The organism is Paraburkholderia sp. BR13439, from assembly GCF_040948805.1.
In the GTDB taxonomy this organism is placed as follows: domain Bacteria; phylum Pseudomonadota; class Gammaproteobacteria; order Burkholderiales; family Burkholderiaceae; genus Paraburkholderia; species Paraburkholderia youngii.
Genome location: NZ_JBFPKN010000007.1, coordinates 1 through 223,077 on the forward strand (window position 1 = coordinate 1; position 223,077 = coordinate 223,077).

At 64.8% G+C, this 223,077-nt stretch carries 212 protein-coding genes, 8 tRNA genes, 1 other RNA gene, 6 pseudogenes and 1 riboswitch (1 of these 228 only partly in view); of the genes and pseudogenes, 113 read left to right on the top strand and 114 right to left on the bottom strand.

Features of this window, described 5'->3' with window-relative positions:
- Positions 1 to 115: 115 nt before the first annotated feature.
- The 5 genes from AB3X96_RS15580 (at position 116) to AB3X96_RS15600 (ending at position 2,993) form a co-directional block, all read left to right on the top strand.
- Complete coding sequence (locus tag AB3X96_RS15580; RefSeq protein ID WP_368590411.1) at positions 116 to 418, top strand: DUF4148 domain-containing protein; 303 nt, start codon at positions 116 to 118, stop codon at positions 416 to 418.
- A 559-nt stretch (positions 419 to 977) separates the two neighbouring features.
- Entirely contained in the window at positions 978 to 1,184 is a 207-nt protein-coding gene (locus tag AB3X96_RS15585) for a hypothetical protein (protein ID WP_176105280.1), read from the top strand.
- 21 nt (positions 1,185 to 1,205) lie between these two features.
- Positions 1,206 to 1,616: a DUF4148 domain-containing protein gene (locus tag AB3X96_RS15590; protein ID WP_368590412.1), complete on the top strand. Its 411-nt coding sequence runs from the start codon at positions 1,206 to 1,208 to the stop codon at positions 1,614 to 1,616.
- Between the two features lie 137 nt (positions 1,617 to 1,753).
- The gene (locus AB3X96_RS15595; RefSeq protein ID WP_368590413.1) at positions 1,754 to 2,224 is read left to right on the top strand and encodes a CidA/LrgA family protein; all 471 of its coding nucleotides are present in this window, start codon (positions 1,754 to 1,756) and stop codon (positions 2,222 to 2,224) included.
- Between the two features lie 31 nt (positions 2,225 to 2,255).
- Complete coding sequence (locus AB3X96_RS15600) at positions 2,256 to 2,993, top strand: LrgB family protein (protein ID WP_368590414.1); 738 nt, start codon at positions 2,256 to 2,258, stop codon at positions 2,991 to 2,993.
- Between the two features lie 845 nt (positions 2,994 to 3,838).
- Here AB3X96_RS15600 and AB3X96_RS15605 read toward each other — a convergent pair.
- The 3 genes and pseudogenes from AB3X96_RS15605 to AB3X96_RS15615 form a co-directional block, all read right to left on the bottom strand.
- Positions 3,839 to 4,054: a hypothetical protein gene (locus AB3X96_RS15605; RefSeq protein WP_008919201.1), complete on the bottom strand. Its 216-nt coding sequence runs from the start codon at positions 4,052 to 4,054 to the stop codon at positions 3,839 to 3,841.
- A 63-nt stretch (positions 4,055 to 4,117) separates the two neighbouring features.
- Positions 4,118 to 4,444, bottom strand: coding sequence for a hypothetical protein (locus tag AB3X96_RS15610; RefSeq protein WP_368590415.1), 327 nt, complete (start codon positions 4,442 to 4,444; stop codon positions 4,118 to 4,120).
- A gap of 1,069 nt (positions 4,445 to 5,513) precedes the next feature.
- Positions 5,514 to 5,805 (bottom strand): annotated as a pseudogene (locus tag AB3X96_RS15615) (hypothetical protein).
- Positions 5,806 to 6,243: 438 nt separating this feature from the next.
- Here AB3X96_RS15615 and AB3X96_RS15620 point away from each other — a divergent pair.
- Complete coding sequence (locus AB3X96_RS15620; protein ID WP_368590416.1) at positions 6,244 to 6,528, top strand: hypothetical protein; 285 nt, start codon at positions 6,244 to 6,246, stop codon at positions 6,526 to 6,528.
- Between the two features lie 180 nt (positions 6,529 to 6,708).
- Here AB3X96_RS15620 and rpsU read toward each other — a convergent pair whose 3' ends face one another.
- From rpsU to AB3X96_RS15640, 4 genes are all read right to left on the bottom strand, one after another.
- Positions 6,709 to 6,921 carry a 30S ribosomal protein S21 gene (gene rpsU / locus AB3X96_RS15625; protein WP_013090247.1) on the bottom strand — a complete coding sequence of 71 codons (213 nt, stop codon included), beginning with the start codon at positions 6,919 to 6,921 and terminating at the stop codon, positions 6,709 to 6,711.
- A 107-nt stretch (positions 6,922 to 7,028) separates the two neighbouring features.
- Positions 7,029 to 7,295, bottom strand: a complete 267-nt coding sequence (gene infA, locus AB3X96_RS15630) for a translation initiation factor IF-1 (RefSeq protein ID WP_129961077.1) — start codon at positions 7,293 to 7,295, stop codon at positions 7,029 to 7,031.
- 511 nt (positions 7,296 to 7,806) lie between these two features.
- A complete protein-coding gene (locus AB3X96_RS15635; protein WP_152853742.1) occupies positions 7,807 to 8,031 on the bottom strand; it encodes a hypothetical protein in 225 nt (74 codons plus the stop codon).
- 280 nt (positions 8,032 to 8,311) lie between these two features.
- Positions 8,312 to 8,515, bottom strand: coding sequence for a cold-shock protein (locus AB3X96_RS15640; protein ID WP_008919208.1), 204 nt, complete (start codon positions 8,513 to 8,515; stop codon positions 8,312 to 8,314).
- A 229-nt stretch (positions 8,516 to 8,744) separates the two neighbouring features.
- Between AB3X96_RS15640 and AB3X96_RS15645 the strand changes: the two are divergent.
- Positions 8,745 to 9,117 (top strand): annotated as a pseudogene (locus AB3X96_RS15645) (transposase); the annotation flags it as partial.
- 616 nt (positions 9,118 to 9,733) lie between these two features.
- Here AB3X96_RS15645 and AB3X96_RS15650 read toward each other — a convergent pair.
- From AB3X96_RS15650 to hemN, 3 genes and pseudogenes are all read right to left on the bottom strand, one after another.
- Positions 9,734 to 10,843, bottom strand: a pseudogene (locus AB3X96_RS15650) (tyrosine-type recombinase/integrase); the annotation flags it as partial.
- Positions 10,844 to 11,029: 186 nt separating this feature from the next.
- Positions 11,030 to 11,114, bottom strand: a tRNA-Leu gene (locus tag AB3X96_RS15655).
- A gap of 121 nt (positions 11,115 to 11,235) precedes the next feature.
- Positions 11,236 to 12,621: an oxygen-independent coproporphyrinogen III oxidase gene (gene hemN / locus AB3X96_RS15660; RefSeq protein WP_368590417.1), complete on the bottom strand. Its 1,386-nt coding sequence runs from the start codon at positions 12,619 to 12,621 to the stop codon at positions 11,236 to 11,238.
- Positions 12,622 to 12,799: 178 nt separating this feature from the next.
- On the opposite strand from hemN, the gene AB3X96_RS15665 reads away from it, so the two are divergent.
- The 3 genes from AB3X96_RS15665 to AB3X96_RS15675 all read left to right on the top strand — a co-directional run bounded on the left by AB3X96_RS15665 (position 12,800) and on the right by AB3X96_RS15675 (position 14,707).
- Positions 12,800 to 13,102, top strand: coding sequence for a YkgJ family cysteine cluster protein (locus AB3X96_RS15665; protein ID WP_176105286.1), 303 nt, complete (start codon positions 12,800 to 12,802; stop codon positions 13,100 to 13,102).
- 84 nt (positions 13,103 to 13,186) lie between these two features.
- Entirely contained in the window at positions 13,187 to 13,780 is a 594-nt protein-coding gene (locus AB3X96_RS15670; RefSeq protein WP_176105287.1) for a DUF1439 domain-containing protein, read from the top strand.
- Positions 13,781 to 13,870: 90 nt separating this feature from the next.
- On the top strand, positions 13,871 to 14,707 hold the full coding sequence (locus AB3X96_RS15675) for an undecaprenyl-diphosphate phosphatase (RefSeq protein ID WP_368590418.1): 837 nt from the start codon (positions 13,871 to 13,873) through the stop codon (positions 14,705 to 14,707).
- A gap of 69 nt (positions 14,708 to 14,776) precedes the next feature.
- On the opposite strand, the gene trmB is transcribed toward AB3X96_RS15675, so the two are convergent.
- Positions 14,777 to 15,583, bottom strand: a complete 807-nt coding sequence (gene trmB / locus AB3X96_RS15680; RefSeq protein ID WP_368590419.1) for a tRNA (guanosine(46)-N7)-methyltransferase TrmB — start codon at positions 15,581 to 15,583, stop codon at positions 14,777 to 14,779.
- Positions 15,584 to 15,709: 126 nt separating this feature from the next.
- Positions 15,710 to 15,783 (bottom strand) — tRNA-Gly (locus AB3X96_RS15685).
- 140 nt (positions 15,784 to 15,923) lie between these two features.
- Between AB3X96_RS15685 and AB3X96_RS15690 the strand changes: the two genes are divergently transcribed.
- Positions 15,924 to 16,241 (top strand): hypothetical protein, encoded by a 318-nt coding sequence (locus tag AB3X96_RS15690; RefSeq protein ID WP_368590420.1) that lies wholly within the window; start codon positions 15,924 to 15,926, stop codon positions 16,239 to 16,241.
- A 155-nt stretch (positions 16,242 to 16,396) separates the two neighbouring features.
- On the opposite strand, the gene AB3X96_RS15695 is transcribed toward AB3X96_RS15690, so the two are convergent.
- From AB3X96_RS15695 to AB3X96_RS15705, 3 genes are all read right to left on the bottom strand, one after another.
- Complete coding sequence (locus AB3X96_RS15695; RefSeq protein ID WP_176105291.1) at positions 16,397 to 16,960, bottom strand: YggT family protein; 564 nt, start codon at positions 16,958 to 16,960, stop codon at positions 16,397 to 16,399.
- A 157-nt stretch (positions 16,961 to 17,117) separates the two neighbouring features.
- Positions 17,118 to 17,438, bottom strand: coding sequence for an EthD family reductase (locus AB3X96_RS15700; RefSeq protein WP_368590421.1), 321 nt, complete (start codon positions 17,436 to 17,438; stop codon positions 17,118 to 17,120).
- Positions 17,439 to 17,534: 96 nt separating this feature from the next.
- Complete coding sequence (locus tag AB3X96_RS15705) at positions 17,535 to 18,470, bottom strand: Rossmann-like and DUF2520 domain-containing protein (protein WP_368590422.1); 936 nt, start codon at positions 18,468 to 18,470, stop codon at positions 17,535 to 17,537.
- A gap of 274 nt (positions 18,471 to 18,744) precedes the next feature.
- Here AB3X96_RS15705 and AB3X96_RS15710 point away from each other — a divergent pair, with 274 nt between their 5' ends.
- The 3 genes from AB3X96_RS15710 to AB3X96_RS15720 all read left to right on the top strand — a co-directional run bounded on the left by AB3X96_RS15710 (position 18,745) and on the right by AB3X96_RS15720 (position 20,780).
- On the top strand, positions 18,745 to 18,906 hold the full coding sequence (locus tag AB3X96_RS15710; RefSeq protein WP_013090236.1) for a hypothetical protein: 162 nt from the start codon (positions 18,745 to 18,747) through the stop codon (positions 18,904 to 18,906).
- Positions 18,907 to 19,293: 387 nt separating this feature from the next.
- Positions 19,294 to 19,608, top strand: a complete 315-nt coding sequence (locus AB3X96_RS15715; RefSeq protein ID WP_368590423.1) for a hypothetical protein — start codon at positions 19,294 to 19,296, stop codon at positions 19,606 to 19,608.
- Positions 19,609 to 19,814: 206 nt separating this feature from the next.
- Complete coding sequence (locus AB3X96_RS15720; protein ID WP_368590424.1) at positions 19,815 to 20,780, top strand: threo-3-hydroxy-L-aspartate ammonia-lyase; 966 nt, start codon at positions 19,815 to 19,817, stop codon at positions 20,778 to 20,780.
- Between the two features lie 69 nt (positions 20,781 to 20,849).
- Here the strand turns inward: AB3X96_RS15720 and AB3X96_RS15725 are convergent, their stop codons facing one another.
- Positions 20,850 to 21,527 carry a LysE family translocator gene (locus AB3X96_RS15725; protein ID WP_368590425.1) on the bottom strand — a complete coding sequence of 226 codons (678 nt, stop codon included), beginning with the start codon at positions 21,525 to 21,527 and terminating at the stop codon, positions 20,850 to 20,852.
- A gap of 47 nt (positions 21,528 to 21,574) precedes the next feature.
- Positions 21,575 to 23,149, bottom strand: a complete 1,575-nt coding sequence (locus AB3X96_RS15730; protein WP_368590426.1) for a UbiD family decarboxylase — start codon at positions 23,147 to 23,149, stop codon at positions 21,575 to 21,577.
- Between the two features lie 615 nt (positions 23,150 to 23,764).
- On the opposite strand from AB3X96_RS15730, the gene AB3X96_RS15735 reads away from it, so the two are divergent.
- Positions 23,765 to 24,982, top strand: coding sequence for a transglycosylase SLT domain-containing protein (locus tag AB3X96_RS15735; RefSeq protein ID WP_368590427.1), 1,218 nt, complete (start codon positions 23,765 to 23,767; stop codon positions 24,980 to 24,982).
- 94 nt (positions 24,983 to 25,076) lie between these two features.
- Here AB3X96_RS15735 and AB3X96_RS15740 read toward each other — a convergent pair whose 3' ends face one another.
- The 4 genes from AB3X96_RS15740 to ribBA form a co-directional block, all read right to left on the bottom strand.
- Positions 25,077 to 26,273 carry a pyridoxal phosphate-dependent aminotransferase gene (locus AB3X96_RS15740; RefSeq protein WP_368590428.1) on the bottom strand — a complete coding sequence of 399 codons (1,197 nt, stop codon included), beginning with the start codon at positions 26,271 to 26,273 and terminating at the stop codon, positions 25,077 to 25,079.
- A gap of 160 nt (positions 26,274 to 26,433) precedes the next feature.
- Positions 26,434 to 26,868 (bottom strand): transcription antitermination factor NusB, encoded by a 435-nt coding sequence (gene nusB, locus AB3X96_RS15745; RefSeq protein WP_176105300.1) that lies wholly within the window; start codon positions 26,866 to 26,868, stop codon positions 26,434 to 26,436.
- Positions 26,865 to 27,377 (bottom strand): 6,7-dimethyl-8-ribityllumazine synthase, encoded by a 513-nt coding sequence (ribH, locus tag AB3X96_RS15750; RefSeq protein ID WP_013090228.1) that lies wholly within the window; start codon positions 27,375 to 27,377, stop codon positions 26,865 to 26,867. Before ribH ends, nusB begins: the two co-directional genes overlap by 4 nt.
- Before the next feature lie 48 nt (positions 27,378 to 27,425).
- Positions 27,426 to 28,559: a bifunctional 3,4-dihydroxy-2-butanone-4-phosphate synthase/GTP cyclohydrolase II gene (gene ribBA / locus AB3X96_RS15755; protein WP_368590429.1), complete on the bottom strand. Its 1,134-nt coding sequence runs from the start codon at positions 28,557 to 28,559 to the stop codon at positions 27,426 to 27,428.
- Between the two features lie 267 nt (positions 28,560 to 28,826).
- On the opposite strand from ribBA, the gene AB3X96_RS15760 reads away from it, so the two are divergent.
- From AB3X96_RS15760 to AB3X96_RS15805, 10 genes are all read left to right on the top strand, one after another.
- Positions 28,827 to 29,948 carry an enolase C-terminal domain-like protein gene (locus tag AB3X96_RS15760; RefSeq protein WP_368590430.1) on the top strand — a complete coding sequence of 374 codons (1,122 nt, stop codon included), beginning with the start codon at positions 28,827 to 28,829 and terminating at the stop codon, positions 29,946 to 29,948.
- Between the two features lie 28 nt (positions 29,949 to 29,976).
- The gene (locus AB3X96_RS15765) at positions 29,977 to 30,981 is read left to right on the top strand and encodes a hypothetical protein (RefSeq protein WP_368590431.1); all 1,005 of its coding nucleotides are present in this window, start codon (positions 29,977 to 29,979) and stop codon (positions 30,979 to 30,981) included.
- Complete coding sequence (locus AB3X96_RS15770) at positions 30,978 to 31,643, top strand: gluconate 2-dehydrogenase subunit 3 family protein (RefSeq protein ID WP_368590432.1); 666 nt, start codon at positions 30,978 to 30,980, stop codon at positions 31,641 to 31,643. The genes AB3X96_RS15765 and AB3X96_RS15770 overlap by 4 nt, the downstream gene beginning before the upstream one ends.
- Positions 31,633 to 33,276 (top strand): GMC family oxidoreductase, encoded by a 1,644-nt coding sequence (locus tag AB3X96_RS15775; protein ID WP_368590433.1) that lies wholly within the window; start codon positions 31,633 to 31,635, stop codon positions 33,274 to 33,276. Before AB3X96_RS15770 ends, AB3X96_RS15775 begins: the two co-directional genes overlap by 11 nt.
- A gap of 31 nt (positions 33,277 to 33,307) precedes the next feature.
- Entirely contained in the window at positions 33,308 to 33,754 is a 447-nt protein-coding gene (locus AB3X96_RS15780) for a VOC family protein (protein WP_368590434.1), read from the top strand.
- 202 nt (positions 33,755 to 33,956) lie between these two features.
- The gene (locus AB3X96_RS15785; protein ID WP_368590435.1) at positions 33,957 to 35,093 is read left to right on the top strand and encodes a muconate/chloromuconate family cycloisomerase; all 1,137 of its coding nucleotides are present in this window, start codon (positions 33,957 to 33,959) and stop codon (positions 35,091 to 35,093) included.
- Positions 35,094 to 35,120: 27 nt separating this feature from the next.
- The gene (gene catC / locus AB3X96_RS15790; protein ID WP_013090220.1) at positions 35,121 to 35,411 is read left to right on the top strand and encodes a muconolactone Delta-isomerase; all 291 of its coding nucleotides are present in this window, start codon (positions 35,121 to 35,123) and stop codon (positions 35,409 to 35,411) included.
- Between the two features lie 79 nt (positions 35,412 to 35,490).
- Positions 35,491 to 36,426, top strand: coding sequence for a catechol 1,2-dioxygenase (gene catA, locus AB3X96_RS15795; RefSeq protein ID WP_176105309.1), 936 nt, complete (start codon positions 35,491 to 35,493; stop codon positions 36,424 to 36,426).
- 103 nt (positions 36,427 to 36,529) lie between these two features.
- Complete coding sequence (locus AB3X96_RS15800; RefSeq protein WP_368590436.1) at positions 36,530 to 37,786, top strand: GTPase; 1,257 nt, start codon at positions 36,530 to 36,532, stop codon at positions 37,784 to 37,786.
- A complete protein-coding gene (locus tag AB3X96_RS15805; protein WP_368590437.1) occupies positions 37,783 to 39,363 on the top strand; it encodes a GTPase in 1,581 nt (526 codons plus the stop codon). Before AB3X96_RS15800 ends, AB3X96_RS15805 begins: the two co-directional genes overlap by 4 nt.
- Before the next feature lie 81 nt (positions 39,364 to 39,444).
- Here the strand turns inward: AB3X96_RS15805 and AB3X96_RS15810 are convergent, their stop codons facing one another.
- From AB3X96_RS15810 to AB3X96_RS15825, 4 genes are all read right to left on the bottom strand, one after another.
- On the bottom strand, positions 39,445 to 40,080 hold the full coding sequence (locus AB3X96_RS15810; protein WP_368590438.1) for a riboflavin synthase: 636 nt from the start codon (positions 40,078 to 40,080) through the stop codon (positions 39,445 to 39,447).
- Positions 40,081 to 40,095: 15 nt separating this feature from the next.
- The gene (gene ribD / locus AB3X96_RS15815; RefSeq protein WP_176124409.1) at positions 40,096 to 41,247 is read right to left on the bottom strand and encodes a bifunctional diaminohydroxyphosphoribosylaminopyrimidine deaminase/5-amino-6-(5-phosphoribosylamino)uracil reductase RibD; all 1,152 of its coding nucleotides are present in this window, start codon (positions 41,245 to 41,247) and stop codon (positions 40,096 to 40,098) included.
- A 63-nt stretch (positions 41,248 to 41,310) separates the two neighbouring features.
- The gene (gene hemL, locus AB3X96_RS15820; protein ID WP_368590439.1) at positions 41,311 to 42,594 is read right to left on the bottom strand and encodes a glutamate-1-semialdehyde 2,1-aminomutase; all 1,284 of its coding nucleotides are present in this window, start codon (positions 42,592 to 42,594) and stop codon (positions 41,311 to 41,313) included.
- Positions 42,595 to 42,751: 157 nt separating this feature from the next.
- Positions 42,752 to 43,228, bottom strand: coding sequence for a hypothetical protein (locus tag AB3X96_RS15825; RefSeq protein WP_368590440.1), 477 nt, complete (start codon positions 43,226 to 43,228; stop codon positions 42,752 to 42,754).
- Between the two features lie 203 nt (positions 43,229 to 43,431).
- On the opposite strand from AB3X96_RS15825, the gene AB3X96_RS15830 reads away from it, so the two are divergent.
- The 3 genes and pseudogenes from AB3X96_RS15830 to AB3X96_RS15840 all read left to right on the top strand — a co-directional run bounded on the left by AB3X96_RS15830 (position 43,432) and on the right by AB3X96_RS15840 (position 45,570).
- The gene (locus AB3X96_RS15830; protein ID WP_368590441.1) at positions 43,432 to 44,652 is read left to right on the top strand and encodes a Bcr/CflA family multidrug efflux MFS transporter; all 1,221 of its coding nucleotides are present in this window, start codon (positions 43,432 to 43,434) and stop codon (positions 44,650 to 44,652) included.
- A 215-nt stretch (positions 44,653 to 44,867) separates the two neighbouring features.
- Positions 44,868 to 45,098, top strand: a complete 231-nt coding sequence (locus AB3X96_RS15835; protein ID WP_176105316.1) for a hypothetical protein — start codon at positions 44,868 to 44,870, stop codon at positions 45,096 to 45,098.
- Between the two features lie 68 nt (positions 45,099 to 45,166).
- Positions 45,167 to 45,570: pseudogene (locus tag AB3X96_RS15840) on the top strand (RidA family protein).
- A 185-nt stretch (positions 45,571 to 45,755) separates the two neighbouring features.
- On the opposite strand, the gene AB3X96_RS15845 reads toward AB3X96_RS15840, so the two are convergent.
- The 5 genes from AB3X96_RS15845 to rph form a co-directional block, all read right to left on the bottom strand.
- Entirely contained in the window at positions 45,756 to 45,965 is a 210-nt protein-coding gene (locus AB3X96_RS15845) for a hypothetical protein (RefSeq protein ID WP_368590442.1), read from the bottom strand.
- Positions 45,966 to 46,417: 452 nt separating this feature from the next.
- Positions 46,418 to 46,507, bottom strand: a tRNA-Ser gene (locus tag AB3X96_RS15850).
- Between the two features lie 55 nt (positions 46,508 to 46,562).
- On the bottom strand, positions 46,563 to 47,792 hold the full coding sequence (gene hemW / locus AB3X96_RS15855) for a radical SAM family heme chaperone HemW (protein ID WP_368590443.1): 1,230 nt from the start codon (positions 47,790 to 47,792) through the stop codon (positions 46,563 to 46,565).
- On the bottom strand, positions 47,789 to 48,451 hold the full coding sequence (rdgB, locus tag AB3X96_RS15860) for an RdgB/HAM1 family non-canonical purine NTP pyrophosphatase (protein WP_368590444.1): 663 nt from the start codon (positions 48,449 to 48,451) through the stop codon (positions 47,789 to 47,791). The genes hemW and rdgB overlap by 4 nt, the downstream gene beginning before the upstream one ends.
- A complete protein-coding gene (gene rph / locus AB3X96_RS15865; RefSeq protein WP_368590445.1) occupies positions 48,448 to 49,185 on the bottom strand; it encodes a ribonuclease PH in 738 nt (245 codons plus the stop codon). The genes rdgB and rph overlap by 4 nt, the downstream gene beginning before the upstream one ends.
- Before the next feature lie 337 nt (positions 49,186 to 49,522).
- On the opposite strand from rph, the gene AB3X96_RS15870 reads away from it, so the two are divergent.
- From AB3X96_RS15870 to AB3X96_RS15890, 5 genes are all read left to right on the top strand, one after another.
- Positions 49,523 to 50,446, top strand: a complete 924-nt coding sequence (locus tag AB3X96_RS15870; RefSeq protein ID WP_176124401.1) for a YicC/YloC family endoribonuclease — start codon at positions 49,523 to 49,525, stop codon at positions 50,444 to 50,446.
- A gap of 19 nt (positions 50,447 to 50,465) precedes the next feature.
- A complete protein-coding gene (gene gmk, locus AB3X96_RS15875; protein ID WP_176105322.1) occupies positions 50,466 to 51,149 on the top strand; it encodes a guanylate kinase in 684 nt (227 codons plus the stop codon).
- A 60-nt stretch (positions 51,150 to 51,209) separates the two neighbouring features.
- Positions 51,210 to 51,413, top strand: a complete 204-nt coding sequence (gene rpoZ, locus AB3X96_RS15880) for a DNA-directed RNA polymerase subunit omega (protein ID WP_008921215.1) — start codon at positions 51,210 to 51,212, stop codon at positions 51,411 to 51,413.
- A 99-nt stretch (positions 51,414 to 51,512) separates the two neighbouring features.
- Entirely contained in the window at positions 51,513 to 53,873 is a 2,361-nt protein-coding gene (locus tag AB3X96_RS15885; RefSeq protein WP_176105323.1) for a bifunctional (p)ppGpp synthetase/guanosine-3',5'-bis(diphosphate) 3'-pyrophosphohydrolase, read from the top strand.
- 120 nt (positions 53,874 to 53,993) lie between these two features.
- Positions 53,994 to 54,479 carry a phage protein NinX family protein gene (locus AB3X96_RS15890; RefSeq protein ID WP_368590446.1) on the top strand — a complete coding sequence of 162 codons (486 nt, stop codon included), beginning with the start codon at positions 53,994 to 53,996 and terminating at the stop codon, positions 54,477 to 54,479.
- Positions 54,480 to 54,545: 66 nt separating this feature from the next.
- On the opposite strand, the gene AB3X96_RS15895 is transcribed toward AB3X96_RS15890, so the two are convergent.
- Positions 54,546 to 54,622: transfer RNA gene (locus AB3X96_RS15895), tRNA-Arg, on the bottom strand.
- 76 nt (positions 54,623 to 54,698) lie between these two features.
- Positions 54,699 to 54,775, bottom strand: a tRNA-Arg gene (locus AB3X96_RS15900).
- Positions 54,776 to 54,898: 123 nt separating this feature from the next.
- On the opposite strand from AB3X96_RS15900, the gene greB reads away from it, so the two are divergent.
- Positions 54,899 to 55,468, top strand: coding sequence for a transcription elongation factor GreB (gene greB, locus AB3X96_RS15905; RefSeq protein ID WP_368590447.1), 570 nt, complete (start codon positions 54,899 to 54,901; stop codon positions 55,466 to 55,468).
- Between the two features lie 108 nt (positions 55,469 to 55,576).
- On the opposite strand, the gene AB3X96_RS15910 is transcribed toward greB, so the two are convergent.
- Positions 55,577 to 56,740, bottom strand: a complete 1,164-nt coding sequence (locus tag AB3X96_RS15910; RefSeq protein WP_368590448.1) for a porin — start codon at positions 56,738 to 56,740, stop codon at positions 55,577 to 55,579.
- A gap of 526 nt (positions 56,741 to 57,266) precedes the next feature.
- A complete protein-coding gene (locus tag AB3X96_RS15915; protein WP_368590449.1) occupies positions 57,267 to 57,509 on the bottom strand; it encodes a hypothetical protein in 243 nt (80 codons plus the stop codon).
- A 397-nt stretch (positions 57,510 to 57,906) separates the two neighbouring features.
- On the opposite strand from AB3X96_RS15915, the gene AB3X96_RS15920 reads away from it, so the two are divergent.
- The gene (locus tag AB3X96_RS15920; protein WP_013090197.1) at positions 57,907 to 58,110 is read left to right on the top strand and encodes a cold-shock protein; all 204 of its coding nucleotides are present in this window, start codon (positions 57,907 to 57,909) and stop codon (positions 58,108 to 58,110) included.
- Between the two features lie 317 nt (positions 58,111 to 58,427).
- Positions 58,428 to 59,576, top strand: a complete 1,149-nt coding sequence (locus AB3X96_RS15925; RefSeq protein ID WP_368590450.1) for an exonuclease domain-containing protein — start codon at positions 58,428 to 58,430, stop codon at positions 59,574 to 59,576.
- A 38-nt stretch (positions 59,577 to 59,614) separates the two neighbouring features.
- Here the strand turns inward: AB3X96_RS15925 and AB3X96_RS15930 are convergent, their stop codons facing one another.
- Together AB3X96_RS15930 and AB3X96_RS15935 are read right to left on the bottom strand one after the other, a co-directional pair.
- On the bottom strand, positions 59,615 to 60,211 hold the full coding sequence (locus tag AB3X96_RS15930; RefSeq protein WP_368590451.1) for a chorismate mutase: 597 nt from the start codon (positions 60,209 to 60,211) through the stop codon (positions 59,615 to 59,617).
- 283 nt (positions 60,212 to 60,494) lie between these two features.
- Complete coding sequence (locus AB3X96_RS15935; protein WP_008921206.1) at positions 60,495 to 60,644, bottom strand: hypothetical protein; 150 nt, start codon at positions 60,642 to 60,644, stop codon at positions 60,495 to 60,497.
- Between the two features lie 669 nt (positions 60,645 to 61,313).
- Here AB3X96_RS15935 and AB3X96_RS15940 point away from each other — a divergent pair.
- Entirely contained in the window at positions 61,314 to 61,511 is a 198-nt protein-coding gene (locus AB3X96_RS15940) for a hypothetical protein (RefSeq protein ID WP_368590624.1), read from the top strand.
- Between the two features lie 444 nt (positions 61,512 to 61,955).
- Here the strand turns inward: AB3X96_RS15940 and AB3X96_RS15945 are convergent, their stop codons facing one another.
- Complete coding sequence (locus tag AB3X96_RS15945) at positions 61,956 to 63,041, bottom strand: hypothetical protein (protein ID WP_368590452.1); 1,086 nt, start codon at positions 63,039 to 63,041, stop codon at positions 61,956 to 61,958.
- A gap of 293 nt (positions 63,042 to 63,334) precedes the next feature.
- Between AB3X96_RS15945 and AB3X96_RS15950 the strand changes: the two genes are divergently transcribed.
- A complete protein-coding gene (locus AB3X96_RS15950) occupies positions 63,335 to 64,384 on the top strand; it encodes a hypothetical protein (RefSeq protein WP_368590453.1) in 1,050 nt (349 codons plus the stop codon).
- A gap of 441 nt (positions 64,385 to 64,825) precedes the next feature.
- Here AB3X96_RS15950 and AB3X96_RS15955 read toward each other — a convergent pair whose 3' ends face one another.
- From AB3X96_RS15955 to pepN, 16 genes and pseudogenes are all read right to left on the bottom strand, one after another.
- Positions 64,826 to 65,047 (bottom strand): hypothetical protein, encoded by a 222-nt coding sequence (locus AB3X96_RS15955; RefSeq protein WP_368590454.1) that lies wholly within the window; start codon positions 65,045 to 65,047, stop codon positions 64,826 to 64,828.
- On the bottom strand, positions 65,044 to 65,409 hold the full coding sequence (locus tag AB3X96_RS15960; protein ID WP_368590455.1) for a hypothetical protein: 366 nt from the start codon (positions 65,407 to 65,409) through the stop codon (positions 65,044 to 65,046). The genes AB3X96_RS15955 and AB3X96_RS15960 overlap by 4 nt, the downstream gene beginning before the upstream one ends.
- The gene (locus AB3X96_RS15965) at positions 65,406 to 66,497 is read right to left on the bottom strand and encodes a phage major capsid protein (protein ID WP_368590456.1); all 1,092 of its coding nucleotides are present in this window, start codon (positions 66,495 to 66,497) and stop codon (positions 65,406 to 65,408) included. Before AB3X96_RS15965 ends, AB3X96_RS15960 begins: the two co-directional genes overlap by 4 nt.
- Positions 66,498 to 66,568: 71 nt before the next feature.
- Positions 66,569 to 66,838, bottom strand: a complete 270-nt coding sequence (locus tag AB3X96_RS15970; RefSeq protein ID WP_368590457.1) for a hypothetical protein — start codon at positions 66,836 to 66,838, stop codon at positions 66,569 to 66,571.
- Positions 66,839 to 66,859: 21 nt separating this feature from the next.
- Positions 66,860 to 67,024, bottom strand: a complete 165-nt coding sequence (locus AB3X96_RS15975) for a hypothetical protein (protein WP_368590458.1) — start codon at positions 67,022 to 67,024, stop codon at positions 66,860 to 66,862.
- Positions 67,025 to 67,235: 211 nt separating this feature from the next.
- Complete coding sequence (locus tag AB3X96_RS15980; RefSeq protein ID WP_368590459.1) at positions 67,236 to 68,636, bottom strand: primase-helicase family protein; 1,401 nt, start codon at positions 68,634 to 68,636, stop codon at positions 67,236 to 67,238.
- Positions 68,629 to 69,054 carry a DNA primase gene (locus tag AB3X96_RS15985; RefSeq protein ID WP_368590460.1) on the bottom strand — a complete coding sequence of 142 codons (426 nt, stop codon included), beginning with the start codon at positions 69,052 to 69,054 and terminating at the stop codon, positions 68,629 to 68,631. The genes AB3X96_RS15980 and AB3X96_RS15985 overlap by 8 nt, the downstream gene beginning before the upstream one ends.
- A complete protein-coding gene (locus AB3X96_RS15990) occupies positions 69,051 to 69,269 on the bottom strand; it encodes a hypothetical protein (protein ID WP_368590461.1) in 219 nt (72 codons plus the stop codon). Before AB3X96_RS15990 ends, AB3X96_RS15985 begins: the two co-directional genes overlap by 4 nt.
- 12 nt (positions 69,270 to 69,281) lie before the next feature.
- Positions 69,282 to 69,644 carry a hypothetical protein gene (locus tag AB3X96_RS15995; protein ID WP_368590462.1) on the bottom strand — a complete coding sequence of 121 codons (363 nt, stop codon included), beginning with the start codon at positions 69,642 to 69,644 and terminating at the stop codon, positions 69,282 to 69,284.
- 135 nt (positions 69,645 to 69,779) lie between these two features.
- On the bottom strand, positions 69,780 to 70,313 hold the full coding sequence (locus AB3X96_RS16000; RefSeq protein WP_368590463.1) for a hypothetical protein: 534 nt from the start codon (positions 70,311 to 70,313) through the stop codon (positions 69,780 to 69,782).
- Positions 70,310 to 71,311 carry a tyrosine-type recombinase/integrase gene (locus tag AB3X96_RS16005; RefSeq protein ID WP_368590464.1) on the bottom strand — a complete coding sequence of 334 codons (1,002 nt, stop codon included), beginning with the start codon at positions 71,309 to 71,311 and terminating at the stop codon, positions 70,310 to 70,312. Before AB3X96_RS16005 ends, AB3X96_RS16000 begins: the two co-directional genes overlap by 4 nt.
- 71 nt (positions 71,312 to 71,382) lie before the next feature.
- Positions 71,383 to 71,458: transfer RNA gene (locus AB3X96_RS16010), tRNA-Thr, on the bottom strand.
- Between the two features lie 73 nt (positions 71,459 to 71,531).
- The gene (locus AB3X96_RS16015; RefSeq protein ID WP_176381236.1) at positions 71,532 to 72,548 is read right to left on the bottom strand and encodes a class 1 fructose-bisphosphatase; all 1,017 of its coding nucleotides are present in this window, start codon (positions 72,546 to 72,548) and stop codon (positions 71,532 to 71,534) included.
- Positions 72,549 to 72,634: 86 nt separating this feature from the next.
- Positions 72,635 to 73,087, bottom strand: a complete 453-nt coding sequence (locus tag AB3X96_RS16020; protein ID WP_368590465.1) for a HigA family addiction module antitoxin — start codon at positions 73,085 to 73,087, stop codon at positions 72,635 to 72,637.
- A gap of 34 nt (positions 73,088 to 73,121) precedes the next feature.
- Positions 73,122 to 73,384, bottom strand: a pseudogene (locus AB3X96_RS16025) (type II toxin-antitoxin system RelE/ParE family toxin).
- A 206-nt stretch (positions 73,385 to 73,590) separates the two neighbouring features.
- The gene (pepN, locus tag AB3X96_RS16030; RefSeq protein WP_368590466.1) at positions 73,591 to 76,287 is read right to left on the bottom strand and encodes an aminopeptidase N; all 2,697 of its coding nucleotides are present in this window, start codon (positions 76,285 to 76,287) and stop codon (positions 73,591 to 73,593) included.
- 323 nt (positions 76,288 to 76,610) lie between these two features.
- Here pepN and AB3X96_RS16035 point away from each other — a divergent pair, with 323 nt between their 5' ends.
- Positions 76,611 to 77,300 carry a DUF4136 domain-containing protein gene (locus tag AB3X96_RS16035; protein ID WP_176381245.1) on the top strand — a complete coding sequence of 230 codons (690 nt, stop codon included), beginning with the start codon at positions 76,611 to 76,613 and terminating at the stop codon, positions 77,298 to 77,300.
- 1 nt (position 77,301) lies between these two features.
- Here AB3X96_RS16035 and AB3X96_RS16040 read toward each other — a convergent pair whose 3' ends face one another.
- Positions 77,302 to 77,874 carry a TMEM165/GDT1 family protein gene (locus AB3X96_RS16040; RefSeq protein ID WP_368590467.1) on the bottom strand — a complete coding sequence of 191 codons (573 nt, stop codon included), beginning with the start codon at positions 77,872 to 77,874 and terminating at the stop codon, positions 77,302 to 77,304.
- Positions 77,875 to 77,885: 11 nt separating this feature from the next.
- Positions 77,886 to 78,098, bottom strand: a riboswitch (yybP-ykoY riboswitch).
- Between the two features lie 494 nt (positions 78,099 to 78,592).
- Here AB3X96_RS16040 and AB3X96_RS16045 point away from each other — a divergent pair.
- Genes AB3X96_RS16045 through AB3X96_RS16125 form a run of 17 tightly spaced genes read left to right on the top strand, consistent with a single transcriptional unit; the run spans position 78,593 to position 96,039 of the window.
- On the top strand, positions 78,593 to 79,318 hold the full coding sequence (locus tag AB3X96_RS16045) for a beta-ketoacyl synthase chain length factor (RefSeq protein ID WP_368590468.1): 726 nt from the start codon (positions 78,593 to 78,595) through the stop codon (positions 79,316 to 79,318).
- A complete protein-coding gene (locus tag AB3X96_RS16050; protein WP_368590469.1) occupies positions 79,302 to 80,096 on the top strand; it encodes a 1-acyl-sn-glycerol-3-phosphate acyltransferase in 795 nt (264 codons plus the stop codon). The genes AB3X96_RS16045 and AB3X96_RS16050 overlap by 17 nt, the downstream gene beginning before the upstream one ends.
- The gene (locus AB3X96_RS16055; protein WP_368590470.1) at positions 80,071 to 80,376 is read left to right on the top strand and encodes a phosphopantetheine-binding protein; all 306 of its coding nucleotides are present in this window, start codon (positions 80,071 to 80,073) and stop codon (positions 80,374 to 80,376) included. Before AB3X96_RS16050 ends, AB3X96_RS16055 begins: the two co-directional genes overlap by 26 nt.
- Positions 80,373 to 80,624, top strand: a complete 252-nt coding sequence (locus tag AB3X96_RS16060) for an acyl carrier protein (protein WP_013090186.1) — start codon at positions 80,373 to 80,375, stop codon at positions 80,622 to 80,624. Before AB3X96_RS16055 ends, AB3X96_RS16060 begins: the two co-directional genes overlap by 4 nt.
- Positions 80,625 to 80,650: 26 nt before the next feature.
- On the top strand, positions 80,651 to 81,295 hold the full coding sequence (locus AB3X96_RS16065; RefSeq protein ID WP_368590471.1) for a hypothetical protein: 645 nt from the start codon (positions 80,651 to 80,653) through the stop codon (positions 81,293 to 81,295).
- Positions 81,292 to 82,989 (top strand): AMP-binding protein, encoded by a 1,698-nt coding sequence (locus AB3X96_RS16070; protein ID WP_368590472.1) that lies wholly within the window; start codon positions 81,292 to 81,294, stop codon positions 82,987 to 82,989. Before AB3X96_RS16065 ends, AB3X96_RS16070 begins: the two co-directional genes overlap by 4 nt.
- Positions 82,989 to 84,725: a glycosyltransferase gene (locus AB3X96_RS16075; RefSeq protein WP_368590473.1), complete on the top strand. Its 1,737-nt coding sequence runs from the start codon at positions 82,989 to 82,991 to the stop codon at positions 84,723 to 84,725. The genes AB3X96_RS16070 and AB3X96_RS16075 overlap by 1 nt, the downstream gene beginning before the upstream one ends.
- Positions 84,712 to 86,331, top strand: a complete 1,620-nt coding sequence (gene hutH / locus AB3X96_RS16080; protein ID WP_368590474.1) for a histidine ammonia-lyase — start codon at positions 84,712 to 84,714, stop codon at positions 86,329 to 86,331. Before AB3X96_RS16075 ends, hutH begins: the two co-directional genes overlap by 14 nt.
- Positions 86,328 to 86,768 carry a thioesterase family protein gene (locus AB3X96_RS16085; RefSeq protein WP_176105345.1) on the top strand — a complete coding sequence of 147 codons (441 nt, stop codon included), beginning with the start codon at positions 86,328 to 86,330 and terminating at the stop codon, positions 86,766 to 86,768. The genes hutH and AB3X96_RS16085 overlap by 4 nt, the downstream gene beginning before the upstream one ends.
- Positions 86,756 to 87,439 carry an outer membrane lipoprotein carrier protein LolA gene (locus tag AB3X96_RS16090; protein ID WP_368590475.1) on the top strand — a complete coding sequence of 228 codons (684 nt, stop codon included), beginning with the start codon at positions 86,756 to 86,758 and terminating at the stop codon, positions 87,437 to 87,439. The genes AB3X96_RS16085 and AB3X96_RS16090 overlap by 13 nt, the downstream gene beginning before the upstream one ends.
- Positions 87,439 to 89,898 carry an MMPL family transporter gene (locus AB3X96_RS16095; RefSeq protein ID WP_368590476.1) on the top strand — a complete coding sequence of 820 codons (2,460 nt, stop codon included), beginning with the start codon at positions 87,439 to 87,441 and terminating at the stop codon, positions 89,896 to 89,898. The genes AB3X96_RS16090 and AB3X96_RS16095 overlap by 1 nt, the downstream gene beginning before the upstream one ends.
- Positions 89,895 to 91,079 (top strand): beta-ketoacyl-[acyl-carrier-protein] synthase family protein, encoded by a 1,185-nt coding sequence (locus AB3X96_RS16100; protein ID WP_368590477.1) that lies wholly within the window; start codon positions 89,895 to 89,897, stop codon positions 91,077 to 91,079. Before AB3X96_RS16095 ends, AB3X96_RS16100 begins: the two co-directional genes overlap by 4 nt.
- 5 nt (positions 91,080 to 91,084) lie before the next feature.
- On the top strand, positions 91,085 to 91,573 hold the full coding sequence (locus AB3X96_RS16105) for a beta-hydroxyacyl-ACP dehydratase (RefSeq protein WP_368590478.1): 489 nt from the start codon (positions 91,085 to 91,087) through the stop codon (positions 91,571 to 91,573).
- Positions 91,570 to 92,295 carry a 3-ketoacyl-ACP reductase FabG2 gene (locus AB3X96_RS16110; protein ID WP_013090176.1) on the top strand — a complete coding sequence of 242 codons (726 nt, stop codon included), beginning with the start codon at positions 91,570 to 91,572 and terminating at the stop codon, positions 92,293 to 92,295. The genes AB3X96_RS16105 and AB3X96_RS16110 overlap by 4 nt, the downstream gene beginning before the upstream one ends.
- Positions 92,295 to 93,521: a beta-ketoacyl-ACP synthase gene (locus AB3X96_RS16115; RefSeq protein ID WP_368590479.1), complete on the top strand. Its 1,227-nt coding sequence runs from the start codon at positions 92,295 to 92,297 to the stop codon at positions 93,519 to 93,521. Before AB3X96_RS16110 ends, AB3X96_RS16115 begins: the two co-directional genes overlap by 1 nt.
- Positions 93,518 to 94,798: a beta-ketoacyl synthase gene (locus AB3X96_RS16120; protein WP_368590480.1), complete on the top strand. Its 1,281-nt coding sequence runs from the start codon at positions 93,518 to 93,520 to the stop codon at positions 94,796 to 94,798. Before AB3X96_RS16115 ends, AB3X96_RS16120 begins: the two co-directional genes overlap by 4 nt.
- On the top strand, positions 94,795 to 96,039 hold the full coding sequence (locus AB3X96_RS16125; RefSeq protein WP_368590481.1) for an NAD(P)/FAD-dependent oxidoreductase: 1,245 nt from the start codon (positions 94,795 to 94,797) through the stop codon (positions 96,037 to 96,039). The genes AB3X96_RS16120 and AB3X96_RS16125 overlap by 4 nt, the downstream gene beginning before the upstream one ends.
- Positions 96,040 to 96,062: 23 nt before the next feature.
- Here the strand turns inward: AB3X96_RS16125 and guaD are convergent, their stop codons facing one another.
- The 7 genes from guaD to AB3X96_RS16160 form a co-directional block, all read right to left on the bottom strand.
- Positions 96,063 to 97,427: a guanine deaminase gene (gene guaD, locus AB3X96_RS16130; RefSeq protein WP_368590482.1), complete on the bottom strand. Its 1,365-nt coding sequence runs from the start codon at positions 97,425 to 97,427 to the stop codon at positions 96,063 to 96,065.
- A 145-nt stretch (positions 97,428 to 97,572) separates the two neighbouring features.
- Positions 97,573 to 98,622, bottom strand: a complete 1,050-nt coding sequence (locus AB3X96_RS16135) for an adenosine deaminase (RefSeq protein ID WP_368590483.1) — start codon at positions 98,620 to 98,622, stop codon at positions 97,573 to 97,575.
- Between the two features lie 47 nt (positions 98,623 to 98,669).
- A complete protein-coding gene (xdhC, locus tag AB3X96_RS16140) occupies positions 98,670 to 99,686 on the bottom strand; it encodes a xanthine dehydrogenase accessory protein XdhC (RefSeq protein WP_176105356.1) in 1,017 nt (338 codons plus the stop codon).
- The gene (gene xdhB, locus AB3X96_RS16145; RefSeq protein WP_368590484.1) at positions 99,667 to 102,180 is read right to left on the bottom strand and encodes a xanthine dehydrogenase molybdopterin binding subunit; all 2,514 of its coding nucleotides are present in this window, start codon (positions 102,178 to 102,180) and stop codon (positions 99,667 to 99,669) included. The genes xdhC and xdhB overlap by 20 nt, the downstream gene beginning before the upstream one ends.
- Positions 102,180 to 103,718 carry a xanthine dehydrogenase small subunit gene (gene xdhA, locus AB3X96_RS16150; protein ID WP_368590485.1) on the bottom strand — a complete coding sequence of 513 codons (1,539 nt, stop codon included), beginning with the start codon at positions 103,716 to 103,718 and terminating at the stop codon, positions 102,180 to 102,182. Before xdhA ends, xdhB begins: the two co-directional genes overlap by 1 nt.
- A 321-nt stretch (positions 103,719 to 104,039) precedes the next feature.
- Positions 104,040 to 104,549: a disulfide bond formation protein B gene (locus tag AB3X96_RS16155; protein WP_176105359.1), complete on the bottom strand. Its 510-nt coding sequence runs from the start codon at positions 104,547 to 104,549 to the stop codon at positions 104,040 to 104,042.
- 94 nt (positions 104,550 to 104,643) lie between these two features.
- Positions 104,644 to 106,023, bottom strand: coding sequence for an amidase (locus tag AB3X96_RS16160; protein WP_368590486.1), 1,380 nt, complete (start codon positions 106,021 to 106,023; stop codon positions 104,644 to 104,646).
- 213 nt (positions 106,024 to 106,236) lie between these two features.
- Between AB3X96_RS16160 and AB3X96_RS16165 the strand changes: the two genes are divergently transcribed.
- Complete coding sequence (locus AB3X96_RS16165) at positions 106,237 to 107,994, top strand: cation:proton antiporter (RefSeq protein WP_368590487.1); 1,758 nt, start codon at positions 106,237 to 106,239, stop codon at positions 107,992 to 107,994.
- Between the two features lie 127 nt (positions 107,995 to 108,121).
- The gene (locus AB3X96_RS16170) at positions 108,122 to 109,573 is read left to right on the top strand and encodes a gamma-glutamyl-gamma-aminobutyrate hydrolase family protein (protein WP_368590488.1); all 1,452 of its coding nucleotides are present in this window, start codon (positions 108,122 to 108,124) and stop codon (positions 109,571 to 109,573) included.
- Positions 109,574 to 109,650: 77 nt separating this feature from the next.
- On the opposite strand, the gene AB3X96_RS16175 is transcribed toward AB3X96_RS16170, so the two are convergent.
- A complete protein-coding gene (locus AB3X96_RS16175) occupies positions 109,651 to 110,622 on the bottom strand; it encodes a hypothetical protein (RefSeq protein ID WP_368590489.1) in 972 nt (323 codons plus the stop codon).
- A gap of 179 nt (positions 110,623 to 110,801) precedes the next feature.
- Entirely contained in the window at positions 110,802 to 111,326 is a 525-nt protein-coding gene (locus tag AB3X96_RS16180; protein WP_368590490.1) for an N-acetyltransferase family protein, read from the bottom strand.
- Positions 111,327 to 111,652: 326 nt separating this feature from the next.
- On the opposite strand from AB3X96_RS16180, the gene AB3X96_RS16185 reads away from it, so the two are divergent.
- Complete coding sequence (locus tag AB3X96_RS16185; protein WP_368590491.1) at positions 111,653 to 112,954, top strand: MFS transporter; 1,302 nt, start codon at positions 111,653 to 111,655, stop codon at positions 112,952 to 112,954.
- Positions 112,955 to 113,030: 76 nt separating this feature from the next.
- Here the strand turns inward: AB3X96_RS16185 and AB3X96_RS16190 are convergent, their stop codons facing one another.
- A complete protein-coding gene (locus tag AB3X96_RS16190; RefSeq protein ID WP_368590492.1) occupies positions 113,031 to 114,878 on the bottom strand; it encodes a tetratricopeptide repeat protein in 1,848 nt (615 codons plus the stop codon).
- Positions 114,879 to 115,069: 191 nt separating this feature from the next.
- Here AB3X96_RS16190 and AB3X96_RS16195 point away from each other — a divergent pair, with 191 nt between their 5' ends.
- Positions 115,070 to 116,764: an FAD-dependent monooxygenase gene (locus tag AB3X96_RS16195; RefSeq protein WP_368590493.1), complete on the top strand. Its 1,695-nt coding sequence runs from the start codon at positions 115,070 to 115,072 to the stop codon at positions 116,762 to 116,764.
- Positions 116,765 to 116,839: 75 nt separating this feature from the next.
- On the opposite strand, the gene AB3X96_RS16200 is transcribed toward AB3X96_RS16195, so the two are convergent.
- From AB3X96_RS16200 to AB3X96_RS16215, 4 genes are read right to left on the bottom strand one after another with little or no spacing between them, the layout of a single operon-like run.
- Positions 116,840 to 117,094: a formate dehydrogenase subunit delta gene (locus AB3X96_RS16200; protein ID WP_176369260.1), complete on the bottom strand. Its 255-nt coding sequence runs from the start codon at positions 117,092 to 117,094 to the stop codon at positions 116,840 to 116,842.
- A gap of 8 nt (positions 117,095 to 117,102) precedes the next feature.
- On the bottom strand, positions 117,103 to 120,087 hold the full coding sequence (fdhF, locus tag AB3X96_RS16205) for a formate dehydrogenase subunit alpha (protein ID WP_368590494.1): 2,985 nt from the start codon (positions 120,085 to 120,087) through the stop codon (positions 117,103 to 117,105).
- A gap of 15 nt (positions 120,088 to 120,102) precedes the next feature.
- Positions 120,103 to 121,677 carry a formate dehydrogenase beta subunit gene (locus AB3X96_RS16210; RefSeq protein WP_368590495.1) on the bottom strand — a complete coding sequence of 525 codons (1,575 nt, stop codon included), beginning with the start codon at positions 121,675 to 121,677 and terminating at the stop codon, positions 120,103 to 120,105.
- Positions 121,674 to 122,159 (bottom strand): NAD(P)H-dependent oxidoreductase subunit E, encoded by a 486-nt coding sequence (locus AB3X96_RS16215; protein WP_368590496.1) that lies wholly within the window; start codon positions 122,157 to 122,159, stop codon positions 121,674 to 121,676. The genes AB3X96_RS16210 and AB3X96_RS16215 overlap by 4 nt, the downstream gene beginning before the upstream one ends.
- Positions 122,160 to 122,293: 134 nt before the next feature.
- Between AB3X96_RS16215 and AB3X96_RS16220 the strand changes: the two genes are divergently transcribed.
- A complete protein-coding gene (locus tag AB3X96_RS16220; RefSeq protein WP_368590497.1) occupies positions 122,294 to 123,373 on the top strand; it encodes a substrate-binding domain-containing protein in 1,080 nt (359 codons plus the stop codon).
- Between the two features lie 130 nt (positions 123,374 to 123,503).
- The gene (locus tag AB3X96_RS16225) at positions 123,504 to 123,770 is read left to right on the top strand and encodes a hypothetical protein (protein WP_176369263.1); all 267 of its coding nucleotides are present in this window, start codon (positions 123,504 to 123,506) and stop codon (positions 123,768 to 123,770) included.
- Here the strand turns inward: AB3X96_RS16225 and AB3X96_RS16230 are convergent.
- From AB3X96_RS16230 to ompA, 5 genes are all read right to left on the bottom strand, one after another.
- Positions 123,767 to 124,051, bottom strand: a complete 285-nt coding sequence (locus AB3X96_RS16230; protein WP_368590498.1) for a hypothetical protein — start codon at positions 124,049 to 124,051, stop codon at positions 123,767 to 123,769. The two genes, AB3X96_RS16225 and AB3X96_RS16230, sit on opposite strands and share 4 nt — an antisense overlap.
- Before the next feature lie 121 nt (positions 124,052 to 124,172).
- Positions 124,173 to 124,542: a transfer-messenger RNA gene (gene ssrA / locus AB3X96_RS16235) on the bottom strand.
- Between the two features lie 87 nt (positions 124,543 to 124,629).
- Positions 124,630 to 125,343 (bottom strand): phosphoglycolate phosphatase, encoded by a 714-nt coding sequence (gph, locus tag AB3X96_RS16240; protein WP_184011034.1) that lies wholly within the window; start codon positions 125,341 to 125,343, stop codon positions 124,630 to 124,632.
- Between the two features lie 41 nt (positions 125,344 to 125,384).
- Positions 125,385 to 126,083, bottom strand: a complete 699-nt coding sequence (gene ubiG, locus AB3X96_RS16245) for a bifunctional 2-polyprenyl-6-hydroxyphenol methylase/3-demethylubiquinol 3-O-methyltransferase UbiG (RefSeq protein ID WP_176105375.1) — start codon at positions 126,081 to 126,083, stop codon at positions 125,385 to 125,387.
- 234 nt (positions 126,084 to 126,317) lie between these two features.
- Positions 126,318 to 126,965 carry an outer membrane protein OmpA gene (ompA, locus tag AB3X96_RS16250; RefSeq protein ID WP_026228725.1) on the bottom strand — a complete coding sequence of 216 codons (648 nt, stop codon included), beginning with the start codon at positions 126,963 to 126,965 and terminating at the stop codon, positions 126,318 to 126,320.
- A gap of 476 nt (positions 126,966 to 127,441) precedes the next feature.
- Between ompA and gyrA the strand changes: the two genes are divergently transcribed.
- From gyrA to cysM, 17 genes are all read left to right on the top strand, one after another.
- Positions 127,442 to 130,072 (top strand): DNA gyrase subunit A, encoded by a 2,631-nt coding sequence (gene gyrA, locus AB3X96_RS16255; RefSeq protein WP_176105376.1) that lies wholly within the window; start codon positions 127,442 to 127,444, stop codon positions 130,070 to 130,072.
- A gap of 124 nt (positions 130,073 to 130,196) precedes the next feature.
- Complete coding sequence (locus AB3X96_RS16260) at positions 130,197 to 130,802, top strand: DUF2059 domain-containing protein (protein WP_176105377.1); 606 nt, start codon at positions 130,197 to 130,199, stop codon at positions 130,800 to 130,802.
- A 206-nt stretch (positions 130,803 to 131,008) separates the two neighbouring features.
- Entirely contained in the window at positions 131,009 to 132,091 is a 1,083-nt protein-coding gene (gene serC / locus AB3X96_RS16265) for a 3-phosphoserine/phosphohydroxythreonine transaminase (protein ID WP_368590499.1), read from the top strand.
- A gap of 63 nt (positions 132,092 to 132,154) precedes the next feature.
- Positions 132,155 to 133,234: a prephenate dehydratase gene (gene pheA, locus AB3X96_RS16270; protein ID WP_368590500.1), complete on the top strand. Its 1,080-nt coding sequence runs from the start codon at positions 132,155 to 132,157 to the stop codon at positions 133,232 to 133,234.
- Positions 133,235 to 133,316: 82 nt separating this feature from the next.
- Positions 133,317 to 134,438 carry a histidinol-phosphate transaminase gene (gene hisC / locus AB3X96_RS16275; protein WP_368590501.1) on the top strand — a complete coding sequence of 374 codons (1,122 nt, stop codon included), beginning with the start codon at positions 133,317 to 133,319 and terminating at the stop codon, positions 134,436 to 134,438.
- A 61-nt stretch (positions 134,439 to 134,499) separates the two neighbouring features.
- Positions 134,500 to 135,441 (top strand): prephenate dehydrogenase, encoded by a 942-nt coding sequence (locus AB3X96_RS16280; RefSeq protein ID WP_368590502.1) that lies wholly within the window; start codon positions 134,500 to 134,502, stop codon positions 135,439 to 135,441.
- Positions 135,442 to 135,459: 18 nt separating this feature from the next.
- On the top strand, positions 135,460 to 136,764 hold the full coding sequence (aroA, locus tag AB3X96_RS16285) for a 3-phosphoshikimate 1-carboxyvinyltransferase (RefSeq protein ID WP_368590503.1): 1,305 nt from the start codon (positions 135,460 to 135,462) through the stop codon (positions 136,762 to 136,764).
- A 47-nt stretch (positions 136,765 to 136,811) separates the two neighbouring features.
- A complete protein-coding gene (gene cmk / locus AB3X96_RS16290; protein ID WP_176369269.1) occupies positions 136,812 to 137,498 on the top strand; it encodes a (d)CMP kinase in 687 nt (228 codons plus the stop codon).
- A gap of 162 nt (positions 137,499 to 137,660) precedes the next feature.
- A complete protein-coding gene (gene rpsA, locus AB3X96_RS16295; RefSeq protein WP_008921410.1) occupies positions 137,661 to 139,394 on the top strand; it encodes a 30S ribosomal protein S1 in 1,734 nt (577 codons plus the stop codon).
- 21 nt (positions 139,395 to 139,415) lie between these two features.
- Positions 139,416 to 139,739, top strand: a complete 324-nt coding sequence (locus tag AB3X96_RS16300; protein WP_006050255.1) for an integration host factor subunit beta — start codon at positions 139,416 to 139,418, stop codon at positions 139,737 to 139,739.
- Positions 139,740 to 140,037: 298 nt separating this feature from the next.
- A complete protein-coding gene (locus AB3X96_RS16305; RefSeq protein WP_013090140.1) occupies positions 140,038 to 140,331 on the top strand; it encodes a lipopolysaccharide assembly LapA domain-containing protein in 294 nt (97 codons plus the stop codon).
- Between the two features lie 71 nt (positions 140,332 to 140,402).
- Complete coding sequence (gene lapB, locus AB3X96_RS16310) at positions 140,403 to 141,578, top strand: lipopolysaccharide assembly protein LapB (RefSeq protein WP_368590504.1); 1,176 nt, start codon at positions 140,403 to 140,405, stop codon at positions 141,576 to 141,578.
- Positions 141,579 to 141,704: 126 nt separating this feature from the next.
- Positions 141,705 to 143,108 carry a UDP-glucose/GDP-mannose dehydrogenase family protein gene (locus tag AB3X96_RS16315; protein ID WP_368590505.1) on the top strand — a complete coding sequence of 468 codons (1,404 nt, stop codon included), beginning with the start codon at positions 141,705 to 141,707 and terminating at the stop codon, positions 143,106 to 143,108.
- Positions 143,074 to 144,081: a D-glycero-beta-D-manno-heptose-7-phosphate kinase gene (rfaE1, locus tag AB3X96_RS16320; protein ID WP_368590506.1), complete on the top strand. Its 1,008-nt coding sequence runs from the start codon at positions 143,074 to 143,076 to the stop codon at positions 144,079 to 144,081. Before AB3X96_RS16315 ends, rfaE1 begins: the two co-directional genes overlap by 35 nt.
- A gap of 96 nt (positions 144,082 to 144,177) precedes the next feature.
- Positions 144,178 to 145,170, top strand: a complete 993-nt coding sequence (rfaD, locus tag AB3X96_RS16325) for an ADP-glyceromanno-heptose 6-epimerase (protein ID WP_368590507.1) — start codon at positions 144,178 to 144,180, stop codon at positions 145,168 to 145,170.
- A 78-nt stretch (positions 145,171 to 145,248) separates the two neighbouring features.
- The gene (locus AB3X96_RS16330) at positions 145,249 to 145,623 is read left to right on the top strand and encodes a helix-hairpin-helix domain-containing protein (protein ID WP_176105388.1); all 375 of its coding nucleotides are present in this window, start codon (positions 145,249 to 145,251) and stop codon (positions 145,621 to 145,623) included.
- A gap of 237 nt (positions 145,624 to 145,860) precedes the next feature.
- The gene (gene cysM / locus AB3X96_RS16335) at positions 145,861 to 146,763 is read left to right on the top strand and encodes a cysteine synthase CysM (protein ID WP_176105389.1); all 903 of its coding nucleotides are present in this window, start codon (positions 145,861 to 145,863) and stop codon (positions 146,761 to 146,763) included.
- A 111-nt stretch (positions 146,764 to 146,874) separates the two neighbouring features.
- On the opposite strand, the gene mltB is transcribed toward cysM, so the two are convergent.
- Positions 146,875 to 148,053, bottom strand: coding sequence for a lytic murein transglycosylase B (gene mltB, locus AB3X96_RS16340; protein WP_368590508.1), 1,179 nt, complete (start codon positions 148,051 to 148,053; stop codon positions 146,875 to 146,877).
- A 334-nt stretch (positions 148,054 to 148,387) separates the two neighbouring features.
- On the opposite strand from mltB, the gene AB3X96_RS16345 reads away from it, so the two are divergent.
- Together AB3X96_RS16345 and AB3X96_RS16350 are read left to right on the top strand one after the other, a co-directional pair.
- Positions 148,388 to 149,311 carry a histone deacetylase family protein gene (locus AB3X96_RS16345; RefSeq protein ID WP_368590509.1) on the top strand — a complete coding sequence of 308 codons (924 nt, stop codon included), beginning with the start codon at positions 148,388 to 148,390 and terminating at the stop codon, positions 149,309 to 149,311.
- 3 nt (positions 149,312 to 149,314) lie between these two features.
- A complete protein-coding gene (locus AB3X96_RS16350) occupies positions 149,315 to 150,124 on the top strand; it encodes an enoyl-CoA hydratase (protein ID WP_368590510.1) in 810 nt (269 codons plus the stop codon).
- Between the two features lie 27 nt (positions 150,125 to 150,151).
- Here AB3X96_RS16350 and AB3X96_RS16355 read toward each other — a convergent pair whose 3' ends face one another.
- On the bottom strand, positions 150,152 to 151,057 hold the full coding sequence (locus tag AB3X96_RS16355) for a lysophospholipase (RefSeq protein ID WP_368590511.1): 906 nt from the start codon (positions 151,055 to 151,057) through the stop codon (positions 150,152 to 150,154).
- Between the two features lie 239 nt (positions 151,058 to 151,296).
- Here AB3X96_RS16355 and AB3X96_RS16360 point away from each other — a divergent pair, with 239 nt between their 5' ends.
- The 6 genes from AB3X96_RS16360 (at position 151,297) to AB3X96_RS16385 (ending at position 157,653) form a co-directional block, all read left to right on the top strand.
- Positions 151,297 to 152,331, top strand: a complete 1,035-nt coding sequence (locus AB3X96_RS16360; protein ID WP_368590512.1) for a methionine ABC transporter ATP-binding protein — start codon at positions 151,297 to 151,299, stop codon at positions 152,329 to 152,331.
- Complete coding sequence (locus AB3X96_RS16365) at positions 152,321 to 152,974, top strand: methionine ABC transporter permease (protein WP_008924321.1); 654 nt, start codon at positions 152,321 to 152,323, stop codon at positions 152,972 to 152,974. The genes AB3X96_RS16360 and AB3X96_RS16365 overlap by 11 nt, the downstream gene beginning before the upstream one ends.
- Before the next feature lie 48 nt (positions 152,975 to 153,022).
- Positions 153,023 to 153,820 (top strand): MetQ/NlpA family ABC transporter substrate-binding protein, encoded by a 798-nt coding sequence (locus AB3X96_RS16370; protein WP_368590513.1) that lies wholly within the window; start codon positions 153,023 to 153,025, stop codon positions 153,818 to 153,820.
- Positions 153,821 to 154,056: 236 nt separating this feature from the next.
- Positions 154,057 to 154,806: an electron transfer flavoprotein subunit beta/FixA family protein gene (locus tag AB3X96_RS16375; protein WP_368590514.1), complete on the top strand. Its 750-nt coding sequence runs from the start codon at positions 154,057 to 154,059 to the stop codon at positions 154,804 to 154,806.
- A gap of 22 nt (positions 154,807 to 154,828) precedes the next feature.
- Positions 154,829 to 155,764, top strand: a complete 936-nt coding sequence (locus tag AB3X96_RS16380) for an electron transfer flavoprotein subunit alpha/FixB family protein (protein ID WP_368590625.1) — start codon at positions 154,829 to 154,831, stop codon at positions 155,762 to 155,764.
- A 98-nt stretch (positions 155,765 to 155,862) separates the two neighbouring features.
- Complete coding sequence (locus tag AB3X96_RS16385; RefSeq protein ID WP_368590515.1) at positions 155,863 to 157,653, top strand: acyl-CoA dehydrogenase; 1,791 nt, start codon at positions 155,863 to 155,865, stop codon at positions 157,651 to 157,653.
- A gap of 140 nt (positions 157,654 to 157,793) precedes the next feature.
- On the opposite strand, the gene AB3X96_RS16390 is transcribed toward AB3X96_RS16385, so the two are convergent.
- Positions 157,794 to 159,080, bottom strand: a complete 1,287-nt coding sequence (locus tag AB3X96_RS16390) for a D-amino acid dehydrogenase (protein WP_368590516.1) — start codon at positions 159,078 to 159,080, stop codon at positions 157,794 to 157,796.
- A gap of 180 nt (positions 159,081 to 159,260) precedes the next feature.
- On the opposite strand from AB3X96_RS16390, the gene AB3X96_RS16395 reads away from it, so the two are divergent.
- Both AB3X96_RS16395 and AB3X96_RS16400 read left to right on the top strand, forming a co-directional pair.
- A complete protein-coding gene (locus AB3X96_RS16395; protein ID WP_013090122.1) occupies positions 159,261 to 159,749 on the top strand; it encodes an Lrp/AsnC ligand binding domain-containing protein in 489 nt (162 codons plus the stop codon).
- A gap of 146 nt (positions 159,750 to 159,895) precedes the next feature.
- Positions 159,896 to 161,047: a PA0069 family radical SAM protein gene (locus AB3X96_RS16400; RefSeq protein WP_368590517.1), complete on the top strand. Its 1,152-nt coding sequence runs from the start codon at positions 159,896 to 159,898 to the stop codon at positions 161,045 to 161,047.
- Between the two features lie 34 nt (positions 161,048 to 161,081).
- Here the strand turns inward: AB3X96_RS16400 and AB3X96_RS16405 are convergent, their stop codons facing one another.
- Positions 161,082 to 161,549, bottom strand: coding sequence for an NINE protein (locus AB3X96_RS16405; protein WP_368590518.1), 468 nt, complete (start codon positions 161,547 to 161,549; stop codon positions 161,082 to 161,084).
- 197 nt (positions 161,550 to 161,746) lie between these two features.
- Positions 161,747 to 162,931 carry a sorbosone dehydrogenase family protein gene (locus AB3X96_RS16410; RefSeq protein WP_368590519.1) on the bottom strand — a complete coding sequence of 395 codons (1,185 nt, stop codon included), beginning with the start codon at positions 162,929 to 162,931 and terminating at the stop codon, positions 161,747 to 161,749.
- 171 nt (positions 162,932 to 163,102) lie between these two features.
- Here AB3X96_RS16410 and rpsP point away from each other — a divergent pair, with 171 nt between their 5' ends.
- The 6 genes from rpsP (at position 163,103) to AB3X96_RS16440 (ending at position 167,486) form a co-directional block, all read left to right on the top strand.
- Positions 163,103 to 163,357 (top strand): 30S ribosomal protein S16, encoded by a 255-nt coding sequence (gene rpsP, locus AB3X96_RS16415; RefSeq protein WP_013090118.1) that lies wholly within the window; start codon positions 163,103 to 163,105, stop codon positions 163,355 to 163,357.
- Positions 163,358 to 163,491: 134 nt separating this feature from the next.
- The gene (gene rimM / locus AB3X96_RS16420) at positions 163,492 to 164,226 is read left to right on the top strand and encodes a ribosome maturation factor RimM (protein WP_368590520.1); all 735 of its coding nucleotides are present in this window, start codon (positions 163,492 to 163,494) and stop codon (positions 164,224 to 164,226) included.
- A gap of 25 nt (positions 164,227 to 164,251) precedes the next feature.
- Positions 164,252 to 165,019 carry a tRNA (guanosine(37)-N1)-methyltransferase TrmD gene (gene trmD / locus AB3X96_RS16425; protein ID WP_368590521.1) on the top strand — a complete coding sequence of 256 codons (768 nt, stop codon included), beginning with the start codon at positions 164,252 to 164,254 and terminating at the stop codon, positions 165,017 to 165,019.
- A 146-nt stretch (positions 165,020 to 165,165) separates the two neighbouring features.
- Entirely contained in the window at positions 165,166 to 165,552 is a 387-nt protein-coding gene (gene rplS / locus AB3X96_RS16430; protein WP_176105405.1) for a 50S ribosomal protein L19, read from the top strand.
- A gap of 87 nt (positions 165,553 to 165,639) precedes the next feature.
- Positions 165,640 to 166,398 (top strand): CoA pyrophosphatase, encoded by a 759-nt coding sequence (locus AB3X96_RS16435; protein ID WP_368590522.1) that lies wholly within the window; start codon positions 165,640 to 165,642, stop codon positions 166,396 to 166,398.
- Between the two features lie 149 nt (positions 166,399 to 166,547).
- Positions 166,548 to 167,486, top strand: a complete 939-nt coding sequence (locus AB3X96_RS16440; protein WP_176105407.1) for a CobD/CbiB family protein — start codon at positions 166,548 to 166,550, stop codon at positions 167,484 to 167,486.
- Between the two features lie 69 nt (positions 167,487 to 167,555).
- Here the strand turns inward: AB3X96_RS16440 and AB3X96_RS16445 are convergent, their stop codons facing one another.
- The 3 genes from AB3X96_RS16445 to AB3X96_RS16455 are packed head-to-tail and all read right to left on the bottom strand — an operon-like array spanning position 167,556 to position 170,123.
- Positions 167,556 to 167,876, bottom strand: a complete 321-nt coding sequence (locus AB3X96_RS16445) for a DUF2007 domain-containing protein (RefSeq protein ID WP_176124218.1) — start codon at positions 167,874 to 167,876, stop codon at positions 167,556 to 167,558.
- Between the two features lies 1 nt (position 167,877).
- The gene (gene rsgA, locus AB3X96_RS16450; RefSeq protein WP_368590523.1) at positions 167,878 to 168,867 is read right to left on the bottom strand and encodes a ribosome small subunit-dependent GTPase A; all 990 of its coding nucleotides are present in this window, start codon (positions 168,865 to 168,867) and stop codon (positions 167,878 to 167,880) included.
- The gene (locus AB3X96_RS16455; RefSeq protein ID WP_368590524.1) at positions 168,864 to 170,123 is read right to left on the bottom strand and encodes a M48 family metallopeptidase; all 1,260 of its coding nucleotides are present in this window, start codon (positions 170,121 to 170,123) and stop codon (positions 168,864 to 168,866) included. The genes rsgA and AB3X96_RS16455 overlap by 4 nt, the downstream gene beginning before the upstream one ends.
- A gap of 227 nt (positions 170,124 to 170,350) precedes the next feature.
- Between AB3X96_RS16455 and orn the strand changes: the two genes are divergently transcribed.
- Positions 170,351 to 170,962: an oligoribonuclease gene (orn, locus tag AB3X96_RS16460; protein ID WP_152853925.1), complete on the top strand. Its 612-nt coding sequence runs from the start codon at positions 170,351 to 170,353 to the stop codon at positions 170,960 to 170,962.
- Between the two features lie 38 nt (positions 170,963 to 171,000).
- Here orn and mog read toward each other — a convergent pair whose 3' ends face one another.
- Together mog and yjgA are read right to left on the bottom strand one after the other, a co-directional pair.
- Positions 171,001 to 171,642 (bottom strand): molybdopterin adenylyltransferase, encoded by a 642-nt coding sequence (gene mog, locus AB3X96_RS16465; protein ID WP_368590525.1) that lies wholly within the window; start codon positions 171,640 to 171,642, stop codon positions 171,001 to 171,003.
- Entirely contained in the window at positions 171,623 to 172,231 is a 609-nt protein-coding gene (gene yjgA / locus AB3X96_RS16470) for a ribosome biogenesis factor YjgA (RefSeq protein ID WP_368590526.1), read from the bottom strand. The genes mog and yjgA overlap by 20 nt, the downstream gene beginning before the upstream one ends.
- 151 nt (positions 172,232 to 172,382) lie before the next feature.
- Here yjgA and pmbA point away from each other — a divergent pair, with 151 nt between their 5' ends.
- Complete coding sequence (gene pmbA / locus AB3X96_RS16475; RefSeq protein WP_368590527.1) at positions 172,383 to 173,753, top strand: metalloprotease PmbA; 1,371 nt, start codon at positions 172,383 to 172,385, stop codon at positions 173,751 to 173,753.
- Positions 173,754 to 173,854: 101 nt separating this feature from the next.
- Here the strand turns inward: pmbA and AB3X96_RS16480 are convergent, their stop codons facing one another.
- From AB3X96_RS16480 to AB3X96_RS16520, 9 genes are all read right to left on the bottom strand, one after another.
- Positions 173,855 to 174,355 carry a dihydrofolate reductase gene (locus AB3X96_RS16480; RefSeq protein ID WP_018421333.1) on the bottom strand — a complete coding sequence of 167 codons (501 nt, stop codon included), beginning with the start codon at positions 174,353 to 174,355 and terminating at the stop codon, positions 173,855 to 173,857.
- A 71-nt stretch (positions 174,356 to 174,426) separates the two neighbouring features.
- Positions 174,427 to 175,986 (bottom strand): sigma 54-interacting transcriptional regulator, encoded by a 1,560-nt coding sequence (locus AB3X96_RS16485; RefSeq protein ID WP_368590528.1) that lies wholly within the window; start codon positions 175,984 to 175,986, stop codon positions 174,427 to 174,429.
- A 24-nt stretch (positions 175,987 to 176,010) separates the two neighbouring features.
- The gene (locus tag AB3X96_RS16490) at positions 176,011 to 177,462 is read right to left on the bottom strand and encodes a hypothetical protein (RefSeq protein ID WP_368590529.1); all 1,452 of its coding nucleotides are present in this window, start codon (positions 177,460 to 177,462) and stop codon (positions 176,011 to 176,013) included.
- Between the two features lie 94 nt (positions 177,463 to 177,556).
- On the bottom strand, positions 177,557 to 178,369 hold the full coding sequence (locus AB3X96_RS16495) for a peptidase C39 (protein ID WP_368590530.1): 813 nt from the start codon (positions 178,367 to 178,369) through the stop codon (positions 177,557 to 177,559).
- Between the two features lie 7 nt (positions 178,370 to 178,376).
- Positions 178,377 to 179,090 (bottom strand): C39 family peptidase, encoded by a 714-nt coding sequence (locus AB3X96_RS16500; RefSeq protein WP_368590531.1) that lies wholly within the window; start codon positions 179,088 to 179,090, stop codon positions 178,377 to 178,379.
- Positions 179,091 to 179,194: 104 nt separating this feature from the next.
- Positions 179,195 to 180,586, bottom strand: a complete 1,392-nt coding sequence (locus AB3X96_RS16505) for a hypothetical protein (RefSeq protein WP_368590532.1) — start codon at positions 180,584 to 180,586, stop codon at positions 179,195 to 179,197.
- A 25-nt stretch (positions 180,587 to 180,611) separates the two neighbouring features.
- Entirely contained in the window at positions 180,612 to 181,196 is a 585-nt protein-coding gene (locus AB3X96_RS16510; RefSeq protein WP_368590533.1) for a hypothetical protein, read from the bottom strand.
- 89 nt (positions 181,197 to 181,285) lie between these two features.
- Positions 181,286 to 181,837 (bottom strand): hypothetical protein, encoded by a 552-nt coding sequence (locus tag AB3X96_RS16515; RefSeq protein WP_368590534.1) that lies wholly within the window; start codon positions 181,835 to 181,837, stop codon positions 181,286 to 181,288.
- A 119-nt stretch (positions 181,838 to 181,956) separates the two neighbouring features.
- Complete coding sequence (locus tag AB3X96_RS16520) at positions 181,957 to 182,433, bottom strand: hypothetical protein (protein ID WP_368590535.1); 477 nt, start codon at positions 182,431 to 182,433, stop codon at positions 181,957 to 181,959.
- A 538-nt stretch (positions 182,434 to 182,971) separates the two neighbouring features.
- Between AB3X96_RS16520 and AB3X96_RS16525 the strand changes: the two genes are divergently transcribed.
- Together AB3X96_RS16525 and AB3X96_RS16530 are read left to right on the top strand one after the other, a co-directional pair.
- The gene (locus AB3X96_RS16525; protein WP_176105423.1) at positions 182,972 to 184,366 is read left to right on the top strand and encodes a sigma-54 dependent transcriptional regulator; all 1,395 of its coding nucleotides are present in this window, start codon (positions 182,972 to 182,974) and stop codon (positions 184,364 to 184,366) included.
- A gap of 250 nt (positions 184,367 to 184,616) precedes the next feature.
- Positions 184,617 to 185,588: a thymidylate synthase gene (locus AB3X96_RS16530; RefSeq protein ID WP_368590536.1), complete on the top strand. Its 972-nt coding sequence runs from the start codon at positions 184,617 to 184,619 to the stop codon at positions 185,586 to 185,588.
- A gap of 107 nt (positions 185,589 to 185,695) precedes the next feature.
- Here AB3X96_RS16530 and AB3X96_RS16535 read toward each other — a convergent pair whose 3' ends face one another.
- Both AB3X96_RS16535 and AB3X96_RS16540 read right to left on the bottom strand, forming a co-directional pair.
- Positions 185,696 to 188,299, bottom strand: coding sequence for a DUF6600 domain-containing protein (locus tag AB3X96_RS16535; RefSeq protein WP_368590537.1), 2,604 nt, complete (start codon positions 188,297 to 188,299; stop codon positions 185,696 to 185,698).
- 171 nt (positions 188,300 to 188,470) lie between these two features.
- Positions 188,471 to 189,184, bottom strand: a complete 714-nt coding sequence (locus AB3X96_RS16540) for an ArsR/SmtB family transcription factor (RefSeq protein WP_368590538.1) — start codon at positions 189,182 to 189,184, stop codon at positions 188,471 to 188,473.
- A 186-nt stretch (positions 189,185 to 189,370) separates the two neighbouring features.
- Here AB3X96_RS16540 and AB3X96_RS16545 point away from each other — a divergent pair, with 186 nt between their 5' ends.
- Both AB3X96_RS16545 and AB3X96_RS16550 read left to right on the top strand, forming a co-directional pair.
- The gene (locus AB3X96_RS16545; RefSeq protein WP_176105427.1) at positions 189,371 to 189,511 is read left to right on the top strand and encodes a hypothetical protein; all 141 of its coding nucleotides are present in this window, start codon (positions 189,371 to 189,373) and stop codon (positions 189,509 to 189,511) included.
- A gap of 119 nt (positions 189,512 to 189,630) precedes the next feature.
- Positions 189,631 to 190,137 carry an acyl-CoA thioesterase gene (locus AB3X96_RS16550; protein WP_176105428.1) on the top strand — a complete coding sequence of 169 codons (507 nt, stop codon included), beginning with the start codon at positions 189,631 to 189,633 and terminating at the stop codon, positions 190,135 to 190,137.
- A gap of 64 nt (positions 190,138 to 190,201) precedes the next feature.
- On the opposite strand, the gene fumC is transcribed toward AB3X96_RS16550, so the two are convergent.
- The 5 genes and pseudogenes from fumC to AB3X96_RS16575 all read right to left on the bottom strand — a co-directional run bounded on the left by fumC (position 190,202) and on the right by AB3X96_RS16575 (position 196,694).
- Positions 190,202 to 191,599: a class II fumarate hydratase gene (gene fumC, locus AB3X96_RS16555; RefSeq protein ID WP_176124199.1), complete on the bottom strand. Its 1,398-nt coding sequence runs from the start codon at positions 191,597 to 191,599 to the stop codon at positions 190,202 to 190,204.
- A gap of 15 nt (positions 191,600 to 191,614) precedes the next feature.
- Positions 191,615 to 193,195: a phospholipase D family protein gene (locus AB3X96_RS16560; RefSeq protein WP_368590539.1), complete on the bottom strand. Its 1,581-nt coding sequence runs from the start codon at positions 193,193 to 193,195 to the stop codon at positions 191,615 to 191,617.
- 267 nt (positions 193,196 to 193,462) lie between these two features.
- A pseudogene (locus AB3X96_RS16565) lies at positions 193,463 to 194,421 on the bottom strand (bile acid:sodium symporter family protein).
- Between the two features lie 335 nt (positions 194,422 to 194,756).
- Positions 194,757 to 196,172 (bottom strand): MATE family efflux transporter, encoded by a 1,416-nt coding sequence (locus AB3X96_RS16570; RefSeq protein WP_368590540.1) that lies wholly within the window; start codon positions 196,170 to 196,172, stop codon positions 194,757 to 194,759.
- Between the two features lie 303 nt (positions 196,173 to 196,475).
- The gene (locus tag AB3X96_RS16575) at positions 196,476 to 196,694 is read right to left on the bottom strand and encodes an RNA-binding S4 domain-containing protein (RefSeq protein ID WP_013090085.1); all 219 of its coding nucleotides are present in this window, start codon (positions 196,692 to 196,694) and stop codon (positions 196,476 to 196,478) included.
- Between the two features lie 324 nt (positions 196,695 to 197,018).
- On the opposite strand from AB3X96_RS16575, the gene AB3X96_RS16580 reads away from it, so the two are divergent.
- The 3 genes from AB3X96_RS16580 (at position 197,019) to AB3X96_RS16590 (ending at position 200,153) form a co-directional block, all read left to right on the top strand.
- Entirely contained in the window at positions 197,019 to 197,537 is a 519-nt protein-coding gene (locus AB3X96_RS16580; protein WP_368590541.1) for a hypothetical protein, read from the top strand.
- A 91-nt stretch (positions 197,538 to 197,628) separates the two neighbouring features.
- Complete coding sequence (locus AB3X96_RS16585) at positions 197,629 to 197,892, top strand: hypothetical protein (protein WP_368590542.1); 264 nt, start codon at positions 197,629 to 197,631, stop codon at positions 197,890 to 197,892.
- 122 nt (positions 197,893 to 198,014) lie between these two features.
- Entirely contained in the window at positions 198,015 to 200,153 is a 2,139-nt protein-coding gene (locus tag AB3X96_RS16590) for an ATP-dependent helicase (protein WP_368590626.1), read from the top strand.
- Between the two features lie 30 nt (positions 200,154 to 200,183).
- On the opposite strand, the gene AB3X96_RS16595 is transcribed toward AB3X96_RS16590, so the two are convergent.
- The 8 genes from AB3X96_RS16595 to fdxA form a co-directional block, all read right to left on the bottom strand.
- The gene (locus AB3X96_RS16595; protein ID WP_176105434.1) at positions 200,184 to 200,951 is read right to left on the bottom strand and encodes a DUF4088 family protein; all 768 of its coding nucleotides are present in this window, start codon (positions 200,949 to 200,951) and stop codon (positions 200,184 to 200,186) included.
- Positions 200,952 to 201,278: 327 nt separating this feature from the next.
- Positions 201,279 to 201,602, bottom strand: a complete 324-nt coding sequence (locus AB3X96_RS16600; protein WP_176105435.1) for an AzlD domain-containing protein — start codon at positions 201,600 to 201,602, stop codon at positions 201,279 to 201,281.
- Positions 201,599 to 202,360, bottom strand: a complete 762-nt coding sequence (locus tag AB3X96_RS16605; RefSeq protein WP_368590543.1) for an AzlC family ABC transporter permease — start codon at positions 202,358 to 202,360, stop codon at positions 201,599 to 201,601. Before AB3X96_RS16605 ends, AB3X96_RS16600 begins: the two co-directional genes overlap by 4 nt.
- A 188-nt stretch (positions 202,361 to 202,548) precedes the next feature.
- Positions 202,549 to 203,391 carry an AraC family transcriptional regulator gene (locus tag AB3X96_RS16610; RefSeq protein ID WP_368590544.1) on the bottom strand — a complete coding sequence of 281 codons (843 nt, stop codon included), beginning with the start codon at positions 203,389 to 203,391 and terminating at the stop codon, positions 202,549 to 202,551.
- 118 nt (positions 203,392 to 203,509) lie between these two features.
- Positions 203,510 to 203,986: a CreA family protein gene (locus tag AB3X96_RS16615; RefSeq protein WP_176105438.1), complete on the bottom strand. Its 477-nt coding sequence runs from the start codon at positions 203,984 to 203,986 to the stop codon at positions 203,510 to 203,512.
- A gap of 156 nt (positions 203,987 to 204,142) precedes the next feature.
- Positions 204,143 to 204,218 (bottom strand) — tRNA-Asn (locus tag AB3X96_RS16620).
- Between the two features lie 62 nt (positions 204,219 to 204,280).
- A tRNA-Asn gene (locus AB3X96_RS16625) sits at positions 204,281 to 204,356 on the bottom strand.
- A 119-nt stretch (positions 204,357 to 204,475) separates the two neighbouring features.
- On the bottom strand, positions 204,476 to 204,799 hold the full coding sequence (gene fdxA, locus AB3X96_RS16630; RefSeq protein ID WP_090801209.1) for a ferredoxin FdxA: 324 nt from the start codon (positions 204,797 to 204,799) through the stop codon (positions 204,476 to 204,478).
- 290 nt (positions 204,800 to 205,089) lie between these two features.
- Here fdxA and pncB point away from each other — a divergent pair, with 290 nt between their 5' ends.
- The 5 genes from pncB to AB3X96_RS16655 all read left to right on the top strand — a co-directional run bounded on the left by pncB (position 205,090) and on the right by AB3X96_RS16655 (position 211,148).
- Complete coding sequence (gene pncB, locus AB3X96_RS16635; protein ID WP_368590545.1) at positions 205,090 to 206,286, top strand: nicotinate phosphoribosyltransferase; 1,197 nt, start codon at positions 205,090 to 205,092, stop codon at positions 206,284 to 206,286.
- Positions 206,287 to 206,474: 188 nt separating this feature from the next.
- Positions 206,475 to 207,137 carry a lactate utilization protein C gene (locus tag AB3X96_RS16640; RefSeq protein ID WP_368590546.1) on the top strand — a complete coding sequence of 221 codons (663 nt, stop codon included), beginning with the start codon at positions 206,475 to 206,477 and terminating at the stop codon, positions 207,135 to 207,137.
- A 139-nt stretch (positions 207,138 to 207,276) separates the two neighbouring features.
- Positions 207,277 to 208,665: a sodium:proton antiporter gene (locus AB3X96_RS16645; RefSeq protein WP_368590627.1), complete on the top strand. Its 1,389-nt coding sequence runs from the start codon at positions 207,277 to 207,279 to the stop codon at positions 208,663 to 208,665.
- Positions 208,666 to 208,713: 48 nt separating this feature from the next.
- Entirely contained in the window at positions 208,714 to 209,703 is a 990-nt protein-coding gene (locus tag AB3X96_RS16650; protein ID WP_368590547.1) for a 2-hydroxyacid dehydrogenase, read from the top strand.
- Complete coding sequence (locus AB3X96_RS16655) at positions 209,700 to 211,148, top strand: DNA recombination protein RmuC (protein WP_368590548.1); 1,449 nt, start codon at positions 209,700 to 209,702, stop codon at positions 211,146 to 211,148. Before AB3X96_RS16650 ends, AB3X96_RS16655 begins: the two co-directional genes overlap by 4 nt.
- A gap of 56 nt (positions 211,149 to 211,204) precedes the next feature.
- Here the strand turns inward: AB3X96_RS16655 and AB3X96_RS16660 are convergent, their stop codons facing one another.
- From AB3X96_RS16660 to AB3X96_RS16680, 5 genes are all read right to left on the bottom strand, one after another.
- Positions 211,205 to 211,480 (bottom strand): hypothetical protein, encoded by a 276-nt coding sequence (locus AB3X96_RS16660; RefSeq protein ID WP_368590549.1) that lies wholly within the window; start codon positions 211,478 to 211,480, stop codon positions 211,205 to 211,207.
- Between the two features lie 102 nt (positions 211,481 to 211,582).
- Positions 211,583 to 212,899, bottom strand: a complete 1,317-nt coding sequence (glp, locus tag AB3X96_RS16665) for a gephyrin-like molybdotransferase Glp (RefSeq protein ID WP_368590550.1) — start codon at positions 212,897 to 212,899, stop codon at positions 211,583 to 211,585.
- 61 nt (positions 212,900 to 212,960) lie between these two features.
- On the bottom strand, positions 212,961 to 213,587 hold the full coding sequence (mobA, locus tag AB3X96_RS16670; protein WP_368590551.1) for a molybdenum cofactor guanylyltransferase MobA: 627 nt from the start codon (positions 213,585 to 213,587) through the stop codon (positions 212,961 to 212,963).
- Positions 213,588 to 213,598: 11 nt separating this feature from the next.
- Positions 213,599 to 214,708, bottom strand: coding sequence for a GTP 3',8-cyclase MoaA (moaA, locus tag AB3X96_RS16675; protein ID WP_368590552.1), 1,110 nt, complete (start codon positions 214,706 to 214,708; stop codon positions 213,599 to 213,601).
- Positions 214,709 to 214,901: 193 nt separating this feature from the next.
- A complete protein-coding gene (locus AB3X96_RS16680) occupies positions 214,902 to 218,120 on the bottom strand; it encodes a ribonuclease E/G (RefSeq protein WP_368590553.1) in 3,219 nt (1,072 codons plus the stop codon).
- Between the two features lie 739 nt (positions 218,121 to 218,859).
- Here AB3X96_RS16680 and AB3X96_RS16685 point away from each other — a divergent pair.
- Genes AB3X96_RS16685 through AB3X96_RS16700 form a run of 4 tightly spaced genes read left to right on the top strand, consistent with a single transcriptional unit; the run spans position 218,860 to position 222,004 of the window.
- A complete protein-coding gene (locus AB3X96_RS16685) occupies positions 218,860 to 219,909 on the top strand; it encodes an RluA family pseudouridine synthase (RefSeq protein WP_368590554.1) in 1,050 nt (349 codons plus the stop codon).
- On the top strand, positions 219,902 to 220,561 hold the full coding sequence (locus tag AB3X96_RS16690; protein WP_176105449.1) for an HAD-IA family hydrolase: 660 nt from the start codon (positions 219,902 to 219,904) through the stop codon (positions 220,559 to 220,561). Before AB3X96_RS16685 ends, AB3X96_RS16690 begins: the two co-directional genes overlap by 8 nt.
- Entirely contained in the window at positions 220,558 to 220,974 is a 417-nt protein-coding gene (locus tag AB3X96_RS16695; protein ID WP_368590555.1) for a Rieske (2Fe-2S) protein, read from the top strand. The genes AB3X96_RS16690 and AB3X96_RS16695 overlap by 4 nt, the downstream gene beginning before the upstream one ends.
- 28 nt (positions 220,975 to 221,002) lie before the next feature.
- Positions 221,003 to 222,004 carry a S49 family peptidase gene (locus AB3X96_RS16700; RefSeq protein ID WP_368590628.1) on the top strand — a complete coding sequence of 334 codons (1,002 nt, stop codon included), beginning with the start codon at positions 221,003 to 221,005 and terminating at the stop codon, positions 222,002 to 222,004.
- A 114-nt stretch (positions 222,005 to 222,118) separates the two neighbouring features.
- Here AB3X96_RS16700 and AB3X96_RS16705 read toward each other — a convergent pair whose 3' ends face one another.
- A complete protein-coding gene (locus tag AB3X96_RS16705) occupies positions 222,119 to 222,838 on the bottom strand; it encodes an SAM-dependent methyltransferase (RefSeq protein ID WP_368590556.1) in 720 nt (239 codons plus the stop codon).
- On the bottom strand, positions 222,838 to 223,077 hold the end of the coding sequence (locus AB3X96_RS16710) for a Maf-like protein (RefSeq protein WP_176366102.1). 375 nt of this gene lie beyond the right edge of the window; 240 of the gene's 615 nt are visible here — the last part of the coding sequence; the start codon falls outside the window, past its right edge; its stop codon occupies positions 222,838 to 222,840. The genes AB3X96_RS16705 and AB3X96_RS16710 overlap by 1 nt, the downstream gene beginning before the upstream one ends.

Sequence of the window (223,077 nt, forward strand, 5' to 3'; positions counted from 1 at the left end):
TGCCTACCGCTCGCGCAGACCGTCGACGACTACGCCGCGCTTCTTCCCTGGTGCATGCCCGCCGAACTGCGGTAAGTCTATTGCCCTGTTCAACAACTCTGATGGGCGTCGTTAATTGACCGCTTACGTTGCACTAACGGGCGCGATCGCCGCGCCGATGGCGTCTTTCGCACAATCGGATCAGCCGGTCACGCGTGACCAGGTCAAGGCAGAGTTGCTGCAGCTCGAACAGAATGGCTATAACCCTGCTGCCAAAAACGATGCCCAATATCCCGCGGATATTCAGGCTGCCGAAGCGCGCGTGGCCGCGCAGCGCGCAAATGGCCAGCATGCGTCGGGATATGGGGCGCCGCTGGGCGGCTCGTCGCAATCCGGTTCTGGCCAACATCCGATGGTGGTTAATCCGGACGGTCAATGACGCGTGGTGAACGGCCTGCCGTGACGATACCGCCGCTGCGGGTCGTTTTCGTCCTTAGCGCCGCTCTGGGACTTGTCCTCTTGGCGCACGTTGTTCATTTTTTGCCATCGTCTGCCGTCTATCGTCTGTCGGCACCCGTATTGCCGCAGTGCCGGATAGACCACTATGAGGGGGCCATCATGAAGTCGCCTTACCACGCAGTTGCGAAAACTGTCGCGTACCTTTTGGTCGCATGCTCAGCATCGCTGGCTGCACCTGCTTTCGCAGGCGCGTACGTACCTTGTCGCTCCGGCAGCGCAGCGACAGCAACGCAAAGCGGTAAAACGATGCCGTTGCACCACGCCAGCGTGGTTCACAAGAGTAATGGCGGCGTCAACGGCAGCGTGCCGACCCCGTCGCAGTCCGGCAAACGCGTCCCCGGGGGCGACTCCATCGATTCCATGTATCGAGGAGGTTGATGCGCCCAAGACAGCACTTCGAGAAAACTGGCACGGTGACCAGATGTTTCCGAAGCACGCTACGGCCGGGAATGGTGATCGTGTTTACGTGAGGAGGTCGCATGCGCAAGTTCAAACCCGTAGTTGCGCTCACACTCGTCGCAGTGCTGCTGGGAGTCGGTCTGGCGAATTACGTCAGTCTGGCACACGACTGGCCGCCAGATCCGCTTTTCGTCCGTAACGCCGAGCCGGGGCCTGTCCTGATAAAGGACGTTCTTGATTTTCTGGTCATCGTCGATGCGCACCCGCATCGCCGCAGTACCGGATAAACAACTGTGTGGAGGTGCATCATGAAGTCTCTTTGGCAGGCAGTAGGGCTTGCGGCCGCGATCGTCGCGCCGATCGCGTCTTTCGCACAATCGGAGCAGCCGGTCACGCGCGCGCAGGTCAAGGCGGAGATTCTGCAGCTTGAGCAGAATGGCTATAACCCGGCCAACGCGCTCGATGCCCAGTATCCCGCGGACATTCAGGCCGCCGAAGCGAAGATCGCTGCACAGGACAGCCAGCAGGCGGCCCACAGTGACGTTGGCGGCGCGACGACCAACGCCACTGCACAAGCAAGCCAGCAGGCGGGCAGCAACGACGTTGGCGGAACGACCGTTGGCACCTCAGCTTCCAGCAGTGCCCAGCATGTGTCGAAGCCCTCGCCGTCCTCGTGCATTGGTCCCGCAAGTTACTGCAACCTTTTCTTCGGTAATTGACCGTTGATGGGCCGCCCGACACCGCGCCGACGATCCGGGTAACGTGCCTCTGGATCGTCGGGGCGTCATGGCTGTACATAGTACGACAGCTACCAGCTCGATTCGGCCCTGAACGGTCCGCAAAATGAGGACAGTCCATGGACATGAGCACAGAAACCAGCCCGGCGGCACCGACGCAGAGCGGCGTATCTGCTGCACCAAAGGCGTCGACGCCAGATAGTGGGGTCGCGCGATCGTTTGCAATCCTCCTTGGGTTTCAGTGTCTCGGCGAGTTGATCGCCTATGTCACGCGAGCTCCTGTTCCCGGACCCGTGATTGGCATGGTGCTATTGCTTTGCCTGCTCTCGGCCAAACCCTCTGTCGTGCCTGCCGTCGAGCAGGTCTCTCGCGGACTGTTGAATCACCTTTCACTGTTTTTTGTACCCGCCGGTGTGGGCGTCATGGTCTTCGCGCCGCAGCTGAAAGGCCAACTGTCCGCACTCGCCCTTGCCATCGTTACCAGCACGATTCTTTCGATGGCGATTGCTGCGCTAGTGACAGGCATGTTGCTGACGAGGCTCGACAGAAAGCAATCACAACACAAGGCTGCGACGGCGCCACGCGCTTAGGCAGATTCTGCCGCCGCAAGGAGGAGGGGCCATGTCAATCGGTGAACTGTCCGTGTCTGTCAATGCGATCGTGGGCGCGTCGCCTCTGCCGGCGCTCACGGCAACCGTCGGCGTCTACATCGTTGCCTGCCGCCTTCACACTCTGGCGCGGAAGAATCCCCTGGCCAACCCGGTAGCGATCTCCGTGTTGCTCATGATCGCGATACTGTATTTGACAGGCACCTCCTACAGCGCATATTTCGCGGGCGCGAAACTGATTCACTTTCTACTGGGCCCGTCGGTCATTGCATTGGCTATTCCGCTACACCATCAGATGGCCAGGCTCAGACGAGCGCTTGTGCCGCTGCTTGGCGGGCTGATCGCGGGCTCGGCCACGGCTGTTGCCTCTGCGATTGCGATATGTGTCTGGCTACATTGTCCGTTTGTGACGGTCGCGTCGGTCGCTCCGAAGTCGGTCACTACGGCCGTAGCAATGCTGATCTCGGCAAAAATCGGTGGTTTGCCCTCGCTCACCGCGGCGATCGTCATCCTGACCGGCATTACCGGTGCGACGCTGAGCAACGTGGTCCTGGATACCGTTGGTGTGCGGCGTGACGACGTGCGCGGCTTTGCAATGGGTGTTGCTTCCCACGGCATAGGTACTGCCAGGGCGTTTCAGATCAGCGAAGAAGCAGGCGCCTACTCGGGACTGGGCTTGGCGATGAACGGCACTATGTCGGCGTTTGTCCTCCCAGTGCTCCTGCCCATCCTGAGCGGTTGGTTGATCTGACGAACCGCGGATCCCGGCATGCGCCCGCGTTCCTATCGTTACCGGGCGGCGTGTGGCCCGTCCGGTGGACGGGCGTTCGCTGCACACCGTTGCATCGCGTTCGTGGACATCGATTTCAGTTCGGTGCCCTTGATGGCATCGGTAGGGATCGTGGCGTGTCTACTTTTCGCGAAAAGGAGATGAACATGGCTAGCAGAACCCTCAAGGCAGTGTCGGCAGTGGCGGCAGTGGCACTGGCCACGCTATCGCTGACCTGCGTCGCTCAGACAGATGGCAGATGCACAACCGCGACCATACGAGGAACGTACGGTACAAAAATCCACGCGGACCTGCTCGGAATTATCACTCGAACAGCGTCCACCCAGACCCTTCATCGACAGGCCGTTGCTGGTGTTATCGACGCCATCGCGCTTTAGACCTTTGACGTTTTCGGTGGCGGTAATCAGAAAGACTTTTCGATACTCAACGGAACAAGAGCCCGGGGTGCGGGACCGTTCGACTTCGAGACCAACGAATCATTCACGTACACCCTGAACCCGGACTGTACTGGTGCGATGCACATCACCTTCCCGGACGGGAAAGATATCAGGACGGAGTTCCTCGTGATGGACGGAGGCAAACAGATGTACAGCGTCGTGAGCGCTTACCAGTTAACCTCCCCCCTTACCGCTTCCGATGGGACCAGCTGCGCCCAGGGTTGCACGCTTGGAATTAATGCGAGCACCACTTCTGTCCTTGTCGGCGCGCAGGAGCAAGATCGCTAAGCGATCAACCGATGAAGCAGTTGAAAAGGCCCGCTGTCGCGAGCTGACGACTGCGATACATTCATCGAATGGTAGCGTCTGTCAGCCGAAGCGCGCCTCCAGCCAGTCCTGCGCCCAGTTCTTCGCATAGGCTATCGCGTCCTCGCGTGCGTCAAAGCCGGCCAGATCGCCGCTCGAGTGAATCTCGTACCCGGTGCCGTCCGCACGGCTGCCGCTGATGCGCGCGTGAGCCATGTACTCCCCGTCGGCCCTACGCGGTGTCGGGTCGACAACGATCAAAGTGGAATTGAAGCGCATAGGGGTTCCTTCAGGGTTGTCGCCCGGTTGCGGCTGTCGCATAGGGGCGTCGAAAAGCGCGACTCAGATGCTAAGCCTGGCCATGATCTGTCCGGCCTCGTAATCCGACTCGCAGCTTGTCATGCCGTGTTCACGCAGCAACGCACGAATCGACACGAACATCAGAAACGCGTCTGAATTGACCTCGTGACGACAGTCACGGATGACGCTATCCAGTTCCGCCTCCGCGCCGGGCGGCAGAAACTGGTCGACGATGCCCGAGCCATTGCACCGGATCCATTTCAGCAGGTCATTCCTTTGCATATCAAACTCCAATGTGTGCAATGGCGCGCTGTCCACGACAAGCGGGTGAAGGTCCAGCCCGCGGTAGAAACGGGACCGCGTTGTCATGAGGCACCTTGAAGGCCGCATCACCGTACGGCGCAGGAGAGGAAGCGTAGAGATGTGAGCCGTTGCATCGGCAGCGCTTCACACGTTCGGCCACGTCGAGTGGTCATGGGTGAAAGCGGGAAAGTCCCGTTCCGCGGAGTGAAGCAACTATCAGGATGCCGGGAACGGCTGCAGGTCGAGCGCAGATCTCATGCTACGCCGATTGATAGATTTGTACAGAAGAACCCGTGCTTTGGGCGCCGTCGGAAAAGCACGGGGAAACGTGCAAGTCAGCTCGGTACTTATGACCGTAGTGCCGGTGGACTGTGGTAGTCCGATGATCCGCATCCGACTGCTTCTCTTCTCGGGCTCGTCAGGTAGCGACGCACGATGCGCCATTTCGACATGCGAGTCAGGAAGTCTCCACCTCAACTGTTCAACCACCGCGAAGCGACGCATCTGGCCCACGCGTACGCACCCACGACCACGCCATTGTTGGGCGCGACACGGAATCGGCATCCGATAGGACTTCATCAACGATACTGTCGAACTCAAACAGTTCGTCCTCGGCCATGCAGGTTCCGGTTGTGTCATCGTACAGATCCTTCCGAAGATCTGTACGATGTGAATCTCGGAACCCCGATACAGGATCATCCGGTACATAGGGCGCTCCGATTGATGGATCGATACGCGCAGGGAGGCGACCGACGGGTGGACGTGCCAGCGGACGAGCTTCCCGTCGACAAGGACTACGCACTGGCCCAGTCAGGGGGAGGCGGCCAATCCGACCTGACATTCATTCAGGCATGCGAACTGATGCGCACACCCGCATCTCCGTGCGCATGGAGTGCTAATTGAGCGGAGCCCGCGTCAGGCTCTCGCGAACGCTCGCGACAGAAGGTTTGCTTCGCGGCGCAGGAAATGTCGGTCAGCGTTCGGCAGGCGCGGCCGACGGCCAGCACGTGGCATGCAGAAGATCGCTCTCAGCCACTGGCCACCTTTCTGATGCAACGACAGTTAGATCGGCGACCAGGCAGAGAGCGACCCGTCGCCTGGGCACATCAGTTAAGGCCGCGCTTCAGCAGCGTTTTCATATGTCGATGACCGAAGCGCCACTCACCTTTCCGTCGACGATGTACTTTCCCTGCTGCCGGGCGGCTCGCCTTGCCGTACCGAAGTCGGAGAACGCATGCGGTTGGTTGAGCCCGAAGACCCGGCTTGCGGCGGGGGTTGCTGTCACCGCCGGACGACATATCCGCACCGCAATGTCATAACCTTCGGCGTAACGGAAATGCCCGTCAAAGCGACCGACTGAAAGTGCGGGGAAATACGAGGGGATGAAGTTCGTACCCCTTGTAGAGAAGAAACGGGTGTGTCGGCATGGTGGTCACTCCGCAGGGGAGGACCCACTATACCGTGGAACGGACAGCGTCGGGCGGCCGAGACTGTTACCAGAATGCATTGACCGAAGGTGCTGTGGCGCGTATGTTGAAACTCAAGGTTTTCAAAGCAGGCGACTGTCCGCACCGTTATCACGTTGATTTCGACGACCTGACGACAGTGAGGCATGGCAGTGACCATGCTTCGTGGACTCGGGGCAGCGCGGCGCTATCGAGCAAACGAAAACGGAATGCCGCCTGAGCGAGCCCTTGCCGATATGAGACTCGAAGCTCGTGTACCGGATATCCAGCCGACAAACTTCCTTCCGGTCACTTCGCCGCCGTCGGTGCGGCTCGTCTGGCGTTTGGTATATCGCCTTCGGTCAGATCTGTAGAACGATAAAAAACCGGCTGCGTGCTGCGGTCCAAAGGAGTTACTTGATGACAACCACTCGCCATTATCGAGGTTTCGATATTTTCCTGCTCGTGTATCCGCATTGCACGACTCAACCGGGATATGGTCACAATTACGAGGAAGGATTCGATGCTTCGATTCGCATCAGCTACCCGGATGCCGTGACGGACAGCCCCCGAAGCCGCTTATTCCGTGTGCCCGGCAAGCGGCCTTTCCAGAGTGCCGGCGACGCAAGGCGCGCGTCGGTGGCCTACGCCGAAATGCTGATTGACGGTGACGGATCTGAACGCACTATCTGGGAAGCGGCCTGAGTGCTCCAGCCACAGCAATTCGGTGCGGCACGATAACCGTGAGCAACCGCAGCACGCGGCTGTGTTCACATTGACCCGCCTTTTGAGGGGATCCCGTGCCAGTGGCCCTGCCTGCCAGGGAGATGCCACGCACAGTCCGCATAGACGGCCGCTTCAGCATGGCCGCCCGGCAGTTCCCGGTCAGTATCGCTTTTTCGGCGGCAACGACCGTTTGATCTGCTTGCGCAGGCGTGCCACTGCAGCAGCTTTTTTGCGTTTGCGTTCTGCGGTAGGTTTTTCATAGGCTGTCCGGACACGAAGTTCCGGAATCAGGCCTGTGCGCTCGATCGCGCGACGGAAACGGCGCAATGCAACTTCCACGGGCTCGTCGGGTTTCAGAATTACGGTAGTCAATTTTTTCCTTGGTTGAGATCCGCAAGCAATTGCGAATGGTGATGCGGATGTGCACGCAGCGTCGTGGCACAGGGACGGGGTCCAGCCGACAGTCGCATATCGCGCTATCAACGACGACGAAATGCGGCTCTTTGCGTTGCGCCGCCGCTCCGTTCATCCTTATGCCGAAAATTGATTCGGCCTTTCGTCAGGTCGTACACCGAGAGTTCAAGCGTTACCCGATCGCCTGCAAGGATGCGAATATGATTCTTGCGAATCCGACCGGACGCGTACGCCCCTACCACCACGCCATTGTCGAGCGTGACTCGGTAGCGGCTGTCAGGTAGTACTTCGTCGACGATACCGTCGAGTTCCAGCAGTTCTTCTTTGGCCATTCAAAGGCTCCTGATCAATTGGCGTGACATGGGCTCAGATGCCGCATTGAGGAAGAGGCCGCGAGCGTTGTTGGATACACGCTCGCGCGGAAGTGGAAGGCATGAAATCGCTGGGCAGCCCTTGCGTCCTGGAAGTCATAGGCACCGCGTGGCCCGGGAGAATTAGGTACGCGAGGCCGATCGGTCAGACACTGCGGCTCGCAATGCCGGCCGGATGCGAGTCGGGGCGTGCAGTCCAGCGGCCGCTGCTATCGCTTGCCTCACTGGACTATCAATTAAAGGAAGTGTCGCGACCAACCAACGCGCGTGTTTTAGGTGCTGTGCGAAGCGCACTAGCCCCGCATTGTAGCCGAAGACGCCATGTGCCCTGCCACTACCGGCGGGGCCAGAAGTGTTGTCAGCCATGCGTGCCGGTGATGCACAGTTCGGGATCGTGCGTGATGTTTGGGCGGGTTTTGTTGCACCCCTGGTGACTCAGACGCGCTGGGTGTTTTGAACCGTGGCGTCGTCTTTAACCGCGCGTATCGATCCAGTTGAGTGCCCATTGGGTTGAGTGCTGCAAGGCCTGCTCTTCACTTTTGAAGTAGTCGAGCGAATAGAACCGGTAGCGGCCTTCGGCTCGCGCGCTATCAATGCGTTCGAGCAGCAAGTTAGATGAGAAGCTACCGTCGGACAAACGATGCGCCGAGGATTGGACGGCATAGCCGTTGTAATGTTGAATTCGTCTGTTTTGCATTTTAATTTTAATGATATTTGAGTGCGCACATGCCGTGCGAAAAGTGCACGGGCGCGCTGATTCAAAGCCATTCGAGCCGACTTCTGAAGCAGTCGAACAGCGAAAAATGGCGTCGAAGCCTGAGATGAGATTGAGGCGCAAGAAGGCGTATGACGCTCTTGGCAAACTGCTCAAAAAGCAGATGCCAATCAGGCGCGATTGCTCCAGCCGAGGGAGACGAAGCTCCGCGAGGGTGTCGCTGCAACCCGGCGTCCGTTGCGGGAGGCCGGGCTCTTCAACTTTACAGCGGCTTGATATTAGCCGCTTGCAGCCCCTTCGGGCCTTGCTTCGTTTCGAAGCTCACCTTCTGATTTTCAGCCAGCGTCTTGAAACCGTCGCCCCTGATTTCGGAGAAGTGAGCAAACAGGTCGTCGCCGCCCTTGTCTGGGGTGATGAAGCCAAAACCTTTGCTGTCGTTGAACCACTTAACGGTGCCGGTATCCATAAAGAATCCTTGAGAAAAAAATGCGAAAGTTTGCTCTATTAAAGAGCGCGTGAAGCTTCAAGGAGGGAGAGGACAACGAATACCGCGGAGGAGCGAGGAATTGATGAACAGCAATCGAACTTCTTGAACTTCGGAGTGTACAGTACCCGCCGGACGGACCAGCGTCAATACTTATCTTGTAACTGTTTCACCCAGCGGCCCGTTTTGCAGGCGAAGCGATGCGGCCACCAGCTACAAGGACCGTAAGGCGGTTGCCACCGCGCTGCGCCCGATTTACGCCGCAAACAGCGAACAGGCCGCACAGCAGGCGCTGGAAGACTTCGCTCACGGGCTGCGGGGAACGGAATATCCGACCATCGTGTAGTTCTGGCGACGAGCGTGAAAAAAAGTCACGTCCTTCTTCGTTTTCCCGTCTGAAATACGCCGGGTCATGTGCACTACAAACGCACGAGAGTCTGAACTGCAACTCCGCAAGAACATCAAGACCCGAGGGCACTTCCCAAACGACGAGGCGGGCCATCAAGCTGCTGTGGCTGCCGCTTCGTGATGTGATGGCCAAGTCCGTGCGAGCCGCATTCGACTGGCCATCCGCCATGAACTAATTTGCTATTCTGTTTGGCGAGCGCTTCACGCTCCCACGCGGATAACTCCGAAAACCGTCTCGCACACTAAATTGCGGACAGGTTCGGCCGAAAGCGCAAAGCTGTCGAGATCGACTCGCGTTTGCATCCGGCGACGAAAGCGACTGTCTCTCCCGGTACTATCAACGTTATTAGGCGAAGGAGGCAGGTATGCATTTAACGGCCAGTGCGCTTCGCTACGCGCTCCGGGATACGACGAAACGACGACCGCACACTCGCCGGATACGCGGCTCGCAGCAGTCCCCAGACAAAGCAAACCCGCTTGTCACCCGTTCAGACCCGCGGAGGTCCGGTCAGCAGTCCGGTACGCGGTCGCGAACTAAGACAGAACCCGGCGACATCACACCCGGATCGATGATCGTTCAGGACGCGTTCAGTTTCCCATTAGACCGGATACGGTCAATCTGAACGCGAGAGCAATAGAGAGGGTTCCCGAAAATCAGATTGCTTCGACCATTTGAAAGTTGACTCAGCGGAGCGAGGTCATCACCAATGCGCACCTATTGGCACGCCTGAAATGTCACTGGGCGCTCGTTAAGTCGCCGCTTTCCCGCTTCCAATAGTCGGCCCATTTCTGCTTCGTGCGGTTATAGGCTGTGCTGGGCTGTCCGCTACCGTGTGAGCGAGTTGATGTTCGATTACTTCCGGCTTCTGTTCGAGTTCCTCGAGCAGAATCGTGCGTGCCATCGCGCGAAAGCCGTGCCCGGTGATCTCCGTGCGTGTGTCGCAGCCCAATCTACGAAGTGCCGCATTGATCGTAGCTTCGCTCATCGGCCGCTTGCGATCGCGCGCGCCAGGGAACACATAGCGAGCGGCCGGCACCGGTGAGCGCGTGCAGTTCGCGCAGAATGCCGACCGACTGCTTGGAAAGCGGCACCAGATGCTCAGTCCCAGTCTTGGTGACGTGGTAGCGCCATTCGCCTTTGTCCAGATCGAATTGGGGCCATTCGGCCTGACGAAGCTCTCCGGGCCGAACAAAAAGTAGCGGCGCAAGTCTGAGCGCGCAGAGGACAGGGAAGGTGCCGGCGAACCCGTCGAACGCGCGCAGCATTTCGCCGACCCTGGTCGGTTCGGTGATCGAAGCGAAGTGGGTCGTTTGTGCTGGTGGAATGGCGCCGACCAGATCCCGTGCGGGGTTGGCCTTGCAATGTCCCTCTTTGATACCGTACCGGAACACTCTGCTGATTTAGCTGCGCACACGATGAGACGTGAAGCGGGCGCCGCGGCTATCAACGCGCTTCAGAACGACCAGAATGTCGGGCGCATCGATCTCTGTGATTGGACGTTTGCCAAGTCACGGGAACACATCGTTTTCCATACGGGCGAGGGTTTTCACATGCTGGGCGAGCTCGACGCCGCTCTTGCGCTCATCCATCCAGCCGCGCGCGACTGCCTCGAAAGAGTTAGCCGCTGCAAGCCTGGCGGCTCGTTTCTCGAGGCGCTTGACGCTACTTGGGTCCAATCCCGCCGCCAACTTTTCGCGGGCATCGTCTCGTTTCTTCCGCGCCGCTGCGAGCGACACGTCCGGATAGATGCCGAGCGCGAGCGTTTTATCCTTCCCGGCGAACCGGTAGTTCATCCGCCAGTATTTCGCGCCGGACTTGTCGAGCTGGAGATACATGCGACCGCTGTCCGCGAGGCGATTGCCGGTTCCCTCGGGGTTGTAGCGGGCGTTCCTAACCTGCACCGGTCAGCGACATGGTGGTATCTCCCTCTGGAAAAACCCAGAACCGAGCCAGATACCACCACAAATACCACCAGATACCACCGGCTGTCGACGAATCGAAACCGATCGCTGGGGAATAAAAAACCCCGCAAGGCCTTGATCTTGCGGGGTTTTTCGGAAATTATCGGCTCTCGCCGGAACAGCTAGTGGTGCCCAGGGCCGGAATCGAACCGGCACGCCTTGCGGCGGGGGATTTTGAGTCCCCTGCGTCTACCAATTTCACCACCTGGGCAGATACTGCAGCGCGCATCAGAAGTTCAGCGCGCGAGGAAGACGCAGATTATGGCCGAAAATCGGTCGACGGGCAAGCCGATTGCCTTCACCCGCCACAGCGCGTTCGCAACGAGCGGTCCTCAGACCGTGCGCGAGAACCGTGTGAGCATCTGCTCGCCGAGATAGCGGTCGAATACCATCGCGAGATTACGTACGAGCATGCGACCAGCCATCCGCACTTCGAGCTTGCGCGTGCCGAGCGAGATCAGCCCGTGGTCCTCGAATGCACGCAGACGCGCGAGCTCCGGCGCGAACGCGTCGGCGAAGTGGATGCCGTACGCCGCCTCGAATTCGTCGAAACGCAGTTCGAGGTTGCACATCAGTTGCGTGATCACGTCGCGCCGCAAACGGTCGTCGGCGGACAGGCGGATGCCGCGCGCGATCGCAAGCCGGCTAGCGTCGATCGCGTCGGTGTAGGCGGGCAGCTCTCGCGCGTTCTGCGCGTACACGTCGCCGACCTTGCCGATCGACGAGGCGCCGAAGCCGATCAGATCGCACTCGGCCCGCGTGCTATAGCCCTGGAAATTGCGATGCAGCGTGCGCTGTGCCTGCGCGCGCGCGAGCTCGTCGGTGGGCAGCGCGAAGTGATCCATGCCGATGTACACATAACCCGCCTGCGTCAGCCGTTCGACCACCCGTTGCAGCAGCGCGAGCCGCACCTCGCTCGACGGCAGCGTCGCGGCATCCATCTGCCGCTGCATCTTGAAGAGCTGCGGCATGTGCGCGTACGCGAACACCGACAGCCGGTCCGGCGCGAGTTCGAGCATCGTGTCGAGCGTGCGGCTGAAGCTCGCGACCGTTTGATGCGGCAGGCCGTAAATCAGATCGACGCCGATCGAATGAAAACCGTGCGCGCGCGCCGCTTGCATCACCGACGCGGTCATCTCGAACGGCTGGATGCGATTGATCGCCTGCTGCACGCGCGGATCGAAGTCCTGCACGCCGAGGCTCAGCCGGTTGAAGCCGAGATGGCGCAGCAGCGCGATCGTGTCGGGCGACGCCTCGCGCGGATCGACCTCGATCGAATATTCGGCTTGATCGTCGGGCAGCAGATTGAAGTGCTCGCGCGTTGCGGCCATCAATTCCGTCATCTCGTCATGCGACAAAAACGTCGGCGTGCCGCCGCCCCAATGCAGTTGCGACACGGGCCGCTGGGTATCGAAACACGCAGCCTGCAAGCCGATTTCGCGTTTGAGCCGCTCGAGGTACGGCCGCGCGTGCGCGCGGTTTTTCGTCACGACCTTGTTGCAGCCGCAGTAGAAGCACACGGTGTCGCAAAACGGAATATGGAAGTACAGCGACAGATCGGTCGACGCGGCACCCGGATCGGCGGCGGCGCGGCGGTAGTCGGCGGTGTCGAACGATTCGCGGAACTGCGGCGCGGTCGGATAGGACGTATACCGGGGACCATTCGCGCTGTAGCGCGCGAGCAGGTCGGGGCGGAACAGGGTGTCGGCTAGGGACATGAACGGTATCGGACGGTGGGCGGCTCTCGCGGCGTATCGCGTGTGCATGGCCATTCGGGAGTTTTCAGTTTAAATGCGCGCCTGCGGGCTCCGTTTGTGTAAAAAGGTGCACAGACGGGCAGTGGCACAATGCGGGTCTGGCAACGCGTTGCCAAGGTTTGAGTTCAGGAAAGATGACGTGGATCAAAGATTGAAGAGCGCACGAGTGGACGATCACGCGTGCCGTCCCGATTGCGGTGCGTGCTGTATCGCGCCGTCGATTTCGAGTCCGATTCCGGGCATGCCCAATGGCAAGCCGGCGGGCGTTCGCTGCGTGCAACTCGGCGACGATCTGCGCTGCGCGATCTTCGGCCGGCCGGAGCGGCCCGCATGCTGCTCGGGTCTGCAGCCGCAACAGGAGATGTGTGGCGCGAATCGCGGTGAAGCGCTCGCATGGCTCACGCAACTCGAAGTGCAAACGCAACCGGCATCGCATCCATGATGCGCGGCACGCGATAAGCGCCATCACCCACCTCAAAGCCAACGCAAGCCGATGTCCGGCCAGGGCTTCCACAGGAGATTTCGCATGACTCGACCCGCAGCGCCGGCCCGGCGCCGCTTTCTGCGCGCCGCGCTGACCGGCTGCAGCGTGCTGGGCATCACCGTGTCGCTTGCGGCTTGCGCGAGCCCGACGTTTCCGTTCATGCCGTCGCAATACACGTTCTCGCAGAAGCAGGTGCAGGAGGCCGTGCAGCGCAAATTCCCGTATCAGCGCACGGTGTCGCAGGTGTTCGACGTCGCGCTGAGCAATCCGGTGGTGGGCATGCTGCCCGATGCGAACCGCGTGCAGGTGAAGCTCGACGCGCGTTTCGCCAGCCCGTTCCTGCAAGAGCCGGTCGATGGGGTGTTCACGCTGTCGAGCGAACTTGCCTACGACGCGGCGAGCCGTTCGGTGATCCTCAAGTCGCCGAGTGTCGATAACGTCAGCGTGAACGGCCAGGCGCAGATGTACACGCAGCAGATCAACGCGGCCGCGGCGCTGCTCGCGACCCAATTGCTGACCAACTATCCGATCTACACGTTCAAGCCCGAGCAACTGCAATTTGCCGGCGTCCATTACGAACCCGGTACAATCACCATCCTTACAAACGGCATACGCGTGCAAATCGTCGAAAGATGACGCGCACGCGCGGCCACGAGGGCCGCGCGTGCCAGTCATGACCGTGCCGGCCCATTTCGTTGCGACAACCAACTACGATAAGGGGCACGGATGGACTGGCTACTGGCTTGCAAAGCGCTGATTCTCGGCGTGATCGAGGGTTTGACGGAGTTCCTGCCGGTGTCGAGCACCGGGCATCTGATCGTCGTCGGCAGTCTTATCGATTTCTCCGACGAGCACGCGAAGACCTTCGATGTCGTGATCCAACTCGGCGCGATTCTCGCGGTGTGCTGGGAGTTTCGCCGTCGCATCGGCAACGTGATCGTGGGTCTGCCGAACCGGCCCGAAGCGCGCCGCTTCGCGCTGAACGTCATCATCGCGACGATTCCGGCGGTCGTGCTGGGCCTGCTGTTCGAAAAGTCGATCAAGGAGGCGCTGTTCGCGCCGGTGCCGGTGGCGTTCGCGCTGGTTGCGGGCGGCGTCGTGATCCTGTGGGCGGAGGCGCGTCAACGTGCGCGCGGCGACGCGGCGGTGCGAGTGCGCAGCATCGACGATCTGAGCCCGCTCGATGCACTGAAAGTCGGCCTCGCGCAGTGCTTCGCGCTGATTCCGGGGACCTCGCGCTCGGGCTCGACGATCATCGGCGGCATGCTGTTCGGCATCGAGCGCCGCGCCGCGACCGAGTTTTCCTTCTTTCTCGCGATCCCGATCATCTTCGGCGCGACCGCCTACGAGCTGTACAAGGACTGGAATCTGCTTACCACCGACGCGCTCGGCAGCTTCGCGCTCGGCTTCGCGGCTGCGTTCGTCAGTGCTTTCATTTGCATCCGCTGGCTGCTGCTCTACGTCGCGTCGCACGACTTCACGGTGTTCGCGTGGTATCGGATCGGCTTCGGTCTGCTGATCCTGCTGATCGGTTATAGCGGCGGGTTGAGCTGGGCCGATTGAGGCTGGCCGTGCGATGAAAAAAGGTCCGCGAATGCGGACCTTTTTTCATTGGCTTGCCGTTTCGTCGCGTTATGCGGCGGCGCGCTTGCGGAATACCAGGTCCCACACGCCGTGGCCGAGCCGCAGGCCGCGCCGCTCGAACTTCGTCACCGGACGATAGTCGGGCCGCGGTGCGTAGGTGTCGGCGGTGTTTTCGAGTAGCGGATCGGCGCCGAGCACTTCGAGCATCTGTTCGGCGTAGTTCTGCCAGTCGGTCGCGCAATGCAGATACCCACCCCGCTTCAGACGCGACACGAGCAGCGCGACGAACTTCGGCTGGATCAGCCGGCGTTTGTGGTGGCGCGCCTTGTGCCACGGATCGGGGAAGAAGATGTGCACGCCGTCCAGGCTGTCGGGCGCGATCATGTGCTCGAGCACTTCGACCGCGTCGTGCTGGATGATGCGGATGTTCGTCAGCGACTGCTCGCCGATCAGCTTCAGCAGCGCGCCGACGCCGGGCTCGTGGACTTCGACGCCGAGGAAGTCGTCGCCGGGACGCTGCGCCGCGATCTCCGCGGTGGTGGCGCCCATGCCGAAGCCGATCTCCAGCACGCGCGGCGCTTCGCGGCCGAACACGCCGGTCCAGTCGGGCTGCTGCGGCGCGTAGGGCACGACGAAGCGCGGGCCGAACTCATCGAGCGCGCGGCGCTGGCCGGTCGACACGCGACCCGCGCGCGTGACGAAGCTGCGGATGCGGCGGTGATGAAGCGTGTCTGCCGGCGTCGCACCGGGCGTGCCGTCGACGTTGTGCGTTTCGTCGCCGGCGGACCGGTCTGCTGCGCTCGTGGGAGTCGGGGAGTCGTCCGGGAGACCGGAGTCGTTTGGATCGTGGATCATCGTCGATGCTGCTGCAAGGGTGAGGGCTGCGCGGCTTGCGCGCTGTGCCGGGCCGTTGCCACTACAAAAAAGCCGCCTTCAGGGAGGCGGCTCTTGCTAGCTTCCGCTGAATAGTCAGCAGGAAAGTGGAGCGGGCGATGGGAATCGAACCCACGGCTCTAGCTTGGGAAGCTAGGGTATTACCATTATACGACGCCCGCAGAACTCGAAATTTTACAGGCTTTTGGGCGGTTTGGGCAGGGGTATGGTTCGCGCGCACGAACAGCCACCGCGCCTGTTCGCGTTGACGGTCAGAACAGCGCGCGTCTTTAGATGGCGTCTGCGCCTGCCGTTAACCCGAATGCTGCCCGACATCGTGCGCTTGCGCACCCGCAAGCCGGCACGCCCCCGGCGCTCCCCATCCTGTTCAAGAGACTTTCCCAAGATGCAGTGGTTTTCCGATCTGAAACTGAGCCACAAGCTTGTCGGCTCGTTGATGCTGTGCGCGTTCGTGACGGCCATCGTCGGCACGGTCGGTGTGCTGAAGGTGCGCGAAGTCGCGACGATGCAAACCGAAATGTACGACCGCTACGGCGGGGAGCCGCGCTTTTGGGGCGGCCGTGTCGAAGCCGGCGCCGACTCAATCGCCGGCGCGCGTGGCGGCGACCGCGGCTGCTGAGAGTGACTGGAGGACGTTCTGATCCGCAGCTCGCGACCGAGCCTGGCGATCCGGAAATTGACCGCCTGAGGCGGTCGAAGCCGCCACGACGATCAGCAGACACGAAAACGCCGCCGCATGCAGTCGCAAGCGGCGGCGTCTCGAGCGCGATCAGCTCAGATCACAAAATAAGTCAGCTGAACCGCCGCGCGCGTGACGACCATCTGCAGCACCTGCACGATCACGAACAGCAGGATCGGCGACAGATCGATACCGCCGAATTTCGGCAGCACGCGGCGCAGCGGATTCAGAAACGGCGCCGTCAGCTGATACAGAATCGGCATCGCCGGCGAGCGCGGATTGAGCCATGACAGCAGCGCCATCAGGATCGTCATCCAGATGACCAGATTGAGCGCCCACTTGATCGCGGTCAGCACCGCGACGATCAGCAGCGTCGGCACGAGCGTCAGCGGATCGGCGCCGGTCATCACGATCATCAGGACGACGTAGATAATCGCGGCGATCAGCGTCGCGGCCACGCTCGCCCAGTCGATCCTGCGCGTGCTCGGCAGAATGTGCCGCAGCGGCAGCACGATCCAGTTGGTCGCCTGCAGCACGGCGTTCGAGACCGGGTTGTACGGCGGCAGGCGCACGACCTGCAGCCACGCGCGTAACAGCAGCGCGGCGCCGAACAGCGTGAAAATGGTATTGAGCAGAAAACGGGCGATATCGCCAAACATCTCGGGTCCTTATGCTTCTGATAACGGCCACCGGCGGGCCGTGGGCTGCCGGCGTCGCAAGATCGGTGCGCGCCGGCGGTTTTCTGGATTTACCTGGTTAGCCAACCGGAGGTTCGACGCCATTGCGCACCGCCTGCCGGTGGTTGTCTGTCCGGCATCACACGGAAATCCGGACCTCGCTGATCAGGATCGTGCCATTGCCGCCGTCCGTGTAGTTCGGGATATCCGCCAATAGTTGCTCGGACGCGGGCTTGAACACTTCATAGAAATCGTCCGCGCTGTCGAACAGGAAGTGGCCCCCGGCCACGTAAGGAGGCGGCGTGCCGGGCGGCCCGGCGTTCAGGCCCGCGTCGACCGACCAGCCTTTCAGCGCCGGCCCGAACAGCTTCGCCGCGAGCGGCATATGGGTCGCGCAGTAGTAGTCCATGTCGAAGCGGCCATTTTCCCGGTACGGGTAGAGGATGCTGACCTTGATCATTGTGCGTTCTCGTCTGTTGATCCCGAGGCGCGGCGCGGGTCGTCGCGTGGTTCGCATCTGCTTCGCCCGGCGCGCCGGACGTCACATTATCACGGCTTACTTGACGCTTGCACCTGCTGCCGCCTGATTCAGCGAGCGGCCCAGCGATTCTTCCACAGCTTCGGAGATCGCTTCAATCGTCGCGGGCGGCGCGGCACGCCGTCGGGCGAGGTTGACCGCGCGGCGCGTCAGCAGACCGTAGAGCGCGGCATGGTCGCCGTCGAAGCTTTCGAGCAGCGCCAGCTGCTTCTCGACGACACCCGCGTCGCCGCGCGATACCGGCCCCGCGAGCGCGTTCGGCAGGCCCTTGTCGCGCGCCGTTTCGATCGTGCCGGCGAGCATCGGCAGAAGCGCGCGCAGCGCGTCATCCTCGGCGAAGCCGAGCGTGCGCCACAACGCGACGCATTCGGCGAGGCTGCAAAGCGCAAAGCTCGCCGCGTAGTGCGCGGCGGCGTGATACAGCATGCGGCCGCCCGGCGGAATCGACAGCGGATGGCAGCGCAGCGCGAGCGCGAGCGCGGTCAGTGTCTCCTTCAGTTCGCCGTCGGCTTCGATCGTCACTGAACAGCCGTCGATCCGCTCGAGATCCGCGAGCTCGCCGCTAAATAGATACAGCGGATGAAAGCCGCCGATCGCCGCACCCTGATCGCGCGCCGGCGCCAGCAATTCGACCGGCGACGCGCCACTGCAGTGCACGAGGGCCTTGCCGCGGTGGCTTGCCGCATCGCCGGCAAAGCGGAGTGTGTGCGCTGTCGTACCGATGCTGTCGTCGGGAACGGCTAAAAAAACGATATCGGCAGCGTCGACGACTTGTTGCGGGTCGTCAGAGGCCATGCAGTGTGCGATCTGGGCGGCGAGCCGGCGCGCGGAATCGGCCGAGCGGCTCGCCACCGCGGTGACCGGGTAGCCGGCGCGCGCGAACGCGAGCGCGAGACAGCGCGCAAGCCGCCCCGCACCGATGAAGCCGACGCGCGGCAAGGAAGACTGGGACATGGTCACCTGCTCCAGACGGATCGTGTGAATGGGAAAGCAGCAGTATCTCGCATCCGCAAAACGCGGGCGCGATCCTGCCCCTTGCGCGGCTCGACAGCTGTCGTCGGATGAGTTTGCGGGCGATATGGCGCCACCGGTTGGTCATCGGGCGGCGCGACGCCCACGGGTGTGAAAACTGCTCACAATCGTAGTGACAGGAACAGTGGTCGATGAGCCGGTTTTGACGGTCGTATTTTCGTACTTCGTTCGTAGTCAGAAAATCGGGAGGGTAGTGATGAGTATTTTTTCTTACCGAAAACACTTGCGGTTCCTGACGCACGCCCAGCGCCGTCGCTGGTGGGATCAGAAGAAGCGCCTGACGCCGCGCGTGCGGATCAGCGGCGCGTACGTGCCGCCCAATGTGTCCCGCGAATTCGTGTACGTGAAGGTCGGCTAGTCGCGCGGTCTTCGCAGGTGAGAAAGTGCCCGGCTCGAGCCATTGAGCCGGGCATTTTTTATTGGGAAATTCCTTCCGGCTGTCAGGATTGAAGCGAATTTGTAATTAAAGTTTACCGATGCGCGAACTATAGCCCCTCGCGTTCGATCAGACCTATGACCCGCGGCCCGTCGCTCGCGTGCAACCCCTTGATTCAGGGCTCCTTTGGCTGTCGCCGCGGCGGCGCGTGGGCGCGCACGTGCGGCGCCCGGCAAAACGCTTCGGCTAGCCCTTGCAATTTGCAACAAATGCGAACAGTTCGGCCGGGGCTTTTTAGATACATTGATTCCACAGCATGCGAGGCATGCGCAGTCGGCGACCTTGGCAGGCCGCGCTAGGAGAATAGAAGTGAAAAAGATCGTTCCATTCGTCGTTGCAGCCGCATTCGGCTTGGGACTTGCCGGGGCTGCTGAGGCAGGTGTTTCCGTTGGTATCGGCCTTGGGGTGCCGATCGCGCCGGCCTATCCGGTGTACGCGGCGCCGCCGCCTGTCTATTACGCGCCGCCGCCTCCGCCGGTGTATGCGCCGCCGGTTGTCGTCGCCCCGGCTCCAGTGGTGGTCGGAGGCTATTACGGCTATGGCCATCCTTATTATCGTGGCTACTACCACGGCTACCGTGGCTACTATCGCGGCGGGTACGGGCACCCGTACTATCGTCGTTAAGAAGCGCGGGCGCGCGTGACGCGCGCGGGAACCTCGACGGCGTAACACCGGCTTGTGCCGGGTTACGCCGCTTCTATTTGTATCGCTGGTTTTGCTTTCCGCCATGTTTCCTCGCTGGTGTCGCGCGCTCGCGCGAGCACCGTTCCAAAGCATGGATGAAGCTGGGAGAATGGCTGCTTCGCCACCGCTCCAGGAGAGTTTCGCCGATGCAAGCGCTTCCCGCTCCCACCTTCGATGACGTCCTCGACGCCGCCACGCGTCTCGAAGGCGTCGCGCACCGCACCCCCGTTCTGACGTCGAGCACGTTCGACGAGCGCACCGGCGCGTCGGTGTTCTTCAAGTGCGAAAACTTCCAGCGCATGGGCGCGTTCAAGTTCCGCGGCGCGTACAACGCGATTTCGCATTTCGACGCGGAGCAGCGCAAGGCCGGAGTGCTGACCTATTCGTCGGGCAATCACGCGCAGGCCATCGCGTTGTCGGCGCGCCTCGCCGGCATTCACGCGACGATCGTGATGCCGCACGACGCGCCCGAGGCCAAGGTCGCCGCGACCAAAGGCTACGGCGGCGAAGTGATCACGTACGATCGCTACAAGGAAAATCGCGAGGAGATCGGCCGGCGCCTGGCCGAGGAGCGTGGCATGACGCTGATTCCGCCGTACGATCATCCGCACGTGATTGCCGGGCAGGGTACCGCGGTCAAAGAACTGATCGACGAAACCGGCCCGCTCGACTTGTTGTTCGTGTGCCTTGGAGGCGGTGGGTTGATCAGCGGCAGCGCGTTGTCGGCGGCCGCGCTGAGCCCTGCTTGCACGGTGATCGGCATCGAGCCCGAAGCGGGCAACGACGGCCAGCAGTCGCTCGCGCGCGGCGAGATCGTGCATATCGATACCCCGCGCACGATCGCCGATGGCGCGGCCTCGACGCATCTGGGCCATTACACGTTCGCGGTCATCCGTCGGCTGGTCGCGCGAATCGAAACGGTAAGCGATGCGCAACTGATCGAGACGATGCGCTTTTTCGCGCAGCGCATGAAGATCGTCGTCGAACCGACCGGTTGCCTCGCGGCGGCGGCGGTGCTGAATGGCATCGTGCCGGTGAAGGGCAAGCGCGTCGGCGTGGTGGTGAGCGGCGGCAACGTCGATTTGCCGAAGCTCGCGCAGTACCTCGCATGAGCGACTCACGTCGAGCCGCATGAAGAAACGGCTCGCCGATGCGAGCCGCCTTCTTATGCGTGAACCGCTTCAGCTTGCTACTTGTGCAGTGCTTTGTACGATCAGGTCTCGATACCCGTTGACGATCACGCTGTACGAGAAATAGGCGAACAACAGCGCCGACAGAACGTGACACGCCCGCAGCAGACCGGCGCCCGCGCGCTTGCGTCCGTGGCTGCCGAGCCCGCAGATAAAAAGCGTCCAGCACAGGCCGCCGAGAAAGAAGCCGCCGAGGAAGATCAGCGCGGTCGTCGGGCTCGTTGCGCCGGCTTTCGCGATCAGCGCGCCGCCGACCGCCGCGAACCACAGGATCGCCGAAGGCGACGACACCGCCAGCAGCACGCCGCGCAGGAAGCCGCCCCATGGCGACTGATGCGCAGTAGCGTCGCCTTCGCCGGCAACAGCGGGTGCCGTGGCCGGGAACATCGCTTCACGCGCCATCTTCCAGGTGAGAAACAGCAGGATCGCCGCGCCGCCGATCCACACGACCCAACGCACCGATTCGAACTGCAGCAGCGCAGCCATGCCCGCGAGCGCGAGCGCCGCGTAAATGAGATCGCCGACGCACGAGCCGAGGCCGAGCCAGAAGCCCGGCCGGAAGCCGTGCGACAGCGTCAGCGAAATGATCGCGACGTTGACGAGACCGATATCGAGGCATAGCGACAAGGACAGAAAAAAGCCGTCCGACATCATTGAAAAAGCGTGCATCCGCGCGAGCGCTCCATCCGTTATTAGTTGTGTTGTTCGGCGCGCGTTTACAGACCGAGGCCCAACTCGTTCCACAAGCTGTCGATACGCTGCTTGACCGCCTCGTCCATCACGATCGGGCGGCCCCATTCGCGGTCGGTTTCGCCCGGCCACTTGTTGGTCGCGTCGAGCCCCATCTTCGAGCCGAGGCCGGCTACCGGCGACGCGAAATCGAGATAGTCGATCGGCGTGCGGTCGACGAGCACCGTGTCGCGCGTCGGGTCCACTCGCGTGGTGATCGCCCAGATCACTTCGTTCCAGTCGCGGATATTGACGTCCTCATCGACGACGACGATGAACTTCGTATACATGAACTGCCGCAGGAAGCTCCACACCCCGAACATCACGCGCTTCGCATGACCGGGGTAGCTCTTCTTCATCTGCACGATCGCCATGCGGTAGCTGCAGCCTTCGGGCGGCAAATAAAAGTCGGTGATCTCGGTGAACTGCTTCTGCAGCAGCGGCACGAACACTTCGTTCAGCGCGACGCCGAGGACCGCGGGCTCGTCGGGCGGTTTGCCGGTGTAGGTGGAGTGATAGATCGCGTCGCGGCGCATTGTGATCCGCTCGACCGTGAAGACCGGGAACCACTCCTGTTCGTTGTAGTAGCCGGTGTGATCGCCATACGGGCCTTCGAGCGCGTGTTCGTACATGGCCGACGCACCCTTCGACGGACGCGGCGGCGCGCCGGCCGGAGCGGACGAGGGCGCGCCTTCCTGCGGATAGATGAAGCCTTCGAGCACGATCTCGGCGCGCGCGGGCACTTGCAGACCGTCGACGCCCGGCGTGATGCATTTCGCGAGCTCAGTGCGCCCGCCGCGCAGCAGGCCGGCGAACTGGTATTCGGACAGCGTGTCGGGCACCGGCGTGACCGCGCCGAGGGTCGTCGCCGGGTCCGCGCCGAGCACGACGGCCACCGGATACGGCTTGCCTGGATTTTTCAGCGCGAACTCGCGGAAATCGAGCGCGCCGCCGCGATGCGCGAGCCAGCGCATGATCAGTTTGTTGCGGCCAATCAGTTGCTGTCGATAGATACCCAGGTTTTGTCGGCTCTTGTTCGGCCCTTTCGTGACGGTCAGACCCCAGGTGATCAGCGGCCCGGCGTCACCGGGCCAGCACGTCTGGATGGGCAATTTGCCGAGGTCGACGTCGTGGCCTTCCCAGACGATTTCCTGGCAGGGCGGCGCGCTGACCGTCTTCGGCGCCATGTCCCACACGGCCTTCGCTAGCGACAGCAGCTTGCCGGCGTCCTTGAAACCTTTGGGCGGTTCCGGTTCCTTCAGCGCGGAGAGTAGCCGGCCGACGTCGCGCAGCGATTCGAGCGCCGCCTGGTCGCCCGCGCCCGCTTCGGCGTCGATGCCCATGCCGAGCGCGACGCGGCGCGGCGTGCCGAACAGATTGCCGAGCACCGGGAACGCATGGCGCTCGGTGTTCTCGAACAGCAGAGCCGGACCGCCCGCGCGCAACACGCGGTCGCACAGTTCGGTCATTTCGAGATTCGGCGACACGTTTTGCGAAATTCGGCGCAATTCACCGATCGCCTCGAGGCGGCCGATGAAATCGCGCAAGTCTTTGTATTTCATCTGTGACGGTTCAGGGCCGCATGCACGGCGCAATAGGACTGAGGGCGCAGCAGGACCGACGGTGGTATCTGCCCGGCGCAAAAACGATTGTCGATTTTACCTGCGTTAGCTAGCGCACGTAGATCAACCAAATGATCTATCCCGAACAGCCAGGGTCGGATCGCCTAAAACGCACATAGAACAGGGCTTCCGGCGGACTGAACACTGTTTATAATTACAAATAGTTATAGATATTGCATTTTATAGTGTTGACGATCTATAAAACCGTGCATAGAATCCGTCGACATTGGTTGCAGGGCGTTAACCTTTTTACCGTCGCCCCCGGTCCTCAGACGCAACGCGTCACCGTTTTACTTCCCTGCAGGGTAGAACGGCATTATTGAAGTCCCTCACCAGCGTCCACCAACGCTGGTTTTTCGCGTGGGAGCCAAGCCCGTACACATTGAGTTATGTGGGCTGTTTTTGAGATGGCTCCCCGAAACGGTATTTGTTGCCGTTTTCCCGACGTCGCTGCTGCCCAACCAGAGAGCACGCGATGTCTTGACTCTGCGAGCGCGCTGTACCGCCTGATTTGACCCGGCGGAGTTCGCGGATCATGCAAGATGGGAGATCTGAATGAACGCCTGGTTATCGTGGCGTCCTGATGAGCGTATTGCGCAGGTTGTGCGCGGTGCGCTGCGCCGCGGGACGCGACTGAGTCATCACCTGTTCAGCATTGTCGGCGGGATCGCCGTGGTGCTGGCTCTCGCACTGTGGCTGATGCCGACCTGGCGCGGCGCGCTGGCTGCGCGTCTGATGCCGGTCATTTCCGCCGCCGTGCAAGCGGGTCCGGCCCGCCTGCTGCAAGGCAACCCGCTGCCGGCCATCGGACCGACCAGAAATGCCGGTGCATCCTCCGACGAATCGCTGTCGGCCAATTCACCAAGCGCGCCGAACACGCCGAGCCCCGCCGATGGGTCGAGCGACGGCAGCATGACCCTGACCTCGGCGACCACCAGCTTCGACGGCGCCTTCGACAACGCTGCCACGCCGGGCACCAGCACCGTCGCGCTCAACGGGCTCGATCCGCGCACGATGCAGGGCGTCAGCGCGCTCGCGCGTCTGATTCCGCAGCAACGCGTGTCCGCCGATGCGCGCGATGACCGCGTGCTCGTGTCGAGCCACGAGCAGGACCTGGTCGCGTCGTACCTTGCGCGGCGCTATCGCGTCGCTCAGGAGCCCGTCAGCGAACTCGTGAAGGCCGCGTTCGACACCGGCCGCGAAGTCGGCCTCGATCCGCTGCTGCTGCTCTCAGTGATGGCGATCGAATCGGGCTTCAATCCCTACGCCGAGAGCGGCGTCGGCGCACAGGGCCTGATGCAGGTGATGTCGAAGGTGCATTCGGACAAATTTCAGTATTTCGGCGGCCAGAGCGCTGCGCTCGAACCGCTCGCGAACATCAAGGTCGGCGCGCTCGTGCTGAAGGATTGCATCGCGCGCGGCGGCTCGCTGCCGGGCGGCCTGCGTCTGTACGTCGGCTCGAGCACGCCGGACGACGGTGGCTACGGCGCGAAGGTGATGGCCGAGCGCGGTCGGCTGCGCGATGTCGCGCGCGGCCGCAAGGTGCCGGTCAATGCGCCGCAGGCTCCGGTGCTGAGCGCGTCGACGACGCCGGCGCCAGCCGCCTCGACGAGCGGCGGCAACGGCAAGCGCGTCCAGGTGACATTGCAGGGCGGCCACGCGCTGAGCTCGGCGACTTCGGCGGCGCACTCGCAGCCGGCCGATCAGCAGGACGACGCCAGCGCCAATTCGGCAACGCGCCATGTGGCGTCGGCGTCGGAGCTGGGGGCTTGAGTTAGACATTTGCTAGCCGCATGAAAAAAGGACACCCGAGGGTGTCCTTTTTTGCGTCTGGCAGGCCGATAGCCGCCGGCTCAGTGCCTCAACATCAATGCCGCCCGAACAGCTTCGCCAGCCGCTCGACAGCCTCTTCGAGCTTCGGATACGCGGTCGCATACGACAGCCGGATGTAGTCCCTCGGCGCGTGCGTGCCGAAGTCCATGCCCGGCACCAGCACGACGCCGGCATCGTGCAGCATCGCCTTCGTGAGCGCCGCGCTGTCGCCGGCCGCGGGATGCGCGACACCGCGGCAGTCGGCGTACACGTAAAACGCGCCGTCGGGCATTACGGGCACCGAGAAGCCGAGCGATTCGAGCGCCGGCGCGATGAAGTCGCGGCGTCGCTTGAATTCGAGGCGCCGCGCTTCGTAGATCGCGATCGTCTCCGGCTCGAAGCAGGCGAGCGCCGCGTGCTGCGCGAGCGCCGACGCGCAGATGAACAGGTTTTGCGCGAGCTTTTCGAACGCGCTGACCATCGCGGGCGGCACGACGAGCCAGCCGAGTCGCCAGCCGGTCATGTTGAAGTACTTCGAGAAGCTGTTGACGGTGACCACGTCGTCGCCGAACGACAGCGCCGACACGGGCTTCGCGTCGTAGCTGAGGCCCTGGTAGATCTCGTCGACGATCGTGAAGCCGCCGCGCGCGCGCACGGCCTTGACGATCCGCTCGAGTTCGGCCGGCTCGATCGACGTGCCGGTCGGATTCGACGGCGACGCGAGCAGCACGCCGCGGGTGCGCTCGCCCCACAGGCGTTCGACGTCGGCGGCGGTCAGCTGGAAGCGCTCAGCCGGCCCGCTCGGCACCATTACAGGCCTGCCTTCGGCAGCGATCACGAAATGGCGGTTGCACGGATAGCACGGGTCGGGCATCAGCACTTCGTCGTCGCGATCGACGAGCGCCGCGCACGCGAGCAGCAGCGCTGCCGACGCGCCCGCCGTGACCACGATCCGCGCCGGATCGACCTCGATGCCGTAGAACTCGGCGTAATGCGCGGAAATCGCATCGCGCAGCTCGTGCACGCCGAGCGCGTTCGTGTATTGCGTGACGCCGCGGCGCAGCGCGCTCGCGGCCGCCTCGATGACCGGTTCGGGCGCGGTGAAATCCGGCTCGCCGATGCCCATGTGAATGATGTCGCGCCCGGCTCGTTCGAGCAGCGCGGCCTCTTTGGCCAGTTCCATCACGTAGAAAGGCTGGATGGCATCGACGCGCGCGGCAAGCCGCACGAGAGGTTCGGTCACGGAGTTCATACGGTCGGATCCAATTCAGAAGCAGGGAACGGCGCCCACTCATCGAATGATGCGCTCATCGATGCGCACGGCGGCGTCCTTGCGGGCGCTCGAGGTGCTTCGCCCTGTGCAATGCGGCGTGGCGGGGCCGATGCACGGCATGGCCCCGCCCGCACAGCGCTCAGCTCTTACGAGCCGCCTGCGTTTCGGCGGCGCGCAGTTGCGCCGAGAGCTTGTCGAGCACGCCGTTCACGTACTTGTAGCCATCCGAGCCGCCGAACGTCTTGGTCAGCTCGACCGCTTCGTTGATGACCACGCGATACGGAATGTCGACGTGATTCTTCAGTTCGAACGCGGCGACCAGCAGCACCGCGCGTTCGACCGGCGACAGCTGATCGATCGGACGATCGAGGCATGGCGCGATCGCGGCGGACAATTCCTCGGAATCGCGCATCACGCCATGCAGGATTGCGTCCAGATGCTCGTGGTCGGCCTTGTCGTAACCTTGCGCGCCGCGCAGTTGCGCGTCGATCTCACCGCCGGGCGAGCCCGACAGCAGCCACTGGTAAAGCCCCTGCGTGGCCAGTTCGCGGGAGCGTCGGCGTGCGCTCTTCATGCCTCTTCCTCATCGTCTTCGTCTTCATCTTCGTCGTCATCGCCGCCGAGCTGTTCGAGCGCAACCGCGAGGTTCGCCATCTCGACAGCCACGCGCGCGGCGTCGCGACCCTTCTCGGTCATGCGCGCGACGGCCTGCTCGTCGTTTTCGGTGGTCAGCACCGCGTTCGCGACCGGAATGCCGAAGTCGAGGCCGATGCGCGTGATGCCCGCGCCGCTTTCGTTCGACACGAGTTCGAAGTGGTACGTCTCACCGCGGATCACCGCGCCGAGCGCGATCAGCGCGTCGAATTGCGCGCTTTCAGCGAGCTTTTGCAGCGCAAGCGGGATTTCCAGCGCGCCCGGCACCGTGACGAGCAGCACGTCTTCGCCGGTCACGCCGAGGCGTTCGAGTTCTTCGATGCAGGAGTCGGCGAGGCCGTTGCAGACGGGTTCGTTAAAGCGCGCCTGGACGATGCCGATGCGCAGTCCGTCGCCGTCGAGATTCGGTTGATATTGTCCGATTTCCATGTGAATTCCGTAGTGTTTGAGTGGGCGCGAGGCGCGTGAGTGGCCGGATCAGACTTGCGGGGCTTGCGTTTTGCTGCCGGGCATCGGAATGAAGCCCGTGACTTCGAGACCATAACCCGACATGCTGCCGAGCTTACGAGGGTTCGACAGCACCTGCATCTTGCCGACGCCGAGTTCGCGCAGAATCTGTGCGCCGACGCCGTAGGTCTTGAAGTCGACCGGGCGGCGCTTCAGCGCGTCCGCTTTTTCCTTCGAGTCGAACGCCTTGAAGACGTCGATCAGATGGTCTTTCGAGTCGCCGCAGTTCAGCAGCACGACCACGCCGATATCGCGTTCCGCGATTTCTTTCATCGCCGCATCCAGCGTCCACGAGTGCGTGGATTCGCCGACTTCGAGCAGATCCAGCACCGACAGCGGCTCGTGCACGCGCACCGGCGTGTCGCGATCGGGAGATGGCGTGCCGCGCACCAGCGCGATATGCGGCTGGCCGCTCGGCTGGTCGAGATACATGACCGCGCGAAACGCGCCGTGGGCGGTTTGCATCGTGCGTTCGCTAATCCGCTCGACGATCGATTCGGTGCGGCTGCGATAGTGGATCAGATCGGCGATCGTGCCGGTCTTCAGGCCATGCTCCTTGCCGAACTCGAGCAGGTCCGGCAGACGCGCCATCGTGCCGTCGTCCTTGATCACTTCGCAGATCACCGCGGCGGGCGTGAGGCCCGCGAGTCTCGTGAAGTCGCAGCCGGCCTCGGTATGGCCGGCGCGCACCAGCACGCCGCCCGGCTGGGCCATGATCGGGAAGATATGGCCGGGCTGCACGATGTGTTCGGCCTTTGCGTCCGGCGCGACCGCGGCTGCGATCGTGCGGGCGCGGTCGGCTGCCGAGATGCCGGTCGTCACGCCTTCGGCCGCTTCGATGCTGACGGTGAACGCGGTGCCGTACTGCGTGCCGTTGCGGTAGGTCATCAGCGGCAGGTTCAGCTGTTTGCAGCGGTCCTGGGTCAGCGTCAGGCAGATCAGGCCGCGGCCGTAGCGAGCCATGAAATTGATCGCTTCCGGAGTGACAAACTCGGCGGCGATCACGAGGTCGCCCTCGTTTTCGCGGTCTTCTTCGTCGACGAGGATCACCATCCGGCCGGCTTTCAGTTCGGCGATGATCTCTTGGGTGGAGGCGAGCGTCATGTTGGCGAGTTTTTCGGGAAAGCGCGTATTTTACGCCACGCGCGGGCCCAAGTCGCCTCCGCCAGACGACATAGGCGGTTTGGCCGATTGACGAAGAGCGGGGCGTGGTTGCCATCGTGGCCCGCTTTACGGACTGCAATAGTGCGGAACGGTACTTGCGCCGCAGCAGGCAGCTTCGTCTCACTACCACCCGGAGACTGCAATGTCGAGGACCGTCGGCTATTGCATCACTGTAAGGCGTCATGCGCACGCGCACGGAGCGCGGCCATGAGGCGCGGCGTCACGAGCGGGGGCTCGTCGCAGGCGCCCATCACCGCGCTGCGCGCGAGCGCGTACCGGATTCCGACCGACGCGCCGGAAGCCGACGGCACGTTCGCGTGGGACGCGACCACGCTGGTCGTCGTCGAGGTCGACGCGGGCGGCGACACCGGCATCGGCTACACGTACAGCGACGCCTGCATCGTCGCGCTGATCCAGGGCGCGCTCGCCGCCTGCGTGCTGAATCACGACGGCCTGGACGTCGCCGCGCATTGGCAACGGCTACAACGCCAGGTGCGCAATCTCGGCCGCGCGGGACTGGCCGCCACCGCCATTTCCGCGATCGACTGCGCACTGTGGGACCTGAAGGCGAAGCTGCTCGGCGTGCCGCTCGTCGGGGTACTCGGCGCGCTGCGCCCGACCGTGCCGGTCTACGGCAGCGGCGGCTTCACCACGTACACGAACCAGCGCTTGCAGCAGCAGTTCGCTGGCTGGGTCGCGCAGGACGGCTGCCGGTGGGTAAAGATGAAAATCGGCAGCGAGCCCGACAAGGACCCCCCGCGCGTCGCGGCGGCGCGCGAGGCGATCGGCGGCGCGGGCCTGTTCGTCGACGCGAACGGCGCATTCACGCCGCAGCGGGCACTGTACTACGCGCAACGCTTCGCCGAGCACCAGGTGAGCTGGTTCGAGGAGCCCGTGTCGTCGGACGACGAAGCGGGCCTGCGCAACGTGCGTGAGCACGCGCCGGCCGGCATGGAGATCGCCGCCGGCGAATACGGCTATACGCTCGACGATTTCCGCCACCTGCTCGCGATCGGTGCCGTCGACGTGCTGCAGGCCGACGCGAGCCGGTGCGGGGGCATCACCGGCTTTCTGCAGGCCGCCGCGCTGTGCGACGCGTATCACGTGCCGCTGTCCGCCCACTGCGCGCCGGCGCTGCATCTACACGCCGCGTGCGCGGCGCCGCGCTTGCGCCATCAGGAGTGGTTCCACGACCACGCCCGGATCGAAGCGATGCTGTTCGACGGCGCGCCGCGTTTGCGCGATGGCCAGATGGAGCCGGACCTGTCGCGGCCCGGTTGCGGGCTCGAGTTCAAGCATGGCGACGCCGCGCGCTACCTCATCAAATAAAGCAGGCCAGAACAAGGAAGCGATATCGATGAGCTCCTCAAGCGTACCCGGATTGCTGTACACGGCGGCGGCGATTGCTGCCGTCGCGACGTTGGCCGCGCGCGGCGCGCGAGGACCCGAGCCGCATCCCGAACCTCGCGGGAGCGGCCTGCGACACCGCGAGCGTCGAGCCTCCGTGACGTTCCCGGCGCGTGTGCACACGAGAAAACCCACTGACGAGGTCCAGGCACACGTCGAAGCGGCCCGCACCTTCAACCATAGCTCCGCGCTGCTCGCGCTGTCGGTGCTCGCCGACAGCGCGATGGAGCACTATCGCGGCTCGTTCGACAATCCCGCGATGTTCGCGCCGCTCGTCAGTGCGAGTCTGTCGCTCGTTGCGGGGCTGCATGGCGGCGCGGATCGTCGCAGCCAAACGCATCGCGCACGCCATGCGATCTATCTGAGCGCGGCGGCGACCGGCATCGCCGGCACGGGGTTCCATGTCTACAACGTGATGAAGCGCCCGGGCGGCTGGAGCTGGAACAACCTGTTTCACGCGGCACCGCTCGGCGCGCCGATCGCGTTGCTGCTGTCGGGCGCGCTCGGTGCCGTCGCCGAACGGCTGCGCGACCAGCCCGCCGCCGACCCGCGACTGCTCGGCATGCCGGCCGGTCAGGCGCTCGGTCTGCTGGTCGCGGCCGGTCTCGTCGGCACCGTGGGGGAGGCCGCACTGCTGCATTTTCGCGGCGCGTTCCAGCATCGCGCTATGTACGCGCCGGTCAGCATTCCGCCCGTCACCGCGGCGCTGCTCGCGCATGCCGCGCTGGCCGCTCCGCGCGAGCGCTGGTACACGCGGCTGTGGTTGCGCATCACGACCGCGCTCGGCTTTATCGGCGCGGGTTTTCACGCGCGCGGGATCGCGCGTCGCCAGGGCGGCTGGCGCAACTGGAGCCAGAACCTGTTCGACGGGCCGCCGCTGCCCGCGCCGCCGAGCTTTTCCGCGCTGGCGCTCGCCGGGCTCGCCGCGCTGCGTCTGCGGGAGACTGAAAAATGACCCACCAACCACGCTCGACCCGAGCCACCCGCTATCCCGGCTACGACGTGCTCGACAAACGCGCGACGCCGTCGTGGGACGCTCACACCCGCGCGGTGATCGCCGAACGCCTCGCGACACCGCTCGAGCCGCGCTTTTTCAGCGCCGTCGAATGGCTCGCGGTCACGTCGCTGTGCGCGCGCATCGTGCCGCAAGCGAACGCGCATCCGGTGGTGCCGCTCGCCGCGCTGCTCGACGCGCACCTCGCCGGCAACGGCAACGACGGCTACCGCGACGCCCGTTTGCCGCCGATGCGCGACGCCTGGCGCATCGGCCTCGCCGCGCTCGATGCCGAATCCCGCGAGCGCGGCGGCCTGCCGTTCGCGAGCCTCGCGCAGGACGCGCAGATCGCGCTGCTCGGCGACATGCAGCGCGGCGAACTGACGAACCCCGCGTGGCGCGGCATGCCGTCGAAGCTGTTTTTCAGCGAGCGGGTGCTGCACGACATCTGCGGGCTCTACTACTCGCACCCGCATGCGTGGAGCGAGATCGGTTTCGGCGGCCCGGCGAATCCGCGCGGCTACGTGCGCATGTACCTGAACCGGCGCGATCCGTGGGAGGCGGTCGAAGCGACGCCCGACACGCACGAGCAGGCCACGAGGGAGAACCGCCGTGTCCGATGACGCGCAGCAGCGGCCGCGCGGCAAGGACGGCCGCGCCCCCGACGTGTTCCAGCGCGGCGGCTGGGTGCCGATGCGCACGTACTCCGACGGCGAAGAGGTCGATTTCGCGATCGTCGGCACCGGCGCCGGCGGTGGCACGCTCGCGTGCCGGCTCGCGGAGAAAGGCTTCAGGGTAGTCGCGTTCGATGCCGGCGCGTGGTGGCGTCCGCTCGAAGAGTTCGCGTCGGACGAGGCGCATCAGGAAAAGCTGTTCTGGACCGACGAGCGCATCTGCGACGGCGACAATCCGCTGAAGCTCGGCCACAACAACAGCGGCAAGGCGGTCGGCGGCAGCACGGTCCATTTCGCGATGGTGTCGCTGCGTTTTCGGCCCGAGTGGTTCAAGTCGCGCAGCGTACTCGGCTATGGCGCCGACTGGCCGCTCGACTGGCGCGAGATGTGGCGCTACTACAGCGAGGTCGAGGACGCGCTGAAAATCTCCGGACCGGTCAACTATCCGTGGGGCCCGAAGCGGCCGCGCTATCCGTATCGCGCGCATGAGCTGAACGCGGCGGCGCTGGTGCTCGCGCGCGGCGCCGAGGCGCTCGGCATCGGCTGGTGCCCGACGCCGCTCGCAACCATCTCCGCGCCGCGCGGCCGCGCGCATCCGTGCGTGTACCGCGGCTTTTGCGTGTCCGGCTGCGCGACCAACGCGAAGCAAAGCGCGCTCGTCACGTGGATTCCGCGTGCGCTGCGTGCCGGCGCCGAAGTGCGCGATCTGGCGATGGTCGGCCGCGTCGTCACCAACGACGCGGGGCTCGCCACCGGCGTTGAATATCTGCGCGAAGGGCATTGGCGATTCCAGCGCGCGAAGCACGTGGTGGTGGCCGGCTACGCGATCGAAACGCCGCGCCTGTTGCTGATGTCGGCCAACAGCCGCTTTCCGGATGGACTCGCGAACAGCTCGGGACTCGTCGGCAAAAACCTGATGGCGCAGTCGAACCAGGCCGTCTACGGCACCTTCGACGAAGACATCCGCTGGTACAAGGGCCCGCCGTCGCTCGCGCTCACCGAGCACTGGAACTACGAAGACAAGGGCAAGGACTTTTTCGGCGGCTACTGCTACATGAGCCAGGGGCCGCTGCCGAACGGCTGGGTCGCGGTGCAGAACGGCCGTGGCTTGTGGGGTGACGCGCTCGGCGCGGAGATGCTCAAGTACAACCACCAGGCGGGGCTGAAGATCGTCGGCGAGATGCTGCCGCAGCAGCGCAACCGCGTGACGCTTGCAGACGAAAAGGACCAGTACGGGCTGCCGATCGCGCGCGTCACCTATTCATGGTGCGACAACGACAAGCGGCTCATCGCGCATTCGCTAGACTTCATGGAGCAGGCGCTCGCAGCCGCGGGGGGCAACGAGATCTGGCGCGAGACCGACGACACCTGCCATCTGAACGGCACCGCCCGCATGGGCGACGATCCGGCGACGAGCGTCGTCGATGCGGACTGCCGCAGCTGGGACATCCGCAACCTGTGGGTGTGCGACGGCTCGGTGTTTCCGACCGTCGGCGGCGTGAATCCGTCGTTGACGATCCAGGCGATCGCGTGCCGCACGGCCGACCGTATCGCCGCGCTGGCCGCGCGCGGTGAGCTATAGGTTTCGCATCGTTCGCCGGATGGAGGCTTGTATGAAGCGCAGCTGGACGATCATCGGGGTCGATGACGTGGCTCGCAGCTTCGGCTGGTATCGGCAGCTGTTCGGTCAGCCGCCGGTGTCGCCCGCTCACGACGACTTTGGACAGATCCGCGACACGGACGGCACCGTGTTGCTGTGTCTGCATCAGTGGGGCGCGCACGCACACCCAACGTTGACGAGCCGCGACAATGGTCTGCCCGGCAACGGTCTGCTGCTGTTTTTCCGGGTCGATGATTTCGATTCGTGCGTCGCGCGGGCCCGGGCGCTCGCCGATCGTTTCGAACAAGAGCCACGCATCAATTCGCACACGGGCAGGCTGGAATTCGCGCTGAGCGATCCGGACGGGTACTACGTGATGGTCCGCGCTGTCCGAGGCGTGAGGCTTTATCGCCAGTCACACCTACCGCGCACAACATGCTCTGCGAGCATCGAAGCTTGACGTAAATCATGTTCGCCGCGAGAAAACGGCCTCTTTTTCAATGCGCAGCATGCATGGTGCGATGCAAAATCCGTAGAAAGGCCGGGGTTGCAGGCCTCACCATACCTTGAAGGTATGAAAGAGGACGGGAAAAGTATTGGACGGGCCAAATGGGCGAGGGGTATAAAAACATCCAATGAACTCACTTCTCGCCGCAGCCGCCATGTCCCAAGCGACCATCGAACGTATCGAAACCCGCCTCGTCGATCTGCCGACGATCCGCCCTCACAAGCTGTCGGTCGCCACGATGTACGGGCAGACGCTGATGCTGGTCAAGGTGTACTGCAGCGACGGCATCGTCGGGATCGGCGAAGGCACCACGATCGCCGGCATGGCCTATGGCCCGGAAAGCCCCGAGGCGATGAAGCTGGCGATCGACGCCTACTTCGCCCCGGCGATGGTCGGCAAGGACGCAACGCAGATCCAGGCGCTGATGGCGCACCTCGGCAAGCTGGTCAAGGTCAATCATTTCTCGAAGAGCGCGCTCGAAACCGCGCTGCTCGACGCGCAAGGCAAGCGCCTCGGCGTGCCGGTGAGCGAGCTGCTCGGCGGACGTCGCCGTGAGCGCCTGCCGGTTGCGTGGACGCTCGCGTCGGGCGATACCGCGAAGGACATCGCCGAAGCCGAGCACATGCTCGACGTGCGCCGCCACAAAGTCTTCAAACTGAAGATCGGCGCGAAGGAACTTAAGACCGACATCAAACACGTCGCCGACATCAAGAAAGCGGTCGGCGAGCGCGCCGCGGTGCGTGTCGACGTGAACATGGCGTGGAGCGAGACCCAGGCCGCCTGGGCGATTCCGGCGCTGGCCGAAGCGGGCTGCGATCTGGTCGAGCAGCCGGTTGCATCCGCCGCGGCGCTCGCGCGCCTGATGCGGCGCTTCCCGGTCGCGCTGATGGCCGACGAAGTCCTGCAAGGTCCGGATAGCGCGTTCGAGATCGCGAAGAACGGCGGCGCCGATGTGTTCGCGATCAAGATCGAACAGAGCGGCGGCCTGTTCGCCGCGCAGCGCGTGGCCACGATCGCCGATGCCGCCGGCATCGAACTGTATGGCGGCACGATGCTCGAAGGCGCGTTCAGCACGGTCGCGTCGGCGCATCTGTTCGCGAGCTTCGCGAACCTGCAATGGGGCACCGAACTGTTCGGGCCGTTGCTGATCACCGAAGAAATTCTGACCACGCCGCTTGATTACAGCGACTTCGAACTGACCGTGCCGAATGGCCCGGGTCTCGGCATCGAACTCGACGAGGCGAAGGTCAAGCGATTCACTCGAGACGGGCTGATGAAGGTCACCCGCTAAACCGATTCAGATCAAGAGGAGTCAACGATGCTTTTCCATGTGCGAATGGACGTGAACCTGCCGGTCGACATGCCGGCCGAAGTGGCGAACGAAATCAAGACCCGCGAGAAGGCTTACTCGCAGGAACTCCAGCGTAGCGGCAAGTGGCGTCATATCTGGCGCCTCGTTGGCGAGTACGCGAATTACAGCATCTTCGATGTAGAGAGCAATGCCGAACTTCACGACATTCTGTCCGGTTTGCCTCTGTTCCCGTACATGAAGATTTCGGTGACGCCTCTGTGTCGTCACCCGTCGTCGATTCGGGACGACGACATCTGAGCCCAGGGGCCAGGCGCTGTTTGAAGGCGAGCGCATCCAAAGCCATCTTTTCCCCCTATACCAACTGGAGACAGTCATCGTGAGCGTCAAAGTATTTGAAACCAAAGAAGTGCAGGATCTGCTGAAGGCCGCTTCCAACGTCGATGCCGGTAACGGCAATGCACGTTTCCAACAGATCGTTTTCCGTCTGCTGGGTGACCTGTTCAAGGCAATCGATGACCTCGACATCACGCCCGACGAAGTCTGGGCCGGCGTCAACTATCTGAACAAGCTCGGCCAGGACGGCGAAGCGGCGCTGCTCGCAGCCGGCCTCGGTCTCGAGAAGTACCTCGACATCCGCATGGACGCCGAGGACAAGAAGATCGGTCTCGAAGGCGGCACGCCGCGCACGATCGAAGGCCCGCTGTATGTGGCCGGCGCGCCGGTGCGGGACGGCGTGTCGAAGATCGACATCAACGCCGACGAAGACGCGGGCCCGCTCGTGATCCGCGGCACGGTCAAGGATCTGGACGGCAAGCCGGTCGCCGGCGCGCTCGTCGAGTGCTGGCACGCGAACTCGAAGGGCTTCTATTCGCACTTCGATCCGACCGGCGCACAGACCGAGTTCAACCTGCGCGGCGCGGTGAAGACCGGTGCCGACGGCAAGTACGAGTTCCGCACGCTGATGCCGGTGGGCTATGGCTGCCCGCCGCACGGCGCGACGCAGCAACTGCTGAACGTGCTGGGCCGTCACGGCAACCGTCCGGCGCACGTGCACTTTTTCGTGAGCAGCGACGGTCATCGCAAGCTGACCACGCAGTTCAACATCGAAGGCGATCCGCTGATTTGGGACGACTTCGCGTATGCAACGCGCGAAGAGCTGATTCCACCGGTCGTCGAGAAAACCGGTGGCGCGGCGCTGGGCCTAAAGGCCGATGCGTACAAGGACATCGAGTTCAACTTCACGATCACGCCGCTGGTTCAAGGTAAGGACAACCAGCTCGTCTATCGTCTGCGCGCTTCGGCCGAAGCGTGATCGCACGAGGCGGCGCCGTGGCGACACGGCCGCCGCCTTTCGTTGCCAACGGCCGGCAGTCCTGTCGGCCGGACCAATCCCCTGAAGCGTCGAGGAGTCGACGGTGTCGAGCAAACTTCGTGAGCAGGCAGCGCACGATGTCGCGTCCGTGCTGCCCGAGCGGGCCCACGATCTGGCGCGCCTGCTGATTCTGATCGACGACAGTGAACCGGTCGTCACCGTCGTCGGCAAATACAACCACGGCAAGAGCAGCCTGCTCAACGAGCTGTTGGGCCGCGATGCGTTCGCGGTGTCCGACCGGCGCGAAACGGTGCGCCTGTCCGACAGAGTGCACCAGGGCGTGCGCTGGCTCGACGCGCCGGGACTCGACGCCGACGTCGGCAGCGAAGACGACCGCGAAGCGTTGCGCGCCGCGTGGCTGAAGTCCGACATTCGCCTGTTCGTGCACGCCGCGAAAGAGGGCGAGCTCGATGCGAAGGAACTGACGCTGCTGACCGAGCTCGACGCTGATCGCGTCAGAACCGGGCGGCAGACGCTGTTCGTGCTTTCACAAGTCGACCAGCTGCCCGACGATGCCGCGTTGCGGAACATCGGCGCAGCGATCGACCGGCAGATGCCCGGCATCACGCTGAACGCGGTGTCGTCGATGCGGCATCGCAAGGGGCTCGACGGCGGCAAGAAGCTGCTGCTTGAAAAGAGCGGCATCCCCGCGCTGCATACCGCGTTGCGCGCGGAACTCGCGCGTGTGCCGGATGCGCGCGCTCGCGAAACCACGCTGCTGATCGGCGAAATCCGCGACGAACTGCAACGGCTGCGCGCGGCCCGGCTGACGTCGCTGGAGATTCTGCGCACCACGCAGCAGCAACAAAAGCAGGCCTTCGATCGGAGCCTCGCGGCCGTCATCGACAAAGTCAGCGGGGACATCGGCGCGATGTTGAATGCGCTCGGCACCGATCACGCGATCGTGCCCGATACCGCGAAGGATGCCTACGCGATCACCGCGGGCAAACTGGAGCGCGCGCGCATCCAGATCGCCTACTCGCGCGCGTGCATCGAGATCGATGCGATGCTGGCCGGGCACGGTGTCATCGGTCTGCCGGCGGAGCAGCACACCGCGGCGAAAAGCCTGAACTCGGTGATGATCGCTGTGATGGGCGTGTCGGTGAAGTTTCGCAAGGATCTGCGCCGCATGTTCTGCGAAGCGACGGGACGCGAACGCATGCAGCGCGAGTTCACGCACTACTACGAGTTGTCCGCCGACCGCAAGGCGCTGGCCGCGCAGATCGCCGATACGCAAGCAGCGCTCGTCGCATCGGACGACGCGACGGCCGCGATGCGGATACTGGAGGCGCACGCATGAAAGCCGACGCGAGCCACGAGCAACGATTCATCGCCGAGGTCGATGCATTCGACTTCATCGCCGAGGATACCGACGCGCTGCTGCATGCGCTGAACGGCTGGCTCGCGAAGCTGGACGCCGATCTGCGGACCGGCTGTTTGACGTGCGACGGCTTGCACGCAAACAACGCACTGGCCATTCAGGCCGACACGATCAGCACGCTGCTGCGTGACAGCGTGCAAGCATCGATGCAACAGTGGTCGAGCCTCGAAGCAGTCCGAAACCTCGCCGATCATTTCGACGATCAGGCACTGCTGCTCGTGTTCGGCAAGTTCAACGCGGGCAAGAGCTCGTTCTGCAATTTCCTCGCCGAGCGCTTCGCCGCGCACGAGCGCAGCGTGCAGTATTTCCATGTGGATGCGGGCCGCGTCGTCGAGACATCGGAGCCCTTTACCGAAGGCGCGACCGAAACGACTTCGCGGCTGCAGGGCGTGCGTCTCGGCGCAAAGCTGGTGCTGCTCGACACGCCGGGATTGCATTCGGTGACGCCGGAAAACGCTGCGCTAACGCAGCGCTTCACCGATAGCGCCGACGGTGTGTTGTGGCTGACCAGCTCCACCTCGCCCGGCCAGGTGCAGGAGCTCGACGAGCTCGGCCGCGAATTGCATCGGAACAAGCCGCTGCTGCCGGTCGTGACTCGTAGCGACGAGTACGAGGAAGACGAAGTCGACGGCGAACTCGTCAAGTGTCTGCGCAACAAGAGCGCGTCGCGTCGCGCGCTGCAGGAGCACGACGTCAGCGTGCGCGCGGAACACAAGCTCGTCGCGATGGGCGTCGACAAGGCGCTGCTGAATCCGCCGGTGTCGGTCTCAGCGTATGTGGCGCGCGAGGCGGGGCAGACCGCGGCTGCGATGAGTGACGCGGGCTTCGAGCGGCTGTACGCCGCGTTGCTCGACATCGCCGGACCGGCGCTCGCGTATAAACGGCGCAAGCGGGCCGAGGTGCTGCTGCATCATCTGGAAGAGAATGTGCTCGGCAACCTGCGAAGCGATGTGCTGCCGTTGCTTGCCGAACTTGGCGAGTCGTCGCAGGCGGCGCTCGAGCAGATCGAGCAACAGCACGAGCAGCTTGCCAACGCGGTGTGGCGCGGCATCGTGCCGACGCTGCCCGCGTTGCTCGATGCGCATGCGGCGACGCGTGACGTGACCGGGCTGTGCAATGCGCTGTCGCAATCGATATTCGAGCTGTATCGGCGCGAGGCAGACAGGCTGGTGGGCGATTATCTGATCGAGCCCGACGCTTCGCTCGCACGCATCGAGCTGGCTGACGATGTCGGTTTCGACGATATCGTCGTCGAACGTACGGGTGCAGATGGACCGGTTCGCGAAGTTGCGGGCGTCGACTATGGCCGCCTTCACGCCGCGCTCAGCCGCGCGATTCGCGAGTGCGTGCTGAATCTGTCCAACCATGCCGAGCAACGGTGCCGCGCGTCGATCGCTCAGTTGATGAAGCTCGCGCGGCGTCTTGAAGCGTCGTTAGCGACGCATGAGGAAGGCTTGCTCGATCTGAAGTCGCAGGTGCGATCGGAATCTGTCTGACGCGCCGTGCAAATGCCGTGTCTCACCGTTCTCATCGCGCGGCATCGGATTGGAGCGCTTGACCGCCTCGACGGCGCGTGATTACTTCAACGATTGATCGCCATCGCGCGGCGCATTGAGCATTCGCTCGACATAGCGCGCAATCAGATCGATTTCCAGATTCACTTTCACGCCATCGCGCAGATGCTTGAGCGCCGTTACCTGCACGGTATGCGGAATCAGATTGATCGAAAACTCGCAGCCGTCGTCGCGATCAGCGACGGAGTTCACGGTCAGGCTCACGCCGTTGACCGTAATCGAACCCTTGTACGCGAGATAGCGGCCGATGTCGCGCGGCGCGAGAATGCGCAGCTCGTGCGATTCGCCGACCGGCGCGAAATGCGTGACGGTACCGAGCCCGTCGACGTGTCCGGACACGATATGTCCGCCGAGCCGGTCATGCGCGCGCAGCGCTTTCTCGAGATTGACCTCGCCGGTTTCGCCGAGACCGGCCGTGCGGTTCAGGCTTTCGCGCGATACGTCGACTTCGAACGAATGAGCGGTCTTCGCGACCACCGTCATGCAGGCGCCCTGGATCGTGATGCTGTCGCCGAGCTGCACGTCGGCGAGGTCGAGGCCGCCGGCTTCGACGTTCAGGCGTACGCCCGCGTCGCCGCCCGCGCCAAGCGGCTTGACTGATTCGATGCGGCCCACTGCCGCGACGATTCCTGTAAACATCGTTCTAATCCTTGATCATTTCGAAACGGTGGGGGACACGGCGTCGGTCCCTGGTACGGCCGCCTGCGCGAAGCGCGCGAGAATCCGCAGATCGTCGCCGATCCGCTCGACCGTGTGGAAATTGAGCTTCACGCGGTCTTCGAGCAGGTCGGGCGCGTCCAGATTGAACATGCTCATCGAGTCCACGCCGAGCAGGCTCGGCGCCAGATAGACGAGCAGTTCATCGACGCAGCCTTCGCGCAGCAGCGAGCCGTTCAGCTTGTAGCCGGCTTCGACGTGCAATTCGTTCACGTTGCGCTCGCCGAGCACGCTCAGCATGCGCGGCAGATCCACTTTGCCGAACGCGTTCGGCAGCGGCACGATCTCGGCGCCGCGCTCGCGCAGCGCAACCGCGCGTTCTTCGAGACGCGCATCGAGCTCGCCGCAGAAGATCAGCGTCGGCGCGCCGGCCAGGATCTGCGCGTCGAGCGGCACGTCGAGCTGGCTGTCGATCAGCACGCGGTGCGGCTGGCGCGGCGTATCGACCGCCCGCACGGTCATGCGCGGATTGTCTTCGCGCACGGTGCCGATGCCCGTCAGGATCGCCGACGCGCGCGCACGCCACGCATGACCGTCGGCGCGCGCGGCCGCGCTCGTGATCCACTGGCTCTCACCCGAAGGCAAGCCGGTGCGGCCATCGAGCGATGCCGCCACCTTCATGCGCACCCACGGACGACCGCGCGTCATGCGCGACACGAAGCCGATGTTCAGCTCGCGCGCTTCGTTTGCGAGCAGCCCGCAGCGCACTTCGATACCGGCTTCGCGCAGCATCGCGAGACCGCGGCCGGACACCTGTGGATTGGGATCTTCCATCGCCGCGATCACGCGGCCGATCTGTGCTTCGATCAGCGCGCTGGCGCACGGTGGCGTGCGGCCGAAATGGCTGCACGGTTCGAGCGTCACGTAGGCGGTCGCGCCGCGCAGGTCGTGGCCGCGCGAGCGCGCGTCCTTCAGCGCGCGAATCTCGGCGTGATCCTGGCCGGCCGGCTGCGTGTAGCCTTCGCCGATCACCTCGCCGTTTCTGACGAGCACGCAACCGACGCGCGGATTCGGGTCGGTCGTGTACATGCCGCGCTTCGCGAGCGCGAGCGCGCGTTCCATATGGACGAAATCGGTTTGCGAGAACATCGGTGTCCGTTGTGGTGCGGTGTCTGGGTCGTGCGGGTTGCGGCTTTTGCTTGAAGTCCGGGTTCAGCCCTTCAACGCTGCGAACGCGCCGCGCGCGGCGTGGATCGTCGCGTCGATCACTGCGTCGTCGTGCGCGCTCGACACGAAGCCCGCCTCATACGCGGACGGCGCGAAGTACACGCCCGCGTCGAGCATCTTGTGGAAGAACGCATTGAAGCGCGGCACGTCGCTCTTCGTGACGTCGGCGAAGCTCGTCGGGATCGATTCGCGGAAGTAGATGCCGAACATGCCGCCGAGCGCATCGGCGGCGAACGGCACGTTTGCTTCGCGGGCGACCTGCGCGAGCCCTTGCGCGAGACGCGTGGTGCGTGCGGCGAGCGTGTCGTAGAAGCCGGGCGCCTGGATCAGCTGCAGCGTCTTCAGGCCGGCCGCGACCGCGATCGGATTGCCCGACAGCGTGCCCGCCTGATAGACGCCGCCGAGCGGCGCGAGCTGAGCCATGATGTCGCGCCGTCCGCCGAACGCCGCCGCCGGCATGCCGCCGCCGATCACCTTGCCGAGGCACGTGAGGTCCGGCGTGATGCCGTAGAGCTGCTGCGCGCCGCCGAGCGCAACGCGGAAGCCGCACATCACTTCGTCGAAGATCAGCACCGAGCCGTACTCGGTACACAGGCGCCGCAGCGCCTGCAGGAATTCGGGGGTCGCGCGCACGAGGTTCATATTGCCCGCGACCGGCTCGACGATCACCGAGGCGATCTCGTTGCCGAACGCCTTGAACGCTTCTTCGAGCTCGGCGACGTTGTTGTATTCGAGCACGGTGGTGTGCTTCGCGATATCGACCGGCACGCCCGCCGAGGTCGGATTGCCGAAGGTCAGGAGGCCCGAGCCAGCCTTTACGAGCAGGCTGTCCGCATGGCCGTGATAGCAGCCTTCGAACTTGACGATGCGGCTGCGGTTCGTGAAGCCGCGCGCGAGACGCAGCGCGCTCATCGTCGCCTCGGTGCCGCTCGACACCATGCGCACCTGTTCGATCGACGGCACCAGCTTGCAGATTTCCTCGGCGATCTGGACTTCCGACTCGGTCGGCGCGCCGAACGAGAAGCCATTCACGAGCACGCGCTGCACGGCTTCGAGCACTTCGGGGTGAACGTGGCCGAGGATCATGGGACCCCACGAGCCGATGTAGTCGGTATAGCGCCGGCCGTCCGCGTCCCAGAAGTACGGGCCTTGCGCGCGCTCGATGAAGCGCGGCGTGCCGCCGACGGAACGGAAAGCGCGCACCGGCGAATTCACGCCGCCGGGGATCGTGCGTTGCGCGCGTTCGAAGAGGGTTTCGTTTCTGGACATGGCGATGGCTGGAATAGGGAGCAAGGGTTGCGCAGCGGCGCAAAGGGCCTCGGACGATTCCCGCGGACACTTCGCACGATGCTGGGATGGATCGAGAAATTGTACCGGACTCGGCGCCGGCGGGCTGTGCGAGCGGGCGGCCGCGGCGGCGGGAATTTCAGGCCTGCCTGCCCGGTGCGGGCAGCGCCGGCGGCTTGCGCTTGCCGGTCAATTCGGCCCAGCGCTTCTCCAGCGCGCCTTCGGCAATCGGCTTGATGATCGTGCCCGAGCTTTGTGCATCCCACGTCTGCACCGAGAACGGATGCACACGCAGCTGATCGCGCGGGATGACCGGCGCGTGATGCGCATCGACGAGCCAGTCGTAGACGAAGTCGATGCACAGCCGGTAACCGCGTTTGGTCGACGCGTCGGGGACTTCGTACGGCGCGCGCGTCACGTAGCCCGAACCGAAGATGCCCTTCGGCTCCTGCGCGACGCGATGCAGGAACACGCGATCGCCTGGCAGGATGCCGCGCGCAAAGCCGCAGCCCCATGCGTCGGTCACCGCTTCGCCGGCCGCCACGCGTTTGGCGATGTTGGGCAGCTCGGGCCACGGCCATTTTTTGGGGCTCCAGATCAGCAGAAAGGCGGTCATCGCGGGTTCGAACGGGAGCGGGGGAAGGAGGTGGGCATGCAGGCGGCAGCTTAACCGATCGACGGTGTTTGCGCCGCGCGGCGCTGCCTCGTGCACAGTCAGCGGGTTAACCGTCGCGTACAATCGAGCCGGTCAGCTGATGGCCGTTCCCGCTTCACCCGTTCCGCTGCCGATGCCGGCGCGGCGTTCCATCCGGATTTCCCATGTCTCACGTCGTCAAGCGCCGGCCCGATGGCCGGCTGATCCTGTTGCTCGGCGCGCTGGCCGCGTGCGGGCCGATTTCCATCGACATGTATCTGCCGAGCCTGCCGACCATCGCGCAGGCCTTCGCGGTCAGCACGGGCGCCGCGCAATCGACGCTGACGAGCTTCATGTTCGGCTTCTCGATCGGCATGCTGCTCTACGGTCCGCTGTCCGATACGTATGGCCGTCGGCCGATTCTGCTCGGCGGCATCATCATGTATGCGCTCGCGAGCATCGCCTGCGCGCTATCGATCTCGATCGGCTCGCTGGTCGGCTTTCGCTTCGTGCAGGCGTTGGGCGCGGGGGCGGCGTCGGTGCTGGCTCGCGCGATCGCGCGCGACGCGCACGAGCCCGGCGATGCGGCGCGCGTACTGTCGATGATCGCGATCGTCACGGCGATCGGTCCGCTGCTCGCGCCGCTGATCGGCGGACAGTTGCTGCTGCTGGGCGGCTGGCGCGCCGTATTCGTCGCGCTGACGCTGTTCGGGGCCGTGTGCGCGGTGACTGCATTCCTGAAGGTGCCGGAGACGTGGCCGCGCGAGATGCGCGCGCAGTCGGCGCTGCTGAAGTCGTTCGGCGCGTATGGCACGCTGCTGCGCGATCCGGTCGCGTGGGGACATATGTTGTGCGGCGGCATGGCGTTCGCGTCGATGTTCGCGTACATCACGGCGACGCCGTTCGTCTACATCGAGTATTTCCACGTGTCCGCGCAGCACTATGGCTTCCTGTTTGCGCTGAATATCGTCGGCATCATGTTCGGCAATTACCTGAATACGCGGTTCGTCGGCCGGCTCGGGCCGGTGCCGATCATCTCGTTTGCGGCGAGCGTGAGCTTCGTCGCGTCGCTGTTCGTGTCCGTCGTGTCGCTGACGGGGTGGGGCGGCTTGTGGTCGATCGTGTTTGGCCTCTTTTTCGTCGTCAGCGTGGTGGGCGTGTTGTCCGCCAACTGCACGACCGATCTGATGCATCGCTATCCGGTCAACGCAGGTGCCGCGGCGGCCGTGTTCGGCGCGGTGCAACTCGCGCTGGGCGCGTTGTCGAGCCTCGCGGTCGGACTGTGGCAGGATGGCACGCCGAAGGGCATGGGCATCGTGGTCGGCGTGGCGGGCTGTCTGTGCTTTGTCGGACGCAGGCTCGTGATGCGCTGGAACGGGACGAAGTCGCCGGTTGCGGCTGCGTAGCGTGTGCTGTTTGGGTATTGAGGTCGAGCACTGCGCGGGCGCTGTGAAAACGGCGTGAAAGCCATATGACGCTCGAGCTACACGGGCTGTCGGTATCGACCGACGCGTGAGTTCACCGGGCGCGTCTCCGGAAAACACCTGGTGTTGCGCGCGCACCACCGTGCGTCGCGGTTTGCATTGCTATGATGAAGTCACTGTTCCTCGGAGCGGCAATCATGGCGATTAAAGACCTGATAAACGGCGAACGGCAATTTGCCGCATTCGCCGAAGCACAACGGCTGGCCGACAGCGGCGCTTACTACGATTACACCGACATCGAATATGTCTTGCGCTTTGATCACGGGTTGACGGATGTATCGGCTCTGCTCGATAGCCAGCTGATGCATCGCGATCTGAATCGCCGTTGTGCCGATGCGCGCGAGAAGCTCGAGATCGCGGATGCGTGATGCGCGGGTTTGCGCTGAATGAAGCACGGCGATGAACCGCTCCGGGAATTTCACTTCTGGAGTGGTTGATGACCAATAGCACGCACGCCCCACGTTTGCCCCACACCGACAACCAGCCGCGCTGGCCAAACCCGGCGGTCACTACAGTCATGTGACGGTCGCGAATGGCCTCGTCTTCGTGTCCGGGCAATTGCCGATCAATGCGAACGGCGACAAGCTCGCCGACGCGTCGTTCGACGCGCAAGCCGAACAGGTTCTGGCCAATGTGAAGGCGGCGCTCGAAAGCGTCGGCAGCAGCGTCGCGCAACTGGTGCAGGTGCGCGTGTATGTCGTCGATGTCGAACATTGGGCGAGCTTCAATCAGATCTACGCGCGCTGGGCCGGTGAGGCCAAACCGGCGCGCGCGGTCGTGCCGGTGCCGCAGTTGCACTATGGGTTCAAGATCGAGGTTGAGGCGGTGAGGGTGGTTTAGTTCGGGGTGGTGCAAGCGAGTACCTGAAGCTTCGCAGGCTTTTCTCGTTTTCACGATCAGATCCTGCCGAAGCACGCGGCAAAGGTCGAGCATCAACCGGCGATGCCTTGGAGCGACCCTTGCCGAACGGGCGCTTGCGCATACTGTGTCGAGCAAGGGATCGGCCTGTGCATTCGAGCGAGGCTCTATCGATATTCGTCAATCTCAACGGTGCCGCCCATGACTCCCATCATGGTGCGGATATCGTCGGGCACATCAGGCACGCGGTCGCCGCTCTCGTTGTCCCAATAACAGAAGAAACGCATCTGTGCGCCAGTGCGCTTGAGCAATTCGGGCCGCTCCACGTCCTGATAGATGGTGAAAGAAGCATGTGCAAGTTGATGGGTCGTTACCATAACATTCCTTCAGGGTGCCCAACTGTGCATGTTGTCGATAATCACGCCGTTAAATTCCACGTCTCCGTCGTCATGCCAGATCACGTTGTTGTCGCCGCGCAATTGTTGTACTGCTTCATAGCGTGAAGCATGTCGCTGAACGTGCATAGGTGTGTCGATGGTCTATCTGAAGCCGCTGCCGGTGTTGACAGCAGTCAGATAAGTACCGTGCGACAGGCAGTCCGTACATCGGCGACCGCCCAAAATCTCCACGGGTTTCGACGAAACAGATAAAAGCGCCCGCAAGAACATTGCGATTTTTCGCGCCCGTAGTGCGGTTGCCCGCGGGGAGCGACCGTACCTCTCGTCTATGATCTTTCCAGTCGCTGACGGCACTCGCGCAGCCGATCATCGGGATAAGAAAAACAAAAACCCCGTAAGTCGCTGAACTTACGGGGTTTTTCTTGACAGACTGGCGGAGGCGGTGAGATTCGAACTCACGGAAGGATTGCTCCTTCGCCGGTTTTCAAGACCGGTGCCTTAAACCACTCGGCCACACCTCCAAACCGCGAATTGTAACCTGGAAAGACCTCGCTGCCGAGTCCAGACGACCCGGCATCACTGCGGATCTTTCAGGAACAGCGCCTGCAGGTCGTTCAGGAACGCCTGCCCAAGCGGCGTCGGCGCGATCCGTTCGTGGTCGCGCGTGATCAGCTTGCGCCGCTCGGCTTCCTGCAACGCGGGTTCGATCGTCGTAATCGACAGACCCGTGCGTTCGATGAACCGATGCACCGGAAACCCTTCCACCAGGCGCAGCGCGTTCAGCATGAACTCGAACGGCAGATCGCGTGGCCCGACCTCGTGCTCTTCCTGCACGCTTGCCCCGACCTTGGCCTGCTCGATGAACGTGGTCGGATGTTTGTAGCGCGCCTGACGCACGATGCGATTCGGAAACGAGAGCTTCGTATGCGCACCCGCGCCGATGCCGAGATAGTCGCCGAAACGCCAGTAGTTCAGATTGTGTTTGCTCTGCCGATGCGGCCGCGCATACGCGGACACCTCGTAGCGCTCATAGCCGGCCTCGGCGGTGCGTTGATGAATCCAGTCCTGCATGTCCGCGGACGCGTCGTCGTCGGGCAGCGCGGGCGGAAATTTGGCGAACAGCGTGTTCGGTTCGAGCGTCAGGTGATACAGCGACAGATGCGGCGGTGCAAACGACAGCGCCGTTTCCACGTCGGCCTGGCATTCGGCGAGCGTTTGCTTGGGCAGCGCGAACATCAGGTCGAGGTTGAAGTTGTCGAACGTGGTCGCGGCGACTTCGACCGCGTGGCGCGCCTGCGCCGCGTCGTGAATGCGGCCGAGCGCCTTCAGATGCGTTTCGTTGAAACTCTGGATGCCCACCGACAGCCGGTTCACGCCGCTCGCGCGAAACTGCGCGAACTTGTCGGCTTCGAACGTGCCGGGGTTCGCTTCGAGCGTGATTTCCGCGTCGGCGTCGAGGGGCAGCAAAGCGCGAATATCCGACAGCATGCGATCGAGCCCCGCCGCCAACAGCAAACTCGGCGTGCCCCCGCCGATGAACACCGTATGCACCTGGCGGCCCCAGATCAGTGGCAGCGCCATTTCCAGATCGGCGCGCAATGCGTCGAGGTAGTCGTTCTCCGGGAACGTTTCGCCCTTCCACTCATGCGAATTGAAGTCGCAGTACGGGCACTTGCGCACGCACCACGGAAAATGCACGTACAGCGCGAGCGGCGGCAGGGACGTCAAACGGATGGCGCCTGGCGACGTGAATGCCTTGACGACACCGTTGCCGATGTCCGCCGGCGTCGATCGGATCGGAATCACGCTTCCTCCGACAGGCGAGCGAGCAGTTGCCGCAGCGCGATCGCGCGATGACTGCTGGCGTTCTTGACCGCTGGCTCGAGCTCGGCGGCGCTCGCGTTAAGCGAGGGCAGATAGAAGTACGGGTCGTAACCGAAGCCATGCTCGCCGCGCGGCGCGTCGAGGATTTCGCCATGCCAGCGGCCTTCGGCGATCAGCGGTTCGGGGTCGTCCGCGTGACGCACGAAGGCGAGCACGCAGAAGTAATAGCCGCGCCGATCGCTCGCGCTCCGCAGTTCTTCGACGAGTCGCGCGTTGTTCGCCGCGTCGCTTTTCTCGCCGCCGGCGAGTTGCGCGAAGCGGGCCGAGTAGACACCCGGCGCGCCGCGCAGTGCACGCACGCAAAGGCCCGAGTCGTCGGCGAGCGCGGGCAGGCCGGTCAGCTTCGCCGCGTGACGCGCCTTGGCGAGCGCGTTTTCGACGAAGGTGGGGTGCGGTTCTTCCGCTTCCGGTACATTGAGCGCGCCTTGCGGGATCAACTCGATGCCGGCCGCGCCGAGCAGCGCCGCGAATTCGCGCAGCTTGCCCGCGTTGTTCGACGCGAGCACGACTTTTTTCAACGGCATGCCCGACGTGATGCCGTGAGCATCGTTCCCGCCGCTGTCCTGACGAACCTCATTCACTGCTGCACTCCCAGCGCTTCTTTCTGCTTCGCGATCAGCGTGCCGATGCCGTCGCTCGCGAGATCGAGCAGCGCATTCATTTCTTCGCGCGAGAACGCCACGCCTTCCGCAGTGCCCTGAATTTCGACGAAACCGCCCGCGCCCGTCATCACGACGTTCATGTCGGTGTCGCATTGCGAGTCTTCGTCGTAGTCGAGATCGAGCACCGGCACGCCGTCGTACACGCCGACCGAAATCGCGGCGACGTAATCCGTGATCGGCGAGCTTTCGATGCGGCCTGTGGCGAGTAATCGGGCGACCGCATCATGCGCGGCGACGAACGCGCCGGTGATGCTCGCGGTGCGCGTGCCGCCGTCGGCCTGGATCACGTCGCAGTCGAGATTGATCGTGCGCGCGCCGAGCTTCTCGAGATCGAACACCGAGCGCAGCGCGCGGCCGATCAGCCGCTGAATTTCCTGCGTGCGGCCGGTCTGTTTGCCGCGCGCGGCTTCGCGATCGCTGCGCGTATGCGTGGCGCGCGGCAGCATGCCGTATTCGGCGGTGAGCCAGCCCTGGCCGCGATCGCGCAGGAACGGCGGCACGCTCTCGCTGACGCTCGCGGTGCAGATCACCTTGGTGTCGCCGAACTCGACCAGCACCGAGCCCTCCGCATGCTTCGTGTAGTGACGCGTGATGCGCACGTCGCGCAACTGGTTGGGCTGGCGGCCGCTGGGGCGTGGGGTGTCGTTGCTCATGTCGGAATGGGTCGCGTTGAGTGCCGAAAGGCCGGAAGAGGGACGGAGGAAAAACCTTAATTTTACCGCCGATCGAATCGGGCGGTTGCCGATGCGCATGGCACACAAGGTTGCGGGTGATGAGTGCCGCTTGAGCACGCGAGGGTCATCGTAACGACGAGCGGCAATCCGTACCGTGAAAGCAGCCGCGTGCCGAGCCGCGTCCGTGCTCGCTCACGACCGGATGGCGCCGCCAAAAATGGGATAATGCCGGTTCCCCGCCCCGCGTCTCGTACACGCCGGGCGATCCGCTTCTCAGGCCATCGTCGAACGCATGGCCGCAATCGCGAGATATACGATGATCTACAGCATGACTGGCTATGCGAGCGCCACGCGCGAACTCGTGGCGGCTTCGGGCACTGGCGGCGTCAGCGTGTCGGTCGAATTGCGCACGGTGAACTCGCGCTTTCTCGACCTGAACTTCCGCATGCCGGAAGACGTGCGCGTCGTCGAACCGACGCTGCGCGAAATGCTCATGAACAAGCTGTCGCGCGGCAAGGTCGACATTCGCGTGAATCTGCAGCGCAGCGAGCAGTCGGCGAACGCGGGCGCGATCAACCACGACGCGCTCGCGCAGCTCGCGCAGCTGGAACGCGCGGTGCTCGACGCGTTTCCGGAAGCCGGCCGTCTGCGTACTGGCGAAATTCTGCGCTGGCCGGGCGTGCTCGCCGAAAGCGGCATCGCGCCCGAGACGTTGCGCGACACGGTGCTCGCGTGCGGCAAGCAGGCCATCGCGGACCTGATCGACGTGCGTGCGCGCGAAGGCGCGCAACTCGCGACGATGCTGCTCGGCAATGTCACCGAAATGGAAACGATCGTCACGAAGATCACGCCGCTCGTGCCCGAGCTGATTGCGCGGCATCAGCAGAAGATCGTCGAGCGTCTGCAGGAAGCGCTCGGCATCGCCGCACCGGATGCGGCCGTGACGATCGTGTCGCGCGAAGAGATCAACGAGCGGATTCGCCAGGAAGTGACGATGTACGGCATTCGCATCGACATCGCCGAAGAGCTGTCGCGCCTCACCGCGCACCTGAACGAAACGCGTCACGTGATCGAGAAGGGCGGCAAGGTCGGCAAGCGGCTCGACTTCATGATGCAGGAGCTGAACCGCGAAGCGAACACGCTCGGTTCCAAGGCGGCGGCGAAGGAACTCGCGGATTCGTCGATGACGCTGAAACTACTGATCGAACAGATGCGCGAGCAGGTACAGAATCTCGAATAAGGCTGGAGCACTACACATCATGACCGACCATCATCCACGCGAAGCCGGCGCGCCGCGCCATCCGTACGCCGGCGCCTATCCCGGCAATCTGTTCATGGTCGTCGCGCCGTCGGGCGCGGGCAAGTCGACGCTCGTGAACGCGCTGCTCGCGGGCGACGACGCGATCCGTCTGTCGATTTCGTACACGACGCGCCCGCCCCGTCCGAAGGAACAGGACGGCGAGCACTATCACTTCACGACCGTCGAAGACTTCATGCGGCGTCACGACGCGGGCGAGTTTCTCGAAAGCGCGGAAGTGCACGGCAACTACTACGGCACGTCGCGCGTGTGGATCGAGGAGCAGATGAAAAACGGCCATGACGTGCTGCTCGAAATCGACTGGCAAGGCGCGCAGCAGGTGAAGAAGCAATTCCACAACGCGGTGGAGATTTTCATTCTGCCGCCGTCGCTCGAAGCGCTCGAAGAGCGTCTGAAAAAGCGCGGCCAGGACGAGCCGAACGTGATCACACGACGCCTGCTCGCGGCGGGTGGCGAGATCGCCCACGCGGCCGAAGCGGAGTACGTCGTGATCAACGAGAACTTCGATCGCGCGCTGGCTGAGTTGCAGTGCCTCGTCGGCGCGACGCGCTCGCGCTTCGCGTCGCAGTACGCGCGTCACACGCAGCTTTTCATGCAGCTCGGCATCCACCTGCCGCACGCGTGAGCGCGGCGTGCCGTCAGGCACATAAGGTAGAATAAGCAACATACTGAGAAGGAACCCAACATGGCCCGCATTACCGTCGAAGACTGCCTCAAACAGATCCCGAACCGTTTCGAACTCGCGCTTGCCGCGACCTATCGCGCGCGTCAGCTCGCTCAAGGCCACACGCCGAAGATCGAGAGCCGCGACAAGCCCACCGTCCTCGCGCTGCGTGAAATCGCATCGGGTCAGGTCGGCGTCGAAATGCTGAAGAAGGTGCCGGTCTAAGGCGCACGGGTTTTCGTTTTCGACTTGTCCGGTATTCGCCACACCGGATTGCTCAACGTGCAGAACTGTGTCCAACCCTGACCGCTACCGGAGGCGACCATGAGTGCTACCCCGCCCACCGCCACGGAAGCGGAACACGACACCGACGCGCCGTCGTCTGCACGCAAGTACATCGACGCGGTCCTCGAGCAATCGTTTCGTCATCTGTTCGGGCCGACCGCCACGCCGGAGCAGCCGCGCCGGCATGACGTCGTCTCCATCGCCAATCTGACGTCCGCGTTGTCCGGCTATCTGCCGCCGGAAGAAATCAAGGACATCAAGGCGGCGTTCCACTTCAGCGACGAAGCCCACCTCGGACAGTATCGCCAGAGCGGCGAACCCTACATCACCCATCCGGTCGCCGTCGCGGAAATCTGCGCGGGCTGGAATCTCGACGCCCAGGCGATCATGGCCGCGCTGTTGCACGACGTGATGGAAGACCAGGGCGTGACCAAAGCGGAGCTCGCCGAGCGCTTCGGCGCGAAGGTCGCAGAACTGGTCGACGGGTTGTCCAAGCTGGACAAGATGGAGTTTCGCAATCGCGAGGAAGCGCAGGCGGAGAACTTCCGCAAGATGCTGCTCGCGATGGCGCGCGACGTGCGCGTGATCCTCGTGAAGCTCGCCGACCGGCTGCACAACATGCGCACGCTCGGCGCGGTGCCGCCGGAGAAACGTCGCCGCGTGGCGCGCGAAACGCTCGACATCTACGCTCCGATCGCTCACCGGCTCGGCCTGAACAATACCTATCGCGAGCTGCAGGACCTGAGCTTCGCGAATTTCAACCCGCATCGTTACGCGACGCTCGAAAAAGCCGTGAAGGCGGCGCGCGGTAATCGTCGCGAGGTGGTCGGCAAGATTCTCGAATCGGTGCAGCGCGCGATTGCCGACGCAAAGCTCGACGCCGAAGTCACCGGTCGCGAGAAAACCATCTTCAGCATTTACAAGAAGATGCGCGACAAGCAGCTGTCGTTCTCGCAGGTGCTCGACGTGTATGGTTTTCGCGTGGTCGTCGACAGCGCGCTCGAGTGCTATACCTGCATCGGCGCGCTGCATGCGCTGTTCAAGCCTGTTCCGGGCAAGTTCAAGGATTACATCGCGATCCCCAAGGTGAACGGCTATCAGTCGCTGCATACCACGCTCGTCGGCCCGTTCGGCGCGCCGATCGAGTTTCAGGTGCGCACGCGCAAGATGCACGAGATCGCCGAGGCGGGCGTTGCCGCGCATTGGCTTTACAAGAACGGCAGCGCGGACCTGAACGACGTGCAAAAGCGCGCGCACCAGTGGCTGAAGTCGCTGCTCGACATTCAGAGCGAAGCGGGCGATTCGAGCGAATTCCTCGAGCACGTGAAGATCGACCTGTTCCCGGACGCGGTCTACGTGTTCACGCCGAAGTCGAAGATCATGGCGCTGCCGCGCGGCGCCACCGCGCTCGACTTCGCGTATTCGATCCACAGCGACCTCGGCAACCAGTGCGTCGCGGTGAAGATCAACAACGAGCTGCTGCCGTTGCGTACCGAACTGAAGAGCGGCGACATCGTCGAGGTCATCACGGCGCCGTATTCGAAACCGAACCCCGCATGGCTCGGCTTCGTGCGCAGCGGCAAGGCGCGCTCGGCGATCCGTCATTATCTGAAGACGATGCGCCTGAACGAGTCGGTGCAGCTCGGCGAGCGTCTCGTCGATCAGGCGTTGAAGGGCTACGGCCTCGCGCTGTCGGACGTGACGCCGGAAGCGTGGGAAAAGCTCGTGCAGTGGACGGGCAACAAGAACCGTCAGGAAATTTTCGCGGACATCGGTCTCGGCCGACGGGTCGCCGCGGTGATGGCCAAGCGCATCGAAGTGCTGATGAGCGGGCGCGACGGCGACGACGACGGCTCGCGCTCCGAGTCCGGCTCGACGCCGCATGCGCCGCCGGTCGTCATCACTGGTACCGAGGGCATGTCGGTGCAGCTGTCCGCGTGTTGCCGTCCGATTCCGGGCGACGACATCATGGGCTATATCGGCATCGGCCTCGGCATGGCGATCCACACCACCGACTGTCGCGTCGCGCAGCGTATCCACCGGCGCGATCCGGGGCGCTGGATCGACGTTGCGTGGGCGCCGCAGCCGGGGCGTCTGTTCGATGTCGCGGTGAAGGTGCTGGTCAAGAATACCAAGGGCGTATTCGCCCGCGTAGCGGCCGACATCACGTCGGCGGACGCGAACATCGTCCATATCGCGATGGACGAAGATCTGTCGCAGGAATCCACGATTCTGCGCTTCGTGATTCAGGTCAGCGATCGTGTGCATCTGGCCAATGTGATGCGGCGCGTGCGCACTAATCCGGACGTGATGCGCATCGCGCGTGAGCGGCCGAGCGAAGAAGGGCATCACCGCCACGACGGCGGCATGCGTATCGACCGCGAGCGCGCGGATTACTGAGCGGCTTCCGGCTGGGCGTCGGCGCGGCCTGGACTGGCGCTTCACGCCGGTCTGGCATCTTTCGTGCGGCTCAGGATACAACTGAAGGCAAGTCTCACCTGAACCCCGGGGAGAACGCAGATGAACGTATCCGACCTCGCTGGCGTGGCGCTCGATTACTGGGTGGCGCGCAGCCTGCACGACTTCGTGCGCGAAATCTACTTTACCGATAGTGGCGAGACTGTTGCGATCCGCGGCAACGATCGTGGTCGTCCGTGGGACGGGCGCTTCACGCCTTGCGCGTCATGGGAAACGGCCGCTGTTGTGCTCGAGCGCGCGATGCGGCTCGATGTGCGCGAGCAGAACGAAAAAGGCGCGTTGTGCGTCGCGGAGTTCAAGGGCGGACAGCGGGCCTCGGAGGGGAGCGGCGACTCGCTGCGCATTGCTTTGCTGCGGGCGTTCGTCGCGAGCCATTTCGGCGATACCGTCGACGACGTGCTGCGCGAGCGCCAGGCACTGACCGGCATGCGGGCCGAGACGATCAGCGAGCAGACGGTAGGCGGGGTCGTCGAGGACTTGCCGCACCCGGACGGGCAGATTGGGGATATCCAGTCGCCGCCGCGTTGAGCTGGCGCACCGGGTAGGGTGCGCCAGAAAAACAAAGGGCCTTCCGACTGGAAGGCCCTTCATAGGTGGCGCGGCTGGCAGGATTCGAACCCACGACCCCTTGGTTCGTAGCCAAGTACTCTATCCAACTGAGCTACAGCCGCACGCAAAACGGTGATGCTTGCTGCAAAAACCGGTCAAACCTGAGAGCTCCCGGCAAGGAAGCTCTCGAAAAAAAAGTGGCGCGGCTGGCAGGATTCGAACCCACGACCCCTTGGTTCGTAGCCAAGTACTCTATCCAACTGAGCTACAGCCGCACACAGAAACGAGATTATAGCCAACGGAATTGAAAAATGGAAGCCCATCACGGCGATTTGTGTCGCGGGCGCGATCGTGTAACCTTTGATCAGGTTGTTGCTAGCTGCTGTTAATGGATGATTATGAACAAGGCCTTTGTCAAAGAGTCGAGCGAGGACAACGACGATGATCTCGACGTCACCCAGCCCGACGTGCCCGCAGGCACCAAAAATTACATGACTCCCGCCGGTCATCGGCGTATGCGCGATGAGTTGCTGCATCTGATCGATGTCGAGCGGCCCGAGGTCGTCAAGCTCGTGTCGTGGGCGGCGTCGAACGGCGACCGCTCGGAGAATGGCGACTACATCTACGGCAAACGACGTTTGCGCGAAATTGACCGTCGCATCCGTTTCCTGACCAAGCGGCTCGATCTGGCCGAGGTCGTCGATAGCAGCCAGCAGGAAAACCTCGACCAGGTGTTCTTCGGCGCGACGGTCGACTATGCGACCGAGGACGGCGAAGAGCATAAGGTGACAATCGTCGGTGTCGATGAGGTCGACCTGGACATTGGGCACGTGAGCTGGATTTCGCCCATTGCGCGTGCGCTGCTGAAGGCCAAGGTCGGCGATACGGTCACGCTATTCACGCCGGCCGGGCCGCAGCCGATCGACATTCTCGACGTCAAGTACCCGCCACCTGATGCCGGCCGCTAGGGTGCTGGCGGAGGCGCAGGCAAAGTCTGGCGAAAGACCCCTTCGGCGCGAACATAAAAAAAGGCGCCGCGATCGGCGCCTTCTCTACTGCCAGTCCTTGCGCGGTGCTTAGAAGCGGTGACGCAGACCAGCCGTTACAGCGACTTGCTTGTTGTTGCCCGAAGCGTTACCCACGCCATTGATGAAGGCGGGGACGATCGAGCCTTCGTTTGCTGCCTGATACACGCCTTGCAGGTACACGTCGGTACGCTTGGACAACGCGTATGCGGTCTGCAGGTCGACCTGGTTCCAGTGCACATGCGTGCTGGACAGGTTAGCGCGGGTGTACGTGTACGCAGCGGCAACGCTGATCGCCGGTGTCAGAGCGTAACGAGCGTTACCCTCGAAATTCTGGAACTGGGCGCTGTTGGACGGGAAGCCGATACCGCCCGAGACACCCGATGAGCCCTGGCTGATGCCGACGAGGCCATGCAGGTTCGTCTGCGAGTACACGATGCCAACGGTTGCCGGGCCGAACGCGTAGTTGGCGCCTGCGCCCCATGTTTGCTGACGTTGCGCGAAGAACGTGTTGTCCCCCGATACTGCGCCACCCGAATTGAACGCTGCGGCCGCGCCGGTTGCGCCGTTGGCGTTCAGTTGCAAGTAAGCGGCTGCGACGTTCAGGCCGCCCCAGTTGTACGATGCGCCCGCGCTGTATGCGCGGTTGTTCGCGAAGCCGCTAGCCTGATTCGAAAAGCCGTACAACGCGCCGAACTTGAAGCCGCCGTAGTTCGCGCTCGTGTACTTGGCCGAGTTGTTGATACGGAACGAGTTGTTCAGGTTGTCGTTGTCGAACGGGTGGGCGAACTGGGTGCCGCCGTATTGCGTGCCGGTCAGCGCCAGCGGGCCGACGTAGTCGACCATGCTGTCATATTGACGGCCTAGCGTGACAGCGCCGAACTGGTCGCTCGACAGACCGACGAATGCCTGCCGGCCGAACATACGGCCGTTCTGCTTGAGCGTGCCGTCGTTGATGCCGAAGCCGTTTTCCAATGTGAAGATGGCCTTCAGACCACCGCCGAGATCTTCAGCGCCACGCAGGCCCCAGCGGCTACCGTTCACCGAACCGCTCGTCATCGCAACGTTGGCGCCGTGCTGGGTAGCACTGACGCGCTGGTTATTCGTATAAGTAATCCCGGCGTCGATCAGGCCATACAGGGTGACGCTACTTTGCGCGTGCGCTGCCGTGACGAAAACGCCGGACAGGGCAGCGACCATGAGTGTCTTCTTCATTGATATAACTCCAAGAGCGAGAGAGGTATAAAACCCTGGCTTAGGAGACCTTCACGCGAGCGCTGCGAGAAGCGGAATCCGCGTGAGAAGCGCGCTGACCAGATCCGCGCCGGTTTCCGATTACGCAGAGTGTAGAGAGACACTTCCAGGAGTTGATGTTCCGATTTGCGCAATAAAGTATTACGCATCAAGAAACGATCGTGATTCGCCATTCGGGCCTTATGGATAAAGGCTTTGCGACGACTCGGCGGAATTCAGCGTCTGATTTTTCCTAAACCGCGTTGCTGATTCGCGACACCGAACGATGTGGAAAAACAACGGGAAGAAATGCGGAAAAACGATTGTTGTTATTGCGGCAATACATGATTGTCAATTGTGTGAATAATCGAAATCGCATACGACCGCTATACTTTAATTTCTGCTTTTCGAAGCAGACTTTTTCGTTGACGAAAAAGATCTCCAAACCTTTGTCAGCGCGACCTTCCCGTCGCGCTTTTTTTATGGCGGACGACCTTCGCGAACTGCTCTAGTGAGCGGGGGCGGTGCCTTCCGTGTCGTCCCAATCGCCCTGCGCGGGCACGCTCCAGTCTTCCATCACATAACGGCGCGCATCCATCGGCGAGGAGAGCAGGTTCTGCCAGTGGTCTCCATGCCACATCGGATCGAAGTCGAAAACCGTGGATGATTCCGGGGTTGCAGGTTGATCTGGTATGACCTTTGCATGCGAATGAGTTAGCCAGGCGAACAGACGGCGAATTTCCTGGAACATGACAACCTCCTGAAGCACATCGCTACAACTCATCTGAATCATGCGAGTCGGACTGCGCAGCAACAAGTCGGACAAACACTTACGCAAAGATGGATTTTGTTACATTCGCATTGCATATTTTCGCAAATTTTTCCGTTTCCAGTCTGGGCTAAATCAGTCCAGGTAAGTTTGACGAGTTGGCCTATATCCATGCGATTTGAAGCATTATCTTTTTATACGCTAAACGCATATGAAAAGTTTACTTGACGGCGATTCTCTGTTCCCCGTATAACGGCAAAGCCGAATTTGATTGGCTGTTTCTGGTTTTTGTCTTAATCAGATATGGGCAACTGAATCGGGGTTGGATCGATTCAAGGGCAATGCCCGCTTTGGATAAATCACCGAGGGAAAACAGGAAATGGAAACTGGTGTCGTCAAATGGTTCAACGATGCTAAGGGTTTTGGCTTCATTACGTCGGACGCGGGTGGCGAGGATCTTTTCGCCCACTTTTCGGAGATCCGCAGCGAGGGCTTCAAGTCGTTGAAGGAAAACCAGCGGGTGTCTTTTGAAGTCAAGACCAGCCCGAAGGGCAAGCAGGCGGCCAACATTCAGCCGCTGTAAGTGCACTGCGCCGGGCGCGCCGCCCACGCAGTCGGGAGCGAAAGACCCTCGCCGTCGCGCGAGGGTTTTTTATTGTTATTGAATCCGAGCCGAGCTTCGGTGACTGCATGTTCAACAATCCGCATTATTGTCGGAAGATAGTTCACTGAAGCGAAATTGGCTACGTCCGGATTAATGATTTAATCTTCTGTGGGATATCTGCGCAAAATTGAGGGGCCGCCGACCAGTTTCTGCCTGCGGACGGCGCTCAGTGTGGATGCGCACCGTCCAACTGGTGCATACTTGCCGCAAATTCACGCATCCGAATCTCTTGCCCCATGTCTGAACTGCTTTCGCCGGAACCGGCGCTCGATGCACCCATCGTTTTTGTCGACCTCGAAACGACCGGCGGCTCGACGAGCGAGCACCGCATTACTGAGGTTGGCGTCGTCGAGGTCGGGCCGGCCGGCGTATCGCGGTGGAGCAGCCTCATCGATCCGCGGCAGCCCATTCCGTCGTTCATCCAGCAACTGACCGGCATCACGAACGATATGGTGCGCGGCGCACCGACGTTCGAGTCGATCGCGCCCACGCTGTTCGAGCGCCTGAACGGCAAGCTGTTCGTCGCGCACAACGCGAGTTTCGATCGCGGATTTTTACGCAGCGAATTTCGTCGCGCGGGAATTGCGTTCGATCCGGACGTGCTTTGCACGGTGCGGCTGTCGCGCGCGCTGTTTCCCGGCGAAAAGCGCCATGGTCTCGATGCGCTCGTCGAACGTCATGCGCTGGTGCCGTCCGACCGTCACCGCGCGCTCGCCGATGCCGATCTGATCTGGCAGTTCTGGCAGCGTCTGCCGACGCTCGTACCGCTCGAAGCGCTGCGCGCGCAGATCGAGCGCACGACGCGTCGCTACCGGCTCGCCGGCGACATCACCGAAGACCTGCTCGACACCGCGCCGGCAGGCTGTGGCGTGTATGCGTTCTATGGCGAAGGAGATGCACCGCTGTATGTCGGCCGCAGCGTGCGCGTGCGTCAGCGGCTGCGCTCACATCTGACCGGCGAGCGGCGTTCGTCGAAGGATATGCGGCTTGCGCAGCTGGTGCGGCGCGTCGAATGGCGCGCGACTGGCGGCGAACTCGGCGCGATGCTCGCGGAGGCGCAGTGGATCGCGTCGCTGCGGCCGGGCCACAACCGTCTGCCGCGCGTGACGAAGAGCGATCCCGCGAACGCGCCGTGGCCGTTCGAGGGGCCGATCGTTTTCGAGGAGCGTGAGGACGCGCAGCGCATCTTCCACGTGGTCGATCGCTGGCGATACCTCGGGCACGCGCCGTCGCTCGTGCAGGCGGCGCAACTGCATGCGTCGACACTGGCGGGGTCGTTCGAACTCTCGACGTACCGTATCCTGCAAAGCCATCTGGCTCGTGGTCTGCGCGTGATGCCGTTGAGCGTATCGCGTGACACGCCGGAGTCGAGCATCGTCGTGTGACGCCTATGCAGCGTGCGCTCGCCGTAGCGTTGGCGGAATCAGCCGGTCGCGCCAACTCCACCGGTCTCGCACACGTGACCTAGCGCGCGCGTCATCGCGCTCGAATGCGCGGAGTCATAGCGCGTCAGCGTTTTCCAGTTAGCCAGCGATTGCGCGACGCGCGACGGGCAATCGTCCGCTGCGCGCAGCGGCTGCACGCGCGCCAGACTCGCCATCAACGATTGCGTCAGCTTGTCGAGCTGTGGTCGAGTGCTGGTTGCGAGATCGGGTGCGGGACCTTGCGGTGGCTGCGTGCTGCGCCATTTCGCGAACAGCGCGTTCTGCACGTCTTTGCTCGCATCGATCTGGTCCTGGAAGAACGCGCGCGCGAACGCCGGGTCGACGTTTGCCGCCGCAGCGCGCTTTTCCACATCGGCGAGCAGCGCGTTTTCACGCGGCGTATCGGTGATCGGCTGGTGGTTCGCCCATTTCCAGCGCGCGACCGGCTCGGCGAGCGCAAGGCGCTGCGAAACCAGTGCGATCAGGTTCGTGAGCGCGGTGTCGCCACCATCGGCAAGGGCGGGGGCAGACGAGAAAGCGACGGTGGCGGCGATGGCGAGCGCGCATGACGCGCCGAAGCGATGCAAACGATTCATGAAGTGGACGTGGCCGGGCGGCCGTTGACGGAAAAACCAGAAGAATAAATGATGCGCGGCAAACCTCGCGCGCCGGGCCACTTTACACAAGTTGTCGGAGAGGAAATTGGCGCGTGAAGGACGCGCGTATTCGTACGCTCGAGCCGTGTGGCCCAGTGTAGCTGCTGGGATCAGGCGAACTGATCCAGCGTCCTGACGGAGGTGTCGGACGCGTAATGAGGGCGCGAGTACTCGCCGCGCATGACATCAACGAGCGCGAATGCTGCGCCGCGCCAGTGGTCCGTTACTTCGGATCGCACGACTTGCGTTGTTCGTCGAAGAAAGCGCGAACATGCTCGGGCAGCTCGGCTCCTAAAAACTCGACGGCCACAGGTTCCGGATCCGGGTAAAAAACCTTGTCCGGGGTCGGAATCTTCGGTGGTTTGGCATCCATGATCTTTCTCCTTTGCGAACCGATTATCGGCCTCGTTCCCCGCATGGCACCAGTGCCCGATGCGAGTCATACATACTCTGTTGCTTTAACGGCACAAGCCGACACATCAGCAGAGGGATTGAATAAAATTTATCGTCTAACTATCCCTTGAGTTTCGCGATCTGCCTGATCCGCTTATTTTCCAGCGCGAAATCATCTCGATCCGGCTCCCTCCGCCATTCGCTCTCGCGCCTTGCCCCACCTGGGTTTGAGCACGTCCGATCGATATTTCCCTGCACTGCATCTGACGTTCTCGTGTGAAAAAAAACGTGACAAATTTGTGCGTTGCCGCATCGGCAGTATTTTCGCGTTTTCTGAATTGAACGTTCGTAATTTGCCGATTGCATAACTGCGTGCCTAATACTTGGTAAACGGCACATCCCGCGCCGCGTTGACCGGACCGACCGCTGTTTAAAGATTTTTGTCGTTAATTAAATGCTGGCAGTTGGTTGGCATACCCATTCCCCATATTGCTGTGACAAAAGGAACGCGTTTTGCGACATGTCGAACATACGCGATCGCGCCTCCTATGATTGAAGCGACTACCGATGTTTCGACGTGCGTTGACAGACGGACACGCGACCTGCGGAGCGGATCATGACGTTCTTCATGTTGGGGGAGAGGTCGCCGATGGAAAACGCTGTCTACTGGAGCGGACGTCAAGTCGGCATCGAGTGCGCCGGCAGGATCTTGTGGTTCGCGTCGGCACCCGCGCAAGCGATAGCCGCATACGGCGCGCCCGAGCAGCCGACCCCACAGGCCGATACTGTCGTTGCGCGGAACCTCGCGATGCCACGGTCGTACGACCCGCTCCACGTTCCCGACTAGGCTGGCCCGCGCGCACCGCGCTAGAGAACGTGCTCGTCCACGCACGGGGTCTCTAGGACAGGCTCAGCAGGAGCTTCGTGTCGTGGTCGATCAGCGCCGAATGGCATTGCCGGCTATTGGCTGTCTCGGCTCGTCAAGGGAGTGGGAGGTCGGCAACGTCTCGCGCGACGGAAAAACAAAAAGCCCAGTCACGAGGACTGGGCTTTTTGCTTGAAACTTGATGGTGCCGGAAAGAGGAATCGAACCCCCGACCTTCGCATTACGAATACTTTTCAAAGCACTAGCGAATGGCGATTATATCAGGAGCACACCACGAACGATTCGCGAGTGAACGATCAGTTGCCTCCAGACGGTTTCGCGCGCTTGGGCCTTCGGGGCACAAACGTCGCCTTCGTCACCACGGCGGGATTTAACGCCCCCGAGCGCTGTCTGCCTTGATGCTAGTCATTCCTTCTTCTTCTGTACGCTCAGAATCCGATGAACCAATCGGTGACAGTTGGCGCACAGGCATTGCAGGTCGTCGAGGGTGGTTTTGTGGCCTTCGGCCATGTCACTCACGTGAGTGACGAAGTGGTGCACCTCGATACATGCCTCGGCCTCTTCGGCTTTGTAGTGCGCCACGGGATCGAGGCCGCACCGTTCGCAACTTAGCCTACCGTGCGTTCGACGATATTGCGCCTTCTTCGCTTTGGCGAGACCAGGCGCTCGTTCGCGCTTCAGGTGGGATTTCAGCTTCGCCCCCCCTTCATGCCATTCCCGGTCGATGTAACTTTCAGTGTCGGGTGATTCGTATGCCTGACCCTTCGGCACGATCTGATAACCCGCTTCTTGGAGCAGGGTGAAACACAATCCCCCGGCTGTAAAGTGTTTGGGTCCGATGGGTTCACCACCGAGAGCCATCGACAGTGCAAGCCCAAAAACAGCTTTAGGCCGAAGGCGTTGACCATCATCTGCGATCAGATCGTAATCGGTTGACGGGCCAAATGGATCGTCCGGTACGTTGCCTTGGACATATTGCTGAACCGCGCGCCAGATGAACTCAGGCGTGGCGCGACGGAGAACGTCCGCAGGTAGACGCTCCATGCTTCGGAAATCTCCTTCCGCTGCAACGCCACCGAGCTGCGTAGCCAACTCCTCACTGGATCCGCCGAAACCGGTTGCGATACGAATACGTTTCGTCGAGTTGCCTCCCTTCGCAGTTGAATCAGGATCGCTGCGAACGTCTTTCATACGGCTGCTCAACAGACTACAGATTTGCTCCGGGGGAAGACTGCCTTCGTTCTGACTCAGGATGGATCGCGCACTGAGGGGCAATGACTGAACAGTTTTGCTATCGACCCACGCGCCCGAGATTGGAATAGCGGCGTGAGCGAGCCTGCCAATCAACAGAAGCAGCGCTCTCGTATAGTCCGCATTTACCTGACTACGTTGACCTTTTGCGCCACCTCGGCTGGCCAGGATAATGTCGTTTTGTTCCACCGAGAAATGAGCATCCAGCCTGGAGCCGTCTTCTGCGGTCACTTGGTACATGTTTGCCAATTTATTCCCCCTTGCCGATCGTCGCGGACCGATCGTGCACACTCTCGTTTCGTGGTGCTTTCCGAGTTGGCTCCGCCCTTGGATTGTACCGGCGGTGTCGCCGTTGCCCATCGGTCTGGACGACCGGCGCGATGACCCCAGGGGGCTGTCGCGGGGGTATCTCCAAAGATTTCCAGTTCATCCCGGAAACCCTCGTAACTACCTTTTCTTCCATCGGCGCACTTCGATAACAGGGGCCGGAACCGCCGCTTGCCCGGCCGACACCCATAGTGCACGCCACGAGTATGCCGACCACAACCGATGCTGATCAGGCAGCAATCGGCCAGTTTCAGCCGCTTGCCGGCTGCGCTCCATACGGGTCAAATGGCTGCTATCCTTCCACTCTCTCAATAACAAGAATTCTTGGGGAAGCCGTGAGCAAGACCAAAGAAGAACAGACGGAAAAAACCAATCCGGAAGTACTGCAGTGCGGGATCGTCATGCCGATTGCAGCGATGGACGGAGTTACGGCCGACCATTGGGCAGAAGTTAAGACGATCATCATTGAGGCGATGAATACGCTCGACTCGCCGCGATTTAGCACCGCTCTGGTAAGCGATGCCGATGACGTTGGTGTAATCCAGAAGCGCATTGTCCAAGGCGTCTACGCGTCGGATGTCGTTGTCTGTGATGTCAGCGGGAAAAATCCTAACGTTATGTTCGAGTTAGGCATGCGCCTGGCCTTCGACAAACCGACCGTCATCATCAAGGACGACAAGACGGACTATATGTTCGATACAGGCGTCATTGAGCATCTGACTTACCCGCGCGACTTGCGGTTTGCGCGCATCGTGGACTTCAAACAACTCTTGGCCAAGAAGGTTCTTGCGACATATCAGGCGTCGCAGCGAGATCCGGAGCACTCCACGTTCCTGAAAAACTTCGGCACATTCAAGGTCGCGCACCTCACCGAAAAAGAAGCATCCGCCGAACAAGTCATACTTGAATCGCTCGCCGAACTGCAAAGAGAAGTCAGGGCCATGCGAACGTTCTCAGCACCTGGCTATTCGATACCGCTCGATTCGCCCGATGCCAAGGCTCTCAGCCTCGACGAAGTGCAAACGATTTTAAAAGACGCCGATAAGCTCTTGAGGTACGGAGGACCCGACGCCATGAAGGAACTCTCGATGATGAGGACGCTATTGAGGAGAATATCCGACACGCCATCATTGCCTAACACGTATAGCGACAAAGCCGAGATGATCCTTCAAAACATTTCGCCGCGTAGTCAGAAGGCGGCGATGGACATTATTCGAAACGGTACTGGAGCGCAGCCGCGTTCAGACGCTGCATAGGATCGCCTCGGCGATTAACGCCAGCCCTTGCCCAAGAACAATGCCCGGAGGCTGTGGCGGTTCGACCGGCGGCTTCGGGTCGTTTCACGCCAGTTGGCCGCTCATGACGGTCGTCCGGTTTGTTTGGCGCGCTGTGCGGCCTTGCGCGACCGATCGTATTCACGGCGTTCCTCGAGTGTTACCCGTGCCGGTGCCGGATTCAGTGAGCGTTCGGGCGGTCGTGGAATCCATCGCAGGCGTCCGCTCGTTATATCCTCGACAGCGCGTTCTATCACGTCGTGACCGGTATCCATGATCGCCGCTCCCACCCGTTGCGCGTGCAACGATTGTGAGCGCGTCTGCGCGGATAGCGCAACAGAAAAAGACCGCGCGGGTCAGCTTGCGCCATCGCCGCGCGGACACAGGAGCCCGGTTCAATTCGCGACGGGCGTGCGGCGCCCGCTAGCGGCTGGCGCGAATCTCGGCCCACGCCGTGCCGGGAGTGCGACCGACGAGCCGGCCATTCGCCACGACCACCAGAATGCGTTCGCGCTGCTGCCGTAGTGCCTCGTGGGCAAACATCAGCAGCCCGTCCGCGAGTTCATTACCGACCAGCGCCGCGGCCGCTTCGTGGTCGAGCGCCTGCATCGCATCGTGAGGAAGGCAGATCGGTGCGCTGATCATGGCGTGCTCCTCTGCGAGTTGGCGGCGCCACTGAAACCGATCCATGTTTCGCCGCCGTGGCCATCATCGGCGCCTAGCACATAAACGACGATAGAACGGTGTCCGTTGCTGAAATCGAGAATCTGCTTCACCGTGGCGCCGCGCCGGATGGCGCGCTCCACATAGAACGGCGTATGCTTCGCCAGCTCGCGCAATGCTTCGGGTTCCGTCGCATTGCGGGCCACCCATGCCAGCGTCGACTCGCCCTGAAGAAACTCCCTCGCGAACGACACGATCATGTCGTGCGGCAGCGGCGTGGCGTACCAGCGCTCCGCCGTCGCAGCCGGGGCCGCGTTCAGGTCTGCGTGCAGATCGGTGCTCATGCTGCTGCCCCCCGGCGCGCACGCGCGCGGGTCGCCGCTGTTTCGCTGTCGCCTCCGGACGACACGAACAGTCCCGTCAGCAGGCGCACGGCGTCAGGCCTGCCGACCCGCCAGGCGATGTAGCGGCGCAGGCGCAGCCCCGCCAGATTCCGCTCCCACAGATTGATCAGCGACGTTCCGTCCGCGCCGTCATCGACCTCGACGACCGCCTGCTCGCTGCTGTCAACTTCAACGCCGCTGTCAGTCAGCCAGACCGATGACGGGTCGAGCAGCAGCAGATCGCCGGGACGGACGCCTTCGCTCACCACGAACGCAACGCCGAGCCATTCGCCGCCGTGCGCACCCGTCGACCACGCAGCCACGCTGCCGCCCAGCAGCGCAAGCCTCGCCGCCGTCACCGGGTTCGCGGCAAACACTCCTGACTCGAGGGAGCCGCCGAAGCCGTCGAACAGCTGTGCCACGTCACTGGCCACCGCGGCTGCGTCGCTGCCCGACGAGACGACCGGCGCGATGCCGTACGTGACTGAGGCGGGCCGGACGTTGTCAATCCCAGCACTTTCCGGATCGGCAAAGCTTCTCGATTCTTCCAGCGCGGTGGCGGCGAGCAGGTCACGCTGCGCGATCGCATCACTTTCGGGCGCGAGCGCGGCCAACAATTCGCGCGTGTTGATGGTGACGGTCGACAATCGCAATGGACGCAGGCTCGCCGTGTCGAACGTCTGGGCGTCGTTGACCCGGATCGGCTGGCCTTCCTCGGTCCACCAGACCGATGCGACGCTCGTCTGTTCGAGCAGCTGAACATGCGGCGGCACGTGCCGGAAGCGGCTCACGGCGTCGATCCTGCCGATCAGCGAACGCCGCTGCAGGGCACCGAGGAAGTAGCGCGACGCATTGGCGAACGGCCCGTCACCGGTGATTGCATCCGTGCCACTGACGACGCCCGCCATGCGCTGCTGCAGCATCTTAGCGATGTTCGAGAACTGGCCGTATTGCGCCTCGGCGAATGACCGCGCGTCGGGAATGCTGCCGCGGGCGCGGACCAGTGTCTTCGCGTACCGCACCAGATCAAGCTGGGTTTCGACTGCCATGCCGTTCTCCGTTCGTTCGTTATGCCAGGAAGCATGGCGCAGTCGGGTACGCGGGGCCACCGTCAAAAACATCACAATCCGCAGTCGTCGTAACCGACTTCAAGCCAGCGCGAAACGTCTTCGATTCTGTAGAAGCGCCGCGCGCCGGTCGTCCTGTGCCGTGGCATGGACAGGCCCTCGCGAAGCCGTCTGGCGAGCGCGGAGCGGTCCGCAAAGCCGCATAGGGAGCAAGCGTCTTTCTCACTCACCGAGCCGTCAGGGAAAATGCGAACGTTGTTCTCCGCGCACCAGCGGCGCAGGACAAGCGCTGTCTGCGCGCAGCGTTCGTCGAACGGCTCCATTCCCGTCACGTGCCGACGTCATCAACTGCAGGCATGCGAACGGTCCAGCGAAAGCAGCTGTCCGCCGCTGCGCGCCTCCATCGAGCGCCGCAGTGCATGATCCTCGGACAGCATATCCGCTTCGACGGCGCCGAGGAGTTGCATGACGTAGAGCTGTAGCGGTTCGATCAGATCGGGTTGTTTCATGGTGATGTTCTCCGCAAGGCCTCGGGTTCTAACGGCGCGCCTACAGCGCCAGATCCGTGTAGTCGGTGAAGTAGGTGATCGCCCATCCCCATCCATTTACATTCGTTGCAGGCCCATCCTGAAAAGTCTAGGCAGCGCGGGCGCGCGAGTCGCCGTGCGTAGAGTAGGGGGGATGGGCGATCACCTACTTCACCGATTTGACCTATCCGGCTTATAGAACGCCGCCCGATGAGATCAGCCGTTGTGCGGCTCTGATCTGCTCGGAGACGGTCAACGATCCGAGTGCATAGACGCTTTGACGGCGGCCTGCGATTGCAAAGTAGCCGTCGACGGCGTCCGGGTTGCGCACGGCAACGTAGCCAGCCCGTTCCAGCTTGTAGGGCATCGCGCGGCGGTTCTTCCGGTCTATCAGTTCGGCTTCGAGGTCGCGCAGGTTCTGACGCATCGCCCCTTCGATCAGATGCGTCGGCGTTAGCGCGGGTGGGTTGCCGAGAGCGTCGATCAGGTCGCGCATCTCACCACGCTCGGGTGACTCACTGGCCTGCACCATCGTCCAGAAGCCGGCGGTTTTTAGCGGCGGCCCCTTCGGGTCGAAGCCGCTCAGGTCGCGTGTACGCAGCCAGGCGACGACGTGCCCCCGGCCGCCCGCGTCATACCATCCCCACAGCCCGCGCCAGTAGTTTTCGCCGAAGTCCTGCGCGGCAGCGATGGACCAGGCGACGTAGTGACGACGATCGTCGGCGGGCAAATACAGCCCATCGGTCAGGTGATTCGACGTGAAAATCATGTTGCATACGTTCGCGACGTAGTACTCGCGGAGGTTCTTTTCATCGACGCGAACAACGTCAGGCGGGCTCGCAAGTAGGGGCTTGCAGTGCTCATAGAACGCGAAGCGGTCGACGTCGCCGAGATCACGTACTTCCGAAACCCGCACGATCACGTTGCGTACCCATCCGTTAAAACGGCCCTGCATAGTGCGCGGCGTGATGTCGGCGAAGTTGTATGATCCGACGCCCACCCGCACCGGTTCAAGGATCGTGTCTTTGCCGATGCCGGGTGAACCACCCAGTAGCAGCGCGTGATTGATCTTCGCGCCCGGATGCTGTACCGCGTGCGCAAGCCAGTTGGCGATGTGATCGAAGTCGGCGGGATAGACACGCATCAGGTGATCGAGCCACGGACCCGCAAGCGTCGCGTCGCCAGGTACAGGCGCTGGCGCGAGATAGCGGTTGAAGATCTGCGCGCCTGGATGCGGCTTCCAGCCCGCGTCCTGCATCACACGGTCAGCGATCACGGACGGTTCGCCGGGAATCCATACAATCTGCATGATGGGTCGATGAACGTCGAGCCACAGCGACGGTTTCACCCTCTCGCCGTCGATTTCGAGCGGCGGCAACTTCGAGTTAACACTCGCCGCTGGCCACAGTTCATGCGACGGGACATGGAGATAGCCGTGCGTCGGCAGATACGCGTAGAAGTCGTCATAGCTGTAACCGACCGTCGGGTAAGGCGTGCCGTTCATGCCGGCGCCGAAGCAGCGCCTCGCTCTGGCAGGCGTCTTCGGTTCGGAGTCGAGAATCGCCCCGTCGGGATAGTTTGCGCGCTCAGTCATGGGTCGCCCCTTCTGCGACGCTCACACGCGCTACAGCCAGTTTGAGGCGTTCGTATTCGGCCGGCATGACTGAGCCCCGTAGCCGGATGGCGCCGACGATCACCAGCACCTCGAGCAGTTCGAGATTGACGGCTCCGAGCACCTGCCGAGCACTGAAGCGGCGCTTCGCTGGCACCGCGGCGTGAACGCCTTCGACGCGCGGCGGGAACAGGTCTGCGATATCCTGGCCGACTGCGCTCACGATATCGGGCGCCGCGCATTCATTGCGAAAACAGTGCAGCAGAACGACACCATCGGCTGTCTCGGTGATCGCGAGTACAGGCTTGTGCGAGTCGCATGCAGGACACCTCGCCCGCCACCGACCGGGGCCGCAGGAACGGACGCCGTCGAGACGATCAAGTAGGACGGTGGCGGTCATGACGTGGCTGTTTCGTGATCGAGATAGCTGCTCGGTACGAGGTCGCGTTCTCCCGCCTGTGTGGACCCGCGTGGCGGGTCGAACTCAATCTCCACGAAGTAGTCGCCTGCGAAGTTGATCAGGTCGTGACGCGTACCGATGACCTTGCCCTTGCGGCCCGCGTGCTGCCCCTGCGCGACAACAGTGCGTTGATCCTTATAGGGATGGACGATCATGGCGGCCTCCGTTCAGGCCGGTTCGGGTTCGAGTTGATCGCCTTTCTTGCCGCGCAGCGACGTGATGCGTGCCTGGCCCGGTTTAAGGGGCTCGACAGGTGCGAACTGCTGGGTGGTCGCCGTGCTGGCGAGTGCGCGAGAATCGTCCTTCTTCATCTCGACGATGGCGTTGAACAGTGCCTCGGGCTGGTCGGTGACGATGCGCTTGCCGATGACGAACAGCAGGCCGATCGACATCAGTTTCCGTTTCTTTTCACCGGCAATATATGTGCGCGCCGTTTGTTCGGACGGAAACAGCGATCCGCCGTAGATCGCGCACCACGAGCGCTCGCCGCCGTACATGTCAATCAGCGGCACGCGGATTGCTTCAGTCATCACATTCTCCGTTCTTGAGTGTGGGTTCAGTCCAATACTGGTCAGGCGTCCAGACCTGCCGGTGGATGTGATAGTGCGCAAATAAAAAGGCCGCGACTTACTCGCGGCCTTGTTTTAGTCGGTGGATCGGGGTGGCTATGCTACGCGTTTGTCTGCGTTCCGCCTTTCCGCTTCATCGCGCGGCGATGGAGGAGGCCACGGAATCGCCTCGGTGATTTCCCGGGCCTTGGTCCGTCCGATGCCGTGTCGTTTCTTGATGGCGCGAAACAGATCTTCCTTCGTGACCGTGCTGCCACGCGAGGCACGGCTCCCGTACTCGATGACAAAAGTTTCCTGCACGGCACGGATCACATCAGCGCCATGTCCGTGGCCCTGACGGTTGCGTGTGACCTTGAGCGAAAACCCGTCGCGTAGCTCTTCGTCCACGCTCGCGAACAGCCAGTTGATCACCTTGACATGGCGCGCGTGCATATCGTTCAGCCACGCTTCGGTCGGCCTGACCCCGAGCGCCGCGAGCGTGCCCTCATGGAAGGCAAGGTCGAGCCGCTGCACGACTTCGCGCTTTCGCGCGGCAATCAGGTCGAGACCTGTCCGTTCAACGTTACCGGTCAGGCGGTCGGTCAGCAGGAGTTCGGGAAGGGGATGCTGCACCCGGGGCGCTTTGCTCATGCGATGTCTCCCATGACGCGTTCCACGATCGCGCGCTTGCTGTCGATGGTCAAGTGCGAGTAACGGCGCGTGACATCCAGCTGCTTGTGGCCGAGCGTCGCGGCCACGTCGAGCAGCGACGCGCCGTTCTGCGCCAGATAGGACGCGCACGTGTGCCTGAGGTCGTGGAACCGGAAGTTGTGGATATTGGCCTCGCGCAGTGCGGCGTACCAAGCACTGTCAATCGTGAAGGGGCGGTCCGGATCCCCGACGCGGGCGAACAGCAGGGCACCAGGGTGCGGCGGCTTGCCGAAGCGGCGGATTTCCGCAATCACGGCCGGCGTGAGCGGCAGCACGCGCGGCTCGTCGTTTTTCGAGGCGCGCACGTAGGCGGTGGCACGGTCGAGATCGAGATCGGGGTAGCGCAGGCGCAGCAGTTCTGAGCGGCGCGCGCCCGTCGTGATTGCCGTCAGCACCAGCAGGTAAAGCCGGTTCCACGTTGACAGGCGGCACACGGCGAGCAGTCGCTTGCGTTCGGCGGCGTCCAGGAAGCGGACGCGCTCGTTGTTCATCGTGAGCCCCGGCACCTCGCGGCAGGGGTTCGTCCAGCCCTTTGGCATCATGCGGCGGGCCCTGGCGAAGTTCAGCACGGCCGACAGGACCGCTTTGGCCTTGTTGATCGAGCCGGGTTTGGGCAGGCCCAGTTCGCGATAGAGCATTGCGCCGGCTTCGTCCGTGCCGACGTAGCGGCGCACGGGCGTCGCGGCCCAGTGGTCGAGCGAATCGGCCACCGCGTCACCGTCGATCTCCGCCGCGATCCAGCCATCGAAGTACTGTGACCAGCGGCGGATGATCTGCGCGCGCGACGGATCGCGCCCGATGTACGCGGCGAGATAGGCTTCGGCAAGTTCGGGGAAAGAAATGCGCCGCCTGTCCGGCGCCGTTACGGCTCGGACAGGGGCAATATCGTAGGCGGTCCTGGACGACGCAGCCACGATTTTCAGAGGTTTGGCGGACATATCAGACTCCATGAAAGCAACGCATTCGTCGCTAGTGCATGGCGGCCTGAAAGCCTTACCAGTATTGGTTTTGGTGCCGGAAAGAGGAATCGAACCCCCGACCTTCGCATTACGAATGCGCTGCTCTACCGTCTGAGCTATTCCGGCATCAGGAGAAACGAGATTATAGGGACTACTTCAGTGACTTGGCAAGCCCCTTGATGCATTTTTTCTTTCGCGATCACTTCTTCGCTTCGAGGTGATAGCGGGTCACGCGATCGACCTCGTTCTTCGAGCCGAGGAACACCGCGACGCGCTCGTGCAGGCTCTTTGGCTGGACGTCGAGAATACGCTTCTCGCCGTTGGTTGCGGCGCCGCCCGCCTGCTCGACGATGAAGGCCATCGGATTGGCTTCGTACATCAGACGCAGCTTGCCGGGCTTGTCCGGTGTGCGCTTGTCGGCCGGGTACATGAAGATGCCGCCGCGATTCAGGATGCGATGTACGTCGGCGACCATCGATGCGATCCAGCGCATGTTGAAGTCGGCCTGGCGCGAACCTTCCTTGCCCGCTTTCAGTTCGCCGATGTATTGCTGAACCGGCGGATACCAGTGCCGTTCGTTCGAAGCGTTGATCGCGTACTCGCGAGTTTCGACGGGAATACGCATGTCGCTTTGCGTGAGCACCCACGAGCCGAGTTCGCGATCGAGCGTGAAGCAGTTCACGCCGTTGCCGGTGGTCAGCACGAGCACTGTTTGCGGGCCGTACACCGCATAGCCCGCAGCGACCTGCTCCGTGCCCGGCTGCAGGAACGATTGCTCGGTGGCCTGGTGGCCGTCCGGGCAGCGCAGCACCGAGAAGATCGTGCCGATCGACACATTGACGTCGATGTTCGACGAGCCGTCGAGCGGATCGAACACGAGCAGATATTCGCCCTTCGGATAGTTGGCCGGAATCGGGAAAAACTGTTCCATTTCCTCGGAGGCCATGCCTGCGAGGTTGCCGCCCCATTCGTTCGCCTCGAGCAGAATTTCGTTCGACAGGATGTCGAGCTTCTTCTGCACCTCGCCCTGGACGTTTTCGCTGCCCGCCGAGCCGAGGGCATCGCCGAGCGCGCCCTTGCTGACGTGGTAGCTGATCGCCTTGCACGCGCGCGCGACGACTTCGATCAACAGGCGCAGATCGGCGGGCAGGTTGTTGGTTTCACGCTGCTGCTCGATCAGGTACTTCGTGAGAGTGGTACGACGTTGCAAAGACATTGCTGTACTCCGGGAAGGCTAGAAGAATGATGGGATTTTAACCGCTCGTGTGTGTCGGCTCCGTGCTTTTGGCCGCACGGCCGCCTTCAGGTCTTGCGGCGCGTCCTGGCCGAGACGGTGCCGCTGACGCTGGCCGCGAGCGCCGCGGCCCGGGCGTGCCCGGCGGGCACGCTGGGCAGTTTCGGGCGCCCGGCGCGCGGCATCGGTTCGATTTCCCGTTCGATCTGCTCGCCGGCGGCGGCGGTGGCGACGCGCAGGTCGTAGGCGATTTGCAGATTGAGCCAGAACTGCGCGCTGGCGCCGAAGTAGCGCTCCAGCCGCAGCGCGGTATCGGCGGAGATGGCGCGGCGGCCGCGCACGACGTCGTTGATGCGCGGCGCCGGCACCCGCAGTGCAAGCGCGAGCGCGTTGACGGACATGCCGAGCGGCTCGAGAAACTCGCTGCGCAGAATTTCGCCAGGATGGATCTCGTCAATGGCCGCGCCCGTATCGATGTCGGAGAAATCGATGCTTTTCAGCGCGGAGCGTTTGATGACCATGTCGGTCTCCCAGTAGTCAGTGATAGTCGACGATCTAGACATTCAGCGCGTCCTCGCCGACGAAATGAAAACAGATGCGCCACTGCGCATTGATGCGGATGCTCCATTGCTCGCTGCGCTGGCCTTGCAAGGCTTCGAGCCGGTTTCCGGGCGGCGCGTGCAAATCGCGATGGAGCTCGCGGCGTCGATCATCAGCAGCTTGCGATGTGCTAGCGCCTGGATCGAGTGCGGCAACGTATGCACGAACCTGCCCTGGAAAATTCTTGCGGTGGCCTTGTCTGCGAATGTCGTGATCATCGAATCGTATAACGCATTACGTTAAATGTAATCCATTAAACGTGTGCGTATACATTCTCCCCGCCGAGGTCCGATGAACAGTCGGCCAAATGGCCAACGCCGTGCCACGACCGGGGGAGCGCAGCCCATCAACGAAAAAGCAGCACAAAAAAAAGCCGGCAACGCGTGCCGGCTTTTCCGATGCGACTCGAGAACTCAGCGAGGCATCACGCCAACGCCTTCTCGACGATCTCGCGCACGTCGCGCGACTTGACCTGCGCGGCCACTTTCTCGAGCGCCGCGCGCATGCTGTCGCGCAGCGCCGGCGTGAAGCGTCGCCACAGCTCGAGCGAACGCGCGAGGCGCGCGGCCACCTGCGGATTGAGCGCGTCGAGCGCGATCACCTGCTCGGCCCAGAATGCGTAGCCGGAGCCATCTGCCGCGTGGAACTGCGCGGGGTTCGCCGCGCAGAAGCTGAAAATCAGCGAACGTGCCCGATTCGGGTTCTTCAGGTTGAAGGCCGGATGCGTCATCAGCTTGCGCACCGTATCGATCACCGGATGCTGTGCGCCGCCGCGCTGCGTGGCCTGCAACGCGAACCATTTATCGATGACGAGCGGCTCCTTCTCGAAGCGTCGATAGAAGTCGTCGAGCGCGTGCTGCGCCTCGGGGCTGCCGCCTTGCGGCGCGGCCGCGTTGAGCAGCGCCGACAGCGCGGCCGCGCGGTCGGTCATGTTGTTCGCGGCTTCATATTGCGCGGACGCAAGACGTACGGCGTCCGCGGAATCGTCGAGCTCGGTCAGATACGACAGCGCGAGATTCTTCAACGCGCGATGACCGGCCGCCTCCGGCGTCGCCTCGTAGGCGCCCGGCGTGCGATGCTGCTCGTAGACCTTCAGCCAGTCGTCACGCAGCGCATTGGCGAGGCGCTTGCGCACGAACTGCCGTGCCGCGTGCACCGCGGCCGGATTCGACTCGGCCATCTGCTCGGCCAGATACGCTTCGGACGGAAGCATCAGCGCGAGTTCACGGAATGCCGGCGACAGCGTCTCATCGGTCAAAACACGCGCGAACGCGGCGACCACCGAGTCGTCGAACTGCAGCGCCGCGCCCGTGGCCGCACGCCCGGCGAGCGCGAGCAGCTCGCGGGTGGCGAGCCGCTGGCCGGCCTCCCAACGGTTGAACGGATCGCTGTCGTGCGCAAGCAGGAACGCGAGCTGTTCGGCCGTGTAGTCGTATTCGACGATCACCGGTGCCGAGAAATTGCGCAGCAGCGACGGCAGCGGTTCCTGCCCGACGTTGACGAACGTGAAGGTCTGCTCGGTCTGCGCGAATTCGAGCACGCGCGTGGTCGACTCCGACGCCTTCGCCTCGCCGTCGAGCTGCAGTGGCAGATCGCGGCCGTCCTTGCCGATCAGACCGATCGCGAACGGAATCAGCAGCGGACCCTTCTGCGTTTCGCGCGCGGCTGGCACGGCATCGCCGTAGCCCTGGTGCAGTGTCACGCTGTAGCGCTGCTGCGCGGCGTCGTAGCGCGCGCGCACCGATACGCGCGGCGTGCCGGCCTGGCTATACCAGCGCTCGAACTGCGCGAGGTCGCGGCCGTTCGCGTCGGCGAGCGCGTGACGGAAGTCGTCGCAGGTCACGGCCTGGCCGTCGTGACGCTTGAAGTACAGGTCCATGCCCTTGCGAAAGCCGTCGCGGCCGAACAGCGTCTGATACATCCGCACGACTTCCGAGCCTTTCTCGTACACGGTCATCGTGTAGAAGTTGTTGATCTCGACGTAGCTCTCCGGGCGCACCGGATGCGCCATCGGACCCGCGTCCTCGGCGAACTGCAATTGACGCAGCACGCGCACGTCCTCGATGCGCTTGGTCGCGCGCGCGGCTTCGTCGCTGGCGCCGCCCGCCATGTCGGCCGAGAACTCCTGGTCGCGAAACACGGTCAGGCCTTCCTTCAGGCTCAGCTGGAACCAGTCGCGGCAGGTCACGCGGTTGCCGGTCCAGTTGTGGAAGTACTCGTGACCGACCACCGCCTCGATGTTCGCGAAGTCGGTGTCGGTGGCCGTTTCGGGATTCGCGAGCACGTACTTCGTGTTGAAGATGTTGAGCCCCTTGTTCTCCATCGCGCCCATGTTGAAGTCGCTGACCGCGACGATCATGAAGCGGTCCAGATCGAGCTCGAGCCCGAAGCGCTCTTCATCCCAGCGGATCGAGTGGATCAGCGAATCCATCGCGTGACGGGTCTTGTCGAGATCATGCGGCTCGACCCACACCTGCAGCAGCTTTTCCTTGCCCGAGCCGGTCTTCACGCGTTCTTCGAGCGCGACGAGCTTGCCCGCGACGAGCGCGAACAGATAGCTCGGCTTCTTGAACGGATCTTCCCAGCGCGCGAAATGACGGCCGTCGGGCAGATCGCCTTCTTCGAGCAGATTGCCGTTCGACAGCAGCACGGGATAGTCCGCCTTGCTCGCGCGCAGCGTGACCGTGAAGCTCGCCATCACATCGGGGCGGTCGAGGAAGTAGGTGATGCGGCGAAAGCCCTCGGCTTCGCACTGCGTGAAGAAGTTGCCGCTCGACACGTACAGCCCCGACAGCGTGGTGTTTTCCGCGGGATTGCAGATGCTCGTGAGGGTCAGCTCGAAGCTGTCCGGCACGTTGTCGAGCAGCAGGCCATGTTCGTGCGGGTGTGCGTTCGGGAACGGCTGCCCGTCGATCTCTGCGCTGACGAACTCGAGTTGCTCGCCCATCAGTTCGAGATGCGCGGCGCGCGAAGCATCCGGGTTGCGGCGCACGCGCATCGTATTCCTGACGACCGTGCGTTCGGGGACCAGATCGAACTCCAGCGCGACGGTGTCGATCAGGAAGGCGGGCGGCGCGTAATCGGCGCGGCGGATCACATTGGGCGTTGCGGTATCGGCCATGGTGTTCTTTGGTGGTGTACTCGAGCGGTCGGGCGCGCAAACGGCGCGCGAGCCGGGCTTGGTCGACTCATTGTACAAAGCCTCGGGCGATCGTGCGGAGGGGAAGGGGGCCGAGTTTCGGCGCCGGGCAGCGCGTGCGGTTTGGACGGGCAGGGCAAGAACCTTTTGCTCGCTGCCGAGGTCAGCGTATTATCGGGCGCCGTGCGTGGCGGGGACCCGGCAGCGTCAGCCGGCGAGCGCATCGCACGACGGAATAATCGCGGCCGAAGCAGAGTTTTAACCGAAGCTGAATAGATGCAACCAGAGGCATCACGAGGCAGACCATGAACTTCGATCGATGGACCCGCCGCGTCGCGTTGCTGTTCGTCGCGCTGAGCGTGCTGCTGTCCGGCTGCACGACCTACGTGACGACACAGGTCACGGCGTTCTCCGACTGGACCGGCAGCGACGCAACCCGCACCTATGCGTTCACGCGTCACGAGGATCAGAAGAACAATCTCGAACTGAGCGCCTACGAGCGGATCGTCGCAAACGAGCTCGCCGTGCACGCGTTCCGCGAAGTCCCTCACGACGAAGCGCGCTATCTGGTGGAACTCGCCTATGGCATCCGCTCGGATGTCGTGACCGTCGCGCAGCCGGTCTACTACAACCCGTGGCCCGGCCCTTACTGGGGCCGGCCGTTCGATCCGTGGGGTCCGTGGGGGCCGTTCCCGGCGACATACGTGAACCAGAGCTACCCGGTATTCACGCATCTGCTCGGCATCCGGATCACCGAGCGTGCGAGCGGCCGGGAGGTCTACAACGTGACGGCGCGCAATTTCGGCGAAGAGTCGTCGCTGGTGCGGGCGATGCCTTATCTGGCGCGTAGCGCGCTGGCGGACTTCCCGCTGGCCAACGGCGCCGTGCACACCGTGAAGATCCCGCTCGGCGGCGGCGCGGCTGCGAACGAAGTGTCTCTGCCAGCGGCGACGCCGCCCGCGGGTTCGGCGTCGGCGCCGAAGGCCGCGCAGTAGCTTAGACCCCGACCCCGAACAAGGCCATCGCGCCCAGCACGACGAACATCACCGCGGCGATGCCGTGCACGAGCTTCGTCGGCAGACGATGCGCGAAGCGGTCGCCGAGCAGGATCGCCGGGACGTTCGCGATCATCATGCCGAGCGTCGTGCCGGCCACCACGCCGAAGAAATCGTGAAAGCGCGCGGCGAGGGCGACCGTCGCGATCTGCGTCTTGTCGCCCATCTCGGCGAGGAAGAACGTGACGACCGTGGTGCCGAACACGCCGAAGTGCGTGCGGTTCGTGTTGGCTTCATCGTCTTCGAGCTTGTCGGGCACCAGAATCCACAGCCCCATGCCGACGAACGACGCCGCCAGCGCCCAGCGCATGACGGTCGGCGTCAGCATCGAACCGAGCCACGCGCCGAGCGCGCCGGCGCCCGCGTGATTGATCAGCGTTGCCGCGAACACGCCGAGAATGATCGGCATGGGCTTGCGATAGCGCGCGGCTAGCACGAGCGACAGCAGTTGCGTCTTGTCGCCGATTTCGGCGAGCGCGACCGCGCCGGTCGAAATGAGAAAAGCTTGAGTCACGTTGAATGGATTCCTCGGGCCGAAGATGAACGAGCGACGACCCACGACACGCCGGGCCCTGTTGCGGCGCGTGTGGATCATCGGTCTCGCCAGGCCAGAGGCTGCGACTGCCATGGCCGTGCTGGCCAAGTGTGTTGACAGGCGCCCCCGCGAGCCACACGTGCGACGCACCGGCGAAGCGGTGCGGACGTGCCGCGGGGCGGCTACTCCCCAATGAGGGGCGGAGTATAACAGGCGCCGCAGCATCGCTGTGACGAATGTTGTTCGCGTGCGGACGACCCTGCGGAGGTGTTTTCGCTCTACGACGTATTCCGCGAAAGACCAATGAAAGTTTTTTTGGTGGATTCTGTCGGCGATGGCACGCCAGCGTCGACGCGCGAAACGGCCTTGCGGTGCGTCTCCGCGGCCGGCTTTGTCAAATCGTCTAACAATGTGTTGCGCCTCAGGCGCGGATACAGATGGATACGTCTTTCCTCGACGATTTGCTTCAGAATATCCGGTACTATTCGGCCACAAAAGGAGCCCGAGCCGCCATCCACCACACCGATTGTCAGGGGCGCCTGACAAGTCAGGCCGATTGCCGGTGCTGCATTCCCATGCCAGCAGACCGGTCGATCCCGGCTGGAACCTCCCGATCCGCGCGGCGCCGCTCGCTGTGACGGCTGTGTATTCCGTCAGGCGCTTGAGCCCCTTTCCCGTTTCTACGCGCGAACACCATATGCCCGATCTGCACTGGACCATTCCGGTCGGTCGCTGGTCTAGCTGGCCGGCTACCTCGTCTGCTGCACCCGATGTCGGCTTTATCGAGCCGATCGTGCGGCGGCGTCTCAGCACGCTGTCCAAGGTCGCGCTCAAGGTCGCGCACGACTGCGTCGCGCAGGAGCCCGCGCGCGTGGTGTTCGCGTCGCGGCACGGGGAATTGCGGCGTACCACCGACATCCTGCGCAGCATCAGCGCGGGCGAACCGGTGTCGCCGACCGCCTTCAGCCTGTCGGTGCTGAACGCGATGACCGGCGTATTCGGGATTGCGCGCGGCGACCGTTCGGCCGCGAGCGCGGTATCGGCTGGTGCGCAAACGCTCGGCTACGCGCTGCTCGAAGCGTACGCGCAATTCGCGACACAGCCGGACGTGCCGGTGCTGCTCGTCTATGCCGACGAACCGGCCGATCTCGCGTACGGCACGATCGAAGACGAAGTGCACGGCGGCGCGATCGCGGTGCTGCTCGACAAGGATGCGTCGGCAGGGCACGTTGTTTGCTCCCTGACCCGCGCCGACGAGGAGGTGGCCGGGCAACCCGGCGAGCCGCGAACCCCACTGAGCGGCGCCGCGAGCTTTCCGACCCAGAGCCAGGCGCTGCTGCACTGCCTCGAAACCGGCCAGCCCGCGCGCTGGCAACGCGCCGGCGCGCTGTGGCACTGGAGGTGGGATGAGCGCGCGGCTTGATTACGCATGGCGTTTTTGCGCAACCGGCCTCGCCTTCGTCGCGTTCGGCGTGTGCGGCGTGCTGTTTTCGGTGCTCGTGTTTCCGCTCGCGTGGCTGTGGCCGCATCGCGCGTCGCGGCAGCGTGCGGTGACCGTCGTGATCCATCGGTTCTTTCGCGCGCTCGTCGCGGTGCTGCGCCGCCTCGGCGTGATGGAACTCGAAGTATCCGGTGCCGAGGCGTTGCGCGCGGGCGGACCGGCGATCGTCGTCGCGAATCACCCGACTTACCTCGACGTGATGGTCCTGCTGTCGCTGGCGCCGCGCGCATGCTGTGTCGTCAAGCACGCGCACTGGCACAACCCGTGTTTCTGGGGCATCGTGCGCGCGGCCGAATACGTGAGCAACGCGGACGCGATCGCGCTCGTCGAGGCGGGAGCCAGGCAGCTCGCGGCCGGCTACACGATGATCATTTTTCCGGAGGGCACGCGCAGCCCCGCGCCCAACCGGCTGCACGCTTTTTCGCGCGGTTTCGCGCACATGGCGCTGAAGGCCGGCGCGCCGATCGTGCCGGTGTTGATGGATTGCGATCCGCCCGCGTTCACGCGGCAGATGCGCTGGTACCACGTGCCGGCGCGCGCTTTCCGGATGCGCGTGAACGTGCTCGCGCCGCTTGGCGTCGACGAACTGGCCGCGCACGACAGCACCCCGGCCATCGCGGCGCGCAGCGTGACGAATGCCGTAGAAGCCCACATTACCCAGCACCTGTTCGATTATGGATTCTTTAAAACTGGAAATTAAAAAGCTTCTGATCGAAGCCCTCGATCTCGAAGACCTGAGCCCTGCCGATATCGACGACGACGCCCCGTTGTTCGGTTCCGACGGCATCGGTCTCGATTCGATCGACGCGCTCGAAATCGGCATCGTGCTGCGCAAACAATACCAACTGACCATCGCGGCGAACGACGAACGTACCCGCGAGCACTTCCGCTCGATCAACACGCTCGCCGCGTTGGTCGCGAGTCAGCGCGAAGTGGCGCACGCTGCGAACGAAACCGCAAGGAAGGGGATTGAATCGTGACCGAGACTGAGATTCTCGAGCGCATCCGCGCGATCTTTCAGGAAAACTTCGCGATCGAGCCGCAGCGCGTGACGCCGGACGCTCATCTGTTCGAAGACCTCGATCTCGACAGCATCGACGCGGTCGATCTCGCGATCAAGCTGCAGGAGATGACCGGCCGCCGCATCAAGCCGGAGAACTTCAAATCCGTGCGCACGGTCGGCGACGTGATCGGCGCGGTCGAATCGCTGCTCGCGGCGCAAGGCTGATGCGGGCCGCGCACCCGCGCATGCAGATGTCGGAGCCACCTCACGCCGCAAGCGGGTCCGGCGCGCGGCCTCGCTGGAGCAGTACCGTCGTGCTGGTGCTGCTGAAACTCGCTTACCCCGTGCTGATCCTGTGTGCCTGGCGCTGGGATGCGCCGCGCCTCGTCGGCGGCATGCTGCTCGTGACCTTGTGGCTGCAGCGCTGGGCCGGCGGCGGTCCGGTCGCGATACCGCTGCGGCAGCTTTCCAGGCTCGAATGGAGCGTGGTGGCGATGCTGAGCTGCGCGTCGGCGACGATCGTCGTCACCGATAGCGAACTGCTGCTGCGCTTCTATCCGTTGCTCGTCAATCTCGGTTTGCTGATCGCGTTCGGCGCGACGCTCGTGCGCGGGCCGTCGATGATCGAAAAATTCGCGCGCCTCGGCAGTCCCGATCTGCCGCCGGGCGGGGTGCGCTATACGCGGCGCGTGACCCAGGTGTGGTGCGCGTTCTTCGTGCTGAACGGCGCGTTTTCCGCCTATACCGCGCTCTATTGGAGCCGCGCGGCCTGGTCGCTGTACAACGGCGCGATCGCCTATGGACTGATCGGCCTGCTGCTGGCGGGCGAATACGTGTGGCGACGCCTGTTCGTGCTGCCGCGCGCCGCGCGCGCGGATACGGAGTCGGCCCGATGATCGCGTTGCATGACCTGTTGTCGGCCGATGCCGCGCTCGCGACGCCCGCCGCACCGGTGTGCCGCGACGGCGCCGTGCTGCTCGATCGCGCGGCGTTCCGCGCGCGCGTCGCGGGCTTAATCGAACTCGTGCAAACGCACGATGCACGGCGCTGCGCGCTTTGTATCGACGATCCGTTCGAGTTCGCCTGCGCGTTGTTCGCGCTGTTCGCATGCGGCAAGGAGCCGGTGATTCCTGCCAATGCAACGCCGGGCTATCTCGCCGATCTCGCGGATGCGTACGACTTTCTGCTGACGGACGCGGATCTGCCGCCGTTCGTCGCAGCGACGCGTGTCGTCACGGCCAACACCGCGCAGCCGATCGACGCCCGCGCGCCGCTGACGCTCTACACATCCGGCAGCAGCGGCGCACCGAAGCCGATCCGCAAGACGCTCGCCCAATTCAACGCCGAAGTCCACACGCTCGAACAGCAGTGGGGCGCATTGCTCGGCGACGCGACGATGCTCGCGAGCGTGCCGCATCACCACATCTACGGTCTGCTGTTTCGTGTGTTGTGGCCGCTCGCGGCGGGCCGCGCGTTCGATCGCGCAATCGGCATGGAGCCGCTGCAACTACAGGCGCGTATCGCGCAATGCGGCGCGACGGCGGTCGTGTCGACGCCCGCGCAGCTTTCGCGCTGGCCCGCGTTGCCGGGCTTCGGCGCGCTCGCGCCCGCGCCGCGCGCGTTCTTTTCGTCGGGTGGCCCGCTCGCGGCCGACGCCGCGCAGGCCTATGCGGTGAGCTATGGCGCGGCGCCGCTCGAAATCTACGGCAGTACGGAAACCGGCGGGATCGCGTGGCGGCGCCAGGACGAGGGCGACGCGTGGCAGCCGGTCGCCGGCGCCGAGGTGCGCCGCGACGACGATGGAGCGCTGTGCGTGCGCTCGCCGCATCTCAATCACGACGGCTGGCATCGCACGGGCGATCGGATCGCGTTCGATGCCGACGGGCGCTTCCATTTGCAAGGGCGCCTCGACCGCGTGCTGAAGCTCGGCGGCAAGCGCGTGTCGCTACCGGAGCTCGAGGCGCGTCTCGCGCTGCATCCGTATGTCGCGCAGGCGGCGCTGGTGCCGCTCGAAGGCGCGACGCGAGAGCGGGTCGGCGCAGTGGTCGCGCTGACCGAAGCGGGCGGCGCGACATTGCGTGATGAAGGCCGCGTCGCGCTCGCGAAAACGCTGCGCCGGCATCTGGCCGATTACTTCGATGCGGTCGTGCTGCCGCGTCACTGGCGTTTTCGCGTGAGTTTGCCCTTCGACGCACGCGGCAAGCTGCCCGCAAGCGCGGTCGCGGCCGCGTTCGCGCCGCTCGCCGAGGGCATGGAAGTGCTGGCCGAAACGCGCGTCGGCAACACGCTGCACTTTGTGCTGCGCGTGCCGCCGTCGCTCCAGCATTTCGCCGGCCACTTTCCGGGCCTGCCGATTCTGCCGGGCGTCGTGCAGGTCGACTGGGCGGCGCGGCTCGCGGCCGGGCATTGGCCGCGGGTGCGCGCGGTGGCGTCGGTCGATCGCCTGAAGTTCATGGCGCCGGTGACGCCCGGTGCGGTGCTCGAGCTCACGCTCGCCTACGATGCCGAGCGCCGGCGCGTGCAGTTCGCGTACCGGCTCGATGGACGCGAATGCGCGTCGGGCGTGCTCGTGCATCGGGAGGACGCGTGATGAAGTTCGCGCCCTGCATCGTCATCCCGATCTACAACCACAAGGACGCGATCGGCGCGACCGTCGCCAATCTCGCGGTGCACGGCTTGCCGATCTTCGTCGTCGATGACGGCAGCGACGAGCCGACCCGGCAGGTGCTCGCCGCGCTCGCGCGGCAGTACGCGCAGCAGCTGACGCTGCTGCGTCTGCCCGAAAACGGTGGCAAGGGCGCGGCGGTGATGGCGGGCCTGCGCGCGGCGCGCGCCGCGGGCTACACGCATGCGCTGCAGATCGACGCCGACGGCCAGCACGACGCGACCGACGTGCCGCGCTTCCTCGATGCCGCGCGCGCCGAACCCGGCGCGGTGATTCTCGGCCGTCCGGTGTACGACGACAGCGTGCCGAAGGCACGTCTGTACGGCCGCTATCTGACCCACGTGTGGGTGTGGATCGAGACGCTGTCGCTGACGATCCGCGATTCGATGTGCGGCTTCCGTCTGTATCCGCTCGCGCTCGCGTGCGAGCTGATCGACAGCGTGCGGCTGCCGACGCGCATGGACTTCGACATCGAGATCCTCGTGCGTCTGTACTGGCGGCGCGCCGCGTTCCGCTCGATCCCGACGCGCGTGACCTACGCGGCTGACGGCGTGTCGCATTTCGACGTGCTGTGGGACAACGTGCGCATCAGCCGCAGCCATACGCGGCTCGTGTTCGGCATGCTGATGCGTCTGCCGATGCTGCTCGCGCACAAGCTGATGCCACGCCGTGGCGCGCTCGCCGACACAGCGCACGACTGTGCCGACGCACCCCGGCCCGAAGCCTGGTGGCGCATCGCCGAACGCGGCAGCCGGCTCGGCATGAGCCTGCTCGCGCTGAGCTGCAAGCTGTTCGGCCGCCGCTTTACCGCGCTGTGGCTGCATCCGGTCGTCGCGTACTTTCTGGTGACGGGCCGCGCCGCGCGCGCCGCGTCGGGCAACTACTTCGCGCATCTGAACGCGGTCGCGCCGTCGGCGAATACGCCGCGCCCGGGCTGGCTGTCCGCGTATCGCCATATGCTCGCGTTCGCGCAATCTGGCTTCGACAAGCTCGCCGCATGGACCGGCCGCGTCGACGACACAGACGTGACGTTCGACGATCCCGCGGCATTCGAAGCCTTGATCGCGAGCGGCAAGGGCGCGCTCGTGATCGGCGCGCATCTCGGCAATCTGGAGATGATGCGCGCGCTCGCGGTCCGCGGCGATCACGCCAAGGTCACGGCGGTCGTCTACACCGAGCACGCGCGCCGCTTCAACGAGGTGCTGGCGGCGTCGAATCGCGAGTTCGCGCGGCATTTGCTCGAAGTCGGCGACTTCGGTCCCGAGACCGCGGTGCTGATGCAGCAGCGAATCGATGCGGGCGAACTGCTGGTGATCGTCGGCGACCGGGTGCCGGCGCGCGAGGCGGGGCGCACCACCGACGCGCAATTTCTCGGCGCGAGCGCGCCGTTCGCGCAAGGGCCCTACGTGCTCGCGCATGCGCTCGGCTGTCCGGTCTACCTGTTCTTCTGCCTGAAGGAACGCGACGGCTATCGCATGTACTTCGAGCCGTTCGCCGAGCGAATCGAGCTGCCGCGCCGCGATCGCGCGCAGCATCTGGCCGCGTGGGCACAACGCTACGCGCTGCGCCTCGAACACTATTGCCGCAAGGCTCCTTATCAATGGTTCAACTTCTTCGATTTCTGGGCCAGCTCCGAGCGAGGCGCGAATGGCCGATCATGATCTGAACGATGTGCGACCCGCGCGCGTTGTTGCGAATGCCGCTTCCGCCGCCGGCTGCACGCCGGTCGTCGTCGGTGCCCGCCGACTGACGATCGAAGAGGTCGTCGCGATTGCGCGGCAGCGGGCGTGCGTCGCGCTGAGCGACGATGCCGTATGGCGTGCGCGCATCGAGCGCGGCGCGGCGTTCCTGCGCCGCCAGTTGGCCGCCGGCGCGACCGTGTACGGCGTCAACACCGGTTATGGCGACGCCTGCGTGGTCGACGTGCCGACGGCGCTCGTCGAGGCATTGCCGCTGCAACTGACGCGTTATCACGGCTGCGGCATGGGCGCGTATCTCGACGATGCGCAAACCCTCGCCGTGATCGCCGCGCGTCTGAATTCGCTCGCGTATGGTTTTTCGGGCGTGCGCACGGTGCTGCTCGAACGCCTCGCGGCGTTGATCAATCATCGCGTGTTGCCGCGCATACCGTCCGAGGGCTCGGTCGGCGCGAGCGGCGATCTGACGCCGCTGTCATACGTGGCGGCGGCGCTCGCGGGCGAGCGCGACGTGCAGTACGCCGGTGCGTTGCGCGCGGCGCGCGACGTGTGGATCGAGCTTGGTGTCGAGCCGCTGACGCTCGCGCCGAAAGAGGGCCTCGCGTTGATGAACGGCACTGCCGTGATGACGGGTCTCGCGTGTCTCGCGGTGGCGCGCGCGGAGCACTTGACGCGGCTGGCCGCGCGTTTGACCGCGCTGGCGACCGTCGCGCTCGACGGCCGCGCCGCGCACTTCGACGCGGCGCTGTTCGACGTGAAGCCGCACGCGGGCCAGGCCGAAGCGGCCGCGTGGATTCGCGCCGATCTGGCCGGCCGCGCCGACACGCCCGGGCATCGTCTGCAGGACCGCTATTCGATTCGCTGCGCGCCGCATGTGATCGGCGTCGCGCGCGATGCGCTCGGCTGGGTGCGCCGCGACGTCGAAAACGAGCTGAACAGCGCGAACGACAATCCGCTCGTCGATCCCGACAACGAACGCATCTTGCACGGCGGCAACTTCTATGGCGGCCATATCGCGTTCGCGATGGATGCGCTGAAAGTCGCCGTCGCGAATCTGGCGGATCTGATGGACCGGCAGCTCGCGCTGCTGGTCGATGTCAACTTCAACAATGGCCTGCCGCGCAATCTGTCGGGCGCGGCGCCCGCACGCTCGGCGATCAATCACGGTTTCAAGGCCGTGCAGATTTCATCGTCCGCCTGGACCGCCGAGGCGCTGAAGAACACGATGCCCGCGAGTGTGTTTTCGCGCTCGACCGAAGCGCACAATCAGGACAAGGTCAGCATGGGCACGATCGCCGCGCGCGACTGCCTGCGCGTGCTCGAATTGACAGAGCAGGTCGCCGCGGCGCACACGCTTGCGACGGTGCAGGCCGTGAATTTGCGCTTGCGCATCGATAGCGCGACGCCGGTGCCCGCGCCGCTGCGCGCATTCATCGACGACGTGGGCGCGCATTCGCCCTTCGTCGACGAGGACCGCGCGCTCGAAGGCGAGCTGCGCGCGCTGACAGCGCGCATTACCGGGTGCGAACTGCTGGACATGATCGACGATCAGGAAGGAGTCAAGCTATGAGCGTGCCCGCGAAAACGCAGCACGTGCTCGCCGCGAGCGCGACCGTCGAAGTGCCGTTTCACGACGTCGACGCGATGAACGTGTGCTGGCACGGCAATTATCTGAAGTACTTCGAGTTGGGCCGCGCGGCGCTGTTGCGCGCGTTCGACTACGACTATCGCCAGATGCGGGCGTCCGGCTATCTGTGGCCGATCGTCGAGGCGCATCTGAAGTACGTGCGGGCCGCGGTGTACGGACAGAAGCTCGAAGTGCGCGCGCAACTGCTCGAATACGAAAACCGCCTGAAAATAGGCTATGAAATCGTCGATTGCGCATCGGGTGCGCGGCTCACGAAGGGCTATACGATCCAGGTCGCCGTCGATGCCGCCACCGAAGAGTTGCAGTTCGTGTCGCCGCAGGTCGTATTCGACAAGCTGGAGCGCGTATGGGGACGATGAACCGACGTGCGTCCGTGTGGCGGATCGCGGGCGTGATCGGCATGATCGGCGCGACGTGCGTGCCTGGATGGGTGGCACCAGCGCATGCGGCAACGGCTGACACTGCGCCCGCCAACGCCGCGCTCGTCTCGCAGATCGCCGCGCATCTCGCGCAGCCCAACGGCGTGCGCTCGCAATTCACGCAGACGCAAACGCTCGCCGCGATGAAGCAGCCGCTCGTCAGCAACGGCACGTTGCTGTTCTTGCGCGAGCGCGGCGTGATCTGGCAAATCGACACGCCGTACAAGGCCACCTACGTGATCACCGATGCGGGCGTCGTGCAGGTCGACGCCAGCGGCCGCCGCGTAAGCACACATAGCGCACAGGGCACGCGCGGCGTCGCGCAGGTGTCGAAGATGATGCGCGCGATGCTCGGCGGCGATCTGTCGGCGCTGTACTCGCAGTTCGACGTGAGCGCCGAAGGCAGCGCCGCGCAATGGCGCATGCGCCTCACGCCGAATCAACCGCAGCTCGCGCAATCGATCAAGGGCCTCGACATGAGCGGCGGCGCTTATCTTCAAAGCCTGCGCATCACGCTCGCTAACGGCGACGTGACGAAGCTCGAGTTCGCGAACAGCACGGCCGTCGCCGAGCCGACGCCGGACGAGCGCAGCCTGTTCGGAGCGCCGTGATGGAGATACCGCAGCAGCGAGCCGCGAAACGGGCGCGGGGCGTGCGCGCCGCATGGCTGGTGCTGGCGCTGCTGGCGGCGCTGTATTGCGGCTGGCGCTTCACCGGACCGTCACCGCTCGAAACCAATCTGCTCGCGCTCTTACCCGCAACCGAAGCGGACCCGGTCGCCGAAACGGCGGTCGACACGCTCGCAAGCGCGCTCGGCGATCGCACCGTGCTGCTCGTCACGAGCCGCGACGATGCGCACGCGAAAGCGGCCGCGAAGCAGCTGGGCGCGTCGTTGCGAAAGAGCGGCGCATTCGCGTCGGTGACGGCCGAACTGCCGCCGTTCGACCTGTCGCAGATCTCGGCGCTGTATCTGCCGTACCGCTTCGGCCTGCTCGCGCCGGCCGATCGCAGCGCGCTCGCGAGCGCCAGCGCGACGACGCTGCACGACATGCTCGCGCAGCGCATCTACAGCCCGCTGCAAGGCGGCCTCAGCACGCAACTCGCCGACGATCCGTTTGGCTGGCTCGAACGCTGGCTCGGCGATCTGCCGCTCGCGGCCACGAATCTCGCAGTCGAGGACAACCTGCTGGTGTCGCATCGTCACGACGCGCAGGGCGATAAGACCAGCGTGCTGATCGCCGCGACGCTGCCTGGCTCCGCTTATGAAACGAAGACGCAGCGCGCGGTACACGCGGCGCTCGCCGACGCCGAAAACACGTTGCGTCAGGCGTTCCCCGATGTATCGGTCGCGCGCACCGGCGCCGTGTTCTACGCCGAGGCTGCGCGCAGCGCTGCCGAACGCGCGGTGCACGTGATCGGCATCGCATCGCTATGTGGCATCGCGCTGCTGATGATGTGGGTGTTCCGCTCGCCGCGTCTGTTGCTGCTCGGCTTCGTCTCGACCGCGCTCGGCATCGTGTGCGCGCTGGCTGCGACGCTGCTGATCTTCGGCAAGCTGCATTTGTTGACGCTTGTGTTCGGCGCGAGCCTGATCGGCGAGGCCGTCGACTATTCGATCCAGTATTTCGTCGTCTATCTCGGCGCGGGCCGCGACTGGGATGCGCGGCACGGCGCGCGTAGCGTGCGGCCCGCGCTCGGCGTGGCGCTGGCGACGAGCCTGCTCGGCTACGCGATCCTGATGTGGGTGCCGTTCCCCGCGTTGAAGCAGATCGCGTGCTTCGCGATGGTGGGCATCACGACCGCATTCGCGTCGGTGCTGTGGCTGCTGCCCGCGCTGCTCACGCGCGCGCCGAAGCACAGCCCGCGACGCCTGTTCGCGAGCGCGGCGCGGCTGCTCGCGCGCTGGCGGCATGCGCTCGGTGGCAAGCGCGCGTGGCTGGTCGCCGCGCTGCTGCTGATCGCGTCGGTGCCCGGCTGGCTGCGTCTGACCAGCGACGACGACATCCATCTGCTGATCCAGCGCGATGCGTCGCTGGCCGCGCAGGAAGACACGGTGCGCGCAGCGGTCGGCGTCGATAACAGCGCGCAGTTTTTCGTCGTGCGCGGCGCGAGCGAGGAAGCGGTGCTGCAACGCGCCGAAGCGCTCGGCGCGAAGCTCGATGCGCTGAACGGCACCGCGGATAGCGTAGGCGGCTATCAGTCTGTCGCGCAGTTCGTGCCGTCCGCGCAACGTCAGAGCGAAGATCGCGCGCTGCTTGCACAGCATGTGTTCGGCGACTCCGCCGCGTTGCGCGCGACGCTGCTGCAAGCGGGCTTCAAGGACGAGGTCGCAGATGCGTGGCTCGCCGGCTTCGTTCGGCCGTCCGCGCCGCTGACCGTCGAGCGCTGGCTCGCGGCGCCTTGGTCGCAGCCGTACCGGCATTTGTGGCTCGGCGCGGTGGGATCGAACGACGCGAATCGGGCGCATGAAACAAGCTATGCGGCCGTCGTGATTCCGCAAGGCGTGACGCCGCGCAACGAACCCGCGCTGATCGCGCTCGCGCGCGGCCTGCCCGGCGTCGTGTTCGTCGACAAGGCCGCGAGCGTGTCGAAGCTGTTCGGTGCGTATCGTGTGGATAGCGGCTGGTGGCTGGGCGGCGCGCTCGTGCTCGTGTGCGTGCTGCTGATGGTGCGTTACGGGGCGCGCGGCGGTATCGCCACGACCTTGCCCGTGCTGTTCGCGGTCGGCGTCGCACTGGCGGTGTTCGGCTACGCGGGCGTGCCGCTCAATCTGTTCAACTGGCTCGCGCTGATGCTGGTGCTCGGCGTCGGCGCAAACTATGCGGTGTTCCTGCGCGAAGGCTGCGCCCGCGCGGACGCGGATCTCGGCGCGGTGTGGACCGGCGTGCTGCTGTCGGCGGCGACCACGTTGTTGTCGTTCGGCATGCTCGGCCTCAGTGCGATGCCCGCGCTCAGGAGTTTCGGCACCACGCTCGCGCTCGGCATCGCGGTTGCCGTGTTGCTCGCGCCTATCGGCATGCCATCGGCGAAGTCATCGGGCAAGTCATCAGAATCACGGAGAGCGGCATGAAAGCGCCAACAGTTTATTTGCACGCGCTCGGCATGATCAACGCGCTCGGTGGCGACGTCGGCCAGATCGTGCCGGCGCTCGCCGCCGCGAATTCGCCCGGCATGGGAAACGTGCATACCGGCATCGGCGACGCGTTCGTCGGCAGCGTGCTCGCGCCGCTCGAACTCGCGCCGCGCGCCGATCTCGCGCGCTACGACTGCCGCAACAACCGGTTGCTGCTCGCGGCATTGGCGCAGATCGCGCCCGCGATCGAAGCCGCGCGCGAGTGCTATGGCCCGGAGCGGATCGGCGTCGTGCTCGGCACCAGCACGTCGGGCATCGAAGCGGCCGAAACCGCGTTCGTCTATCACGCCCGAGCCGGCGAGCTGCCGGAGAGCTTCAACTACCGGCAGATGGAAATCGGCACCGCCGCGCCATTCGCGGCCGCCGCGCTCGGCGTGCACGGGCCGGCGTTTACGATTTCGACCGCGTGCACGTCGAGCGCGAAGGCGTTCGCATCGGCGCGTCGGCTGCTGCAATTGCGGCTGTGCGATGCGGTCGTCGTCGGTGGCGTCGATTCGCTCTGCGAATTGACGGTGCAGGGCTTTGCGTCGCTCGAATCGACCAGCGGCACGCGCACCAATCCGATGAGCCGCAATCGCCGCGGCATCAACGTCGGCGAGGGCGCGGCCGTGTTCTTGATGAGCCGCGACGAAGCGGCGGTGCGGCTCGCGGGCGTCGGCGAGTCGAGCGACGCGCATCATATTTCGGCGCCGGACCCGCAGGGCGTCGGCGGCGAACTCGCGCTTCGCGACGCGCTCGCGGACGCGGGCATCGCGGCGTCGGCGGTCGGCTATGTGAATCTGCACGCAACCGCCACGCAGAAGAACGACGAAATGGAAGCGCATCTGATGGCGCGCGTGTTCCCCGCTGGCGTCGCCGCGAGCGGCACCAAGCCGCTGACCGGCCACCAGCTCGGCGCGGCCGGCGCGACCGAACTCGGCTTCGCTTGGCTCACGCTCGCGCACGAGAACGCGACGCTGCCGCCGCATCTGTGGGACGGCGAAGCCGATCCCGCGCTGCCCGCGCTCGACCTTGTCGCCGGCTCGCGCCATTTGCCGCGCGGCACGGGCACGCAGTACGCGATGAGCAATTCGTTCGCGTTCGGCGGCAGCAATGTCAGCCTGATCCTCGCCCGGTAAAGCGCATGACGACTCCGCCACTCACCGTCGAGCAACTCGTGCGTCAGCCGATCGAAGCGATCATCCCGCATCGCGGCAGCATGCTGCTGCTCGATGCGATCGACACGTTCGCCGACTCCGCGCTCAGCGCGTTCGCCCGAGTCGATCCGCACGCATGGTATGCCGATGCCGCCGGCGCAATGCCCGCGTGGATCGGCATCGAGGTGATGGCGCAGGCGATCGCCGCGCACATCGCGCTCGTCGCGATGCGTGGCGGCGGCCATGCGCGTCACGGCGTGCTGCTAGGTTCGCGCAGCTATCAGGCGTTGCAGCCGGTGTTCCGAAGCGGCGCGCGCTTGGGCGTTCACGTGAGCGAACTGCTGCGCAGCGACGCAGGTCACAGCGCCTACGAATGCACGATCGACGACGGCGAGACGCGCTGCGCCGAAGCCGTGATCAAGGTGTTTCAACCGCCCGATTTCCAGTCATTCATCGAAGGGAGTATCAGTACATGAGCCGGCGAGTTCTCGTTACCGGCGCAAGCCGCGGCATCGGCCGAGCGATTGCGTACAAGTTGGCCGCCGACGGTTTCGCCGTGACCGTGCATTGCCGCACCGGACGCAGCGAAGCCGACGCGGTCGCGACAGGCATCGCCGCGCAGGGCGGCACGGCGCGCGTGCTGCAGTTCGACGTGCGCGAACGCGCCGCGTGCCGCGAGGCGCTCGAAGCCGACGTCGCCGCGCACGGTCCGTACTACGGCATCGTGTGCAGCGCGGGCGTCACGCGCGACGCGGCGTTTCCAGCGCTCACCGAAGAAGACTGGGACGTCGTGATCGAAACCGGCCTCGATGCGTTCTACAACGTCGTGCATCCGCTGACGATGCCGATGGTGCGCGCGCGTCAGGGCGGTCGCATCGTCACGATCGCTTCGGTGTCGGGCGTGATGGGCAATCGCGGCCAGGTCAACTACAGCGCGGCGAAGGCGGGGCTGATCGGCGCGACCAAGGCGCTCGCGGTCGAACTCGCGTCGCGCAATATCACCGTCAATTGCGTCGCGCCCGGGCTGATCGAAACCGGCATGCTCGAACAGGTCACGGTCGACCATGCGCTGAAGACCGTGCCGATGAACCGCGTCGGCCAGCCGGCGGAGGTCGCGTCGGTGGTGAGCTTTCTGATGTCGGATGGCGCGTCGTACGTGACGCGCCAGGTGATCGGCGTGAACGGCGGGATGGTCTGATGAAGCGTGTCGTCATCACCGGCATGGGTGGCGTCACCGCGTTCGGCGATAACTGGGACGCGGTTCAAGCGCACCTGAAGCGCGGCGAGAACGCGGTGCGCCGCATGCCCGAGTGGGACTACTTCGAGTCGCTGCATACGCGGCTCGCGTGTCCGCTGCCCGAGTTCACGACCCCCGCGCATTACCCGCGCAAGAAGGTCCGCTCGATGGGCCCGGTGTCGCTGTACTCGGTGCGCGCGAGCGAACTTGCGCTCGCCGATGCGGGGCTCGCCGAAGACACGGCCATCGCCGACGGCCGCATGGGCGTTGCGTACGGTTCGTCGTCGGGCTCGGTGCAGCCGATCCGCGCGTTCGGCACGATGCTCGAAACCGGCTCGATGAGCAACGTCACGTCGAACAGCTACGTGCAGATGATGCCGCACACGGCCGCCGTCAACGTGAGCCTGTTCTGGGACCTCAAAGGCCGCATCATCCCGACCTCGTGCGCGTGCGCGTCGGGCAGCCAGGCGATCGGCTATGCGTACGAGGCGATCCAGTCCGGCAAGCAGACGCTGATGCTGGCGGGCGGCGCGGAAGAGCTGTCGGGTCCGGCGGTCGCCGTATTCGACACGCTGTACGCGACCAGCACGCGCAACGACGAGCCGCATCTGACGCCGCGTCCGTTCGATGCCGCGCGCGACGGCCTCGTGGTCGGCGAGGGCGCGGCGACGCTGGTGCTCGAAGAGTACGAGCACGCAGTGGCGCGCGGCGCGCGGATTCATGCCGAGGTGGTCGGCTTCGGCTGCAACTCGGACGGCGCGCACATGACGCAACCGACCGCCGACACGATGGCGCTCGCGATGCAGCTCGCGCTGCGCGACGCGCAATTGGCGCCCGAAGCGATTGCCTATGTGAACGCGCACGGTACGTCGACCGATCGCGGCGATATCGCCGAAAGCCATGCGACCGCGCAGACCTTCGGCGCGCGCATGCCGATCAGCTCGCTGAAAAGCTATGTGGGCCACACGCTCGGCGCGTGCGGCGCGATCGAAGCATGGTGGACGATCGAGATGATGAAGCGCAACTGGTACGCGCCGACGCTGAATCTCGATCACGTCGATCCGGCTTGCGCGCCGCTCGATTACATCGTCGGCGGCGCGCGCGAGATCGATGCGGAGTACGTGATGAGCAACAACTTCGCGTTCGGCGGCATCAACACGTCGCTGATTTTCCGGCGCGTTCGATGAGCGGCGGCCTGCAACGCGTAGTCGTGACCGGCATGGGCATCGTGTCGTGTCTCGGCAATACGCTCGACGAAGTTTCCACTGCATTGCGTGCGGGGCGCTCGCGCATCGAGCGTATCGACGCGTGGCGCGAGCGCGGGTTTGCATCGCAGGTTGCCGGCGTCGCGTCGGTCGCGCACGAGGCGCCGTTCGAGCGCAAGCTCGAGCGCTTCATGGGAGACACCGCGCGCTTCGCGTGCCACGCGGCGCAACGCGCGATCGCCGATGCGGGGCTCGACCTCGTTTCATTGCAGTCGCCGCGCGCGGGCGTCGTGATCGGCTCGGGCGTCGGCACGTTAGCGAGCTACGACGCGGCGCTCGCAATCGCGCAAACGCGCGGCGTCGACAAGGTGCCGCCGTACACGGTGCCGCAAGCGATGAGCAGCACCGCGTCGGCGAACGTCGCGCAGATGTTCGGGCTCGAAGGCGTCAGCTATTCACCGTCGTCGGCCTGCACGACGTCGGCGCTCGCGATCGGGCAGGCGATGCAGCTGATCCAGACCGGCCGCCAGCAGATCGTGCTCGCGGGCGGCAGCGAAGCGCTGCACGACAACACGACGCTGATGTTCGACGCGATGGGCGCGTTATCGCGCCGTTTCAACCACATGCCGGCGAGCGCATCGCGTCCGTACGACACGCAGCGCGACGGTTTCGTGATCGCGTCGGGCGGCGGCGTGCTGGTGCTCGAAGCGCTCGATCATGCGCTCGCGCGCGGCGCGCGCATTTACGCGGAGCTGAGCGGCTTCGACGATTGCACCGATCCCGCGGGCATGGTCGCGCCGCGTGCGGCCGGCATCGCGCGCGCGATGCGCGGCGCGCTCGCGCAGGCGGGCCGCCGTCCCGACTACGTGAACACGCATGCGCCGTCTACGCCGCTCGGCGATCTCGAAGAACTGCATGCGTTGCGCGACGTGTTCGGTGCATCGGCGCAAGGGGTGCCCGCGTTTTCGTCGACCAAGGGCATGACAGGGCATTCGCTCGGCGCGTGCGGCGCGCACGAGGCGATCTATACGCTGCTGATGATGCGCGACGGCTTTATCGCGGGCACGGCGCTGGTCGATACGCCGGAGCCGCAAGTGCGCGACATGCCGCTCGTGCGCGTGACGCGCGACACGCGCATCGACACGGCGATGTCGGTTTCATTCGGGTTCGGCGGTAGTTGCGCCAGCCTGATGTTCGAAGCGTGGCACGGCCCGCATACGGCGCGGCCGCACATGCAAACGGTTGGAGGAGTGATTTGAACAGCGATTCTTCAAAGCGGACCGTGGTCGACGTTGCGATCATCGGCGCGGGTCCGGCCGGCGCGGTAGCTGCCGCGCTATTGCGCAAGGCCGGCCGCTCGGTGCTGGTGCTGGAGCGTCAGCATTTTCCGCGCTTCTCGATCGGCGAGAGCCTGTTGCCGCAAAGCATGGCGTACCTCGAAGAGGCCGGCATGCTGCAGGCCGTCGTCGAGGCGGGTTTCCAGTACAAGAACGGCGCGTATTTCGTGTATCGCGACCAGACCTCGTCGTTCGACTTCCGCGACAAGCATTCGCCGGGCTGGGGCACCACGTACCAGGTCGAACGCGCGCTGTTCGACGACCTGCTGATTCGCTGCGCGGCCGCGCAGGGCGCCGACGTGCGCTTCGGGCACACGGTGAGCGCGGTGCGGACGGGCGCGGCGCCGGTGGTCGACGTCGCCGATGAAGCGGGGCACGCGTATCCGGTCGAAGCGCGTTTCGTGCTCGATGCGAGCGGCTTCGGGCGCGTGCTGCCGCGCCTGCTGAAGCTGGAGACCCCGACGCGCATGCCGACGCGCGCCGCATTGTTCACGCACGTGCGCGACGGCCTCGCGCTCGATGTCATCGATCGCAACAAGATCTGCATCGCGACGCATCCCGAGCGTCGCGACGTGTGGTTCTGGATGATTCCGCTAGCGGGCGGCCGCTCGTCGGTGGGATGTGTCGCCGAGGCGAGCTTTCTCGACGTGCCGGAAGGCGAGCGCGAGGCGGCGCTGCGCGCGCTGATCCAGCAGGAGCCGACGCTGAACCGGCTGATCGGGCAGGCGCCGTTCCTGATGCCGGTGCGGAGAATCGGCGGCTACGCGGCGAACGTCGCGAGTCTGCACGGGCCGGGCTATGCGTTGCTCGGCAATGCGGGCGAGTTTCTCGATCCGGTGTTTTCGTCGGGGGTGACGATCGCGCTGCGCTCCGCGCATCTGGCGGCGCGTGCGCTGAACCGGCAGCTCGACGGCGAGAAAGTGGACTGGTCAGCCGATTACGACGTGCCGTTGCGCAAGGGCATCGACACGTTCCGCGCGTTCGTCGAGCGCTGGTACACGGGCGAGCTGCAGGACATCATCTACTACCCGGAGCAGGTGACGCCGATCCGTCGGATGATCTGCGCGGTGCTCGCCGGTTATGCGTGGGACGAGTCGAATCCGTATGTCGCGGACCCGGCGCGGCGGCTCAACGCTTTGCACGAGGTGTGCAAGGCGGGCTGATGCGCCGCTCAACCGAGCCATCCTCAGGCCGCGATCTTCGCGCGCCCTGGCACGCGCTGTCGCGCGTCGTCGCGGCGATGCACGCGCTTGCCGGCCGCATAAGTTTCATACACCGCGCGATCGTCGCCGAGCAGCGCAAACGCGAACAACAACTCCTCGAGCGATTCGCGCCGCGCGGTGCGGCGCGCGAGCAGCGGCGTCGCCTGCGGATCGAGCACGACGAAATCCGCTTCCGAGCCGTCCCTCAGCGTGCCGACCTTGTCGCCGAGATCGAGCGCTTCGGCCGCGCCCGCGGTCGCCAGATAGAACATGCGCGTCGCCGTCAGATGATGGCCGCCGAGGCGCGCAACCTTGTGCGCTTCGTTCATCGTCTGCAGCATCGAGAACGACGTGCCGCCGCCGACGTCGGTCGCGAGCGCGATCGGCATGCCGGCCGAGTCGGCCTTCTCGAAGTCGAACAGCCCGCTGCCGAGGAACAGGTTCGACGTCGGGCAGTGCGACGCGAGCGCGCCGGTTTGCGCCATGCGCTTGCGGTCTTCGTCGTCGAGGTAGATGCAATGGCCGTACACCGCGCGGCGGCGTAAAAGCCCGTAGTGATCGTAGATGTCGAGATAGCTGCGGTGGCCGGGGAACAGTTCGGCGACCCATTTCACTTCGTCGGTGTTCTCGGCGACGTGGCTCTGGATGAACACGTCCGGATGCAGTCGCGCGAGCGCGCCGCATGCTTCGAGCTGCGCCTCGGTCGAGGTCGGCGCGAAGCGCGGTGTCAGCGCGTACATCTGGCGGCCGCGACTGTGCCAGCGGCCGATCAGCTCGGCGCTGTCGTCGTAGCCCGATTGCGCGGTGTCGCGCAGGAATTCGGGGCAGTGGCGGTCCATCAGCACCTTGCCGGCGACCATGCGCAGATTGCGCGCTTCGCTCTCGGCGAACAGGGCATCGGCGGATTCCTTGTGCACCGTGCAGTACACGAGTGCGGTCGTCGTGCCGCAGGCGAGCAGTTCATCGACGAAAAAGCTCGCGGTGTCGCGCGCGTGGTCGATGTCGGCAAAGCGGCGCTCGGTCGGGAACGTGTACGTATCGAGCCACGGCAGCAGACCCGGCGCCGGCGACGCGATCATGTCCGTCTGCGGATAGTGGATGTGCGTATCGATGAAGCCCGGCACGATCAGCTTGTCGCGTCGCTCCACGATCTGGGTGCCCGGCGCGAGCCGCGATGCGAGCGCCGCATACGCGTCGGCCGCGACGACGCGGCCGTCTTCGACGATCAACAGACCGTCCTCGTGAAACACAGCGGCGTTCGGCGCGTGCGCCGGATCGCCGTTGAAGGTCAGCAGCGGCGCACGGAACGCAGTTTGTGCCGCTTGCGCGGTATGAGCCGATTCAGTCATGGAAAAGCTGTCTCCGAATGTTGAAAGCTGGGCGGCGCAGGCAACGGTTTCCTGGTTCGGGGTCTTACCGATCCCCGAACGAAGCGAAACCGCTGGCCGCCGACGTCAGTCGAGGCCGGTCAGTTGAAATCCATTAACGCGTGGCTTACTGCCGCCAGTGCGCGTCGAGCTTAGCGATCAGCATCGCGCGTTCCTCGGGCGTCACGAACGACGCCTCGAAGCCGTTGCGGATGATCGTGTAGACCTCGGCGTCGTCGAGCTTCAGCGCGTCGATCGTCGCCAGATAGTTCGCGTTCACGTAGCCGCCGAAATAGGCCGGATCGTCGGAATTGACGGTCACCGCGACGCCGCGATCGAGCAGGTCCTTCAGCGTGTGTTTGGTCAGGTCGTCGAACACGCACAGCTTCAGGTTCGACAGCGGGCACACGGTCAGCGCGACGCGCGTGTCGGCGAGGCGGGTGACGAGCGCGGGGTCCTCGATGCTGCGCACGCCGTGATCGACGCGGTCGACCTTCAGCACATCGAGCGCTTCGTAGATGTAGGACGGCGGGCCTTCCTCGCCCGCATGCGCGACGAGCTTCAGACCGAGCGCGCGGGCCTTCGCGAACACGCGCTCGAACTTCGACGGCGGATGACCGCGCTCCGACGAATCGAGCCCGACGCCGATCAGCCGATGCTTGTACTGCTCGAACAGCGGCAGCGCTTCGTCGAAGGTGGCGAGCGCATCGTCCTCGGACAGATGGCGCAGGAAGCACAGGATCAGCTTGCTCGTGATGCCGCGCTTCTCCGCGTCGGCCAGCGCGCGTTCGATGCCGGCCACCACGGTTGCGATCCGCACGCCGCGCTCGGTGTGCGTCTGCGGGTCGAAGAAGATTTCGCTATGCACGACGTTGTCGGCGACACAGCGCTCGACGTAGGCCATCGTCACGTCGTAGAAGTCCTGCTCGTGCAGCAGCACGCTCGCGCCCGCGTAGTAGATGTCGAGGAACGATTGCAGATCGGTGAACGCATAAGCCGCGCGCAAGGCTTCGACCGAGTCGTACGCGAGCTTCACGCCGTTGCGCTGCGCGAGCGCGAAAATCAGTTCCGGTTCGAGCGAGCCCTCGATGTGGATATGCAGCTCGGCCTTCGGTGCGCGCGCGGTTTTCTCGGCGAGCGTAACGGCGGAAACGGGGGTAGCGGTTGTCATATTCATGGTGAGTTGGAATTGTGTATGGGGTAGTGAGCGGTGCGGCTCGCGGATCAGACCGACTGCGTCGCGTGGCGCGCGCCCGCGTTCGCCTCGACCGCCTGCAATACCTGCGCGGCCGCCGAGATCGCGATGACCTCGGGCGACTTGTCGACGATGCCCTCGACGCCGAGCGGACACTTCATCCGCGCGATCCGCGCCGGATCGATGCCGTGCGCCGCGAGCCGGTGCTCGAACTGCTTGCGCTTGGTGTGCGAGCCGATCATGCCGAAGAACGCGAAATCGCCGCGCCGCAGGATGCGCTCGGCCAGGTCGAGATCGCGCGCGTGGTTGTGCGTCATCACGATGAAGTACGTGTTCGGCGCGGCCTGATCGATCGCTTCGTCGGGTGCGTCGTTCGCGTCGATCGTCACGTTCGGCGCATGCAGCGTATCGAGCGGCGGAAACTGCGCGTCGCGCTCGTCGACCCAGCGTACCGTGCAGGGCAGCGTCGCGAGCACGCGCACGAGCGCCGCGCCGACGTGACCGGCGCCGAACAGCACGACGGCGAATTCGCCCGGCGCAATGGTTTCGGTCAGGAGCGCGCTGCTATCGTCGAAACCGGCGCCGTCCCACAGCAGACAGTCGGCTCCGTCGATGCCGGGCTCGGGCTCGGACAGCATCACCGCATCCGGCGCGGGGCCGAATGATACGCTACGGACCGTCGATTGCCCCGCCGCGAGGCGCTTGGCGAGCGACGCGAGCCAGCCGAGATCGCCGACGTCGAGCCGCTCGAATGCGAGGACCACGGCGCCGCCGCAGCACTGCCCGAGGCTCGGCCCCAGCGCGAAGCGTTCGAGCCGCCGCATGTGCGGTGCGCGCATGCCGTCGCGCAGCACCTGGCGCGCGGTCTCGATCGCCTTCCATTCGAGGTGGCCGCCGCCGATCGTATGCCTGGCCGCCTCGCGCGTGACAATCATCTTGGTGCCGGCTTCGCGCGGCGCCGAACCTTCGACGCGCGCGACCGTCACCAGCACGGCGGCGTCGCCATGCGCGAGCAGATGTTGCAGGTCAGTGAGCCAGGCTTGCATCCGGCGATTCTCCTTGCGGGGCCGCGTCGGGTGTCGGCGCGGCGGATGGCGTGGGGGTGTCGGCGCTGTCGGGGTGCGTGGCGGCTTCGGTCGGGTCTGCGTGCTGCGACGCGTCCGACGCGCTCAACGCGTCCAGCGCGTCGAGTATCGCCTCGGGCGTGGCCGGCGCGCGCAACAGCGGAGCATGTTGTGCGCCCGGCACCGCGGCTGCGATCGCGTCGCGAATCGCGAGAAACACCGAGAACGGCAGCAGCAACGGCGGCTCGCCTACGGCCTTCGAGCGGAACACGGTCGGCTCCGCATTGCTGTTGTCGTAGAGCCGCACGTGGAACGCGGCGGGCGTGTCGCTGACCGCGGGAATCTTGTACGTCGACGGCGCGTGCGTCATCAGGCGGCCGTCGCGGTTCCACCACAGCTCTTCGGTGGTGAGCCAGCCCATGCCCTGAATGAAGCCGCCTTCGATCTGGCCGAGATCGATCGCCGGATTGATCGATTGGCCCGCGTCGTGCAACACGTCCGCGCGCACGAGTTTCCACTCGCCGGTCAGCGTATCGACGACGACCTCCGACACCGCCGCGCCATACGCGAAGTAATAGAACGGATGACCGGTCAGCGTCTTCGCATCCCAATGCACTTTCGGCGTCGCGTAGAAGCCGTCCGACCACAACTGCACGCGCGCGAGATACGCGGCGTTGACGAGCTGTTCGAACGGCAGCGCGCCACCGTTCACCGATACGCTGCCGCGCGCGAACTGCACGTCGCTCGCGTCGCCGCCGAGCTGGCGCGCCGCGACCGCGGCGAGCCGTGCGCGGATCGTCTGCGCGGCGGCAACGGCTGCCATGCCGTTCAGATCGCTACCAGTGGAAGCCGCGGTCGCGGAGGTGTTGGCGATCTTCGATGTATCGGTCGCCGTCACCCGCACGCGCGATAGCGGCAAGCCGAACTGATTCGCGACCACCTGCGCGACCTTCGTGTTGAGCCCCTGGCCCATCTCGGTGCCGCCGTGATTGACGAGCACGGAGCCGTCCTTGTACACGTGCACGAGCGCACCGGCCTGATTCAGGAACGGCACGTTGAACGAGATGCCGAACTTGACCGGCGAAAACGCGAGGCCGCGTTTGAGCACGGGACTTTTCGCATTGAATTCGGCGAGCGCCGCGCGCCGCGCGCGGTAGTCGCTCGAAGCAAGCAGCGCGTCGGTCAGCGGCGCGATGATGTTGTCTTCGACACGCTGTCCGTATGGCGTCGTATCGCGTTCGCCGACGCCGTAGTAATTCGCGAACCGTACGTCGAGCGGATCGAGCCGCAACTCGCGCGCGATGCCGTCGAGCAGCACCTCCATCACGAGCGCGCCCTGCGGTCCGCCGAAGCCGCGAAACGCGGTGTTCGACTGTGTATTGGTCTTGCAGCACAGCGCGACGATATCGACGTCGGGCAGGTAGTACGCGTTGTCGAAGTGGCACACGGCGCGCGTCGCGACCGCGCCCGACAGATCCGCGGAGTAGCCGGCGCGCAGCGCGATTTCGACGCGCACGCCGAGCAGGCGGCCCTGATCGTCGAAGCCCGCCTCGTATTCGTAGACCGCGTCGTGGCGCTTGCCGGTGATCAGGAAGTCGTCGTCGCGATCGGCGCGCAGCTTGACCGGCCGACGCAAGCGTTGCGCCGCGAGCGCGGCCACGCACGCGAATAGCGCCGATTGCGATTCCTTGCCGCCGAAGCCGCCGCCCATGCGCCGGCATTCGCACACGACGTTATGCGCGGGCCAGTCGAGCATATGCGCGACCACTTGCTGCATTTCGCTCGGATGCTGCGTCGAACTGTAGACGAGCATGCCGTCCATCTCCTTCGGCACCGCATAGGCGATCTGGCCTTCGAGATAGAACTGCTCCTGGCCGCCGACCTCGAACGTGCCGGCCAGCCGATGCGGCGCGGCGGCGATCTTCGCGTCCGGATCGCCGCGCCGCAGATGCAGCGGCGGCAGCACGAACTGTTTCGCGGCTTTGGCATCGGCGGCGGTAAGGATCGCGTCGAGCGGCTCGTAGCGGATCACGTCGTCGCTTTTCGCGAGCGCGGCCGCGCGGCGGGCGAGTTCGTGAGTTTCGGCGATCACCGCGAAGACCGGCTGGCCGAGGTACAGCACTTCGCCGTCGGCGAGAATCGGATCGTCGTGCAGCACCGGGCCGCAATTGTTTTCGCCGGGGATATCGTCGGCGCTCAGCACCGCGATCACGCCGGGCGCGTTTCTGACCGCGTCGAGATCCATCGACACGATCCGCGCATGCGCATGGCGCGATAGGCCGAGCGCCGCGTGCAGCGTGCCGTGCAGCTCGGCGATATCGTCGGTGTAGGTCGCTTCGCCGCTCACGTGCAGCGCGGCGGATTCGTGCGGCAGCGGCACGCCGATCGACGCGCTACTACTGCCATCGTTAGGCGTCGCCTCGCGTTGATCGGCACGCTCGCCCGCGCGTTCGATAAAGGCATCGGTCCGGTTCATCACGGCGACTCCTTCGCGACGGCTGTGTCCGCTTCGAACGCGAACGCGTTGACGTCGCAGAGCGCGAGCGGCGCGTCGTCGCGCGTTTCGAGGTAGAAGCGCCACAGCAGATTGCGCGCGACCTTCAGCCGATACGCGCTCGATGCGCGCATGTCGGTGAGCGGCTGGTAGTCGGCGGCGAGCGCGTCCATCGCGCGACGGGCGGTTTGTTCGTTCCACGCCGCGTCTTCGAGCGCGGCTTCGGCATGCGCGGCGCGCTTCGGTGTCGCCGCCATGCCGCCGAACGCGACGCGCGCCGCGCGGATCGTGCCGTCTTGCGCGACGTGCAGCGCAAACGCCGCGCACACCGCCGAGATGTCCTGGTCGTAACGCTTCGCCACCTTGTAGGTGCGAAACCGCAGCGCGCCTGCCGGGCGCGGCACGCGCAGCGCGCTGACGAATTCGCCGGCCACGAGCGCGGTCTTCTGATAGCCGAGGTAGAACGCGTCGAGCGGCAGCGTGCGGGTCGTGCGATCGCGGCGCAGTTCGACCTCGGCGCCGAGCGCGAGCAGTGCCGGCATCGAATCGCCGATCGGCGAGCCGTTCGCGACGTTGCCGCCGAGCGTGCCCGCATTGCGGATCGGCAGCGAGGCGAAGCGCGTCCATAGTTCGGCGAGCTCGGGGTAGTCGGCGGTGAGCGCCGCGTACGCGTCTTCGAGCGTGGCCGCCGCGCCGATCGTCAGCGTTTGCGCGTCCCGGGCGATCGTCTTCAACTCGGCGACGTTGCCGATGTACAGCAGGTCGCCGAGATCGCGAAACTGCTTGGTGACCCACAAGCCGACGTCGGTGCTGCCCGCGACGATGCGCGCATCCGGATACTGCGCGCGCAGCGTCGCGAACGCGTCGAGCGTGAGCGGGGCGTGGAAGGTGGGCGAGCCGAACGCGGCGCCGCGGGCGTCGGGCGCGCTGTATTCGAACGTGTCTTTGCGTTGCAGCGTGCGCAGCGTGACGGCGATCGCATCGCGATCGAGCGCGACACGCGGATGCTGCGCGTAGTCGAACATCTTCTGCGCGGCATCGATGATCGGCCGGTAGCCGGTGCAGCGGCACAGATTGCCGGACAGCGCGGCGTCGATTTCGTCGCGGGTCGGCAGGCCGGCGCTGGCGGGCTGGTTCTCGTAGAGCGCCCACATCGACATCACGAAGCCGGGTGTGCAGAAGCCGCATTGCGAACCGTGACAGTCGACCAGCGCCTGCTGCACCGGATGCAGCGCGCCGTTCGCGGCGCGTAGGTCTTCGACGGTGAAGAGGGCGCGGCCGTCGAGCGTCGGCAGGAACTGGATGCAGGCGTTGACCGCCTTCAGCGCGAGCGCGCCGCGCACGTCGAGTTCGCCGATCACGACCGTGCACGCGCCGCAGTCGCCTTCCGCGCAGCCTTCCTTGGTGCCGGTGCAGCGCAGATCCTCGCGCAGGTGCTGCAGCACGGTGCGCGTCGCCGGAACGCCCGCGACCTCGCGGACGGACCCCTGGTGATAGAAGCGGATGGTTTGCGTTGTCATGGCGAATCGGAAGACAGTGCGGACCGGGCGCGCGTTACGCATGGGGTCGCAAAAGCCGGCCTCGCGCACGTAGATCGCCATCCATACCCGAAGATAGCACTACCCCGGCCCGAAAATATTTCCCGCGTCGCATGAAGCTCATGCGGCGGCGATCATGATCCTGGTACGATTCGCGCGGCAGCGAGAAGTTGCGTGCGCGGGGCGGGGGGCGACGACAATGGTGCGCGATCGGTGGACATCGCGCAGAAAAAAACGCCGGACACCGGTGGCCCAAGCATGGGCGACACGAAGTCCGGCGTCATTGGCAATGCGGATCGGTCGTCAGGACACCCGATGGCGATTGCGCACCAGGCTCAGCACCAGCGCGACGAACGCGACGATGAACGCGACCCCCGACCACATTGGCAGCGTCAGCCCTAGAATCGGCGGATATGCGGTTTCGCACAGGCCCGCGACCTTGAACACGCTCGGCAGCCAGTGCGCGGGCGGCAGGCTGTCAACGATCGGCTGCAGCTCGTCGAAGCCGCAGCTGAAGCCAGGATTCGCCTGGATATACACATGGCGCGCGGCGGTCGCGATGCCGGCGAGCGCCGACAGCGCCGCCATCACTTCGAGCAGGCGCACGCCGCGCCAGTTCTTGAAGCGCGCGCCGAGGAACGCGAAGATCGCGATCAGCAGAAAGAAATAGCGCTGGATGATGCACAGCGGACACGGGTCTTCGCGCAGGCCGAACTGCAGGTACAGCGCACCGCCCACGAGGGCGAGACAGATCAGGCCGAGCAGATTCAGCAGGGTGCGCTCGCGGCGCAGCATCGCGGAGTCGTTAGTCATGGATCTTCGATTGGTCTGGAGACGATAGAGCGGGTGCCGGCGATTCTAGCGCGAACGCCTTTCGCGCCGCTTCTCGCCTGACGATTGCCGCGCTTTAACGGATCGCTTTCAACACCGCCTCGGCCGCGCGGCCGATTGCGAGCAGCGCGTCGTCGGCGTACGGCGCGCCCGCCAGCATCAGGCCGACCGGCGCGTCGCCGCGCAGATGGCACGGCAGCGACAGCGCGCAGCTATCGAGGAAGCTGAACGCACTCGGGTTGCGCAGGATCAGCGCGTTAGTGTGGCCGAACGTGTCGTCGTCGTTGATCAGGTCGGCGAGGCGCGGCGGCACGACCGGCACGGTGGGCGCGACGACCGCATCGAAACGCTGCCACAGCGTGCGCGCGGCTTCGTCGAGCATCGCGGCGCGCTCGGCGAGCAGGTCCAGATAGTCGACCGCGGTGGCCGGCTGTCCTTTCATGATGCGCACGAGCACGCGCGGGTCGTACTGCTCGCGATGCTTGTCGAGCAGCGGGCGATGCCACGCATACGCCTCGATCGGCGCAAAGCCGAAGCGGTTGATTTCCGGCAGGCGGTCGAGCGGCGCGAAGCGCACCTCGCTGACGATCGCGCCGGCCGCCTCAAGGTGCTTGAGCGCGGTGTCGATCGCGCGCGCGACTTCGGGCTCGACACCGTCGGTCACGAAGTTGGTCAGCACGCCGAGACGCACGCCTTCGAGCGGCCGCGCGGCCGGGATGCGCGGCTCGAGCCCGGCGAGCATCCGGTCGACCAGCGCGCAGCAGGCGACCGATACACCGATCGGCCCGAACGAATCGAGCGTCGACGACAGCGGCACGCCGCCCTGTTTCGGGATGCGCGCGGCGGTCGGCTTGAAGCCGGTCAGCCCGCACAACGCGGCTGGAATGCGGATCGAGCCGCCGGTGTCGGTGGCGAGCGCGACCGCCGCCATGCCGTCGGCGACCGATGCCGCCGCGCCCGACGACGAGCCGCCCGAAACCCGCTCGTCGCCCTTCACGCCGCGCCGGTACGGCGACAACGGATGGCCGTAGTGCGGATTCAGGCCGAGCCCGGAAAACGCGAACTCGCTCATGTTGGTGCGCCCGACGATCACCGCGCCGGCCCGCTTCAGCCGCGCGACCGCGACCGCGTCGGCTTTCGCGGCTGGCGCACCGGCGAGCACGACGGAGCCCGCGCGGGTCGGCTGGCCTTCGATGTCGAACAGGTCCTTGACCGATACCGGAATCCCGGCGAGCGGCGACAGCACGGTGCCGGCCGCGCGCAGGCGGTCGTGCGCGTCGGCGGCGGCGCGCGCGGCATCGGCGTCGACGTGCATGAAGACGGCGGCGCCCTGGCCGGCGGGGTCGGCGATCCGGTCGAGCGCGGTTTCGACGAGCGCGCGGCTGGTGGTGCGGCCGGCGGCGAGATCGGCGGCAAGCTGGGCAAGCGGCGGGAACGGAGCGAAGTCTGTGGCCATGATGTCGGTAGAGATCCGGTTGAGCGCGGCTCGGGCGCATGAGCGGGGCGGTGTCGAGCCAACGGAAAGGTCCGTCCGCATTGTAGAGCAAGGTTTTGCGGCCGAGCGGCCGGCTAGGGCCGGCGCGGCGCGGCGCGCGAATTCGCCAAAAACATCGCCGGCCCGTTTGTTACACTGCGCCTTCCGAGATTACCGTTTGTAAGGAAAACGCTCATGCACCATGGCATTGGCTTCATCCAGGATCTGGCCGTCGTGATGGCGCTGGCGGGCGTCGTCACCGTGCTGTTCCATCGCCTGAAGCAGCCGGTGGTGCTCGGCTATATCGTGGCCGGCGTGATCATCGGACCGTACACGCCGCCGTTCCAGCTGATCCATGACGAACAGACGATTCAGACGCTCGGCGAGCTGGGCGTCGTGTTCCTGATGTTTTCGCTGGGCCTCGAATTCAGCCTGCGCAAGCTGTTCAAGGTCGGCGCGACGGCGATCGTCGCCGCGCTGTCCGAGATCGTGCTGATGCTGTGGATCGGCTACGCGATCGGCAATGCATTCGGCTGGAGCCCGATGGATTCGCTGTTCCTCGGCGCGATCCTCGCGATCTCGTCGACGACGATCATCGTGAAGGCGCTGTCCGACCTCGGACTCAAACGCGAAAGCTTTGCCCAGCTCGTGTTCGGTATCCTGATCGTCGAAGACATTCTCGGCATCGCGATGCTCGTGCTGCTGACCGGCATCGCGCAGACCGGGCAGTTGTCGGCCGGGCTCGCGGCCGTCACGCTCGGCAAGCTGCTGCTGTTCATGACGGTGTCGCTGCTGGTCGGCGTGCTGCTCGTGCCGCGCGCGCTGAACTACGTCGCGCGCACCGGCAGCAGCGAGATGATGCTCGTGTCCGTGCTCGGCTTCTGCTTCGGCTTCTGTCTGCTGGTCGTCAAGCTCGATTACAGCATCGCGCTCGGCGCATTTCTGATCGGCGCGATCATGGCCGAGTCACGCCATCTGCATCGGATCGAGCATCTGATCGCGCCGCTGCGGGACGCGTTTTCCGCGATCTTCTTCGTGACAATCGGACTGATGCTGAACCCGGCCGTGATACTCGACTACGGATGGCCGATCGCCGTGATCACGTTCGCGGTGATCGTCGGCAAGATCGTGTCGTGCGGGCTCGGCGCGTTTCTGTCGGGGCAGGACGGACGCACGTCGATGCGCGTCGGCATGACCGTGTCGCAGATCGGCGAGTTCTCGTTCATCATCGCGACGCTCGGTTTGACGTTGAAGGTGACGAGCGGGTTTCTGTATCCGGTCGCGGTCGCCGTGTCGGCGTTGACCACGCTGACGACCCCCTATCTGATCCGCGTCGCCGATCCGCTGACGCGCCGCATCGCGAATGCGATGCCCGCCACGTTATCCAACGCGTTCGGCATGTACGGGCAATGGCTGCGCAGTTTGGTCACGGCGCGCAGCGAGCCGACGCTGATCAGCATGACGCGGCGCATCGTCGTGCAGATCGCGGTGAATCTCGCGCTCATCGCGGCGATTTTCCTGGTCGTGTCGTATAGCGCGCCGCATAGCGGCCGGCTGCTCGCGCACTGGCTCGACGATGAGCCATTGCAACGCGTCGTGCAGTGGAGTGTCGCGCTGGTGGTGTCGCTGCCGTTCCTCGTAGCCGTGTATCGCAAGACCAAGTCGCTCGCGCTGCTGCTCGCCGAAGTCAGCGTGCAGCCGACTGCCGCCGGGCGCTTCACCAGCGCGCTGCGTCACGCGATCGCCGACCTCGTGCCGATTGTGTCGATGATCGGCGTGTTTCTGCTGGTGGCGGCGCTGTCGGGCAGCATCCTGCCGCCGACGGGCCTGCTCGTCGCGGTGCTCGTGTGCGCCGCGCTGCTGCTCACGCTCGTGTGGCGATGGTGCGTGAAGATTCACGCGTCGATGCAGATCGCGCTGCGGGAGACTTTCGACGAGCGGCCAGACCCTTGATTCAGCGGGTTTGTGTAAAGCTTCGCAACAATGTGAGTAATTGTTTGCGGGTTTGCCGGGCCTGCTGCACTGACGGATAATCAGGGCATATTCATTCGTTCGCGCGGAAGGCGCCCGTCCGACAGTCATGAGCGACAAACCCGAAAACGCCGGCACGACCGGCAGTCCACCGCCGAGCTCGCCCGCGCCGAGCGGCACGCCGGCCGCACCGGCCCCCTCGCTTCCTCCGTCGCATGAAGATGCCATCCAGTCGGCCGCCAAAGACACGAGCCCGGCCGCCGATGAGGCGACCGCGAGGTCGTCGACCGACGATCCGATCAGCGCATCGTCAGTCACTCGCGAAGATCCGCGCACGGCCCGGCTGCGCGACGCGATGGAGGCACGCAGCGCCGCCGCCGAATCGACCGCGCGCCAGGAAGCCGCGGTGCACGAGCGCGAAGCGCGGCGCGCCGGCACGCACACCGGCCGCGCGACCACGCTGAAACCCGAGCCAGCCGTCAAACCGACGGCAACCGCCGGCGAGCCTCTAGTGGGTGGCGGCCTCAGCGCCGCGGACGTCGCCACCGACGGCGAAATCGCCACCGAGGAAACCGCCGCGCCCACGGCGCGGGCGCCCGGCTCGCCGCCGCCCGGATTTGGCGCGGCACCCGATTTCAGCGCCACCAATCCGCCTCCGCCCAACGCGCTTCCGCCGTCGCCGCCGCGTTATCTGAAGCAGAGCGATTCGGCGTGGAGTGTGTTCGGCCGTATCGTCGCGGCGCGCGCGCGGCAGCTGTTCGACCGCGCGGGGCAGCGGATCACGCAGCGCACGCTGCGCATCGGCGTGTCGGCGCGCATCTTCCACCCGGAACCGGGCGCGAAGGGCTTGCGCGGCAAGACGCTGCAGTATCTGGAAGAGTCGATCGCGCACTGGGTGATGTCGCGCGACGTGCTGGTATTCATGATCCCGACCGTCGGTCATCAGGGCATGCTGCACCCGAGCAACATCCGTCTGCGCGACTATGCGAAGCATCTCGACGGCCTGCTGCTGCAAGGCGGCGCCGACGTGTCGCCGCAGACCTACGCGGAAACGGCGAGCAGCCACGAATGGCCCGGTGACCGCGTGCGCGACATGTACGAGCTCGAACTGCTGCACGAGTTCGTCGAATCGGGCAAGCCGGTGCTCGGCGTGTGCCGCGGCTGCCAGCTGATCAACGTCGCGTTCGGCGGCACGCTGTATCAGGACATCGCGACCGATGTGCCTACCGCGAACGCCCACGTCAACGAGAACTACGATCAGCACCGGCATGGCGTGCATTTTCCCGATGGTTCGACGCTGCTGAACATGTTCCCCGGACGACGCGACGCGATCGTCAACTCGATCCACCATCAGGCGGTGAAGACGCTGGGCCGCGATCTGAATATCGAGGCGGTGTCGGCGTCGGACGGCATCATCGAGGCCGTGCGCTATCGGCGGGCGCCGTTCGTGATGGGCGTGCAGTGGCATCCGGAGTTTCATCGCGCGGGCGGGCCGGAGCTCCTCGATTGCACGCCGTTGCTCGATACGTTCCTGCGGGTCGCGCGGGAGACCCGGTTTTAAGCAGGGCGGGTTCGCGTTGGCCCGACGGGGCCGAGCCATCCATTTGACGCACTGCCACGCTATGTGGCTGGCGGCGATCATTGCGTGAATTGTTCCGGGATTTCGGTGACGCGTCGCTGCGATATGTGATTCATCCACTCGGTGCTGTCCGCCGGCCGATCGTTCGACACGGTGGGGCGCGGCAGCGGCGCGGCGTCGCGTGAAGACATCATCGCGAAGGTTGTCAGATCGGCGTATTCGTCATCGCCGAACCGGGTTCGATCGCGCGCTTCATGCGACGACTCGTTTGCGGCATGGCGATTTACCGAAAGCGGACGCGTTTGCGCGCGAAGCGCACGACGCGCAGGCGCGGAGTGAATCGCATCACGCGGCGTGCGCGGATTTCGCGTGGTGTTGCGCTGAGGCAAAGCCGCTATGGGCGCGGGTGCAGCGGCGGCCACGTCGACAGGTAATGGCGGAAGCACAGCCGCCGGTGTGACGGCATCGGCAATCACCGGCGCATCGCGATGCGGCATCAAAGCCTGCGCCGACTTCAGCATCTCGGAGGCCATCTGCCGCGGCGTCAGAGGCTGATCGACGATCCACCACACTAGCGCCGCGACGCAGCCGACTACCCCGGCACTCGCCGCGACCGTACGTCGATTCCAAACTGAGCGCCGTTGCGCGATTCGCGGCGAGCGGGCCTTGAGCGCGATACGCATTGGACCCTGAGGCACCTTCCGTTGCATGGCGGGACGCCTCACCGTCGCGGTATGCGCCGCTTCCGCGGCATGCTGCGTGGCGTCCGCGACCGCAGCCTCGGCCGGACGCTTGACGCCGCTCAGCGCGCCCTCGATCGACACCCACTGCCCATACGACAGCAACGGCTGATCCTCGACGCAGACGGTGCGCAGCAGCGCGGCATACAGCGAATCGAGTCCGGCTCGCCAGCACTGAGCGTCCGGCAGCAACGCCCAATCGCGGCCGAACCGTTCGGAAAGTTGATTGAGCGGACGGAGAGGGGGAAGGGCGAATGCGCCTTCGATCAAGGTGAGCGGCGTGCTGGTCATCGGTTTCTTCCGGTGTCTCGTGACAGGACGACCGGCGAGGCAGGGACGGAATCTGTAGGGGACCGATGAAGCCATCGGCGACAGAATATCGTGCCTCGAAACTACCTTGTCCACCGTTCAGATCACTCCGAAAACGGGGACATCACGGGTATTCGCTTCGCGCAGCCCAACTGCGGTGCTCAGGGCTTCAACCGGTACACGTAGCGCAGCGCGGTGATATCGACGCCGCCCATATGGTCGGGCTCCGCGCCGACCAACTGCCAGCCGTGCCGCTCGTAAAAGCCGATCGCGGCCGTATTGCCCTCGAGCACGTACAGATATAGCTGTGCCTCGCCTTGGGCGCGGGTCCAGTCAACGGCTGCGTTCATCAGTGTTTTGCCGACGCCGATGCCCTGATAACCGGGCAGCGCATGCAGGTTGTCGAGCAGCACGCCCCATGCGGACTCGGGCTGTCGCTCGACACACACGAAGCCGATCGGCTCGCCGGCCAATTCGGCAATCAGCACGATGCGGCGCTCGCCGCCCGGCGCGCCGAGACGCGCTTCCCAATAGGCGGCGCGTTCGCGCGTGACTTCGCCGTCGAGGAACGCGTCGGGCAACAGACCGCGATAGGTCGCCTGCCAGCTGGCGCTGTGGATCGACGCGATCAACGCGGCGTCCTCGAGCGTGGCGGGGCGCAGGGAAAGAGCAGGGGTGGTTTGCATCTGAGTAATCAACTGAATGGCGTGCGCGGGCAGTCTACCGCCGCCCGCAGGTGTCGCGCGTAAGCAAACTGTATGCGTTTCGCGTCGACCTTATCAGCAGTAACATTACGTGGCATCGGCCCCGCATCAAGCTCAGCGTTTACCCTGATCCCGGATGAACGCCGTGGACAGCAGGATGCGGCGCCCCCGGGTGCGCTTCCCTAATCGATAACCGCGTGTCCGCCTGTGCGATCCGCTTGCTAATCGCGGTGGATCGTTCCAACTGCCCGCTCGTCACCGTCCGCGTCGATCCGTCCGACTGGGCGGCAGGCCTCTCCGAGAGTGTCATGTCTACCGCGACCCACGCCGCTTCCAATACCAAAGAATCCAAGGTCAAGACAGTGTTCCGCGTCGTCAGCGGCAACTTTCTTGAGATGTACGACTTCATGGTCTATGGCTACTACGCTTCCGCGATCGCCAAGACCTACTTTCCGAGCGGCAGCGATTTCGCGTCGCTGATGCTGTCGCTGTCCGTGTTCGGCGCGGGCTTCCTGATGCGTCCGCTCGGTGCGATCGTGCTCGGCGCCTACATCGACCATCACGGCCGTCGCAAAGGCCTGATCCTCACGCTGAGCCTGATGGCGCTCGGCACGCTGACGGTCGCGACGATACCGGGCTACGCGACCATCGGGCTCGTGGCGCCCGTGCTCGTGCTGCTCGGCCGGCTGCTGCAAGGTTTCTCGGCCGGCGCCGAGCTCGGCGGCGTGTCGGTGTATCTGTCGGAGATCGCGACGAAGGGCAACAAGGGCTTCTATTGCTCGTGGCAGTCGGGCAGCCAGCAGGTCGCGGTGGTATTCGCCGCGCTGATCGGCGTGACGCTCAACAAGATCTTGCCCGCCGACCAGATGTTCGCGTGGGGCTGGCGCGTGCCGTTCCTGATCGGCTGTCTGATCGTGCCGTTCCTGTTCATCATCCGCCGCTCGCTGCAGGAGACCGAGGAGTTCACGGCTCGCAAGCATCGTCCGGGCATGGGCGAGATCCTGAAGTCGATGGCCGCGAACTATCCCGTAGTGCTGGGCGGCATGGGCATGGTCGTCATGACGACCGTGTCGTTTTACATGATCACGGCTTATACGCCGACCTTTGGCAAGGAGGTGCTGAAGCTGACGGCGATCGACGCGCTGGTCGTCACCGTCTGCGTCGGTATCTCGAACCTGATCTGGCTGCCGGTGTCGGGCGCGTTGTCCGATCGTATCGGCCGCCGTCCTGTGCTGCTCGCGTTCACGATCCTGACGATCCTCACCGCGTATCCGGCGCTGCAATGGCTCGTCGCCGAGCCGTCGTTCGCGCGTCTGCTCGCCGTGCAGCTGTGGCTGTCGTTCCTGTATGGCTGCTACAACGGCGCGATGGTCGTCGCGCTGACCGAAGTGATGCCGGTCGAAGTGCGGACCGCCGGCTTCTCGCTCGCGTACAGTCTCGCGACGACGATCGGCGGCTTCACGCCGGCCATCGCCACGCTGCTGATCCACGTGACCAACAACAAGGCGGCGCCGGGTCTCGTCCTCGGCGTGGCGGCGATCTGCGGTCTGCTCGCGACGCTGTTCCTGTATCGCACGCCGGAGGCGCGCAATCAGTATCGGGCGGCCTGACGGGTTCGCCCGATGTTCTGAAAGCAAAACCCCGCGAAAGCGGGGTTTTTGCTTGTTGGCGGAGCGTGGTCCGTCGCTACCCGTGGCGCAATTCGTTGGCGACCACTTCGACGACTTCATCCCACGCGCCCGGCCGCGGCTGACGCACCAGCGTCGCGCCCGGATACCACGGGCTGCGGGTGTCGCCGTCGAACCAGCGCCAGTCGGCGGCGAACGGCAGCATCAGCCACAGCGGCTTGCGCAGCGCGCCGGCAAGGTGCGCGATCGAGGTGTCGATCGACACCACCGCGTCGAGCCGCTCGACGATCGCCGCGGTATCCGCGAAGTCGCCGATGCGCTGGTCGAAGCGATGGATCGCGGCCGCGCGCGGATGTGCGTCGAGCGCCGCGCGTTCGTCGTCGGACAGATCGGGCTGCAGCACGATCCAGTCGATGCCGTCGAGCGCGAACAGGGGCTCCAGCGCGGCGAGCGGCATCGTGCGGGTTTCGTTGCGCTGGATGCGCCCTGACCACGCGAGCCCGATTTTGCGCTTCGCCTGACCGCCGAGCGAGCCGCGCCATTTGCGGCGATAGGCCGGCGGCACGCGCAGATAGGGCGTGGGCGCGTCGATCGTGTCATAGCGCGTGCCGAGCGCGAGCGGCAGGCTCAGCAGCGGAATCTGCAGATCGGCGGCGGGGCGCGGCTGGCCCTGCGCGATCAGCGAGACGCGCCACGCCTGCGCGACGGGCGCGAGCAGCGGCACCAGCTGCGCCTGCACTTCGAGCACGACGCGCGCGGCGCGTTGCGTGGCGAGCGGCACGAAGCGCACGAATTGCAGCGTGTCGCCGAAACCCTGTTCGGCATGGATCAGCAGCGTGCACTCGTCGATTGACTCGCCGTGCCAGCGCGGCAGCGTCTGGATCGCCGGTTGCGCGACGGTTTGCAGGCGCCATTCGTATTCGGGCAGACCGCGCTCGAAGTCGCGCATCGCAAGCCACGCGAGCGCTCGGTTCAGATGCGCGGACGCGAGGTCGGGGCGCAGCCGCAACGCCTGATCGAGCGCGCGCACCGCGGCCGCGTGCGCGCCGAGCGCCTGGTGCGCGGTGCCGAGCGCGAGCCACGCGAGTGCGAATTGCGGGTCGAGTCCGACCGCGCGCTCCAGATACGGCAAGGCCTGTTCGGCCCGGCCGAGCGCCGCGAGCGCATTGCCCATGCCATAGATCGCGGGCGGCAGGTTCGGCTGCAGCCGCAGCGCCGCTTCGAATGACGCGACTGCCTGCGCATGTCGGCCGGTCGCATCGAACGTGTTCGCGAGGTTGAAGTGCGCGGCGACGAAGCGCGGCTCGGCGGCGAGCGCGGCCTCGAAGCAGGGCACCGCTTCGTTCGGCCGATCGAGCGCGTTCAGCGACATGCCCATGTTGTTCAGCGCGCCCGCGTGACCGGGGCGCAGTTCGAGCGCGCGCCGGAACGACGCGATCGCGTCCGCGTGACGGCCGAGCGCGTGCAGCGCATTGCCGAGATTGTTGTGCGACGACGCGTCATCCGGCTGCAGGCGCAGCGAGCGTTCGAACGCATCGGCGGCGTCTTCGTGACGGCCCAGCGACGCGTATGCGTTGCCGAGGTTGTAGTGCGCCATCGGGAACGTCGGCGCGAGCGTCAGCGCGTTGCGGAACTGCTCGATCGCGGCGTCGATCTGGCCGAGCGCCTTCAGCGCATTGCCGAGGTTCAGCTGCAGCGCCGCGTCTTCGGGGCGCAGGTCGACCGCGCGCCGCACGAGCGCCGCGGCTTCGGCGTGCTGGCCCTGCTGGTGGCGCAGCACGCCGAGCAGGTGCAGCGCATCGACATGGCTGGGGTCGTGGTCGAGCGTGGCGCGGTAGCCGCGTTCGGCGTCGTCGAGGCGGCCGTCACGATGCGCCGCGAACGCGCGGTCAAATACAGGTTGCATGACGGGGAGGGCATTCGGATCAATCAGACTGGGCCGCATTTTCCCATACTTGCGCAAGGGGGCCGGATTTGGGCGGCTCGCAGGCGCCTCTGCAGCGCCGCGGGGTCCCTTCTGCGCGATTGATGCAGCGCACCGGTGTGCGCGAGGGCGGCGGCGTACACTAGAACGCATTGTTGCCTCCGGAGTTCCGCATGGACGCTGCCGCCTACGACGCGTCGCCGGTGCTGATCGTCGGGGCCGGTCCCACTGGACTTGCCGCAGCGATGAGTCTCGCGCGTGCTCACATCCCCGTGCGTCTGATCGACAAGGCGCCGCAGCCGAACCCTTACTCGCGCGCGATCGGCATTCAGGCACGCACGCTCGAGCTGCTCGAGCAGCATCGGCTGATCGAGCCGTTTCTCGAACTCGGCCATCGCGCGCGCGTCGCGAATCTGTTTTCGAACGGCATGCGGCTTGCGCAGCTCGATTTCGACCCGCTGCACACGCGCTATCCCTATCTGCTGTTTCTCGACCAGTCGGTGACGGAGCGGCTTCTCACCGAGCATCTGGCGACGCTCGGCGTGAAGGTCGAGCGCGGCGTCGAACTGATGGCGTTCATGCAAGGCTCCGCGAGCATTCAGGCGACCCTGCGCCGCGCGGACGGCCATACGGAAGGCATGCGCCCGTCATACATGATCGCCGCCGACGGCGCGCATAGCTCGATTCGCCATCGCCTCGGCCTGAACTTCGAGGGCAAGACCTTCGAGCAGACCTTCCTGCTCGCTGACCTGCACGCGGAAACCGACTGGCCCGACGACGAGTTCCAAATCTTCGCGTCGGGCGACGGTCTCGTCGCGCTGTTTCCGATGGGCCACGGCCGTCATCGACTGATCGCCGATCATGCGGTCGAGCCGTCCGGCGCCGCCGCCCCGTCCGCCACCCCCGCAGTGCCGTCGCTCGAACAATGCAAGGCGCTGATCGCGCGACGCGTGCGCGAGCGCGTCGACGTGTCCGAGCTCGCGTGGTCGGCGTATTTCCACGTGAATAGCCGGATGGTCGATCGGCTGCGCGTGGGCCGTATCTTCCTCGCCGGTGACGCCGCACACGTGCACAGCCCCGCCGGCGCGCAAGGCATGAACACCGGCATCCAGGAAGCGCTCAATCTCGGCTGGAAGCTCGCGCGCGTGATCGGCGGCGCGGCGCCGGATCGTCTGCTCGACACGTACCACGTCGAACGGCATCCGATCGAGCGCGAGGTGCTGCGGCAGACCGGCTTCATCACGCAGATGGCCGAGGCCGCTCACGGTCCGCTGAAGCTGCTGCGCGAGCGCGTGATGCCGGTGCTGGCCGCGCTCGGGCCGCTGCGCGATGCCGCGCGCGCAACGATCAGCGAGCTGTCGATCCAGTACCGACGCAGTCCGCTGACGCTCGAGCGCGTGCTCGACGGCGGCCCGCGCGCGGGCGAGCGCGCGCCGGATGCGCTGGTGCATGTCGTCGACGGTCCGCTCGGGCGCGCGCCCGGCGTTGGCTGCATTTTCGATCTGCACGATCCGGCGTTCTTCTCGCTGTTTCTGCTGGTGCCGCCGCTGCCCGTCGATGGCACGCCGCTCGATCCGGCCGCGAAGCATGCGGCGCCGCCGGACCCGCAGGTGGAAAAGCTCGCCGCCGAGGTCGAGCGGCTGCTGCCGAACGCGGTGCGGATCTGGCGCGTCACCGATACGAGCGGCGACGGCGGCCCGGCGCTGTCCGAATCGTATGGGCGCACGCGGCCGTCGTTTTATCTGGTGCGGCCCGATGGCTATATCAGCGCGCGCGGACGCACCGGCTCGGACCTGCACGGTCTCGTACGGCACTGCGAGGCGTGGTTTGCGGTGGGGGGAGAGATACACGAGCAGGCGACGCTGTGATCAGGGTCGCCTGTTGCGCGGCAGCGGATTTCGCCGCCGTGCCACGGTGGTTGAGGAAATGGCCTAAGTCTAAGCCTAAGCCGCCGACGCCTGGGCCGGCGTCAACTTCTCGCGATACCTGACGATCGCCTCGCGCGTGAAGTTCGTTAGCGCGATGCCATAGGTGTCCGGCGCTTCGTCGAGGGTTGCGAGCAGCGCGCGACGCATGCGCGGCTCCCAGAAGCGGCGGATGTGTTCGGCGACGCCGGTCAGCGCTTCCTCGTGGTCGGGCATCGACTCGAAGAAGTCGCCGATCCGGTTCGCCATGTCGATCAGATTCCGATTATCCATGGCTCGCCTCACTTGCCGGCGGTAACGGCCGCGGCCGAATCGGCCTGCTCGCGCCGTTTCAGCAGATCGAGCTGTTCGCTACTGAAGCGCGAATAGGCCTTCTGCCATTGCGACGGCTGCTCGACCGGCATCACCTGCACCGCGGTCACCTTGTATTCGGGGCAGTTGGTCGCCCAGTCGGAGCTGTCGGTCGTGATCACGTTCGCGCCCGATTCGGGGAAGTGGAACGTCGTATAGACGACGCCCGGCTGCATGCGCTCCGTCACCTTCGCGCGCAACACGGTCTGCCCCGCGCGCGATTCGATGCCGACCCAGTCGCCGGTCTTGATACCGCGTTCCTCCGCATCGTCCGGATGCAGTTCGAGCCGGTCTTCGTCATGCCAGAGCGAGTTGTCGGTGCGGCGCGTCTGCGCGCCGACGTTGTACTGCGACAGGATGCGGCCGGTCGTCAGCAGCAGCGGATACTTGCGCGTGACCTTCTCCGGCGAGGCGATGAACTTCGTGATCACGAACCTGCCCTTGCCGCGCACGAAGGTACCGACGTGCATCGTCGGCGTGCCGTCGGGCGCGTCCTCGTTGCACGGCCACTGGATGCTGCCCAATTCGTCGATCTTCTGGAACGACACGCCGTGGAAGGTCGGCGTGAGCCGTGCGATTTCGTCCATGATCTCGGACGGATGGGTGTAGTCCATCTCGTAGCCGAGCGCGCGCGACAGCAGCTGCGTGACTTCCCAGTCCGCGTACCCGCCGAGCGGCGGCATCACCTTGCGCACGCGCGAGATGCGGCGCTCGGCATTGGTGAACGTGCCGTCCTTTTCGAGGAACGACGAGCCGGGCAGCAGCACGTGTGCGTACTTGGCGGTCTCGTTCAGGAAGATGTCCTGCACGACGATGCATTCCATCGACGACAGCGCCGCCGCCACGTGATGCGTGTTCGGGTCCGACTGCACGATGTCCTCGCCCTGACAGTACAGGCCCTTGAAGCTGCCGTGCAGCGCGGCGTCGAACATGTTCGGAATGCGCAGGCCCGGTTCCGGTTGCAGCGTGACGTTCCAGGCGTTTTCGAACTGCGTGCGCACGAGCGGATCGCCGATGTGCCGATAGCCGGGCAGCTCGTGCGGGAACGAGCCCATGTCGCACGAGCCCTGCACGTTGTTCTGGCCGCGCAGCGGATTCACGCCGACACCTTCGCGGCCGATGTTGCCGGTCGCCATCGCAAGGTTCGCGATGCCGATCACCATCGTCGAGCCTTGCGCGTGTTCGGTGACACCGAGGCCGTAGTAGATCGCGGCGTTGCCGGCGCTCGCGTAGATGCGCGCGGCTTCGCGCACCTGTTGCGCGGGCGCGCCGGTTGCCGCTTCGGTCGCTTCCGGCGAGTTCTCCGGCAGCGCGACGAAATCGCGCCACTGCTCGAACGCGCGCGTTTCGCAGCGCTCGGCGATGAACGCTTCGTCGAGCAGGCCTTCGGTGACGATCACATGCGCGAGCGCGTTGACGATCCCGACGTTGGTGCCGGGCCGCAATTGCAGATGACGCGACGCCTTCACGTGCGGCGTATCGACGATGTCGATCCGGCGCGGATCGACCACGATCAGCTTCGCACCCTCGCGCACGCGCCGCTTCAGACGCGAGGCGAACACCGGATGGCCGTCGGTCGGATTCGCGCCGATCACCATGATGACGTCGGCCTTATCGACCGAGGCGAACGTCTGGGTGCCCGCCGATTCGCCGATCGTCGTCTTCAGGCCGTAGCCGGTCGGCGAATGGCAGACTCGCGCGCAGGTGTCGACGTTGTTATTGCCGAACGCGGCGCGCACGAGCTTCTGCACGAGGTACGTTTCTTCGTTCGTGCAGCGCGACGAGGTGATGCCGCCGATCGAATCGCGCCCATGCTTCGCCTGGATGCGACGGAATTCCGATGCCGCGTACGAGATCGCTTCGTCCCAGCTGACTTCGCGCCAAGGGTCGGTGATCTTCGCGCGGATCATCGGCTTCTTGATGCGGTCCTTGTGCGTCGCGTAGCCCCACGCGAAGCGGCCCTTCACGCATGCATGGCCTTCGTTGGCCTGGCCGTTCTTGTGCGGCACCATCCGCACGACCTGATTACCCTTCATCTCGGCCTTGAACGAGCAGCCGACGCCGCAATACGCGCAAGTGGTGACGACCGAGTGCTCGGGCTGGCCGAGCATCACGACGGTCTTTTCCTGCAAGGTCGCGGTCGGGCACGCGGCCACGCACGCGCCGCACGACACGCACTCCGATTCCATGAACGGCTGGTTCTCGCTCGCCGCGACGCGTGATTCGAAGCCGCGTCCGGTGATCGTCAGCGCGAACGTGCCCTGGGTTTCCTCGCACGCGCGCACGCAGCGATTGCAGACGATGCACTTCGACGGGTCGTACGTGAAGTACGGATTCGATTCGTCCTTCCTGTCCTTCAGGTGATTCTCGCCGTCGAAGCCGTAGCGCACTTCGCGCAGGCCGGTCACGCCGGCCATGTCCTGCAGTTCGCAGTCGCCGTTGGCGGGGCAGGTCAGGCAATCGAGCGGATGATCGGAGATGTACAGCTCCATCACGTTGCGACGCAGCGTCTGCAGACGGTCGGTCTGCGTGCGCACCTTCATGCCGGCTTCGACCGGCGTCGTGCACGAGGCCGGATAGCCGCGCCGTCCTTCGATTTCGACCAGACACAGACGGCATGAGCCGAACGGTTCGAGCGAATCGGTCGCGCACAGCTTCGGCACGTTGACGCCGGCTTCGGCCGCCGCGCGCATCACCGACGTGCCGGCGGGCACGGTCACCGCCTGGCCGTCGATTTCGAGCGTCACGTCGACGTCCGAGTGACGCGCGGGGGTGCCGTAGTCGGTGTCGTCGGCGAATGGGCTGGAGGCGCGTGCCATCGCTTGCGACTTGCACGCGCAGTTGCCTGAGCCGCAGCCGCCCCCCAAGGGGACTTCCTTCGGGGCGCCTGCGGGGGAGTTGAACTGGTCGGACATGATGAACTCCTGGAGTCAGGCCGCGGCCGCTTTGGTGGCGTGGTCGGCAGTGGGATCGGCGGCGAGACCGAAGTCTTCAGGGAAATGATCGAGCGCGGACAGTACCGGGAACGGCGTCATGCCGCCCATCGCGCACAGCGAACCGGACACCATCGTGTCGCACAGATCGCGCAGCAGTTGCACCTGACGCGTCGACGTGTCGCCATTACGAATCCGCGCGATCACCTCGACGCCGCGCGTCGAGCCGATCCGGCATGGTGTGCATTTGCCGCACGATTCGAGCGCGCAGAAGTGCATCGCGTATTGCGCGAGCTCGGCCAGGTTCGACGTGTCGTCATGCACGACGAGACCGCCGTGGCCGATCACCGCGCCGACTGCCGCATACGCTTCGTAGTCCATCGGGATGTCCCACTGGCTTTCCGGCAAATATGTGCCGAGCGGACCGCCGACCTGCACCGCGCGCGCCGGTCTGCCACTCGCGGTGCCGCCGCCGAAGTCGTCGAGCAGTTGGCGCAATGTCACGCCGAACGCGAGTTCGACGAGGCCGCCTCGCTTGATGTTGCCGGCCAGTTGGAACGGCAATGTGCCGCGCGAGCGGCCCATGCCGAAGTCCTTATAGAACGCCGCGCCGCGCGCGAAGATGATCGGCACCGTGGCGAGCGTGATCACGTTGTTGATCACGGTGGGCTGGCCGTAGAGACCGACGAGGGCGGGCACCGGCGGCTTCGCGCGGACGATGCCGCGCTTGCCTTCGAGCGATTCCAGCATCGCGGTTTCTTCGCCGCACACGTACGAGCCCGCGCCTTTCGCGACGAACAGCTCGAAGCGCTGCCCGCTCGAGAGCACGCTGTCGCCGAGCCAGCCGGCTGTGCGCGCGCGGGCGATGGCCGCTTCGAGCGTCGCGATCGAGTGCGGGTATTCGCTGCGCACATAGATGTAGCCGACGGTTGCGCCAGTCACGATGCCCGCGATGATCATGCCTTCGATCAGCACGTACGGATCGCTTTCCATCACCAGGCGATCGGAGAAGGTGCCCGAATCGCCTTCGTCGGCATTGCAGACGACGTACTTCTGCGCGGCCTTCGCGCCGCGCACCGTGCGCCACTTGATGCCGGCCGGGAAGGCCGCGCCGCCGCGGCCACGCAGGCCGGATTGGATCAGCGCTTCGCACGCGGCATCGCCGTCGGTTTGCAGCGCGTTGCGTAGGCCTTCGAGGCCGCCGTGTGCGACGTAGTCGTCTATGGACAGCGGGTCGGTGATGCCGATCCGCGCGAAGGTCAGGCGCTGCTGCTTCTTCAGATACGGAACCTCGTCGACCACGCCGACGCGCCGCGCATGCTCGCCGCCGTCGACGAAGCCCGCGTCGAACAACGCAGCGACGTCTTCCACGTCGACATTCGCATAGCCGATGCGGCCTTCGGGCGTCGCGACTTCGACCAGCGGTTCGAGCCACAGCAACCCGCGCGAACCGTTGCGGATCAGTTCGATCGCCATGCCGCGGCGCGCGGCTTCGCTGGCGATGGCTTCGGCAAGCGCATCGGCGCCGAGCGCGAGCGCCGACGAATCGCGCGGAACATAGATGCGCGTCATGCCGGCACCTCCACGCGTTTGCTGGCTGCGGCGAGCAGCGCGTCGAATTTCTGTGGCGTAACGCGTGCGTGCAGCGTGCCGTTGAGCATCATCGCCGGCGACAGCGCGCATTGGCCGAGGCAGTACACCGATTCGAGCTCTACCGTCGCGCCGTCATGGTGACCGGTGTCAAAGCGGCAACCCGTGTGCGCCTCGATGTGCTGGGCGAGCGCCTCGGTGCCCATGCTGCGGCATGCTTCGGCGCGGCACAGCTGTACCGTGACGGGCGCGGCCGGCGTGGTGCGGAAGTGATGGTAGTAGGTGATGACGCCGTGCACTTCCGCGCGCGACAGGTTCAACGCGCGGGCGAGCGGTCCGACTGCGGCAGGTGGCACAAAGCCGAGTTCGTCCTGGATCGCATGCAGGATCGTCATGAGCGTGCGGCCCGGTTGCGCGTGTCGTTGCACGAGCTGATCCGGCGCCGTGGCGAGAGAATCGTCCAAAGTGGGGCTCCTCCAAAGCGATATATGCACTTGTTATTCATAATACGGGCACGTATGCTTCGCTTATTCGATATGGTATAGCCGAAAGATAGGCGGGCTAACCGGCGCGTGCAATAGGAAACGGTCAAACATATATGGTCAGGATCGAATGTCAGGTCGAGCTGGTCGTGAAGGGTGCGGACGGCCGCGAGGCCAGCCTGTCTGACGTGGTGCCGTTACTCGCGCTTGTCGATGAATCTGGCAGCATTGCGCAGGCGGCGGCGCTTAAGGGTTTGTCCTACCGGCACGCTTGGGGTTTGCTGCGCAGCATCGAGGAGCGGCTTGGCGGTCCGCTGATAGCGAAAGAGCGGGGGCGCGGCTCGGTTTTGTCCGACCTCGGACACGCGGTGCTGCGTGGGCAGCGGCTCTGCGGTGAGCGGCTCGACGGCAATCTGCAGGCGCTCGCGAGCGAAGTGGCGAGCGATCTGAACCGCTGGCTCGCGCCCCCCACCGATAACGTGCGCATCCACGCGTCGCACGGTTATGCGGTGGCCGCGCTCGTGACTGCACTGGTCGCCAACGACCTGCCGGTCGAGATCAAGTACCGCGACGGCGCCGACGCGGTCAGCGCGCTCGCGCGCGGCGAGTGCGATCTGGCCGGCTTTCACCTGCCGCTCGGCGAGTTTCGTGCGGTGTGCGCCGATACCTACCGGCGCTGGCTCGATCCGCAACGGCATGTGCTCGTGCATCTGACCCGGCGCAAGCAAGGGCTCTTCATCGGCAAGGGCAATCCCAAGGGAATCGGTGGGCTCGGCGATCTGGCGCGCGACGACATCCGTTTCGTCAACCGCCAGCCCGGCTCGGGTACGCGGATGCTGCTCGATCTCGCGCTGCGACAGATCGGGGTGGACCCGGACCGCGTGAACGGCTATGCGTCGACCGAGCTGACGCACTCCGCGATCGCGGCGTTCGTCGCGAGCGGCATGGCGGACATAGGCTTCGGCGTGCAGCCCGCCGCGCATCATTTCGGGCTCGACTTCATTCCGATCGTCGACGAGGACTATTACTTCGCGTGCGACCGCGCGCACCTGTCACGCGCGCCGCTCGCGACGGTGATCCATCTGTTGCGCGGCAGCGCGTTTCACCATCGTGTCGAGCAGCTCGCCGGCTACGATCCGTGCGACTGCGGCAGGCTCGTCGATCTCGACGAGGGGCTCGGCGGCGCGCTAGCTTAACGGCGGCGTAAGAGCTCGTAATCAGAAACTCGATGGCGCTCGGCGCGCGCTGCTGCGCGGCAAGCCGGTTTCGGCTACTCTCTTGGCTTCGTATCCGCTCTAACCGCGCGGCAAGCCGCGCCGAACCAACATGAAAGCTCTTTTCCACGCATGCGCCGCCGCTGCCGCGGCTGGTGTGCTCTGTGCCACCGTCTCCGTCGCTTACGCGCAAAACTCGCCTGGCGTGCCGGGGGGCATCCTGAACGATGAATTCCGCCTCAACGAGCATCCGCAGATGCCGTTCGCCGCGTCCGCGCCGTCGGACAAGTATCAGCACGGCAAACGATCGGCAGCGCGCAAGCGCGGTGACATGGGCGATCCGAGCGGCTGCAATCTGCAATGCCCGAAGGACGACTAAGGAACGGCGCGGGCTTCGCCCGAGCTTCGAGGTTTGACGCAACGCCGGCCCTTGGGCCGGCGTTGCGCTTTGTGGCGGGTGCAGTGGTGGCGCAGTTTGCGGATCGGCTGTGTCCTTGAAGCCGTCCCCTTTGCACCGCCGGCCTGCTTGTCGGCCGCGTAGTGGTGCAGCGGATGGCCCTTGTACGCCCATCGCTGCTTCCCGTCCGAGCTCGGGATTAGCGTCCAGTCGCCCGACGGCTTGTCGGTCGGTGCCGCCGTGGCCGCCGGCCAGTTGCTCATGCAGCCGGCGGTGCTACCGGGTCATGTTGTTGGTCGCGGACGCTACCGAAAATAAAAAACCCCGGCAGCGTGAAGCTACCGGGGTTTTTCGGAGCCGTTCATTGCGAACGTGCCTGGTGTTTGGTGGAGGCGGCGGGAATCGAACCCGCGTCCAGAAGTCCTCTACGACCAGTTCTACATGTTTAGTTCTGTCTTTTGATTTAACCGCAGCGACGCGGACGAACACGCTGCGCTACGGCGATTCACTAGATTTTCGACCCGGACGTCGTGACGCCGCCAAGGCTTAACTGACGTATATGACCTCTGTCGGTATTGCTACCGGTCTTGCGACACTAGCCCGTCAGTGAACTAGGCAGAGGACGGCGGCCCTTAGGCTGCCAGTGCGAACGTATCGTCGTTTGCAGTTACGTTTTTCCCATTGATTAACGAGGTGACGGGTCCTCGACATGCCCTAGCCGCTTCGCAACCCCTGTCGAAACCAGGTCGCCCCCGCGGTTCGTTGCTCACATATATGAGCCAAAGGAGATTTTACAATAGATCGACGGCACGCGTCGTGCGTGTTGGGTGGCCGGACTTGGTCAGCCAATGTCGCGCAGCAGGGTCTGCAACTCGGCCGTCGACTCCACCACGTGTTGCGCGTGCCACCGTGTCGGCGGAATGTCGTTGCCGCAATAGCCGTACGCGGCGGCGACGGTCTTCATGCCGGCAGCAAAACCGGCCTGCACGTCGCGCAGATCGTCGCCGATATAAACGACGCGCTCCGGCGCGATGTCCAGCTCACGCGCCGCGTGCAGCAGCGGCGCGGGGTGCGGCTTCGAATGTGGGGTCGTGTCGCCGCTCACCACGCAGCCGGCGCGCTCCTCGAGCCCGAGTTGCGCGACGAGCGGTTCGGTGAGCCGCGCGACCTTGTTCGTGACGATGCCCCAGCGCACGCCGCGCGCGTCGAGTTCGTCGAGCACTTCCGCGATGCCCGGAAAGAGCGTCGTCTCGATGCACAGGTCCGCTTCGTAGTTCGCGAGAAACTCCTCGCGCATCGATGCGAATTCGTGATGATCGGGCCCGATGCCGAACGCGCCGCAGATCAGTCCGCGCGCTCCGGCCGAGGCGAGCGGGCGCAGCTTCTCGAGCGGCACCATCTCGAGTCCCCGGTCGTGACGCATTTTATTGACGGCTGCCGCGAGGTCGGGCGCCGTGTCGGCAAGCGTACCGTCGAGGTCGAAAAGCACGGCGAGGCAAAAGCCGAGCGTGTCGTCGTTGTCTTCGCGTTGCGGCAGGGGAGTCGGGTCGCTCATTGTTCGTTTCGGATACGGCGGATCGGGGCGGTTCTGGCAGGTCAGGCGTCGCGGCGACAGGCGAGCATATAGTTGACGCTCGTGTCGGACGACAGCGCGAAATGCTTGCTGAGCGGGTTGTACACGATGCCCTTGATGTCGGCCGTGCGCAGATCGGCGGCGCGCACGAAGCCGGCGAGTTCCGACGGGCGGATGAAGCGCGCGTAGTCGTGCGTGCCCTTCGGCAGCATTCGTGCGATGTATTCGGCGCCGATCACCGCGAACAGATACGACTTCACATTGCGGTTCAGCGTGGAGAAAAACACCCACCCGCCCGGCTTCACGAGATTCTTGCAGGCCTCGACGATCGCGGCCGGCTGGGGAACGTGCTCGAGCATTTCCATGCAGGTGACCACGTCATAGGTGCCCGGTTCGCGCGCGGCCAGCGCCTCGGCCGCGATTTCTTCGTAATCGACAGTTACACCGCTTTCAAGACTGTGAAGATCGGCGACGCCGAGTGCCTGCGTCGACAGGTCGATGCCCTTAACATGCGCGCCCAAGCCTGCCATCGATTCCGACAGGATGCCACCGCCGCAACCGATATCGAGCACCTTTTTGCCGGCGAGATGCGCGTGCGCGTCGATCCAGCGCAGGCGAATCGGATTCAATTCGTGCAGTGGTTTGAATTCGGCGTTCGGGTCCCACCAACGATGCGCGAGGTCGCTGAATTTCTGTAGTTCGTGGGGATCGGCGTTGGTCATGGCGAAGGCTGCCTCGATGAAAGCGGTGAGCGGACGCTCGAGGATAAACTCTGAGTATATAGGGCAAGAGAAAGAGCGGCAAAAGCGCGCCAGCGAACGGCTGCCAATCCGAGCTGCGAGCTGCTAGTAGCGGAACGGGTGTTCCTCCGCCGCGCATCACGCCACGTCGCGGCCCCCGCACATAAAAAAAGCCCCGCCGAAGCGGGGCTTTCGATACTGCGGTAATTTTCCAGCTTACTGCTTCGGCGTACCGACAACTTCGACTTCCACGCGGCGGTCCGGTGCGAGGCAGGCGATGAGTTGCTTGCGGTTCTTCTGGTTGCAACCGGTGGTAACCGGGTTGCGGCGGCCCTTGCCTTCCGTGTAAATACGGTTGGCTTCGACGCCCTTGCTGACCAGGAAGGCCTTCACAGCTTGAGCACGACGCAGCGACAGACGGTCGTTGTAAGCGTCCGAACCGATGCGGTCGGTGTGGCCCGTAGCAACGACGACTTCGAGGTTGATGCCTTGGATCTTCGATGCCAGTTCGCTCAGACGTTCCTTGCCAGCCGGCTTCAGGATTGCCTTGTCGAAGTCGAACAGCGCATCAGCTTGATACGTAATCTTTTCGCTGGAGATAGCCGGAGCCGGAGCGACCGGTGCCGGCGGGGTCGGAGCCTGAGCAACCAGAGCGCCGTCGCACTTGGCGTTAGCCGTTGCGGGCGTCCAGAATGCATCGCGCCAGCAAAGCTCGTTCGTGCCGTTCATCCACACGTATTCGCCAGTACCATTCACCCAGTTGTCGTTGGTAGCTTGTCGCGACGCCGGCACCGACTGCGCCATGGCGGATGCAGCCATAACTGCGGTAGCTGCAATGAACGCGAGCTTTGAAAGTTTATTCATATTTCTCCTCTCGAAATTGAGATTACCGCAGGTTTACTGCGAGCCTGTTGACGGATGACCAGTCATACATTGCTCGAAGTATAACATTGGTGCGGAACAAAAACCGGCTGTATAGACTTCGAGCAGTGTCTGACTCTTTGTGCGTTGGCATTTTGCCATATCGTTCCCCTCCGACGAAAAAAAAATCTGCCCCCATTCAAATCCCCCTCCAAATGTGGTGCATGCGCAACAAATGTTTTCGTCTGAGCGGTCCGCCGGCTCTGGCTGAGCGGGGGATTGGCCCTACGCAGGAATCGAGCCTGGTGGGCCTGAAATTGTGGGATCGGCGAGGTGTTGGCGGGTGCCCCTCTAATATGTATACGTACCTGCGTCGGGCGCGGATGCGTGGCATGTTAGAATCGCGTGATGCGTTGCGCCTGCAATGCTTACGCGAAGTTGCGGCGAACCCCCGCCTTCGCACGTAAAAGATACGGATAATGGATCAATTCGCCAAAGAGACTCTGCCAATCTCCCTTGAGGAGGAAATGCGCCGTTCGTATCTCGATTACGCGATGAGCGTGATCGTAGGGCGAGCGCTTCCCGATGTCCGCGATGGCCTGAAGCCGGTGCACCGGCGCGTGCTGTACGCGATGCATGAGCTGAACAACGACTGGAACCGCGCCTACAAGAAGTCGGCGCGTATCGTCGGCGACGTCATCGGTAAATACCATCCGCACGGCGACACTGCTGTCTACGACACGATCGTACGGATGGCGCAGGACTTCTCGCTGCGCTACATGCTCGTCGACGGCCAGGGGAACTTCGGTTCGGTCGACGGCGACAACGCCGCGGCGATGCGTTACACCGAAATCCGCATGGCGAAGATCGGCCACGAACTGCTGGCCGACATCGACAAGGAAACGGTCGACTTCGTGCCGAACTACGACGGCAGCGAGAATGAACCGGCCATCCTGCCCGCGCGCATCCCTAATCTGCTGATCAATGGCTCGTCCGGCATCGCGGTCGGCATGGCGACCAACATCCCGCCGCACAACCTCAACGAAGTCGTCGACGCGTGTCAGCATCTGCTGAAAAACCCGGAAGCGACGATCGACGAGCTGATCGAGATCATCCCCGCACCCGACTTCCCGACCGCCGGCATCATCTACGGCGTGGCCGGCGTGCGCGACGGCTATCGCACCGGTCGCGGCCGCGTTGTGATGCGCGCGCTGACGCACTTCGAGGAAATCGACCGCGGCCAGCGCATGGCAATCATCGTCGACGAATTGCCGTATCAGGTGAACAAGCGCTCGCTGCTCGAGCGTATCGCCGAGCTCGTCAACGAGAAGAAGCTCGAAGGCATCTCCGACATCCGCGACGAATCCGACAAGAGCGGCATGCGTGTCGTGATCGAGCTCAAACGCGGCGAAGTGCCCGAGGTCGTGCTGAACAATCTGTACAAGGCGACCCAGCTCCAGGACACGTTCGGCATGAACATGGTCGCGCTCGTCGACGGCCAGCCGAAGCTCCTGAATCTGAAGGAAATGCTGACGTGCTTCCTGTCGCATCGCCGGGAAGTGCTGACGCGGCGCACCGTCTACGAGCTGCGCAAGGCGCGCGAACGTGGCCATGTGCTCGAGGGTCTGGCGGTTGCGCTCGCGAACATCGACGAATTCATCGCGCTCATCAAGGCCGCGCCGACGCCGCCTATCGCCAAGCAGGAACTGATGTCGCGCTCGTGGGATTCGTCGCTCGTGCGCGAAATGCTGTCGCGCGCCGAGACGGATAACGCGTCGGCGGGCGGTCGCGAAGCATATCGTCCGGAGGGGTTGAACCCGTCGTTCGGCATGCAGGCCGATGGCCTCTACCGTTTGTCCGATACCCAGGCGCAGGAAATCCTGCAGATGCGTCTGCAGCGCCTGACCGGTCTCGAGCAGGACAAGATCATTGGCGAATACCGCGATGTGATGGCGCAGATCGCTGACCTGCTGGACATTCTGGCTCGCCCGGAACGCATTTCGGCGATCATCGTCGACGAACTCTCGTCGATCAAGGCCGAATTCGGCGATGCGCGTCGCTCGAAGATCGAGTTGAACGCGACCGAACTGAACACCGAAGACCTGATCACGCCGCAGGAAATGGTCGTGACGATGTCGCACGCGGGCTACGTGAAATCGCAGCCGCTGTCCGAATATCGGGCCCAGAAGCGCGGCGGTCGTGGCAAGCAGGCCACTTCCATGAAGGAAGACGACTGGATCGACACGCTGTTCATCGCCAATACGCACGACCACATCCTGTGCTTCTCGAATCGCGGCCGGGTGTACTGGGTCAAGGTCTACGAGGTGCCGCAGGGCTCGCGCAATTCGCGCGGCCGGCCGATCGTCAATATGTTCCCGCTGCAGGAAGGCGAAAAGATCACGGTCGTGCTGCCGGTCAAGGAGTTCTCGGCCGACAAGTTCGTGTTCATGGCAACCGCATTAGGAACGGTAAAGAAGACGCCGCTCGAGGCATTCAGCCGGCCGCTGCGCAAGGGTATTATTGCGGTCGGTCTCGATGAGGGTGATTACCTGATCGGCGCCGCGATCACCGATGGCCAGCACGACGTGATGCTGTTCTCTGATTCGGGCAAGGCAGTGCGCTTTGACGAAAACGACGTGCGTCCGATGGGCCGCGAGGCGCGCGGCGTGCGCGGCATGCAACTCGAGGACGGCCAGAACGTGATCGCGTTGCTGGTGGCCGGCGACGAGCAACAGTCGGTGCTCACCGCAACCGAGAACGGCTTCGGTAAGCGCACCCCGATCACCGAGTACACGCGTCACGGCCGCGGCACGAAGGGCATGATCGCGATCCAGACGTCGGAGCGCAATGGCAGGGTCGTTGCCGCGACGCTCGTGGATTCGGAAGCGCAGATCATGCTGATTACCACGACGGGTGTGCTGATTCGCACGCGCGTGTCGGAAATTCGTGAAATGGGACGCGCAACGCAAGGTGTTACACTCATCAGCCTTGACGAAGGGACCAAGCTGTCCGGTCTGCAACAGGTAGCTGAGGCCGAGGGCGAGTCGGAAAGCGATTCCGACGGCTCCGCTGAAGGTGATAACGGCGGCGAGGGCGGCGGCGCGGCTTGATCCGTGCCAGCGGCTTTCAGTCTCAGTTAATACGTTGAAGCTACGCTGCGGGTCAACGCGTATCAGGCCGGTACGCTTTCCCGTGCGGCGTGCGGTTCAAGTTAATTTCTCTTAGGGAGTAATGATGCAAAAACGATTCAAACAACTGATGTTGCTGGCTGCCATCGTGCCGACCTTCGCCATGGCTCAAGCGCTGCAGAACCAGGCGCCCGCAGCTCCGGCTGCCGCAGCAGCACCGGTTGATCCGGCCAAGCAAGCTGCCATCAAGGACCTGCTCGACGCCATCGACGCGCAGAAGCTGGTTGGCGCAATCGGCAATAGCGCGCAGATGCAGGCCAAGCAGCTCGTGCCGGCAATCCTGTCGGACGCGCTGACCGAGAACAAGACGATGACGGACAAGCAGAAGCAGGCCGCCGTGCCGACGCTGCAGAAGAACGCGGTGCCGAAGCTGGTGGACGCGGCAGGCCAGGTCTTCGCAACCGACGGCTTCCGTCAGGACGCGATGCAAGCTCAGTACGATGCGTACGCAAAGTACTACAGCGTGTCGGAAATCAAGGACCTGACCACGTTCTACAAGAGCCCGACCGGACGCAAGTTCATCCAGGTGCAAGACCAGGTTGGCCGCGACGTCGTGAACGGTCTGATGCAGAAGTACATGCCGGAATCGATCAAGGCAACGCGTGACCAGGCCGACAAGGAAGTTGCATCGGTCAAGCCGGCTGCCAAGTAAATTCCGCTCGCAGGCCGCGCTAACCAGCCGGCCTGTCGCCGCGCCCCTTGGGCCACCCGGCGTGGCGGGTTGGCGGCGACAATGCGATAATGGCCGTTTGCGCACTGGCGCAGACGGCCATTTTCTTTTTCGGCGAGCCATTTCGCAGTTCTTTTCGCCGATTCCCGCGCGACTTCGTTATTTCACGCCCGCTTCCAGGACCTCACATGCGCGTTTTTAATTTCTCCGCCGGCCCGGCGGCCATGCCCGTAGAAGTGCTGCGCCAGGCAGCCGACGAGATGCTGAACTGGCAAGGTAGTGGTATGAGCGTGATGGAAATGAGCCATCGCGGCAAGGAATTCATGTCGATCCACGAAGCAGCGCTGACCGATCTGCGCGAGTTGCTGCAGGTGCCGGCAAGTCACCGCATCCTTTTCCTGCAGGGCGGCGGGCTCGGCGAGAACGCGATCGTGCCGATGAACCTGCTCGGCTCGAAACCGCGGGCGGATTTCGTCGTCACCGGCTCGTGGTCGCAGAAATCGTTCAAGGAAGCGGAAAAATACGGCAGCGTGCATCTTGCCGCGACCGGCAAGACGGCCGAGGGCTACACGCGCGCGCCGGCGCGTGCGGAATGGCAACTATCGGACGATCCGGCTTACGTGCATTTGTGCACGAACGAGACCATTCACGGCGTCGAAACCTTCGAGATTCCCGACCTCGGCGATATTCCACTCGTGGCGGACGCGTCGTCGCATATCCTTTCGCGCCCGATGGACATCGCCAAATACGGCGTGCTGTTCGGCGGCGCGCAGAAGAATATCGGCATGGCGGGCGTGACGGTCGTGATCGTGCGTGAGGACATGCTCGATCGCGCAATGCCGATTTGCCCATCGGCGTTCGAATGGAAGACCGTCGCCGAGAACAACTCGATGTACAACACGCCGCCCACCTATGCGATCTATATTGCCGGGCTCGTGTTCAAGTGGTTGAAGAACCAGGGCGGCCTCGAGGCGATGGAGGCGCGCAACCTCGAAAAATCGAAGCTGCTGTACGACACGATCGACTCGAGCAGCTTCTATCTGAACAAGGTCGAACGTGGCTCGCGCTCGCGGATGAACGTACCGTTCTTCCTCGCCGACGAGTCGCGCAACGAAGATTTCCTGTCCGGCGCGAAAGCGCGGGGATTGGTGCAGCTAAAGGGCCACAAGTCCGTCGGCGGCATGCGGGCGTCGATTTATAACGCCGTCCCGCTCGAAGGCGTCAAAGCGCTTGTCGAATACATGAAGGAATTCGAACAGCGCAGCGCCTGAGTCACACTGACCGGCAGGCGTGCGCATCTTTTCCAGCAGTTACCCGGCAGAGCCGCTTTACGCATGGACGACGAACTCAATACACGACTCAAACCTCTGCGCGATCGCATCGACGCGCTCGACGCGCAGCTGATCGCGCTCCTGAACCAGCGCGCGTCGGTCGCGCTCGAAGTGGGCGAGATCAAGAAGCATTTCAACGCGCCGGTGTTCCGGCCCGAGCGCGAGATGCAGGTGATCGCGCGCCTGCAGGAAATGAGCGCGGGGCCGCTCGCGGACGAACACATCAGCGCGATCTGGCGCGAGATCATGGCCGCGAGCCGCGCGCTAGAAAAGAGCATCAAGGCCGCGTATCTTGGGCCGGTCGGCACCTATAGCGAACAGGCGATGCACGAGTACTTCGGTCAGTCGATCGAAGGGCTGCCGTGCCCCTCGATCGATGAAGTATTCCGCTCGGTCGAGGCGGGCGCCGCCGACTACGGCGTCGTGCCGGTCGAGAACTCGACCGAAGGCGCGGTGTCGCGCACGCTGGATCTGCTGCTGCAAACCCAGCTCACCATCGGCGGCGAACTCGCATTGCCGATCCATCACAACCTGCTCACGCAAAACGGGCTCGCTGGCGTCACGCGCGTATGCGCGCATGCGCAGGCGCTCGCGCAGTGCCAGCGCTGGCTGTCCACCAATGCGCCGCATCTCGAGCGCCAGGCGGTGTCGAGTAATGCGGAAGCTGCACGGATGGCGGCCGAAGATCCGGCTGTCGCGGCCATCGCCGGCGATCGCGCCGCGATCCACTACGGCCTGCAGGTCACCAACGCGCTGATCCAGGATGATCCGCACAACCGCACGCGCTTCGTAATGATTGGCAAGGAGCCGACCGGTCCGAGCGGCTACGACCAGACCTCGCTGATCGTGTCGGTCGCGAACGAACCGGGCGCGATGGTCAAGCTGCTCGAGCCGCTCGCGCGCCACGGCGTGTCGATGACGCGTTTCGAATCGCGTCCGGCGCGCGTCGGTACGTGGGAGTACTACTTCTATATCGATGTCGAAGGCCATCGCGACGATCCGGCTGTGGCTGCCGCGCTCGCCGGTCTCGGCGAGAAGGCCGCGTTCCTGAAAATACTCGGCTCATATCCGCGCGCCCGCTAAGGGCTGGCAGCGCAGTCCGGGCGGCGCCGCGTGCGCTGCCCGAACGCAGGTTTCACTTATCCATCGTCGTTCGGAGATTTTCATGACAGCGTCTTTCGGCCCTTCCTATGTGCGCGCGATCGCGCCGTACATCGCCGGCAAGCCGATTTCGGAAGTGGCCCGCGAGTTCGGTCTCGACGAGGCGAGCATCGTGAAGCTCGCATCGAACGAGAATCCGCTCGGCATGCCGGAATCCGCGCAGCACGCGATGGCGCAGGCGATCGCCGATCTCGGCCGTTATCCGGACTCGAACGGTTTCGCGCTGAAGGCGGCGCTCGCCGCGCGCTACGGCGTGCCGGCTGAGTGGATCACCCTCGGCAACGGCAGCAACGACATCCTCGAACTCGCCGCGCACGCGTTCGTCGAGAAGGGCCAGGCGGTCGTGTTCTCGCAGTATTCGTTCGCGGTCTATGCGCTCGCGACGCAAGGCGTCGGCGCGCGCGCCATCGTCGTGCCGGCGGTGCGCTATGGTCACGACCTCGACGCGATGCTCGCCGCAATCGACAACGACACGCGTCTCGTGTTCGTCGCGAATCCGAACAATCCGACCGGCACGTTCGTCGACGGCCCGACGCTCGAGGCGTTTCTCGACAAGGTGCCGCGCCACGTGGCCGTCGTGCTCGACGAGGCGTACACCGAGTATCTGTCGGCGGACAAGCGCTACGACTCCATTGACTGGGTGCGCCGCTATCCGAACCTGTTGGTTTCGCGTACGTTCTCGAAGGCGTTCGGGCTTGCGGGCTTGCGCATCGGTTTCGCGATCGCGCAGCCCGGGTTGACCGATTTGCTGAATCGACTGCGTCAACCGTTTAACGTAAACACGCTCGCGCAAGCCGCGGCGATCGCGGCACTGAACGACAGCGCGTTTCTGCAGAAAAGCGCGGCGCTGAACGCGCAGGGCTATACGCTTCTGACAGAGGCGTTCGACAAGCTTGGCCTCGAATACGTGCCGTCCGAAGGCAACTTCGTGCTCGTGCGCGTTGGCAGCGACGACAAAGCCGGCGCCCGGGTGAACCTCGCGCTGCTGAAGCAGGCCGTGATCGTGCGACCGGTCGACAGCTACGGCTTGCCGCAGTGGCTGCGCATCACGATCGGCTTGCCGGAGGAAAACGAAGCGTTCCTCGCGGCGCTCGAGAAGACGCTTGCCGAGCCTGACGCAGCGTAAGGCTTGATCCTTGACCCCGCGCGTCGACCGCCAGGAGTGGCGCGCTTAATGTCCGTATTGTGTGAGCGACGTGGCCGCGTTTTCTTTTAACAAGCTGGTAATTTTCGGTGTCGGCCTGATCGGCGGATCGCTCGCGCGCGCGTTGCGTGAACGCGGCGAGGTTGGCGGGGCACGCACGGTGGTTGGGGTCGGACGGACCTCCGCGTCGAGCGAACGGGCGTTGGCGCTTGGTGTGATCGACGGCGCCGCGGCGCTCACCGACGACGCCGCGCTGCGCGACGCGCTCGCGGGCGCGGACTTCGTGCTGCTCGCGGCGCCGGTCGCGCAGACCCAGCCGCTGCTCGAGCGCATCGCGCCCCATCTCGACGCCAACACGATCGTCACCGATGCGGGCAGCACCAAATCCGACGTGGTCGCCGCCGCCCGCACGGCGCTCGGCGCCCGGATCGGCCAGTTCGTGCCGGGCCATCCGATCGCCGGTCGCGAGTCGAGCGGGGTCGATGCCGCGTTGCCCGATCTGTACGTGAACCGCAACGTCGTGCTGTGCCCGCTGCCGGAGAATACGCCGGACGCGGTCGAGCGCGTCGCCGCGATGTGGCGCGCCACCGGCGCATTGGTGCGGGACATGACGCCGCAGCAGCACGACCGCGTGTTCGCGTCGGTCAGTCATCTGCCGCACGTGCTGTCGTTCGCGCTCGTCGAGCAGATCCTCAATTCGCCCGACGCTGCGTTGAAGTTCTCGTTCGCGGCGGGCGGTTTTCGCGACTTCACGCGCATCGCCGCGTCGAGTCCGGAGATGTGGCGCGACGTCTGTGTCGCCAATCGCGTGGCGCTGCTCGACGAACTCGACGCGTACACCGCGGTACTCGCGCGCCTGCGCACGGCGATCGAAGCCGCTGACGGCGCCGCGCTCGAAGCAGTGTTCGCGCGCTCGCGCGTCGCACGCAGTCAGTGGCAGGAGCAGCGCGCGGCTGGCGTGGCCAGCGGCGACGCGTCGAAATAACCGGAAACTGGACACATCATGGAATTCCTCGATCTCGGACCTTTTTCCCGTGCGTCCGGCACGGTTCGTCTGCCCGGCTCGAAGAGCATCTCGAACCGCGTGCTGCTGCTCGCCGCGCTCGCCGAAGGCGAGACGACGATCACGAACCTGCTCGACTCCGACGACACCCGCGTGATGCTCGACGCGCTCGAGAAGCTCGGCGTACGTTTGAAGCGCGACGGCGACACCTGCGTCGTGACCGGCACGCGCGGCGCGTTCACCGCGCGCACGGCCGACCTGTTCCTCGGCAATGCGGGCACGGCGGTGCGCCCGCTGACCGCGGCGCTCGCCGTGAACGGAGGCGACTACCGGATTCACGGCGTGCCGCGCATGCATGAACGGCCGATCGGCGATCTCGTCGACGGCCTGCGCCAGATCGGCGCGAAGATCGACTACGAGCAGAACGAAGGCTATCCGCCGCTGCGCATCCGTCCCGCCCAGATAACAGCCGACGCCCCGATCCGCGTACGCGGCGACGTTTCGAGCCAGTTCCTGACCTCGCTGCTGATGACGCTGCCGCTGTTGCGCACCGCGAGCGGCGTCACCACTGTGCAGGTCGACGGCGAGCTGATCTCGAAGCCGTACATCGAGATCACGATCAAGCTGATGGCGCGCTTCGGCATTGAGGTCGAGCGCCACGGCTGGCACCAGTTCGTGGTGCCGGCCGGGAAGCGGTATCAGTCGCCGGGCACGATCATGGTGGAAGGGGATGCGTCGTCGGCGTCGTATTTCCTCGCCGCGGGCGCACTCGGCGGCGGGCCCCTCAGAGTGGAAGGCGTGGGCCGCGCGAGCATCCAGGGCGACGTCGGATTTGCCGATGCGCTGATCAAGATGGGCGCGAACTTGCAGATGGGCGACGACTGGATTGAAGTGCGTGGCGTCGGCAACGACCACGGCAAGCTCGATCCGATCGACATGGACTTCAACCTGATCCCCGATGCCGCGATGACGATCGCGGTCGCCGCGCTGTTCGCGGACGGCACGAGCACGCTGCGCAACATCGCGAGCTGGCGCGTGAAGGAAACCGACCGCATCGCCGCAATGGCGACCGAGCTGCGCAAAGTCGGTGCGAAGGTGCGGGAGGGCGAAGATTTCCTCGTCGTCACGCCGCCCGAAAAGCTGATCCCGAATGCCGCGATCGACACTTACGACGACCACCGCATGGCGATGTGCTTCTCGCTCGTGAGCTTGGGCGGTGTGCCGATCCGCATCAACGACCCGAGGTGCGTCGGCAAGACGTTCCCCGATTATTTCGAGCGCTTTACGGCGCTCGCGCAATCCTGATGCAACCCAGATTCGCGTGCGAATCGCACGATGTGCGACATTTTTAGATGAAACCGACTCGTCCCTTTCACCAGACGCCCGTCATTACGATCGACGGCCCTAGTGCCTCCGGCAAAGGCACTGTGGCCGCGATGGTGGCCGCCAACCTCGGCTTTCACCTGCTCGACAGCGGCGCGCTGTATCGGCTCGCGGCGCTCGCGAGCCTGCGCTATGGCATTGCGGCGGACGACGTCGACGCACTTGTCAAACTGATCGATGACCTCCATATCACGTTTCGCGAGGGGCTCGCGCAGCTTGACGGGGTCGATGTATCGACTGAAATCCGCGCCGAGGAAGTGGGCAGCCGCGCTTCGGCGATCGCCGTGCACGCGCCGGTGCGAACCGCGCTGGTGGCGCGCCAGCGCGCGTTTCGCAAGGAACCGGGACTGGTCGCCGACGGCCGCGACATGGGCACCGTGATCTTCCAGGACGCCGCGCTGAAGGTGTTCATGACCGCGAGCGTCGAAGCCCGCGCGATGCGCCGGCATAAGCAATTGATCCAAAAAGGATTTTCTGCTAATATAGATGACTTGCTCCGGGATTTGCGTGAGCGTGACGAGCGTGACAGTCAGCGCGCGGCCGCGCCGCTCAAGCCCGCGGCGGATGCAAAGCTGCTTGATACCTCCGCATTGTCGGTCGACCAGGCGGTCGAGCAGGTGGTGCAATGGTATGAAGCGCTGGTCCCGCATGCGTGACTGAAAACGGTCGCGCAGAAGTGGCGAGCAGCGGCAGTCCCGTTGTTGGTAGGTGCTTCGCAATGGTCGCGAAGCGTTGTTTTTAACCCTTTAACCCCGCGTGGCGTTCGCGTATTTGCCACAGTTGCTGACCGGTCCGGTGAGCCTGGCGTTGCGAAGACCATGCAAACTCTGATTTTTATGTCCGACCTGCAAACCTCTACCCCGAATACCGAATCTTTTGCGGCTCTGTTCGAAGAGTCGCTGACCAAGCAGGACATGCGCGCCGGCGAAGTAATCTCCGCCGAAGTCGTGCGTGTCGACCACAACTTCGTGGTCGTGAACGCTGGTCTGAAGTCCGAAGCCTACATCCCGCTCGAAGAGTTCCTGAACGACGCGGGCGAGGTAGAAGTGCAGGCGGGCGACTTCGTTTCCGTCGCGATCGACGCGCTGGAAAACGGCTATGGCGACACCATCCTGTCGCGTGACAAGGCGAAGCGTCTGGCTTCGTGGCTGTCGCTGGAAAAGGCGCTGGACAACAATGAACTCGTGACCGGCACGATCACGGGCAAGGTCAAGGGCGGTATGACCGTGATGGTCAACGGCATCCGCGCATTCCTGCCGGGTTCGCTGGTTGATACGCGTCCGGTTAAGGACACGACCCCGTACGAAGGCAAGACCCTCGAATTCCGCGTCATCAAGCTCGACCGCAAGCGTAACAACGTCGTGCTGTCGCGCCGCGCTGTCATCGAGGCAACGCAAGGCGAGGAGCGCGCGAAGCTGCTCGAAACGCTGAAGGAAGGCGCGATCGTCGAAGGCGTGGTCAAGAACATCACCGACTACGGCGCGTTCGTGGACCTCGGCGGCATCGACGGCCTGCTGCACATTACCGACATCGCATGGCGTCGCGTGCGTCACCCGAGCGAAGTTCTGTCGGTTGGCCAGGAAGTCACCGCGAAGATCCTCAAGTTCGACCAGGAAAAGAACCGCGTTTCGCTCGGTATCAAGCAACTGGGCGACGATCCGTGGGAAGGCATCTCGCGCCGTTACCCGTCGGGCACGCGTCTGTTCGGTAAGGTCACGAACATCACCGACTACGGCGCATTCGTCGAAGTGGAATCGGGCATCGAAGGCCTCGTCCACGTGTCGGAAATGGACTGGACCAACAAGAACGTTGCTCCGTCGAAGGTTGTCCAGTTGGGCGACGAAGTCGAAGTGATGGTTCTCGAAATCGACGAAGACCGCCGTCGTATCAGCCTCGGCATGAAGCAGTGCAAGCCGAACCCGTGGGACGACTTCAGCCGCAACTTCAAGAAGGGCGACAAGATCAGCGGCGCCATCAAGTCGATCACCGACTTTGGCGTGTTCATCGGTCTGCCGGGCGGCATCGACGGTCTGGTTCACCTGTCGGATCTGTCGTGGAGCGAAACCGGCGAGGAAGCCGTTCGCAAGTACAAGAAGGGCGACGAAGTGGAAGCGATCGTTCTCGGCATCGACGTCGAGAAGGAACGTATTTCGCTGGGTATCAAGCAGCTCGAAGGTGACCCGTTCAGCAACTATGTTGCAATGAACGACAAGGGTTCGGTCGTCGACGGTACCGTCAAGTCGGTCGACGCGAAGGGTGCCGTGGTCCAGCTGTCGGGCGAAGTCGAAGGCTACCTGCGTGCTTCGGAAATCGCCCAAGACCGCGTGGAAGACGCTCGCAACGTGCTGAAGGAAGGCGACAAGGTCAACGCGATGATCATCAACATCGATCGCAAGTCGCGCGGCATCAACCTGTCGATCAAGGCGAAGGACTCGGCTGAGCAGCAGGAAGCCATCCGCGGTCTCGCTGCTTCGGATTCGAGCGCAGCCGCTACCGGCACGACGAACCTCGGCGCGCTGCTGAAGGCCAAGCTCGACGGCCAGAACCAGTAAGCCTGAGAGGTCTGCTGCAGTATGACCAAATCGGAATTGGTCGCCCAGCTGGCTACGCGATTTCCGCAACTTGTTCTCAAGGATGCGGATTTCGCGGTGAAGACGATGCTTGATGCGATGTCGGAGGCGCTTGCCAAAGGTCATCGCATCGAAATTCGTGGCTTCGGCAGCTTCGGCCTCAACCGCCGTCCCTCCCGCGTCGGACGCAATCCGAAGTCGGGCGAGAAGGTGCTGGTACCCGAGAAGTACGTACCGCACTTCAAGCCGGGCAAGGAGTTGCGCGAGCGGGTCGATCGTCGCGCGGGCGAGCCGCTGAAGGCCGAGGAGCCGGATGACGACCTTTAATGACTCCGCTGTGTGTGTTGCAGCGTGGCATAGCTAGCGTCAGCGGCCAAGGCCAGTCGGCAAAAGACCAGGAAAAGCGCCTTCGGGCGCTTTTTTTTTCGTCCATCATTTGAGAAGTCGCGCCTTCCGCTGCGGCCTTTGCATTTCGCGAATGGCCCGTAAGTCCGGCATCCCGCCACTTGCTGCCCAGCCGCGAGGGCATCCATTACAATACGGGTCACTTCGGCGCGGGCAACACCGTGGCGCGACGCGTCATCAAGCCGGCGTCATCCCGCAACTGCCGTGAAGAGATCTATTCATGAAATTTATCGTCTGGCTGATCCGTGTGCTGGTGTTCGTGCTGCTGCTCGTGCTCGCGCTCTCCAACACGCAACCCGCTACGCTGAATTTCCTCGCCGGCTACGTCTGGTCGGCGCCTCTGATTCTGATCGGCCTCGCGTTTTTCGTGATCGGCTTGCTCGCCGGGCTCGTGTCGGCGATGCCGGCCGTCGTGCGTCTGCGCATGGAGAATGGCCGGCTCAGGCGCGAGTTGCGCGTGGCGCGAGAGACTCCCGCCGTGGTAGAGCAGCCGCCGATGCCGCCGCTGATCTGAGCTGTCTTGCGCCGCGCGTGCTCCGAGCGCGGCTTTTCGTTTTGGCTTTTCCGCACATTTGCATTAATCGCATGGATCTAGACTTCTGGTGGCTGCTGGTCATACCCGTCGCGTTCGCGTTCGGCTGGATGGCGGCGCGCTACGACCTCAAGACGCTGCTGTCCGAAAGCGCCAACCTGCCGCGGTCGTATTTTCGCGGCCTGAACTTCCTTCTCAACGAGCAGCCCGACCAGGCGATCGATGCATTCATCGAAGTCGTCAAGCTCGACCCTGAAACGGTCGAATTGCATTTCGCGCTCGGCAATCTGTTCCGCCGGCGCGGCGAAACGGACCGCGCGATTCGCGTGCATCAAAATCTGCTGAGCCGCGCGGACCTGCCGGTCAACGAGCGCGATCACGCGCTGTACGAACTCGGCCAGGACTTCCTGAAAGCGGGTCTGCTCGACCGTGCCGAAGAAACCTTCCGCTCGCTGCAAGCGGGCGATTACGCGCTGGGTGCTCAACGCGCGCTGTTGACGATCTACGAGATCGAGAAAGACTGGGTCAAGTCGATCGATACCGCGCGCCACCTCGAAACGATGGGCGCACCGTCGCTCGACAAGGAAATCGCACAGTTCTACTGCGAACTTGCGCAGGAAGCGCTGCAGCAGAAGAAGCCGGACGAGGCACGTCATCAGCTCGGTCTCGCGCTGAAGGCGAACCCGACCAACGTGCGCGCGACGATCCTGTTCGGCGATGTCGACGCGGCCGGCGGCGCGCCGGAAGCGGCGATTGGGCAATGGCGCCGCGTCGAGGAGCAGAACCCCGCGTATCTGCCGCTCGTCGCCGAGAAGATCATGAAAGCATATGAAGTGCTCGGCCGCGCGCAGGAGGGCGCCGATCTGCTGACCACGTGGGTCGACCGTCATCCGAGCAACGATCTGCTCGACGTTGCGTATCAGCACGTCGCATCGCTGCGCGGCGCCGATGCTGCGCATGCGCTCGCGCGCACGCAGATGCAGAAGTCGCCGAATCTGGCCGGCATGACGCGTCTGCTCGAAGCGCAGCAGGCCGTCGCCGAAGAGCCGCGGCGCGGCGAGCTCGAACTGATGCGCACACTGATCCGCCAGCGCACCAAGAATCTGCCACGCTATACGTGCCAGAATTGTGGTTTCAGGGCCCGGCTTTTCTACTGGCAGTGCCCGGGATGCAGCGGTTGGGAAACCTATGCGCCGCGCCGCGTCGAGCCGATTGCCGCGCCGAACTGACGCCGCATGCGCGGCGGTGGCCGCGTCGGCGTTCATTGGCGCGCAATCGCCCCACGAATTTCGCAACGAGTTTATCGCCGGCCTCACGAGCGGCATTCATCACCGGAACCATCTACCGGACAGCGTATGAAAATCACCATTATCGGCACCGGCTATGTGGGCCTTGTCACCGGCGCGTGTCTCGCCGAAATCGGCAACGACGTCTTCTGTCTCGACGTCGATCAGCGCAAGATCGACATCCTCAACAAAGGCGGCGTGCCGATTCACGAACCGGGCTTGCAGGAGATGATCGCCCGCACGCGCGCGGCCGGTCGCATCACGTTCTCGACCGATGTCGCGGCGAGCGTCGCGCACGGCGACGTGCAGTTCATCGCGGTCGGCACGCCGCCCGACGAAGACGGCTCCGCCGACCTGCAATACGTGCTCGAGGCCGCGCGCAACATCGGCCGCACGATGAACGGCTTCAAGGTGATCGTCGACAAATCGACGGTGCCGGTCGGCACCGCGCAACGCGTGCGCGCGGTGATCAACGAAGAGCTCGCGAAGCGCGGGCTCGCCGGCAGCGCACAGCATCGCTTCTCGGTCGTGTCGAACCCCGAGTTCCTGAAGGAAGGCGCGGCCGTCGACGACTTCATGCGCCCCGACCGTATCGTGATCGGTATCGACGAAGACGAACCGGGCACACGCGCGCGCGAAATGATGAAGCGTCTGTACGCGCCGTTCAACCGCAACCACGAACGCACGCTGTACATGGACGTGCGCTCGGCCGAGTTCACCAAGTACGCGGCCAACGCGATGCTCGCGACGCGCATCTCGTTCATGAACGAGATGTCGAATCTCGCGGACAAGGTCGGCGCCGACATCGAGGCGGTGCGCCGCGGCATCGGTTCCGATCCGCGCATCGGCTATCACTTCCTGTACGCGGGCTGCGGCTATGGCGGCTCGTGTTTCCCGAAGGACGTGCAGGCGTTGATTCGCACCGCGAGCGAGAGCGGCCACAACCTGCGCATTCTCGAGGCGGTCGAGGAAGTGAACGACCAGCAGAAGGACGTGCTCGTGAACAAGATCGCCGCGAAGCTCGGCGAGGATCTGAGCGGCCGCACGTTCGCGGTGTGGGGCCTCGCGTTCAAACCGAATACCGACGACATGCGCGAGGCGCCGAGCCGTCGCGTGATCGGCGAGCTGCTCGCGCGCGGCGCAAACGTGCGCGCGTACGATCCGGTCGCCGTGACCGAAGCGCAGCGCGTGTTCGCGATGGATCTGCACACGGCGCCCGAGCAGCTCGCACGTCTCACGTTCACGAGCGCTCAGGACGAAACGCTGACCGGCGCCGACGCGCTCGTGATCGTGACCGAATGGAAGGAGTTCAAGAGTCCAGATTTCGTGCATCTGAAATCGGTGCTGAAGACACCGCTGATTTTCGACGGCCGCAATCTGTACGAACCGGACGCGATGATCGAGCTCGGGATCGACTATCACGCTATTGGACGCCCCTATGCCCAACCCTCTGAACTTCCGGCCGATGCCTGAGGCCATGCCCGCGGCGCCCGCGTCCACCACGGCGCAGAAGCTCACGTTCGTGCCGCGCGGGCAGCTCAATGCGGCGCGCGTGCTGGTGGTCGGCGACGTGATGCTCGACCGTTACTGGTTCGGCGACGTCAACCGCATCTCTCCGGAGGCGCCCGTGCCGGTCGTGCACGTGCAGCGCCAGGAAGATCGCCTGGGCGGCGCGGCGAACGTCGCGCGCAACGCGGTCGCGCTCGGCGCGCAAGTGGGTCTGTTGTGCGTGGTAGGTCATGACGAGCCCGGCGAGCGCATCGTGCAGCTGCTCGACGAAAGCGGCGTGACCCCGCATCTCGAACGCGATCCTGCCTTGCTGACGACGATTAAGCTGCGCGTGCTGTCGCGTCAGCAGCAACTGCTGCGCGTCGATTTCGAAAACTCGCCGGCGCATGAAGTGCTGCTAGCGGGGCTTGCGCGTTTCGATGAGCTGCTGCCGTCGCACGACGTGATCCTGATGTCCGACTACGCGAAGGGCGGCCTCACGCATGTCACGCAAATGATCGCGAAGGCGCACGCGGCCGGCAAACCGGTGCTCGTCGATCCGAAGGGCGACGACTGGGAGCGCTATCGCGGCGCGACGCTGATCACGCCGAATCGCGCGGAATTGCGCGAGGTCGTCGGACAGTGGAAGTCGGAGGAAGACCTGATCGCGCGTGTCACGAAGCTGCGCGCCGAACTCCAGTTCAAGGCGCTGCTGCTGACGCGCTCGGAGGAGGGCATGACGCTGTTTGCCGACGATGGCATCCTGCACGCGTCGGCCGTTGCGCGCGAAGTGTATGATGTGTCGGGCGCGGGCGACACCGTGATCGCAACGCTTGCCGCGATGCTCGGCGCGGGTCTTTCTCTCGTCGACGCAGTCGGGCTCGCGAATCGCGCGGCCGGCATCGTGGTCGGCAAACTGGGCACCGCCACCGTCGACTACGACGAACTCTTCTCCTGATGCAGCCCGCGGGGCTGCCGTCGTCCGACGGACCAGCGGACCCCGCGGCGTTGACTGAACGAAGCTCACTACAAAGCTCACTACGGCAGGATCATCATGACCGTCATCGTCACCGGCGCGGCCGGTTTTATCGGCAGCAATCTCGTGAAGGCGCTCAACGAGCGCGGCGAACAACGCATCATCGCGGTCGATAATCTCACGCGCGCGGACAAGTTCAGGAATCTGGTCGACTGCGAAATCGACGACTATCTCGACAAAACCGAATTCGTCGAGCGCTTCAGGCGCGGCGAATTCGGCAAGGTGCGCGCGATTTTCCACGAAGGCGCCTGCTCGGACACGATGGAAACCGACGGCCGCTACATGATGGACAACAACTACCGCTATAGCCGCGACGTGCTCGACATCTGTCTCGCCCAGGACGTCCAGTTCCTGTATGCGTCGTCGGCGGCGACGTATGGCGGCTCGAGCCGCTTCGTCGAGGAGCGCGAGGTCGAGCAGCCGCTCAACGTGTACGGCTATTCGAAGTTCCTGTTCGACCAGGTGATTCGCCGCGTGCTGCCCACGGCGAAAAGCCAGATCGTGGGCTTCCGTTATTTCAACGTGTACGGTCCGCGCGAAACGCATAAGGCGCGCATGGCATCGGTCGCGTTTCACAACTTCAATCAGTTCCGCGCCGAGGGCAAGGTCAAGCTGTTCGGCGAATACAACGGCTATTCGGCTGGTGAGCAGACGCGCGATTTCATCTCCGTCGAAGACGTCGTCAAGGTCAATCTGTTCTTCTTCGATCATCCGGAGAAGTCGGGCATTTTCAATCTCGGCACCGGCCGCGCGCAGCCGTTCAACGACATCGCGAGCACCGTGGTCAACACGCTGCGCGCGCTGAACAACGAGCCGGCGCTGTCGCTCGCGGATCAGGTGCAACGCGGACTGATCGAATACATTCCGTTCCCCGATGCGCTGCGCGGCAAGTACCAGTGCTTCACGCAGGCCGATCAGTCGAAGCTGCGCGCGGCCGGCTACGACGCGCCGTTTCTGAGCGTGCAGGAAGGTGTCGATCGTTACGTGCGCTGGCTGTTCGGCCAGGTGTAATTAGTACGCCGTCCTCTTTAAACTGGAATCTCCTGGCTGGTGATGGTCGCCGGCCAGTGGCAACAGGGAGATTCCAATATGTTTCGAAAAGTACTGGTTACCGCGGCGATGCTCGCCGCTTTCGGCCACGCGTATGCGGCGGTCGACGTCAATACGGCTAACGAGGACGCGCTGCGCGGCATCAAGGGCATTGGTCCGGCAAAAGCCAAAGCGATCGTCGACGAACGCAATGCGCACGGCCCGTTCAAGGACGCGGCCGATCTCGGCAAGCGCGTCAAGGGCATGGGCGGCCACACCATCGAGCGCCTGCAGGCGGAGGGTCTCGCTGTCGGACCGGCTGGCGCGGCTGCTAGCACGCAGGTTGCGGCAGCTGCAGCGGGTAAGGAGCCGGCCGCTGCGGCCGCGCCCGCCGCCACGCAGAAGGGCGCCGCCGCAGTGGCGGTGAAGAAGTAAGCGGCCGCGAGCCTTGCGCGTGTCATGCTGACGAGCGGCTTGCGGCGCGCAGGGACCGCGAACATCCCATTGCTCCGATTTGCGCACACGACTTCCCGCGGCTCGCAGCCGCGGGCTTTTGCGCAGCAAGCGGCATGCATCCATGCGGGCGGAAGGGCTGCAGGGCAGCGCCGGAGATCGTAGTTTAGAATCGATGGATTGAAGACACTCTTTCGCGCATCGACCGCTAGACCCCATATGGCATACAAAACGATTGAAGACACGGTCGGCAATACGCCGCTCGTACAACTCGTCCGGCTTCCCGACGACGAGATCCGCAGCCGCAACAATGTGATCCTCGCGAAGCTCGAGGGCAACAATCCGGCGGGGTCGGTGAAGGACCGTCCGGCATTGTCGATGATCAAGAAGGCCGAAGCGCGCGGGCGCATCAAGCCGGGCGACACGCTGATCGAGTCGACCAGCGGCAACACCGGCATCGCGCTCGCAATGGCCGCCGCGGTCCGCGGCTACAGGATGGTGCTGATCATGCCGGAAGATCTGTCGGTCGAGCGCCGTCAGAGCATGGCGGCCTACGGCGCGGAAATCATTCTGACGCCGGTCAAAGGCGGCATGGAGTACGCGCGCGATCTCGCCGAGCAGATGCAGCGCGAAGGCAAGGGCATCATCCTCGATCAGTTCGCGAACCCGGACAATCCGGCTTCGCACATCGAAGGCACGGGCCCGGAAATCTGGCGCGACACGGAAGGGCGCATCACGCACTTCGTATCGTCGATGGGCACGACCGGCACCATCATGGGCGTGTCCACGTATCTGAAAACGCAGAACCAGCAGATCGAAATTATCGGCGCGCAGCCGGAAGAGGGCTCGCGTATTCCGGGTATTCGCAAGTGGCCGGAAGCGTATCTGCCGAAAATTTTCGACCGTAGCCGCGTCGACCGTGTGGAGAACGTCAGCCAATCCGCGGCCGAGGCGATGGCGCGCCGGCTGGCGTCGGTCGAAGGCATCTTCGCGGGAATTTCGTCGGGCGGTGCGTGCGAAGTCGCGCTGCGCATCGCGCGTCAGGTCGAGAATGCGACGATCGTGTTCATCGTCTGCGACCGCGGCGACCGTTATCTGTCCACGGGAGTGTTTCCCGCGTAAGCGGGTCGCCGGGCGCCTTCGCGGGCGCACGAGCCAATGAAAAGCGCCGGTTGAGCCGGCGCTTTTTTACGTCCTTCAACGCGAGGCGCGCATGGCGACTCGCGGGGCGACTCACTGCGAATTTGAGTTCGACTGATCTGTCTGACTTTGCGACGCGCCGCCGTTGTTGACCGCCTTCGCGGCATTTGCAGTGTCGATTGCTTCCATCTGGGCCTTGACCTTCTGACCGAGTTGATACACCGCAAGCGCATAGAAGAAGCTGCGGTTGTAGCGGGTGAGCACGTAGAAGTTCTTCAGGCCGAGTACGAACTCGGTGCCCCGTCCCGGGGTCGGCAGATCGACCACCGTGACCGGCGTGCCCGCTTCCGAAGCAATGTCGAGGTTCGGCTCGTTCAGCACGAGACCGGCGCGCAGCAACTGGTCGAGCGGCCAGTGCGGCTCCGGCTGGCCAGTGGCCGCCGCCTGCGCGACACCGAGGCTGCCCGCGTCCGAGCCGATTCGCCATACCACCGGCCGGCCGCTTTCCCAGCCATTCTGGCGCAGATAATTCGCGACGCTGCCGATCGCGTCGGCATCGCTCGTGCGCAGATCGATGTGCTTGTTGCCCTCGTAGTCGACCGCGTACTGGACGATGCTGCTCGGCAGGAACTGCGGAATGCCGATCGCGCCCGTGTATGAGCCGAGCACCGTGTTCGGGTCGATCTGCGCGTCGCGTGTCCACACCAGGTAGTCTTCGAGATTCTTGCGGAAGGTCGCCTGGCGGTCCGCGCGATTCGCGGTGTTCGGATAATCGAAGCTCAGCGTGGTCAGCGCATCGAGCACGCGGAAATTACCCATGTAGCGACCGTAGATCGTCTCGACGCCGATAATACCGACGACCATCTCCGGCGGCACGCCGAACTCCTGATACGCGCGCTGCAGCGTGGCCCGGTTCTCGCGCCAGAACTGCACGCCGGCATTGACGCGCACCGGGTCGAGGAAGCGCGCCTGATACGAGCGCCAGTTCTTGACCGACGGCGTCGGCGACGGCGTGACCAGCTTCACCGCGGTCGCCGAGTAGCTGACGCCGGCGAACAGCGCGTGCAGCGACGCTTCGTCGAAATCGTAGCGCGCGACCATCTCGTTGATGAACGCATCGACGTTCGCGTTGTTCGCATAGCGCTGCGGAATGATCTCTTCCTCAAACGTTTGCCCTTGCGGTACCGGCTGTTGCGGCTGGCTCTGCGCGAGCTGCACCGAGGCTTTGCGCGTGGCGCTTTGTGCGCTCGCGGGACTTGCTGCGATGAACATGCACGATGCGACGGTCAGTGAGGCGGCGAGGGAGTTGAGGCGAAGCCGGTTGCGTGGGGATCCTGCGGACAGAGCAAGCTTGACGGTCATGGTGAGCAGTGAGCGCGATGCGTGAAAGGCTGGAAGCAGTCGGAAAGCGGCAGGAACGAAACGGCGAATAACGGGTCGGGGAAGTATACCCGACGGCTCCCGCAAATCCGTGCTGAATCGGCGACAGCGGCGTCGTGTGGTAACTTGACGAATGGAGGCGCGCGGGGGCGCGCGCCGCTCGACGGAGACACGCCGCGCGCGCAGTTGATGCGCCGCGCCGTAGAAGAGACGCACAACACAAACTATGGCAACAGGTTTCTATTCCCACCCCGACTGTCTGCTGCACGACATGGGACAGTGGCATCCCGAGTGCCCCGCGCGCCTGCAGGCGATCGAGGATCAGCTGATCGCGAGCCGCATCGACGCGCTGATCGAGCGCGAGTCGGCGCCGCTCGTCGACGAGGCCGCGCTGCTGCGCGTGCACACGCAGGCGCACGTCGACTACATCCGCGGTCGCTCGCCGGTCGAGGGCGTCGCCGAAATCGATCCCGACACGACGATGAACCCGCACACGTTGCGGGCCGCGTTGCGCGCGGCGGGCGCGGCCGTCGCCGCCACTGACGCGGTGATCGAAGGCCGCTACGACAACGCGTTCTGCAGCGTGCGCCCGCCCGGCCATCACGCGGAGCCGGCGCGCGCGATGGGCTTCTGCTTCTTCAACAACGTCGCGATCGCCGCACGCCACGCGCTCGACGTGCATGGTCTCGCGGGGGTCGCCATCATCGACTTCGACGTGCATCACGGCAACGGTACCGAGGCCGCATTCGCGGGCGACCCGCGCGTGCTGATGTGCAGCATCTTTCAGCACCCGTTCTATCCATTCACGGGCGCCGACAACCAGGCGTCCAACATGTGCAACGTGCCGATGCCGGCGCGCTCGAACGGCATGGTCGTGCGCGAAGCGGTCGATATGCTGTGGTTGCCGCGCCTGCACGAGTTCAGGCCGGAGATGCTGTTCATCTCGGCCGGCTTCGACGCGCATCGCGAGGACGACCTCGGCAACATGGGCCTCGTCGAAGACGATTACGCATGGATCACCGACCAGGTGCGCGAGATCGCGCGACGCTATGCGCGCGGGCGCATCGTCAGTTGTCTCGAGGGCGGCTACAACCTGTCGGCGCTCGGGCGCAGCGTGGTCGCGCACGTGCGCTCGCTCGCGGAGATCTGAGCCATGAACGTCAACCCCGTCAATACCGGCGACGCGTCGCTGGTCACGATCGAACCCGACGCGTATCGTGTACCGGGCGTCGTGCGCGTAACGATGAACCGGCCCGATGCGTTCAACGCGCTGTCCGAAGCGCTGCTCGACGAACTTCAGCAGACGCTGACCGACATCGCGAAGACCGATGCCCGCGTGGTCGTGATCGCCGGCGCGGGCCGCGCGTTCTGCGCCGGGCACGACCTGAAGGAAATGCGCGCGGCGCCGTCGCTCGCGTACTACCAGCAGCTGTTCGCGCGCTGCACGAAGCTGATGCTGACGATCCAGCGCCTGCCGCAGCCGGTGATCGCGCGCGTGCACGGAATCGCGACCGCGGCCGGCTGCCAGCTCGTCGCCATGTGCGATCTCGCGGTCGCCGCCGAGACCGCGCGCTTCGCCGTATCGGGCGTGAACCTCGGGTTGTTCTGCGCGACCCCGTCGGTGCCGCTGTCGCGCAACCTGTCGCGCAAGGCCGCGCTCGAAATGCTGCTGAGCGGCGATTTCATCGACGCCGCCGAAGCCCGCAAGCAGGGGCTCGTGAACCGCGTCGCCCCAGCCGATGCGCTCGACGACGAAGTCGCGCGGCTCGCCGCGAGCATCTGCGCGAAGCCGGTCGAAGCGGTCAGCGCGGGTAAGGGCCTGTTCTACCGGCAGCTCGAAATGGGCATCGAGGCCGCGTACCAGCTCGCCGGGCAGACGATGGCCTGCAACATGATGGACGACTCGGCGCTCGAAGGCGTGCAGGCTTTCATCGACAAACGCGCGCCGGAGTGGAAGCGCTAGCCGACGGCTACCACGCGCCGCATCTTCTCAACTCCGTCCCACCGACCGTCTTTCAATCCAGTCGACCAACGCGGCGATCACCCGATCGCGGTCGAGGTCGTTCATCGTCTCGTGATAGCTGCCCTCGTGCAGCGTGAGCGTCTTGTCAGGCGAACCCGCGTGCTCGCCGAACGCGCGGCTGCCGTCGGGCTCGGTCAGTTTGTCGTCGGTGCCGTGAAACACGAGCAGCGGCATGCGCAGCCCCGCGCGGCCACGTTCGATGCGCGCCATCGCCAGCAACAACTCGGCGCCCGTGCGCGCCGGAATCGCGTCGTGATGCACGAGCGGATCGTTGAGGTTGGCTTTGACGACCGGCTGAAGGCGCGACAGCAGCGCGGGGTCGATCTTCATCGCCGGGAAGCCCGGATAGACGCGGCTGATCACCTGGCTCAGCGCGAGCATCCACTTCGGCACGTCGCGCCCCGGCGCAAGCGCGGGGCTCGAGAGGATCAGACCACTCAAGCGCCTCCCGCTGGCGTCGAGGCGTTCGATCGCGTACAGCGCGGCCACCGCGCCACCCAAGCTGTGGCCCATCAGGAAGAGCGGCGCGCAGCTTTGCGCGGCGGCGTCGAGCAGCGCCTGCGCATCGAGCAGGTAGTCGTCGAAGCGTTTCACATAGACGCGCCTGCCGGGCGCGTGGCCGTGGCCGCGCAGATCGACCGCGACGAGTTCGATGCCCGCCGGGTTGAGCCGGTCCGCTACGGCCGCGTAACGGCCGGCGTGCTCGGCGAGGCCGTGCAGCAGCGCGACCGTCGCGCGTATCGGCCGGTTCGGCTGCCAGCGATACAGCGGCAACTCGATGCCGTCGGCGGTCGTGACCGACGCGCGCTGCGGCGCTTCCTTATTAAGACTGCCGGCGCTCGCGCGCACCGTGTGGCTCGGGGAAGTTTGCATGGCGGTAGGCTGTGCGGAAGGGGGTGGTCCGATCATAGTCGGAGCGGCGCGATGCGCGAGAGCTTTGTACGTAACGCGCGGCTCTAATGCCCTTTGGTTATGAAAAGATCGGAATTGATTATTAAAGGGTATGTCGACGCTGCGGTAGAATGGCGACCTTAAATCCCAAATAAAAGAAACGGCGGCCGCTTGCCGGGAGCACGACGCTCGCCGGCAGCCACCGCCGTTTTCGTTTGTCCATGATCGAAATACGCAATGTTTCCCAGCGGTTCGCCGGACCCCGGGGCTGGGTCGAGGCGCTGCACAACGTCAATCTGACGATTCCGGCGGGCGAGGTGTTCGGCATCATCGGCCGCAGCGGCGCGGGCAAGAGCACGCTCGTGCGCACGATCAACCTGCTGACCCGCCCATCCGAGGGCAACATACTCGTCAACGGCCGCGATCTGACGACGCTGCCCGCCGCGCAACTGCGCGACGCGCGTCGCGAGATCGGCATGATCTTCCAGCACTTCAATCTGTTGTCGTCGCGCACCGTGTACGAGAACGTCGCGCTGCCGCTCGAACTGGCCGGCATGAAGCGCGACGAAATCGAGGCGAACGTGCTGCCGCTGCTCGAACTGGTCGGACTGTCGGCGCAGAAGGACCGCTATCCGGCGCAGATCAGCGGCGGGCAGAAGCAGCGTGTGGGTATCGCTCGCGCGCTCGCGAGCAAGCCGAAGGTGCTGCTGTCGGACGAGGCGACCTCGGCGCTCGACCCCGAGACCACGCGCGCCATTCTTGATCTGCTGAAGCGCATCAACCGCGAACTGAACCTGACGGTCGTGCTGATCACGCACCAGATGGACGTGATCAAGCAGGTCTGCGATCGCGTCGCGGTGCTTGACGCTGGCCGCGTCGTCGAACAAGGCAAGGTGATCGACGTGTTCCTGCAGCCGCACCACGAAGTCACTCGCGCGCTGATCGGCGACGTGATCGCGCAGGAGCTGCCACCCGCCATGAAGGCGCGCGTCGCGCAGCGCCTGAAGACCGGTAGCGGCCATCTGCTGCGCCTCGCGTTCACTGGTTCGGGCGTCGATCAGCCGATCCTGTCGGAGACGATTCGCCGCTACGAGCTCGACTTCAATATCCTGCACGGCCAGATCGATGAAATCCAGGGGCAGGCGTTCGGCTCGCTCGCGGTTCTGGCGGGCGGCGATCCGGCCAAGGTCGCGCAGGCGATCACGTTTCTGCGCGAGCAGGGTGTCGTCGTGGAGGAGCTGTCGCATGTTGAGTGAAATGTTCGATATGTTCGTCCAGTCGTTCTGGGAGACGCTGATCATGGTCGGCATCTCCGGACTGATTGGCGCCGTGGTTGGCGTGCCGCTCGGCGTGCTGCTGTATCTGACCGACCGCCAGGGCGTGCTCGAAAACGTCGCGGTGAATCGCGTGATGGGCGTGATCGTCAATGCGGTGCGCTCCACACCGTTCATCATCCTGCTGGTCGCGGTGATTCCGTTTACGCGGCTCGTCGTCGGGTCGTCGATCGGCACCGCGGCGGCCATCGTGCCGCTGACGATCGCCGCCGCGCCGTTCATCGCGCGCCTCGTCGAAACGGCGCTGCGCGAAGTCGACCGCGGGCTCATCGAGGCCGCCCAGGCGATGGGCGCGACCACCAGCCAGATCGTCTTCAAGGTGCTGTTGCCGGAATCGCTGCCGGGCGTAGTCGCCGGGTTGACGATCACATTCGTGTCGCTGGTCGGCTATTCGGCGATGGCCGGCGCGATCGGCGGCGGTGGCCTTGGCGACCTCGGCATCCGCTACGGCTATCAGCGCTTCCTGCCGGAAGTGATGCTCGCGGTCGTGCTGATCCTGATCGTGTTCGTGCAACTGGTGCAGTCGTTTGGGGATTGGCTCGTGCGTCGTTTGAGCCATAAGTAAACAAGGGCGTTCGGAAGCCCGCTCATAGAGATTCGGAAAAGGTCCATCATGCAACGTCGCCTCATTCTCAAGCTGGCCGCCGCGCTCGGCGCGGCAACGCTGTTCGCCACCACCGCGGCGCATGCCGACGATACGATCAAGGTCGGCGTCACCGGCGGCCCGCACGCGCAGATCATGGACGTCGTGAAGACGGTCGCCGCGAAGAACGGCCTCACCATCAAGATCGTCGAATTCTCCGATTACGTGCAGCCGAACGCGGCGCTCGCGAGCGGCGATCTGGACGCGAACAGCTACCAGCACGACCCGTACTTGCAGGCGCAGGTGAAGGACCGTGGCTACAAGCTGATCCGTGTCGCCGATACGGTCACGTACCCGATGGGCATCTACTCGAAGAAAGTGAAGTCGCTCGCCGAACTGCAGCCGGGCGCGAAGATCGCCGTGCCGAACGATCCGACCAACGGCGGCCGCGCGCTTCTGCTGCTGCAGAAGCAGGGCTTGCTGAAGCTGCGCGCCGATGCCGGCCTGAAGGCGACGCCGCTCGACATCGTCGACAATCCGAAGAAGCTGAAGATCGTCGAGCTCGACGCGGCGCAGATTCCGCGTTCGCTGGGCGACGTCGATGCCGCCGCGATCAACACCAACTTCGCGATGGAAGCGGGCTTGAAGCCGAAGCAGGACGCCATCGCGATCGAGGACCCGAAGGGTCCGTACGTAAACGTGATCGCGATTCGCGAAGCGGACAAGAACAAGCCGTGGGTCGCGAAGCTCGTCGCGGCGTACCACTCGCCGGAAGTGAAGCAGTTCGTCGACAGCAAATTCGGCGGCTCGGTGATCACCTCCTGGTGATGCAATGATCCGCGAACCAGGCAGAACACGACGGCAATGGGAAATTAGAGGTCGGAGTCGGAACCCGGGGTTGTTTCCCGGGTTTTTTAGAGATTAAAATAGAACGATCGTTCGATATTGCCGTCACGCCGCGGAGGAGCGATATCCTTCCGCAAAGCGCCCGCGACACGGCTGCCATGAGGGCAGTCGCTATAATGTTTGTCGGGTTGACGTATTCGTAACTTTGGAGCGTGTGCATGAAAATTCTGGTGCCAGTGAAAAGAGTGGTCGACTACAACGTGAAGGTCCGCGTGAAATCGGACGGTACGGGCGTCGATATTGCGAACGTGAAAATGTCGATGAATCCGTTCGACGAAATCGCGGTTGAAGAGGCGGTGCGGCTGAAGGAAGCGGGTGTCGCGACCGAAGTGATCGCCGTGTCGGCCGGTGTGACGCAGTCGCAGGAAACGCTGCGCACGGCGCTCGCGATCGGCGCGGACCGCGCGATCCTGATCGAATCGAACGAAGACCTGCAGCCGCTGGCCGTTGCAAAGCTGCTGAAGGCACTGGTCGACAAGGAACAGCCTTCGCTCGTCATTCTGGGCAAGCAGGCCATCGACGACGATTCGAACCAAACCGGCCAGATGCTCGCCGCGCTGGCGAACCTGCCGCAGGCGACGTTCGCGTCGAAGGTGGTCGTGGCGGATGGCAAGGCGACGGTATCGCGTGAAGTGGATGGCGGCGCGGAAACGCTGTCGCTGACACTGCCGGCCGTGGTCACGACCGATCTGCGCCTGAACGAGCCGCGCTACGTGACGCTGCCGAACATCATGAAGGCCAAGAAAAAGCCGCTGGAAACGGTGAAGCCCGAAGACCTCGGCGTCGATGTCACGCCGCGTCTGAAGACGCTGAAAGTCGCCGAGCCTCCGAAGCGCTCCGCCGGTGTGAAGGTGCCGGACGTGAAGACGCTGGTCGAGAAACTGAAGACCGAAGCCAAGGTGCTGTGAGGAGACGCAAGAAATGACGAATCTGGTTAACCTGGTAGTAGCAGAACACGATAACGCGTCGATCAAGGCCGCGACGCTGAATACGATCGCAGCGGCACAGAAGGTCGGCGGTGATATTCACGTGCTGGTCGCGGGTCACAACGCGCAGGGCGCGGCCGATGCGGCAGCGAAGATCGCCGGCGTCGCCAAGGTACTGCTCGCCGACGCGCCGCAACTCGAAGCGGGTCTCGCAGAAAACGTCGAAGCGACGGTGCTGACCATCGCCAGGAACTACACGCACATCCTCGCGCCGGCTACCGCGTACGGCAAGAACGTCGCGCCGCGTATCGCCGCAAAGCTCGACGTCGCGCAGATCAGCGACATCACCGCAGTGGATAGCGCCGACACGTTCGAGCGTCCGATCTACGCGGGCAACGCCATTGCGATCGTGCAATCGGCTGATCCGATCAAGGTCATCACCGTGCGCTCGACCGGTTTCGACGCCGTCGCAGCCGAAGGCGGCAGCGCAGCGGTCGAAAAGATCGAAGCCGCAGCCGACGCAGGCATCTCGCAATTCGTGAGCCGCGAAGTGACGAAGCTCGATCGTCCGGAACTGACGAGCGCGAAGATCATCGTGTCCGGTGGCCGGGGTCTGGGCAATGGCGAGAACTACACGAAGGTGCTCGAGCCGCTGGCCGACAAGCTCGGCGCGGCACTGGGCGCATCGCGCGCAGCCGTCGACGCGGGCTTCGTGCCGAACGACTATCAGGTCGGCCAGACCGGCAAGATCGTCGCGCCGCAACTGTACGTCGCGGTCGGCATCTCGGGCGCGATCCAGCACCTCGCGGGCATGAAGGACTCGAAGGTCATCGTCGCGATCAACAAGGACGAAGAAGCGCCGATCTTCAGCGTGGCCGACTACGGCCTCGTCGGCGATCTATTCACCCTCGTGCCGGAACTCGTGAAGGAACTCGGCTAAGCGCCGCGGCGGTTGAAACAGGCCGCCGAGAATAAGCGAAGGGCGCTGGACCGACCAAGTCCCGCGCCCTTTTTTCATATCAAGGGAGGAGAACCGAAATGAGCTATACGGCGCCCATCAAGGACATGCTGTTCGTGATGAAAGAACTGGCCGGACTCGAAGACATCGCGAAGCTGCCCGGCTTCGAAGACGCGAACCTCGATACGGCGCAGGCCGTGCTCGACGAGTCGGCGAAACTGTGCGGCGAAGTGCTCGCGCCGCTGAACGTCGACGGCGATCGCAACCCGAGCAGTTGGAAGGATGGCGTCGTCACCGCGACGCCCGGTTTCAGGGACGCGTTCCACCAGTTCGCCGAGGGCGGCTGGCAGGGTGTGCAGCACCCGCTCGACTACGAAGGACAGGGGTTGCCGAAGCTCATCGGGACGCCATGCGTCGAAATGCTCAACGCGTCGAATTTGTCGTTCGCGTTGTGTCCTTTGCTCACCGACGGCGCGATCGAAGCACTACTGACCGCCGGCAGCGAAGCGCAGAAAAAGACCTTCGTGCCGAAGCTGATTTCAGGCGAATGGACCGGCACGATGAACCTGACCGAGCCGCAGGCGGGCTCCGATCTCGCGCTGGTGCGCACGCGCGCCGAGCCGCAGGCCGACGGTTCGTTCAAGCTGTTCGGCACGAAGATTTTCATTACCTGGGGCGAGCACGACATGGCGAAGAACATCGTCCATCTCGTCCTTGCGCGCACGCCTAACGCGCCCGATGGTGTGAAGGGCATTTCGCTGTTCCTCGTGCCGAAGTTTCTCGTCAACGAGGACGGCTCGCTCGGTGAGCGCAACGATGTGCATTGCGTGTCGATCGAGCACAAGCTCGGCATCAAAGCGAGCCCGACCGCGGTGCTGCAGTTCGGCGATCACGGCGGCGCGCTCGGTCAGTTGATCGGCGAAGAGAATCGCGGCCTCGAATACATGTTCATCATGATGAACGCCGCGCGTTTCGCGGTCGGCATGCAAGGCGTCGCGATTTCGGATCGCGCGTATCAGAAAGCGGTCGCGTATGCGAAGGAGCGCGTGCAGAGCCGTCCCGTGGATGGCTCCGCGAAGCAGTCGGTCGCGATCATCCAGCACCCGGACGTGCGCCGCATGCTGTCGACGATGCGCAGCCTCACCGAGGCGTCGCGCGCGCTCGCGTACGTCGCGGCCTCGCACTGCGATATCGCGCATCGTCATCCTGACGACGCGACGCGTGCCAAACATCAGGCGATCTACGAATACCTGGTGCCGATCGTGAAGGGCTGGAGCACGGAATTGTCAATCGACGTGGCGAGCCTCGGCGTGCAGGTGCACGGCGGCATGGGCTTCATCGAGGAAACCGGCGCCGCGCAGTACTACCGTGACGCGCGCATTCTGCCGATCTACGAAGGCACGACCGCGATCCAGGCCAACGACCTGATCGGTCGCAAGACGCTGCGCGACGGCGGCAAGGTCGCGAAGGAACTGCTTGCTGGTATCGCCGAAACGGTCGAAGCGCTCGGTGCGCAGCAGGGCGCGGCGTTCGCGTCGATGCGGACGCAACTCGCTGAGGGTCAGCGGGCGCTTGGCGCGGTCGTCGATTTCGTCGTCGCGAATGCGAAGGGCGATCCGAATGCGGTGTTCGCGGGCAGCGTGCCCTATCTGAAGCTCGCGGGCATCGTGCTAGGCGGCTGGCAGATGGCGCGTGCGCAGCTTGCGGCGGCGGCGAGGCGCGACGAGGATCCCGCGTTTCATGACGCGAAGATTGCGACCGCGCGGTTTTACGCCGAGCATGTGCTGCCGCAGGCGGCGGCGCTCGAAGTGGCGATCGTCAGCGCGAAGGGTGGCGAGGGCGTGTTGGCTTTGTCGGAAGACCAGTTCTAAGCATGCCTCGGTGCCTGCCGCGATTGCGGCGGCACCTTGGAAAACAAACGGCGCCTCGCGAGGCGCCGTTAGTTTTTGCCGCTGCTGTTTGTTGCCGCGTGCGCTTGCGGCCAGGGCCGCGTCAGCGCACGCACTCGAACTCACGCATACGCCGGCCGATGTTCGCCCGCGGTCTCGCCGAGATAGCGATGCACCGACAGATCGTCCGCGCGGATCGCCGGTTGCTTGCCCGACATCAGGTCGGCGAGCAGTTGGCCTGAGCCGCACGACATCGTCCAGCCGAGCGTGCCGTGGCCGGTGTTCAGGAACAGGTTCGGCACCGGCGTGCGGCCGACGATCGGCGTGCTATCCGGCGTCATCGGCCGTAGACCGGTCCAGAACGTCGCCTTCGACGTGTCGCCGCCGCCCGGGAACAGGTCGTTCACCGAAAGCTCGAGCGTCTTGCGGCGCGCCTCGCGCAGTGATTTGTCGAAGCCCACGACCTCAGCCATGCCGCCGACGCGAATCCGGTCATCGAAGCGCGTGATCGCGATCTTGTAGGTCTCGTCGAGCACGGTCGACACCGGCGCGGCAGCCGCGTCGACGATCGGCGCGGTGATCGAATAGCCCTTCAGCGGATAGACCGGAATCTTCACGATGCCGTCGAGGAAGCGCGTCGAGTACGAGCCGAGCGCGACCACGAACGAGTCCGCGCGCACCAGTTCGCCGCCGCACTGCACGCCGGCGATGCGGCCGCCTGCCATCGCGAGCGCGTCGATCGGCGTGTTGTAGCGGAACTTGACGCCCAGTTGCTCGGCGAGTGCCGCGAGGCGCGTCGTGAACATCTGGCAGTCGCCCGTTTCGTCGCCTGGCAGGCGCAGGCCGCCCGTGAGCTTGTGCGACACCGCGGCGAGCGCCGGTTCAGCCTTGCCTAGTTGGTCGGCGCTCAGCAGTTCGTACGGCACGTTGGCTTCCTGCAGCACGGCGATGTCTTTCGCGGCGCCGTCGAACTGCTGCTGCGTGCGAAATACCTGCAGCGTGCCACCGGTGCGGCCTTCGTACTGGATGCCGGTGTCGGCGCGCAGCGCCTGCAGGCAGTCGCGGCTGTATTCGGCGAGCCGCACCATGCGGCCCTTGTTCACCCCATAGCGCGGCGCCGTGCAGTTCTGCAGCATCTGCCACATCCATTGCAGCTGGAACGTGGTGCCGTCGAGGCGGATCGCGAGCGGCGCGTGCTTCTGGAACATCCACTTGACGGCCTTCAGCGGCACGCCCGGCGCGGCCCACGGCGACGCGTAGCCCGGCGAGATCTGGCCCGCGTTGGCAAAGCTGGTTTCGAGCGCCGGGCCGGCCTCGCGATCGATGACGGTCACTTCGTGACCGGCGCGTGCGAGGTAGTACGCGCTCGTTACACCGACGACGCCACTGCCCAAAACGACGACTCGCATAGCTGCTCCAGATGTCCAAAAATTGAGTGAGGGCAAGGCGCGTTTCGCTGGATTCGATCTGCTTCGATTCGACGAGCTGCAACGTGAGGTGAAATGCCGTCTGCCCAGTGTTAACCGCTATACTATTGACAGTGAAGCAGGTTTTGTTATCGAATTTTCATCATTTTCAGCAAAAACACTATGCGTACCCAGCGCCATCCCGTGCGGGCTCTCGATAAGCTCGATCACAAGATCCTGCGGCTCCTGCAGCAGGACGGCCGTATGGCGATGAAAGACCTGGCGGAACGGGTCGGTCTGTCGGTGACACCTTGCATCGAGCGTGTCAAGCGAATGGAGCGCGACGGCGTGATCACCGGCTACTACGCGCGCGTGAATCCGGCAGAACTGGGCGCGGCGCTGCTGGTGTTCGTCGAGATCACGCTCGATCACAAGAGCGGCAACATGTTCGACCAGTTCCGCCGCGAGGTGCAGAAGATCCCCGAGGTGCTCGAGTGCCACCTCGTGTCGGGCGATTTCGACTATCTGATCAAGGCGCGCATCGGCGAAATGGCCGACTACCGCAAGTTGCTCGGCGACATCCTGCTGCAGTTGCCGGGAGCGGTGCAGTCGAAGAGCTATGTGGTGATGGAGGAAATCAAGGAGACGCTGACGATCGCGGTGACCGACTAAAGTGCCTGATCGCTGACGGGGCTGGTCGCGCATCTCGCGGCACCCGAAGTGCTCGACAAACGGCGTAAATACTGTATATTTATACAGGTGTTTTGCGCCGTTTTCTTTTGGCGCTTCCTGTTTGCGCTAGCTTTGCGTGGCCCGCCGTGGATGACCCCGACACCCCTGACATTCCGGAATTTCCGATCGCGCCGCCGGCGCCTCGCAAGGGGCGCGGTGCGGTCACGAACCTGCAAGGCCGCTACGAAGTCGACCAGCGCGAGGCCGTCGACGACGGCTGGCAGGCGGCCGACGAAGACTGCGAGCCGAAGCTCCTGCGCACGCAGGTGTTCGGGGAGCGCGCGAAAACCATCCTCACACGCAACGCGTCGCCGGACATTCCGTTCAATGTGTCGCTGAATCCGTATCGCGGTTGCGAGCACGGTTGCATCTATTGCTTCGCGCGGCCCACGCACAGTTACCTGGGGTTGTCGCCGGGGCTCGATTTCGAAAGCCGCATCTACGCGAAGATCAACGCGCCCGAACTGCTCGAGCGGGAACTGTCGAAGAAATCCTATGTGCCCGAGCCGATCGCGCTCGGCGTCGCGACCGACGCATGGCAGCCGGCCGAACGCGACTTGCGACTTACGCGTCGGGTGATCGAGGTGCTCAGCGAGCGCAATCACCCGTTCGCGGCGATCACCAAATCGTCGCTGATCGAGCGCGATATCGACCTGCTCGCGCCGATGGCGGAGCGCGGGCAATTCATGGCCGCGATCACGATCACCACGCTGGACGCCGACATCGCGCGCACGCTCGAACCGCGCGCGGCGACGCCGTCGCGCCGCCTGCGCACGATCCGTACGCTCAGCGAGGCGGGCATTCCGGTCGGCGTCAGCATCGCGCCGGTGATCCCGTTCGTCACCGAACCGGACATGGAGCGCGTGCTCGAAGCGTGCGCGGAAGCGGGCGCCAGCAACGCGAGCTATATCGTGCTGCGGTTGCCGTGGGAGGTCGCGCCGCTGTTCAAGGATTGGCTGAGCGCACATTTCCCGGATCGTGCCGAGCGCGTGATGAACCGTGTGCACGACATGCGGGGCGGCAAGGATTACGACTCGTCGTTCTCGACCCGCATGAAGGGAGAGGGGTTATGGGCGGATCTGCTCAAGCAGCGCTTTCACAAGGCCGCGCGCCGGTTGGGGCTGAGCGGGCGTGACCGCGGCATTCTCGACATGTCGCACTTCCGCCGGATCGAGTCGCCGCGCGCCGAGCAGGCGAGCGCACCGGCGCGTGACAATCCGCAATTGAGGCTTTTCTAGCGCGCAGGAATACCTGTTGGTCCCGCGACGGGTGTTACTGCGAAATCGCTTTGGCCGCTTCGACCTGGCTTTCGAAGTAGGTCTGGAACGCGAGCGCGAGACCGGTCATCAGCAGAAACGCACCGATGAGCAGCGAAAAGATCACGACGAAAATGACCGTCCAGCCTGAGCGGCTTTTGCGTTGCGTGTGGGCGTTGAATTGCGCATCCCATTTCTGATCCGGACGCAGCCCGTAGACGAGCGCGGCCAGAAACGCAGAGAACAGTGAAACCGCACCGATCGACGCGAGCACCCAGCCGAGGATCGACGCGCGCTCGGTCGCGATCAGCAGCATCACGCCGGGAATGCCGATCAGCGTGCCGAGCAGATGCGTCCAGCCGAAGATGTCCCGGATGCCATACAGATAGAAGCGGTGGGCGCCGAGGCTGCCGAACAGGAACGCCAGCGCGGCGGTGAGCGTCTTGGATCTGAAGCGCGGGGAGGTCGAGGCAACGGTGGACATGAACGCGTGGGCAGAGTGACAGGCGGTCGAAAGGAGCGGCGCGCCGCAGGGCGCGGACCGACGCGCATTCTACGCCTGCGGCGGGCGGGTGGTTACGTTGAGGGCGAGCGCCCGCGCTGAAAGCGGGGCGGCGGAACGCGCCGGAACTGGCTGAAGACCAGTGCAGCCGCTCAGCCGGACATGCATGCATCCGCGCTCTACGGCGCCGAATACGTGACGCGATAGATCGCGCCGGCGGTATCGTCGCTGATCAGTAGCGAACCGTCCGGCAGCGGCAGCACGTCGGCGGGACGGCCCCACACCGATTCGCCGGGTTGCAGCCAGCCTTCGGCAAAGACTTGCTGGCGTGCGTGGCTGCCCTCAGGGTCGGTGATCACGCGCACCACGCGGTAGCCTACCTTCTTGCTGCGGTTCCACGAGCCGTGCTCGGCGATGAAGATATTGTTGCGGTAGTCGGCCGGAAACATCGGGCCGTCGTAGAAGCGCATGCCAAGCGCCGCCACGTGCGCGCCAAGCTTGACCACGGGCGGCGTGAAGTCGCTGCACGGATGATCCTTGCCGAACTCGGGGTCGGGCGTGTCGCCGCCGTGACAGTACGGAAAGCCGAAGTTCATGCCGACTCGTGACGCGCGGCTGAGCTTGTCGCTCGGAATGTCGTCGCCGAGCAGGTCGCGACCGTTGTCGGTGAACCACAGTTCGTGGGTGACCGGATGCCATGCGAAGCCAACCGAATTGCGGATGCCGCGCGCCACGACCTCGTAGTGGCTACCGTCCGGGTCCATGCGGCCAATCAGCGCAAAGCGGTCCGGATCTCTCTGGCAAATGTTGCACGGCGCGCCTTGCGGCACGTACAGCTTGCCATCCGGGCCGAACGCGATGAATTTCCAGCCATGATGCGTGTCCGTCGGCAGCTTGTCGGTGACGACGACCGGTTTCGGCGGATCGTTCAGGTGCGAGTCGATCGCATCGAAGCGCACGATTTTCGACACGGCCGACACGTACAGCGCGCCATCGTGCCACGCGACACCGGCGGGCATCTGCAGCCCGGACGCGATCACGTGGCGCCCCGTCACGCGGCCGTTCCGCAGTTCGAGCGCATAGACGTGCCCATCGTTGCTGCCCACGTACAGAATGCCCTTGGGCGATAACGTCATCGCGCGTGCGCTCGGCACGTCGTCCGACAACACCTCGATGTGAAAGCCCGGCGGCAGCTTGATTTTCTCGATGGGTAGCGCGGCGTTTGCCGTCAACGCCTGCGCGGTGAGCAACGTGGCCGCCGCCACGCGTAGAATCCGGCTGCGCGGGGTGCGCGAAAGTCCAGCAAAGCGCACGAAAAAAGCAAAAAAGGCGAATGGAAACAGAAGGTTCGGTTGGCGTTGCACACGCGCTCCTTCAGGTAATTCGGGCGTTTGAGCGGGATCGCGCACTTCTTGTAGAAGGCCGGTGCGGCCCGGTTCCTCAGTTTATCCCGGTAAGTGTTTGTTATGGCGTCGGTTTCCCGCTATAATCGCGTGTTTCAGTCGTTCCGAACCCCGGTTTTCAAGGATTCTAGTATGGTCATCATCCGCTTGGCTCGTGGCGGCTCCAAGAAGCGCCCGTTCTACAACATCGTCGCCACCGACTCGCGCAGCCGTCGTGACGGCCGCTTCATCGAGCGCGTCGGTTTCTACAACCCGGTCGCTACGAAGGGCGAGTCCCTGCGTATCGCTCAGGATCGCCTGACGTACTGGCAAGGTGTTGGCGCGCAGCTGTCGCCGACCGTCGAGCGTCTCGTGAAGGAAGCCCAAAAGGCACAGCCGGCTGCTTGATATGGCAGCCCGCGGGCGTATCGTCGTCGGTTCGGCCGGCGGCTCGCGCAACTCGCGTGAGCAGTCCGATGCGCAATTTGTGTTACTGAAGCAGACGCCAAAGCCGGCTGCGAAGTTGTTGTCGAGGTTATTCGATGTCTGAGCGTGATTCCGGCAGTTCTGGTAGCGCCAAGGCAGCTTCGCGCGCAAAGGCGTCTGGTCAGGCGTCGTTCGGCGCATTCGTCCGCAAGCCGGTCGAACGAACCGACGGCAAGGTGAAAGAGGCGCAGGCCAAGGTAGCGAACGCTGGTTCCGAAGCTGCAGAAATGCGCATCGAAACGGCGGCGAGCTGGCCAGCCGATGCGGTCGAAGTCGGCGCAATCGTCGACGCGTATGGTCTCAAAGGCTGGGTCAAGGTGGCCGCGCATGCGGATGCCGGGCATGGCGGCGACGCCTTGCTGAGCGCGAAGCGCTGGTGGCTGCTGAAAGGCCAGGAGCGCAAATCGGCGCCGTCCTTGCAGGCCAAAACGCATAGCGACAGCGTGGTCGCCCGTCTGGGTGGCATCGCTGACCGCGATGTGGCGCTGGCTTTGCGCGGCTCTCGCGTGTACATCAGCCGTAGCGAATTTCCGGCGCTCGAAGCCGACGAATTCTACTGGGTCGATCTGATCGGCCTGGACGTGGTGAATCTCGCTGGGCTCAGCCTCGGCAAGGTCGCCAGCATGATCGACAACGGCGCGCAGTCGGTGCTGCGCATCGAATACCCGGCTACCGATAAAAGCGGCAAGCCGATCGCAGGCGAGCGTTTGATCCCGTTCGTCGGCGTCTTTGTCAAAACGGTGGACCAGACGGCCAAGCAGATCGTCGTCGACTGGGAAGCTGACTATTGAAATCTATCGTTGAGTGGGGAGAGCGATGCAGTTCGATGTCGTGACGCTCTTTCCAGAAATGTTCCGCGCGCTGACTGACTGGGGTATCACCAGCCGGGCCGCGAAGCAGCAGCGTTATGGGTTGCGTACGTGGAATCCGCGCGATTTCACGACCGACAACTACCGCACCATCGACGATCGCCCGTACGGCGGAGGCCCCGGCATGGTCATGCTGGCTCGGCCGCTCGAAGATGCGATCAGTGCCGCGAAAACGGCGCAGTCGGAGCAGGGCATCGGCGCGTCGCGCGTTGTGATGATGTCGCCGCAAGGCGCCACGTTAAATCACGAGCGCGTGATGAAGTTCGCGACCGAACCCGGTCTGATCCTGTTGTGCGGGCGTTACGAAGCGATCGACCAGCGTCTGCTCGACCGTGTCGTCGACGAGGAAGTCAGCCTTGGCGACTTCGTGCTGTCGGGCGGCGAGCTGCCCGCGATGGCATTGATGGATGCGGTCGTGCGTCAGTTGCCCGGCGTGCTGAACGACTCGCAGTCGGCGGTGCAGGATAGTTTCGTCGACGTGCTGCTCGATTGTCCACACTACACACGTCCCGAGGAATACGAGGGCGTGCGTGTGCCCGATGTGCTGCTCGGCGGCCATCATGCGGAAATCGAAGCGTGGCGGCGGCGCGAAGCATTGCGCAACACGTTGAACAAACGGCCCGATCTGATCGTGAAGGCCAGAAAGAACAGAATGCTGAGCCGTGCCGACGAGGCGTGGCTCGCAAGTCTCGCGAAGGAAGAGCCGAAGGCCTGAGGCTCCGGTCTTTCGAGCGGACAAAAGGCGGTGCCGTATATGCGTGTGCGGTGCCAGATGTGAACCCATCCTCTATCGGGGCCGTAGCCCAACGCAGTAAGCGTGGGCAGGTACGAACGCCGACAAGATGGATCTAGGAGTCAGTGATGAATCTGATTGCAAAACTCGAGCAGGAAGAAATCGCGCGCGTTCTCGGCGAAAAGACCATTCCGGATTTTGGTCCGGGCGATACGGTCATCGTCAGCGTGAACGTGGTTGAAGGCACGCGTAAGCGTGTGCAGGCTTACGAAGGCGTCGTGATCGCCAAGCGTAACCGTGGTCTGAATTCGTCGTTCATCGTCCGCAAGATTTCGTCGGGCGAAGGCGTCGAGCGTACGTTCCAGACGTATTCGCCGCTGCTGGCAAGCATCGTCGTCAAGCGTCGCGGCGATGTGCGTCGTGCGAAGCTGTACTATCTGCGCGAGCGTTCGGGCAAGTCGGCTCGAATCAAGGAAAAGCTGGTCTCGAAGGACCGCGCTCCTTCCGAAGCGTAAATGCTGTAAGAAAAAGCACCCCTCGCGGGTGCTTTTTTGTTGGCCAGGTCAAAATAGCGGCATGTCCCCGCTCATCAGAGAGACCCGTTGATCCGCCCCGTCTTTGAGCCCGAAACTCTGCCTGTCATCGCGACGGGCGCCGATCTGCCACCGGTCACGGGCGAGCGTCTGACGCCCGATGCACTGCGGGCGCGCTTCGATCGGCAACTTGCCTGGACCCCTGAAAAAATTGCCGATGCGCCGTGGCGCAACACTGACCTCGACCCACGCGTGGCCGCGGTGCTGGTGCCGCTCGTCGTTCGTGCGCGAGGCCTTACCGTGTTGCTCACGCAGCGCGCGGACCATCTGAGCGATCACGCCGGCCAGGTGAGTTTTCCCGGCGGCCGCCAGGAACCTTTCGACGCCAATGCGATCGCCACGGCGCTGCGCGAAGCGCGTGAAGAGGTGGGTCTCGACGCGTCGCGCGTCGAAGTTCTCGGCGCGTTGCCCGACTATCTGACTGGCACCGGCTTTCGCGTGTCGCCGATCATCGCTCTCGTGCACCCGCCTTTCTCGCTGGAGATCGATCCGCTCGAAGTCGCCGAGGTTTTCGAAGTGCCGCTCGCGTTCCTGATGGACCCGTCCAACCACGAAGAGCGGCTGTTCCGCTACGAGGGCGGGGAGCGCCGCTTCTTCGCGATGCCGTATCCGCGCGGCGAATTGACGGTGGCTCCGGAAGCCGCCGAGCAGCACGGCGGGCAACACGCCCAGACGGCCACGCCAGCGGCCGTGCAAAGCGGCCATCATTTCATCTGGGGCGCGACGGCCGCGATGCTGCGCAACCTCTATCGGTTCCTCGCCGCGTGAGAGGTATGACTCGCATCGACGCGCCGACGATGCGAGTTGCGCGAACGACGCACTTGTTGGCGCTTTGTCAGCGTCCGCGTTCAGACTCATCCGACCCTGTGCTATCGTTATAAAACAATCGTAAAAACTTAAAAAGCACGGCGCATCGCATGACTTTTTTCTCCGTATTGCTGGCTCTGATCATTGAACAGGTACGCGCGCTATCGCCGAACAATCCGGTATCTGCGTTGCTTCAATACCATGCGGAGTCGGCGGCGCACGGATTCGATGCTGGCAAGCAACGTCACGGTCTGCTCGCGTGGCTCGTCGTGGTGCTACCCTGGACGCTCGCAGTCGCGCTCGTCTATTACGTGCTGTATCACATTCACTTCATGCTCGCGTTCCTGTGGAACGTCGTGGTGCTGTACTTCACGCTCGGCTTCCGGCAGTTCAGCCACTACTTCACCGACATCCATCTCGCGTTGAACAACGACGACGTGCCACGCGCGCGCGAAATCCTCAACGAATGGACCGGGCTCGAGACAGTCGACATGCCGGTCAGCGAGATCGTGCGTCACACGTTGATTCACGCGGTGGTCGCGTCGCATCGCCACGTGTTCGGCGTGTTCTTCTGGTTCCTGATTCCGGTCGGCCCTGCCGGCGCGGTGCTGTACCGTTGCGCGGAATATCTGGCGCGCGCATGGGCGCGGCCGGCCGACGACCGCACCGTCGCGTTTTCGAGCTTCGCGCAGCGCGCGTTCTTCGTGATCGACTGGGTGCCGGCGCGGCTGACGTCGCTGGGCTTTGCGATCGTCGGCAATTTCGAGGATGCGATTTACGCGTGGCGCAATCATGCGCGGCAATGGCCCGATACGAACGACGGCGTGTTGCTCGCCGCGGGCAGCGGGGCGCTCGGCGCGCGCCTGGCTGGGCCACTCGCGGAGCCGTCGAGCCTCGACGCGCTCGCCACCGGCGACGGCGGGCCGATGCAGGTCGGCGACGACTGCACGCCGCGCACGCTGCAATCGGCGGTGGGGCTCGTGTGGCGCGCGGTCGTGTTGTGGATGATCCTGCTGTTGATGTTGACCATCGCGGTGTGGCTCGCCTGAAGCGGCCACGCGCGCGCAGCACAAGAGAAAGCCGGGCGTTGCCCGGCTTTTTCAATTCCCGACGACGCCTCACCCCTTCAAAGGATCGCGCACAGTCCCGCATTGCCAGCACACGGTGAACTGCGCCTCGAGCATTTCGCCGCACTGCTGACATTGCCATAGAGGCGCGCCCGGTGCCGGTCCTCGCGACGCCGCTTCGATCAGCCGCCGCGCGACCGCCTCATCGCGTTCATCGACGAGCCACAGCTCCGGCGCGCATTGATCGGCCGGAATCTCGCCGAGCGCGCCGTTCAGATAGCGGTTATGCAGCTCGCAGGCGATGCCCGCGGTCTCCAGCACGTTGACCCAATGCTGTCCGATGATCAGGTTCGGCGCGCGCATCAGTTTCATGTCAGCGGACGATCTGGCTCGCCTCGTGCACGAGTTGCGCATAAAGCGCATGCCGTTCGCGGCGGATGCGGCCGTCGGCGACCGCTTCGAGGATAGCGCAGCCAGGCTCGTGCAGATGATGGCAGTTATAGAAACGGCAGTTCGGCAGCAGCGGCCGGAACTCGGGGAACGCGCGTTCGAGCCGGCCTTCGGTCAGATGGTGCAGGCCGAATTCCTGGAAGCCCGGCGAGTCGATCAGCGCGCCGGCCGCGCCGTTGACGTGATTCAAATCGGCCGTACCCTCCGACTGAGGCAGCGGATAAAGACGCGTGAACGTCGTCGTATGGCGCCCGCTGTTCAACGCGGTCGAGATCTCGCGCGTCGCCACTTCGGCGTCGGGAATCAGCAGGTTCACGAGCGTCGATTTGCCCATGCCGGACTGACCGAGCAGCAATGTCGCGTGACCGTGCAGATGTTCGGTCAGCGTGGCGCGTGCCGCCTCGGGCTGCATGCGGATCGACACTTCGAGCACCGGATAGCCGAGCGCGCGATACGGCTCGAGCCGCTTGCGCGCGCCATCCAGAGCAGCGGTGACGTCGATCTTGTTCAGCACGATCAGCGGCTTCAGTTCGTTCGCCTCGGCGGCGACGAGCGCGCGGCCGAGCAGATCCTCGCTGAAATGCGGCTCGGTCGCGAGCACGATCAGCAGTTGGTCGAGGTTCGCGGCGAACAGCTTCGACTTGTACTGGTCCGAGCGATACAGCAGATTGCGCCGCTCGCCAATTTCGACGATCACGCCTTGATCCGCCGAAGTCGGCTCGTAGACCACGCGATCGCCGACCGCGACCTCGCTGCGCTTGCCGCGTGGGAAACACTGTAGCAGCGCGCCGCCGTCTTCAGGGGCGACCAGATAGTGGCGGCCGTGCGCGGCCACCACGAGGCCGCCCGTGCGCGCGCCGTGCATGCCGGACCCGGCGCCGCGCGCCGCTTTCTTGGGAGCGCGGCCGCTCATGCGTGCTGCAACAGTCGGTCGATCCGCTGCGAGGCCGGCGGATGCGAGTAGTAGAACGCGGTGTAGAGCGGATCGGGCGTCAATGTCGACGCGTTGTCCTCGTACAGCTTGACGAGCGCGTTGATCAGATCGTGCGCGTCGGTTTGCGACGCGGCGAACGCGTCGGCCTCGAACTCGTGCTTGCGCGAGCTGAGGCTGCCGAGCGGCGTGACGAAGAACATGAACACCGGCAGCGCGAGGAAGAACAGCACGAGCGCGAGTCCGCTGTTGCCGCCAATGAGCGACGGCCGCACGCCGAGCCCTTCGTAGAACCATACGCATTGCGTCAGCCAGCCGAGCAGCGCGAGCATCGCGAGGCTGATCGCGAACGTGACGAGCATGCGCTTCATCACGTGACGGCGCTTGAAGTGGCCGAGCTCGTGCGCGAGCACCGCTTCGATCTCGCGGCCCGACAGGCGCGCAAGCAGTGTGTCGAAAAACACGATGCGCTTGCTCGCGCCGAAGCCGGTGAAGTACGCGTTGCCGTGCGCCGAGCGGCGGCTGCCGTCCATCACGAACAGACCCTTCGCGGCGAAGCCGCAGCGCTTCATCAGCGCCTCGATGCGGGTCACGAGCGCTTCATCCTTCAGCGGCTCGAACTTGTTGAAGAGCGGCGCGATGAAGGTCGGGAAAATCAGCAGGCCGAACATCTGGAACGCGACCCACACGACCCATGCCCACAGCCACCACAGGTTGCCCGCGCGGTTCATCAGCCACAGCACGACAAACAACAGCGGCAAGCCGAACGCGATACCGAGCAGCGCGCCCTTCAGACGGTCGAAGAAGAACAGGCTTTTGCTCATGCGATTGAAGCCGAAGCGTTGCTCGACGACGAACTGCCGGTAGTAGTCGAACGGCAGGTCTATCGCGCTCGTGATCGCGATCACAGCGGCAACCAGCGCAATCTGACCGGCATAGCCGCGGCCGAGCCAGTCGGAGATCGCGAGATCGAGCATCTGCACGCCGCCGAGCAGCGTGAGCCAGATCAGCACGGCCGCGCCGACGACGATCTCGACCATCGCGAGCCGCGTGCGCTCGACGGTGTAGTCGGCTGCGCGCTGATGCGCGGTGAGCGCGATGGTGTTCACGAACTGGCTGGGCACCTGTTCACGATGCGCGACGACGAAGCGGATCTGCCGCGACGCGAGCCAGAGTTTGGTGCCGACCATCGCGACGACGGCGACGATGAAGAGGGCGGTGAAGTACAGGGTAGGCATCCGAGGATTCCGTGGTATCTATGCGAGAATTATATGTTTCTTCCCGCCTCAGGGCGGAGATCCGGTTTAACGCGGCCGTTTAACGCATTAGCTCCGGGCAGCAGTTCAAGGCGGCGCTTCAGCGCAGCCGGCCCGGCTCGAACCGCGCGAATCCATTTCAAACGAACACATGCCGCGCCGCACGGGCTTGCAGCGAAGCCCGCGGCGCGGCCCTCAGGGTTGCCTTCATGACTGACATCCTCGCATCCACCGAACAGCCGCCGCTCGTGCGCAGCGACATGAATCTCGTCTGGCTGGACATGGAAATGACCGGGCTCGAGCCCGACACCGACCGCATCATCGAGATCGCGGTGGTGGTGACGAATTCGACGCTCGACAGGATGGTCGAAGGTCCGGTGCTCGCGATTCATCAGAGCGATGAGACGCTCGCGAAGATGGACGAGTGGAACCAGAACACGCATGGCCGCTCGGGGCTGATCGATCGGGTGAAGGCCTCGACGGTCAGCGAGGCCGACGCAACCGCGCAGATCCGCGAATTCCTCGGCCAGTACGTGCCGCCGGGCAAGTCGCCGATGTGCGGCAACTCGATCTGCCAGGACCGCCGCTTCATGGCGCGCTGGATGCCGGATCTGGAGAGCTTCTTCCACTACCGCAACCTCGACGTGAGCACGCTGAAGGAGCTGTGCCGGCGCTGGCAGCCGGTCATCTACAAGGGCTTCCAGAAGCGCGCGATGCACACCGCGCTGGCCGATATTCACGAGTCGATCGACGAACTGAAGTACTACCGCGAGCATTTCCTCGTGCCGTCGGCGCCCGACGCCGCCGCGAGCGCCAAATAAAGCGCGGGCCTGCACCTGCAGGCCCTAATCCGCCAACCTCAGTCCTGCCGCGGCGCGCGCTGCGCGCTCTTTGGCCGGAACGCCTTCACCACGTCGGCGTTGGTTTCCACGTAAGGGCCGCCGATCAGGTCGATGCAGTAGGGCACCGCCGCGAAAATTCCCGGCACCTTCACCGCGCCGTCATCGCGCAGGCCTTCCAGCGTTTCCCGGATCGATTTCGGCTGGCCGGGCAGGTTGATGATCAGCGCGGCATGCTGCGCCGTTTCGCGGATCACCGCGATCTGGCGCGACAGGATCGCGGTCGGCACGAAATTCAGGCTGATCTGCCGCATCTGCTCGCCGAAGCCGGGCATCTCCTTCGTCGCCACCGCGAGGGTCGCCTCGGGCGTCACGTCGCGGCGCGACGGGCCGGTGCCGCCGGTCGTCAGTACCAGATCGCAGCCCACTTCGTCGACCAGTTCGATCAGCGTCGCCGAGATGGTCGGCGCATCGTCGGCGATCAGCCGCGTGACGACTTGCCACGGCGAGCTCAAGGCCGCGCCGAGCCACTCCTGCAGCGCCGGAATGCCCTTGTCCTCGTATACGCCCGTCGACGCGCGGTCGCTGATCGACACGAGGCCGATCACGATTTCGTCGGGGTGGTTACGTTGCTTGCGTTGATCAGGCGTCGCGGTCGTCATCGTCGTGTTCCGGGGCGAGGTCAGCGTCTTCGGCTTCGTCGCCGGCGCCGGCGGCGTTCTTGATCCACTGGAACAGCTCGCGGAAGTAGCGCGGCGGCTTGCCCTGCTGCGCTTCCTTGCGCGCGTTGCGGATCAGCGTGCGGCCCTGCTGCGGGTCGGCGGCCGGGTGCTGGCGGATGAACTCGGTCAGTGCGGCGTCGTCGGCAAGCAGCTTTTCGCGGGTGCGCTCGATCCAGTGCAGCTTCGCCGTTTCCGTCTTGTTGACGCCGTTGTAGGTGTCGAGCGCGGTGCGCAGCGCGGCGATTTCGGTCTCCAGCAGCGAGCGCATCACGCGGCCGACGTACTGGACCTGGCGGCGCTTGCCTTCGAAGTCGGTGATGCGTCGGGCTTCGCGCACGGCTTCGTCGAGCTTTTCGGGCATCGGCATGCGCTTGAGCGCGTCTTTCGGCAGCGCGACGAGCTCCGAGCCCAGATCCTGCAACGCCTGCATTTCGCGTTTGACCTGGGACTTGCTCGGACGATCGTAGCCGTTTTCGTCGACTTCCGTGACGACCGATTCGATCGGTTGAGTGCGGGTTTTGCGTGTCATGCCGGTATTGTAACTTGCCGCGCCGGCCCGACCCGCGGCGGCGCGTACCTTGCTATGATCGCGGGATGCATTTATCCCGCACCCGCGCATCTCGCGCCGAACACGGTGCGCATACCCAGGGCCGCGCGGCCCCAACAGGACGGCAACCACAATGGCAGCAGACATGGACGTCAAGCAGCGCTTTTTTCCGCATACCCAGGATGAACTGAAGGAAATCGCCTCGGACATCCTCCGTCACGCGAAGGCGCTCGGCGGCACAGACGCCGCAACCGAAATCTCCGAGGGCGACGGCCTGTCCGTCTCCGTGCGGCGCGGCGAAGTCGAAACGATCGAGCACAACCGCGACAAGATGGTCGGTGTGACGGTGTTCATCGGCAACAAGCGCGGCAACGCGAGCACCTCGGACTTCTCGCCGCAAGCGTTGAAGGACACGGTCGCGGCCGCCTACAACATCGCGCGCTTCACCGCCGAAGACGATTGCGCAGGCCTCGCCGAAGCCGAGCTGCTCGAAACCGCGCCGCGCGACCTCGATCTGTATCACCCGTGGAATCTGTCGGCCGACGAAGCGGTCGAAATCGCGCGCCGCGCCGAAGACGCCGCGTTCGCGACTGATCCGCAGATCAAGAACTCCGAAGGCGCGAGCGTGTCGGCGCAGCATTCGCAGTTCGTGTTGGCGACCTCGCGCGGCTTCCTCGCCGGCTACCCGTACTCGCGCCACTACATCGCGTGCGCGCCGATCGCCGGCAGCGGCCGCAACATGCAGCGCGACGACTGGTACACGTCGACGCGCAGCGCCGACGAGCTCGCCGATCCGGAAGCGGTCGGCCGTTACGCGGCGCAGCGCGCGCTCGCTCGCATCGGCGCGCGCGGCCTCGATACGCGCAAGGTGCCGGTGCTGTTCGAAGCGCCGCTCGCGGCGGGCCTCCTCGGCGCGTTCGTGCAGGCGACGAGCGGCGGCGCGCTGTATCGCAAGACTTCGTTTCTGGTCGACAGCCTCGGCAAGCCGGTGTTCGCGCCGCACGTGCAGGTGGTCGAAGATCCGCACGTCGCGCGCGCGATGGGCAGCGCGCCGTTCGACGAGGAAGGCGTGCGCACGCGTCAGCGCTCGGTCGTGAAGGACGGCGTCGTCGAGGGCTACTTCCTGTCCACCTACTCGGCGCGCAAGCTCGGCATGAAGACCACCGGCAACGCGGGCGGCTCGCACAACCTGTCGCTGCTCAGCTCGGACACGCGCGCCGACGACGACTTCGAAGCGATGCTGAAGAAGCTCGGCACGGGCCTCTTGCTGACCGAGCTGATGGGGCAGGGCGTCAACTACGTGACCGGCGACTACTCGCGCGGCGCGTCGGGCTTCTGGGTCGAGAACGGCAAGATCCAGTACCCGGTCGAAGAGATCACGGTCGCGAGCACGCTACAGGAGATGTTTCGCCATATCGTCGCAATCGGCGCGGATACGATCACGCGCGGCACCAAGCAGACCGGCTCGGTGCTGATCGAGAGGATGACGATCGCCGGGCAGTAAGCCGCGCGGCGGCGCGTTCCGGCGCTGTCCCGTATCAAACGAAAACGCCACGCAGCTCAACGTTGCGTGGTGTTTTTTTATTGCATGCGTGGCGCGTGCCGTCAGACGTCCTTGCGTTGATACGTGACGAATGCGTAATCGAAGTCGTTCGGCGCATTCGAGTGATGCGCTTCGCGCGCGATTTCTTCCCACACCTGCGGGTCGATCGCGGGGAAGGTCGCATCGCCGTCGAAGTCAGCGGCGATCTCGGTGACGATCAGCTTGTCTGCGTGGCGCAGCCCTTCGTCGTACAACTCCGCGCCGCCGATCAGAAACGCCTGCGGCGCCTGGTCCTGCGCGGCGAGCGCGAGCGCTTCGTCGAGATTGGTCGCGGTGTCGCAGCCTTGAAAGCGCCGCGAGGCGTCGCGCGTGACGACGATGTTGCGGCGTCCCGGCAGTGGCCGGCCGATCGATTCATGTGTCTTGCGGCCCATGATGATTGGCGCGCCCATCGTCGTGCGCTTGAAGAACTTGAGGTCTTCGGGCAGTCGCCAGGGCAACTGGTTGTCGCGGCCGATCACGCCGTTGCTGGCGCGAGCGACGATCAGGGTGAGCGTCGTCATCGAATGGAAAGAGGAGGATAACCGGGCGATTCTACCCGACGCACCGATGCGCACCGATGCCCGCCCGCTGCTCACCCCTGCGCCGGCCCGTCCGTGGCGAGCCCTTTCTTGTCGTCGGCGCTACCCGGTTCGCGCAAACCGTGCACGCCCATCAGCCGATACAGCGTCACGCGCGAAATGTTCAGATCCACCGCCGCCTCGTTCAAGCGGTGCCGATGGCGCAGCAGCGCGGCCTCGATCGCGCGCTTCTCGGCGGCCTCGCGCGCCTGGGTGAGCGTCATGCTTTGCTGCTCGGTAAAACCGGCGAGGTCGAGGTCTTCGGCTGAGATCAGCTTGTTCTCGGCCATCACGATCGCGCGGCGCACGCGGTTGATCAGCTCGCGCACGTTGCCGGGCCAGTTGTAGTTGTAGAGCGCCTCGATCGCCGACGGCGTGAAGCCGCGAATCTTGCGCGCGTTGTCGGTCTTGAACTTGTGCAGGATGTGGTACGCGAGAATCTCGATGTCCCGCCCACGCGCGCGCAGCGGCGGCTCGTCGACGCGCAGCACGCACAGGCGATGAAACAGGTCCGCGCGGAACTGGCCGTCGCGCATCGCGCCGTCGAGATCCACGTGGGTCGCCGAGATGATGCGCACGTCGACCGGGATCGATTCGCGTCCGCCGAGCCGCTCGATCTTGCCTTCCTGCAGAAAGCGCAGCAGGCTCGCCTGGCTTTCGAGCGGCAGGTCGCCGATCTCGTCGAGAAACAGCGTGCCGCCGTCGGCCGCTTCGACTCGGCCGATCTTGCGCTGATTCGCGCCGGTAAAGGCGCCGCGCTCGTAGCCGAACAGTTCGGATTGCAGAAGGTGATGCGGAATCGCGCCGCAGTTGATCGGCATGAACGGCGCCTTGCGGCGCGGCGAGCGCTCATGGATCGCCAGCGCGGTCAACTCCTTGCCCGTGCCCGATTCGCCAGCGATGAACACGCTCGCGTCGGTGTTCGCGACCTTGCGGATCGTGCGAAAGAGCTGCTGCATCGCCTCGCAGGTGCCGACCATTTCTTCGTCGCCCGCTTCGCTGGCGGGCGGCGGGAGCTCCGGGTCGCACAGCGTGACCATGCCGAACGCGTGGCCGGCCAGATAGTCGATCGTCGCGTGCGCGACCGGCAGCTTCACGAAGTCGAAGCAGTAGTGGCGTACGAGGCGTCGCACCAGCGGATCGCTGAGCCGCTCGTTGCTCGCGAGCGCGATCCAGCCGATCTGCTGCTGACGCAGGCTCGCCTCGAGTCCACCGATGTCGCGCGGCGCGAAGCTGGCCAGATCGACGATGCCCGCGCACGTTATGTCCGGCTTCAAAAGCCGCCCGAGTTCGTGCGCCGAGCGCGCGGCCGCGACCTGCCAGCCGCGGCTTTTCAGATGCGCGATCAGCGTTTCGTCCGGGGTGCGCGCGACGTACAGCAGTTGTCGCGCGACGCCCGGCATCGCGGCGCTCGCGGGCGCGCCGGTTTCGTTGCTAGCCGGTGACCCGACGGCCGGCCCCGCGGCGACCCCGGCGGACGACACTGCGGCACGCTGCTTCGGCACCGCGAGGGACAGATGCGATCCCGCTGCCGCGACGGAAGCCACACTGCTCAGATGAGGTGATTCACGCACGTTCGACCTCGTATCGTTGACACGTCAGAAGGTGTACGGAAAGCGCACGCCGACCACGAAGTTCGGCGCGTCGGGTGTGAGTCCGATCGATACCGAGCCGTTGATGCTCAGGTGCTTGTTCACGACGTGGTTCAGGCCAAAATTCATCGCCGCGGCCGTGGTTTCGCTGCCCGGCACCTTCTGGTAGCTGCCGCCCGGCGCCTTGGTCTCCGACTCGGGCTCGAGCGCCATCGTGAACGACACGCTGGCCGAATCCTTGTCGGAGAACGCGAGCGCGACGCCGCCGCCGAACTGCACGATGTCGCCGAGCTTGACCGTCGCCGGTTCGGTTTGTCCCTGCACCGACGAGATGTCCGCGAACGAACGCGCGATGTTGTAGGTGTAGGAAACGCTGCCGAACAGCACGACCGGGTCGTAGGTCTTCAGCACCGACAGACCGGCGGTGATGTTCCAGAAACCGGTGCCGGTCGGCAGTCGGGTCGGCGCGACGAGGTTGGTGTTGTTCGCGTCGATCTGCACGACTTTTTCGCCGAACGGCGAGCTGCCGGTCGGCGCCTTCACGCGCAGACTGCCGACTACGTCCGGCAGCGCATTGGTTTCCCTGACGAACTGGTAGTAGATGCCGAAATTCACGTCGCCGATGTCGTGACTCGACACCGTCGCGTCCGACAGCGTGCTGGCTGCGCCGCCCGCGCCGCCGACGATGAAGGTGCTGCGCCGGTACACGTACGGCACGTCGACGTCGACGTTGATGCGGTCGGACACGCCGTAGCGCGTGTCGAGGTCCGCCATCACCTGGTGCGACTTGGTCTGGCCGAGGTTGATGTTGCCGAGGAAGATCGCGTCGAGCGCGAGGAAGCCCGACAACTGCAACTGGCGACGGTCGTAGTAGGTGTCGCTGATGCCGAAGTCCATCGTCAGCTTGTGGTCGAACAGCGGCGCATGCTCGCGCTGCACGACCGCCTGCTCGGCTTGCGTGCGCACCGGTTCGTTCGCGCGCTGGGTCTGGCCGACCGCGCCGCTGCCGTCGGTGGCGGCGGGCAGGCCGCCGGCGCTGGCGTTGCCCGCGTTGCTGCCGGCCGGCGTCGGCGGATTGACCGGCACGCCGGTCGCGGTGCCGGTGGTGCCCGCCGGCGCGGGCGCGCCAGGCGCGATCTGCGCGAGCGGCGGCAGCGGCACCGGCAGGCCGTCGGCGCCGGGCTGCTCGGCCACCGCGCCGCTGCCCGCGGGAGCGCCGGCGCCCGGCAGGCCACGGCCGCGTTGCGCCATCTCGAGTTCGGTGACCTGGCGTTCGAGCGAATGGATCTGCCGCTGCTGCTCGTCCACGACGCGCATCAGCGTGTTCAGACGGTCCTCCACGGATTGACCGGCGAGCGCCTGCGCGCTCGCCGGCTGAGAAAGAGCCCAAAGCATGACGGCGGCCGGAATGGCCGCGAGAGCCATGCGCGGTGCCCTGGTCGATGACACTTTTTTCATTATTTGCTCCCCCGGTGGTCCGGCCGCGCGGTCCTGACTGCGTGGCCGTCTCTTTTTTGCTTGTGGTGCAACTGGCGGGTGGCGGCCCGCTCCGTTATCTCCTGTTTTGCAGTGCCTGCAGTACGCCCAACTGACGAAGCATCGAAGCCGGCATCTGCTGGGTTTGCAGATGCAGTTGCAGGGCGTTGGCGACTTGCTGGTTATTGCCTGCGATCTGCAGCAACTGGGCGATCTGCCCGTTGCTCGGCGCGATGGTCTGGGTGGCGAGCCCAGCGGGTGTCTGCAGCGCGACGTTCACGCCGTTGCTGCCGAACGAAATGCCGGCTTTCACTGAGCCGGTCGAATTGCTGGCCGTCGCCGACGGCGCGTTGGCGGAGCCGGTCAGCGTCGCGGCGCTGTTGTTGAAGTCGATCAGCGCGGAGTTGGTGCCGCTGTTGCGATCGCCCGCGACCTGGCTAACCTGCGACACGCCGTTGACGCCGATGCTCTGGCCGCCGCGCGCCTGCGCATTCGGGTTGGCGCCCGAATCGCCGGCATGGCCGTGCGCGCCGCCGCTCACGCTCGCGAACGTGCTGACGGAACTCGTGAGCTGGCCGCCACCGTTCTGTACCGCGCTCAGCGAGCCTTGAGCGAGCGCGCTCGCGCCGTTGGGCAACTGCCATTGCGAAATGACGTTCAGCACGAAGCCGGAGATCATCGTCGCGCCGGCGTATTTGCCGGTCTGGGTCGCGAGCACGTCGTCGCCGACCAGCTGCACTCGCAGCGGCTCGGCGCCTGGCGCGGACCGTATCGAAAGTTCGGGAGCCGGTGGCGAGGCGGCGCCCTCCGAGGCATGGGCGACGCTGCTTGCGCCGCCATAGGCGATGGCGCAGAGCACGAACCCAAGCGGTGTCAGGTGTGACTTCATGGCGGGATCAGAACATGTCTGCCTTGTTCAAGCCGTACTCGAAAAAGGGCGTCGCGGCGGTGCCGGCCGCCAGCGCGGCGGCGCGCAGCTTCAGCGCGAGCGACTCGTTGTCCTGCAACAGCGGTGAATCCTCCCTGAAGGGTTTGCCGAGGACCGCGAACACGAGGCCGTTCCAGGTCTTCGCGAAGTCGTCTTCGAGCACGATGCGATTGCCGAGCGCCGGGTCCGCGATGAACACGCGGCCGTCCTGCGCATGCTTGACGATCACGAAATGCTCGTAGCCGTCGATGTTCATCAGGACCATCACGGGGATCTGAAGGTGGTGAAGCGCGTCGACGTTGACGCGAAAGCCGCGGCCGCGCAGTCCGATGGTTTCGACGAAGTGCTTCATGTCGAGCATCGAGAAGCCGTTCTTGACGACGACTTCGGGCGTCGAAAAAACCATCATCCGGCGGATCAGTTCGGTTTCCGGAATATCGATGCCGTAGCCGTACTTGAGGAGGGTGGCGAGCGCCGCCGCGCCGCAGCTGTAGTCGAACTGCTGATTGACGATGTGGTTGTAGCGCAGGTCCTTCATCGAACGGACCGTCTTCGTCAATGGCACGCCGACGAACGTGGACGTGTCGATGCTCGACTGTGCGGCGGCGTGGTCCGCGCACAGCACATAGCCTGCCAGCGCTACCGCGAACGGTAGCGCCGGGAACCCCTTGAACCCGGTCATGCTGGTCTCCTGCCCGATCCGCGCCGGCAGCTTCTATGGCTGCCGGCGCGCCCTTCCGACTGCTTTTGCTTCTTCTGCTTGCCCGTGGTCGTCGCGTCGTCGGCTTATTTGCCGCTGTTCAGCGCCGCGATGGCAAGGCCGTTGTGCTGCAAGTTGCCCGCGCCGCCGGCGATGTTCACGCCGATGTTGCCGGAGGCGCCTTTCAACGTATCGGCGCCCAGACTCGCGGTGCCCTGGAATTGCCCATGAACGACCATCGTGGCGGATTGCGAGTTGTCATCCGTCGCATCCATCGCGGTGGTCAGCGCCTTGCCCGGCGAGGTCGTCGTCACTGCGCCGGCAAGCGCGTTGTCCTGCGCGTTGCCGATGCCGGACGCGACGTTCACGCCGACGTTGCCCGTCACGCCCGACAGCGACCCGTTGCCAACCGACGCGTTCAGATTGAAGCTATGGATCGCCGCGCTGCCGCCCGAGGACTGCACGTTGAAGTCCTGCGCGTTGCCGAACACGTTGCCGACGTCGACCGAGGCGAGCGACACGTCGTTGCTCTGTGCGTTGTCGATGCCTTCCGCGATGTTGATGCCGAGGTTGCCCGACACGTTGCTGGCCGCGTTGGTGCCGGTGGTCGCGTTCAGCGTGGCGGCCCGTTCGTTGTTGATGTGCTGGGTGATCGAGCCGCGCGTCGTCACGTCGGTCGTCGCGAGGCCTTCGTCGATGCCCCATACGGCGCCGTACGCGTTGGTCGACGAAGAGCGGCTGCGCGAGTAGCTCGACGATTGCTCGCCGACCCTCGCAAAGCCGGAGCCTTCGCTCGCCTTGAAGCTCCAGGAACGGCTTTGCCCGGATGCTTCGCTCGCTTCGAAGGCGCCGGCGACGCCCGACGAGTTCGAGTAGCTCGACTCGCGATAACCGGCGTGCAGGCCGCCATGGGCGCTGAACGAGCCGCTGCCGTGCGAGGGCGTGTTGTGGTCCTGATAGCTGTAGCTGCCGCCGATCGAGCCGCCCGCCGCGATATGGCCGCCCGAATTCTGACTCGTGTGCGAGAAGCTGCCCGCGATGCCGGCTGCCTGCTGGCTCGTTTCATAGCCGCCGCTCGTCACGCTCGCACTCTGGCTGCCGTACGCATAGCCGCCCGAAGCTTCGAAGCCCTGCGCGCTCGAGTTCGACGAGGTATGGCTTTGCGTCGTGAACGCGAATGCCGTGCCGCCGCCTCTGACCGACGACCTGTTGTTGTTGATGCTCGTGGTCACGGTGCCGGTGGTGTAGGTCTGGGCCTGCGGATCGAGCGTCGCGTTGACGTTGACCATCTGATTGTTGTTGATCACCGCGTTAGCCGTGCTGGAGACATGCACGCAGCCAAACAGTCCGACCATACCCTCGACGCCGACCATCTCGCCGACGACCGTCGTATTGAACAGGTAGGCCTTCTGCGGCGCGGCAAGCACGCTGCCGGATGCGGCAATGAGAACGGCCGTGGCAATAAGAGTGCGCTTCATGATTCGCTCCGATACTTAAGTGTGGTCAGTTAAAAAAAGTGCCCGCCGGGGGACGGAGCACAAAACTGTTTGCCGTGGCATTACCGGCGCCGGCTGCCTGGTTGATCTGCACGATTCCGCTCGCGTTACGGAAGGCATCGCTGGAAATGCTTGCCTCGCGCACGCCGTGAATCGTGTTCGACCGCCCCGGACTGCCGTTTTTCGGGGCCGTCGCGGATAGCTCCCCATCCGAGACGGTCTCGACTCCGAGCGCCGCAGTCCCGATCTGGGTGCTGTTGCGCTGCAGATTCCCTGCTCCGGCCGACTGGTTCACCAGCACCGCGCCGGATGTGTTCGAAAACGCATTGGCCTCGATCGACGCTTGCGCGCGCGGCACATTCGCGAGCACCGACGCGCTTTGCACACTCGCGTTCGCGTTGCCGACGGCGGCGCCATTCGTCACCGTGATCTGGTTGATCTGCGCGTTGTCGAGGCCAGCGGTTTCGTTGACCGAGAGCGCGCCCGTCGCGCCCATGCCCGCGCCGCTGCCGATTGTCGCGGTGGCGCCGACGACCGGCACCGCCGGCGACTGCGCGTGGGCCTCGCCGGCGACGAGCGCGGCGATGCCCATGCACAGGCACGCGCAGACGCGCAGGGCAGTGCGCGCCGAAGTGAATCGCAGTGATTCGAGCGATGGCAGCGAGGGGCGCAGGCGCGTGCTCATTTCAGGCCTCCGAGTGCGCCGCCGAGCACGTTCGATAGCGGCGCGAGCGCGCCCGTCACGGACGAGCTGATCGTGCCGCCGACGCCCGTCGCCGGTCCGCCGATGCCGCCCGCGTTCAGCGGGATCGTATTGCCGGTCGCCTTGCCGGAGAGGATCTGCGTGACGGCCTGCATGCCCGTGCCGCCGAGCACGCCGCCGGCGACGACGCCGTTCGAGCCGTGCGCGTTGGTCAGATCGGTGTCGCCGACGAGCGTCGCGATCGTCGGGTCGAACGAGTTGGCCGGGAACGTGGTGGCGCGCACCGCGACCGGGTCCTGGTCGCGCGGCACGGGGACGAACGCGTCGCGCGGCGTGACGCTGCGCTCGACGATGATGTCGCCCGGATTGGCGACCTGCTCGGCATACGCATGGCTCGCGAAGCAGGCGCTGACGAGGACGCTGGCGAAGAGGGCGGTGCCGGCCAAAGCGGTGCGCGGCAAGACGGGAGCGTTGCTGAACGACGCCGCCGGCAGCCCGAGGGCGCGCGGCGTCTGGTGGTTCGTGCTCATGTCCCGGTCCCTTCTCTGTTGTTGCTTGTGTCCCGCCGTCGTGGGGCGCATCAACTTTCGCGCGGCCACCGGTCCCGCCTTCCTTGGTTATTTGCTATCGGTTCGTTGCTTCGTCCTGCTCACTTGCGCTGGTAGGTCGAGACGTTGCCCTGGGCGGCGCGTGCTGCATCGACGGGCACGGGCAGCGGCGAGGGCGGGGCGATCTCGTCCCACAAGGTCACCTGGTTGCCGCCGCCTCGCATCAGTTGTGGCGTCGCGGCGACCATCAACATGCCGACCGCGCCGCCGCGTTGCCGCGACAGCATCTGGTCGTCGAGCGAAATATCGTTCACCGATGCAGCATCGCCAGCCGGGTTCGACGCGTTGGCGGCAAGCTGACTGCCGTCCTCCGCGGCAACCGGCGAAGCGGTTTGCGGGCTGGCGGAGGCGGGGTCGGTGGCATCGTTGAAATCCGCCGGCGTGACGGAACGCGTCGGCGCGGCTGGCGTTGTCTGGGTGCCGGCACTCGCCGGCAGGGCGCTGAGCGCCAGGGCTGCGCAAATTGCGAAGAATGGTGCGCGGCGGCTTATCAGATCGATGCGGAATGCGAGTCGCATGATGTGTCTCCCTGGTGTTCGCCAATTAGCGAAACATGTGCCATCGCTCGCAATCCATTGATGCGTCTGGCGCCCACCGGCGGAATGACAACTAATGCGTTCCAAATCGGAAAAAAACGTTGCAGCCCTGAAACGGGTCAGCAGAAAATACCTATAATTCGATAATCGGTAAGGTACGAACTACCGTCGCCGGAACGCCACGAAAAGCGCTTCCACTAATGTTTTATTTGTCGGCTGAATATAGGGCGATCGGCCGCTAAACCATGATGGGCAAGGGGTCCATCGATTAAATTCGCATAATTGTTTTCGAAGCGGCGCACGTATAGTAAGCTCTCGAAAACAGCTTCAGATTTAAAAAAGGCCCATATCAGGCCGTCTCAAACACACACGCCGCTTTCTTGGGGATCAGCTGTCCGCACGGAATGGAATGGCCGTTCGGGTTTTGCGATTCGCGAATCCCGGACGAGTCAGCGTGTCTGAACCGCAGTTTCAGGTGCATGCGTCGTCCTTAACGTTCGTTGACGAGAGGATCTGAATAATGGAACCCGCAGCGCGGCAACTGATTTACGTTTCGCGTGACCCGAGCGCGGAACTGAATACGCGTTTTATGCAGCGTGGCTGGCATGTGGAAGTCGTGGGATCGGCGCGCGATGCGCGCCGGGCAGTGCGCACCGGCTCGGCAGCTGGCGGCCTGCTCGATTTGTCCAGTGATTTCCAGCCGCACGAAATCGCCGCTTTCGAATCCTGTTTGACCATGCCGAACGTCGGCTGGGTCGCTGCCACTGCGCCAGGCCAACTGCAAGACGCCGCGTTGCGCCGGCTCGTGCGCGACTACTGTTTTGATTATGTGACGGTGCCGTCTTCTGGCGACCGTATCGTCGACTCGGTCGGTCATGCGTACGGCATGATCTCGCTGAGCGACACGACCCCGCACGACGGCTTGCAAGGCGCCGAGGGCGAGATGGTCGGCTCGTGCGACGCGATGCTCGCGCTGTTCCGCTCGATCCGCAAGGTCGCGATGACCGACGCGCCGGTGTTTATCTCCGGCGAATCGGGCACCGGCAAGGAGCTGACGGCGGTCGCGATTCATGAACGCTCGGCGCGGCGCAACGCGCCGTTCGTACCAATCAATTGCGGCGCGATTCCGCCGCATCTTCTGCAATCGGAACTGTTCGGCTACGAGCGCGGTGCGTTCACCGGCGCGAACCAGCGCAAGATCGGCCGAGTCGAAGCGGCCAACGGCGGCACGCTGTTTCTCGACGAAATCGGCGATCTGCCGCTCGAAAGCCAGGCGAGCCTGTTGCGCTTCCTGCAGGAGCGCAAGGTCGAGAGGCTCGGCGGACATACCGCGATCGATGTCGACGTGCGCATCATTTCGGCGACGCACGTGGACATGACCGCGGCGATGATCGAAGGACGCTTCCGTTCCGACCTGTATCACCGCCTCTGCGTGCTACAGATCGACGAGCCGCCGCTGCGTGCGCGCGGCAAGGACATCGAGCTGCTCGCGCGGCACATGCTCGAACGTTTCAAGAAGGATGCCAGCCGCCGTCTGCGCGGCTTCGCGCCCGACGCGATCGCCGCGCTTCATAACTACGGCTGGCCCGGCAACGTCCGCGAGCTTATCAACCGGGTGCGGCGCGCGATCGTGATGTCGGAAGGACGCGCCATCACCGCGCGCGACCTCGAACTCGCCGAATACGTCGAGATCGTGCCGGTGTCGCTCGCGCAGGCGCGCGAAGCGGCGGAACGTCAGGCGATCGAGCTTGCGTTGCTGCGGCATCGCGGGCGGCTCGGAGACGCGGCACAGGAGCTCGGCATCTCGCGGGTGACGCTGTACCGGCTGCTGTGCTCGCACGGCATGCGCCATATGGAAGGCGAGCCGATGTCGGCGCCGCACGGCGATTTGCCGGCGTCGGTGCAGCATCTGTAAGCGGCGAGGCTGGCGACGCGGCTTGTGAAGGTCTGGCGCGTCGCCTCGAAGCACTTTTGCGTGCACCTGTTTGCCGCTCGCATATATCGCGTACCCCGGCGTTTTCCTTTCCGTCTGATATTCCCCCTCGATTTTTCCCATGCGGCGCGCCATGCCCCGGCGTCGTCCGGTCGCGCTTGTTAGAATTGGGCTTTGCTCAATTCTGTGAGCGCGCCTGATCGGGTTCGCGCCGCGCGTCGAAGGAAACCGCATGAAACAATATCTGGACCTCGTCCGCACGATTCTCGATACCGGCACGTGGCAGGAAAACCGCACCGGCATCCGCACCATCAGCATGCCCGGTGCGATGCTGCGCTTCGATCTGCAGCAGGGCTTCCCCGCGGTCACGACGAAAAAGCTCGCGTTCAAGTCGGCGATCGGCGAGCTGGTCGGGTTCCTGCGTGCCTCGCGCAGCGCCGCGGATTTCCGCGAGCTCGGCTGCAAGGTGTGGGACGGCAACGCGAATCAGAACGCGCAGTGGCTCGCCAATCCGTATCGCGAGGGCCCCGATGATCTCGGTGACGTGTACGGCGTGCAATGGCGCAAGTGGCCGGCCTACAAGGTGCTCGACGCCAGCGCGAGCGCGCAGCTGGCCGACGCGCAGGCGCGCGGTTTTCGCGTGATCACGCAGTTCGACGAAGATGGCCGCTCGAAGGTACTGCTTTACAAGGCGATCGACCAACTGCGCCAGTGTCTCGACACGATCATGCAGAACCCCGCCGATCGACGGATTCTGTTCCATGCCTGGAATCCGGCCGTGCTCGATCAGATCGCGCTGCCGGCTTGCCATCTGCTGTACCAGTTCCTGCCGAACGCGACGCGCCGCGAAATTTCGCTGTGTTTGTATATTCGCAGCAACGACGTCGGGCTCGGCACGCCGTTCAATCTGACCGAGGGTGCGGCGCTGCTGCACCTGGTCGGACGGCTGACGGGCTATACGCCGCGCTGGTTCAGCTATTTCATCGGCGATGCGCACATCTACGAGAATCAGCTGGATATGCTGCATCAGCAGCTCAAGCGCGAGCCGTACGATAGTCCGCGGCTCGCGATTTCCGATCGGGTGCCCGACTACGCGAAGACCGGGGTGTACGAGCCGGAATGGCTCGAGAAAATCGAGCCGGCGGATTTCTCGCTGATCGGCTATCAGCATCACGAGCCGCTGACGGCGCCAATGGCGATCTGATGTCGGTGGAAGCGGGGCGATAGCGTTCGCTCCCGTCCGATATAGAAAAGCCCCGCGATGGCGTGTGTCGCGGGGCTTTTTCGTTGCCGGAACGGCAGGTGTCCTGCTCAGCTCCTGTGATGGTCGTCGCGATTGCCGCCGCCCTGGTGCTGCTCGGCGTGCTGCGGTTGCGGCTGGGGTTGCGGACGTGGCTGCTGCACTGGCTGGGGCCGCGGTTCGGGGCGTGGCTGCTGCATCTGCATCTGCGGACGCGGCTCTGGCCGGGCTTGCGGCACCGGCATCGGCTGTGGACGCGGCTCGAAATGCGGCTGCTGCGCCTGCTGGAATTGCGGCTGGGGCCGAGGAGCTTGCGGCATCGGCTGCGGACGCGGCTCGAAATGCGGCTGCTGCGCCTGCTGCAACTGCGGCTCGGGCCGAGGGGCTTGCGGCATCGGCTGCGGATGCGATTCGAAATGCGGCTGTTGCGCCTGCTGCATTTGTGGTTCGGCACGCGGTTGCTGCGGCGGGACGGCGCGCGGCGCCTGTTGCATCGCAGGCGGATGCCAGTTCGACCCACGCGCCTGTTGCTGCGCGGCCGGGTTTTCCGGCGGATGCGGCACACCGGACTGCGGCGCTAAGCTCGGCTGTTGCGGGTGGCCGGGCTGTTCCATGCGCGGCGCCCGCTGCGCCATCGGCGGATGCGGCTGCGTCCATGCGGGCTGAGACCTGCCGACCGCGCCCCATTCCTGCGGCGCGCCGTGCTGCCCTGCGTGCGCTGCCGCGTCGGCTGGATTAGCGCCGACTGCTTGCGGTGGCCGCGGCACACCGTTCGACGGACGGCCCAGATTGCCCACGAGCCCGCTCTCGCCGGGCTGCGGCGGACGCCCGTTGCCGACCATCTGCGGCGGCATGCCCGCACGCGCTTGCGGAGGCGCCTCGCCACGCGGCACCACGGCGCCAGCTTCGCCGGGCCGCTGACCGGCCTGTTCGACGCCATGCGGCGCGTTGCCGCCCATTGCGCCAGGTGTACCAGGCGCACCTGCCGCCATCCCCGGCGGACGTCCCGGCACATGCGATTGCACGACCCGCACGTTCGCCATCGGCAGCGCGCCAGGTGCACCGGTCATATGCGCGGGTACCGAGGTGCGCACGACCGGCTGGCCGCCGCCGGGCACCCGGCCGCCGCTTTGCGCGAAGCGCTGCGCGAGTTCGTCGTGGAAAGCGGCGGGCATGACGGGATTGCGGGTCGCGACGACCGGCCGGCCGGCGACGCTCGCCGGTGGCCGATAGTTCGCGCGCCGCAGATCCGACCCGAAGCTTTCGCGCACCGGCGCGATCCCCGGTGCGCCCGGATTGATTCGCGCGTTGCGCCACTGCGCCGGGTCGACCTTCTGCGAGAAGCGTCGGACCGGCTGACCGTGCACGAACGCGGTCGCCGGCACGGCCGTCACACAGCCCGGCACGCGATAGTTCACGTACGTGTTCACGTTGCGGTGGTAGTCGTTGTAGATCGTCGCGCGGTTCACGCGGTTGTAATAACCGGCGCTCCAGCGATCGTGATCGCCCCAATGCGGATGCCACGGCTCGCCCGGCCCGAGCGGAAACCACGCGACCCCCGCCGCGATGACGCCGCCGACCGCCAGGTTGACACCCCAGTCGGCGCCGCCGTCGTCATCACCGACGAACGCGACCAGCGCCGGCGCGTAGGACGGCGCCACGTCCGCTTCGAGCGGACCTGGCACCCAGGCCCACGCGCCGTCGATGTCGGCCCAGCGGCCGTAGTGGTACGGCGCGAAGCCCCAAGGCTGGTCGTCGACCCAGGTCCAGCCCCACGGCGCCTGCCAGACCCAGTGGCCGTCGTGATACGGCGCCCAGCCGGCCGGCGTCGCGTTCGGCACCCACACTGCGCCGTACTGCGGCGTCTCGCGCCATGTGCCGTTGGCATCGAGATCCTCGTAGCCGGGGATGTCGCGCGACACGTAGCGCGCCGACGGCGAGCGGTCTTCGGTGGCGTCGCGGCTGGCGGCCCATTGGTCGAGCTCGTCGGCGGCGGGCGCGCGGTTGTCGGCGAGTTGCTGCAGGTTGGTGCCGGCAAAGCGGATCTGCTGACCCGCCGCAATCGGCACCTGGCCGCCGTCGCCGTAAGCGATTGCGCTGCCGCTGCGCACGGTGACGGTCGTGCTGCTGCCGTCGGGCGCGACGTCGACGCGGTAGTCGCCGGGACCGTTCACGCCGAGCGCAAGATTCGGCGTGTCGATTTCATACGACGACCCCGGCGCGAGTTCGCGCACGCGTGTCGACAGCGTGCCTTGCGCGACTTTCAGTTGCGCGGTCGAGTCGTCGAGGTTGAGCACGTCGAGGCTCGTGTTCTGGCCGAGGCGCACCGCGGTCGAGCCGATGTGCAGCTCGGAGCGGGCGTTCCGGTCGTTCCACAGCTGGTCGCCGGTCGTCAGCGGCCGATTGATCTGGGCATACGACCAGTCGGTCGCGCCGGCGGGCTCGGTGGTCACGGCCCCGGCCGTGTAGTTCAGACGCGCGATGCGCCCAGGCGGATCGCCCCCGGACGCTTCGCCGCCCGACCCGACGGCTACCGCGGCTGGTGGCGCAGGTGGCGCTTCCTGCGCGAGAGCGGTTTGCGCGGCGAGCGCGACGACCGCGGCCGCGATCAGCGTATAGCCGCTGATCCGGCGATGAATCCCCGCTTGCCGCACGGGTTGCTTGGCGTGTGTCATGACTGATCTCCGGCGGACGCGGCAATCGGCCGGGTCCGTTCAGTCACTGTACCTGCCGCCTATGTTTCAAGGCCCGCACATTTGTAAGGTGGATTCGCTCGCCTGTAACAAAAGGTCTCGCGCGGGTCTCGCGTGGGTCCCGCGGCTCCGCGGCAAAGCCTGTTCAGCGGTCTATCCGGCCAGAAACGCATCGAATTGCTGATGGCCGGCCGGCGTGACGCGCAGCACGCGCGGCCGCTCCGTCCGCTCGACCCAGCCATGCGCCGACCACGCGTCGAGCAACGCCGCGCCGAGCGCGCCGCCCAGATGCGGCCGGCGCATGCTCCAGTCGAGGCAGGTGCACGCGAAGCGCCGCCGCCGGGTCTTCTGCGCGGCGAGGTCGATGCCCCAGTCGGCGAAGCGGGCGGCGCCCTGCGCGGTCGCTTCGAGCGAGGCGCCGTTTTGCGTCAGCAACCCGCGCTCGAGCATGCGCTCGAATATCCGCACCGACAGCTCGCCGGCCATGTGGTCGTAGCAGGTGCGCGCAAAGCGCATTTCCAGCGGCACGGTGCGTGCCGGACGCGGCACGGAGCGCTGCGGCGCGCTGACTTGCGCGACGTTCGCGAGTGCTTCGATCGATGCGGCGATGTCCGCCGACGCGATACGGAAATAGCGATGCCGGCCGCGCACTTCGAGCGCGAGCAGCCCGCCGTCGGTGAGCCGTCCGAGATGGGCGCTCGCCGCCGATGGCGACAGCCCCGCGATCATCGTCAGTTCGCCCGCGGGGCGCGCGCTGCCGTCCATCAGCGCCCACAGCATCGCGGCGCGGCCGGGATCGGCGAGTAGCGCGCCGATGCGGCTCAGGCCGGGGAAGTGGTTCTGGTCGTCCAAGAGGGGGGCGGTCATCGCGAATCTCCTGAAGGGGCGGCAAAGTGCGCCGCCACGATTCCTACTCTACGCGCAGCAGGTATTCGATGTTTCAGCTTTGCATGAACAATCAATGTGAAGGACGTGTCACGCTCGCCCGCGTTCCCGCGCCGTCTCGTGCCGCCAGGCTAGAATCGAAGCCTGTTCTGGCAGGAATTCGATGTGATGAAAACGCTTCTGGCCGTCGCCGCGACGGTTCTGCTGTTTACCGCCTGCGCAGGGGGCGGAGCCGGCTCGGGCTCGGCCGGCAGCGGCAGCATCAGCATGTACGGCACCATCGACCAAGGGATCACCTTTCACAACTAGGCCGACCGCCGGCCCATCGGCGTGCCGCGCGCCGCGTCTTCCATGCGACGCCGCGCCGCGCGCAATATTGCGCTCGTATAATCGCCTCCTTTCAATGCATCCGATTGACCGGAGTCAAGATGAGCACTGTTCCCACCGCACCGCTGGACCGTTCGGAAACCACCTTCCGCTTTCTCGCCGAGCCGACCTCGGTCAACTTCGGCGGCAAGGTGCACGGCGGCGCGCTGATGAAGTGGATCGACGAAACCGCCTACGCATGCGCGGCGGTATGGTCGGGGCGCTATTGCGTGACGGTCAGCGTCGGCAATATCCGTTTTCGTCGGCCGATTCTCGTCGGCAATCTGGTCGAACTGCGCGCGCGCGTCGTCGCCACGGGCCGCACCAGCATGCACATCCACGTGTCGGTGCACGCGGGCGACCCGAAGGGCGGTGAACTGCTGCAGACCACCGACTGTCTCGTCGTGATGGTCGCCGTCAACGAGAACGGCCATCCGGTGCCGGTCCCGGCCTTCTTGCCGGAGACCGAGGAGCAGAAGCGCCTCGCCAGGTACGCGATGGACGTGAAGGAAGCGCTCGACGCGATCGTCGAACTGAAGCCGGAAGAAGTCGCGCAGGGAAAAATCTGAGCGCAGCGAGGCGGCGCGCGGCGCGCCCGTTTGCGCGCCATCTGTCACGCCGCCTCGCGGAGCATCATGCCGTGCGTCCGACCATATCGTTCGGTCGCACCCACTCGTCGAACTGCTGCTCGGTGACATAGCCGAGCGCCAGTGCCGACGCCTTCAGCGTCGTGCCTTCCTTGTGCGCCTTTTTCGCGATCTGCGCGGCCTTGTCGTAGCCGATGTGCGGATTGAGCGCCGTGACCAGCATCAGCGATTCGTTCAGCAAGGTATCGATGCGCTCGTGATTCGGCTCGATGCCGACCGCGCAGTTGTCGTTGAAGCTCTGCGCGCCATCGGCGAGCAGGCGCACCGACTGCAGCAGGTTGTGCGCGATCATCGGCCGGAACACGTTCAGCTCGAAGTTGCCGCTCGCGCCGCCGATGTTCACCGCGACGTCATTGCCGAACACCTGTGCGCACAGCATCGTCAGTGCTTCGGACTGGGTCGGATTGACCTTGCCCGGCATGATCGAGCTGCCCGGCTCGTTTTCGGGGATCGACAGCTCGCCGAGACCGCAGCGCGGGCCGCTCGCGAGCCAGCGGATGTCGTTGGCGATCTTGTTCAGGCTCGCCGCTACCGTTTTGAGCGCGCCGTGCGCGAAGACGAGCGCGTCGGCCGCGGCCATTACCTCGAACTTGTTCGGCGCCGACACGAACGGCAAACCGGTCAGCTTGCCGATCGCGGCGGCGACGCTGTCGGCGAACTTCGGATGCGCGTTCAGTCCCGTGCCGACCGCGGTGCCGCCCTGCGCGAGCTCGTACAGGTGCGGCAGCGCCGACTCGACGTGCCGGATGCCATGCTCGAGCTGCGCGACATAGCCGGAGAATTCCTGGCCGAGCGTGAGCGGCGTCGCATCCTGCAGGTGCGTGCGGCCGATCTTGACGATATCGGTAAACGCTTTCGCCTTGCCGTCGAGCGTATCGCGCAACGTTTTCAGCGCGGGCAGCAGATGCTTGACGATCGCGTCCGCGGCGGCCACGTGCATCGCGGTCGGAAACACGTCGTTCGACGACTGCCCGCGATTCACGTCATCGTTCGGATGCACCTTGCGCGCTTCGCCGCGCTCGCCGCCGAGCAGTTCGCTCGCGCGGTTCGCGATCACCTCGTTGAGGTTCATGTTGGTCTGCGTGCCCGAGCCGGTCTGCCAGACCGCGAGCGGAAATTCGCCCGGATGCTTGCCGTCGATGATCTCGTCGGCCGCCTGCATGATCGCGCGCGCCTTCTGCTCGTCGAGCACCCCGAGGCCGAGATTGACTTCGGCGGCCGCGCGCTTGATCACCGCGAGCGCGGTGATCAGTTCGGGCGACTGCTTTTCCGTCGAGATCTTGAAGTTCTGCAGCGAGCGCTGCGTCTGCGCACCCCACAGGCGAGCGTTCGGCACCGCGATTTCGCCGAAGGTGTCGCGCTCCATCCGTACGTCTTCAGTCATGGTTGACTCCGCGTCTCAAAGTTCCGAGTTGACAGGCAATAAGGAGAATAGACCGGTTAGCACATTCCGGTAAAAACCGGCCTGCGGATCGAAAATGTAGGTGCGTGTCTCGCCGTTCTCGACGTCGGTCCAGACGAGCGGCGACAGCGGCGCGCCGATCGAGCGCAGATAGGCGAGCTGGGCCGAGTCGGCGAGCGTTACGTGGTAGCTCTGCTCCGGCTGGGTCCCGCGCTCGAAGATTCTCGCGACCTGATTCGCCAGTTCGGGGCTGTGGATCACGAGCGCCAGCTCGGTGTTCAGATTGGCCGAGCGCGGATCGAGGTTCATCGAGCCGATCACGAGTATCTGGTGGTCGATCACGTAGGCTTTCGCATGCAGGCTCGCGCGCGAACGCGAGCCGACCAGCCCGACGTTCGGCGTTTCCTGGCGCGGCCTGAATTCGTACAGCTCGACACCGGCCTTCAGCAGCGGCACGCGAAACGGACTGTAGCCGGCCTGCACGGCGACCGCGTCGGTGGCTGCGAGCGAGTTGGTCAGCACCGCGATACGGATGCCGCGATGCGTGAGCTCGCTGGCTGCCTGCACCCCCGCGGCGTGCGGCACGAAGTAGGGCGACACGATCAGGAAATCGTGCTGCGCGTCGCGCATCAGTTCGCGCAGCCGCGCGAGCGGCGGGCTCACGTAGTCCGGCGACGGATGCTCGATCTTCTCCGGCAGGTCCACCCTGAATTCCGCGTCCGCCCAGGTGAGGCCGAGCTGCTCGCTCGTGATCTGCGCGGCAAGCGGCGTTGCGTTCAGCGGTTTCGCGTTGTACGGATCGGCGTTGGAGCGCCAGTGATGGCGCAGGTCGTCGCGCGTCTGGTCGAGTTCCTTCTGGTCGAACTTCTGCTTGTTCAGCGCACGCAGCGGATAGGCGAGCTCGCTGTTCCAGTAGTCGTCGAAACTCGCGGAGACGTCGGCGACGAGCGGGCCCGCCGCGAGCACGTCGAGGTCGCGGAACTGCAGCGTTTCACTCGCGCTGAAGTACTCGTCGCCCAGGTTGCGACCGCCGACGATCGCAAGCTGGTTGTCCGCGATCATCGCCTTGTTGTGCATGCGGCGCGTGAAGTGGCCGATCTGCGTGAACAGGTTCGCGGTGCGCTCGAACAAGCCTTCCTGCGCGCTGCCGAACGGGTTGAATACGCGGATCTCGATGTTCTCGTGCGTGTCCAGGCCCGCCATGATGCGGTCGATGTCCTTGAAGTTCAGGTCATCGACCAGCATGCGCACCCGCACGCCGTGATCGGCCGCATATAACGCGGCGCCGAGCAGCAGCTTGCCGGTGGTGTCCTCGTTGGCAATGTAGTACTGCATGTCGAGGGTTTTGGTCGCCGCGCGCGCGAGCGCGATGCGCATCTGCAGCGCGTCGGTGCCGTTCGCCAGCACACGGAAACCCGACTGCTCCGGATGCTTCGCCTCGAGCGGCGCGAGCGCTTCGCGCAGCGGCGTATCGGCGGTGGCCGGCAGCGCGTGCGTCACCTGGCGGTCGAACGCGGTGGCGGGCGGCTTCGTCGCGCAGGCGGTCAAAAATGCCGCCGCGCAACAGAGCAGGAACATTTGCCTCGTTGTGCTGACTATCGAGCGGCGGCGCGCGGCCCGCCGATGTTGTTCGAATTGGCCCTGCACGCTGTTTTCCCCTTGTTGCAAGCTTTTCGCGTGGCGACAGCGAAGGCCTGTGCACGCTGTCGAGAAAACCATTCTAAGGGAATTGGGGCGGGTTCCGCGTACGTCGGCAAACGCAGCGGAGTGCCGCGCGTTGGTCGCGAGGGCACCGCGGTTCGGTGATCGATCACCTGCTGCAAACCGCGGCGCGCGGAGGCGGTATCAGGCGCGCTCGACGTGCAGCGCGCGCTCGCCATCGGGATGCGTCGAGCCTTTCGCCGGTCGGCCCGCCCACACGCCCGCGAGCAGCGAACCCGACAGGTTGTGCCAGACCGAGAACAGCGCGCCTGGCAGCGCGGCGATCGGCGTGAAGTAGAGCTTGCCGAGCGTCGCGGCGAGGCCGGGGTTCTGCATGCCGACTTCGATCGCGAGCGTCCGGCAGACGGCTTCGTCGAACCCGAGCAGACGGCCGCCCCAATAGCCGCCGAGCAGGCCGATGCCGTTGTGCAGCACGACGCCGACCATCACGAGGAAGCCCACCGACGCGATGCTCTTCTGCGTGCCGCCCACCACCGCGCCGATGATCAGCACGATCGCGACCATCGAGACGAGCGGCAGGATCGGTTCGATCTTGCGCACGAGCTTACCGAACAGATGATTGACGACGAGACCGACGACGATCGGCAGCGCGACGATCGCAGGATGCTCATCAGCATTCCGTGCACATCGACGGCGATCGACGCGTCGACGTAAAGGCGCGTGAGCAGCGGCGTCGCGAATACGCCGACGAGCGTCGACAGCGCGCTGATCGTCACCGACAACGCGACGTCGCCGCGCGCGAGATAAATCATCACATTCGACGCGGTGCCGCTCGCAACGCTGCCAACCAGCACCATGCCGGCGGTCAGGTCGGGCGGCATGCGCAGTGCCTTCGCGATGACCCATGCGGCGAGCGGCATCACGAGGTAGTGCAGCGCGATGCCGGCGATCACGGGCGCGGCGCGCGTGAACACGCGCAGGAAATCGCCGGCCGACAGCGTGACGCCCATCGCCAGCATGATGATCGTGAGGAGCGTGGTGACGTGCGGCGCGACGCCGGAAAACGAGGCCGGCGAGAAGTACGCGGCGACCGAGACGAGCACGGCCCAGAGCGGGAACAGGCGGGTGACGCGGGCAAGCATGGCGGGTGGTCCTTGGTTATGTTGTATCGCGAGAAAGCGGGGGCCGAGGCGCGGCCGGGTGTCGGCTGGCGTTGCGGCGTTCGTCGCGCCGAAGCGGGTGAAGCGGCTACGGCAAGCGCCGTGGCGAAAGCGCGGCAAACACGCGCGGCCAATCGAAGCCGCACGCGTCGCGGGCAATGGTGGGTGCTCCGGCCGCGCCAGTCCGGCTTTTGCCTTGGTGAGGCGCGCCGTCGTGCGGTTCCTGGCGCGTGAGCGCGGGTTAGCGCTTGCGTGCAGCGGCGGGCGTTTTACCTTTTACAGTGAGTGCTTCAGGAGTGAGACTTGCCGCTGCTTCCTCAAACCGAGTGCGCGGGCGGTGGGGCTGACGCCACCGCCGGCGGTTGCTGCCCGCTCAGCCTGTGAAAACGCAGTGTCATCAGCAGCGCGACGCTCGCGAGGCCTGCCGCCAGCCCCCACCACAAGCCGCGCGCGCCGAGGCCGGCATGAAACGCGAGCAGATAGCCGGTCGGAAAGCCGATCACCCAGTAGCCGAACGCGGCGGCGATCATCGGGATGCGGGTGTCTTTCAGGCCGCGCAGACAGCCGGAGCCTACCGCCTGCATTCCGTCGACGATCTGGAAGATCGCCGCCACGCCGAGCAGCGAACTGGCGAGCGCGATGGTCGGCGCGTTGGCGGGATCGTCGAGATGCAGATACAGGCCGACGATCCAATGCGGCGCGGTGATCAGCACGAGACCCGACATCGACATGAAGCCGACGCCGAGCGCGAGCGCGACGAAGCCCGCGTGGCGCGCGGCGAGCGGCTGACCGGCGCCGGCCCAGTAGCCGACCCGCACATTGGCCGCCTGGCCGATCGACAGCGGCACCATGAACGCGACCGACGCGACGTTCAGCGCGATCTGATGCGCGGCCAGTTGCGATTCGCCGAGCAGGCCGACCATCAGGCCGGTGGCAAGGAACAGCGTCGACTCGACGCCGTAGGTGATCGCGACCGGCCAACCGATGCCGAACAGCTCGCCCATCAGCGGCAGCTTCGGCCGCGTCGCGACGACAAAATGCCGGAAGCGCGGCCGCAGATGCAGCAGCGCCATCAGCACGAGCGCGGTCAGCCACACGGTGATCGTGGTCGCGGCCGCCGAGCCGAGAAAGCCGAGCCGCGGCAGCCCATACGCGCCGTGAATCAGCCCGTAGTTCAGAAAGCCGTTTACGCCGACGCTCACGATCGACACCCACAGCAGCCGCCGCGCCGCGCCGATCGCCGGCAGGAACGAGCGCATCAGGCCGACGCCGATCAGGCTCGCGGGTGCGCCCCAGCGCAGCACGGCGGCGTATTGGCCGACGTTGTGCGCGAGCAGGCCCGGCTCGCCGAACGCGAGCAGGATGTGCGACGCGAACGACAACAGAATGAACGCCGGCACCGCCAGCAGCACCGACAGCAAGAAACCGGTCCAGTAGATATGCGGCACGCGGCCGTCGTCCTGCGCGCCGCGCGCGTGCGCGACGCTGACGCTGACCGACGTCAGCACGCCCTGCAGCAGCGTGACGACCACGAAAAAGAGGTTCGCGCCGAGGCCGCCGGCGGCGAGCGCGTCGGGGCCCAGCGAGCCGAGCAGGATCGTGTCGGTCACGCTCATCGCCATCTGCGACAGTTGCGCGATCGCGAGCGGCGCGGCGAGCCGCGCGGTGTCGGCCGCGTGGCGGGATAGGGTCGGCGGCCGGCTGGCCGCGTGGGCGAAGCTGGGTTGAGTCATCGAATGCCTGGCGGAGAAAGTTGGCAACTGCGGCGGCAACCGCAGTGGCGACAGCGAGAGGCGGGCGCAAGCGGCGCCGCATTGCATCGCGCCGCGCTCCGACGGGCGATGGAGTGGCGGGGCGGCGGGGCAGCGGGCGGAGAAATTCCGCGGCGCGGCGGCGAGCCGGTCAGCCGACTCCTCGCCCGTGGCGCGGTCCGTCGTTTACCTGTCGAAACCGACAGCTTATTGCCTCGCCCGGGCGATGTCGATGGACAACGCACAGTTCCGGTGCGCGGCGTCCTGCGAATGTCCGGAGTGGCGTCAGCCTTCGTGGACCGCGATCCGCGTGTCACCGAGCAACACGACCTGGCCCGCGCGGATCTTGCAGGTCTTGCGGGTCTCGACCCGGCCATCGACCATCACGGCGCCGTCCGCGACCATCATCTTCGCGGAGCCGCCGCTATCCGCGAGGCCCGTGATCTTCAGCAGATTGTGGAGTTCGACGTACTCGCCGGTCAGCGTGAAATTGAGATTGGGCATGGCGTTTGCACCTTGGGCACGGGTCGCGTTGGGGGTTCGCATCATAAAGCAAGTGCACGGCGGCGCGTCGGCTCGGGGATTGCGCAAGCAAATGAAAGTAGATGTTATTCAGTCGTCGGAAAGTGAAACGTTCCGTAACGCTGGTCGCACCAGACGGATTTCACTCCTAAAGTGCACCTCAGCAGCAAAGCCCGCTGGTATTCCGGGATCGCTCCCCGGCCACCCATCCAGCGACGCATAGACCGGGCGGGGCGCGTGGGCCATTCCGTCATCACGACGCCAGAGAGTCCGCCTGTGTCACAACTAAGTCTAGAGAGGATAGCCATGACCCAGATTCGTACGCTCCTGATCGGTACCGCCCTCACCGTTTTTGCCGCGACGTCCGCCGTCGCGCAGACCGCGCAGCCGGCAACAGGCATCGGCGGTCAGGCGCAGATCCAGAGCCAAGGGGCCGCCGAGATGGCGCCGCCGTCCGCGGCCGGCGCTCAAGGCATGCAGGCCCCGCCGTCGGCGCAAGGCATGCAGCAAGTCCCGGGCGCGCCCGCCGCGCAAGGCGTCGCCGCGCCGCCGCCGGGCCGTCTGACGGCTTCGGGCTCGACCGACCCGTTCGTACAGAAGCGCGACGCCGACGCGAAGGCCAACGCCGAGTATCGCGCGGCGAAGAAGTCCTCGAAAGCGGAACTAAAGGCTGAGCAGAAGGCCGCGAAGGACCAGTACAAGGAGCAGGTGCGCGGCGCGAAGCTGAACCAGAAGGCGGACAAACAGAGCGCCAACAACGAAATGAAGATGGAGATGGAAGGGCAGGCTGCCGCGCAGACCGACGGCGTGGACGTCAAGCATTAAGCCCTGCTGGATGCCGCGGCGCGTGGGTCGGCGAGGCTCGCGCGCCGCGGGCGTCTGGCACTTTGCAAGCTGTGCCTCAGGGAGAATCCAGATGAACATCGACCGTTCCAGCCGAACCCGCATTTACGCCGCGCTGATCGCGGCTTGCCTGTCATCGGCCGTGCTCGCGCAGACCGCCGACCCGGCTTCGGCGCCCGCCACGCACGCGGACAAGAAGGCCGCGAAAGAGCAGGCGAAGGCCGACAAGAAAGCCGCGGTCGCCCAGGCGAAAGCGGACAAGACCAAAACCGACGCGCAGGCCGACGCCGACAAGGCCGCCGCCGAGGCCAACATGAAGGACGCGAAGAAGCAGTAGTAGCGCGCGGCGTAGACCACCAGGCAGGCGCCCCAAAAAAGGGGCGCTTGTCGCATTGGGTTGTATGGATATACAGTATGCGTCGCATCCTGAAAATCCATCCAATCCGCAAAAACCGCTCAGTGTCCACCGTCGCCGAATCCGCTCCGTCGTTCGATACCGCCGCCTGGCTCGCCAAGCTCAACGACGCTCAACGCGAAGCCGTCGAATACGGGACCGACACGCCAGACGCGCTGCCCGGCGCACTGCTCGTGATCGCGGGCGCGGGCTCCGGCAAGACCAACACGCTCGCGCATCGCGTCGCTAATCTGGTGGTGAAGGGCGCCGATCCGCAGCGCATCCTGCTGTTGACCTTCTCGCGGCGCGCGGCGCTCGAAATGACCCGCCGCGTGACACGCATCACCGGCGCCGCGGCTACCACCGTCGGTGCACGCGCCGCGCTCGCGCAAGGGCTGACGTGGGCGGGCACGTTTCACAGCGTCGGCGCGCGGCTGTTGCGCGAATACGCGGATCTGATCGGCCTCGCGCCCGCGTTCACGATCAACGACCGCGAAGACTCCGCGGACCTGATGAACCTCGTGCGCCACGAGCTCGGACTGTCCGCGAAAGAGCGGCGCTTTCCGGCGAAGGGCACCTGCTTCGCGATCTACTCGCGCGTCGTCAACACCGGTGCATCGCTCGGACAGGTATTGGACAGCGCGTTTCCGTGGTGTCGCGAGTGGGAGGACGATCTGCGCCGGCTATTCGCCGCGTACGTCGACGCCAAGCAGAAGCAGAGCGTGCTCGACTACGACGATCTGCTGCTCTACTGGTCGCACATGACCGCCGAGCCCAGCATCGCGGCCGATCTGTCGGCACGCTTCGACCATGTGCTGGTCGACGAATACCAGGACACCAACCGCCTGCAGGCGTCGATCCTGCTCGCGCTGAAGCCGGACGGCCGCGGCCTGACCGTGGTCGGCGACGACGCGCAGTCGATCTATTCGTTTCGCGGCGCGACCGTGCGCAATATCCTCGACTTCCCCACGCAGTTCGAGCCGCCCGCGAAGCAGGTCACGCTCGAGCGCAACTATCGCTCCACCGAGCCGATTCTCGCCGCGTCGAACGCGGTGATCGAACTTGCGAGCGAGCGCTACACGAAGAATCTGTGGACCGACAAGGCGTCGGCGCAGCGCCCGCGCCTCGTCACGGTCGCCGACGACGCCGCGCAAGCTCGCTACGTCGTCGAGCAGGTGCTCGAAGCGCGCGAGCAGGGCGTCAAGCTGAAGTCGCAGGCGGTGCTGTTCCGTGCCGCGCATCACAGCGCCGCGCTCGAGATCGAGCTCACGCGCCGCAACATCCCGTTCGTCAAATTCGGTGGGCTCAAATTTCTCGACTCGGTGCACGTGAAGGACGTGCTCGCGGTGCTGCGCTGGGCCGAGAATCCGCGCGACCGCGTCGCCGGCTTTCGCGTCGTGCAGTTGCTGCCGGGCGTCGGTCCGGCCACCGCGGCGAAGGTGCTCGACGACATCGTCGCGCGCGCGGATGGCGGCGATCCGGTCGTGACCGCGGGCGGTGTGCTCGCCGCGTTTGCGGCGCCCGCAAGGGCGCAGGAAGACTGGCATCCGTTCGTCAAGCTGATGTCGAGCGTGTATGGCCGGCAAGCGCCGTGGCCCGCCGAGTTCGAGATGGTGCGGCGCTGGTACGAGCCGCATCTGGAGCGCAATCACGAGGACGCCGCGATCCGTCACGCGGACCTGCTGCAGATGGAAAGCATTGCGGGTACCTATCCGTCGCGAGAGCGCTTCCTGACCGAGTTGACGCTCGATCCGCCCGACGCCACCAGCGACGAATCCGGCGTGCCGCTGATCGACGAGGATTACCTGATCTTGTCGACGATCCATTCGGCGAAGGGCCAGGAGTGGCGCAACGTGTTCGTGCTGAATGGCGTCGACGGCTGCATTCCTTCCGATCTGGGCACCGGCAGCGACGAGGAAATCGACGAGGAGCGGCGCCTGCTCTACGTGGCGATGACGCGCGCGAAGGAAGACCTGCATATCGTCGTGCCACAGCGCTTTTACGTGCACAACCAGACCCATCTGGGCGACCGCCATGTGTGGGCGTCGCGCACGCGCTTCATCGCCACGCCGATGCTGCCGCTGTTCGACGCCTACGCATGGCCGCGCGTGCCGGTGGCTAGCGCGCCGAGCGCGGCGGGGCTCGCCGCGGCCGCGCAGGCCAGGATCGAGATCGCGGCGAAGCTCAGGAAGATGTGGGACTGAGCGGCCGGCGCCGCTCGGGTCAGCGGAAGCTCAACGCGGCTGCCGCTGCTGTTGCTGCGCGACCGGAGGCGGCGGCACGAAGAAATTGCGCAGCCATGCCGCGAGCCGCGAGAACACGTCGTACGGCTCCTCGACGAAAATCTCCGGCTTCAAAAGCCGCAGATACTCCATGATCTGCTGCGCTTCCTGCTTCTGGAACGTGCCGTGCGAAATGCCGAGCCGCAACAGCCCACGCAGTTCGCCGAGCTTCTCGCGCGCGGTGCTGCCGACGCTCGTCTCGCACGCGATCTTCGCCTCGTAGACGCGCTGGCGCAGCGATTCGACCAGCCGCCATGCCGGCGTCTGCATCACTTCCTCGAGCGCCTGGATGTCCTGCACCGTGCTCTTGATCTGCGAGGCGAGCGGATCGACCAGCGTCGCGTCGCCTTCCGCTTCCTTGACGATCGCGGCGGCCCAGTCGCGGCATTGCTTGGTGAGCTCCTCGGGCGTCCATTCCGAGCGCGCCGCGAAACCGAAGCCGAACTCGCTCGCCTGGCGCATCAGGATCGACACGACGTCGGGAAACTCCTTGTCGAGCGTGCGTTTGGCCCACGCGTACTGGCCGCCTTGCAGCATTCGCTGCACCGCGTGCTCGGTGAGCGGCACCATGTTGTCGAGCAGCTTCGCGCGCAAGAAATCTTCGAACGACGGCGTCGCGAACTGCGGATCGAGCTTCAGCGAGACCCGCAAAAAGGCCTCGAAGTCTTTACGCAGCGACGCGACGGTCTCGTCCTTCAGTTTCAGGGTGATTTGACCCATGTGTTATCCCGTTTAATGCGGCCGCGCGCGGCGCGCCGTCGCACGATCGCCCGGTCACTCCCGGACCGAGGCGACGCGACGCCGGCTGCCGACGCGCTCGATTTCAAGCTGTTGCCGCGTAACCAACGGGACGACTCCCGATGAGCGGACCTCGACTGCATATCGGCGGGGTGGCGGGAAACTTGAGGGCGGCCCGGCGACGGTTGCGGGCTTTGGAGGGGTGCTTCGGGCGCTTGCGCGCCTCGCTGCCGCCCGGGAAAGAGGGGCGCGGTCCGCGATGCGTCGACGGACCGCTGACGATGTGATGAGCGTGGAGAAAGGGCGCGCTTACTTCAGCACCACGCACTGCCACACGAAGAACACGACGAGACCGACTGCGATCGTCAGCAGCGGCCTGCGCGTCACGGCACTGACGACGATCGCGGCGAGCGCGCCGACCAGCTGCGGATTGCGCCAGGTCAACTCGGCGTTGTTGCCGTGCGGCGACACGGCCATCGGGACGATGATCGCGGTCAGCACGGTGACCGGCACGAAGCTGAGCGCCGTGCGCATCAGCGGCGGGAACACGAGGCGCTCGCCGAGCACGAACACGGCCGCGCGGATCAACCACGTAATCGCGGCCATGCCGACGATCAGAACGACGTAGTTCATCGCGTGGCCTCCACCGGACGGCCCGCGCCACGCAGGTTCAGACGCGACATCGACAGCAGCACGCCGACCGCGACTCCCGCGAACACCGCGCCCAGCAGGCCGAGCTTATACGGCCACGCTTGCCAGAAAAACGCCAGCGTGCCGGCGGTGACGGCCGCCGCGATATAGCGCAGCGCGACCAGTTGCGGCACGACGATCGCGATGAACGTCGCGACCATCGCGAAGTCGAGGCCGAGCGACTGCAGGCCCGGGAAGGCCGCGCCGAACAGCAGGCCGGCGACGGTCCACAGTTGCCAGTTCAGATACATCGCGGCGCCGGCGCCGAAGAAGTAGTACGGACCGACGGTGCCCGGCTCGCGATGCCGGTAGTGCTCCCACGCGACCGCGAAGACTTCGTCGGTGAGCAGCGCGCCGAGCGCCCAGCGCCAGCGCTTCGGCAGATGCGCGACGTGCGGCGCGAGCGTGGCGCTATACAGCACGTGACGCAGATTGACGACGAGCGTGGTCGCCCAGACTACGGCGAAGCTCGCATGTCCGGCGATCAGCCCGAGCGCGATGAACTGTGCGGAACCCGCGAAGACGACGAGCGACATCAACTGGCCGTGCCACAGATGCAGCGGGCCGGACGTCACGAGTGTGCCGAAGATGACGCCGAACGGCGCGGCACCGACCATCATCGGGATGATGTCGCGCGCGCCGGCGGCACATTCTTTGAGATGGCTGCCGCGGGTGGGCTGGCCTTGGGTGGAATCGGTCAATCTGAGCCTCCTTGATTTCGGAAGCATAGCGACTGACGGGCATTCGGACTTGTACGTTCTTGCGGCGGGTTGCTGGCAGGGGCTACGGCGTAGCGGGGGATGGCTGATGAAGGGCTGGCGCAGACAGGCGAATTGCGGCGCGATGCTCACTGCGTGCGGCGCACGCGACGGCGGTGCGGCATCGCGCGTTACGAGCCGCGCTGCGTTCCTTGCCATTGGCCCGGCGGCACGCCGAACATGCGCCGGAAATGCCGCGTGAAATGGCTCTGATCGGTGAAGCCACTTGCGGCGGCGACCTCGGTCACCGGGACGCCGGCGCGCAACGGCGCGAGCGCGCGCTGCAGGCGCACCTGATTGCGCCACGCATGAGGCGGCAGGCCGGTTGATTGCGTGAATAGCCGCGCCGCGTGGAACGGCGACAGCCCCGCGGCCTTGGCGACCTCGGCGAGCGTCACCGGTTCGACGAGGTCACCGGTCAGCCGCTCCTGCATCAGTGCGACGCGGGTGTCGTCGGTCGCGACGCGCGCGGAGGCGGGGCGCGTCTGCGCATAGCGGACCAGCAAGGTTGACAGTGCGTCGAGCATCGCGGCTTCGGCGGCGAGCGCGTCGTCGCCGGCTTCGAGCAGACGGTGGGCGTGCGCCAGCCGCATCGCGAGATCGGGATCGCGGATCACGCCGGGCGCAAACCACGGCAACGCCTGCGGCTTGCCGGCAACCTCGTCGGCAAGCGCGCGGAGGAACTCGACCGGCGCATACATCACGCGATACCGCCAGCCCGCCTCGACCGCCTTCGACCCCGTATGCAACTCGCCCGGATTGATGATCGGCACGCTGCCCGCTTCGGCGACATGGTTCTCGCCGCGATACCGATAGCATTCCGCACCCGCGACGATCACCGGGATCGTGTAGGCGTCGTGCCAATGCGGCGCGAACTCGTGGTCATGGTATTCGGCGGTGAGCAGATCCGCGCCGGGCAGTAGCGGCGTGCGCCAGTAGCGGGCGGAATCGCGGAAACGAGAGGTGGCGGTCATGACGAAAGTCCAGCTGGACCGGTCAGTTTAACGCGTCGTGGGCGGGGACGGCGGCGGGCGCGCAGGCGCGCTGCGTCGCGCCGCGTGCCGCTCGCGCCGTCAATTGACGGTACTTGCGTTACTTGAGCGGAATCGTCGTGCCGGTGGGCATCGGCACGGCGCTCACGCTGTTTTTCGCGCTGCCGCTGACCACACGGTCGCTGTAGGTCAGATAGACCAGCGCGTTGCGCTTCGTGTCGACCACGCGCACCACGTGCAGCGACTTGAAGATCAGCGACATGCTGACCGAGAACACGTCGTCCTTCTGCTTGATGGGGCCGGTGAAATGCAGCTCCCCGACCTGGCGACACGCGATCGACGCCTCGGTCGGATCTTCGGCGATGCCGAGCGTGCCTTTGACGCCGCCGGTCCGCGCCCGCGACACGTAGCAGGTGACGCCTTGCACGACGGGATCGTCATAGGCTTCGACGACCACGCGGTCGGAGCCTGTAACGTGAAAATTCGTATTGACGCTGGCGATTTCTTCGCCGTGCGCCGAAGAAAGCAGCAGGGCGCCGATCGCCGTGAGCGCGATGTGTAGCGAGGTGGATTTCATGAGCGTGCCGGTTGAGTGTCTGGAGTGAGCCGGCGCGAGAGGGGTGAAACGCGCGCCGTGAAGCCGCCATCGTATAACGACGTGCCGCGCGCGTGAGGCGGGCGATCGGGGCGCAAAAACAAAAAGGCCCGCACGGATGCGGGCCTTTCAATTTTTTGGCTCCTCGACCTGGGCTCGAACCAGGGACCTACGGATTAACAGTCCGGCGCTCTACCGACTGAGCTATCGAGGAACAGCAGTACAACTTGATCTACATAAAAAAACCCGTCTTGGTTAACGGGCTTTTGAAATTCTTGGCTCCTCGACCTGGGCTCGAACCAGGGACCTACGGATTAACAGTCCGGCGCTCTACCGACTGAGCTATCGAGGAACAGAACAACAACAGCAGAGAAGCGAAATTGTAGAGGCGGCTTAAACGCCTGTCAATACCTCTGCGTTCATCTTCATATTAATTCTGAACGGGCAGGGCACGCGACAGGCGTGCCCTGCTCAGCGCGCGAGCAGCGCGAGCTTTTCCTTCACGTCCTTGAATTCCTCGGCTTCCGGCAGCGGTGCCTTGGTCTTCGTGATGCTGGGCCACGCTTTCGCCAGGTCGGCGTTTAGCGCGATGAAGTCCTGCTGGTCGCCCGGCACGTCTTCTTCGGCATAGATGGCGTTCACCGGGCACTCGGCTACGCACACGGCGCAGTCGATGCATTCATCGGGGTCGATCGCGAGGAAGTTGGGACCTTCGCGAAAGCAGTCCACCGGGCACACATCGACGCAGTCGGTATAGCGGCACTTGATGCAGCTTTCGGTCACAACGTGAGTCATTCAGGCAGCTCCTGCATGCGGAATCAGGGAAGGCGCGGACGCCAAAAGAGTTATTGTAACTTAACGTCAACAGGCAGATGAAACATCGGCCTGTGCGTCTTATATGTTTTTGTGATTAGTTTATGAGGTGCCGCAAATGGCCGCGGACAGCCGGCGCAGGCCGGTGGCACGATGGATGCCGACGCATTCGGGTAACATGCGTCAGGTTGGCGCGCCGCTCGCTTCAGCGCGTCCGTTGCAACGGGGCCGTGAGCCCGTTTCGTTTTTTCAGCGGTCCAGTTCGTACCATCATGATTATTACTTCGCTGCTCGATACCGATCTGTACAAGTTCACGATGATGCAGGTGGTGTTGCATCACTTCCCCGCCGCGAACGTGGAGTACCGCTTCCGCTGCCGCACGCCGAATGTCGATCTGGTGCCCTACATCGGCGAGATTCGCGACGAAGTGCGCAAGCTCTGCGAACTGCGCTTCACCGACGATGAGCTCGACTACCTGCGCCGCATGCGCTTCATCAAGGGCGACTTCATCGAATTCCTCGCGCTGTTCCATCTGAACGAGAAGTACATTTCGATCACTCCGTCGCCGAAGGGCAATGGCGAAATCGACATCGACATCAAGGGGCCGTGGCTGCATACGATCCTCTTCGAAATCCCGGTGCTCGCGATCGTCAACGAAGTCTATTTCCGCAACACGCAGCAAACGCCCGACTATCACGTAGGCCGCGGCCGTCTGCTCGACAAGATCCAACTGCTCGGCGCGCGTCCCGAATACGCCGACTGCAAGATCGCCGATTACGGCACGCGCCGCCGCTTCTCGAAGCAATGGCACGAGGAGGTGATCCTCACGCTGAAGGACGGCCTCGGCGAGCAGTTCGCCGGCACGAGCAACGTCTTCTACGCGATGAAGCACAGCCTGACGCCGCTCGGCACGATGGCGCACGAGTACCTGCAGGCTTGCCAGGCGCTCGGTCCGCGGCTGCGCGACTCGCAGATCTTCGGCTTCGAGATGTGGGCGAAGGAATATCGCGGCGACCTCGGGATTGCGCTCTCCGACGTGTACGGCATGCAGGCGTTCCTGCGCGACTTCGACATGTACTTCTGCAAGCTGTTCGACGGCGCTCGCCACGATTCCGGAGATCCGTTCGACTGGGGTGAGCGCCTGCTCAAGCACTACGAGGCGAATCGCTGCGACCCGCGCACCAAGGTCCTCGTGTTCTCCGACGCACTCGACATCCCGAAGGTGCTGCAGCTCTACGAGCGCTTCCGCGGCCGCTGCAAGCTCGCGTTCGGGGTGGGCACCAATCTGACCAACGACCTCGGCTACAGCCCGCTGCAGATCGTGATCAAGATGGTCCGCTGCAACGGTCAGCCGGTCGCGAAATTGTCCGATTCGCCGGGCAAGAACATGTGCGAGGACAAGGCGTATCTCGCGTATCTGCGCCAGGTGTTCGGCATCGCGCAGCCGGAAGAAGAGGCGGCCAAGTAGCGCGCTTCGCAGCCAGCTGTTCGGTTCATCGCCTGTTCATGATCTGCTCGCGTTCGGGGTGGTGTGGCGAACAGTGTCGCCGCACTCCCGACGCCCGGCAATATGCCGTTCGGCCAGGGTGTTTGCGTGGAAGGCCACCGGTATAATCCTCGCCATATCGCACGGCTGTCGACACGAGGATTTCGCCCATGGACACATCGATTGCCCGCCGCAACATCCTGGCGCGCATCCGCGCCGCGCAAGGGCGCGAGCCCGAGCCGAGCGCCGCCGAGCGCGAAGCGGCGGCGGATTATCTCGCGCGTCATCCGGCCGGGCCGCGTCCGGACATCCCCGCCGATCTGCGCGCGCAGTTCATTGAAGAAGCGCAGAAGATGGCGACCACCGTCGACACCGTTCAAACCCTCGCCGATGTGCCCGCCGCCGCGCATCGCTATCTGACCCAACAGGGCTTGCCGTTGCAGGCCATCGCATGGCAAACGCTGCGCGATTTGCCGTGGGCCGAAGCCGGCCTTACCGTCGAATTTCGCAAGCCCCAGGACAACGACGTGGTCGGTCTCACCGGCTGCTTCTGCGCGACCGCGGAGACCGGCACGCTCGTGTTGCTGTCCGGACCCGAGACGTATGCGTCGGCCGGGCTGCTGCCGGAGACGCATATTGCGATCGTGCCGGCGTCGCGCATCGTCGCGGGTCATGAGGAGGCGTTCGGTCTGATTCGCAAGGAGCGCGGTGAGCTGCCGCGCGCGGTCAATTTCGTATCGGGGCCGTCGCGCACCGGCGATATCGAGCAGACCATCGTGCTGGGCGCGCACGGCCCTTACCGCGTGCACGCGATCGTCGTGCAGGATGCTTGAACGCGTCGCGCGGCGGCTTGCTGTCGCATATGCGACACACGCGGTATCCGTCGTTCGTGCGTTGGCAAACCGTCGCGCGTCCTGTATCGGCATGAGTTCGCTGTCTGGTCGCGCGGGCCTGTGGCTCGCCGTTGCCTCCATGCTCGCTCTGTGTGCGCCGTCAGTGCAGGCCGCGACGCTCGACGGTGCGCGCTTGTCAGCGCTGTGGGGCTTGCCCTTCGCGGGTGTGCTGCTGTCGATCGCGATCTTTCCGCTGATCGCGCCAGCCTTCTGGCATCACCATTTTGGCAAGATCGCGGCGGCGTGGGCTCTCGCGTTCATTGCGCCATTTGCGCTCAGCTTCGGCGCGGGCGCCGCGCTAGGCGCGGTCGCGCATGCCATGCTCGACGAGTACATCCCGTTCATCATTCTGCTGACCGCGCTCTACACCGTCGCGGGCGGCATCTGCGTGCGCGGCAATCTGCACGGCACGCCGCGCCTGAACACCGCGATTCTCGCGCTCGGCACGTTGCTCGCGAGCGTGATGGGGACGACTGGCGCGGCAATGCTGCTGATCCGCCCGCTGCTGCGCGCCAACGACAATCGCCGCCATGTGACCCACGTGGTGGTGTTCTTTATCTTCCTCGTCGCGAACATTGGGGGCGCGCTGTCGCCGCTCGGCGATCCGCCGCTGTTCCTCGGCTTTCTCGAAGGCGTGAATTTTTTCTGGACCACCACGCATCTCGCGGCTCCGATGCTGTTCGTGAGCGGCATGCTGCTCGCCGCTTTCTATGCACTCGACTCGTACTACTTTCACCAGCGCGAGGAGGCGCGTTCCGCCTTCCTCGATCCGACGCCCGACGGCGCGCCGCTCGGCATCGACGGCAAGATCAATTTCGTGCTGCTCGCCGCGGCGATCGCACTCGTGCTGATGAGCGGACTGTGGCGCCCGCAAATCACATTCGACATATTGGGCACCCACGTCGCGTTGCAAAACATCGTGCGCGACGCCGCGCTGATCGTCGTCACGCTGCTGTCGCTCGCGTGGACGCCGCGCGCCGCCCGTGCCGGCAATGACTTCAACTGGGCGCCGATCGAGGAAGTCGCCAAACTGTTCGCCGGCATCTTCGTGACGATCGTGCCGGTCATCATGATCCTGCGCGCGGGAGAAGCCGGCGCGTTCGCGGGCATCGTCCATCTGGTCAACGATCCGTCGGGCGAGCCGCGCGACATCATGTACTTCTGGGCGACCGGCCTGCTATCTTCGTTTCTCGACAACGCGCCGACCTATCTCGTGTTCTTCAATCTGGCCGGCGGCGACGCGCAGACGTTGATGACCACCGGAGCAACCACGCTCGCGGCGATTTCGGCCGGTGCCGTGTTCATGGGTGCCAACACCTATATTGGCAACGCGCCGAACTTCATGGTGAAGGCGATGGCGCAATCGCGCGGCGTGCGCATGCCGAGCTTTTTCGCGTATATGGGCTGGTCCGGCGCGATGTTGCCGCCGTTGTTCGCGCTGACCGGCTGGCTCTTTTTTCGACGCTGACTCTGCAACGCCGAGGCACTCCCTCGACGTGCGATACGGAGACTTGCAATGCAGAAAATCCTCGTTGCCCGTTCGATCTTTCCCGATGTGATCGACCGGCTCAAACAATACTTCGACGTCGACTGGAACGAGGGCGACGTGTTGCCCGCCGACGAGCTGAAGCGCCGTCTCGCGGACAAGGACGGCGCGCTGACGGCCGGCGAGATGATCGATGCGGGCGTGCTCGCCGCGGCGCCGCGTTTGCGCGTCGTGTCGAACATGGCAGTCGGCTACAACAACTTCGACATGGCCGCGTTCAACGCGGCGAACGTGCTCGGCACCAACACGCCAGACGTGCTGAACGAATCGACCGCCGACTTCGGCTGGGCGTTGATGATGGCCGCCGCGCGCCGCATCGCCGAGTCGGAGCACTGGCTGCGCGCGGGGCATTGGCAGAAGTGGAGCTACGACGGCTTTCTCGGCAGCGACCTGTACGGCTCGACGCTGGGCGTGATCGGCATGGGCCGCATCGGCCAGGCGCTCGCGCGGCGCGCGCAGGGCTTCAACATGCGAGTCATTTATCACAACCGCTCGCGCGTCGCGCCGCAAATCGAGGCCGAGCTGAACGCGGAATACGTGTCGAAAGAGGATCTGCTGCGGCGCGCCGACCACGTCGTGCTGGTGCTGCCGTACACCAAAAACAACCACCACACGATCGGCGCGGCCGAACTCGCGCTGATGAAACCGAGCGCGACGCTGACGAACATCGCGCGCGGCGGCATCGTCGACGATGCGGCATTGGCCGACGCGCTGCGTGACAGGCGCATCGCGGCGGCCGGTCTCGACGTGTTCGAGGGCGAACCGAATCTGAATCCGGCGCTGCTCAGCGTGCCGAACGTCGTGCTGACGCCGCACATCGCGAGCGCGACCGAAGCCACGCGCCGCGCGATGGCGAATCTCGCCGCGGACAATCTGATCGCCGGGCTCGGCGTAGGACCGCGCGCCGGTCAGCCGCCGAATCCGATCAACCCCGACGTGATCGGCAAGGCGCGTTCATGACGATGATTCTGGTGGCGGCCGTCGCGGTGCTGGCGGTCGCCCTCGTGATCGCATTGGCCTTGCTGATGCGCGGTCATGACCGCACGGAGCAGCACGAGCAGTTCGAGATGCTCAACGAACGCGTCGATGCCGTCGTCGATGCTCAGGTGCATACCGCCGAGCGGCTCGAGCGGCAACTGCGCAACGACATCGCCGAGACCGCCCGTGTATCGCGCACCGAGCAAAGCGGCGGCTTCGCGCAGTTTCAGCAAACCCTCGCCGCGCAGTTCGGCAGCATGACGACGGTGCAGGGCGGCAAGATCGACGGCTTTGCGCAGCAACTGGACGCCGTGCGTCACAGCCTGCAGGCGCAGGCGCAGCAGGCGCGCGACGAGCAGGGCCGCTCGCTCAAGCAGTTCGGCGACACGCTGAGCCTGCAGCTCGGGCAACTGACCGAGGCGAACGACCGGCGCTTCGCCGAAGTGCGCGCGACGATCGAGCAGCGTCTGAGGGACATCGAGGCGAACAACGCGACGCGGCTCGAGGAGATGCGCCGCACCGTCGACGAAAAACTGCACGCGACGCTCGAACAGCGGCTCGGCGAATCGTTCAAGCTCGTGTCCGACCGGCTCGAACAGGTGCATCGCGGGCTCGGCGAAATGCAGACGCTGGCGGCGGGCGTCGGCGATCTGAAGCGCGTGCTGACCAACGTGAAGACACGCGGCACGTGGGGCGAAGTGCAGCTCGAAGCCTTGCTCGAACAACTGCTGACCGCCGATCAATACGCGAAGAACGTCGCGACGGTGCCGAAGAGCGCCGATCGCGTGGAGTTCGCGATTCGGCTGCCGGGGCGCCCGGAACCGGGCGGCGCGAATACGCCGGTATGGCTGCCGATCGACGCCAAATTCCCGCGCGAGGACTACGAGCGGCTGATCGAGGCGCAGGAGCGCGCCGATCCGATTGCGGTCGAGGAAGCATCGCGCGCGCTTGAAGTGCGGATTCGCGCGGAGGCGCGCACCATCGCGGAGAAGTACGTGGCGCCGCCGCATACGACCGACTTCGCGCTGCTGTTTTTGCCGACCGAAGGCCTGTACGCGGAAGTGCTGCGCCGGCCGGGGCTCACGGATCTGCTGCAGCGCGACTATCGCGTGACGATTGCGGGGCCGACCACGCTGACCGCGTTGCTCAATAGTCTGCAGATGGGTTTCCGCACGCTCGCGATCGAAAAACGTTCGAGCGAGGTGTGGCAGGTGCTCGGCGCGGTGAAAACGGAGTTCGGCAAATTCGGCGACGTGCTCGCGAAGACCAAGGCGCAGCTCGAAACCGTCACACGTTCGATCGAGGCCGCCGAAACGCGCACGCGCATGATGAACCGCAAGCTGCGCGACGTCGAAGCGTTGCCGGGCGAGGAGGCGAGTGGGCTGCTCGGCGATGCGCTGTCGGGTGTGGAACCCGATGAGCAATGAGGGGCGAGGCGCTGGAATTCAGGCTCTTTCAGCAAGCCGCTCCAGTGCATCGCCCGTCACGCTTCTTCCGGTGCGTCGGCCAGCTGGATTTCGATACCACCGAAGCGCGACGCGACCCAGTTGTAGGCGTGGCACGCGATCCACAACAGGACGAAGCCGAGGATCGCGTTCAACAGCAGCGCGCTGAACACGGTGCTCAGCTCCACCGAGCCATAGCGCACGAACGCGACCACCACGCCGAGCAGCACGATCGGCACCGAGAATGTCAGATACACGAGGATCAGCGCTTTGGCCGTCTGTCCTGGTGCGATGAACGAGATCTGTTTTTTCATGTAAGTCAAACCCCAGTGTGTCTTAGTAGTGGTAGTGGGTGGAGTGCGGATCAGGTGCTGATGTAGTGCCGATGTCGTGCGATCGATGCGTCGCCTGGAACGTCAGATGAGACCGTCGAACAGCATGATCGACACGCGATCGCCGACGTCGATTTCGCCCTCGTCGTGGCCGAGCACGATGAAGCAGTTCGCTTCGCTCATCGAGCTCAGCACGCCGGAGCTTTGCGAACCGGTCGGGCTCACGTGCCAGTGCCCGTGCGCGTCCTGTTCGGCGATGCCGCGCTGGAATTCGGTGCGGCCCGCGCGCTTGTCCACCGCCACGCGGCTCGTCGCGTGAATCACCGGCAACGGCCGCGGCGTCGCGCCGGCCATCAGCAGCAGCGCTTCGCGCACGATCTGATAGAACGTCACCATCACGGCGACCGGATTGCCGGGCAGGCCGAAGAATAGCGCAGGTTTGCCGAGCCCCGGCTGTGCACCGGACCACAGGCGGCCGAACGCGAGCGGCCGGCCGGGGCGCATCGCGAGACTCCAGAAGGCGACGTCGCCGAAAGTCTGCAGCAGTTGCTTCGTGAAGTCCGCTTCGCCGACCGACACGCCGCCCGAAGTCAGCACCACGTCGGCATTGGCCGCGGCGCTGTGCAGCGCGGCTTCGAGCGCGGCCGGCTCGTCACGCACGACGCCGAGATCGAGCGCGTCGACGTTCAGGCGCCGCAGCATCGCAAACAGCGTGTAGCGGTTGCTGTCGTAGACCGAGCCGGCGTCGAGCGGTTCGCCGAGCGAGCGCAGTTCGTCGCCGGTCGAAAAGAACGCAACCCGCAGACGCCGCCGCACGCTGACTTCGCCGATGCCAAGCGACGCGAGCAGACCGAGGTCCGACGCGCGCACGATGCGCCCGGCATGCAGCGCGACGTGGCCACGCGCGAGATCTTCGCCGGCGCGACGGCGGTTCGCGCCCGCCGGGAGCGCGCTGGCCGCGAAGCGGATCGAAGGGGAATCCGCGCTATCGCGCTCGACCCGCTCTTGCGGCACGACGGTGTCGCAGCCGGAGGGCATGCAGGCGCCCGTCATCACGCGCACGCACTGGTTCGCCGCGACGCGGCCCGTGAACGGATGGCCCGCGAGCGCCTTGCCGGCGACCGTCAGCTCGACGCTGTCCGCGCCGCCTCGCGTAGCGGCCGCGAGCGCCGCGTGATTGAACGCGTAGCCGTCCATCGCGGAGTTGTCGTGCGCGGGCACGTCGATCGGCGACACGATGTCGGCGGCGAGCACGCGCTCGAGCGCGTCGCGCAATGCCACGCGCTCGACGGCCGCCACGGGCGTCGCCCACTGCCGGACGATCGCCTGAGCGGCCGGGACGGGTAGCGCATGAGGATCGTACTGCGCGACGCAGCGTGAAAAGTCGTTGAGCGTGGTCATGAATGGCTGGGCGTCGCGACCGGAGACGGGCGCGGCTATTGCCGTGCGGCCGGAGCGGATGTCAGCCGGGGCCTCGATTACGTTCGAGGTCGGCGAGTTCTTGTAACGAGTTGGCATTGTAGAACGCGCGCTCGTCGGCAAAGACGACTTCGACCGTCTTGTGGCGCGCGTACCACGCGCGGACCTTGCGTTCCCCGGCGGCCAGAAACGCGGCCAGGTCGTCCGCGACGGCGGTGCGCATCAGCGCGAACACCGGGTGCAGCGTAGTCTCGCCACGGATGTCGATGGTGGTGACGGTCACGATATCGGCGTGGTTTGCGTCAAGCGCATCAGCGAGGCGCGCGGCGAGGTCGGCCGGCAGCCATGGCGAATCGCAGGGCACGCTCAGCAGGTAGGCCGTGCCGGCGGCACGCAGTCCGGCGAGCATGCCGGCGAGCGGGCCGGGAAAGTCGGGGAGCGTATCAGCGACGACCGTCGCGCGATACGGCGCGCCGAGCGCGGCATAGATGTCGGGATGGCGGTTCGCGCTGATCATCAGCGGGCCGGTCTGCGGCGCGAGACGTCGGAGCACGTGAGCGGCGAGCGCTTCGCCGTGCAGCGGTTGCAGCCCCTTGTCGACGCCGCCCATGCGCGTGCCGCGCCCGCCCGCAAGCACGAGGCCGGTGATCTGTTCGCGTGGGATGGACATGCGCCGGCCGCTCAGCCGCCGATGTAGGACATTTCGACGCGACGCCCGGCCGGCTCGCTCGAATCGGCCGGCTGACTGCCGCGCAGCAGCGAGTAGCGGTCACTGCGGCCCTGCCAGATTTCGGCGATGGCGGTGGCGATCTCGGCATCGCTCGCGCCGCCGCGCAACAGCGCGCGCAGGTCATGCCCGCTCGATGCGAACAGGCACAGGTACAGCTTGCCCTCGGTCGACAAACGCGCGCGCGTGCAATTGCCGCAGAACGCGCGGGTTACGCTCGAAATGACGCCGATCTCGCCGCCGCCGTCGACATAGCCCCAGCGTTGCGCGGTTTCGGCGGCGCTGTGCGCTTCGAGCGGAACGAGCGGGAAATGCTCGGCGATGCGCGTGACGACGTCGGCGGAAGGCAGCACTTCGGTCATGTTCCAGCCGTTCGAGGTGCCGACGTCCATGTACTCGATGAAGCGCAGCACCGTGCCCGTGCCTCTGAAATGACGCGCCATCGGGACGATTTCGCCGTCGTTGGTACCGCGTTTGACGACCATGTTCACTTTGATCGGCGCGAGCCCGACCGCCTGAGCGGCGGCGATGCCGTCGAGCACGTCGGCGACTGCGAAGTCGGCGTCGTTCATGCGGCGAAACAGTGCGTCGTCGAGCGCGTCGAGGCTGACGGTCACGCGCGTGAGGCCGGCGTCCTTCAGGCTGCGCGCCTTGCGCGCCAGCAGCGAGCCGTTGGTGGTCAGCGTGAGATCGAGCGGACGGCCGGCGGGGGTGGTCAAGCGGGCGAGCCGGTCGATCAGGAATTCGAGGTTCTTGCGCAGCAGCGGCTCGCCGCCCGTCAGGCGAATCTTCTCGACGCCATGCGCGACGAACAGCTGCGCGAGCCGCTCGATCTCCTCGAAGCTCAACAGCGCGCTGTGCGGCAGGAACGCATAGTCCTTGTCGAATACCGCGCGCGGCATGCAGTAGACGCAACGGAAGTTGCAGCGGTCCGTCACCGAGATGCGCAGATCGTGCAGCGGACGCGCGAGCGTATCGTGCAGCGCGCCGCTAGGCGTCTGCTCTGGGCCGGTGATGACCGGCGCCGCGCTGAGATCGGCAACAGGGATGATGCGTCGTGACATGAAGTGCTTCGTCAGAGGCTTTATCGGACGGCGGATGATTAATTCTATCGGAAATGCCCGTGGTGTCAGGCGGCCGGCGCGCGTTGTGGGGGTTTACGGGGAGCGACGTGACGCGGCTCGCGGCCAGGATGGGTCGGCGCCCAAAAAAAAGCCCGCCGGGAAGGGCGGGCTTTTTCAAGTACAACGACGCGGCTTACTGCGGATGCTTGATCGTTTCGACCTGTTGCATCGGCGTGTTGTCGACCGGCGGCAGCGCCTTGCGCTCACGGACCACACGCGGCGGCTTGACCGTCTGCGCCGCCGCTTCTTGCGCGGCACGCAGTTTGTCGGCGTCGGTGTTCACCCAGATCAGGCCAGCTTGCTCGAGGATCGGCTGCAATGCATCGGCCGATGCGGCGGCGGGCGCTGCGCTGCGCACGGGAGCCGGCTGCGCGGCCACGGCGACAGGCGCCGGTTCGGACACGGCGGGTTCCGGTGCGACGACCGGTTGCGGCTCGACGATCTCGGCCTGCGGTGCCGGCACGGCTGCCGGTGCCTCGACGATCGTGGCCGGAGCCGCGGTGTCGAGCGCAGCCGGGGCGGCTTGCGGTTCGGTCGGGACGGTCGGCTGCACTTCCAGCGCCGGCTCGACTGCCGGCGATTCGGCATGCGCGGCAGGTTCGACCGGAGCAACCGGCGCGACCGGTTCGCTCGCAGCCGGCGCGGCTTGCTCTGCTTGCGCCGGCGTTTCGATAGCCGGTTGCGCCGCCACCGGAGCTTGCTCGACTGGCACGACCTTTTCGGTCTTCGCGGCATTTTCCGCGGCGAGAGCCGGCGTTTCGGCTGCCGCATGCAGTTCGGTCACGACGGCGCTTTGCGTTGCGACAGCGGCGACCACCACTTCGACCGGGGTCACGTCCTTCGCTTCGCTGGCCGCACGCGTGTGCTCGACAGGCTGCTCGATACGCACCGGCGCTTCGTCGCTGGCGGCAACGTTGTCACCTTCCGCTTCCGCGACGTCCGCCGCGAGGTTGCCATTCACGTCCTCTTCACGCTCGCGACGACCACCACGACGGCCGCGACGGCGACGACGACGCTCTTCACCGTCCCGTGCGACCGCTTCCTGATCGACCGGCACGCCGTTTTCACCGGCTGCGGCGCGGTTGCGGGCGAGTTCGTCGGCGGCTTGCGTGTCGGTTTGCGTCAGCGCCGCGGCGGCTTCCGCCTGCGGCTTGCGACGCTCGCCACGCTCGACGCGTTCAGCGCGTTCGCCACGCTCGCGGCGCTCACCGCGTTCCTGACGTTCGGCGCGTGCCGTGCCTTCGACTGCTTCCGCGCGCTCGGCGCCGCGGGTGTCGCGTTCGCGAGCTTCACGCGGCTCGCGAGCCTCACGCGGTTCGCGGCCTTCACGAGCCTCACGCGGTTCGCGTTGCTCACGCGGCGCGCGCGGCTCACGGCCCTCGCGTGCCTCGCGGCCTTCGCGTTCCTCGCGACGCTGCGACGGCTGCTGAGCTTGCGCCTGACGGCCGCCGGTGACGCCTTCGCCACGCGCTGCCGCGTCGCGGCCGCCTGCGCCGCCACGGCGATTGCGGTTGCGATCGCCGCCGCGCTCGCCGTTGCGCTCACCGCGCTCGGCGCGTTCGCCGCGTTGCGGACGGGCCTGCTTGTCGGTCGTGGCCGGTGCGGCAGGTGCCGGAGCGGCCGGCTGCATGCCGAACAGATTCTTCAGCCAGCCGATGAAGCCGCCGCTGGCCGGCGTCACCGCGACCGGAGCGGGGGTAGCCGCCGGGCGGACCGGCGCGCTCGGAGCCGGCTTCTCGGGCGTGATGCCCTTGACCGCCGCTTCCTGCTTCGGCTTCACTTCCTCGGTGCGCTTGCTGTAGCCGGTTTCCGATTCGAGCTCGCGGGCCGCTTCTTCGGCCATCTTCCACGATGCGCGCGGATCGTCGAGGCGCGCGTCGTCGTGACGCAGACGCTCGAGCTTGTAGTGCGGCGTATCGAGGTGCTTGTTGGGGATCAGCACGACGTTGACCTTGAAACGCGACTCGATCTTGTTGATTTCGGCGCGCTTCTCGTTCAACAGGAAGGCGGTCACTTCGACCGGCACCTGGCAGTGGATCGCCGCGGTGTTTTCCTTCATCGCTTCTTCCTGAATGATCCGCAGCACTTGCAGCGCGGACGATTCGGTATCGCGGATGTGACCCGTGCCGTTACAACGCGGACACGTGACGTGACTGCCTTCCGACAGCGCCGGACGCAGACGCTGGCGCGACAACTCCATCAGGCCGAAGCGCGAAATCTTGCCCATCTGGACGCGGGCGCGGTCGTGCTTCAGCGCGTCTTTAAGACGCTGCTCGACTTCGCGCTGGCTCTTGGCCGATTCCATGTCGATGAAGTCGATCACGATCAGCCCGCCCAGGTCGCGCAGACGCAGCTGGCGGGCGACTTCGTCGGCGGCTTCGAGGTTCGTGCGCGCGGCCGTTTCCTCGATGTCGGCGCCCTTGGTGGCGCGCGCCGAGTTCACGTCGATCGCGACGAGCGCTTCAGTGTGGTCGATCACGATCGCGCCGCCCGACGGCAGCGGCACGGTGCGCGAGTACGCGGTTTCGATCTGGTGCTCGATCTGGAAACGCGAGAACAGCGGCACGTCGTCGTGATACCGCTTCACCTTGCTGACATTATCCGGCATCACGATGTCCATGAAGGCGCGTGCCTGGTCATGGATTTCGGTCGTGTCGATCAGGATTTCGCCGATATCGGGCTGGAAGTAGTCGCGAATCGCGCGGATCACGAGGCTCGATTCGAGATAGATCAGCATCGGCTGGCCGGCCGTGCCGCTTTGCGACGCGGCTTCGATCGCGCGCCATAGCTGCATCAGGTAGTTCAGGTCCCATTGCAGCTCTTCGGCGCTGCGGCCGATGCCGGCCGTGCGCGCGATGATGCTCATGCCTTCCGGCAGTTGCAGCTGCGCCATGGTTTCGCGCAGTTCCTGACGGTCGTCGCCTTCAATCCGGCGCGACACGCCGCCGCCACGCGGGTTATTCGGCATCAGGACCAGATAGCGGCCGGCGAGCGAGATGAACGTGGTCAGGGCCGCGCCCTTGTTGCCGCGTTCTTCTTTTTCGACCTGGACGATCAGTTCCTGACCTTCCTTCAGCGCGTCCTGGATGCGTGCAGAACGCATGTCGACGCCATCGCGGAAGTACTGCCGGGCGACTTCCTTGAACGGCAGGAAGCCGTGGCGGTCTTCGCCGTAGTTGACGAAGCAGGCCTCGAGCGACGGCTCGATGCGCGTGATGATGCCCTTGTAAATATTGCCTTTGCGCTGTTCGCGCCCGGCGGTTTCGATGTCAATGTCGATGAGTTTTTGCCCATCGACGATGGCGACGCGCAGTTCTTCCTGCTGCGTCGCGTTGAACAACATTCGTTTCATTGAACGGCTCCAGAGCGGCCTCGCCGGCCCAGCTGCGCGATTGTCAGTCGCGAGAGCGTAAAGGGCAGGCGTGCCGCGTCTTATTGTGTTTTCACAAGCACGCTGGAGCGGGAAAGATGGCGGGAGAATTGCCTGACAGGGCCCGGCCCGATGGAAAGATGGGCACGGTGCCGCAGGGCACATGCGAACACGGCTTCAAATCATGGCCTGACACGCCGCGTTTAGCCAGCAGACCTTCATAAGTCTTCGTCCTGTGAAGCGGGCGCGCCAACTGGGCGCGCGAGCGAAGGGCCGAAGTCCGCGGTCATGCCGCAACGGGAAGTTCGCGCAGGCGGCGCGTCTTTTCCTGCTGGGGGTGTCTCGCCTTTCTTTTGACGTCGCCATGTCTTGTACTTTCTACAAGACGACTCGGGCGCACGCCGTATTTTCGCGACTTGCAGCTTCGTCCAGCAGGGCGTCATACCACCCGGATCACGAAGCTGGAAGCTAAATTCTTTTTTACCAAAATTCCGTTACCGTCGAAGCCGACCTTGACCGAACGCGCCTGCGGGCGCCGTCCCTGCCGGGTGCTGACTTCGTGCGTGCAACTTGTTGCATCTCATTTTCAGGGTGAGCAACCAGACCCCGGCGCAAGTAAAATAACGGTTTATCGCTTGCGCTCGCGCAATCCACCCGCATTCCGGACGCTGTGCGGACACCGCGCCGGCCGTCGCGGACTGCTGGGCAAATTATATTCAGAATGAAAGAGTTAGGCAAAACATCCCAGAGATCGGTTGCAGGCGCGCTCGAAGGCTCGGTTTCGGGCGACCAGGTTTCGCTGATCGCAATCGACGACCGATCGGCTGGTCAGCGCATCGATAATTTCCTGCTGCGCGTCTGCAAGGGCGTGCCGAAAAGCCATATTTACCGCATCCTGCGCAGCGGCGAAGTGCGCGTGAACAAGGGCCGGATCGATGCGCAATACCGGCTCGAACTGGGCGATCTCGTGCGCGTACCGCCGATCCGCGTCGCCCAGCCGGATCAGGCCGCAGCCCACGTGCCCGTGCCCGCGGCGGGCTTTCACATTCTGTACGAAGACGAGCATTTGCTGGTGATCGACAAGCCAGCCGGCGTCGCGGTCCACGGCGGCAGCGGAGTCGCGTTCGGCGTGATCGAGCAGATGCGCGCGGCGCGGCCCCAGGCGAAATTCCTCGAACTCGTGCACCGGCTGGATCGCGAGACTTCGGGCATCCTGATGCTCGCGAAGAAGCGCGCGGCGCTCGTCAATCTGCACGAGCAGATCCGCGACAACCAGATGGACAAGCGCTATTACGCGTGCGTGCACGGCGAATGGGCAAGCGACTGGGGGCGCCGTCGCACAGTGAAGGAGCCGCTGCACAAATACCTGACCGCCGACGGCGAGCGCCGCGTGCGCGTGCAGGCCGATGGCCTCGCTTCGCACACGATCTTCAATCTGGTCGACATCTGGCCCGAATACGCGCTGTTGGAGGCGGAACTGAAGACTGGGCGCACGCACCAGATTCGCGTGCATTTGCAGCATCTGGCGCTACCAATCGTCGGCGACGCCAAATACGGTGATTTCGCGCTTAACAAGGCTCTTGCGCGCGCGAACGCGAAGCCCGGGATCAAGCGTATGTTTCTGCACGCTTACCGGCTCAAGCTCGCGCATCCGGCCACCGGCGCGCCGTTGCAACTCGAGGCGCCGCTGCCGGCCGACTGCCGCGGCTTTATAGAACAACTCAACGAACTACGCACTGGGTCCAACCCGGAGACGACCTTGCATGGCTAGAGAGCAATTTGACCTGATCGTGTTCGACTGGGATGGCACGCTGATGGATTCGACCGCGCATATCACGCGCAGCATCCAGGCGGCGTGTCGCGATCTCGGCCTGCCGGTTCCCGCCGACGAAGCCGCGAGCTATGTAATCGGCCTGGGCCTGCGCGACGCACTGCAGATCGCCGCGCCGACGCTCGATCCTGCCGACTATTCGCGGCTTTCCGAGCGTTATCGCTTTCATTTTCTGGTAAAGGACCAGACCACCGAGCTGTTCCCCGGCGTGCGCGAAATGCTTCAGGAGTTGCGCGATGTCGGCTATCTGCTCGCGGTCGCGACCGGCAAGAGCCGCGTCGGGCTCAATCGCGCGCTCGATCAGGCACGTCTGACGAGCCTGTTCGACGGCACGCGCTGCGCGGACGAAACCTTCTCGAAGCCGCATCCGGCAATGCTGCACGAGCTTACGCGCGAGTTGGGGCAGGATACGGCGCGCACGGTCATGATCGGCGATACGACGCACGACTTGCAGATGGCGCTCAACGCCGGCGTGGCGGGCATCGGCGTGACTTACGGTGCGCATCCGGCGAATTCGCTGAATGCGATGTCGCCTAAGTTCGTTGCGTCGAGCATCAGCGATTTGTCCAGCTGGCTGCGGGAGAACGCATGAGCGCCGACGGCTTGAATGCCACGGCGGCCGCGGCTGCGCAGGCAGTGCGCATTTGCGCGGCCGAGGAGCTGGTCGACGGTGGCGAAGGCGTCCGGCGCGACGCGCGGCTCTGCGGGCAGGATGCCGTGGTGTTTTTCGTCCGCTATGATGGCTGCGCGTACGGCTATCTGAACCGCTGCGCTCACGTGCCGATGGAACTCGACTGGCAGGAAGGGCAGTTCTTCGAATCGTCCGGCTTATACTTGATGTGCGCGACACATGGCGCGATTTACGCGCCGGATACCGGCAAATGCGTCGGTGGGCCGTGTCGCGGGGGCAGATTGCGGGCCGTGCAGGTCGAGGAACGCGATACGCCTGAGGGTCGTGCGGTATTCTGGTTGCCTGACGGCGAATTGCTGCCGGTCACGCGCTGATTTCCTCTCCAATTTTTCCACTGTCCGCATGTCCGACAATTTGACCCCCGGAAAGGACCCCTCCTCGGGAGGCCGCTCCGGTGCAGCCGCCGACCAGCCCGGCTGGGAGCGTGCCGCGCTCGAGCGCATCGCGCTCGCTGCGATCAATGAGCAACGCGCCGCGCGGCGCTGGCGGATTTTTTTCCGTTTCCTGTTCCTCGGAGTGCTTGCACTAGTAGTGTGGGGCGCGCTGAGTTTTTCGGGTGGGCGGGTCGCCACGACTGGCCGACATACGGCGATGGTGTCGCTTGACGGCGAGATCTCGACGGATACGAACGCGAACGCACAAGATGTCAACACTGCCCTCGATTCCGCATTCGAAGATTCAAATACCGCCGGCGTGATTCTCTATTGCAATAGCCCGGGCGGCAGTCCGGTCCAGGCAGGCATTATCAACAGCGAAGTTCGGCGATTGCGCGGGAAATATCCGTCTATTCCGCTGTATGTCGTAGTTGGCGATATGTGCGCATCAGGCGGCTACTACGCGGCCGCCGCGGCGGAGAAGATCTATGTAGACAGGGCGAGCATCGTCGGTTCGATCGGCGTGCTGATGGACAGCTTCGGTTTCACAGGTCTGATGGACAAGCTGGGGATTCAGCGCCGGCTGCACACCTCGGGTGAGAACAAGGGTTTTTTCGATCCGTTCTCGCCTGAAACGCCGAAGATGGACGAACATGCACAGCTTATGCTCGATCAAATCCACTCACAGTTCATCGATGCAGTGCGTCAGGGGCGCGGCAAGCGTCTGCATGAGACACCGGACATGTTCTCGGGTCTGTTCTGGACGGGGCAGAAGAGCGTCGAATTGGGCCTCGCGGACGGTTTTGGGGATGCGGATTACGTCGCGCGAGAGATCTTCAAAGCGCCGGATATCGTCGATTACACGGTAAAAGAGAGCATTACGGACCGCGTTGCGCGCAAATTCGGCGCTGCGGTCGGCGCCGGCGCGGTTCGGGCGATGGTGCTCGGCGCAAAAATGAATCTGCGTTGAACGCGCAGTAATAAAAGAAGCCCGCGCGGTCGGCTTTGGCCGATTGCGCGGGCTTTGTCTTTGCGGGCACGTTTCGGGGCGGCCTGGTGTTCGCTGTCTGCCCGGTACTCGCGCTCAGGCCGCCAGAATCAGAAAAATCGCCGGCCGCTTATGCAGGTCGATCTCAGGCTTCTTTTTCCAGTCCGCAACGCTCCGGCTTGCGATGACTTCGCTCGGTAGCGTCAGATCGACCGCCACACAGACGAGCGTCGACGGCGCGCAGGTCGCGAGCAACGTATCGAGCAACGCGCGATTCCGGTACGGCGTTTCGATGAAGATCTGCGTTTGCTTGCTCTTGCGCGACTGTTGCTCGAGATCGCGCAGACGTTTGGCGCGTTCGGCGGCGTCGACGGGCAGGTAGCCGTGAAACGCGAAAGTCTGGCCGTTCAGCCCCGACGCCATAAGCGCGAGCAGAATCGAACTCGGTCCGACCAGCGGCACGACTTTCACGCCGCGCTCGTGCGCGCGTCGCACGAGTAGTGCGCCCGGGTCCGCGACTGCCGGACAGCCAGCCTCGGAGACGAGGCCTGCGTCGGTGCCCGAGAGCAGCGGCGCGAGCAGCTTGTCAATTTCCCCGCCCGGCGTATTGACGTTCAGTTCGCGAATCTCGATCTCCTGAATGGGCCGTTTGGTGCCGACTTTTTTCAGGAACGCGCGCGTGGTTTTCGCGTTTTCGCCAATGTAATAGTGCAGCGACGCCGCACGGGCGCGCACGGGCGCGGGCAGCACCAGCTCGAGTGCGCTTGCGTCGCCTTCGCCGAGTGTGTTCGGAATCAGATAGAGCGTACCGGTCATCATGCCCCCAGAAGCGGATAGTCGGCCGCGAGCAGCATGTGCGACAACGCGATGAGCGGCAGGCCGACGAGCGCGGTCGGGTCGTCGGAATGGATCGCCTCCAGCAGCGCGATGCCGAGTCCTTCGGATTTGGCGCTGCCGGCCACGTCGTACGGCGTTTCGGCGCGCAGATAGGCGTCGAGGGCCGCGTCCGGCAGGTTGCGAAAGCGCACGCGGGTAATCACATCGACGGTCTGCGC

Excerpts from the sequence above, each read along its gene's own strand:
- AB3X96_RS15585 (WP_176105280.1), top strand. The coding sequence starts at position 978 with ATGCGCAAGTTCAAACCCGTAGTTGCGCTCACACTCGTCGCAGTGCTG.
- AB3X96_RS15590 (WP_368590412.1), top strand. The coding sequence starts at position 1,206 with ATGAAGTCTCTTTGGCAGGCAGTAGGGCTTGCGGCCGCGATCGTCGCG.
- AB3X96_RS15595 (WP_368590413.1), top strand. The coding sequence starts at position 1,754 with ATGGACATGAGCACAGAAACCAGCCCGGCGGCACCGACGCAGAGCGGC.
- AB3X96_RS15600 (WP_368590414.1), top strand. The coding sequence starts at position 2,256 with ATGTCAATCGGTGAACTGTCCGTGTCTGTCAATGCGATCGTGGGCGCG.
- AB3X96_RS15605 (WP_008919201.1), bottom strand. The coding sequence starts at position 4,054 with ATGCGCTTCAATTCCACTTTGATCGTTGTCGACCCGACACCGCGTAGG.
- AB3X96_RS15610 (WP_368590415.1), bottom strand. The coding sequence starts at position 4,444 with ATGACAACGCGGTCCCGTTTCTACCGCGGGCTGGACCTTCACCCGCTT.
- AB3X96_RS15620 (WP_368590416.1), top strand. The coding sequence starts at position 6,244 with ATGACAACCACTCGCCATTATCGAGGTTTCGATATTTTCCTGCTCGTG.
- infA (WP_129961077.1), bottom strand. The coding sequence starts at position 7,295 with ATGGCCAAAGAAGAACTGCTGGAACTCGACGGTATCGTCGACGAAGTA.
- AB3X96_RS15635 (WP_152853742.1), bottom strand. The coding sequence starts at position 8,031 with ATGCAAAACAGACGAATTCAACATTACAACGGCTATGCCGTCCAATCC.
- AB3X96_RS15640 (WP_008919208.1), bottom strand. The coding sequence starts at position 8,515 with ATGGATACCGGCACCGTTAAGTGGTTCAACGACAGCAAAGGTTTTGGC.
- hemN (WP_368590417.1), bottom strand. The coding sequence starts at position 12,621 with ATGTCCCTAGCCGACACCCTGTTCCGCCCCGACCTGCTCGCGCGCTAC.
- AB3X96_RS15670 (WP_176105287.1), top strand. The coding sequence starts at position 13,187 with ATGACTCGACCCGCAGCGCCGGCCCGGCGCCGCTTTCTGCGCGCCGCG.
- AB3X96_RS15675 (WP_368590418.1), top strand. The coding sequence starts at position 13,871 with ATGGACTGGCTACTGGCTTGCAAAGCGCTGATTCTCGGCGTGATCGAG.
- trmB (WP_368590419.1), bottom strand. The coding sequence starts at position 15,583 with ATGATCCACGATCCAAACGACTCCGGTCTCCCGGACGACTCCCCGACT.
- AB3X96_RS15690 (WP_368590420.1), top strand. The coding sequence starts at position 15,924 with ATGCTGCCCGACATCGTGCGCTTGCGCACCCGCAAGCCGGCACGCCCC.
- AB3X96_RS15695 (WP_176105291.1), bottom strand. The coding sequence starts at position 16,960 with ATGTTTGGCGATATCGCCCGTTTTCTGCTCAATACCATTTTCACGCTG.
- AB3X96_RS15700 (WP_368590421.1), bottom strand. The coding sequence starts at position 17,438 with ATGATCAAGGTCAGCATCCTCTACCCGTACCGGGAAAATGGCCGCTTC.
- AB3X96_RS15705 (WP_368590422.1), bottom strand. The coding sequence starts at position 18,470 with ATGTCCCAGTCTTCCTTGCCGCGCGTCGGCTTCATCGGTGCGGGGCGG.
- AB3X96_RS15710 (WP_013090236.1), top strand. The coding sequence starts at position 18,745 with ATGAGTATTTTTTCTTACCGAAAACACTTGCGGTTCCTGACGCACGCC.
- AB3X96_RS15720 (WP_368590424.1), top strand. The coding sequence starts at position 19,815 with ATGCAAGCGCTTCCCGCTCCCACCTTCGATGACGTCCTCGACGCCGCC.
- AB3X96_RS15725 (WP_368590425.1), bottom strand. The coding sequence starts at position 21,527 with ATGCACGCTTTTTCAATGATGTCGGACGGCTTTTTTCTGTCCTTGTCG.
- AB3X96_RS15730 (WP_368590426.1), bottom strand. The coding sequence starts at position 23,149 with ATGAAATACAAAGACTTGCGCGATTTCATCGGCCGCCTCGAGGCGATC.
- AB3X96_RS15735 (WP_368590427.1), top strand. The coding sequence starts at position 23,765 with ATGAACGCCTGGTTATCGTGGCGTCCTGATGAGCGTATTGCGCAGGTT.
- AB3X96_RS15740 (WP_368590428.1), bottom strand. The coding sequence starts at position 26,273 with ATGAACTCCGTGACCGAACCTCTCGTGCGGCTTGCCGCGCGCGTCGAT.
- nusB (WP_176105300.1), bottom strand. The coding sequence starts at position 26,868 with ATGAAGAGCGCACGCCGACGCTCCCGCGAACTGGCCACGCAGGGGCTT.
- ribH (WP_013090228.1), bottom strand. The coding sequence starts at position 27,377 with ATGGAAATCGGACAATATCAACCGAATCTCGACGGCGACGGACTGCGC.
- ribBA (WP_368590429.1), bottom strand. The coding sequence starts at position 28,559 with ATGACGCTCGCCTCCACCCAAGAGATCATCGCCGAACTGAAAGCCGGC.
- AB3X96_RS15760 (WP_368590430.1), top strand. The coding sequence starts at position 28,827 with ATGAGGCGCGGCGTCACGAGCGGGGGCTCGTCGCAGGCGCCCATCACC.
- AB3X96_RS15765 (WP_368590431.1), top strand. The coding sequence starts at position 29,977 with ATGAGCTCCTCAAGCGTACCCGGATTGCTGTACACGGCGGCGGCGATT.
- AB3X96_RS15770 (WP_368590432.1), top strand. The coding sequence starts at position 30,978 with ATGACCCACCAACCACGCTCGACCCGAGCCACCCGCTATCCCGGCTAC.
- AB3X96_RS15780 (WP_368590434.1), top strand. The coding sequence starts at position 33,308 with ATGAAGCGCAGCTGGACGATCATCGGGGTCGATGACGTGGCTCGCAGC.
- AB3X96_RS15785 (WP_368590435.1), top strand. The coding sequence starts at position 33,957 with ATGTCCCAAGCGACCATCGAACGTATCGAAACCCGCCTCGTCGATCTG.
- catC (WP_013090220.1), top strand. The coding sequence starts at position 35,121 with ATGCTTTTCCATGTGCGAATGGACGTGAACCTGCCGGTCGACATGCCG.
- AB3X96_RS15805 (WP_368590437.1), top strand. The coding sequence starts at position 37,783 with ATGAAAGCCGACGCGAGCCACGAGCAACGATTCATCGCCGAGGTCGAT.
- AB3X96_RS15810 (WP_368590438.1), bottom strand. The coding sequence starts at position 40,080 with ATGTTTACAGGAATCGTCGCGGCAGTGGGCCGCATCGAATCAGTCAAG.
- ribD (WP_176124409.1), bottom strand. The coding sequence starts at position 41,247 with ATGTTCTCGCAAACCGATTTCGTCCATATGGAACGCGCGCTCGCGCTC.
- hemL (WP_368590439.1), bottom strand. The coding sequence starts at position 42,594 with ATGTCCAGAAACGAAACCCTCTTCGAACGCGCGCAACGCACGATCCCC.
- AB3X96_RS15825 (WP_368590440.1), bottom strand. The coding sequence starts at position 43,228 with ATGACCGCCTTTCTGCTGATCTGGAGCCCCAAAAAATGGCCGTGGCCC.
- AB3X96_RS15830 (WP_368590441.1), top strand. The coding sequence starts at position 43,432 with ATGTCTCACGTCGTCAAGCGCCGGCCCGATGGCCGGCTGATCCTGTTG.
- AB3X96_RS15835 (WP_176105316.1), top strand. The coding sequence starts at position 44,868 with ATGGCGATTAAAGACCTGATAAACGGCGAACGGCAATTTGCCGCATTC.
- AB3X96_RS15845 (WP_368590442.1), bottom strand. The coding sequence starts at position 45,965 with ATGGTAACGACCCATCAACTTGCACATGCTTCTTTCACCATCTATCAG.
- rph (WP_368590445.1), bottom strand. The coding sequence starts at position 49,185 with ATGAGCAACGACACCCCACGCCCCAGCGGCCGCCAGCCCAACCAGTTG.
- AB3X96_RS15870 (WP_176124401.1), top strand. The coding sequence starts at position 49,523 with ATGATCTACAGCATGACTGGCTATGCGAGCGCCACGCGCGAACTCGTG.
- gmk (WP_176105322.1), top strand. The coding sequence starts at position 50,466 with ATGACCGACCATCATCCACGCGAAGCCGGCGCGCCGCGCCATCCGTAC.
- rpoZ (WP_008921215.1), top strand. The coding sequence starts at position 51,210 with ATGGCCCGCATTACCGTCGAAGACTGCCTCAAACAGATCCCGAACCGT.
- AB3X96_RS15885 (WP_176105323.1), top strand. The coding sequence starts at position 51,513 with ATGAGTGCTACCCCGCCCACCGCCACGGAAGCGGAACACGACACCGAC.
- AB3X96_RS15890 (WP_368590446.1), top strand. The coding sequence starts at position 53,994 with ATGAACGTATCCGACCTCGCTGGCGTGGCGCTCGATTACTGGGTGGCG.
- greB (WP_368590447.1), top strand. The coding sequence starts at position 54,899 with ATGAACAAGGCCTTTGTCAAAGAGTCGAGCGAGGACAACGACGATGAT.
- AB3X96_RS15910 (WP_368590448.1), bottom strand. The coding sequence starts at position 56,740 with ATGAAGAAGACACTCATGGTCGCTGCCCTGTCCGGCGTTTTCGTCACG.
- AB3X96_RS15915 (WP_368590449.1), bottom strand. The coding sequence starts at position 57,509 with ATGTTCCAGGAAATTCGCCGTCTGTTCGCCTGGCTAACTCATTCGCAT.
- AB3X96_RS15920 (WP_013090197.1), top strand. The coding sequence starts at position 57,907 with ATGGAAACTGGTGTCGTCAAATGGTTCAACGATGCTAAGGGTTTTGGC.
- AB3X96_RS15925 (WP_368590450.1), top strand. The coding sequence starts at position 58,428 with ATGTCTGAACTGCTTTCGCCGGAACCGGCGCTCGATGCACCCATCGTT.
- AB3X96_RS15930 (WP_368590451.1), bottom strand. The coding sequence starts at position 60,211 with ATGAATCGTTTGCATCGCTTCGGCGCGTCATGCGCGCTCGCCATCGCC.
- AB3X96_RS15935 (WP_008921206.1), bottom strand. The coding sequence starts at position 60,644 with ATGGATGCCAAACCACCGAAGATTCCGACCCCGGACAAGGTTTTTTAC.
- AB3X96_RS15940 (WP_368590624.1), top strand. The coding sequence starts at position 61,314 with ATGGAAAACGCTGTCTACTGGAGCGGACGTCAAGTCGGCATCGAGTGC.
- AB3X96_RS15945 (WP_368590452.1), bottom strand. The coding sequence starts at position 63,041 with ATGTACCAAGTGACCGCAGAAGACGGCTCCAGGCTGGATGCTCATTTC.
- AB3X96_RS15950 (WP_368590453.1), top strand. The coding sequence starts at position 63,335 with ATGCCGACCACAACCGATGCTGATCAGGCAGCAATCGGCCAGTTTCAG.
- AB3X96_RS15955 (WP_368590454.1), bottom strand. The coding sequence starts at position 65,047 with ATGATCAGCGCACCGATCTGCCTTCCTCACGATGCGATGCAGGCGCTC.
- AB3X96_RS15960 (WP_368590455.1), bottom strand. The coding sequence starts at position 65,409 with ATGAGCACCGATCTGCACGCAGACCTGAACGCGGCCCCGGCTGCGACG.
- AB3X96_RS15965 (WP_368590456.1), bottom strand. The coding sequence starts at position 66,497 with ATGGCAGTCGAAACCCAGCTTGATCTGGTGCGGTACGCGAAGACACTG.
- AB3X96_RS15970 (WP_368590457.1), bottom strand. The coding sequence starts at position 66,838 with ATGGAGCCGTTCGACGAACGCTGCGCGCAGACAGCGCTTGTCCTGCGC.
- AB3X96_RS15975 (WP_368590458.1), bottom strand. The coding sequence starts at position 67,024 with ATGAAACAACCCGATCTGATCGAACCGCTACAGCTCTACGTCATGCAA.
- AB3X96_RS15980 (WP_368590459.1), bottom strand. The coding sequence starts at position 68,636 with ATGACTGAGCGCGCAAACTATCCCGACGGGGCGATTCTCGACTCCGAA.
- AB3X96_RS15985 (WP_368590460.1), bottom strand. The coding sequence starts at position 69,054 with ATGACCGCCACCGTCCTACTTGATCGTCTCGACGGCGTCCGTTCCTGC.
- AB3X96_RS15990 (WP_368590461.1), bottom strand. The coding sequence starts at position 69,269 with ATGATCGTCCATCCCTATAAGGATCAACGCACTGTTGTCGCGCAGGGG.
- AB3X96_RS15995 (WP_368590462.1), bottom strand. The coding sequence starts at position 69,644 with ATGACTGAAGCAATCCGCGTGCCGCTGATTGACATGTACGGCGGCGAG.
- AB3X96_RS16000 (WP_368590463.1), bottom strand. The coding sequence starts at position 70,313 with ATGAGCAAAGCGCCCCGGGTGCAGCATCCCCTTCCCGAACTCCTGCTG.
- AB3X96_RS16005 (WP_368590464.1), bottom strand. The coding sequence starts at position 71,311 with ATGTCCGCCAAACCTCTGAAAATCGTGGCTGCGTCGTCCAGGACCGCC.
- AB3X96_RS16015 (WP_176381236.1), bottom strand. The coding sequence starts at position 72,548 with ATGTCTTTGCAACGTCGTACCACTCTCACGAAGTACCTGATCGAGCAG.
- AB3X96_RS16020 (WP_368590465.1), bottom strand. The coding sequence starts at position 73,087 with ATGGTCATCAAACGCTCCGCGCTGAAAAGCATCGATTTCTCCGACATC.
- pepN (WP_368590466.1), bottom strand. The coding sequence starts at position 76,287 with ATGGCCGATACCGCAACGCCCAATGTGATCCGCCGCGCCGATTACGCG.
- AB3X96_RS16035 (WP_176381245.1), top strand. The coding sequence starts at position 76,611 with ATGAACTTCGATCGATGGACCCGCCGCGTCGCGTTGCTGTTCGTCGCG.
- AB3X96_RS16045 (WP_368590468.1), top strand. The coding sequence starts at position 78,593 with ATGCCCGATCTGCACTGGACCATTCCGGTCGGTCGCTGGTCTAGCTGG.
- AB3X96_RS16050 (WP_368590469.1), top strand. The coding sequence starts at position 79,302 with ATGAGCGCGCGGCTTGATTACGCATGGCGTTTTTGCGCAACCGGCCTC.
- AB3X96_RS16055 (WP_368590470.1), top strand. The coding sequence starts at position 80,071 with ATGGATTCTTTAAAACTGGAAATTAAAAAGCTTCTGATCGAAGCCCTC.
- AB3X96_RS16065 (WP_368590471.1), top strand. The coding sequence starts at position 80,651 with ATGTCGGAGCCACCTCACGCCGCAAGCGGGTCCGGCGCGCGGCCTCGC.
- AB3X96_RS16070 (WP_368590472.1), top strand. The coding sequence starts at position 81,292 with ATGATCGCGTTGCATGACCTGTTGTCGGCCGATGCCGCGCTCGCGACG.
- AB3X96_RS16075 (WP_368590473.1), top strand. The coding sequence starts at position 82,989 with ATGAAGTTCGCGCCCTGCATCGTCATCCCGATCTACAACCACAAGGAC.
- hutH (WP_368590474.1), top strand. The coding sequence starts at position 84,712 with ATGGCCGATCATGATCTGAACGATGTGCGACCCGCGCGCGTTGTTGCG.
- AB3X96_RS16085 (WP_176105345.1), top strand. The coding sequence starts at position 86,328 with ATGAGCGTGCCCGCGAAAACGCAGCACGTGCTCGCCGCGAGCGCGACC.
- AB3X96_RS16090 (WP_368590475.1), top strand. The coding sequence starts at position 86,756 with ATGGGGACGATGAACCGACGTGCGTCCGTGTGGCGGATCGCGGGCGTG.
- AB3X96_RS16095 (WP_368590476.1), top strand. The coding sequence starts at position 87,439 with ATGGAGATACCGCAGCAGCGAGCCGCGAAACGGGCGCGGGGCGTGCGC.
- AB3X96_RS16100 (WP_368590477.1), top strand. The coding sequence starts at position 89,895 with ATGAAAGCGCCAACAGTTTATTTGCACGCGCTCGGCATGATCAACGCG.
- AB3X96_RS16105 (WP_368590478.1), top strand. The coding sequence starts at position 91,085 with ATGACGACTCCGCCACTCACCGTCGAGCAACTCGTGCGTCAGCCGATC.
- AB3X96_RS16110 (WP_013090176.1), top strand. The coding sequence starts at position 91,570 with ATGAGCCGGCGAGTTCTCGTTACCGGCGCAAGCCGCGGCATCGGCCGA.
- AB3X96_RS16115 (WP_368590479.1), top strand. The coding sequence starts at position 92,295 with ATGAAGCGTGTCGTCATCACCGGCATGGGTGGCGTCACCGCGTTCGGC.
- AB3X96_RS16120 (WP_368590480.1), top strand. The coding sequence starts at position 93,518 with ATGAGCGGCGGCCTGCAACGCGTAGTCGTGACCGGCATGGGCATCGTG.
- guaD (WP_368590482.1), bottom strand. The coding sequence starts at position 97,427 with ATGACTGAATCGGCTCATACCGCGCAAGCGGCACAAACTGCGTTCCGT.
- AB3X96_RS16135 (WP_368590483.1), bottom strand. The coding sequence starts at position 98,622 with ATGAATATGACAACCGCTACCCCCGTTTCCGCCGTTACGCTCGCCGAG.
- xdhC (WP_176105356.1), bottom strand. The coding sequence starts at position 99,686 with ATGCAAGCCTGGCTCACTGACCTGCAACATCTGCTCGCGCATGGCGAC.
- xdhB (WP_368590484.1), bottom strand. The coding sequence starts at position 102,180 with ATGAACCGGACCGATGCCTTTATCGAACGCGCGGGCGAGCGTGCCGAT.
- xdhA (WP_368590485.1), bottom strand. The coding sequence starts at position 103,718 with ATGACAACGCAAACCATCCGCTTCTATCACCAGGGGTCCGTCCGCGAG.
- AB3X96_RS16155 (WP_176105359.1), bottom strand. The coding sequence starts at position 104,549 with ATGACTAACGACTCCGCGATGCTGCGCCGCGAGCGCACCCTGCTGAAT.
- AB3X96_RS16160 (WP_368590486.1), bottom strand. The coding sequence starts at position 106,023 with ATGGCCACAGACTTCGCTCCGTTCCCGCCGCTTGCCCAGCTTGCCGCC.
- AB3X96_RS16165 (WP_368590487.1), top strand. The coding sequence starts at position 106,237 with ATGCACCATGGCATTGGCTTCATCCAGGATCTGGCCGTCGTGATGGCG.
- AB3X96_RS16170 (WP_368590488.1), top strand. The coding sequence starts at position 108,122 with ATGAGCGACAAACCCGAAAACGCCGGCACGACCGGCAGTCCACCGCCG.
- AB3X96_RS16175 (WP_368590489.1), bottom strand. The coding sequence starts at position 110,622 with ATGACCAGCACGCCGCTCACCTTGATCGAAGGCGCATTCGCCCTTCCC.
- AB3X96_RS16180 (WP_368590490.1), bottom strand. The coding sequence starts at position 111,326 with ATGCAAACCACCCCTGCTCTTTCCCTGCGCCCCGCCACGCTCGAGGAC.
- AB3X96_RS16185 (WP_368590491.1), top strand. The coding sequence starts at position 111,653 with ATGTCTACCGCGACCCACGCCGCTTCCAATACCAAAGAATCCAAGGTC.
- AB3X96_RS16190 (WP_368590492.1), bottom strand. The coding sequence starts at position 114,878 with ATGCAACCTGTATTTGACCGCGCGTTCGCGGCGCATCGTGACGGCCGC.
- AB3X96_RS16195 (WP_368590493.1), top strand. The coding sequence starts at position 115,070 with ATGGACGCTGCCGCCTACGACGCGTCGCCGGTGCTGATCGTCGGGGCC.
- AB3X96_RS16200 (WP_176369260.1), bottom strand. The coding sequence starts at position 117,094 with ATGGATAATCGGAATCTGATCGACATGGCGAACCGGATCGGCGACTTC.
- fdhF (WP_368590494.1), bottom strand. The coding sequence starts at position 120,087 with ATGTCCGACCAGTTCAACTCCCCCGCAGGCGCCCCGAAGGAAGTCCCC.
- AB3X96_RS16210 (WP_368590495.1), bottom strand. The coding sequence starts at position 121,677 with ATGACGCGCATCTATGTTCCGCGCGATTCGTCGGCGCTCGCGCTCGGC.
- AB3X96_RS16220 (WP_368590497.1), top strand. The coding sequence starts at position 122,294 with ATGGTCAGGATCGAATGTCAGGTCGAGCTGGTCGTGAAGGGTGCGGAC.
- AB3X96_RS16225 (WP_176369263.1), top strand. The coding sequence starts at position 123,504 with ATGAAAGCTCTTTTCCACGCATGCGCCGCCGCTGCCGCGGCTGGTGTG.
- AB3X96_RS16230 (WP_368590498.1), bottom strand. The coding sequence starts at position 124,051 with ATGAGCAACTGGCCGGCGGCCACGGCGGCACCGACCGACAAGCCGTCG.
- gph (WP_184011034.1), bottom strand. The coding sequence starts at position 125,343 with ATGAGCGACCCGACTCCCCTGCCGCAACGCGAAGACAACGACGACACG.
- ubiG (WP_176105375.1), bottom strand. The coding sequence starts at position 126,083 with ATGACCAACGCCGATCCCCACGAACTACAGAAATTCAGCGACCTCGCG.
- ompA (WP_026228725.1), bottom strand. The coding sequence starts at position 126,965 with ATGAATAAACTTTCAAAGCTCGCGTTCATTGCAGCTACCGCAGTTATG.
- gyrA (WP_176105376.1), top strand. The coding sequence starts at position 127,442 with ATGGATCAATTCGCCAAAGAGACTCTGCCAATCTCCCTTGAGGAGGAA.
- AB3X96_RS16260 (WP_176105377.1), top strand. The coding sequence starts at position 130,197 with ATGCAAAAACGATTCAAACAACTGATGTTGCTGGCTGCCATCGTGCCG.
- serC (WP_368590499.1), top strand. The coding sequence starts at position 131,009 with ATGCGCGTTTTTAATTTCTCCGCCGGCCCGGCGGCCATGCCCGTAGAA.
- pheA (WP_368590500.1), top strand. The coding sequence starts at position 132,155 with ATGGACGACGAACTCAATACACGACTCAAACCTCTGCGCGATCGCATC.
- hisC (WP_368590501.1), top strand. The coding sequence starts at position 133,317 with ATGACAGCGTCTTTCGGCCCTTCCTATGTGCGCGCGATCGCGCCGTAC.
- aroA (WP_368590503.1), top strand. The coding sequence starts at position 135,460 with ATGGAATTCCTCGATCTCGGACCTTTTTCCCGTGCGTCCGGCACGGTT.
- cmk (WP_176369269.1), top strand. The coding sequence starts at position 136,812 with ATGAAACCGACTCGTCCCTTTCACCAGACGCCCGTCATTACGATCGAC.
- rpsA (WP_008921410.1), top strand. The coding sequence starts at position 137,661 with ATGCAAACTCTGATTTTTATGTCCGACCTGCAAACCTCTACCCCGAAT.
- AB3X96_RS16300 (WP_006050255.1), top strand. The coding sequence starts at position 139,416 with ATGACCAAATCGGAATTGGTCGCCCAGCTGGCTACGCGATTTCCGCAA.
- AB3X96_RS16305 (WP_013090140.1), top strand. The coding sequence starts at position 140,038 with ATGAAATTTATCGTCTGGCTGATCCGTGTGCTGGTGTTCGTGCTGCTG.
- lapB (WP_368590504.1), top strand. The coding sequence starts at position 140,403 with ATGGATCTAGACTTCTGGTGGCTGCTGGTCATACCCGTCGCGTTCGCG.
- AB3X96_RS16315 (WP_368590505.1), top strand. The coding sequence starts at position 141,705 with ATGAAAATCACCATTATCGGCACCGGCTATGTGGGCCTTGTCACCGGC.
- rfaE1 (WP_368590506.1), top strand. The coding sequence starts at position 143,074 with ATGCCCAACCCTCTGAACTTCCGGCCGATGCCTGAGGCCATGCCCGCG.
- rfaD (WP_368590507.1), top strand. The coding sequence starts at position 144,178 with ATGACCGTCATCGTCACCGGCGCGGCCGGTTTTATCGGCAGCAATCTC.
- AB3X96_RS16330 (WP_176105388.1), top strand. The coding sequence starts at position 145,249 with ATGTTTCGAAAAGTACTGGTTACCGCGGCGATGCTCGCCGCTTTCGGC.
- cysM (WP_176105389.1), top strand. The coding sequence starts at position 145,861 with ATGGCATACAAAACGATTGAAGACACGGTCGGCAATACGCCGCTCGTA.
- mltB (WP_368590508.1), bottom strand. The coding sequence starts at position 148,053 with ATGTTCATCGCAGCAAGTCCCGCGAGCGCACAAAGCGCCACGCGCAAA.
- AB3X96_RS16345 (WP_368590509.1), top strand. The coding sequence starts at position 148,388 with ATGGCAACAGGTTTCTATTCCCACCCCGACTGTCTGCTGCACGACATG.
- AB3X96_RS16350 (WP_368590510.1), top strand. The coding sequence starts at position 149,315 with ATGAACGTCAACCCCGTCAATACCGGCGACGCGTCGCTGGTCACGATC.
- AB3X96_RS16355 (WP_368590511.1), bottom strand. The coding sequence starts at position 151,057 with ATGCAAACTTCCCCGAGCCACACGGTGCGCGCGAGCGCCGGCAGTCTT.
- AB3X96_RS16360 (WP_368590512.1), top strand. The coding sequence starts at position 151,297 with ATGATCGAAATACGCAATGTTTCCCAGCGGTTCGCCGGACCCCGGGGC.
- AB3X96_RS16365 (WP_008924321.1), top strand. The coding sequence starts at position 152,321 with ATGTTGAGTGAAATGTTCGATATGTTCGTCCAGTCGTTCTGGGAGACG.
- AB3X96_RS16370 (WP_368590513.1), top strand. The coding sequence starts at position 153,023 with ATGCAACGTCGCCTCATTCTCAAGCTGGCCGCCGCGCTCGGCGCGGCA.
- AB3X96_RS16375 (WP_368590514.1), top strand. The coding sequence starts at position 154,057 with ATGAAAATTCTGGTGCCAGTGAAAAGAGTGGTCGACTACAACGTGAAG.
- AB3X96_RS16385 (WP_368590515.1), top strand. The coding sequence starts at position 155,863 with ATGAGCTATACGGCGCCCATCAAGGACATGCTGTTCGTGATGAAAGAA.
- AB3X96_RS16390 (WP_368590516.1), bottom strand. The coding sequence starts at position 159,080 with ATGCGAGTCGTCGTTTTGGGCAGTGGCGTCGTCGGTGTAACGAGCGCG.
- AB3X96_RS16395 (WP_013090122.1), top strand. The coding sequence starts at position 159,261 with ATGCGTACCCAGCGCCATCCCGTGCGGGCTCTCGATAAGCTCGATCAC.
- AB3X96_RS16405 (WP_368590518.1), bottom strand. The coding sequence starts at position 161,549 with ATGTCCACCGTTGCCTCGACCTCCCCGCGCTTCAGATCCAAGACGCTC.
- rpsP (WP_013090118.1), top strand. The coding sequence starts at position 163,103 with ATGGTCATCATCCGCTTGGCTCGTGGCGGCTCCAAGAAGCGCCCGTTC.
- rimM (WP_368590520.1), top strand. The coding sequence starts at position 163,492 with ATGTCTGAGCGTGATTCCGGCAGTTCTGGTAGCGCCAAGGCAGCTTCG.
- trmD (WP_368590521.1), top strand. The coding sequence starts at position 164,252 with ATGCAGTTCGATGTCGTGACGCTCTTTCCAGAAATGTTCCGCGCGCTG.
- rplS (WP_176105405.1), top strand. The coding sequence starts at position 165,166 with ATGAATCTGATTGCAAAACTCGAGCAGGAAGAAATCGCGCGCGTTCTC.
- AB3X96_RS16440 (WP_176105407.1), top strand. The coding sequence starts at position 166,548 with ATGACTTTTTTCTCCGTATTGCTGGCTCTGATCATTGAACAGGTACGC.
- AB3X96_RS16445 (WP_176124218.1), bottom strand. The coding sequence starts at position 167,876 with ATGAAACTGATGCGCGCGCCGAACCTGATCATCGGACAGCATTGGGTC.
- rsgA (WP_368590523.1), bottom strand. The coding sequence starts at position 168,867 with ATGAGCGGCCGCGCTCCCAAGAAAGCGGCGCGCGGCGCCGGGTCCGGC.
- AB3X96_RS16455 (WP_368590524.1), bottom strand. The coding sequence starts at position 170,123 with ATGCCTACCCTGTACTTCACCGCCCTCTTCATCGTCGCCGTCGTCGCG.
- orn (WP_152853925.1), top strand. The coding sequence starts at position 170,351 with ATGACTGACATCCTCGCATCCACCGAACAGCCGCCGCTCGTGCGCAGC.
- mog (WP_368590525.1), bottom strand. The coding sequence starts at position 171,642 with ATGACGACCGCGACGCCTGATCAACGCAAGCAACGTAACCACCCCGAC.
- yjgA (WP_368590526.1), bottom strand. The coding sequence starts at position 172,231 with ATGACACGCAAAACCCGCACTCAACCGATCGAATCGGTCGTCACGGAA.
- pmbA (WP_368590527.1), top strand. The coding sequence starts at position 172,383 with ATGGCAGCAGACATGGACGTCAAGCAGCGCTTTTTTCCGCATACCCAG.
- AB3X96_RS16480 (WP_018421333.1), bottom strand. The coding sequence starts at position 174,355 with ATGACGACGCTCACCCTGATCGTCGCTCGCGCCAGCAACGGCGTGATC.
- AB3X96_RS16490 (WP_368590529.1), bottom strand. The coding sequence starts at position 177,462 with ATGAAAAAAGTGTCATCGACCAGGGCACCGCGCATGGCTCTCGCGGCC.
- AB3X96_RS16495 (WP_368590530.1), bottom strand. The coding sequence starts at position 178,369 with ATGAAGTCACACCTGACACCGCTTGGGTTCGTGCTCTGCGCCATCGCC.
- AB3X96_RS16500 (WP_368590531.1), bottom strand. The coding sequence starts at position 179,090 with ATGACCGGGTTCAAGGGGTTCCCGGCGCTACCGTTCGCGGTAGCGCTG.
- AB3X96_RS16505 (WP_368590532.1), bottom strand. The coding sequence starts at position 180,586 with ATGAAGCGCACTCTTATTGCCACGGCCGTTCTCATTGCCGCATCCGGC.
- AB3X96_RS16510 (WP_368590533.1), bottom strand. The coding sequence starts at position 181,196 with ATGGGCATCGCCGCGCTCGTCGCCGGCGAGGCCCACGCGCAGTCGCCG.
- AB3X96_RS16515 (WP_368590534.1), bottom strand. The coding sequence starts at position 181,837 with ATGAGCACGAACCACCAGACGCCGCGCGCCCTCGGGCTGCCGGCGGCG.
- AB3X96_RS16520 (WP_368590535.1), bottom strand. The coding sequence starts at position 182,433 with ATGCGACTCGCATTCCGCATCGATCTGATAAGCCGCCGCGCACCATTC.
- AB3X96_RS16525 (WP_176105423.1), top strand. The coding sequence starts at position 182,972 with ATGGAACCCGCAGCGCGGCAACTGATTTACGTTTCGCGTGACCCGAGC.
- AB3X96_RS16530 (WP_368590536.1), top strand. The coding sequence starts at position 184,617 with ATGAAACAATATCTGGACCTCGTCCGCACGATTCTCGATACCGGCACG.
- AB3X96_RS16535 (WP_368590537.1), bottom strand. The coding sequence starts at position 188,299 with ATGACACACGCCAAGCAACCCGTGCGGCAAGCGGGGATTCATCGCCGG.
- AB3X96_RS16540 (WP_368590538.1), bottom strand. The coding sequence starts at position 189,184 with ATGACCGCCCCCCTCTTGGACGACCAGAACCACTTCCCCGGCCTGAGC.
- AB3X96_RS16545 (WP_176105427.1), top strand. The coding sequence starts at position 189,371 with ATGAAAACGCTTCTGGCCGTCGCCGCGACGGTTCTGCTGTTTACCGCC.
- AB3X96_RS16550 (WP_176105428.1), top strand. The coding sequence starts at position 189,631 with ATGAGCACTGTTCCCACCGCACCGCTGGACCGTTCGGAAACCACCTTC.
- fumC (WP_176124199.1), bottom strand. The coding sequence starts at position 191,599 with ATGACTGAAGACGTACGGATGGAGCGCGACACCTTCGGCGAAATCGCG.
- AB3X96_RS16560 (WP_368590539.1), bottom strand. The coding sequence starts at position 193,195 with ATGTTCCTGCTCTGTTGCGCGGCGGCATTTTTGACCGCCTGCGCGACG.
- AB3X96_RS16570 (WP_368590540.1), bottom strand. The coding sequence starts at position 196,172 with ATGACTCAACCCAGCTTCGCCCACGCGGCCAGCCGGCCGCCGACCCTA.
- AB3X96_RS16575 (WP_013090085.1), bottom strand. The coding sequence starts at position 196,694 with ATGCCCAATCTCAATTTCACGCTGACCGGCGAGTACGTCGAACTCCAC.
- AB3X96_RS16580 (WP_368590541.1), top strand. The coding sequence starts at position 197,019 with ATGACCCAGATTCGTACGCTCCTGATCGGTACCGCCCTCACCGTTTTT.
- AB3X96_RS16585 (WP_368590542.1), top strand. The coding sequence starts at position 197,629 with ATGAACATCGACCGTTCCAGCCGAACCCGCATTTACGCCGCGCTGATC.
- AB3X96_RS16595 (WP_176105434.1), bottom strand. The coding sequence starts at position 200,951 with ATGGGTCAAATCACCCTGAAACTGAAGGACGAGACCGTCGCGTCGCTG.
- AB3X96_RS16600 (WP_176105435.1), bottom strand. The coding sequence starts at position 201,602 with ATGAACTACGTCGTTCTGATCGTCGGCATGGCCGCGATTACGTGGTTG.
- AB3X96_RS16610 (WP_368590544.1), bottom strand. The coding sequence starts at position 203,391 with ATGACCGCCACCTCTCGTTTCCGCGATTCCGCCCGCTACTGGCGCACG.
- AB3X96_RS16615 (WP_176105438.1), bottom strand. The coding sequence starts at position 203,986 with ATGAAATCCACCTCGCTACACATCGCGCTCACGGCGATCGGCGCCCTG.
- fdxA (WP_090801209.1), bottom strand. The coding sequence starts at position 204,799 with ATGACTCACGTTGTGACCGAAAGCTGCATCAAGTGCCGCTATACCGAC.
- pncB (WP_368590545.1), top strand. The coding sequence starts at position 205,090 with ATGATTATTACTTCGCTGCTCGATACCGATCTGTACAAGTTCACGATG.
- AB3X96_RS16640 (WP_368590546.1), top strand. The coding sequence starts at position 206,475 with ATGGACACATCGATTGCCCGCCGCAACATCCTGGCGCGCATCCGCGCC.
- AB3X96_RS16645 (WP_368590627.1), top strand. The coding sequence starts at position 207,277 with ATGCTCGCTCTGTGTGCGCCGTCAGTGCAGGCCGCGACGCTCGACGGT.
- AB3X96_RS16650 (WP_368590547.1), top strand. The coding sequence starts at position 208,714 with ATGCAGAAAATCCTCGTTGCCCGTTCGATCTTTCCCGATGTGATCGAC.
- AB3X96_RS16655 (WP_368590548.1), top strand. The coding sequence starts at position 209,700 with ATGACGATGATTCTGGTGGCGGCCGTCGCGGTGCTGGCGGTCGCCCTC.
- AB3X96_RS16660 (WP_368590549.1), bottom strand. The coding sequence starts at position 211,480 with ATGAAAAAACAGATCTCGTTCATCGCACCAGGACAGACGGCCAAAGCG.
- glp (WP_368590550.1), bottom strand. The coding sequence starts at position 212,899 with ATGACCACGCTCAACGACTTTTCACGCTGCGTCGCGCAGTACGATCCT.
- mobA (WP_368590551.1), bottom strand. The coding sequence starts at position 213,587 with ATGTCCATCCCACGCGAACAGATCACCGGCCTCGTGCTTGCGGGCGGG.
- moaA (WP_368590552.1), bottom strand. The coding sequence starts at position 214,708 with ATGTCACGACGCATCATCCCTGTTGCCGATCTCAGCGCGGCGCCGGTC.
- AB3X96_RS16680 (WP_368590553.1), bottom strand. The coding sequence starts at position 218,120 with ATGAAACGAATGTTGTTCAACGCGACGCAGCAGGAAGAACTGCGCGTC.
- AB3X96_RS16685 (WP_368590554.1), top strand. The coding sequence starts at position 218,860 with ATGAAAGAGTTAGGCAAAACATCCCAGAGATCGGTTGCAGGCGCGCTC.
- AB3X96_RS16690 (WP_176105449.1), top strand. The coding sequence starts at position 219,902 with ATGGCTAGAGAGCAATTTGACCTGATCGTGTTCGACTGGGATGGCACG.
- AB3X96_RS16695 (WP_368590555.1), top strand. The coding sequence starts at position 220,558 with ATGAGCGCCGACGGCTTGAATGCCACGGCGGCCGCGGCTGCGCAGGCA.
- AB3X96_RS16700 (WP_368590628.1), top strand. The coding sequence starts at position 221,003 with ATGTCCGACAATTTGACCCCCGGAAAGGACCCCTCCTCGGGAGGCCGC.
- AB3X96_RS16705 (WP_368590556.1), bottom strand. The coding sequence starts at position 222,838 with ATGACCGGTACGCTCTATCTGATTCCGAACACACTCGGCGAAGGCGAC.